Genomic DNA, 230,686 nt, shown 5'->3' on the forward strand with positions numbered 1-230,686 from the left:
GTTAATAAGTCAAACTTCATTAAGTACAACATAATAAAACCAATAGGGAATAAAGCAGCTCCTAAAATTGGAGATCCTGATTTCATTGCAACTGTAATTGCAAATACTGCAGCTAATGCTAAAACTGCACCAGCCATATATGCTCTAATTAATGTATCTTTTGTAGACATGTAAACTTTTGATTCACCTGAATCAACCATCTTGGTAACAAATTCTGAGGGTTCTAAATAAGCCATGTTTTTCCTTTTTTGTAGTTTAGATTTTGATAGAAAACATCTGTTTCAATCACATGAGAATATTAAAACAAAGAAAGTGAGGAAAAAAATGTGAAAATAAGATTTGTCTGTATAATAAATAGACAATCAAATAAATAGAATGTAATTAATATAATTTATAATATAAATAAAAAGAGTACTCATCAAGAAATCTATTATTTTTATCTTTGTTTTTTTATTCTTTCTTCTTAGTTTATTTTTCATAATTGGAAATACAATAAAAGATTCTTACAAGATACAAGAAGATTTATTGCAAAACTCATTAAAAAATAAAGCTGTTGCTATTTTTGATTTAATAGTTGATATGAGACACTGGAATGCTAAATATGATGGTGTATATATCAAAAGTGAAGAGTTAAGTCCTAATCCATACTTAAATCCCAATTCAATTAAATCAGAAAATGGTGAGACATTAGTCTGGGTTAATCCCGCTTTTATGACAAGACAAATATCACAAATAGCAAGTAAAAGAGATGGATTTACCTTAAAAATCACTAGTAATAAATTAATAAACAAAAATAATGCGCCAAATGAAGATGAGAAAAAGATTTTAAACTATTTTGATGAAAATATTGAAGTTCCATATTATTGGAAAATTGAGAATAATCAGTTTAAATTTATGGGAGCATTAAAAACTGAACAAAGCTGTCTTAAGTGTCACTCTCATCAAGGATATAAAGTAGGGGATATCAGAGGTGGTATTAGTGTTACTTTTGATGTTAAAGAAGAGTATGAACAACTTCAAATAATAAACAAAGAAAAAGAACAAACTATTACATATTTAGTTTTTGTAGCAATTGGGGTATTACTTAGTTTTATTGTTTATCTAAATATAAAAAGAAAAGATGAAGAAAAAATTTCTAGATTAAATGAATCCTTAGAATTAAAAGTAAAAGAGCTTGATACTTTTAATAAAACACTTCATAAAAAAGTAAATGAAGAAGTTGTAAAACAAAGGGAAAAAGAAAATCTTTTAATACAACAATCAAAACTAGCTGCTTTAGGTGAGATGATTGGAAATATAGCTCATCAATGGAGACAGCCAATTAGTGCAGTAAGTGCTATTATGATGAATATAAAATGGACAGCAATTTCTCAAGGAGTAGATAAGAACTTTTTAGATGATAGAATGAAAGAAGCTAATGAGCAGTTAAAATATATGTCACAAACTATTGATGATTTTAGAACATTTTTTAAACCTGGAAAAGAAAAAGAGTGTTTTGATTTAAAAATGGAAGTAAAAAAAGCATATAAAATTTTAAAAGCATCTTTAGAAAATGATAATATTAATCTTCAAATTTATAATACAAAAGAGATAAAAGCTTTTGGATATGCAAGCGAATTTTCCCAAGTTGTTTTAAATATAATATCTAATGCTAAATATGTATTACTAGAAAGAAAAATACAAAATCCTAAAATAGAAATATACCTATCAAGCAATGAGTCAAATATCTTTTGTGAAATAAAAGATAATGCAGGTGGAATTGAACCTGAACATATAAATAGAATTTTCGAGCCATATTTTACAACAAAAGAACATAATGGTACGGGTATTGGTTTGTATATATCAAAAGAGATAATTCAAAAACATATGCAAGGAACTTTAAACGTAAAAAATACAGACCTAGGTGCTAATTTTATTATATCTATGCCAAATATTAAAGGAAATGATAATGCAGATTGTTCAAAGACTAAAAACTAAAACAATACTATTAGTTGAAGATGAAAATATTATAAGAGAAAATATATCTTCAATGCTAAAGTTCTTTTTTAAAGAAGTATATACAGCAATAGACGGATTTGATGGTCTTGATAAATATGAAGCAAATCTTCCTGATATTGTAATGACAGATTTAAAAATGCCAAATATGGGTGGATTTGATTTACTTGAAGAGATAAAAAAACTTTCATCAAACTCTTATACAATAATTGTATCAGCACATACAGATACAGACCTTCTTATAAAAGCCATACACGAAGGTGTTGATAGATATATAATTAAACCTGTAACAGAAGATGAATTATTCAAAGCATTTGAAGCATTTCTGATAAAAATGGATAATGAACTACCTTCAATAATTGAAGTAAATAAGAATACAAAAATTGACTTTGATAAATGTGAGTTAATGCTAAATGATGAGGTGATTCATCTAAATAAAAAAGAGATAAGACTTTTAAAATTATTATGTAAAGATTTTAATAAAATAGTAAATTATGAAGAAATAGAGTATCAAGTTTGGGGAAATAAATCAATGAGTTTATCAGCTATTAGAAGTGTAGTAAGAGACTTACGAAAAAAACTTGGAAGTGAATATATTGTTAATGTTTCAGGTTTAGGATATAAGATGAGATAAAACTCATCTTATAAAAAAGGTGTTAAAAAGGATATATTTTAAAGATTTATATAAAAAATATTATCTTCAATTTTACTTTCATAAACATTAGTACATCCACTATCATTTCCTAAAGCTTCACCAGATTTAAGGTCAATATCCCAATTATGCATAGGACAAGTTACTACATGCTCATGAACTAAACCTTCGCTTAGTTTTCCTTGTTTATGAGGACATTCATTGTTTATTGCAAAAATTGAACCATCTCTTGTTTTAAAAACTGCGATTTCGATTTCACCGTATTGAATTACTCTTGAACCCATTGATGGGATATTTTCAGTTTCTGTTATTTTAATCCATTTTGCCATTATACTGTTTCCTTTGCTTCAAAACTTTCTGAATTTTCTGGTGCTATTACTATTGGACTAAACTCATCTGTAAAGCCGTCTTTTCTTGATTTTTCCCATGGGTCAATTTGAGCTGTTCTTTGCGATTCATCAAATCTAGCTGCATAAAAATCTACTTGTGATTTATCTTTTAAAAGTGCATCTTTAACGTATTGTAAACCAACTCTTTCAACCCAATGAGCAGTTCTTTCTAGGTAGTATGCATCTTCTCTATAAAATTGCATAATCGCTTTTATGTAATGATACAACTCTTCATTTGTAGCAACTTTTGTAAAAAAGTCAGTAACTCTTACTTTAATACCACCATTTCCTGCAATACTAATTTCCCATCCTGAATCAACAGCAATTACACCAATATCTTTAATAGTTGCTTCTGCACAATTTCTTGGACATCCTGATACTGCAATTTTGAATTTATGTGGTGTCCATGAACCCCAAGTCATTTTTTCAATATCAATACCCGTTTGCATTGCATCTTGTGTTCCAAATCTACACCATTGATTTCCAACACAAGTTTTAACAGTTCTAAGTCCTTTTGCATAAGCTTGACCTGATACAAAACCACAATCATTTAAATCTTTCCACATAGGCTCTAGTTGTTCTTTTTTAACACCTAACATATCAAGTCTTTGACCACCTGTGAATTTTACAGTTGGAACATCATATTTAACAGCAATATCTGCCATATCTTTTAACTCTTTAGGACTTGTTAATCCACCCCAAATTCTAGGAACCACTGAATAAGTACCATCTTTTTGGATGTTTGCAAAAACTCTATCGTTTATAAGAGCAGATCTTTTATCATTTTTATATTTGTCATCATTATATTTTACAAGTAAGTAGTAGTTTACAGCAGGACGACATTTGACACATCCATCTTCTGTTTTCCAATCAAGTTTTCTAAATACATCATAAACATTATCAAACTCATTTGTATCAACACAAGCTTTTATATCTTTATGTCCAACATCACAACAGTCACAAATACCTTCAATTGTATCGTTGTATTCATCACCTAAAGTATCTACTAAAATTTGTTCAACAATACCTAAACAAGAACCACAAGAAGCTCCAGCTTTTGTACATGTTTTCACTTCACCTAAAGTTTTTAAGTCATTTTCTTTAATTCCAGAAACAACTTGACCTTTAGTAATTCCATTACATCCACAAATTTCTTCATCATCACTCATTGATTTTATATCATTTCCACCATGACCTGCATCACCTGATAGTGCTGATTTTCCAAAAAGAATTTTTGTTCTTAAATCAGAGATATCTGTATGTTCTTTTAGAAGTTTTAAATACCATGAAGCATCAGCTGTATCTCCATATAAAACAATACCAATAATTTTATTATCATAAATTACAAGTTTTTTATAAATACCAACTTTTTCATCTAGTAATATTAATTCTTCAGTTGTTTCATCACCTAAATAATCACCAGCAGAGAATAAATCAACACCTGAGATTTTAAGTCTAGTAGAAAGTGTAGAACCAGAATAACCATCGCTATCTTTTCCAGCTAATTTTTTAGCACAGAATTTTGCTTGCTCATAAAGAGGTGCTACTAATCCGTATGTATTTCCATCATGTTCTGCACATTCACCAATTGCAAAGATATCTTCATCAGATGTTTGAAGGTGATCATTTACAAGAATACCTTTTTTTGTTTCAAGACCAGTTTCAATAGCAAGTGCTTTATTAGGAATAATTCCTGTTGCAAATACTACTATATTTGATTCAACAGTCTCTCCATCAGTAAAAGTTACACTTTCAACTTTTGTTTGACCCTCAATTTTTTCAATTGTAGTATTTAATTTAAATTCAATTCCATAAGTTTCAAGGTTTTTTTGTAAAAGTCTACCACCTGTAGAGTCAAGTTGCTGAGATAATACTGAACCACTTCTATGAACTAAAATTGTCTTAATTCCGTGCATTGCAATACCGTAAGCAGCTTCAAGTCCAAGAAGTCCACCACCAACTACAACTGCTGTTTTATCTTTTGAAATTAAATCTAAAATAGTATCACTATCAAGTTTTGTTCTAAATCCTATAACATTTTCAAGTTCACTTCCAGGTGTTGTAGGAATAAAAGAGTTTGAACCAGTTGCAATTAGTAATTTATCGTAACTTAATTCTTTTCCATTTTGGCTATATACTTTTTTGTTTTCTTTATCAATCTTTACTACTTTATCACCTTTGTGTAAAGTGATATTATGTTCATCGTACCAAGTTTGATGATTTATAATTGTATCTTCGAAAGTTTTTTCGCCTGATAAAAGGTAAGATAGCATGATTCTATTATAGTTAACATGAGGTTCTTCCCCAAAAATTGTAATATCATATTTATCTTTTTGAATATCAAACAAATCTTCTATGGTTCGTAAACCACTCATTCCATTACCAATTACTATTAATTTCTCTTTCATAAATCTTCCTTTTTATGCTTATGGAATAATTATGACAAAATTATTTAGATTAAGATTATAAAAAGTGTATATAAAATATTCAATTACTTAATTTTAAATTAAATTAAGTGATATTTGGAGTAAAAAAGTATACACAAAGATAATTAAAGCTTAATTTTACATTAAATTAATTAATATTCTTCATGATTAATTAATTTATAGCCTTCGCCTCTAAAATTAATAATCATTCCACTTTTTAGTTTTTTCTTTATTTTATGAATTAAACTTCTCATGCTTACTGCTTCCATCTCTTTTGAATCCCAAACATACTCATGAATCATTTCAATTGAAGTAATACTATTTAGATTTTGAACAAGTAGTGACATTAGAAGTTTTTCTTTTACGCTTAAATCAATACTTTGTTCTTTATAATATAAAGTTTGTTCTAATAAATCAAAACTATAAGAGTTTCCAAGCGTTGTTAAAAACTTATCAGTTTTATTTTGTTTTTGTACATGATATTGTATTCGTAAAAAAAGTTCTTCAAAGTCAAAGGGTTTTTTAATATAATCATTACAACCAAGAGCGTAAGATTTTTTGATATTTTCCATATCAATTTGAGCACTCATAATAATTACAGGCGTTTCTTTATTTTCTTCTCTAATGATTTCTAAGATTTTATGTCCATCGAAACCAATAACATTTAAATCTAAGATAAAAAAATCATAAGAGTTATTCATTACCATTTCAACAGCTTTATATCCATCAAAACAATTATCTACAAAAAAACCTCTATTTTTTAAAGAGTTTGAGATAATCTTATTTAAAGCAAAATCATCTTCTAATAAAAAAACTTTCATATTTATCCTAGTGAAATTTTTGTAAAGTCATAAGAAAATTCAGTGTTCTTCTCATTTACATTTAATTCTATGTTTATATCATACTTTTCACATATTTCTTTTATGATATTTAATCCAAGGCCTAAACCTTTTTCATTATCATCTTGATGAAAAGCCTTAAAAATATTATCCGTTGATTTAATTTCATGTCCATAATTTTGAACTTTTATTTTGTTTTTTTCAATATATATATCAACACAAGTATCTTCAAAAGAGTGTTTAATAGCATTTGATATTGTATTATCAATAACTCTTTCAAGTTCGTATTTATTCATTTTTATACTAAAATCATCATCAATATGCAAGTCTAAAAAGATATCTTTTACAGATGCTAATTCATGAAAAAAAGAGATTCTCTTTGATAAATATCGCATCATATTTATCTCTTCCACATCTAAAACTCTTTTTTCTTTTTTACTTAGATAATAAATATCTTCATAAATTGAAGATAAAGATTTAGAAGATGCAAGTATTGCTTCAAACTCATCTTTTTTACCTATACTTGATTCTAGACTATTTATGTTTAATGTTATAACTCCTAAAGGTGTGTTCATTTCATGAACAATTTTTTTTAAGAAAAAGTCTTGTTGTTCATATAAATCACTAATAGTTTTTTTACTTTGTGAGAGTTCTAGCTGCATTTTTATTCTTGCTTTTATTTCTTTTTCTTCAAAAGGTTTTGTAATATAATCAACTCCACCTTTTTCAAAGGCTTCAACCTTACTGTTTACATCATCAAGTGCACTTATAAAAATAATAGGAATATCTTTTAAATTTTCTTTTTCTTTAATGATTTTACACACTTCAAAACCATTTAACTCTGGCATTTTAATATCTAAAAGTATTAAATCAACAGGGTTTTTTATTACTGAATCAATAGCAAAATGAGCATCTATCGTAGCTTTTATTTCGTAGTTTTCTTCTTTTAAAATTGTATTTAAATATTTTAAATTTTCAACTTTGTCATCAACTATTAGTATTGTATATTTTTTAACCATGTTTAAATCACTTATGAGTTTTTCTATTAGTAAAATTATAGATGAACTTAAATTAGATATATATGAGGAAAACTATTGAATTTAAAGAAACTTTTTATGTTACTGTTTATTTTAAATACAGTTTCTTTTATTTTTGTTGCAATTGTAATTAACAAATATCAAAAAGCAACAATACAACTTGAAGATGCTTACCAAATGCAATACAAATCACTACTATTAGCACAAGAACTTAGACAAAGTAGTGATGATTTAACAAGAATGGCAAGAACTTATGTTGTAACTGGAAATGAAATGTTTAAAGAACAGTTTCAAACAGTTTTAGACATAAGAAATGGGAAAATACCAAGACCAAAAAGATATAGAGGAATTTTTTGGGATTTTTATACACTTGATAATAAAAAACCTTTACTAGATGGAGAAAAAGTATCTTTACGAGAGTTAATGATTAGAGCAAATTTCTCCGAAGATGAGCTAAATTTACTTATTAATTCACAAGATGAATCAGATTATCTAACAAATTTAGAACATAAAGCAATGCAAGCTGTAAAAAGAGGTGATTTTAAATTTGCAAGAAATTTAATGCACTCTGATGAATATCATCAAGCAAAAATAAGAATAATGAAGCCATTAGATAAGTTTTATAAAGCTTTTGAATCAAGAACAAAAAAACAAGTTGATAATTCACAACTTGAAGTAAAAGAGCTAGAGTTTTATGTAAATGTAATTGTTCTTTTTTCTATTATAATTTTTCTAATGTCATTTTTTACAATCTTAATTAGAATTGTTTATCCAATAGATTTACTAAGAGTTGCTATGTTAAAACTTTCTTCAAATAAAATGGACGTGCAATTAGATAAAAATAAATATCAAGATGAAGTAGGAGATATGATTGGCTCTGTTGCAATTTTTAAAGAAAATACTCAAAAACTTATTTCAAGTGAGGAGCAATTAAAACTTGCAATTGATGATGCAAGAAATGCAAATAAAGCAAAATCAATATTTTTAGCAAGAATGAGTCATGAATTAAGAACACCACTAAATGCAATTTTGGGTTTTTCAAACTTACTTTCAAAGTCAAATAATATTAATACAAATGAGAAAGAAAATCTTCATACGATTAAAAAAAGTGCAAACTATTTACTAAATATAATAAATGAGATTTTAGAATTATCAAAAATAGAAGCAGGAAAAATAGAAGTACTTCCAAAAACATTTAATCTTCATGAAACAATAAAAGAAATCGAAGCTTTATTTTTATTTAGGTCAAAAGCTAAGGGTTTAAATTTTAATATTACTTATGCTTCAAATTTACCAAAATTTGTAACTTTAGATGAACAAAGATTAAGACAAGTACTGATTAATCTTTTAAGTAATTCTTTAAAGTTTACAACAAAAGGTGAGATAAATTTATATATTTATGAAAGCATGAATAAATTGTTTTTTGAAGTAAGTGATACTGGTATTGGGATTTCAAAAGAGGATTTAGAAAAGATTTTCAAACCTTTTGAACAGATCAAAGAAGAAAATTACAATAAAAATGGAACAGGATTAGGCTTGTCTATTACAAAAGAGTTAATAAGTTTAATGGGTGGGAGTATTTCTGCAAAAAGCCAAAGAGGAGAGGGTAGTAAATTTTATTTTTCTGTTAACTATAAAAAAGCTTCAAAAGATTTAGTAGAAGATATTAAAAATAAAGACTTAATTGTAGGAATGAAAAATCAAGAGTTTACAAAAACAGCCCTTGTAGTTGATGATATAGAAGAGAATAGAAAATTACTTATAGAGCTTTTATCTTTTTATGGAATTAAAACTTATGAAGCAAAAGATGGTTTAGAGGTTTTAGATATTTATAAAAAAGAGAAAATTGATATCATTTTTATGGATATATTAATGCCAAAATTAAATGGTATTAAAACAATAAAAGAAATTAGAAAAACAGATAAAAAAATACCAATAGTTGTAGTTTCTGCAAATGTATTTAGTGAAGATAAGAAAAATGCTTTAAATACAGGTGCAAATGATTTTATAGCAAAACCAATTGAAGAGAGTGAACTTTTATTAATGTTAGAAAAATACATTGGTGCAGATTTAAAATATGAAGAAAATAATGAAGAAGCAAAACAACTTGATTATAAAAGTATTTCAAAAGAAAATTTAGAAAAACTAATTGAAGCTTGTAATAATATGGATAACAAAGTAATTTCAGAATTGTTAAATAAAGAACAATTATCAAAAGAATTAACAGAAGATATAAAAACAAGAATTGATGAATTTAAATATCATGAGATTATTGAACTTTGCAAAGATTCTAAAAATATATAACATAGCTCAATTTATTTAACTTGTTCAAAAAGTAGAGTTTGAGAGACTTATTACTTTAACTTAGATATTTTTAATTTCTAAGTAGGAATTTATCTTATCTCGTCAGATTGATATAAAAGAGTTTATGAAATATGTGAATATTTATATTATTCTAATTTAAGATATTTAATAGTTCTTATTTTTAACACTTTACGATTTAATCCTTCAAGGGGGTTGGATTACTTATATTTTTTTAATTTATTAATTTTTTCCAAAAATCGAATCATTCGATTTTTTTGCTCTTTTTTCTTGTTAAACTTCTTTTATAGTTAATTCAAATTAAGGAAATTAAGATGAACAATTCAAGAAGAAACTTTTTAAAAAAAGGTGCCATAGGGACAGCTGCTATTGCTGCTAGTACTACAATAAGTGGTGCTGCTACAAATATTATGGAGTCAAGAACTAAAAAAATCCCAAGTGCTTCTCACTTTGGACCTTTTTATGCTCATGTAAGAGATGACAAAATTGTTGACATCACTTCACAATTAGATTCAGATGCAAACCCTACTGTTATAGTAAAAGGTTTAGCCGATAGGAATACTTCAAACTCAAGAGTTAAATATCCAGTAGTAAGAAAATCTTACTTAGAAGGAAAAGGTAGAGGTGATTTAAGAGGTAAAGAAGAATTTGTTAGAGTTTCATGGGAAACTGCACTTGATTTAGCTGCAGACGCTATTAAAAAAGCACAAAAAAAAGGTGGTAATGAAGCACTTTACAACGCATCTTATGGTGGTTGGTCAATTCCAGGAGCTTTTAAGCCAAATGTTTTAGCTGGAAGATTCTTTAACCAAATTGGTGGAGCTGTTGGAACTGCTGGTGAGTATTCAAATGGCGCTGCTGGTCCGGTAAATCCAGGAGTTGTTGGGGATATGGAAGTTTATTCTATTCAAACTGCACATGAACAAATTATCAAACATACAGAAGTTATGGTTTTATGGGGAGCTGATTTATACAAAACTAATAGAGCAGGTTATTCTGTACCAAATCACAGATGTTATGATGCTTATGAAGAGTACAAAAAAGCTGGTATGAAAGTAATTTTAATTGACCCTATTTATAATTCATCTGGACAAGAGTTTAAAGCTGATTGGATTAAAATTAGACCAGGTTCTGATGTTGCAATGATGATGGCAATGATGTATCATTTATATAAAACTGGTAAATATGATAAAGCATTTATTGAAAAATATACTCATGGATTTGATAAATTTTTACCATATCTTTTAGGAAAAACAGACGGAATTCCTAAAACAACAAAATGGGCTGAAAAATTAACAGAAGTACCTGCTAAAACAATTGAGCAATTAGCTGAATTAATGGTTTCTAAAAGAACTATGATTGCAGGAAACTGGGCAATGCAAAGAGCAGCACACGGTGAACAAGTTGATTGGTCTATAATTACTTTAGCTTCAATGCTTGGACAAATTGGATTACCAGGTGGTGGTTTTGGTTTCTCTATGCATTATGAAGGTGGTGGTGATGCTGCATCTGGAAAAAGAACTGTTGGTGGATTAAGTCAAGGAAAAGGTGGTGCGGTAACTCTTACTATTCCAGCTTCAAGAATGAGTGATTTAATTAATAAACCAGGTGAAATTGTTACTTATAAAGGTAAAACTATTAAGTATCCAAAAGTTGAGTTTATGTTAAGTGCAGGTGGCTCACCAATTGGACATCAACCAAATGTAAATGAGCTAATTAAAGCTATGAGAACATTAGATACTGTTGTTGTTATAGAACCATGGTGGACACCAACTGCTAAAATGGCAGATATTGTTTTTCCTGCAACTACAACTTTAGAAAGAGATGATATTGCTTCTGGTATGTCATACTCAAATGATAGAATTTTTGCAATGAGAAAAGTAGTTGATGCTAGATATGAGTCAAAAGATGATTATGAAATTTTCACTGAATTAGCAAAAAGATTTGGAACTGAAAAAAGATTTACAAGAGATAGAACTCCAATGGATTGGATTCAAAGATTATACAAAAGATCTTATGCAAATAAAGTAATGAAAATTGCTTTTGAAGATTTCTGGGAAAAAGGAAGTGTTCATTATGATATTCCTGATGAAGCTAGAAAATATGTTAGACATGAAGCGTTTAGAAAAGATCCTGTAGCAAATGCACTTAAAACAGAAACTGGGAAAATTCAAATTTTCTCTGAAAAGTTTGAAAGTTATAAATATAAAGACTTTAAAGGTCATGCAATGTGGATGGAGCCAGAAGAGTGGTTAGGGAATAAAGAATTAGCAAAAAAATATCCATTACACTTAGTATCACCACATCCAACATATAGAATCCATACACAAATGGATAATACATGGGTTCAAAATGTGCATAAAGTGCAAGGTAGAGAGCCAATTAGAATTTCTCCAAATGACGCTAAAAAATTTGGAGTAAAAGATGGCGAGATTGTTGAAGTATATAATAATAGAGGAAGTATTTTGGCAGGTGTAGTGGTTACAAATACTATTAGAGATGGTGTTGCAGCAATTGAGGAAGGAGCTTGGTATTCTCCTGAAGATAGTTCAAAAGAGAATTCAAGATGTAATTCTGGACAAGTTAATGTATTAACGTCATCAAGACCAACATCTCAAATGGCAAATGCAACAACAGCAAACTCAACACTAGTTTCAATTAAAAAGGTGAATGTAGTTACTCCAAATGTAGCATATAACCCACCAAAAATTCAAGGAGCTTAATTATGAAAAATATTTTTAAAAGATTATTAATAACATTATTTGCAGTAGGGAGTTTTTCCCTACTAAGTGCTAGTGAAATGTACATCTTCCAAACAGCAAATGTAAAAATTGACAATAACAAAGCAAAACTTTATATTGGTACTCCTGTAAAAGTATTAAAAGATGTTGATGATAAGAATTCATTAGTTGAATTTTCAGGAATGGTTTTTGGTAATAAGCTTTATATAAATAAAGATAAATCACTCTTATTAGCATCGGTAGAAAAAAGTACTTTTGGAAAAGATGGTGAAACAAAAAAAGTTCAAGCAATAATTGAGAAAGGTTATTTAGCTAGTAATCCACTTGAAATTTGGGAAGAACATGAAGAGTTTTTTTATGAAAACTGTACACAATGCCATGCAGCACATGCACCAACAGAACATTCAATGTTAGAATGGGATGCTATTTTACAAACTATGAATGGTTTTGCTCAACTTGATGAAGAAGAAGCAGCTTATTTAGCAAGATTTGTAAAAGCTACATCTAATAATGGATTTTATCCAAAAACAAAAAAGTAAAAATTAAGTATAATTAGCAAAAAGGAGAGATTATGAGAAAAGATGTACTTGAAAAATTACAAAACTTGACTCTTCTTTATGCTGAAGATGAAATAGGAATTAGAGAAAATATTGCAGATTCTCTAAGATACTATGTAAAAGAAGTTTATGAAGCAAATGATGGAGAGGAAGGATATAAATTATATCTTGAAAAAAATCCTGATATTATTTTAAGTGATATTCGTATGCCAAATGTAAATGGTATTGAATTTATAAAAAAAGTTAGACAAACAGATAAAAATATCCCAGTTGTTATGATAACTGCTCATACAGATAAAGAGTATTTGCTAGATGCTGTTGAATTACATATGGAAAAATATATTGTAAAACCTCTTGATTTAGATGAGTTATTTGAATCTTTAAATAACTGTGTAAACATGCTAGATTCAAATAAAAAAGTTATATTAAAAGTTGATAAAGATTATGTTTATGATTATGATTTAAAAGAATTAAAATACAAAGATGAAAGTATTATTTTAAATAAAAAAGAGATGACTTTTTTAGAAGTTTTAATATCAAATCAATCGCGAGTTGTTAATTATGAAGAATTCCAAGATAAAGTTTGGGGCGATGATGTTATGACTGATAGCGCACTAAGATCATTAGTTAGGAATTTACGAAAAAAACTTCCCACAGATATGATTTTTAATCTTTCAGGAGTTGGATATCGATTTGTATAGGATTATAATTCTACTAATTTTTATATATACAAACTCCTTAGCACAAGAGCATCTTATCTCTAAATTTGAGTTTAGAGATGATAGTGCGAACAGTAATAAAGCAAAACCTCTAAACCCAAAATCTCATATAAATATCTTTTTACCTTCAATTCCTTATTCTTATATTGCTAAATCAACAAACTCAGGATTGATCAGATCTTATGATAATAAAAGAGGTTGGATATATGATTTAGCAAAATCACACAAAAGAGTTGGTGAGTATACTTATATCTTTGAGCTTAGAGAAAATTTAAAGTTTCAAGATGGAAAAGATTTTACTATGGATGATGTTTTATTTAATCTTGAATTTTTTAAGAAGAATCCACTTTTATATACCAATATTGATAAAGTTGATTTTGATATTATAAAACTTGATAAAAAAAGATTTAAAATAGTTTTAAAACAAAAATATGAGATGTTTTTAACAGATTTATCACGAATTTATTTTTATACTAAAGAGTACATAGAAAAATATAATCCAATAGGAGCAGAAACAGGAACAGCTACAAAAGCAGCAGGTGCTTTTGGAATGGGTCCATATATTTTGCAAAGTGGTTTTGCTTTAGGAAGTAAGCAAACAGAAAAACTAGAACTTGTAGCAAATCCATATTATTGGAATAAAAACTTTCCAAAAATTCAAAGAATCACAGTCTACACACAACTTGATGTAAATAAAGCAATCGAAGATATTACAAAATATGAAGGAAAGCTTGATTTAATGCCAATCCCTTTTAATAAAAAAATCGAAGTGTTATTATCAGAGTATTCAAAGCTTATTATTTCAGAATCCACAGATAATTTTGTAATATTTTTTAACCTTATAAATGGAAATAAAAAACTTCAAAACCAAAATATAAGGCAAGCATTAAATCAAGCATTAAATCAAGAAAACCTACTTAATTTTGTATATAAAAATGAAGGTAAAATATCTCCATTTACAACTTCTATTAATTACGATATTGTAAAGAAAGTTGCAGAAAAGTATAAATTTGAAGAGAAAAAGTTTTCTAAAAGTGAATTAAATAGTTTGTTAAATGGCTTAAAACTAAATATTTATACTCAAGATAGGTTTATGTTTTTACTTAAAGGTATTGAATATCAATTAAAAAAATATGGTGTAACTTTTAATTATAAAATTACAAATAGTGAAAAAGATATATATGAGCAGCTTTTAAAAACTAATAAAAATAAAAATGATAAAAACTGGGATTTATTAATATGGGGAGATGATGATTGGTATTATGAAAACCCTTGGTCAGTATTTTTTATTTATGAAACATCAGGGGCTTGGTCAACTATAAAAAAAGATGATTTAATGCAAGAGTATATAAAGAAGTATTTTATCACAAAAACAAAAACTAAAGAGTATGAAGAAGTTGTAAAAGATATACTTTTTAGAGCAAAGCAAAAGGCTTATACTTTAAGAGTCCCTTCTCAAAATAAAGTAACAGCAGTAAATAAAGAAGTAATATACAAACCATATAAAGGTGGAATTATACCTTTATGGGAAATAGAGATAAGTAATAATCACTGGTCTTTAAGACCTAAAAATATAGAGTATAAAGAAGAATTTAAAAAAGCAATAAAACCAAAAAGAATTAAATATGAAACTATTAAATAAGCTAAATATCAAATTTAAACTAGGTGTTCTATTTTTTATAATGTGCACATCAATTGCTCTATTATCATATAAAGCAATTGAAGTAAGTGAGCATAATAAAGAAACCTTAAGAGTCGTACATAGTAAATCTCAAGATGTATTATCTTTACAAGATAAAATTATTACACCATTATATAAACTAAGAGAATTAACTCAATCTTTAGTAATAGCTCCAAATAGTTCTATACGAGATAGTATAGAAAAAGATTTAAATTTTGTAATTAAAAACCTAGATTTAGAGTTTAAAAAATTAGAACCTGAACAAATAAAAACTCTACAAATGTGGCAAAATTATAAAAGCTTTGTTTTTCAAACTGAACAATACTTAAAAGAAGAGTTTCAAGAGGGTGCTTATATAAATGTTACGACTTCAAGTAGGGAGCAGTTTGCTTTACTAATTGATAGTCTTTTAAAAACACAGAGTAAGTTTCTAAATAACTCTACGATTGCTTACACTCGAGCAGTTGAGCAGGCAAAAGAGTTAAAGATATCTATTTTAATATATATATTATTCTTATTTATTTTGGCAACACTTATTGGATGGTTTGTTGCTAGAAACATTATTAATTCTATACAAATAGTACAACAAGGGTTAAATGACTTTTTCTCATATTTAAATCATAAAAAAAATAGTGTAGAAAAAATTGAAATTAATTCAAAAGATGAGTTTCACCAAATTGCAACTTCAATTAATACAAATGTAGCAATAATCCAAAAAAATATACAAAATAATGAAATAGTAATGAAAGATGCTACGAAGGTATTAGAAAATATTAAAAGTGGAAACTTAGGATCTAGAGTTACTAAAACTAGTAATAATGAAACTTTAAATGAACTAAAAATTATGATGAATGATATGATGGAAAATCTTGAAGAAAAGATTCAAAAAGAAATTAATCAAAGACTTGAACAAGAACAACTTTTAATACAACAAAGTAAGCTAGCTTCAATGGGTGAAATGATTGGAAATATTGCTCATCAATGGAGACAACCATTAGCTCAGATTTCTGCAATACATATGAATATGAAAATTACGTATGACTTTGATAAGTTCACAAAAGATTATATAGATACAAAAATAAAAGAAGCAAATACACTAACTTCTTATATGTCCCAAACTATATCAGACTTTCAAAATTTTTTTAAACCTCAAGGTGAAAAGGAAGAATTTTCTATTGAAAAAGCTTGTATAGATGCTTATAATATTTTAAAGTCTTCACTTAAATATCATGAAATAGAAGTTACTTTCAATCTCATTGAGGATACACAAATATTTGGATATAAAAATGAATATTCCCAAGTTATTCTAAATGTTTTAAGTAATGCAAAAGATATATTGATTGAAAGAAAGATTGAAAACCCAAAAATTAACATAGAAATAAAAGAAGGTGAAAATTTTGCAATTGTAAAAATTACAGATAATGCAGGCGGTGTTGAAAAAAATATCGTAAATAAAATTTTTGAACCATATTTTACAACAAGACATAAAACACAAGGTACAGGTATTGGTTTGTATATGTCCAAAAATATTATTGAAAGAAATATGAATGGCTTTATAAATGTTATAAATATAGAAAATGGAGCTTTATTTACTGTAAAAGTTAAAAAAGTGACAGACTAGTAATAATTCCTCCAAATATATTTTAAGTACATTAAGACGCTCAAATTTTTAATATCGTCATTATAATGATTTAAACACTAAGATAAATAGCTTTCATATATCCTTGCCAATAATATCTTATTTCTGGAGCAGTTTTTACAAAAAAATAGCTTGTTCCAAAAAAAGTTGAATTGTGGAACATTCTCCAAAAGTACTATAAAATATTCTCTAAAATCCTTAGGACTTTTTGAACAATAAAAATGACTTCTAAAATAAAAAGTATTCTCCATCCTGTTTACTTTATATACAAAAAATATCAAAAATTATTTCCAAAACAACACTTAAACAACACTTCTTCTTTATACTTTCAAACATAGGTCACAAAGACTTAATTTTGAAAGGAAAATTAAAATGAAAAGATTTACGAAAGCATTAGCCGCTTCTGCGTTACTTAGTCTGACAATATCAGCTGCAACTGCTGCAGAAACAATTAAAGTTGGGGTTTTACACTCACTGTCTGGAACAATGGCAATTTCTGAAACTACATTAAAAGATACTGTTTTAATGTTAATTGAAGAGCAAAATAAAAAAGGTGGGGTTTTAGGAAAAAAATTAGAACCTGTAGTTGTTGATCCAGCTTCAAACTGGCCTTTATTTGCTGAAAAAATGAGAGGACTTTTAACAAAAGATAAAGTTGATGTAACATTTGGTTGTTGGACTTCTGTATCTAGAAAATCTGTTTTACCAGTTGTTGAAGAGTTAAATGGTTTATTATTCTACCCTGTACAATATGAAGGTGAAGAATCAAGTAAGAATGTATTTTATACAGGTGCTGCGCCTAACCAACAAGCAATTCCTGCAGTTGATTATTTAATCAATGAAATTGGTGCAAAAAGATTTGTATTAGCTGGTACTGATTATGTTTATCCAAGAACTACAAATAAAGTTTTAGAGTCATACTTAAAGTCAAAAGGTGTAGCTGCAGAAGATATTATGATTAACTATACTCCATTTGGTCATTCTGATTGGCAATCAATCGTAAGTGATATTAAAAAGTTTGGTTCAGCTGGAAAGAAAACAGCTGTTGTTTCAACTATTAATGGTGATGCAAACGTTCCTTTCTATAAAGAATTAGGTAACCAAGGTATTTCATCTTCTGATATTCCTGTAGTTGCTTTCTCTGTTGGTGAAGAAGAATTATCAGGTCTTGATACAAAACCTCTTGTTGGACATTTAGCTGCGTGGAACTACTTCCAAAGTGCTGAGTCAAAAGAAAATGCTGAGTTTATTAAAACATGGAGAGCATATAAAAAAGATGATAAAAAAGTTACAAATGACCCAATGGAAGCTACATACATTGGATTTAAAATGTGGGTAAAAGCTGTTGAAAAAGCTGGTACTACAAATGTTGATAAAGTAACTGATGCAATGGTTGGTATTTCTGTTCCAAACTTAACTGGTGGAACTGCAACAATGCTTAAGAATCACCACTTAACAAAACCTGTTTTAATTGGAGAAATTCAAGAAGACGGTCAGTTTGAAACTGTATGGGAAACTGAAGGTGAAGTAGCTGGAGATGCATGGTCTGATTTCTTACCTGGATCTAAAGATTTAATTTCAGATTGGACAAGCCCAGTAAATTGTGGAAATTATAACACTGTTACAAAAAAATGTATAGGTGCTAAATAAATTAAAATATGAGAGTTTAACTCTCATGTTTTAACAGAAAGGTAAACATGAAAATATTTAAAATAATATTACTTAATTTATTAATACTTAGTGCTTCATTTGGAGTTACTCTAAAAGAAGATTCTAACAAATTACTAACAAAAAGTTTTAAAACAAAAGAAAAAACAATCATTGAACTAACTTCAAAATATAGTAAAGATGAAAAGCTAGAATTTTTATTTCAAAAATTGTTAAAAGGTGAACTTCTTTATACAAAAAGTGATAAACAAATAGTTTACATAAAAGAAAAAATTGAAGATGATTATAAAACTGCTGATATTTTTTCTAAAGAAGATCTAAAACTTACTTCAAAATATGATTTTAAAAAAGTTAAGATCAATAATAAATTAAGAAGTATTATCAAGAGTTCTCTTGCAAAAATTAATCTATTTTCTTCAAATGAAGATATTAGATTTAACTCTGCAAAGAATTTACTTGCTAATCTTGATATAAAAAATGAAGAATTAATTAATGAAATTCTTCAAACAGAAAAAAGTACTAAAGTAAAAGAAGTACTTGAAGAAGCAGTTACTGCTTTAGGTGTAAAATTTAAAGATGGTGAAGCACAAAAGCAAGCCATAATAAAATTAGGAGATTATTTATCTCCTAAATCATTAGAAGTATTGAAAAATATTTCATCAAATAGTGAAGATAAAGAACTGGTAAAACTAGCAAACACTTCAATTGCTTCAATAGAAACAAATAGATCTTTTTATTCGTTTCTAGAAACGGCATTTTTTGGTTTAAGTATGGGTTCTGTTTTACTTCTAGCTGCTATTGGTCTTGCTGTTACTTTTGGTGTTATGAAAGTAATTAATATGGCTCATGGTGAGCTTATTATGATTGGTGCTTACACAACATATGCACTTCAACAAATTATGCCAAATTTAATTGAGTATTCAATTATAGTTGCAATTCCAGCTGCATTTATTGTAAGTGGACTTGTGGGAATTGCTATTGAAAGACTTGTGATTAGACATTTATATGGACGTCCACTTGAAACATTACTTGCAACATTTGGTATTTCACTAGTGTTACAACAAATTGTAAGAACAGTTTTCTCTCCTTTAAATCAAGAAGTTAAAACGCCTGAGTGGATGAGTGGAGCATTGGAAGTTAATAGTGCTTTATCACTTACATACAACAGATTATATATTGTTGTTTTCTCAATTATTGTGTTTTTGTTTGTTTTATATATTTTAAATAAAACATCATTAGGATTAAAAGTACGAGCTGTTTCACAAAATAGAGAAATAGCACGAGCAATGGGAATTAAAGCTTCATGGATTGATGCAATTACATTTGGTTTAGGTTCAGGAATTGCAGGGGTTGCAGGTGTTGCCTTATCACAACTTACAAATGTTGGACCAAATTTAGGACAAGCATATATTGTTGATTCCTTTATGGTTGTTGTATTTGGTGGAGTTGGAAATTTATGGGGAACGTTAATTGCAGCATTTACATTAGGTGAGTTTAATAAGTTTATTGAACCAGTTGCTGGTGCGGTTTTAGCAAAAGTGATTATCTTAGTATTTATCATTTTATTTATACAAAAAAGACCTAGAGGACTGTTCCCTAAAAAGGGAAGAGATGCAGAGGATTAGACTATGAAAAGAAAATCATTAATATTAAAAATTTTAGAAAATGATAAAGGTGGAAAAATAGTTTTAGGAACACTATTTATTGTAGTTGCATTAGTAGCTATTTTAAATCTAGCTGTTCCTTCAGATTCTATATTTCACGTGTCAACATTTACAGTTACACTTCTTGGAAAGTATTTAGCATTTGCTCTTTTAGCACTTGCACTTGATTTAGTTTGGGGTTATTTAGGAGTATTGAGTTTAGGACATGGAGCATTTTTTGCCCTTGGTGGATATGCTATGGGTATGTATTTAATGCGTCAAATTGGTGATAGAGGGGTTTATGGAAATCCTGATTTACCTGATTTTATGGTATTTATGAACTTAAAAGAGATACCTTGGTTCTGGTATGGTTTTGATAATCCACTGTTTATGTTCTTAATGGTGATGTTTGTACCTGCACTTTTAGCCTTTGTATTTGGATGGTTAGCATTTAAATCAAGAGTTACAGGTGTTTATCTTTCAATTATCACTCAAGCATTAACATATGCATTAATGTTAGCATTCTTCAGAAATGATATGGGATTTGGTGGAAACAACGGTCTTACAGATTTTAAAGATATCTTAGGTTTTGATTTATCACAAGACTCTACTAGAATAGGATTATTAATTATTTCGTATTTTGCACTTTTAGGTGGATATTTATTATGTAGATTTATAATGAATTCAAGACTTGGAAGAGTAATTATTTCAATTAGAGATGAAGAAAGTAGAGTAAGATTTATAGGTTACAAAGTTGAACAATACAAACTATTTATTTTTATAGTATCAGCTGTACTTGCTGCAATTGCAGGAGCATTATATGTACCACAAGTTGGAATTATAAATCCTGGTGTTTTTTCACCACTATTTTCAATTGAACTTGTTATTTGGGTAGCAGTAGGTGGAAGAGGAACATTGTATGGAGCAATTATTGGAGCAATAATAGTTAACTTCGCAAGTTCATACTTTACTTCTGCACTTCCTGAAATTTGGTTATATGCACTTGGTGGTATGTTTGTTTTAGTAACACTATTTTTACCAAAAGGTGTTGTTGGACTTATCTCAAATATCAAAGATAAACTAAACACTAAAAAGGAGCTTGCATAATGTTAGTTTTAGATCATGAAAACTCACATAATATTGGTGAGTTAAAAAAGGGTAAAAGAATACTTCTTGTTGATGGTGTAACAGTTAGTTTTGATGGTTTTAAAGCTTTAAATAATTTAAGTTTTTCTATTAATTATGGAGAACTGCGATGTATTATTGGTGCAAACGGTGCTGGAAAATCTACTATGATGGATGTAGTTACTGGAAAAACAAGACCTGATGAAGGTACAGTTACTTTTGGTGATGCTGTAAATTTACTTGAAATGGATGAACCATCAATTGCAGAAGTAGGAATTGGTAGAAAATTTCAAAAACCAACTGTTTTTCAAAATAATACAGTTTTTGAGAATCTTGAGCTTGCTATGCAAGATGATAAGAGGTTTTTCAAAACACTTTTTTCAAAAATATCTGGTGAACAAAAAGATAAAATAGAAGAAACAATGCAACTTATTGGTTTAAAAGAACTTTATAATCAAGAAGCAGGAATTTTATCTCACGGTCAAAAACAATGGCTTGAAATTGGAATGCTTATTATGCAAAATCCAAAGTTATTATTAGTTGATGAACCAGTTGCTGGAATGACTCCTCAAGAAGTTGATAAAACAGGACAAATTTTGACAGATTTAGCAAAAGAACATGCTGTTGTAGTTGTTGAGCATGATATGGAATTTATTAGAAGTATTGCTTCAAAAGTAACTGTTTTACATGAAGGTTCAGTTCTTGCAGAAGGAAGTATGGAAAGTATTCAAAACAATGAAAAAGTAAGAAAAGTATATTTAGGTGAATAATCATGATACAAATAGATAAATTAAATCAGTTTTATGCTCAAAGTCATACCTTATGGGATTTAACTTTAGAATTAAAAAAAGGTAGATGTACTTGTTTAATGGGAAGAAATGGTGTTGGTAAAACAACACTTTCAAAAGTAATCATGGGATTACTTCCAATTTCAAGTGGAAAATTAATATACGATGGTCAAGATATTTCAAAACTAAATGCACATGATAGAGCACAAATTGCAATAGGTTATGTTCCTCAAGGAAGAGAAATATTTTCACAATTAACAGTAGAAGAAAATCTTCAAATTGGAGTACTTTCTAATAGAAATAAAATTAAAAGTGTTCCTGAAAAAATTTATGATTTATTTCCAGTTTTAAAAGATATGGCAAATAGAAAAGGTGGGGATTTATCTGGAGGTCAACAACAGCAACTTGCTATTGGAAGAGCTTTATGTATTGACCCAAAGTTTCTAATTCTTGATGAACCAAGTGAAGGGATACAACCAAATATTGTTGCTCAAATTGGTGATGTAATTGACTATCTTACAAAAGAAGAACAAATGACAGTAATGTTAGTTGAACAAAAGTTACCATTTGCTAGAAAACATGGTGATGATTTTTATGTAATTGATAGAGGTTCTGTTGTTGCTAATGGCGAGATTTCACAGTTAAGTGATGAGATTGTAAAACAGCATTTATCTGTATAGATGTTTAAAAAATAAACAACTGTAGAAATATTAATACAATGATTTTTGATAAAATATTTCTACAAGGGTTATAGAATGAGTTTAAAGTTTAATTTTAAAAATGATAAATTTTCACTAGATAGATTGAATCTTCCCTCTAGATATTATCTATTTAATGATGAGGAAAACTATATCAAACTTCTTAATATTGGAGAAGGTATTTTTCCAAAAGATAGGATTAAAACAAACTTTAAACTAGATAATTCAAACTTAATAATTACAACAGAATCAGCTACAAAAATATATCCTTCAAACTCTAAATATTTTAGTCTAAATAATATTGATATTAAAATCAAAAATAAATCGAATTTAGAATTTTTAAATGATGAACTAATTTTATATAAAGATGCAAAATTTATTCAAACATTTAAGCTTGAATTTGATAAAGATTCAACCTTTTTTTATACTGATATTTTAAGTAATGGGCGAAGCTACGAAGATTTTGATTTTACTAGTATGAAAATAAAAAACTCTTTTATTGAAGAGGGGAGATGTGAATATATAGAAAAGTTTGATATTGAAGGTATTGAGTTAAAAAATTATATAAAAAGAAAAAGTAGCAAAACAAATCTTTTTGCAAAAGTTTATATCAAAACTATAGATAATGTTGCTTTTTTAGAAAAGTTAGAAAAAGAAGAGTTTTCAACTTTTACATATTCTAAATCAAAAAGACTGATAATTGGCGTTTTAAGTAGTGAGAATATGGCTATTTTAAAAGATAAAGTCTTAAAAGTTTGGGATATTTATAGAAAAAATTTAGAAAAAAACAGTTTTAATATGGGGAAACAATAATATGGAAGTAGGTTTAATAGTTTTATTTTGGTATGGAGTACTTCATGCTTTTGGAGCTGATCATATCGTTGCAATAATCAACTTTTCACTTGGAAAAAGTAAAACAAAAACATTTTTGATTACTTTTGCCTTTGCAATAGGACATGGTTTAATGTTGTTTATTTTTGCAAAGGTTTTACAAGAGTTTACTTCAATAGATTCATATCTTGGATATGGAGATATTATAAGTTCATCAGTAATTATTGCTATGGGAATATATTTGATATATCTTGTAAATGCTAAAAAAATCATCTTAGACAAGCATATGCATGAAGGTAAAGAACATATACATTTGAGTTTTGCAAAAAATCATACTCATAAAAAAACAGATACAAAAAGTGCTTTTATTATAGGTTCACTAATGGGAATTGGTGGTGTAAGAGGTATGCTTATTACTCTTGGTGTTATAAATTCACAAAGTGTAGATTTTACTATGGTTATGGCTTTTGTTTTAGGGGTTAGTTTAGTGTTTATATGTTTTGGGTTTATTATAAATTATATAAATGAAAATGTTTTAAATAGTACAAAAAATATAAAAAGAGTATTTACAACAGCTGGAATTGTCTCAATTTTAGTTGGAACGAATATGATATTAGGATAAGGAGAAAATATGCTTTTAACGAATAGAGAACAAGAAAAACTGATGATTTACACAGCATCAAAGCTTGCACAAGAACGCAAGGATAGAGGTTGCAAACTTAATTTTCCAGAAGCAACTGCTATTATAACTTCATATATACTTGAAGGTGCTAGAGATGGGAAAAGTGTTGCCCAACTTATGGTTGATGCTACAAAAGTTTTAAACCATGATGATGTTATGGATGGAATTGCTTCTATGATGGATATGGTTCAAGTGGAAGCTACTTTTGATGATGGAACAAAACTTGTAACAGTTCATAGTCCAATACAAGGTAATGACACAATGATTCCTGGTGAATATATTGTAGAAGATGGTGAAATTGAACTAAATGAAAATAAAGAGATTACAACTTTAGAAGTTGAAAATACAGGCGATAGACCAGTGCAAATTGGTTCACATTATCACTTCTTTGAAGTAAACAATAATCTTGATTTCAATAGAGGTGATGCTTATGGAAAAAGACTTGATGTTGCTGCTGGTACTTCAGTACGATTTGAACCAGGAAGTAAAAAGAAAGTAAATTTAGTTTCATATAGTGGAAATAGATATATGAGTGGTTTCAATGGTTTAGTTGAAGGTAACTTAGATGATGAAACTGTAAAAGAACAAGCTATGAAAAACTTATCAATATTTTTAGGGGAGAAATAAAATGAAAATTTCAAAACAAAAATATGCTGCGATGTATGGACCAACTACAGGTGATAGATTTAGATTAGCAGATACATCTTTAATCGCACAAATTGAAAAAGATTACACAACTTACGGTGAAGAAGTAAAGTTTGGTGGTGGTAAAACTATTCGTGATGGAATGGCTCAAAGTCCAAAAGCTATTGATGTTGCTGATTTAATTATTACAAATGCTGTGATTATTGATTATACTGGTATTTATAAAGCTGATGTTGGGGTAAAAGATGGAAAAATATTGGCTATTGGAAAAGCTGGAAATAGTGAGCTTTGTGATGGAATTACTCAAGGTTTAGAAATAGGCGCTAATACTGAAATACTTTCTGCTGAAGGAAAAGTAATAACAGCTGGTGGAGTTGATTCACATATTCACTTTATTTCACCAACACAAATAGATGAAGCACTAAGTTCGGGAGTTACTACAATGATAGGTGGAGGTACTGGACCAAATACTGGTACAAATGCAACTACTTGTACTCCAGGTGAGTGGAATATTTCTAAAATGATTGAATCAGTTGAAAACTATCCTTTAAACTTTGGATTTATGGGAAAAGGAAACTCAAGTTCATATGAAGCACTAAAATCACAAATTGATTCAGGTGCAATGGGTCTTAAACTTCACGAAGATTGGGGAAGTACTCCAAATGCAATTGATACTTGTTTGAGTGTTGCAGATGATTTTGATGTTCAAGTGGCAATTCATACAGATACATTAAATGAATCAGGATTTGTTGAAAATACAGTTGGTTCTTTTAAAAATAGAACTATTCATACTTTTCACTCAGAAGGTGCAGGAGGAGGTCATGCTCCTGATATTATGAAAGTAGCAGGTTTAGCAAACGTTTTACCTTCATCAACAAACCCAACACTTCCATATACAAAAAATACAATAGAAGAACATCTTGATATGTTAATGGTTTGTCATCATTTAAGTCCAAAAATTCCTGAAGATGTAAGTTTCGCAGAATCTAGAATTAGAGGTAAGACAATTGCAGCTGAAGATGTACTTCATGATATTGGTGCTATTAGTATTACAAGTTCTGATTCACAAGCAATGGGTAGAGTTGGAGAAGTTCTTATTCGTACATGGCAAGTTGCTGATTCTATGAAAAAACAAAGAGGTGCATTACCAAGTGATAATGAAAAGTGTGATAATGAAAGAATTAAAAGATATATTGCAAAATATACTATAAATCCTGCCATTGCATGTGGTATTGATGAGCATGTAGGAAGTGTAGAGGTTGGTAAGATGGCTGACCTTGTTATGTGGGATAGAGCTTTATTTGGAGTGAAACCTTCTTTAGTTATTAAAGGTGGATTTATTGCTTTAAGTGTAATGGGTGATGCAAATGCTTCAATTCCAACACCAGAACCAAACTTATATAGAAAGATGTTCGGTTCAGAAGGAAAAGCCAGTGCAAAAATTAGTGCTATCTTTACTTCAAAAGTTGCAAGTGGTGATTTAAAAGAAAAACTTGGAATTGATAAAAAGGTATTGGCTGTTAAAAATACTAGAAATATCGGTAAAAAAGATATGAAATTAAATGACTTTATTGGAGATATTGTAGTTGACCCTGAAACTTATGATGTTTTAGTTGATGGTGAATTAATCACATCAGATTATGTAACAACAGTGCCAATGGCTAAAAAATATTTTATGTTCTAAGAATAGAACATAAAATATAATAGCTGTAATATAAGAATAAAGCACTTAGTTATTGTATTTACTTATATTTATAATATAAGTTTAGAGTAACATTTTTTTGATAATATTTCAAAAATGCAACTTGGTTGCATAATTAAAAAGGAAATTATTTGAAGAAAATTATCTTAACAACACTACTTCTATCAACTTTAGTAATGGCACAGAACTCTTTTACATATAAATATTCAAAAAAAGATTTTTCTAACTCTGCAACAAAACTTGAAGGAAAAATACAAGATCTTGGTATTAACTTATCAGTAAAACAACATCAATTTAGTTTAGGATATATAAATGATAAAGTAGATAGAGAACATTATATGAGTCATAATACTCTTGAATCCTTAGATGTTAAGAAATATAATCTAAAGTATGAAAATAAAATCAATGAAGCTCTTAGTTTAAAAGCAAACTATATAAAGATTATTGACAATTTAGCACCAACAGATCAAGGAAAGATTTATGGGCTTGGAGCAAAATACAATATAAACAAGGGTTTAGAATTAGCAGTTGATTTATATAAAAGTGATTATAAAACTTTTGATGTACACCAATATGACTTCTCTCTTAGTAAAAAACTAAAAATAAATAATTTAAAAGTAAAAGTATCTGCAATAGTTAAATCTATCAATATTGATGGAGAAAAGTATGGGAGTTATTCTTTTGATGATAAGGATTATTTAACAGCAGGTTTAAAAGTAAATGCAAATTATAATAGTTATCTATTAGGTGCACAGGCATTTTTTGGGAAAAGAGTATTTACAGTATTTAATGATGGAACAAAAGTTCAACATCATGCTATGGAACAAGATAAAAGATATATGATAAGTTTAGGTAAAAAATTTAAAGATTTTGATGTAGTACTTGCTTACCTTTATCAAAATGGCAAAGAATTACCTGAAAATAAAGATGATGTTGATACTAGTGTCACAACACTTGCTTTTAAATATAACTTCTAAAGTCTAAAAGTTATTGTTTATATAAACTATTTAAAGATTTTGTCTAATTAATAAACAAAGAATTCCTATACAAACCTATAAAATTTTTATACAATTGTATATATATTATATAAGGAAATTTTTTGATAAAAAAAGTAGTAGAAATAAAAAAAGATATCAAAGCTAATGATGAGGTAGAATTATCATGGTTTGATATGCAAAAACCAAATTTAACAGCTGTATCAAATAAGGGTGTAAATTTCATAATAAAAGCAAAATTTACGCACTTACATGAAGATGATATTTTAGTTGATGAGGATGGTTATGCAATTAAAGTAAAAAGAAGTGAAGATAATATTTATGTGTTTGAATTTACAGATGCTTTAAACTTTGCAAAAGTGGCTTATGAAATAGGTAATAGACATCAACCTGTAATGATTAGTGATATGAATATTACAGTTTTAGATGATATTTCATTAGTAGATATAATTGAAGCTGCATATAAAAATGATGATATAAAAATTACAAAAACTACTGGGTATTTTAAAGCAAATGGAAAAGCACATCATTCACACTAATTTAAAAAGTCTTAGTAGATTTATGCAAATACTTGATGGAACTTTTCCATCTGGTGTATTTGTACATTCTTTTGGGCTTGAACCTCATATTGTAAAAGAGCATGTAAAAGATATTGATACTTTAAAAATATATCTTGAAAACTTGATTATTGACCAGTACTCTAAAATGGAATTTGTTTATGTTCAAAAAACTTATGAGTTGTTAGAAAAGAAAAAAGTAAATTTACTTAAAAAACTTGATAATGAAATATCTTCATATCTAACATTTGATTATGCAAAAGCTTCAAAAGATATTGGACATAATTACTATGTACAAATTAAAGATACAGTTTTAAAAGATGAAGTAAAAAAGTATTATTCTTTAATTGAAGAGAAAAAATCCGATGCAAATGAGCTAATAGTATTAGCTTCTTATGCTTATGACTTAGATATAAATATTAAAGATTTTATTGTAATGTGGACTAAAAAGAATTTAATCAATATTGCAGCAACAACGCTTAAAATATCAAGAATAAAACCCTCACAAATTCAAAAAATGCTTTTTGAATTTGATGAAATATTAGAAAATATGGATTTTAATTTTGATGAAAAGATTACAAATTTTAACCCACTGTTTGAAGAAGTGATATTTGAGCATAAAACACTAGAACCAAAAATGTTCGTAACATAATATTCCTCTTTTGCTTTATTTCTGCGTTAAAATTTAAGTCATTTACATTTAGTAACTCCTTAAATCTTGCATTGAACTAAAGCAAAATATAAATATTAGAAAGAATGAAAAAAAGGAAGAAAATGAGTTTAAAAATAGGAATAGCAGGGCCAGTTGGAAGTGGAAAAACTTCACTAATTGAAGCTCTTACAAATATATTAAAAAACAAATACAAAATAGGTATTGTTACAAATGATATTTATACAACAGAAGATGCAAACTATTTAAAGCAAACACTTGATTTGCCTGATGAGCAAATTATTGGAGTAGAAACTGGTGGCTGTCCACATACAGCAATTCGTGATGATATTTCAATGAATCAAAAAGCAGTACAAGAGTTAGAAGAGAAGTTTAATCCTGATATTATCTTTGTTGAAAGTGGAGGAGATAATCTTAGTGCTACTTTTTCATATGAATTAATTGATTATTATATGTATATAATCGATACTGCACAAGGTGCTGATATTCCAAGAAAAAAAGGGGCAGGATTACTTTTCTCTGATTTATTAGTTGTAAATAAAACAGATTTAGCTCCATATGTTGGAGTTGATTTAGACTCAATGCAAAATGATGTAAAAGAAAATAGAAAAAATAAACCTTATGTATTTATTTCGAATAAAGATGAGAAAACTTTAAATGAAGTTTTAGAGTGGATTGAAGCCTTAGCTTAGATTGAATAAATATAAGAAGATTGTATCTTCTTATATTTTAGTAGAGATTATTTTTGACCTTGACCTTGACCTTTATTATTCATTCTTTTTTCCATCATTGCCATTCTTTTTTCAGCTTTTAAATCCATTAAAACTTTAAATTGTTCTTTTTGTTTAGATGTTAAAACATTGTAAACTCTATCCATCATTTCAGCTTTTAATTCGATTTTATTGTCTCTTTTTTGTTTCATAATTTCAATAAATTTTGCTTTATCAAATGAAGTACTTGTAAAAGCTACAGTTGGAGTAACTCTTTTTTTCATTAAATCTTGTTTGATTGTTCTAATTTGTTTTTTCTGATCTTGAGTTAAATTCAACTGTCTTAATAATGACATAGGTCCTTTTTGACCTTTCATATGAGATTTTTTCATATGTTTTCCACAAGAAGAATGTCCTTTTTTCATCATACCTTTGTTATCTTTATCTGCATATGCAAAAAGACCTGTACTTAATACTGCTGTTAAAGCTGTTGCTACTAATAATTTTGTTTTCATTTTTAAATCCTTTTATATGTTTTATTATTTGTTACCCTGAAAGTATGACGTAGAGGTTTTAATCGTTTATGAATCTTATATTAATGGTATATTAATGAAGTGTGTTATTTGAGTTAAAGAATAAAAATAAAATAAGGGAATGTTCCCTCATTTTATAAATTACTTTGTATAGCTAGCTTGTTTTGTAGTATTATAGCTTTGTTCATTTTTTATAACAATATGCTCTAAAGCACCTGCTATTTCTTCTTCTTTAAATGTAATTCCATTAGGAACTTTAATACTATGAAGTTGAACAGCACATTGCTTATAGTTTGGTTCAAAAGATTTTGGGTCAAACTCTGCTTTTGTAATTGTGTTAATAAGTTGCTCATTATAATGAAAAGGTACAAAGATATTTCCTTCTCTTACATTTTGAGATTCTCTTACTATGATATCTTTGATTTTTCCTCTAATTGAAGAAATATCTAATCTATCACCACTTTTAACTTCAAGTTTTTTTGCATCCTCTGGATTGATTTCAATCCACGCTTCTGGTGCTAAATCATTTAGTATTGAGATAGTTTTAGTTTTAGTTCTTGTATGCCATTGCTCAACTGTACGACCTGTATTTAATATAAGTGGGAAAGAACTATTTTGAGGCTCGCTCATTGGAAGCCAATCAACACTTAATAGTTTTGCTTTTCCATCTTCAGTTCGACAAGGCATATCCTCACTATAAAGTCTAGGCGTTCCATTTGGATTAGCTTCATTACATGGCCATTGAACTCCACCTAATTCTTCTATTAACTCATAAGTCATTCCTGAATAATCACAAAGTCTTCCTTCACTTAATTTTTTCCATTCATTAAAAGCATCAATTGGTTTTTCCCATTTAGGAAATAAACTTTCATTTACACCTTCAAAGTATTTTGAAAATTCTAATACAATATCAAAATCACTTTTAGTCTCACCTAGTGGTTCAACTGCTTTTCTAGCTCTGTTACAACGTCGCTCACTATTTGTATAAGTTCCTTCTTTTTCACTCCAAGTACTCGCAGAAAAAACTACATCAGCTTTAAATGCTGTTTCACTTTTAAAGGCATCTTGAACAACAAGAAGGTCAAGTTTATTAAGTGCTCGTCTTAGCTTTTTTTGATCTGGAAAGGATACAAGTGGATTAGTTGCTACTAACCATAAGGCTTTTATTTCACCTGTTTCAATTGCATCAATAATTTGTGGATATGAATAACCCCTTGCAGTTGGAACATCTTCTACTGGAACATTTGCAATTGTTGCATACTCTTCTCTATCATAAGAGCTTGCAAAGTTTCTATATCCTGGAATTGATGACGTAAATCCAGTTTCTCTTGTACCCATTGCATTACATTGTCCTGTAATTGAAAGTGCTGTTGCACCCTTTCTTCCAAGATTTCCTGTAATTAGTGCAAGATTACAAATAGCACTTACCGTATCAGTTCCTAGTGAGCTTTGATTAACACCCATTGTCCAAGCACTCATAGCCGCACTTGATTTTGCATAAACACGTGCAAGTTCGTATAAATCTTTTACATCAATACCTGTTGTAATTGCTACTTCAGCAGGAGAATAATTGGCCATGATATGTTTTCTAAACTCTTTATATCCAGTTGTTCTCTCATTTATAAACTTTTCGTTTTCCCAGCCTTGCTCTAAAATAATATGACAAAGTCCATTCATTAGTGCTAAGTCTGATCTTGGTTTTATAGGTACAAACATATCTGCCATTTTTGCAGTTTTTGAAAATCTTGGATCAATTACGATAATTTTTGGTTTTTTACCTGTAATCTTTTTATTTTTTGCAATATGTAGTTTTAAAATAGGGTGGTTATCTGCGATATTTGCACCAATTAACATAATAGTATCAGCATATGAGAAATCTTCATAACATCCAACAGGTCCATCACTTCCAAATGTTTGCTTATATCCCATAACTGCACTTGCCATACAAAGTGTTGTATTTCCATCATAGTTATTTGTTTTAAGTCCCATTTGTACAAATTTACCAAGTGTATAGAATTCTTCGGTTAAAAGCTGTCCTGTTGATACAACAGCAACAGCTCCATTTCCGTGGTTTTTTTGAATATCTTTAAACTTATCACTTGTAGTTTTAAACACTTCATCCCAAGTAGACTCAAGTAATTGTCCATTTTTACGAAGCATTGGTTTTGTATATCGGTTTTCGCTTTGCACCATTTCATGTTCACTTAAACCTTTTGGACAAAGTGTTCCTTTATTAACAGGATGCGCTGGATCACCTTTTGTGTATGTTGGTTTTCCATCTTTAACACCAATATATAAACCACAACCAACTCCACAATATCCACATGTACTTCGTACCCAAGATGTAGGAGCTTTTTGCTTTGCTACTTTTCCAAATACTTTATCATCAACAAGTGCGTATTTATCATTTTTAATATCTACACCTAAAAAGTCTTTAATTTTATTTATCATATTATGTCCTTTGATTTCCAGCGAAGAAATTACCAGCTAGACCAAGTGCTACTGCTGTTTTATAAAATAATAATCTAGATACAACTTCACTTGAAAATGAAATAATAATAGATAAACCTAATACTAAAACTGTACTAGAATAATTACCACTAGCAAGTAAAAGTATTGCTAATAGTGGTAAAACTAAAGCTCCAAGACCTAAAGATCTTTCTCTATATTCATTATGTTTTACAAAGTTTTTTTCATAAAGTATTTTTGTTTTATTTAATTGATAGAAGTTCTCTTCTTTTTGCTCATTTAAATCTTTATAAAAATTCTTTTGTTTAGAAAACTCTTCATATTGAAAATATCCAAGAAATAGTGCAAATGGTAATATTACACCAGCTGTTGTAAACTGTTCTTGAAGTACTAAAATTAGTGTAATTAATAGCAATCCAATATAAGAAACATAGAAGAAAATCTTAGTTGTCTCAATTTTGTTCCAAGATGGACGTGCTTTAATTCTATAAATCATAGATTGTGCATAAATACTATATACACCAGCAGCTAAAACGCCAAGTTCTACAATTAGTTTAAAAACTTGATTGAATTCAAAAAAGAATATCCCTATAAGTAATGTTAATCCGCCTGCATAAACTCCTAGAGCTAAAGCTTCTCTACTAAGCCATGATGTTTTTATATTTTTCATAGCTGTTAAAGCAAGTCCTGGACGACCTAAGTGAAGCGCTGATAGAGGAAGACCAATTGCTGCTGGAATAAATACAGCAATCATCATCCATATACTAGGACTTGCAAGATTGAATCCTAGTAAACTTATAAGCTCACCTAAAACTAAAGTAGCAAAACCACCAACAGATATTTGAGTTAAAATAGTCATAAATACTAAAGGCCATTCTGAATGGTTTGGTTTTATTATATGATCATCTGCTGGTATTACTTTTTCTTGATTTTCTTTTTCATCTATTGTGTATCTAGTTGTTGGTTTTGTTATCTCAATATTTGGTAAATGAGGTGCAATTCCCTCTTTTGCCATATCTTCTTCTAACCAATCTTTTACATTTACAACTTCAATTGCAATTGCTCCTGCAGGACAAGCTTGCACACATGCAGGTGTTTGACCTACATCTAATTTATCATGACACATATGACATTTTGTTACTATTCCTCTATCTTCATTAAACACAGGAACTTCATAAGGACAATTCCATGTACAGTATTGACAACCAATACATGTATCATCATCATGAAAAACAATACCATTATCAAATTTTATATATGATTCTGTTGGACATCCTTTTAGACATTCTGGGTCTACACAGTGATTACAAGACATCGAATTAAAGTGATTTGTAACATTTGGGAAAATTCCACTTTGTGTTTCACCAACTCTTCTCCATTTAATATCTGCTGGATTATTGTTTTGTTCATTACATGCAACTTCACAACAATGACAACCAACACATGCAGTTGCATCAAAATGGAATCTATATTGTTCTCCTTCTTTTGGCTTAGGAATATCAATACTATAATTTCCACATTGCATATTAGTATCAGCTTTATAGTTTATAAAGTCCTCTAGTGGAGTTGTTTCATTGCTACTCATGATTACAGACCAATTCTTGTTTGAATTTCTTCAATTGCTAAACTTGATAAAACTCTTGTATCAAAACTTTCGAATGTTTCATTCTCATTCTTTTCTTCTTTATAAATATTTAAAAGTTTTGCAGTTAATTCTTGTGCTTTAGGAATTGAAACAGCTTTAGTTAATTGTCTAGCTTCTAAAATAGAAGATGCTGCCTTTCCTCCTAGGAAGATTTTAACACCATAACATGAATTTCCTTCTTCATCTTTTGCTTTTGCACCTTCAAAACCAATATCCGCAACACCATGAATTCCACAGCCTTTTGGACATGCTGACCAGTACATTCTTACTTTCCCATCTTCAATTGGAACATTTTTGTTTAAATATTCAGCCATATTAATAGCATCAGGTTTTCCAGGAATTACACCAAAAGAACACTCTTTATTTCCAGCACATGCGATTTGATTATTAAAGTATATATTGTGGTATGAGTCATATTTTTTATAAAGTGATGATTGTTTAATATCTTCAATACTTGAAGTATTAGTTATTATATAAAAACTTTGCTCATATGTTAATCTAACTACACCATCGTGTTTTTGTGCTAATAAAGCAGCTTGTTCTAGATCACTTCCACAAAATATTCCAGAAGGAATACCAAAGTGAATAGCGCTTTTCCCATCTTTAAGTTCAATTGTAGAGGAATCATCAAGAGTAAATTCATCTTTTACTAATAACTCTCCAGCTTGTGGAAGTTCTAGTTTTGAATGCTCTTTAATTGCTTTTGCAAACTCTTCTAAACTAACTGCATCTAAAAGAAAAGTTAATCTATTTTTATTTCTATTATCTCTGAAACCATACTCTTTATATAAAGAAATCACAGCTGCAAATACTTCTTTTACTTGGTGATCTTTGACAAAAAGATTCAAGTCTCTTGCTTGAACACCAACTTTACCACCAAGATATAAGTTAAATCCAATTTCTCCATTTTTTGATGCTAATGCAAAAGCACAGTCATTTCCAAAAATATTACAAGTATTTATACTATCACCTAAAATTGCAATATTAAATTTTCGTGGAAGTGTTCCCATCCAAGCTTCTTGCTCTAAGAATACTGATTGAATTTCTTTAAGTAGTGGCATAGTTTCAATTGGAGATGTTTTAGAATAAGAATCAAAAGGTGAAGTTACAACACCTCTAAAGTTATCACCAGCACATTGAATTGCAGAAATTCCAACTGTTGATAAGTCTTTTAATAATAAAGGTAATTCATTGAATTTTAAATATCTAAATTCAACTTGTCCTCTAGTTGTAATATCTATATAGTCATTTCCATATTTCTTTGAACATTGGGCTAGTTTTAAAGCCTGCTCAACGCTTAATTGTCCACCAGGAATCCTAATTCTGATTACAAATGTTTCGCTAGTTCCTTTGTCATATAATCCAAGACATTTTAAGAAGTGTTTTGTATGAGAATCATTTACCGTTTCTTCATAAGAACCTTTACAAAAATCTTCAAAAGTTTTTATAAACTCCATAGGATCTTGTTCTGATTTCATTTTTTCAATTTTATTGATTTTTTTATTTCTTAAATTGTGTGCTTCTTGTAAAACTTGCATTGTCATAACTCCAAAGTATATTTATTGTTATGATTTTAGCCTTTATTTTATGTAAAATTAAAGTTAGACTATATAAAAAATAGACAATTTTACATTAACTAGATAAATTTTATTTAATTAATGTAAAATTAAGTTTAGAAGTTATACTTTTTCTATTTTTACTGCTGAGTGATTGTAATCTGGTTGTAAAGATTCTTTATCATATAAATCATTGGTTAAGTAATTAATTTCTCTATTACTAACAGGAACAAAAATAGTATCAATTCTAATTTTGTCACTTATTAGTACTTTTGAAATTATTTCACCTCTAATTGAAGATATTTTTATAACATCGTCATCTTTTATATTTAAAGCTTTTGCATTTTTTGGATGTATTTCACAAAAATCTAAATCTTTAAATTTTAAAAGAGTTTTAGGCAGATTTGTTTTAGTACCACTGTGCCATTGGTCCCTTGTTCTTCCTGTTAATAAAATAAAGGGATATTTTAAATTGGCTTTTTCAGATAACAATTTATTTTCTACAAAATGTAGATTTGCTTTTTTGTCTTTTGTAAAAAACTTTTTATTTTTTCTAATATCTTCTCCCCAAATAAATGGCTTGTTCCCAACATCTTTATATGATATATCATACATATTTAAATGAGGATTTAATTTTGTCATCTCTTGATACTCTTCAAATATTTCTTGAGGGTTTTTAAAATTAAACGCATTTTTAAAACCTAGTTGTTGAGCTATTAATTGGAAAATCTCCCAATCTGGTTTACAATCAATTGATGTACGAGTTAATTTTTCTTGTTTTGTTATTGTTCTATCTAGATTAGTTTGAGTACCTTCCTTCTCACCCCAAGGAGCAGCAGGAAGTCTTATATGTGCAAACTGTGCAGTTTCAGAGTTTTCATAAGCATTGATTTCTACAACTAGTGGAATTTCTTTGATAAGCTTTTCCATTTTATTTCTATTTGGCAAATGATAAATAGGGTCAGTATGACAAATAATTAATACATCAAGTTTTGCTTCCATCATCTGTGTAGCTGTAAGACCTGGTTTTGTATCAATGTTTTTTGTATTCCAAAATTGAGATACTTTTTTAATAGCTTCTTTATCAAAACCTAAATGAACAGCAAGCATAGTTGATAAACCACCAACTTCTCTACCACCCATTGCATTTGGTTGACCTGTTAGTGAAAATGGACCATTTCCTTTTGTAAATATTTTCCCACTTAATAAATGAGTATTTATTAAAGCTAAATTTTTATCAACACCTTGTGATGATTGATTTAATCCCATTGTCCAAGCACTTATAATATTTGGTGAATTTTTATATAAAGTCCAAAACTGCTCAAATTGCTCTTTTGTCAAGCCTGTTCTTTTTAGCATTTTTGTTGTTGGAATTCTTTTGAATTTATTTTTTAAAAGTTCATAATTATTTACATGAGATAGAACAAATTCCTCATCCACAAGATTTTCATCTATAATTCTTTTTGAAACAAGATTAAAAAAATCAATATCGCTATTTGGTTTTAAAGGAAGATGAAGGTCTGCAATTTTAGCAGTATCTGTAAATCTAGGATCAATAACAACGATTTTTAATCCTGCTTTTTTTGCTCTTTTTATTCTATTATGAAAAACAACATGAGCTTCAGCAGTATTTGCACCTGCAAGTATTAATAAATCTGCATGATGAACATCTTCCATTCGAACAGGAACATAATCAATTCCAAAAGCTTTTTTATGTGCACTTACTGCACTTGACATACAAGTTCTACTATTTGTATCTACATTATTAGTTCCTATAAAACCTTTTCCTAGTTTATTAGCAATATAATAATCTTCAGTTAATAATTGTCCTGATAAATAAATTCCGATTTTTTCTTTCGAAGTGCTTTTAATTTTTTCAGCAATTGTACTTATTGTTTCATCCCATGAAACAACTTTATATTCATCATTGATATTTTTTCTTTGATGTGGACGTAATAATCTTGAAGGAGTTTGAATACTAATTAGTTCTGATATTCCTTTTGAGCAAAGTTTACCTTCGTTTACAGGATAGGCTAAATCTCCAAGAAGTTTATCTTCTTCAAATTCAATTCCACATCCAACACCACAATATCCACATACAGATTTTACCATTTTTACTTACCTTAAGCTTTACATTCTTTAATATAGAAGAAATTATACACTATATTTATGTAAAGTTAAGAATAGCCTATATAAAAAATAAACAGTTGTTAAAAAAATCTAATAAATAAATAGAAATTAAGTAATAAAGATATTCCAAATAAAACTTTGTAAACTAGTAATGGATTTCTTTTTAATAAGGGAGTGTTCTTATTGAAAAAAGCTTGTACTTTTTCTGGATTATCAAGTTCAAATTTCATTAGTGAATAATTTGAATATCTAAGTTCTTGATCAACACAAGTTGCTCTTAATATAATACTTTCTAGCCAAAGAGGAATATTACTATTATATTTTTGTGGAAACTTTATATTTTTAAAACTTGGATTTTGAAAAGGTTCTATTTCTCCATAAGGAAATTCACCTGTTAAGGCTTCATATAAAGTAACTCCAATTGAATAAAGCTCTGTTTGCTCATTTATAGAAGACTCTTGAAATCTCTCAGGTGCAAGATATGAAGGTGTTCCTGCTTTATTTGTTATTGAAAATATCTCTGTTATTGAACCAAAATCAATTACTTTAAATATCCTTTTCCCATCTCTTTGCATTACTATTATATTTTCAGGTTTTATATCTCCATGAACAAGATTGAATTTTAGTAAATATTGGCTCATTGACAACAATGTTTTTGTAAGTGTAATAGATTCATCAATAGATAAAGTTCGTTTTTTTAAATACTGTTTTAAAGTAATACCTTCTAGTTTTGTCATAATATAGTATCTAGCTGATCTTTGTTTTGGTACTACTGATTTTGGAAAAAATCCTGCTTTCAATCTTTTTGCATTCCAAACTTCTTTTGTGTATAAATCTAGAATTTCTTCATTCTCCAAAGCTTCATAAGGTGCAAATTTAATTACATACTCTTTAGAATTTTTTTCACAAACCCAAGTTCTGTCATTTTGGATTAATGAAAGTGTAAGTTTATAGCCATCAAAAATATCACCTTTTTGCAGTTTTTCAGGAATATCAAGAGGTAAGTCTTTATATTTTTGTACTTGATCAATTTCATTGATTTCTAAAATAACTGCTGTTGTATCATCTGGAAGATTCTCTTCTACAAGAGAACTGGCTTTCTTTACAATATGATAAGCACCATTTACAAGATGTTTTGTGAGCATATTTTCACTCATTAAAGAGTACAAGCCATCACTACACATTAAAATTTTATCATCTTTATGAATATTATTTTCAAAATAGAATATTTCTACATCTTTATCTATTCCAATGGCATCTGTTAAAACACTATCCATTCCTTCTTCATTATGGTCATGTGAGAGTTGAGTTAATTCCTTATTTCTATATAAGTAAATTCTACTATCACCCACATTTGCAGCATATAATCTATTACCTTTAATCACACAAATAGTAACTGTAGTTACTAGTTCTGGTCTTTCGTAATCTTTAATTGATTGTGCATATAAAATTGAATTAATTGATGAAATAAAAGTTTTGATAGCTTTTTCAATACTCCAAGCTATTGGAATATTTTTAAAATTTGTGATTAAATGATTTGTAACTTTTTTAGCAGCAAGGGCTCCTTCTTCAGCTGAACCAACACCATCACAAACAACAGCAATTGTTAAATCGTTAAATTGTTTAATTTCATAATAATCATCACCTGTTAGTTCTTGTCTTTTTGCTAATGAAAAACCTGAAGTTGAAATAGTTGCTTTACTCAATTTATCACCTTTTTTATACTTAAATTAAAGCTTATGTTTTAAAGCTTTAATCTAAATATAAAAAGAGCCTAAGCTCTTTTTATATTCTACCACCTGCGCTTACACCCCAAGTAGTTCTCCATCTTGTTTTAACAAGTGAGATTCCTGAGATTGCTACAAATACAACAACTGCAAATATTAAGAATCCAGCTGTATATCCATCAAACGCACCTTTTGACCAACCAAGTGTTTGAATTAAAGCAGTACCACCAAGTCCACCAGCACATCCTACAATACCAGTCATAATACCAATATCTTTACCAAATCTTTGAGGTACAAGTTGGAACACAGCGCCATTTGCCATACCAAGATTTGCCATGATTAAGAATAATACAAAAATTGCAACAGCGAATGGTAATTCGATAGTAGCATTTATAATTGCTAATAACGCAACAACACCATAGAAGAAATATAATGATTTAACACCACCAATTTTATCAGCAACCGCTCCACCAACTGGTCTTAAAATAGCACCTGCAAAGATACATAAAGCACCAAAGTATCCAGCAATAACTTTTACATTTCCTTCATCTAGTACATCAATACCAAATGCTGCCATATCTATTTGATATGTATTCATTAAATAAACTTTCATATATCCTGCGAATCCAACGAAACCACCGAATGAAACAGCATAGAATAAACAGAACCACCAAGTATCTTTATCTTTTAAAAGTTTAACATAATCTTTTAACTTCTTTGGGTTCTTTTTATATACTTCTTCTGGAGCATCTTGTGCTAGGAAGAAATAAGCAACTAATACAATAATAGCCATAAATGCACCAACACCAAATACAGCATCCCATCCCCAAATTTCAGCAATTTTAGGAGCAAATAAGAAATCAATAACAACACCAATATTACCAGCACCTGCAATACCTAAAACAACACCTTGAAGTTTTGGTGGATACCATTGACCAGCTTGAGGAAGTGCAACTGCAAAAGAAGCTCCAGCAAAACCAAGACCAAGTGCAACAATTAATAATTGGTTATATGTGATATTATCACCTTGTAAAAATGCTGTTAAAAGTGCAGCAATAACAATTGATTGTGAAATAAGCGCTGTTAATTTAGCACCAATCTTGTCAACTCCAAAACCAAGTACAATTCTAAGTATTGCTCCTGAAAGAATTGGAAGAGAAAGTAGTGTAGCTTTTTCTCCTGCTGTCATAATATGACCACCTAAAGCTAGAGCTTCACTTATCTCTGTACTAAGAGGTCCTAACATTGTCCAAACCATGAAACTCATATCAAAGTAAAGGAAGGCCATAAACAATGTTGGTGCGTGCCCTTTACCTTTTAAATCTTTTAATCCTGCCATTTTATTCCCTTTAATGTAATTATAAGTTTATTCTATATGAATTATTACTTTATTACTAAGTAATATTGTATATTTAGTAAACAATTGCAAATTATGGAAAAAATATTAATGTAAAATTAAGTTTTATTCTTCTTGCGATTAAAAGACAAAAATTGGCTACCAAACTTATTCTTTTTTGATTAAAATTATATAAATCACAAAAAGGATATTTATGGAAAAAGGATGGAAACAAACTTGGAAAGATTTATTATTTCAACATTTTGAAATTTCAGATATAGATGCTTTTAAATCATATCTTCCAAAAAACTGTAAGTTTGATAGTTTTGATGGTAAATATTATTTAGGTTTAGTTTCAATGACTATGAATGATGTAAAACATAAGTCAACGGGAAATATTATTTGGTTTAAGAAATATAATGAATTAAATGTAAGAACATATATTGTACACGATAATAAACCAGGAGTTTTATTTCTAAGTTTAGATGTAGACAGTTTAATATCAGTTTTAGGTGCAAGGATTTTATATGGCTTACCATATAGAATAAGTAAATATAATAGTATTCAAAATATTGTATCTTCTTATAGAAATTCAAAATTACAATTTAAAACAGAATATGAAATAGTTTCTAAATCAAAAATACCTGAAGCCAATACCTTTGCAAATTGGAGTACAAATAGATATTTTTTTGTAAATAAATACTTAGGAATTAGTTTTAAAGCTAATATCAGTCATGAACCTTGGTCTCTTTGCAGTGCTATTACAAAGAATAGTAATTTGTTGGTTTTAGATGAATATAAAATTAACACTCAATACCCTCAAACTTTTTATTGTAAAGAAATTAATGTCACAACAAATACATTAGAAAGGATATAAAAGTCAATAAATATACTTTTTATGTAATTTTAAGACTATAAAAAGACTTATCAAGAAGTTTTACTATAAAACTTTCTTAAATAGATTTCTATTATGTAAATTTAAGTTAAAATGTATAAATAATAAACATCTACTTTGTATAATCATTAAAAATTTCTGTTAGAATTTTCCTATCTTAAAAATTAATATAAAAAATTAAAGGGGAAAAGATGATTAAGCAAGTAGTAAAAGTTGGTTTAGGATTATCGTTAGTTGCAAGTACATTATTAGCTGCGCCGGAGAAAACAAAGTTAAAGATAGGGTTTATTGCCTTAACAGATTGTGCTCCATTAGTAATAGCTAAAGAAAAAGGTTTTTTTAAAGCTGAAGGTTTAGATGTACATGTTGCAAAAGAAGGTGGTGGTTGGCCAGGAATTCAACAAAAAGTAATTTCTGGAGAATATGACTTTTCACATGCATTAGCAGGAATGCCTATTGCTGCAACATTAGGAATCAATGGTAATGCTCACTTACAAGCTTTATTATCTTTAGACTTTAATGGTAATGCGATTACTTATGGTAATAATATTATTGAAAAAATGGAAGAATATGGTTTAGATAAAACTGAAAGACCAGTATCTGCTGAATCTTTAAAAAAATATATTGATGCAAAAAGAGCTAAAGAAGGGAATAAATATCAGCCACTAAGTTTTGGTATGGTTCACCCAGTTTCTACGCATAACTATGAATTAAGATATTGGATGGCTTCATCTGGTATTAGACCTGACCAAGATTGTACAATTAAACCTTTCCCACCACCAACAATGCCATCAAACTTAATTGCTGGAAATATTGAAGGTTACTGTGTTGGTGAACCTTGGAATTCAAGAATCGTACTTAAAGGTAAAGGTTCTGCATTAGTTACTAACTACGATATTTGGAATAATAATCCTGAAAAAGTTTTACAAGCAAGAGCTGATTTTGTTAAGAAAAACCCAGAAACAACTAAAGCAGTTATGAGAGCAGTTATTAAAGCTCAAAAATGGCTTGATGAATCTTGGGAAAACAGAGAAGAGGCAATTGGTTACTTAGCTAAGAAAAACTATGTTAAAGCTCCTAAAAATGTATTAAGAAAATCAATGTCTGGAACATTCCTTTATAATAAAGGTGTAGATTCTGCAAACCCAATGTTTAACGTATTTGCAAATAACTATGCAGCATATCCATTCTATTCACATGGTATGTGGTTTGTAACTCAAATGTATAGATGGGGACAACTTGATAAACCAGTTGATATGAAAGCTTTAATTGAAAAAGTATATAGACCAGATTTATTTGCCGAAGTTGCTGCAGAAGTTGATTATAAATTACCTCCAAGTGCTTGGAAAAAAGATGGTGTTGATGAATATAATAAATTCTTAGATGGTAAAATTTGGGATCCAAATAAAGCTGTTGATTATATTTTTGATGTAAAAGTTCAAAATTCATTAGTATCAAAAGAAGTTTTAATGAAAGCTAATAAATGGTCTGTTGAAACTAAACAACCAAAATATGAGTGTCATTATGGACCAGCAGGGTGTGCTGATCCTAAGTATGTAACTAAGTAGATTTCTCTACTTAGTCAATAAAAAAGATAAAGCTAAAAGCTTTGTCTTTTAAGTGTCTAGCAAAAAACATCGTACTTAATTTACACTAGGTACTTAAAAGTACAAAAAAATAAAAGGTTTAATTAAATGAACAAAGAACTGATGAAAAAGATTATATTGCCATTTATTGTATTATTTTTAATAATTCAATTTTGGTCTGGTCTTGCAACAATTGTAGAAGATTTTCCAACACCAAGTGATACAGCAGTCTATGCTTTTGGAGGAGAGACTTCTGATGGAGATGAAATAGAAGGTGTTTTATCTGATCCATTCTATATAGAAAATCAAGATGATATGGGAGTATTTTGGCAAATACTTGAATCATTAAAAAGAGTTTTTGCAGGTTTTGCACTAGCTATTTTAGTTGGTATTCCTATTGGTTTATTAGTTGGAATGAGTAAAAATGTTCAATATGCACTTGACCCATTTATTCAAATATTTAAACCTGTTTCACCATTAGCATGGCTGCCATTATTGTTATTCATTTTTCAAGATATTAATGCAACAGCGATTTCTACAATTTTTATTACATCAATCTGGCCGATTATTATAAATACTGCTCTTGGTGTTAAAAATGTAAGTGAGGATTATTTAAATGTTGCAAAAGTATTAAGATTTACTGCAATGGAGAAAGTATATAAAATTATTCTACCAGTTGCTGTTCCTTATATTTTTACAGGGATGAGATTATCTTTAGGTATTGCATGGCTTGTAATTGTTGCAGCTGAAATGCTTACTGGTGGTATTGGTATTGGTTTCTGGATTTGGGATGAATATAATAACCTTGCTTATCATAATATTATAATAGGAATTATTCTAGTTGGTTTAGTTGGATTTATTTTAGATGTAGTTATGGGCAGAATTGCTGATTATTTTGACTATAGAAAAAGAATGTAAGGAAGAAAGAAATGAACGAAAAATTTTTACAATTAGAAAATATAGATAAGACATTTCCCCTTCCTGGTGGAAAAGAGTATAAAGCAGTTGTTGATGTAAATGTTAATATTGCAAAGAATGAAATTATTTCAATAATTGGGCACAGTGGTTGTGGTAAGTCAACACTTCTTAATATGATAGCAGGATTAGATTCACAAACTAAAGGTAATATTATTTTAAATAATAAAGAGATTAAAGGACCAGGACCTGAACGTGCTGTTGTTTTCCAAAATCACTCTTTATTACCTTGGTTAACAGTTTATGAAAATATTGAATTAGCAGTTAAAAAAGTAATGCCAGAACTTGATGCTTCAGAATTAAGAGCAAGAGTTGAAAAATTTGTATCAATGGTAAACTTAGATCATGCAAAAGATAAATTTCCTGGAGAAATATCAGGAGGTATGAAACAAAGAGTTGGAATTGCACGAGCTTTGAGTATTAAACCTGATGTATTACTAATGGATGAACCTTTTGGAGCACTTGATTCATTAACAAGAGCAAATTTACAAGAGCATTTAATGAGAATTCAACAAAGCGTTGAAAATACTGTAATTATTATTACTCATGATATTGATGAAGCAGTTTTATTAAGTGATAAAGTAATTATGATGACAAATGGTCCAGAAGCTACTATTGGAGAAATTTTAGAAGTGGATTTACCAAGACCTAGAAATAGAGTTGAGCTTCAAAGTCATCCTGAATATATTAGATGTAGAGAAGCAATTTTAAGTTTCCTTTACGAAAAATTCGCAAAAGATGATGAATAAAGTTATAAACTAAAAAGTATAAGATATAAGTTATCTTATACTTTTATATTGAATTCTGCAATCATAGCGTTTGCTAATAATCTTAAACTTCTTTTATCAACTTCATTTTTTACATTATCTTCAATATTAATTATATTTTTATGGAATTTCTCAAAAAAAGCCATAATTTTAGGATCTTTTTCGTAAGTGTTATTTACTAATGCTCCTTCATCAAGCATTTCAAGAACTAAATCTTTTTTATCCATAAATGCTGCATAATTTATTGGTTTTAATCCAAATTTATCAGGAATATTTATAATATCTGGGTTGTAAGAATGAATTAATTTAAAATACCTTGTTGTGTCTTTCCATATACAATTATGAATCACACTTCTACCTTTGTTATCAACTGCTTCTAAATCAGATTTTGCTTCAAGTAAAAGTTTTACTGTATATTCACAATCTTCAACAACTGCTTTATGTAAGGGAGTTAATCCTTCATGGTTCTTTGCATTTACATCTACACCTAGATTTATTAAGTTTTGCATCATTTCAAGATACTGTTTTTTTTCTTTTTTTCCTATATGAGAATTATTATAATCCATAAGTTCGAAAATAATATTGTGATCTTCTTTATCTCTTAGATTAATATTAATATTTGAATCTCTAAATATCTTAAATAAATTCAAATTAAAATATAAAATTGAATCAAAAAATAAAGGTTTACCTTTTGAGTTTAGTTGTTCAAAATCAATTTTTGAATGTTCTATTATTTTAGTAATAACTGTTAAATATTCACCATCAATATTTAGCTCTTTTTCAATTTCTTTATCTAAGGGTTTATGATTTTGGTTGAATAGTATAATATCACTTAGTATTTCAATACAGTTCTTCCCTTTTTTATTTTTTATATTTGGATTTGCATTATGTTTTAAAAAATTTATAATGGTTTTTATATGTTCTACACCTTTTAATATAAGTATTGATAAAACAGTTTCACCCCATATATTTTGATGATTTATTGAAATCTTTTTATTTGTTAAAAATACTTCAATTAATTTTTCATTTCCACTTCTAGTTGCTGCAAAAAATGCACTTTCATTTTTATCATCAAGTGCTTCAATATCTACACCTTTTGCTATTAATTCTTTTATCATTAATAGATGATTTTCTCTTTCTTCAAGATTATCTTTAGGAGTATTTAAATAGTGATTAATCGATTCTATTAAAATTGTTGTGTTATCTGAAGCTCTAGAATTTATATCACAGCCTAACTCAACAGCTTTTTCTAAAATCTCAACATTTTTATAACCTTTTGAAAGTGCATAAAATAAAAAGTTTTTACCCTTTTTATCTTGTATTGTAGGATCTGCACCTAATTCTAGTAGACTTATTGCAATATTATTGTTTTTTAAAACAACTTCTTGTTGTAAAACTGTATTTCCTGATTTGTTTACATGATTAATATCTACATCACTTAATTTTGCAACTAATTCAATAATTTCTTTTTTTCCATTTGAAAGAGCATCAAAAATTAAATTATTACCATATTTATCTTCATTTGATAAGTTACTTGATTTTGATATTATATAGTTAACTAATCTATTGTTACTTGCAATAATGGCTTCTTGAATTAATGATCTTTTGTAAATATTTAAGTGATTTACGTTTGCGCCAGATTCTATTAATATAGTTACTAAGGGTAAGTTATTAGAATGAAGTGAATAAAATAAAGCTGTATCATTTTCAGCATTCACAATTTCCATGTCAACTTTTTTATTTATTAGCCATTTAACTGATTCAATATATCCACCTTTTGAGCATAAGTGAAGGAATGTCTCTTTTTTGTCATTCTGCCAATTTAAGTCAATATTACTAGCTTCATATATTGATTCTATTTTTTTTTGATTAAATACAGGATTTAATAATTCTTTTAATAAATCTTCTTCTTTAAAATCTTTAATTTTACTAAAACCTTTTAACATACATCATCTTTATATTAGAATTTTATTTATTTTATAATCAATTAGCTAAAAGATAGATATATTGGAGTTCTTTTAAATTTGAAAATATAAATTAAAAAAAATACAATCAAATGTATAATAAATATACAGCAGGTATGTTTACTTATCATTTTATATATTTTATAATACTCTCATAAAAATTGACAAAGGGGTCTTATGGAAAATTTTGCTGATGTAAAATATATATTAGATGGGTTTCTGTTTGTGTTTTCAGGAATCTTAGTTATGTGGATGGCTGCAGGTTTTGCGATGCTAGAAGCTGGGTTAACAAGAACAAAAAATAATGCGACTGTATTAACAAAAAATATGGCGTTATTCGCTATATCTTGTATTATGTATTATTTTGTAGGTTACAACTTAATGTATGGTGAGGGTTCATCTTTTATAGGAAGTTTCTCAACAATTGATATGGTAAGTGCACCAGATGCTGCTTATCCTGCTGCTGCTGATTTCTTCTTCCAAGTAATGTTCGTTGCAACTGCTGCGTCTGTTATTTCTGGTACTATTGCTGAAAGAATGAAATTATGGCCGTTCTTAATTTTTGTTGTTCTTTTATCTGGTGTTATTTATCCAATCCAAGGTCACTGGACATGGGGTGGAACAGAACTTGGTGGTGTAATTGCTGGTTTCTCTGATTTTGCTGGGTCTACTATTGTTCACTCTGTTGGTGGATGGGCTGCATTAGCTGGTGTTCTTATTTTAGGAGCAAGAAAAGGTAAATATGGTAAAAATGGACAAGTTAGACCAATTCCAGGTTCAAACTTAACATTAGCTACTTTAGGTACATTCATTTTATGGATGGGTTGGTTTGGATTTAATGGTGGTTCTCAATTAGCACTTGGTTCAAAAGGTGATATTGATGGTATTGCTATGGTTGTTGCTAATACAAATATGGCAGCTGCTGCAGGTGCTATTATGGCTGCTTTATTAACTCAACTGTTATACAAAAAAGTTGATTTAACAATGGTTTTAAATGGTGCATTAGCTGGTTTAGTTTCTTGTACTGCAGGTCCTGATTTAGGAATGACTGTTGCCTTTATTGAAGGTATTGTTGGTGGTGCTTTAATTGTATTTGCTGTTCCTTTATGGGATAAGTTAAGAATTGATGATCCTGTTGGTGCTTTATCTGTTCACTTAGTAGCAGGTATCTGGGGAACTTTAGCTGTTGGTATCTTTAATCCTGAAGTTACTATTATGGCTCAACTTAAAGGTATTGTTGTAATTGGAGCATTTGTATTTATTACTTCATTCATTATCTGGAAAATATTAGATATGGTAGTTGGATTAAGAGTTGATGAAGAAACTGAAATTAATGGTTTAGATATTCATGAAACTGGTTTAGAAGCATATCCAGAATTTAAAAGAGCATAGGTAAAGGAATTAAAATATGAAAAAAATTGAAGTAATAATTAAACCTTTTAAACTTGAAGATGTAAAAGATGCACTTGTTGAAGCTGGTATTACTGGTATGAGTGTATATGATGTAAAAGGTTATGGTAGACAACAAGGTCACTCTGAATTATACAGAGGGGCTGAGTACGTGGTAGATTTTTTACCAAAAATCAAAATTGATTTAGTAGTTCAAGAAGATATGGTTGATGTTGCAATTGATGCAATCGTTAACTCTGCTAAAACAGGTAAAATTGGAGATGGTAAGATTTTTGTATCATCTTTAGATGAAGTAGTAAGAATCAGAACTGAAGAAAAAGGTCCTGACGCAATCTAATTATAGTTCTTAAAAACTATACTGCAATTTAAGAAAATATACTTTTTTCTTAAATTGTATACTTTTTATACACCTAATCTTAATCAAATATTTTTTATACCTATATAATATAAATAAAACAAAAGGGTTTATTTATGAATATGGAATCTATCTCTTATATAATTGATACATTGTATGCTATTTTTGCAATGACATTAATTATTTTCATGGTACCAGGTTTTGCAATGCTAGAGGCTGGAATTGTAAGGACTAAAAACGTAACAGCAGTATTAACAATCAACACATTAATTTATGCAATTGCATCATTGGCTTTCCTTTTAATAGGTTATTCAATAGCTTTTGGAGATTTTGGAAGTGACTCAATGAGTAAGTGGGCAGCATTTATGTTCCAAATGGCTTTTGTTGGTAAAGTTGTAAATATTATGTCAGGTGGAGTAAGTGAAAGAGCAAAAGTTGTTCCTTTGGCAGTATTTACTGTTATTATGGCAGCAGTTTTATATCCACTTGTAGTAAATGTTACATGGGGATCAAATTTCTTAGATGGAACAATTCTTTCTTTATCAATGTATGATTTAGCTGGTTCAACTGTGATTCACTCTACTGGTGGATGGGCTTTATTAGCAGCAATTTTAATAATAGGTGCAAGAAAAGGAAGATATACAAAAGAGGGTGGAATTAGAGTAATCCCAGCTTCAAATATTCCTTTAGTTACTTTAGGAGCTTTTCTTTTATGGATAGGTTGGTTTGGATTTAATGGTGGTTCTGTTGGTTCTATTGCATCAAAAGATAATGCTGATGCTGTTGCATTAACTATTATGAACACAAATACAGCTGGACTTGCTGGTGCTATTATGGTTGCTTGTTTTATGCAGTTTAGATATAAAAAACTAGATTTAACAATGATTTTAAATGGTGCTTTAGGTGGATTAGTTGCAGTTACAGCTGGGCCTGATTTATATGATATTTATACTCCAATTTTAGTTGGTGCTATTGGTGGTATTATTGTTGTATTTGGTGTATCATTCTTTGATAAAATTAGAATTGATGATCCTGTTGGTGCATTATCAGTTCACTTACTTAACGGTATTTGGGGAACATTAGCAGTTGGTATTTTTGCATCTAATGGAAGTGATATTACACTTTTAGGTCAAGTAAAAGGTATTTTATTAGTTGCTGTATTTGCATTTACTTCTTCTTTTATTATATTATTTATAATAAATAAAATCATGCCTTTACGTGCTGATAATGACGAAGAGATGCAAGGATTAGATGTAGAAGAATGTGGTTTAGAAGCTTACCCAGAATTTAAACGAGCATTCTAATAATATATAAATTTATATAAATTTTGATAAAATAGAAACAATTAAAAAAGGATTAACTTTGAAAAAAATCGAAGCAGTAATAAAACCATTTAAACTAGAAGACGTAAAAGATGCCTTAACAGAAGCTGGAATCACTGGTATGACAGTATCTGATGTAAAAGGTTATGGTAGACAACAAGGTCACTCTGAGTTATATAGAGGGGCAGAATATGTAGTTGATTTTTTACCAAAAATTAAATTAGAATTAATTGTAGCAGAAGCTGATGTAGATAGTACAATTAAATTAATTACTGATTCAGCGAAAACTGGAAAAATCGGTGATGGTAAAATATTTGTTTCTGCAATTGAAAAAATTGTAAGAATCAGAACTGGTGAAGAAGATGAGGAAGCTATTTAATGAGTAGTTTAACTACTTTTGAAATAAATGAACCTTTAGATATGCACCTTCACTTACGTGATGGTGACATGTTAAAATTAGTGGGACCTTTAACTTCAAATACTTTTACAGGTGCTTTAATAATGCCTAACTTAGTACCTCCTATTACTACTAAAGAAGCATTACTATCTTATAAAGATAGAATTAAAGAAGCATGTAAAGATGATATTTTTGATCCACATGTTACTTTATTTTTTAAAGATGATTACTCATATGAGTTTTTGGAAAATATAAAAGATGATATTATTGGAATTAAACTTTATCCTGCAGGAATTACAACTAATTCTGAAACAGGTGTTTCATCTATGGATGTAGAAGTTTTAAGACCAACTTTAGAATCAATGAGTAAATTAGGTATTCCTTTTTGTGTTCATGGAGAAACTAATGGTTTTGTAATGGATAGAGAAAGAGAGTTTATGCCAATTTATGAATCAATTGCACAAGCTTTTCCTGATTTAAAAATCATAATGGAGCATATTACTACAAAAGATGCAGTTGAATTACTTGAAAAGTATGATAATTTACATGCAACTGTAACTTTACAACATTTACTTATTACTTTAGATGATGTTGCAGGTGGAATGCTTCAACCGCATTTATTTTGTAAGCCAATTGCAAAAAGACCTGAAGATAGATCTGCTTTATTAAATGCAGCACTTAAAGCTCATCCAAAGCTAATGTTTGGAAGTGATTCAGCTCCTCATCCTAAGCATAAAAAAGAATCTTGTGGTTGTGCAGCTGGAGTTTTTACTTCTCCAATAGCTTTACAGGTATTAGTTGAGTTATTTGAAGAACATAATTGTTTAGATAATTTAAATGATTTTGTGTCTTTAAATGCGCAAAGAGTTTATAATTTAAAGCCAAAGAAAAAAACTATAAAGTTAGTAAAAAAAGATTTCGTAGTTCCTGCAATTTATGAATATAAAAATGAAAATGTAGTACCTATGTATGCTAATGAAACATTAGCTTGGAGCATTGAAAAAAGTTAAGCTTTTTTCGATGTTCTATCTTCAAGAAGTTTTTTAATATTTGAAGATTTTTCTGCAGCTTTTACAATTCTTTCTTCTCTCATAACTCTTAATATTTCTAATGTTTCTTGTTTTTCTTTATCAAGATTAGACTGTATTTGAATAGCTTTTCTATTATTAGAAATACCCGATAATGATAAAAACTTCTCTTTTTTATTTATATAAATTTTATTTGAAGAAGAGGTTGCATTTTTATTAAAAACAATTACATCATCAACTTTTAAATTTAAAATATCTTCTGCGCTTAATTCAGTTTCAGCCATAATAGATTCTACATTCATTTTAGCACCTGATATTAAAGTTGTAATATCTTTTTTTCTAGAAGATTTTCTATTTTTACCTTCAGAAAATACTTTCTCAACAATTTTATTTAATAAAGGTTCAATATAAGAGATTGGATAACAAATTGATAAGAAACCTGATTCTTCATCGATAGTTATTTCTAAAACTACAAGTAAAACAATTTCATGATCAGAGATAATTTGAATGGCATTCGCATTCGTATCTCTAGATTCTGTTTTAAAGTTTAAAGTTGAAATCTCAGCCCACGTTTTATATAAATTTTTTATAAACATTTCATAAAAATGATCAAAAATCTCAATCTCAATTTCTGTTAATTCTCTATCAAGATTATCACTTGTATTTACAGCTCCAGAACCTAGTAATTCTGCAATAATCTTATGTGAAATACCAGGGTTACACTCGATTACAATTCTTCCTTCCATAGGTTTAATAGAAAGTGTATTTAACGATGTAATTTGTGGAATTGATAGTATAAATTCCCCATAAGTCATCTGCTCAATTGAGTAGAGTTTCACATCAACAATTTTTCTAAGCATTGCGGAAAGATCAGTAATAAAATCTCTTAGCATTTTATCGTGAATTGCTGAAAAGGCTTTAAACTGCTCCCCTGAGATACGATTAGGTTTTTTAAAATCGTAAATAGAATAGTTTTTTTCTTTTGATAATACCTTCTCCATTGGTGAAGAATCAATGTCTTCACCTTGCTCGGCAATATCTAAAAGGGCATCAATTTCATCTTGACTTAAAAATTCTGCCATATTATCCTCTTATCTCAAATTCAACATCAATAGCACCCATCTCTTTTATCATTTTAAGAGTATCTATTATTTCAGTCATTGGTAAGTTCATTACCTTCATAGATCTAACTAAATCTGAAACAGTTGGTGTTTTTTTCGTATTTATCATTGCATTATTAATATCAATTACAGGTTTATCTGCAATTTTAACATCATCACCAATATCTACACCTTTATTTTGTTTAGGATCAACCCATTGGTTATCAGTAAGTGCAGTTTTTTTAATTCTTATTGTAAAAGAATCTCTAGCAATTGTAACAGGTGATATTTCAATATCTGCACCAGCAATAATTGATTCTCTATTCATATCAATAATTATTTTCTTTTTAAAATCAGAACTTAAGGGAATATTCTCAACCATAGATATAAACTTGATTATAGATATTTCTTTTGGTTTATTTACTTTGATAGTTCTAGTATCAACTGCTCGTGCAAGTTTTCTTCCAAATTTTTTATTGATTTTAGTTTCAATTAGATCTGCATTTTTTGCAGAACTTTTATATAAACTTAATGTAATTGAGTCTTCCTCTTGTAAATTATAATTGATCTCATTTTCTACTGTTGCACCATCATAGATAAAACCTGTAGTTGTATTATTATTTGTTGCTACAATTGTACCTTGTGCTAAAGCATATACTTTACCATCCACACCTTTTAATTGTGTGATTAAAAGTTCACCATGATCAACAGATTTAGCATCACCTATTGTAGATACTTTTATTTTTATTTTATCTCCTTGTCTAGAAAAAGGAGGCAAAGTTCCCGTAACCATAACAGCTGCAATGTTTTTTGAAGAAATAGAAGTTGCAGGAATTTTGATATATGAATTACGTAGTAAATTTTGTAAAGATTGCATAGTGAATTTTGATTTATCACCAGTACCAGCAAGACCAACAACTAAACCATATCCAATAAGTTGATTGTCTCTTATTCCAATGATATTTGAAATGTCTTTTACTGTTTGTGAGTATAAAGATGAAAAGAAAATTAATACTAATAAAAAATACTTCAATATGTTACCTTACGCTTAATTGATATTATTTTATCGTAAATTTAATAAAAAAAGGTATAATCTATGTAATAAAATTTATTATAGGGCACTGATTTGAATATTTATATTTATGGTAATAATAGTTTTAAAAAAGAAATCCATGAAACTTTAGAACATGCTAATATAAAATTTAAACTAGATAGCAATAGTGTTATCGAAGATATTGAAGATTTAGAATTATTAAAATCTACAATTGAAGCAAATCCTAATGATATTTACTTAATTGATGATGAAAAAATTATTAAAAAAAATGCACTTAATCAAAAAATAAAATTCTTAGCGCCAAAAGATGGTATAAAAGAAGAATTTTTATTTGACAATGGAATTGCTGATTTATCTGTAGATTCTTTAAAAGAAATTCCAAAATACATATTAAGAAAATACGAACAACAAAAAGAAATAGAGCCTAATATTCAAAGTTCAATTATTGATATTGTTGATGAAGCATACGAAGATGATATTGATGATATTGATGATATGGATGATATTAATATTGAATTAGATGAAGAGCTAGCCCAATTATTATCAAGTTCAAAAAATGACGATGATGAGATTTCTAATGTAGAAATCAAAAAAGATATTAACTTAGATGAGTTAGAAGGTTTAATTGAGCTTGAAGATGACTCTAATGAATTATCTAAAGAGGAATTGACTTCTTTAATTAATTTTGAAGAAGACGTCGGATTAAACAATACGACTTCTGATTACGATGAACAAAAAATTGAAGAAACACCAGAAGAAAATAGTTTAAATATCAATGAACTAGAAGATACAATTGAAGAAGAGTTTAAACAAGGAGAGGATATGTCTAAAGAGTTTACAGAACTTGATTCATTAAATGAGCAAGATGTTTTAAATGCTTTAGAAGGAATTAATAGTCCAACTATTAGCTCAAATTCTAATACAAGCAATGAAAAAATTGAAGTAGAAAGTTCAAATGTTCAAGATATTGCAGAATTGATATCAAAATTATTGAACAACAAAACATTAGAAATTACAGTAAAGATTAAAGATTAATAGTGGATTTAATTGGTATTGCTGAGAACACTGTAAAGATTATTTTAATTCTAGGATTACCTTCATTACTTGTTAGTATGGTAATTGGATTAGTGATTTCAATTTTTCAAGCAGTAACACAAGTTAGTGATGCTTCATTAAGTTTTGTTCCAAAAGTAATATTTGTATCAGGGTTTATTTTAATATCTCTTCCTTGGATTGGAGACCATATTGAAACTTATACTAAAGACTTATGGGACTTAATACTAGTTTTTGGTAATTAAAAATGATTGACCAGTTATATAACTTAAAAAAAACACAAACAGATCAAAAGCTTATGCAAAAAGGTCTTTTATTATCAAAGATAGAGAGATTTGAAGCCGAGATTTTAATTACTAAGACTCAAATTGATTCAGCTAGTGTTCAAAAATTTGGAGCAATTTCAGATTTTGCAGTTTTAGAAATGCATAAGAATACTATGAGACTTCATATTCAAGAATTGAAAAAAAAGAAAAAACTATTAAATGAAGAGTTAGAATTACTAATTAAAGATATAATAGAATTACAAAAAGAGACTGAACAGTTTGGATATATTTTAGAAGAGCAAAAACAAGAAGCAATTAAAAGAATGTTAGTTGCTGAAGAAGAAGAAGCTAATGAATATATTCAAAGTAAATATATTTCAGGATAAAGGTTTATAAATTGATTAACAAAATAGTTATTTTTATATTATTTCCTATTTTTATATATGCAGCTAATGAAACAAGTAGTGAGCTTATAAAACAAAGAATTGAAATAAAAGAATTAAAAAAAGAGTTAAACTCTTTTTATAACCAAAAAGAAAAAGAGTATCAAGATAGAAAAAAAGAATTAGATACAATACTTTCTCAAATTAAAAAAGAAAAAGACGAAATACAAGCTCTACATGACAAGAATCTATCAATTTTACAAGATATGACTGAAACAGTTAATAGTAAAACTGCAAAAGTCTATAATTCAATGAAACCAAAAATTTCAGCAGCTATTTTCAATGAAATGATTAGTGATGGAAAAATTGAAGATGTTTTTGATATAATTTTGAAACTAAAAGAAAAAAACGTAACATTATTAATGAAATATTTAAGTGTACCAAATGCTGCAAAATTGACGTTAATGCTTCAAGAATTTAAAGCAGAAAAATAAAAAGGGATAACAATGGCTGAAGAAGAAAATAAAGAAGAAACAAAAAGTTCAGGTGGAGGAAAAGGAATGATTATTGTTCTAATTGCACTTGTCGTAATCTTATTATTAGCAGTTGCCGGTGGAGCTTACTTCTTATATTCTCAAGGTATGTTTTCACCTAAAGATGGACAAAATCAAGAAGAAATGGTTAAGAAAGAAGAAGCTGGAGATTCAAAAGAAACATTTAAAGCTAATATTGATGATCTAGTATTAAATATCACTAATGCAAAAGGAAAAGAAAAACTAATGAAATTATCTTTTGCTGTAAAAAGTGTAGAACCTACAATTGCAGCATTAGTTGAAGAGTATAGAGCAGAAATCATTGATGTTGTTATTGCTCAAATTAGTGCAAGAAGTTCTGAAGAGCTATTAACTGTTGGTGGAAAAGCATTACTAAAAGAAGAGCTTTTAGAAGAGATAAACGCTATAGTTAATGAAATGACATCAAATAATGAAGAAGTGAAAGCAAATAATATTAAAAAGATATTATTTACAACTTTTGTAATAAAATAGAAATATGATAGTAGCTATAAAAAGAAATAAAAAACAAAAAATAATTAAATTTATTTCCTTAGCAGTTTTAGTAGCAATGTTTGCTGGCTATTATATGTATATGAGTAAAGAGTTTGAAGAAAAACAAAAAATTGAATTAGAAACAAAAAAAGCAGAAAAGTTAGAGGCTGAAGAGAAAAAAAAATATAAAAAGAATTTAGAAATTGCTATTTTAACAGAAATAGAAAAAGCTGTTGATTTAATAGGACAAAAATATATACAACATGTAAAAATTATTGAGAATAAAGTAGTAATTATTTGCGAACCAAAAACTAATTTAGATGCATTAAAAGTAAGGTATGGTTCTATGGCATTAATCAAAAATACACTAAATGAGATAATTATCGCAATTGATGTTAAATATATTGTTGAAAGTAGATTAAATGAAAAATAGTATACTAATATTAATAATCGCAGTATTTTTTACTGCATGTGGAATAACTGAAAAACAAGAAATAAGTTTTAATAAACCCAAAATACAAATCCCTAAAAAACAGCCAGCACCTAAAAATAATAAAGGTTCTTTGTATTCTATGCAAGGTGCTTCATTATTTGCAGATAAAAAAGATCTTCAAGTTGGTGATATTATTCAAATTAATATTAGTGAATCATTATCATCTGATTCTACAAACTCTAGAGAATTAAAAAGCAGTAGAGATAGTAATCTTGGTGGTGGGATATTAGCAAGTACTGGAACAAATAGTTTAAACGGGACAGTTAGTAGCTTAGCTAACAAGTTAAATGGTACATTAGGTGTGGGCTTTAGTACTAATAGTTCTTCTTCAGATTCAGGTGAAGCTACATCCTCATTTGATGAAACATTCGAGACTGTAATTTCTGCAATAATTGAAGAAACATACCAAAATGGTAATTATTTTATTAAAGGTTCAAAAGAGTTACTAATAGATGGGCAAAAGCAAGAAATAATTGTAAGTGGTGTAATTAGACCTTACGATATTACTTCTGATAACTCAATAGAATCTTCTCAAATGGCTAATTTAAAAGTTCTTTACGATAAAGAAGGTGAAGAAGCTGATATCATGGAAACACCATGGGGAACAAAAATAATAAGAGCAATTTGGCCATTTTAATCTAATTTTAAGAATTGTAATGCAATAATTAGATATCTTATCCTAAAGGAGTCTCTATGCTAGGTACATTAAATGTTTCACAGTCAGGGCTAAAAGCTGCACAAACAGCTGTTGAAAATGTATCAAATAATATTGCTAATGAGAATACTGAAGGATACAAAAAAAGAGTTGTTCAGCTTAGTGAATTAGAACAAAGTGATAGTAGAGTAACAGGACGAGGTGTTAGTTCAAGTACTGCTTATAGAATTACATCTCAATATATGTATGAAAATATTCTATCTGAAAACTCTAAAGTAAACCAATATGATAAACTGTCTTCTACTTTAGGCAATATTGAATCAATATTCCAAGAAACTGACACTAGTGGATTTTCTGCAGATTTAAATCGTTATTTACAAGCAGTTGAAAATTTACGTAGTAATCCAAATTCGGAAGTTTATGAAACAACTTTAAAGAATGAAGGAAATACTTTAGTTGAGTCATTACAAAATATTTATTCTGATATTGAAAAGCAACAATCTTTGGAAGCAGAAGATTTAAGTGCAAATGTTTCAACAATAAATGACATTCTTCAAGAAATTGGTGAAGTAAATCAAAAAATGGGACAGTATAACACTTCTTCAAATGATCTTTTAGATAAAAGAGACCAACTTGAAAAAGAATTATCAATGTATGTTGATATTGATGTTAGTACTCAAAATGGAGAATATGAACTAAAAATAGCAGGAACAACTGCTGTTAGATATAGTACAAACGTAAGAGCTCTTGAAATAGAAGAAGAAAAAACTCCTCAAATTGATAAGTATGTACAAGACGATGGTTCAAATCTTGCTATCACTTTTGACATTGGTGATGAAATTACTTATAAAATTAATAATGAATTTGAAGTTAGTATCACATATGGAGAATCTTTTACTGCTGATTTGAATAATGACGGTACAGAGACTACACAAACTGTTGATGGATCAAATTATATAAGGGCTTTATCAGATAAAATAAATGAAACAACAGGAATAAGCAATTTAGTAAAAGCATATAATGGTAACTATGAAACAGATTCTAATGGTGATAAAACAGAACTTTATCCAAATCAAGATAATTTTTTATTAATTGAGTCAAAAGTTGATGGACCTGATGGAAATTTTGAAGGTAGAATTACTGTAGTTAAAAATGATGCTTCAGGAACTATAGCAGAATCGCGAAGTAATTATTTTGCAGATGAAGATTATAGTAGTGAGTCAGAATCAAGAACATTCTTAAGTATTTATGATAGTGAAATTACTGTAAAAAGTGGAATATTAAAACCACAATTAGATAATTTAGATTCTACTTCTTATAATAACAAGATACAAGACTATAAAGATAAATTAGACTCTTTTGCTCAAACTCTGAGTGACTTAACTGATGCATATATTAAAGATGGTGATGACTATATTTATGGTGATACAAGCATTGATGGATCTGCATCAACTTATTCTGATTCTGAAATAAATCAGTTAAACCTATTTTCAGGTGGAAGTGTAATGACACTTAAATTTAATGAAAATAATGTTAATGATTTAGAGCAAGAAGATTTGGACTATTTGGCAACTTTACAATGGAAAAAAGATATTTCTTTTACTGGTGAAGAGCAAGATAGTACAAATAGTTCAGTTGCTTCATTATCAGAGTTTTTTCAAGATATACGAATAAATGTTTCTTCAGATAAAGAAAGTAATGAGTTTTTATTAACAACACAAGAGACTATTCAACAATCACTAGAAAATACATATAATGAATTAACGAAAGTTGATTCAGATGAAGAAATGATAAACTTAATTAAATTCCAAGCAGCTTATTCTGCAAATGCGAAGATAATTACAGCAATCGATGAAATGTTACAAGTTTTACTTGGATTAAAAAATTAATTAAAAGGAGGGCAAAATAATGGCTGAAGGTATTTTAGGTTTAGGTTCAGGACAAGCTGCAACGCTTGATCAAGAATTAATTGATAAACTAAAAACAGCAGAAAGGGCAGCAACTGTTGAACCAATAGAAACAAGTATTGAAGATATTGCAAGTGAAAATGAAGTTTTTACTACAATTGATGATAAAGTTAATGAATTTCTTGAAGCTGTAAAAGTATTTGACTTATTTGTAACTGGTGGAACTACGGCATTTGATGAAAAAACAGCAACAGCTTCAGGTAGTTCAGTTACATTTGATGCTGCAGATGTTTCTTCATTAAACACAGGAATTACAACTGTTAATATTACCTCTTTGGCGCAAAAAGATGTATATCAATCAAATGCAATTACTGAAACAGAAAAAGATGCAGCTATCACAGGAATGGGTGATTTAACTATTAATGGTGAAACTTTTACTACTGATGAAAAAACTTATCAAGAATTAGCAGATGAAATTGATGCAAGTGATGGTATAAATGCATCAATAGAACAAGTTGGTAGTGATTCTTTTAGGTTAGTTTTAAAAAGTAATGAATCAGGAATTGATAATGCACTTTCAATTGCAGGTGATGCGGCGGCTGATGATAAATTTGGATTTAATAAAACTGAGGATATTGATGATGGTAATGGAGGGACGGTTTCTGTTTCAGTTAATCATACATTAGTAGCACAAAATATGGAAGCAACTGTTGATGGTGTTTCATATAGTGTTTCTTCAAATAGTTTGGAAGTTGATGGTTTAAGTATTACTGCAACTGAAACAGGAACATCTAGTATAAATATTACAAAAGATAATACAACTGTTGAAAGCAGTATGAATGAATTTATTACACAATACAATGGACTTGTCGCTTTAATTGAAGATGAAGTTTATTCTGCTGATTCTTTTATTGAAGATAAATCTGCACTTGGAGATATTATTTCTCAAATAAAAGATAAGTTATTTGGAACTTATGGGGAAGATTCTGATAAATCAGTTTTTAATTATGGTTTTGAATTAGATAGTACTGGAGTGCTTTCTTTAGATTCTACAGTATTTAATAATGCACTTGATGAAGACCCAGATTTAATGAAAAGTATTTTTATTGGAACTGCTGAGAATGAAGGTATAGGAACACAACTAAAAGCACTAATTGATGATATGGGTTATACAGATGGAGTAATAGGGTTATATGAATCTTCATTATTATCCAGAGAAGAGATTTTAAATGATGATTTAGAAGAAGCTGAAGAGACTTTAGATGATAAATATTCTGCATTATCTGCACAATTTGCATCTTATGCTGCAATTATTACATTATATGAAACATCATTTTCAGGTTTAGAATCAATAATAGCAGAGGCATATTCTGACTAGGAATAAAATTATTTTTTAATATTCAGTGATGTATTTAAGAAAGAATATAATATACTACATAATGAAAATTAGTGAATGGAGATACAATATATGGGAATAGAAGCTTATAATCAACAAAATGCAGTATCAGATGATCCTTATGTTTTAGTTTTAAAACTTTATGAAGGTGTTATTAAATATTTGTCTTTTGTTAAAAGTTCAATTGAAGATGGAAATATTGAAGCTAAATTTACATATATAAATAAATCTATTGCAATATTTGATGAGTTAAGAAATGTTCTTGATTTTGATGGCGGAGATGTTGCTTATTATCTTGATGGTTTATATCTTTACCAAATAGAAACACTTTTTGCAGCTGGAGTTGATGATAATATAAACTCTATAAACCAAGTAATGAAAGTTACTCAAGGATTGATTGACGCATGGAAAGACGAAACAGGTCTATAGAAGCTCTTAAAAGGCTTATTTATATTGATTCATTAGATGCAGTAGAAAGAGCTGCTGCATTAGTAAAATGGCATGATGATTACTTACTTAAAAGTGACATTAAAGATTTTGATTTAGAATTAAATGAGTTCAAACAATTAGAAGAACTTTTCTTTAAAAATATAAACTTTCTAAAAAAACATAAAGAAGATAGCAGATTAGAACTTATTAGATTAAGTAAAGTTAAAAAATTTTTACAGCACTAGATTTTTTACTTCAATTTCTTTTTCTTTTACGTAAGCTCTAATATTTTTTGGTATTTTTAATATTCTACACTTCTCTTTAAATTTTTTGTCCATTGTTTTTAATGACTTAGGACAAACCCAAATATAATCATCTTCTATTGTTATTGAAATCTTATTTGATATAACAATACTTTTTTGTTTTAAAATCTCTTTTCTTTGAGCCTTTGACAATAAAACACCTCTTTTTTTTAATGACAAATCAATTACTCTTATATTTAAATTATCATCATCTAAGTTTTTAAAAACTTCTAGTTCTTCAATTTCTATTATTGCTTTATTTTTAAAGTTTAAAGACTTGATATCTTCTTGCAAGTAGTTGAAAGAGTTAATTATTCCGTCTTTGTATTCATCAAGAAATCTATCAGAAAAATTATGACGAAAATAATTTCTTTTATACTTCTCATCACTATTACTTGAATCAATAAAATACTTTATGTCTCTTTTTTTTAGATAGTTTTCTAATTCTTCTTTTGAAATAGTAAGTAAGGGTTTGTATATTTTATACGTATCTTTAATCTCAAACTCATTAAAACCAATTAACTCAATTAATCCTGCACCTTTGCTTAGTTGCATTAAAAACCATTCTAATTTATCATTTAGTTGATGTGCTGTAATTAATATTTCATAGTTATTATTTTGTATAATTTCTTTAAAAAAACTGTATCTAATATCTCTTGCAGTTTTTTCAAAATTTGATTTTGATTGAAGTTCTACTTCTTTACAAAATATTTTTTTATTGTATTTTTTTGCTAAATCTTTAGCATATTGAAGTTCTTCTTTTGACTCTACTCTTGTATTGTAATTTACAATTGCTATATCAAAATCTATATCTTTTTCTAAAAGTAAAAAGAATAGTGCAGAAGAGTCAATACCTGCTGAAAAAGCAAGTAAATTTTTTGACTCTTTTACCGCAGAAAAATCTAAGTTCATATTTTAAAGTTTATTTAATTACTGTAGCTAGTAGTTTATCACCTGAAAGTTCAGTAACTCTTACTGTATAAATTTGCCCAAAAGCTAATTGCTCTGGATTGTTCTCATCATATAATTCATTGTCATTGATATATATTTCACCATCAATATCAGGAGCCCAAGTAGTTTTTCTTGCACTTAATAAAAATTCGTGTTCATCACTTTCTCCATCAATATAAACTTCAAAAGTCTTTCCAACTTCTTTTTCTAATGATTCTTGAGTTGTTTTAGCAATTATTTCACCAATTTCATCTGCTCTTTGATCAATAATTTCTTGATCGATTAAAGCATCAGATTTTGCAGCTGCTGTTCCTTCTTCTGTTGAATAAGAAAAAACATTTGCACGATCAAATTTATAGTTTGCAATATATTCACATAAAGCTTCATGGTCTTCTTGTGTCTCACCTGGGTGACCTGCAATAAATGTAGTTCTTACAAATGAATTTGGTTTTGATTTCATATGATCCATTAATTCATTTAATTTTTCAACACCTTTCCCTCTTTTCATAATCTTAAGCATTGAAGGAGTTATATGTTGTAAAGGCATATCAAAATAGTTTTCAAAAGTTTTTGACTCGGCAATTGTATCTATTAGTGAAAGTGTTGTAGTTGAAGGGTAAAGATATAAAATTCTAGCTGTTTTAATACCTTCTATTTTATCAACTTCATTTATTAGTTGCTCTAAGCCATCTTTTTGACCTTGATCTCTTAAAAATGATGAAGAGTCTTGAGATACAAAAGAAAAATCTGTATAACCTTTTGAAGCTAAAGATTTTACCTCTTTTACAAGTGATTGAAGTGTTCTAGAGTGAAGTTTTCCTTTAAAACTAGGAATTGCACAAAATGAACATGTTTGATTACAACCTTCACTTAATTTCACATATGCATGATATGAAGAACCTGTTATTACTCTTTCATTTGTGTCTGAGGCTAAGAATACTTGATTTGTAAAAGCACTTCTTTTTTGATCAACTAATTCATCAATTCTGTCATAATCTCCAACACCTGTAAAAATATCAACTTCTGGTATTTCTTTTTGAAGTTCTTCTTGATATCTTTGTGTTAAACAACCAGCAACAACAAGTACTGATTCATCTTTTCTTTGTTCGTGTAAATCTAAAATTGTATTAATACTTTCTTCTTTAGCAGAATCAATAAATCCACATGTATTAACTATTAAAACGTCTGCGTTTGTTGCATCATCACTTATTTTATAATCTTTTAGTTTACCTAGCATAATCTCTGAGTCTACAAGGTTTTTTGTACAACCTAAAGATACAAGATGCAAAGATTTAACAGGGTTTTGTGCTGAGAATTTCATATATTATTAAGACCTTAATTTTTTTGCAATTTTAGCATAAAAAAAACTTAAATCCAAATATTATCAAGTAGCCTTGTATTTCCAAATCGTACAACAATTAAAATTATTGTATTTTTAAGTTCAATTGTATCTATTTCATCAAATTCTCTATTTACAATTGCTGCATATTCTATATCTAAATCTTTTAATACTTCTTCAATTCTTCTTTTTACAAGAATTGAGTTTAACTCACCTTTTGAAATTAATGAAGCTGCTGTGTATAAAGATTGAGATAAAAGTAAAGCTTCTTTTCTTTGTTTTTCATCTAAATAAACATTTCGTGAACTCATAGCAAGTCCATCTTTTTCTCTTATAATATCACAAGCAATAATATTAATAGGAAGAAATAAATTTTTAACCATTTGCATAATTAGTGATAATTGTTGTGCATCTTTTTTCCCAAAATAAGCATTGTTAGGTTGAGTGATTCCAAAAAGTTTTAAAACAACTTGTAATACTCCATCAAAATGTCCAGGTCTAGTAAGACCTTCAAGCATGTAGCTTTTATTTGGTGCTTTTATTAAAATCTCTTCTTTTGAATACATTGTAGAAATATCAGGCATAAACAAGTAATCAACTTTACATAATTCACAAATCTTTTTATCCGCTTCATCTCGTCTTGGATATGAATCTAAATCTTCACCTTCAAGAAACTGTGTAGGATTTACAAAAATTGATACTACAACAATTTCATTTTCTTCTCTAGCTTTTTTTATTAAAGATATATGTCCATCATGTAATGCACCCATTGTAGGTACAAAACCTACACTTGATGTAATAGTTTTTCTAATAGCTTGAACTTCTTCAATAGTTTTTAATATTTTCAATACATTTCCTTGATTTAAAAAAGTGAATTATATCACTTTCCGTCATAATTTGGATTTAATTTTAGTAAAACTAAATCAGCTATCATATTCCCAATTAGTGTTAAAAATGCTCCAATTATTAATATCCCCATAATTACAGGGTAATCATGACTTAATGCACTTTGAAAAAACAATAATCCCATTCCATCAATTGAAAATATAGTTTCAAGTATTACAGACCCACCAATAATTCCAGGAAGTGAAAGTCCTAAAAGTGTAATAACGGGAGGATATAAATTTGGTAAAATATAATATCTCAGAATTTGCCTATCATTTAAAGCTCTTGATTTTGCAAAAAATATGTAATCTGATTTTAATATTTCAATAGTTAAAGACCTAATATATAATGTCAAACTCCCAATTCCTCCAAATACAATAATAGTAATAGGCATTATTAAATGCCAAGCAAAATCTAAATAATAGTTCAAACTTCCATCGTTAGGAACGGAATGAAGTCCTGCAATTGGTAAAACTTCATAAGTAATAGAAAAAACTAAAACTCCTAAAAGTGCTAAATAAAATGAAGGCATAGAAAAACTAATAAGTGAAAGCTGGTTTACAAATTTATCAAAAAAGCTATTTTTATTTAAAGCTGCTTTTATTCCTAAATATAAAGATAAAACAAATATTAAAAACATTGAAATTATGTTTATAATTAAAGTAATTGGAATTCTTGTTAAAATCTCATCTTTTACCATAGAACCACTTGCAAAAGAAATCCCAAAATCAAATTGTATTATTGCAATAATCCAAGAGTAAAACTGCATATATAAAGGTTTATCCAAACCATAAATTGCTTTTAATTGAGCGATAGATTCTTCTGTAATATTAGGGTTTAAAGAACCACTTGCAAAAAATGAATTAGGTGCTAGATTTATTGCTAAAAAAGAAATAAGGCTAATAATAAAAAGCATAATAATTAAGTATAATAGTTTATTCAAAAATAATTTCATAAAATGATTATACAAGATAAGTGTTTATAAATTGGTGATTTTATTAGTAGGCTTTACAAAAAACTAAATCTAAAGAGAAAAAATGAGAATATTACATGCTTTAGCACAAAGACCAGGGAAAACTGGAAGTGGTGTATTTTTACAACAATTATTTAAAACTGGTTTTGAAAAAAATTATGAACAAGCAGTATTAGCAGGCGTTCCTATCTATGAACAAGACCCTGGAATTGATAATTTAGATTTAAAAAACTTTTATCCTGTATTATTTGAAACAAAAGAGCTAGATTTTCCTGTCGTTGGAATGAGTGATGTTATGCCATATTCTAGTACAAAGTATAGTTCTTTAGATCAAAATATGTTTAAAGCATATGAAAAAGCCTTTAAAAAAATCATAAAAAAAGCAGTTGAGGATTTTAAACCAGATGTAGTAATTTGTAATCATATTTGGCTTTTATGTACTTTTATAAAAGATTTATATCCGGATTTAAAAGTATTAGTTTTATGTCATGGAACTGATTTAAGACAGCTTGAACGTTCACCTATGTTAGTACCCATTGTAAAAGATAAAGTGCCAAAGTGTGATTATCTTTTTGCTTTAAATTCTGCACAAGAAAAAGAGATAAAAGAACTTTATGATTTAAAAGAAAATCAAGTAATTACAAGTGGAAGTGGCTATAACCCTGAAATGTTTTTTCCAATAAAAAGAGATAAAAATAAAAAAATAAAAATTGCATACATAGGAAAAATATGTAATTACAAAGGTGTACCAAATCTTTTAAATGCAATTGATAAAAGTAAAAACTATGAAAATTTTGAATTAAATTTAATTGGTCATGGAAATGTAGAAGAGAGTGTTGAAATTATAGATAGTATAAAAGCAAGAAAAACGCAGATAAACTATTTAGGTGCAATTGCACAAGATGAATTAGCAAAGTTTTTACGAAGTTGTGACATATTTATTCTTCCTTCTTTTTTTGAAGGACTTCCTTTAGTTGTAATCGAAGCCTTAGCTTCAGGTGCAAAAGTTATATGTACAAATTTACCAGGTCTTGATGATTTTTTAGGAGAAGATTTAAAAGATTTAAAAGCTATTAGGTACATAAAAATGCCAAGATTAAAAAATGTAGATACTCCTTTTAGTGAAGATATTGAAGGTTTTGAAGAAGATATTTTAAAAAATATTGATGGAGTTTGTCAAGAGATAGTAGATAATCAAGAATACAAAATAGATGAAGTAATAAAAACTTTAGAAGATAAAACTTGGCATGGATTATTTTATAGACTTGCAAAGTATTTCTAATAAACACAGTCGAAACAAGATATAATTCTTTGAATTAATGATATAAAAAAGATAGGTTTAAAATGACAGGAATAGATATAGCTTCTATTAATAGAATAAAAAGAATGTATGAAAAATTTGGTAGACGTGCTTATGAAAAATTTTTAAATGAAGAGGAAATAGCTTTAATTAAAAGACCAGAAACTGCTGCAGGTTTTTGGGCTGCTAAAGAAGCTGCTAGTAAAGCAATTGGCACAGGTATTGGAGCTGATTGTTCTTTTCATGATATTAAAATATCAAAAACAGAAAAAGGCGCTCCAAAGATTAAATATAAGAAAAAAGTGCGAAAAAAATTTAATATTAAAGAATCTCATGTTTCTATTACACATGATGAAGGTTTCGCAATAGCAGTTGTTCATAATATCTTAAAATAAAGAGATTATAAAAAAGATAGTTATTGTTTAGCTAGAAATCTCTCAAGTATAATTTTTGCTGCTATTGAGTCAACTCTTCCATCTCTTTTATACTTGATTTGACCTTTCATCATATCTTCTGCTTCAATTGAACTCATATTTTCTTCTTGAAATTCATAGGGAATTTCAAGCTCTAGTAAGTTTACAAAGTGTTTTATTCTTTTTTGCATATCAAGACTTGAGCTTGGATATCCAACTACAAGTTTTTTGATATCCCATTCTTTTAAAAATATATTTACATCACGTGCAGCTTGATTTCTATTTTTTCTCAAAATTGCATCTTTAGGTGTTACAATATTTGAAGAAACACATATTGCAAGACCAATTCTTTTTAAACCAATATCAATACTTGCTATACTCAAGAAATAATCTCATTTGCAATATCAAATTTATTTGCTGTCATTAAGTGAACTTTTGGATGTATTTTCCGAACTTCTTTGTAAATATCTTGACTTAATTGCATTCCAACCTTATATTCTTCATCCACAGAAATTTTATGAGCAGATTCAAGCTTATCAATCCACATTTGTGGTACATGAATTCCTGGAACTTGAGCTGATAAAAATAAGGCAGTTCTTAGTTTTGTAATTGGAAATAATCCAATAATTAGTTGAGATTTTTTCTTATCACCTTCAACATCTTCTTTTGCTTTGTCAAATGATTCTAAAAGTTTTTTAGCGTTATCAACATCAAATAAAGGCTGAGTAATAATTCCTAATGAACCATTTTGTATTTTATTATGCATCTTTTTTTCTAGTGATGTAAAGCTTTTTGCATAAGAGTTTACAACTGAAAATGGAAAGATTTGTTTTGGTTCAATTTTAAAAGGATGTCCTGCAAAGTCCATTCCATAATTAAATGACTTAATGATTTTTAAAAGCATTAATGAGTTTGCTTCAAATACACCTTTTGCATGAGGCTGGTCACTCATTTTAGCAGGATCTCCTGTTAGTGCTAAAATAGCACGTACATCAAAGTCACTTGCTCCTAAAAGATCAGATTGTAAAGCAATTTTATTTCTATCTCTCATAGACATAGTTGCAATTACGGGTTTTGAGAATTCTTGTTGTAGTTTTAATGATGCGAATAATGCATTGTATTTTAATTTTGCAAGAGGATTATCTGTACAAGAGAATCCATCTACTTTACTTTGTAGGTTAAATTTTTTAATTCTTTCAATAATATTATGCATAGATGGTTCATGCTGTGGTGTTGTTTCTAATGTTAAATATTTATCTTCTTGTAGTTTTTGTATCAGTGTTTCAAACATAGTGAAAAACAATCCTTTTAGTATATTTAGTTTAATTTAGATAATATTATATCCTTAAAAGACTAAAACTAGGGAAAATTAATGAAATTAGCTGTTTTTGATTTTGATTCAACACTTATGGATGGAGAGACAATTGACTTTCTAGCAGATGAGTTAGGAATAGGAAAAGAAGTTGCAGAAATTACAGAAGAAGCAATGTCAGGAAGACTTGATTTTTTTGAATCTTTAACTACAAGAGTTGCATTACTTAAAGGCTTAGAATATAAAAAAGCAGTAGAAATATGTAAAGATTTACCACTAATGCCAGGTGCAAAAGAATTAATTCCTGCATTAAAAGAAAAAGGCTACAAGGTCGTATGTTTCTCAGGTGGTTTTAGAATAGGAACAAGTCCTGCAAAAGATATATTAGGTTTAGATGCAGATTTTTCAAATATTTTACATGAAAAAGATGGAATTTTAACTGGTCTTGTAGGTGGAGATATGATGTTCTCATCATCAAAAGGTGATATGATTCAAAGATTACAAGCTATTTTAGGTGTTAGCAAAGCTGATACTTTAGTTTGTGGTGATGGAGCTAATGATTTATCTATGTTTGCTCATGCTGATACTAGAATTGCATTTTGTGCAAGAGATGTATTAAAAAAAGAAGCAAATATAATAATAGATGAAAAAGATTTAACAAAAATTTTAGAAAAAATATAAGGATAAAAGATGAGTTTAAAAGAAAATATTAATTACTCTTTATGGTGTGATTTTATAGAAAGAGATTTTTTAGAAAATAGATTTCAAGAAATAATTAAAGATGAAACTATTCAAGGAGCTACATCAAATCCAGCAATTTTTGAATCATCAATATCAAATTCTGTTGCATATAAACAACAACTTGATATGTTACAAGCTAATAATGCAAAAACTATTTATGAAGAATTAGCACTTACAGATATTAAAAGAGCAGCCCAGCTTTTATCTGATTTACACAAAAATGATACTGATGATGGATTTATTTCTATTGAGGTTGATCCATTATTATGTGATGATGCACAAGGTACTATTGAAGAAGGTTTAAGATTGTATTCTTCAATTAATGCAGAAAATGTAATGATTAAAGTTCCTGCTACTGATGCTGGTTATATTGCAATGAGAGAGTTAACTTCTCGAGGTATTCATGTAAATGCAACATTAATTTTCTCACCAGATCAAGCTATTAAATGTGCACAAGCACTTAATGAAGGTATTATAGAATCAAATAAAGATATTAAAGCAGTTGTTTCTGTATTCGTTTCTAGATTTGATAGAATGTGTGATGCTGATTTTGTAACAAAATGTTTAGAAGCTTCTAAATTAGGTATTGTAAATGCTACAAAATGTTATCATGAAATTAATAAATTAAAAAATAAAAATATAAGAACATTATTTGCAAGTACGGGAGTTAAAGGTAATGAATTAGCTCCAAGTTATTACATTGATAATTTAATTTTTCCAAACTCTGTAAATACTGCTCCACTTGCAACAATTGAAGATTGGTTAAAAGATGGTGTTAAAGAAGAAACTCAAATAATAAGTGAAGAAGAGTGTAATGAATACTTTGCAAACTTAGAAGAGAAAAAAATTAATATGGAAAAAGTTTATAATGACCTTTTAACACAAGGTTTAGATGCATTTAAAGTATCATTTAAAGATTTATTATCAAAATTAATTAACTAGTAAAATTACAAAACAGTAACAAAGATATATAAACTCATTAAGATGAGATTAGATAAAATAATACAATTTAAAATTAAAAGGCAATAAAATGAATAATTGGAATCCAGATACATGGAGAGATTTTCCAATCAAGCAACAACCAACTTACCCTGATTTAGAAAAGTTAAAGAAAGTAGAAAAAGAATTAGCTTCTTATCCTCCTTTAATTTTTGCAGGGGAAGCACTAAATTTAAAAAATCAATTAGCAGATGTTGTTAATGGAAAAGCATTCTTACTTCAAGGTGGAGATTGTGCTGAATCATTTACAGCTTTTGATGCAAATAATATTAAAAATCTTTTTAAAGTTATGATGCAAATGTCTGTTGTATTAACATTCTCAGGAGGTTGTCCGGTTGTAAAAGTAGGACGAGTTGCTGGACAGTTTGCAAAACCTAGATCTTCAGATTTTGAAGAAATAAATGGTATTTCACTACCTTCGTATAGAGGTGATATTGTTAATGATATTGATTTTAATGAAAAATCTAGAAATCCAAAACCTAAAAAGTTATTAAAAGCATATAATCAAAGTGCAGCGACAATGAACTTGCTTCGTGCTTTCTCTCGTGGTGGAATGGCTGATTTAAATCAAGTTCATTTATGGAATACAGATTTTGTAAATGACCATACTTTAGGTGATAAATATGATGAGGTTTCTTCTAAAATTACTGAATCATTAAACTTTATGAAAGCCTGTGGAATTACAAGTGAAACTTCACCTGCTCTTGCACAAACTACACTGTTTACTTCACATGAAGCATTATTATTAAATTATGAACAAGCACTTACAAGAAGAGATTCAATTACTGGTGATTGGTTTAACTGTGCTGCACATATGTTATGGATTGGTGATAGAACAAGAGACTTAAAAGATGCTCATATTGAGTATTTTAGAGGTATTCAAAATCCTATTGCTTGTAAAGTAGGTCCAACAATGAAAGAAGAAGAACTTATTCAATTAATTGATAAATTAAACCCGAATAATGAAGCAGGAAGACTTAACTTAATTGTTCGAATGGGTGCAAATAAAATAGGTGAACATTTCCCTAAACTTTTAAAAAGAGTTAAAAAAGAGGGTAAAAATGTATTATGGTCGTCAGACCCAATGCATGGAAATACTATCAAAGCTGATAATGGTTATAAAACTAGAGATTTTGAAGCTATTTTATCAGAAGTAAAACAATTCTTCCAAATCCATAGAGCTGAAGGAACATACGCTGGTGGTATTCACTTAGAAATGACAGGACAAGATGTAACTGAGTGTACAGGAAGTACAAGTTCAGCTGTTACAACTGAAGGATTAGCATCGAGATATCACACACAATGTGATCCACGATTAAATGCTGATCAAGCTTTAGAGTTATCATTTATGATTGCTGATACTTTAAAAGAAGCTAGAAAAGATATTATTGTATAAAAAAAGGGGAAGTTTTTAAACTTCCCCTTTTTTAATTTTATAGTTTAAAATATTTTATAAAAAAGTTTCTTTGTAAACTTCTTCATTAAATGCAACCATTACTTTTCCATCATATTCAATCACTGGTCTTTTAAAAAGCATTGGTTCATCTTTTAGCCACTTGATTTTTCCTTCATCATCCAAATTTAACTCTTTTAATTTTAAAGTTCTATATTTAGTTCCTCTTGAATTAAAAAGTAAATTTAAATCTGATTTTTCTACCCATGAATCTACAGTTTGTGAAGTTGGCGTTTCTTTTTTAAAATCAAAAAAATCAACTTCTATTTCGTTGTCCTTAAAGAACCTTAAGGCTTTTCTAACTGAGTCACAAGTTTTTATTCCATAAACTTTAATCATAAGCTTACTCTATAATCTTAGGAACTACAAAGTAACCATCTTCACTCTTTGGAGAGTGTTTTAGTATATGCTTCGATAATTCTAAATCTTGATTAGCTTCATCTTCTCTTAGGGGGCTTCCACCTTCAATAGTAGAGAATGTTGCATCAATACCTGATACATCAATTTCATTTAAATTTTCAACAAAGTTAATAATATCAGCAAGTTCTGCTTTTAAGTTTTCTTTTTTTGACTCATCTATTTCTAAACTAGATAATTTTGATAGTTTTGCAATTAAGTTATCATCAACAGTCATTTTATTCCTTCTGTCTTATTGTTTATATATTTTGGTATTTTATCTAAAAGAAGATTAACTCTTCTTTTGCTTATTTTTCTCTTTTTTTATAAAAATCTTCTTTAAATTCAATCCAATTATCAGCTAATATAGCTTCTCTAGCTTTACTCATTAGAGTTAAATAGTAATGAATATTATGCATAGATGCAAGTCTAAAGAAAGTCATTTCACCTGCTTTATAAAGATGGTTTAAATATGCTCTTGAAAAGTTTTTACAAGTATAGCAATCACAAGCAGGATCTATAGGCTGTGAGTCTTCTTTAAATTCTGCTTTTCTAATGTTAACTCTTCCAAATGTTGTAAATAGTGTTCCATTTCTTGCATTTCTTGTAGGCATTACACAATCAAACATATCAACACCACGTTCAATATTTTCAATTAAATCTTCAGGAGTTCCAACACCCATTAAATATCTTGGTTTATCTTTTGGCATAAAGTCTGTTGTCCACTCAACTGTTTTATACATATCAACATTAGGTTCACCTACACTTAATCCACCAATTGCAAAACCATCATAGTCTTCAAGTGAACATAATTGTTCAGCACTCATTTGTCTAAATTTTTTGCTAGTTCCACCTTGAATAATTGCAAAAATATTTTGATCTACTCCAATACCTTTTTCTTGTTGAGCTTTATGATAAGTTATTGCTTCTTGCGCCCATTTAGTTGTTCTTTGAATTGACTTTTCAATTCTTTCATCTGTATTTGGAAGTGCTACTAAATCATCTAAAATCATCATAATATCAGAACCCAAATCATATTGCGTATCAAGTACACTTTGAGGTGTAAAGAAGTGCTTGCTTCCATCAATATGAGATTTGAACATAATTCCATCTTCATGTTGTTTTGTATTTTTGCTTAAAGAAAAAGCTTGAAATCCTCCAGAGTCAGTTAAAAAAGAGTTTGGGAATTTTGAAAAGCCATGAAGTCCTCCCATTTTTTTAACTATCTTACTTCCTGGACGTAAGTATAAATGGTATGTATTCCCTAAAATAATTTTTGCACCAAGTTCAAGCATGTCATTTGCATCAAGTGTTTTAACTGTTCCTTGAGTACCAACTGGCATGAAAACTGGTGTTTGAATTGTACTATGAGCTGTTTGAATTGTACATGCTCTAGTTTTATGGTGTGATGTTGCATCTATTTGAAATTGCATTTGATAAAAAACCTTTATTGTAATTACGCAATTATATCAAAAGTAAATTAATTTATAAAAATAATATTTATTAACTTTCATTTAATTATTATTAAATTATAACAAGGAAGATAAATGAAGTTTATATTAGCTTTTCTATTGATAGTAAATGCTTTGTATGCAAGTGTAAAAGAAGTTACTTTAAGTGAAGCAATAAAAATTGCATTAGAAAATAATAAACAAAATAAAATTTCAAAAATTGGATTAGAAATTGCAGATGCACAATATAAGCAAGCAATTAGTGCAAATTATCCAGCTATAAATGCAATGGTTGTAGGACAAAGAGTTAAAGAAGATGTTATTTATCAACAAAGAGGAGCTATTAATTTACCTTCTGATACTGCAAAATCACTTGCTCTTTCTCAAATGTTAGCAAATGGTTTAGATTTAGCAACTGCGCAAGCTACAATTAATTCATATCCAAGTGGAACTTTTGACAATCAAACTTTATCAATAGATACAGATACAACTGCATTAGGTCGAGACACAGTAAAAGGTTCATTAAATCTTTTATACCCTTTATTTACAGGCGGAAAGATATCTTCTGTAATTGAGCAAGCAAAATTAAATAAATTATTAGCAATGAATACAATAAAAAGAACGGACTTAGATGTTGCATATGATATTAAAAAATATTTTTATGGCTATGTTTTAACTAATGAATTATATAAGATTTCAAAAGCAACACTTGATAGTATGACTTATGTTGAGAATTTAACAAAGCAGTTTTACGAAAGTGGTGATTCTTTAAATGTTAAGAAAACTGATTACTTATCTATTCAAGTTACTCTTGCATTGATTGAATCAATAGTTGCAAAAATTGATGCTAATAGATTTTTAGTAAAATCTGCACTTGCAAATGCTATGGGATTACCATGGGATAGTGAAATAGAAGCAAAATATACAAATAATGAATTATTACCTCCTAAATACTCACTATCAAAACTAGTTCAAAGTGCATACAAATCAAATAGTGATATTAGAAAAATGGATATTGCTTTAAAAATATCAAAAGAGCAAATAAAAGAACAACAAGCAGGTCATTACCCAACACTTGCACTTATGGGTGAAGTTTCACATACTTATAACTCTTACGAATATGGATATTTAAGTGATGATAAAGAGAATTCTTGGAATGTTGGTTTTGCTGCTGAAATGCCATTATTTGATGGCTTTAGAACAACTAATATGGTTGCAGAAAAGAAATTAGAAAAAAAGAAATTGCATTTATTAGAAGATATGGTAAAAGATGGTGTTGCACTACAAATTAAAAATGAACTTAACACAGCACTTATTGGTTTTAAACAAATACAGACACTAAAGAAAGCAAAAAAACTTGCAACTAACAGTAGAGAACTACATATAAGAGCATATCAAATTGATGCAGTGACTTCTCAAAAGGTTATTGAATCACAATATATTGAATCTTATGTAAAAGCTGATTACTTAAAATATGTACATGATTACCTAATGTCTTTAGCTAAGATTGATAAATTAATTGGTGAGGAAGTAAGATAAAAATATAAATCTACTATTAATTTAAAAAAGATATAATATCCGAATGAAAAAAATCTTGATTATTTTAGATGGTATTGTTGCAAAAAAATTGATGCATCGTATCGTAGAAGCAAATACTGGCGATAACTCTTATGATATTATTTATATGAGTGATGCCATTCTTCCTGTTCAAAAGCCCTCAAACTTTACTTTTTATAAGTTTGACCCAACTTCAAACTCTAAGCTTGCTATGGTTTTAGATAAGAATATCCATACTGAAGTTTTAATTGCATTAAACTCTAAAGATGAGATGATTAATGTAACAAAAAATATTAGAAGCCATAAAAAAAATCTTCAAATGACAGTTTTGGATTATTGGGGATTAGGGTTAAAAGATCCTTATATAAATGTTTATAAAGGAATTGAAGTTTTAGCAAATGGGATGGTTGAAAGACTTCCAAATATTCCAGTTGTTGCTCAAAATATTGGTCTAAAACAAGGTGAAATTATGGAAATTAGAGTTCCTTTTGGAAGCTCTTATGCCTATAGATATATTGGATCAATTGAGCAAAAAGAATGGAAAATATTTGCACTTTATAGAAATCAACAATTAGTAAATATAAAACCATCACTAGTTTTAAAGCCAAATGATGTAATTTTAGTAATTGGTAAACCTTATGTTTTAATGCAAATATATAATGCAATTGGTAAAACTCAAGGTCAATTTCCAATGCCCTTTGGACATAATATATATTTATATTTAGACCTTTATTTACAAAATGAATTAAGTGTAAAAAAAGCAATTGAAGAAGCTAAAACATTAAATCAAAAATTAAAAAACAATAAATTAATAGTTAGAATTACAAGACCTACAACACCTCAAATTATGGACCATATTAAAAATGAGTTTAAATATTTTGATAGTATTGTTATGCGAATTGATTATTCAAATAAGGGCTTTAATAAAATTTTAAAAGAAGATTTTAGAAAGTATGATATTGGAATGATGATTTTAACCCAAGAAATGTTTAAAGACAAAGATTCTATAAAAAATATTATTAACTTAAAAGTTCCTATTTTTAAATTAGGAAATGAGAAATTGAAATCAATAAAACAAACAGTTGTTTTATTAAATGATACGCATTCTTATGAACAAATCTCACCTATTGTTTTTGATGTTGCAAGTCAAATGAAAACAAAAACAAGAATTTTTGATTTAGATCCTATTGGTGAAGAAGAAGATAAAACAAACCTTTTAGATCATTTTGAAAATCTTGCAAAAATATTTAATGAAAAAATAGAAATTATATCAAGTAGTGAAAATCCTATACGTGAATTAAAAAAGCAAAAAAGTATGCTTCAAATTTTACCTTTAAAAGAAGAAATGCTTAAAAAAAGATTTTCATTTAAATTCTTCTATACAAATACTGATTTTATCTCTTTTGATATGAATAAATATAATCAATTATTAGTTCCAATAGTTGAAGAACAATAGAAATTAAGGAAAAATAAATGAATTTTGAAAAATACCCTTTCGAAAGACTAACAGAAATTTTAAGTGATGTTGAAGGTAATGGAAATTATGAATTATCTGCATTAACTATTGGTGAACCAAAATTTGAAACACCTGATTTTATACAAGATACATTAAAAAACTCAACTGAGTTATTGAAAAAATATCCTGCATCTGCTGGAATACCTGAATTAAAAGAAGCAATGATTAATTTTGTAAGTAAAAGATTTGATGTAAATTTAGATTTTTCACAAATAATTCCAACATTTGGAACAAGAGAGGTATTATTTAACTTTCCTCAGTTTGCATTATTTGATATAAAAAACCCTGTAATTGCTTTTACGAATCCATTTTATCAAATTTATGAAGGTGCTGCAATTGCAAGTAGGGCAGAAGTTATACATATTGATTTAGTAAAAGAGAATGATTTTAAAGCAGAACTAAGTGCTGAGCAATTAAAAAAATGTGATTTAGTTGTTTTAAATTTTCCAAATAATCCTACATCGGCTTCTATGAGTGTACAAGAATTAGGAACTTGGGTTGAAAAAGCTTTAAAATATGATTTTATTTTGATAAATGATGAGTGTTATTCTGAAATTTATTTTGATGAAAATGATAAACCAGCTTCACTTTTAGAAGCTTCAAAATTAGTTGGAAATGATAAGTTTAAAAATGTACTTGTTATGAATTCTATTTCAAAAAGAAGTAGCGCACCTGGTTTACGAAGTGGATTTATTGCAGGTGATGCAAAGATATTAAAAGATTACATGCAATATAGAACTTATGTAGGCTGTGCTTCTCCTGTACCTCTTCAATATGCTGCAGCTGCAGCTTGGAATGAAGAAAGTCATGTAGAGTATTTTAGAAGTATCTATAAAAAGAATTTTGAATTAGCTTATGAAATATTAGGTGTAAAACCACCTCAAGCGACTTTTTATATTTGGCTTGAAGTTGAAGATGAAATAGAGTTTACAAGAGAATTATATAGACAAAAAAACATAAAAGTATTACCTGGTTCTTTTTTAGGAAGAGAAGGAATTGGAAAAGGTTATGTAAGAATAGCTCTTGTAGAAAATGCAAAAAAAACTGAAGAAGTATTAAAAAGATTAAAGGATTTTATTGATGGATAAAGAACAATTAAATGAAGCAAGAACTAACCCTGATTTTATAAAGTATCTTGAAGAAACTAGAGTTAAATCAATGGAAGAAGAAAATATTTCAGCAATGTATGAGACATTAGATTCGATGTTAGTTTTAGATTTAGAAGAAGAAAAAATCAATAAACTTTATGAGCAAATTTTAAAAACATCATTTGCAAATGTTGAAAAAATTGTAAATGAAAATGTAAAATTAAAACTTGAAGATGATAATTTACTTTATGTAAGAGCATTTTATGAACATGCAATTGAAAAATGGTCTTATGATAATTTTGATGGTGCAAAAGAATTAATTTTCGTACTAGCAAATATTATAGAAGATGTTGAACTTGAAAAAGCTTTAAATGTTTTAATTATAGTTTTATCTACTAGAAATCAACTAGACTTTTTTTATGATACTAGTGTTGATCATGAAAAAGAAAATGATGAAGAAAAATATGGTTACTTTATTATGAATTTCAAGTTTAATACTGATGAATTTTTAAATGATAATAAAGACACCTTAGAAAAAGAATACAAAAATTTAAAACACTTATTGGATAGCTAATGAAAGTACATTTTATAGGAATAGGTGGAATTGGACTTTCTGCTCTAGCAAGATTTTTAAATAACGATGGTCATGAAATATCTGGTTCTGATATGAAAGACTCACCAATTACAAAAGAGCTTCAAAATGAAGGTATACAAGTTTCTTGTCCTCAAGAAGCAAAGAACATTAAAGATGATTTTGATTTAGTAATATATTCAGCAGCAGTAACAGATGAAAATCCTGAATTAATTCAAGCAAGACTTAATCAAACAAGAACACTTTCAAGAAAAGAAGCACTTCCTATTGTTTTAGGTGATAAGAAAAATTATTGTGTGGCAGGGGCTCATGGTAAATCAACTACAACAGCGATTTTAGCTTCAATTTTACAAAGTTCAGCACTAATTGGTGCAATTTCAAAAGATTTTGGTTCAAACTTTAGGTATGTAAACGATTTAGTTGCTTTTGAAGCTGATGAATCAGATGCATCTTTTTTACTTTCAAATCCATATTGTGCAATTGTTACAAATGCAGAACCAGAGCATATGGAATATTATCACTATGATTATGATAAGTTTTACTCTGCTTATGAAAGTTTTATAGGACTTGCTAAAAAAAGAGTTTTAAATGGTGAAGATAAAGATATCGCTAAGTTAAAAATTCAAGAGGCTACTTATCTTTATCCAAGCAAAGATATTAAAAACTTATCATATACATTAAAAGATAAAGAGCCTTGTACTAGATTTGATTTAAAAGACTTAGGAACATTTGAAGTATGGGGATTTGGTTATCATATTGCAGTTGATGCATCTTTAGCAATTTTAGCAGCACTAAATGAACTTGATATTGAAAGTATAAGAGTTAACCTTTTAAAATATAAAGGTATTAAAAAAAGATTTGATGTAGTTCAAGCAAATGATAAATTTGTTGTAATTGATGATTATGCTCATCATCCAACAGAGATTGAAGTTACAATGAAATCAGTTGAGTTATATGACAACTTAACAAATCTAAATAATAGAATAGTTCTATGGCAACCTCATAAATACTCAAGAACAAGTGATAATCTTGAAGGTTTCAAAAAGTGTTTTAGAAGATGTGATGAGTTAATTATCCTTCCTATTTGGACAATTCCAGGTGAACAAAAAATTGATATAGATTTTGAAAAAGAGTTTGCAGCATATAATCCAATCTTTGCAGATAGAATCTCTTCAACTGCTGGAAGAATAGATTTAATAAAAGATGAAAAAATCATAAAAAGTTATGATGAAGGTATTTTCTTAGGTGTTGGTGCTGGAGATATAACTTACCAATTAAGACACTAGGTAATACTAAAAATTCGTTTTAATATTTAATAAAGTACTTTATACTAAAATAATATATTAAGCTTTAAAGGCAAATATTATGAAAGTATTAGTACGAAAATTTTTACAAAAAGAATCAACAGCTGGTATTATATTAATGCTTGTTACTCTACTTGCATTAATATTTAGCAATACCTTTCTATCTGAGTTTTACAATAACTTTTTACACACTCCTATTGAATTTAAAATAGGTACTATTCTTGATATTTCAAAACCTTTGATACTTTGGGTAAATGATGGATTAATGGCAATTTTCTTTTTACTTATTGGTTTAGAAATAAAACGAGAGTTGATATTAGGACATTTATCATCTCTTTCTAAAATCGCACTTCCTGGTATTGCTGCTATTGGAGGAATGCTAGTCCCTGCTTTAATCTATGTTGCTTTTAATTATGATAATGAGTTTGCATTAAGAGGTTGGGCAATTCCAACTGCTACTGATATTGCCTTTGCTTTAGGAATTTTATCACTTTTAGGAAAAAGAGTTCCTGTTTCACTTAAAATATTTCTAATGGCACTAGCAATTTTTGATGATTTAGGTGCTATTTTAATTATCGCATTCTTTTATACTTCAGATGTTTCTACTATGTCTTTACTTATGGCATTAGTTTGTATTATTATTTTAATTACTATGAATAAAATGCAAATTACATTAGTTAGTACTTATGCTTTTGTTGGAGTAATTTTATGGGTTTTTGTTTTAAAATCAGGTGTTCATGCAACATTAGCTGGTATTATTCTAGCTTTTACAATTCCACTAAATGCTATAAATGAAAAAAGAAAAAGAATTTCTCCTGTAAAAAGTTTACAGCATTATATACATTTTTGGGTTGCTTTTTATATTTTACCTATATTTGCTTTTGTAAATGCAGGAATTGATTTAAGATCATTATCTTTGGATTTAATTATAAATCCAGTATCTCTTGGAATTATTTTTGGTCTTTTTATTGGTAAGCAATTAGGAGTATTTTTCTTTGTTTACTTAGCAGTTAAATTTAAATTTGCATCTTTGCCAAAAGGTACTACTTGGGCACAAATTTATGGAGTTAGTGTTTTAACAGGAATTGGATTTACGATGAGTTTATTTATAGATTCACTAGCTTTTCAAGACTCGGCTATGTTTTCATATACTGATAAACTAGCTATTTTGATAGGTTCTGTTCTTTCTGGAGTATTTGGATATTTAATATTATTGAAAGTTAAAAGTTGTAAAAGGTTTAAAAATTAGATGTTTTTTATTCTAACTTGATTTCTACCATTTCCTTTGGCTTCATAAAGTGCATCATCTGCATTTTTAATTAGATCATTTATACTATAACCTTTTTTGTATTGTGAAATTCCAAAACTTGCTGTAAGTTTTGGAACATTAGAAAACGAATGCTTTTCAATTTTACTTCTAAGTTTTTGAGCTAGAATTTCTTCATTTTTATTTTCACCTTGTGGAATAATAATTAAGAATTCTTCTCCTCCCCATCTTCCTAAAGTATCTGTAATCCTGATATTATCTTTAAGTAATTGTGCTAATTCTTTAAGAATATTATCTCCAGCATTATGGCCATAAGTATCATTTATAAGTTTAAAATCATCTATATCTATGATTATTACAGTAAATGAATAATCAATTCTTTGGGCACGATTAAACTCACTTTGAAGGACGTCATTTAGCTTGTGCCGATTGTATAATTTAGTTAGTTGGTCTGTTATTGAAATTCTTTCAAGTTCACTCTTTTGACTTAAGATATGTGAATAATGACGTAAGATTATCCAAGCCATTACCCATAATAAAAGAGTAATTAATATAGAAATAAATACTTGCATATACCAGTTATCAAGCCAATCTTCATTTGCTTCACCTACAACAACTATAAAAGGAAGGTTTTCAACTTTTCTAACGCTATATAATCTTTCTTTATTATCAAGGGGTGATGCATTTGAATATATCATACTTTTTTCATTTAAAGTGATAAAATTTTTTACAATTGATGATTTTACTTCTTTTCCTAAAGCTTCTAAGATTAAAGGTTGTCTAGCTAAAAGATTTAAATTACTATCAACTATACTGATTATTCCATTTCTACCTAACTTAACTTTTTCTACCCATTGTGAAAAGAATGATAAATTAACACCAATACCAGCTAAGCCTTTATTATCTGGAAATTTACGTACTTGAATAACCATCATTTCATTGATATTACTCATGAACATATTAGAAACATAAGTTTCAAGTTTAGGATTATTCATAGGTTTATAGCACCATTCACGTTTGCTAGCATCAAAACCTACAATTGATGGAGTGTGTGTAATAATGCAGTTCTCATCATTAAGTCCTACACCATTTGAATGAGCTAAAGTCTGACTTTTTTTAACTATAAGTTTTGATATTCTATCATGCTCAACAAGATTACTTGCTGGATATTTTAATGCAGAAACAGGAACCTTATCAATAATATCTCTTAGTACATAATCAGATGCTAAAAATGAGCCTTTTATCCATTCACTTATTAGAAGACTTGTTATTTTTGTTTGTTCAGTTACAAGAGACTTTTTTTGAATATAAGAAGCGTATAAATAAATAGAAAAGAAAGAAACAACAATTATATTAAATATAAGATAATAAAAATAAATTCTTCTTTTCATAAGCTGCCTCTGTAATATAGTATTTGATTATAACTATTTTTTATAAAAATTCATATTATTGACACTTTTGCATTTTCAATTCTTATTTTACCTTCAAGTTCATATTCTAATATTACATCGCCAAACTTACTTATAGCTTCTTCATAACTTGGATTTGTATCACAAAAGTGAAGTATTTCATCATTTTGTTTTAATGATGGAAGTTTATTCGTAATAGTTTGTATAAATTCATCAATGTCATAAATAACTTCAACTAAGCCTTTTTTTACAAGTTCTTGTGTTCCTAAACTTTCATTAATTCTATGAGATAAAGTATATACTTTCTTCCCCATTTTAAGAGCATAATTAACAGAAGTTAAACTTCCTGATTTAATATCAGCTTCTGTTACTATTAAAATATCTCCTAAAGCTACGACTATTTCATTCCTTAAAACAAAAGTATAATTACGTGCTTTTTCACCAGTTTTATAAGCTGAAAGCATTAATCCTTTTTGCTCGATTCCTGAGATTAAGTTTTTATTTACACTTGGATAACGTATATCTAAGCCATTTGCAACAACAGCAATTGTATTATCATAACCTGCTGCAATATGAGAAATAGCATCAACACCCATAGCAGCACCACTAACTATACAAATATCAAAGCTTGATAATTTTGATGCAAGTTTATGAGTAAACTCTTTTGTGTAAGTTGAGGGTCTTCTAGTACCTATTATAGATATTTTTTTCTTTTTTAAAAGATTTGTATTTCCAATATAAAAAAGTTCACTTGGATATTTTTTCATATTTTCTAATTCGGGAATATTAAATGAGATTTGATTAATCATAAATAGCCTAATAATATTTTATTTAATAATATTATTAGTTATATATTTTAAAGCTTAAAGATATGGAAGTTTATTTATAAATATAGGTTCAACATCTTTTAATAAATGTTTTGATTCTCTTAAAACTTTTATAGTCATTGAATGAGGATGACCAATTGCAATTGCATAGCCTCTTTTTTTAGCAATTTTTATTGCTTTTTTAAGTTGATTTTGAATGTAATCATAATCTTTTTTATTGTCTAAAAAAGTATTTCTTACAATATAAGGCATACCATATTTTAAAGCATATTTTTTTGCAACTGATTTAGCACTTGTTCTACTATCCACAAAAATAAAGTTGTATTTTTTTAATGCACGAAATAGTTTGTCCATAGCAGCATCATTTTGAGTAAATACTGAACCTGTATGATTATTTGTATATACAGCATTTGGATACCATTTTCGTAAGTTTTTCACAATTCCTTCAATTTTTGCATAAGAATCATTTATTGTTAAAGTGATTTTTTCTGTTGATTTAAATCCAGGTCCTGCTTGCATTGGAAAATGTATCATATGTACTTTTTGGTCTTGTGCTATTTTTGCAGAATTTATATGACCTTTTTGAGGGGGAAGAAAAGCCATTGTAACATCGTAACCAATATCTAAAATTGCTTTCTTCTGTTTGCTACTACTTACATCATCAATTACAATAGCGATTTTTGCTTTATTCTTTTTGTTATAATGATAAGTTTCTTTTTTAGTTTTTACAGTAGATTTAGGTTTTTGTTTTACAGGTTCTTTTTTTATTACTTGGTTTTCTTTTGGTGCAGGTTCTTTTTTAGGTGTTTCTTTTTTTACTACTTTTTTAGGTTCTTTATTTTCTTTTACTGTTTGATGATCTTCTTTTTCATGTTGATCGTAATCTTTTTTTAACTCTTCTGTTAATTCTTCAAATTTTTCTTTTGGTGTTTCAAGCTTATCAAAATATTCATCTAGTTTTTCATTTTGGAATTTTTTGAGTTCAGTAATTTCTTTTTTTTCTGATTTTAGAATGTCATTATTAATAGTTTTATTTGAATTCTCATTTTTCATTATAAAATAGCTTAAGCCACTAGCTATAAATGCAAATAAAAATATTAGTAGGAAAATCTTTGCTAATTTAGATTTTGAAACTTGTGATGATTTTTTAGTTTTTCGTTTAGTTTTTTTATTACTCATAGTAAGTTATAAATCAAGGAAGAAAATCTTCCTTAATTCTTTTATTAGTTTTTGTCTTGTTGAACGATTTTATTCGCTGCAATCCAAGGCATCATTTCTCTAAGTTCAACACCAGTTTTTTCAATTAGTGTTTCTCTTTGATTATTTCTTTCAGCATTCATTCTTGGGTATCCTGCTTGACCTTCTAAGATAAAGTCTTTTGCAAATCTACCATCTTGAATTTCTTTTAATAATTCTCTCATAGCTGCTTTTGACTCATCATTGATGATTCTTTTACCAGCAATATAATCACCGTATTCAGCAGTATTTGAAATTGAATATCTCATATCAGCGATTCCACCTTCAAACATTAAGTCAACGATTAATTTTAACTCATGTAAACATTCGAAGTATGCCATTTGTGGATCATATCCAGCTTCAGTTAATGTTTCAAAACCTGCTTGAACTAATGCAGTAGCACCACCACATAATACAGCTTGCTCTCCGAATAAATCAGTTTCAGTTTCATCTTTGAAAGTTGTTTCAATAATTGCAGTTCTACCACCACCAATTGCTGAAGCATAAGATAATGCTAATTCTTTAGTTGTTCCACTTGCATCTTGGTGAATTGCAATTAAATCTGGAATTCCTCCACCTTTAACAAATTCAGATCTTACAGTATGACCTGGAGCTTTTGGAGCTACCATCATTACATTGATGTTTTTTGCAGGTGCAATTCTTCCATAATGGATATTAAAACCATGTCCAAATGCTACAGTAGCACCATCTTTTAAGTTAGCTTCGATTTCATTTTTGTAAATATCAGCTTGATTTTCATCTGGTAATAAAATCATTACGATATCAGAAATAGCAGTTGCTTCTGCAACAGTTTTAACTTCAAAACCTTTAGCTTCAGCTTTAGCCCATGAAGCTCCATTTTTTCTTAAACCAACAACAACTTCAACTCCAGAATCTCTTAAGTTTTCTGCGTGTGCGTGACCTTGTGATCCAAAACCAATCATTGCTACTTTTTTTGATTTAACTAAATCAATATTACAATCTTTATCATAGTATACGTCTAATGCCATTATTATGTCCCTCTAGTAAAATTTTAGAGATTATACCCAAAAAAAGCTAAAAACATAGTAACTAAAGATAAAAAATAGTAATACTCAAGATATTTTAGATAGGATTACATTATATATAAACAAGGAATTAACTTGCTAAAAGAGCTTTTTAAAAAGATACAAAGTGCAGATAAGACATATAATAAAACTGAATTAATCGAAATAGAAAAGTTTATTAAAAAAGGTATTGTCATTAAATTAGATGATGAAACTTATGAACTTAATTCAAAATATAAAGTCGCAATTGTTAATGTTGGAAAAAACTTAGTAATACTTGAAGATTTAATAAGTGAACATAAAAACATAAAAATAGAGTTTGATCAATTAAATGGAGCTTATAATGGTGACTTAGTATTAGCAAAAAGAGTTTTTAATCCAAGGTCAAGAGTAAAAGCTAATATCATTGAAGTTTTAGATGGAAAGAAAAATGATATTTTAGTTTATATAAAAGAGAAATCTTTTTATACTGTAAAAGAAAATATCAAATTAGAAAATAAAGGTGCATCTTCATATGAAGAAGGTGAGGTTTTATTAGTTGATAATAAATCTATTGAACTAATAAAAAGTTTAGGAAATATTGCTGATCCAAAAATAGATGAACTTATCTCTTTACATTTATATAATGAAGTAATAAGAACACAAAAACCTTTAGAAGTTGACGCAAAAATGAATGATGAAAATCAAAGAGTTGATTTAACACATTTACCTTTTTGTACAATTGACCCAAATTCTGCAAAAGATCACGATGATGCTATTTATTATGATAAAGATGAAGAAGTTTTATATGTAGCAATTGCTGATGTTTCTTATTTTGTAAAAGAGGGAAGTGCTTTAGATAAATTAGCATTTTTAAAATCAACTTCAATTTATTTGCCAGGAAAAGTTTTACCAATGCTTCCAAATGAATTAAGTGAAGAGATGTGTTCACTAAAAGAAGGAGTTGACAGATACTCTTATGTTTTTAAAATCCAATTAGATTTAAAAAATAAATGTGCTAAAAAATCACAACTTTTTGAAGCTATTATAAATTCACATAGAAAATATTCCTATGGAAGAATAGATAGAGTTCTTGAAGGTAAATTGGATCAATATGGAGATGTAGATAAAACAATATTTGATTATATATTACCTTTATATGAAATTACTAAAAACTTTAGAGCTAAAAGATTAGAAAATGGTTATGACTTTAGAACTACAGAATTGCGACAAAAACTTAAAAACTTCAAAATCGTATCAGTTGATAGTGAAAGTTCAACTGCTTCTCATCAATTAATCGAGGAGTGTATGCTTTTAGCAAATATTGAAGCTAGTAAAAAAGTTAATAATGTAGGAATTTATAGAATTCATGAAGAGCCATCTTTAAAAGCAATTTCAAGATTAGTTGATGATGTAAATATTTTAGGTGTAAAAGTAAAAGTACAAAATGATGTTCATGATACAATTACACATATTCAGAAAAAAGCAAAAGCTTCAATGATGAGTGAAGAGATTGATGAACTTATTATTCAATCACAAACTCAAGCAAAATATAGCTCAAAAAATCTAGGTCACTTTGGTTTAGGTTTTTCTTCATATTCTCACTTTACATCTCCAATTAGAAGATATTCGGATTTAGTTTTACATAGAATTTTAAAATCAAAGCAAACTCCAAAAAATATTGATGAAATTTGTGAGCATATCTCTTTAAATGAAAGAAAAGTAGCTCAATTAGTTTGGGATTATGAAGATAGAAAATATGCACGTTGGGCAAATGACAATATTGGAAGTGAAATAAAAGTAAAAATAGTAGATACTGATAGAAATAGGGCAGTTTCATATGATACTATTTCTGGATTAAAAGTGACTATTGATAATATGAAAGGTCAGAAACTTTTCACAAAATTAAGAGTAAAAATTAAAGAGGTTGATATTATTACTAAACAAGTAATATGTTCGGTTAAATATTAAAAAAGCTAACAAAATAAATTGCTAGCTTCTTAAATTAAGGAGAGGGGTTTCTTGTTAAAATATTAACAAGAAGTTTGAAGTCTAGTATCAGTATCTTCTTCTGGATAGAAAGAAGCTAGTGTACAATGACTAATAGCAGATGCTGCTAAAATATTAGTACTTGCTGCTGATGTTTGCGTATTGTTAAAACTTAAATAATCTGGAGAATCATTGTTCTCAAGAGGATAAAAAGATGCAAATACTTTGTTATCACTAGTTGCAACTGCTAAAGTTTGATAAGCTTTTGAATCATCTTGAACTGAAGAAAGATAACTTGGTGTATCATCGTTCTCAACTGGGTAAAAACTTGCAAATGTATCTTGTGCTGATAATGCACTTCCTGCTAATAAACTTAATCCTATAATTGTTGTTGATAATTTTTTCATTTTAAAATCCTTTTAAATATTAATTTTTTATTTTCGTTTGTTTGATAAGTGTATTATAGATTTTTTATGTGTATCTTGCGTAAAGAGTTCGTTTATTGTTTGTGTAGTGTTGAGTTTTAGAAGTTAAAAATATTAATGTTTAAAGTATGTTATCTTTTAAAGTTGTAAGTAACTTAGGTATTTTATTTTTAATAACATATTGACCTATTAATTTATGTTTTTCATTTATTAAAATAGGTGCTGCTAAATTTACAATTGAGTCTTCAATTGGATTTTGCATTACAACACAAAAGTATATTTTAAAATCTTTTTGTTCATGTATATGTAGTTTTTTTAATACTTCATCATCAATATTAAAATTAAAATTTATTTTTTTAAAATAAGATATATCGACAATGTTTATATTTAGTTTTTTATTTTCATTTAAAATTAAAGTGGAAAAGTTATTATCAATAGTTTTTATATTTAATTCTTTAATATTTTCAAAACCTAATAGTGGTAGTTCTATTTTATACATTATAAACCTTTTGTTAGATTATGAATAATATTAAAAGATAACTTAGGATAAGATATATCCTATGTATAAAAACGAATTTGATAATCATTTAAGACAAAATAAGAAATTTAATGCCTACATGTTTTATGGACAGTCAACATATTTAGTTGAACTTTACACTAATATTGTTGCTACTTCACTTGGTTTGGCTGATGAGATTGAAAAATTATATTTTGATGAATATGATTTTAAATATGCAAAAGATAAACTTCTTCAATCTTCACTATTCTCATCTAATAATATTCTATTAATAAAGTGCGAGAAAAAACTTCCAAAAAAAGAAGTTGATGCTTTAATCGATGCTTGCAATACAAACATGGATAGCACAGTAATTTTTTCATGCATGGGAGATGGTGATTTTAAAACTATGGAAAAGAGTTTTACAGCTAAAACAAACTCTGCAGTTGTAAGAATGTTTGCTCCAAATGACAATGAAGCAGTAAGACTTTTAGAAAATGAAGCAAAAAAACATAATATAAATTATGAAATATCTGCATTAAATCACTTATATTTTATGCATAAAAATGATTTATCATTATGTATAAATGATTTATCAAAACTTGCAATTTTAGAAGAAAAGATAACATCTAATATAATAAATACGCATTGTTTTGGAATAGGAATAGTCTCTTTTGAAGATTTCTTACATAATCTATTATCAGGAAAAGATATAAGTAATGATTTGAACTTATTACTAGAAGAGGGTGTAAATGAAGTATTCTTAGTTACTCAAGTTACATCATTTGTACAGCAATTGTTTTTGATAGCATCATATGCAAGAGCATATGGAGCTCCTAATCCAAAAGAAATTTTAGGTTTTATTCCTCCTAAAGCTGTTTGGGAAAAAAAATCAAAACTAGCTATTAATATAAAACCTCAGATGTTCCAAGAGATGTTAGAGTTTCTTTTAAATTTAGAGTTAGAATTAAAAAGTTCTAAAATTGATAACACTAATTTATATTTACAAGCAACTCTAAGAAAGTTTACAGTTTTATTTGGATAAAATCCATGACTTTATAAAAAAAGTACCCTTGCTGATATTAGTTAAAACTAAAAATACCGGCATAATCTATAAGGAGAAAATTAGATGTCTAAATTAAAACATTACGAAACAATGTTTATTGTTAAGCCTACATTAACTGAAGAAGAAACTGTAGCACAAATCGATGCTGTTAAAGCAACAATTGAAAAGAATGGTGGAGAAATCGCTGCATGCGACGATATGGGTTCTCAGCAATTAGCTTACGAAATTGAAAAAAATAAAAGAGGTTACTACTTCGTTATTTATTTCAAAGGTGAACCAGCTGGACTTGCTGAAATCGAAAGAAACTATAGAATCAATGAAAATATCATGAGATTCATTTTCATTAAATATGAAAATAAAAAAGAAATTGCTGCATGGACAAAAATGAGTGATGCTGCTGCTGCAAAAGCTGCTAAGTAGTAAATTATAAACTAAGGACTTAAGTATGTATAATAAAGTAATTATGGTAGGAAACCTAACTAGAGATATTGAATTAAGATATTTACCATCTGGTGCAGCAATTGCAAAATCTGCTCTTGCAACATCTTTTAAGTATAAATCTGCTGCTGGAGAACAAAAAGATGAAGTTTGTTTTTTAGATTTTAATATGTTTGGTAGATCTGCTGAAGTTGCTAATCAATACTTACGAAAAGGTTCAAAAGTTTTATTAGAAGGTAGACTTGTATTTGAACAGTGGACTGCTCAAGATGGAACTAACAGAAATAGACACTCTTTAAGAGTTGAAACTATGAAAATGTTAGATTCAAAAAGTGATTCAATGAATAATAATGCTGGGGATAACCAAGGTTATAATCCTCAAGGATCGTATAGCCAACCAGCAGAAAATCAATATAACAAAACTTCTAATGCTCAAAATGGACAGAACAACTATGGTGGTAATAAACCTCAAGCAGCTTCAATGCCTGAGCAAAAAATACCTGAAATAGATATCGACGAAGACGAAATACCGTTTTAGAAATTAAAGGAAAACGACATGGCTGAAAGAAGAAAATACGGAAAAAAATATTGTAAATATACTGAAATGAAAGTTGATTTCATTGATTATAAGAATTCTGATTTATTAAAGATTTCTATGAGTGAAAGAGGTAAAATCATGCCTAGAAGACTTACTGGAAACTCTAAGAATTCTCAAGAAATGGTAGAAAAAGCAATCAAAAGAGCTAGACATATGGCACTAGTTCCATACATCGTTAACACTAAAAATGTTACTGATGCAGCATTCGCTAGATAATCTCTAGTTAAAGCACAAAAAAAGGGAAGAAGTTTTAACTTCTTCCCTTTTTTTATGCCTACATAGTTTAGAAAAAAGTATTAAACTTTTTCCCAAACAACACCTGATGGTGTATCCATAAGTGAAATTCCTAAAGCAGAAATTTCATCTCTTACTTTATCAGCAGTATCAAAATCTTTTGCTTTTTTAGCTTCATTTCTTTTTTCTATTAATTCTTCAATTTTTGTTTTTTCTTCATTTGAAATTCCAAACTGAAAGTACGAATATGCATCACTATTTCCAATTCCAAGTACATCTGAAATAAACTCTATATTTGATACAAGTTCTTTTTTCAAAGCTTTGTCTTTAGGGTTAACATCTAGTTTATCATTTGCATTTGCAATCATTTCATCAATAAAAGATATTGCTTTTGAAGTATTTATATCATCATTCAATGCATTAATCATTTTTTCTTTAAACTCTTTATTTACAGTGCTTGAAGCTCCACCGTAAACTCTTTTTTTAACTCTATAAAGTTTATCAAGTCTCTTTTTTGATGAAAGTAAATCTTCTTCATTAAAGTTAAAATCTGTTCTATAGTGAGCAGTTAAAAGATAAAATCTAATAACTTCACCACTATAAGATTTAAGAACGTCTTTTAGGAAAAAAGAGTTTCCAAGAGATTTACTCATTTTCTCTCCATCAATATTTACAAAACCATTGTGCATCCAATATTTTGCAATTTCTTGATTTGAAGAACATCTAGTTTGTGCTGCTTCATTTTCATGATGTGGAAAAAGTAAATCTGCTCCACCACCATGAATATCGATTTGGTAAGCTGTATTTTTATACGCAAGATGCTTTTCTATCATAGCTGAACACTCTATATGCCAGCCAGGACGACCGTTACCAAAGCTTGCTTCAAATATTACATCTTCATCTTTTGCAAATTTCCATAAAGCAAAATCAGATGAGTTTCTTTTTTCAGTATTTACTTCAACTCTTGCTTGTGAATTTTCATCACTAGCACGATTTGAAATACAACCATAAGTTGAATCTTTTGAAGTATCAAAATAAACACCATTAGAAATTACATAAGCAATATCTTTTGAAATTAGATTATTAATCATATCTTTCATAATTTCTAAATTTTGTGTAGCTTTTGGCTCAATAGTATTATCTAAGACATTAAGTTCTCTCATATCAGCTTTATATGCTTTTATATATTCACTTGTAATATCTTCTAAGCTTCTAGATGTTTCATACATTTTCTTTATGATTTTATCATCAATATCAGTAAAGTTTTTTGTCATTGTTACTTCATAGTCATTATTTTTTAAAACTCTATGAAGTAAATCAAAAGCAATAGCAGACCTTGCATGGCCTAGGTGTGAATCATCATAAACTGTTGGTCCACACACATAGATTTTTGCTTTTTTTTCTTCTATTGCTTCAAATAAAACTTTTTCTTTTTTTACTGAATCATAAATATATATCTTATTCATTTTATTTAAATAACGCTTCTAATGACGATGTATCAGTTGTTCTTTCTTCATTTCTTTTATTATTACCTTCATCAGTAGGAGTTGAACCTTCAATTTCTACAAGTTCAATTTCATATTTAGTAAGCATAGAAGCAAGTCTTATATTTAAACCAGATTTTCCAATTGCTTTTGACTTTTGGTCACTTGGAATTGTTACAATTGCTTTACCTTTTTCATTTCCTTCTGGTGCTTTTTCAATTTTAACAGATGAAATAATTGCAGGTGAAAGTGCACGAGATATAAACATTTCAGGAATAGTAGAATATTCAACACAATCAATATTCTCACCATTTAATTGGAATGATACAGATGAAATTCTTACACCTTTTACACCAACTACTGAACCAATTGGGTCAATTTGAGGGTCAATACTTGTTAATGCAATTTTTGCTCTAGATCCAGGAATTCTAGCACTAGCTTCAATTGTTACTTTTTCGTCTTTAAGTTCAGGAACTTCAAGAGCTAGTAAACACTCTAAGAATTTAGGAGATGTTCTTGAAATATCAATTAATAAACCATTTGTTTTATCAATATTAACACCACGAACAACAGCTTTTACTGTATCTCCTACTTTAAATACTTCACCTTTGATTCTACTTTTTCGTTGAAGCATACCTTTTACTTCACCGATTTCTATATAAGTGTTTTCTTGTCTATCTACTCTTGTAACAACACCTGATACAATTTTTCCTATTTTATCTTGATATTTTCCAACTAGGTTTTCTTCTATAAATCTTTGTATTCTATATTCAAAATTACTATGTAAAATAGTTGCTGCATTTCTTCCCATATTTTCAAACTCTAAATCGTAGTCAATAAAATCACCGATTTCTAAATCTTCATCAATCTCTTTTGCTTCATCTAAATCTATAAAGTTTTCAGCATTTATTTCATTTCCGTATTCATCTTCTACTTCCCCAGTTAGTTTCTCATCTCCAACTGCTAATACTTCAATCTTTTGTGATAATTGTAATCTTTTATTTTCTCTATCTATATTTGCATCGAATCTTAATGTTTCGTCTACCATTTTCTCTGCTGTTTTAATCAATGCTTCTTTTAATGCATTCTCAACATCTTTGATTTGTAGACCTTTTTCATATGCAATTGAGTCTAAAATATCTATAATTTTGTCCATTAATAACCCTCTAATATCTTTTTATTTGTTGACATTGAAATGTAATGTTTTGAATTCAATGTAGTGTAGATAGATATTATATCTAAATCTCCTTTTATGAAAATAAAAGTAATTTTTGGATAAAATAATTGGCTAATTAAAACAAAAGGTTTAATATATGGAATTATTATTTGCAAGAACTGAATTAAGTGAAAAACCTAAAAAAGTCCAACTAGATAAGATTAAAGAAGATTTACAAAAAGATGGTGAAAAAATATTCTATTTTGATAGAGATAACTCACATAAAGATATGATGGCATTAGTTGATGCTTTAGAAGATGAAGGTGTGAACGTATATTTTAGAGAAGTAAAATATGGATTAGCTGATGATGAGTATATGTATGAGGTTCATGCACTTTAATAAGTGATAAAAACTATGAGTTCAAATAAAAAACTATTTATTCAAACACTTGGTTGTCAAATGAATGACACAGATAGTCAACATATCGCAGCTGAGTTAGAAAAACATAAAGATTATTCACAAACTGATAAAATGGAAGATGCTGATTTAATTATCATAAATACATGTTCTGTAAGAGAAAAACCAGTTCAGAAACTATTTTCTGAAATTGGTCAGTTTAATAAAAAGAAAAAAGATGGAGCTAAAATAGGTGTTTGTGGTTGTACTGCATCTCATCTTGGTAGAGATATTATCAAAAGAGCTCCATATGTTGATTTTGTTGTAGGTGCAAGAAATATTTCTAAAATTAAAGATGTTGTTGATGTAAAAGGTTCAGTTGAAATCAGTATTGACCATGATGAATCAACATACGAATTTGCAACTGCAAAAACAAATAAATACAGAGCAAGTGTAAATATCTCAATTGGTTGTGATAAAAAGTGTACTTACTGTATCGTTCCTAGTACACGTGGTGAAGAGATTTCTATACCTATTGAAATGATTGTTGACCAAGTTCAAAAATCAGTTGATTTAGGTGCTGTTGAAGTTATGCTTCTAGGGCAAAATGTAAACTCTTATGGAAGAAGATTTTCAGATGGTAGAGAAAAATCAACTTTTACTAAACTTTTACAAGAAGTTTCAAAAGTTGAAGGTTTAGAGCGAATTAGATTCACATCTCCTCATCCTTTACATATGGATGATGATTTTATTGAAGAGTTTGCAAGAAATAAAAAAATATCTAGATGTATTCATATGCCATTACAAAGTGGTTCAACTGAAATTTTAAAAGCAATGAAGCGTGGATATACAAAAGAGTGGTTTATAAACAGAGCTACAAAATTAAGATCACTAGTTCCTGATTTAAGAATTACAACTGATATTATTGTTGCATTTCCAGGAGAAACGCAAGAAGATTATGAAGATACTTTAGATGTTGTAAATCAAGTAAAATTTGATCAAATTTTCAACTTTAAATATTCTCCTAGACCTGGAACTGAAGCTCTTAATATGAAAGAAAAAGAAGTTCCAGATGAAATTGGAAGCAAAAGATTAATTGATTTAATCGAATTACACAAAAGACATTTAGAAGCTGTAATGCCATCTTATGTTGGACAAACTTTAAACGTATTAGTTGAAAGTTTAAAACCAAATGGTGAAGTTTGTGGTTTCACTGATAATTACTTACAAGTATTTACAAGTGGAAGTGATTCTTTACTTGGAAAATTTGTAAACGTTAAAATTACATCAAATACTAGAACATCACTTAAAGGTGAAATTGTAGAGTAATGAAAAAATATTTTAAATTAAATATTTTACCTTACATACTTTACTTTTTAGTAAAATTTATTTACTCTACAAACAAAAAAGTTTTTCATCACGCTAAAATTGATAGTGATGAAGCTTTTATCTTTGTTGCTTGGCATGGTGATTTGCTAGCACAACCCACAAACTATTTTAAATTCAGACCCAATGGAAATGTAAAAGCAATGATTAGTCACAATAAAGATGGCGAAATAATTGCAAAAATATATGCTCTTTTAGGAACTGGATTAATTAGAGGTTCCTCTTCTAAAGGTGCTGCTAAAGCTTTAATCAGTACAATAAAAGAAATAAAAAATGGTTCTGATGTTGCACTTACTCCTGATGGTCCAAGAGGTCCTAGGTATACTATTGCAGATGGTGTTGTAGCAATTGCCAAGAAAAGTAATGCTAAAATAATTGTATTAAACTCAAAACCCTCAAAATATTGGCAGTTTAATTCTTGGGATAAATTCGTTTTACCAAAACCTTTTGGTAGAATTGACTTTTATTTATCGCAACCTTATAGTATTGAAGGTTTAGAATTTGATGAAGCAAAAGAGTTTATAAAAGATAAGATGATGATAAATGCAATGTCTTAAAAAGTTTAAATAGGAAATATATGTTTACTAAAGAGTCTTTATATATCAATGCTATTAAATATGATACTCAACTTAAACTTGATTACAAAAAATTAAGTGACAATCAAATTGTTGAAGCTAATAATTCAGTTTTTTTAGTTGATGATGAAATTCTTTCAAGAGACATTGCCCTAAAATTAAATGCTTCACAAAAAGAGATTGCAGATACTTATATCTCAACTTTATTAATAAGTGATACTACTAAACTCGTTCCTAAGACTTTATCTTCTAAATTAAAAGATTGTGAAATTTCTGAGTTAAATGCAGATTTTGATATCGCAGTTTTAAAAACAACATTATTTGAAACAAAAAACTATTTTGATAAGACGGGTATTGATTATATTTATTCAGCTTTCCATATTTTAAATCTACATTTAGAACAAAACATTTGTAAAAATCAATTATTGATTTTTTTATTTAATAATAAAGCTTTTATATTAATTTTAGGAAATGATGCTTCAATTGTATTTAATAAAACAGTTGATTTGCCAAACTTTGAATCAATTAAAAAAACTCATTTTTATGAAGATGATATTGCAGGACAAAAGCTTTTTGATGAAATTTATTATTTAGAATTAAATGAAATAATTCATAATACACTTAATAAATTTTATGAAGAATCAAAAGATGTATTTGTTGAAAAAATTGTAATTTTATATGTAGTTAAACAATTATCAAGTGAACAAATTACTCAATTAAGTGATGAACTAATTTTACCAATTGATTATCATCCAATAAATATAGATGAAGAAATTTTTGAATTAACAAAAGATAAGCATTTAAAAAAGAGTTTTATCAAGCCTAGAAAAAAAGCTAAAAAAACTAACTTTAACAGCTTGTTTATTTTGGTGTTTTTTGCTTTAGCATTTTTTGGTTTATATAAATTATATTTAAATATTAATGAAGAGAAGCAAGAAGAAAAACAAGAAGTAAGAAAGTTTATTAAGCTACCAGATCATGTAAATATCAATGATAAGATTGAGAAACGTATAAAATCTATTTTCAAAAGAATACCTTATGATATTGTATTAAAAGATTTAAAACTTCAAGAAAATAGTTTAGAAATCAATGCTACACTTTTAAATGATGATACTTTTATCAAATCTGTTCAACCAGCGTTAGAAGATATTTATAATAAAATAGAAATTAATACAGATGAAAACAATAAAGATAAAAAGAATATGTTAGATGCAAAAATTATAGCTTTAAGTGCTCTAAAACTTGAAGATGTAGTTTATAAAACTTATACTGACAAGTACATCACAGATGAGTTTATGCCAATTTCTAGAGTAACTGAGCAATTGAAAATTTTATTCCCAGAGGATACAATTATTAAATTTAATTCTAGTAAAAATGAAGATATTACTAAATTTTACTATTCAGTTAATATGCTAGTTAAAAGCCCTTCTGAATTATTTAAAACAATAGAAATGTTAAATAATGAACTTTATTCAATAAATATTATGTACCCTATAAGCATGTTAAAAACTTTAAACGGCTTAGAAATAGATTTTAAATTAGTATTTAATCAACCTAAATAAGAATTTGAAAAAGATAAACTAAAAACTTTTACCAAGTTTTTAGTTCATTATAAACAGAGTCTCTTTCAACTGGTGTAAATCCAGTATTTCTTATTAAATCAACAAACTCTTTTAAAGCAACACCTTTTGCACTTGTTGCTCCTGCTGCACTTTGAATTGATTCTTTTTCAATTGTACCATCTACATCGTTTGAACCAAACTCTTGAGCTATTAGTGCTAGTTTTACAGTTGAAGTTGCCCAATATGCTTTGATATTAGAAATATTATCTAAAACAATTCTAGCAATTGCATAAGTTTTTAAAATCTCAACACCTGTTAATGGTGCTTCAATTTTTAAGTAATTGTTTTCTGTTTGATAAACAAGAGGAATAAAGGCATTAAAACCTCCTGTTTCATCTTGTAAATCACGAAGTCTAATCATGTGATCAATTCGATGTTCTCTGCTTTCTACGTGTCCAAAAAGCATTGTAGCATTACTTTGTTTTCCTGCTTTATGCCAAGTTCTGTGAATATCTAGCCATTGTTGTGAAGTTACTTTTCCACCACAGATTTTTTTACGTACTTTTTCATCAAAAATTTCAGCACCACCACCTGGCATTGAATCAATTCCATGTTCAATCATTTTTGCAATTAATTCTTCATATGTAAGATTATACTCTGTACTTAAAAAGTGAATTTCAGCAGCAGTTAGAGCTTTTACATGAATTGAGGGAAAGTTTTCTTTTATTTTTTTAAATACATCCATATACCACTGTAAACCAGTATGTGGGTTATGTGCTGATACAATATGCACTTCTTTAATATCATTTTTTGATGAAGTTTTTACAATTTCTAAAATCTCTTCATGTGTTAATGTATATTGTAAAGGGTTTTTTCTACTTGCACTGTATGCACAAAATTGGCAAACATCTTTACAAATATTTGTTGGGTTTATATGTCTATTAATATTGAAATATGTTTTTTTACCATGTTTCTCTTCTCTTATTCTATTTGCATATTTTGCAAGTATAAATAAATCTAAATCATAAAGTTTAATAGCATCTTCATAATTTAATCTTTCATTGTTTTCTAATTTTTCTATAATACTCATAATTATTCCTATTTACAATCAAAGTCTTTAGTATTTTTGTTATATCTACCCATATGAATAAAACCAATACATGTTTTATCTGTATCAATATCGTGAAACATAACTTTATATACTTTACTTTTATATCTTGTTTCTTTATCTTCAACACTTAGTTTGTTTATTACTTCAATTTTATCTATATTTTTATGTCCTAAGGTTGCAAGAATTTCCGTCATTTTGTCTTGTTTTAATGTTTTTAATGTCATAAATACTGCGAAACCTGCAAGAAATAGTATGACAATTATTATAATAGTCTTTTTAGGTAATCTTCTTATCTCATTATTTTGCATCATTGTTTTCCATCAATGGTACAAAAGAACATTTTTCTCCATCATAAGACTCTAAAGTTCCATCTTCTATTCTGTAATACCAGCCATGAATTTGTAATTCACCACTTTTTATTTTTCGTTCAACATCTGGAAATGTAAGTAAGTTTTCCATTTGGTGAACTACTGAAATTCTTTCAGTTGCTCTATATAATTTTTCTTTATCACTTTTATCTTGAATTGCTAAGAGAGTATACTCTTTGGCTTTTTTACCAAGTTCAAGCCATTTTTTTACGTGAATTAAATCAGGTGAATCACCTACATCTTTGTACAAACTTTTACAAGCTCCACAATGTGAATGACCACAAATAATAATATGCTTAACTCCTAAAACTGAAACTGCGTATTCAATTGCAGCTGAGCTACCATGGTAATCTTCATCAGGACTATATGGAGGTACAAAATTCCCTACATTTCTTAAAATAAACATATCTCCAGGTTTTGTATCAAGCATTAAATCAGGTGTAATTCTACTATCACTACATCCTACAAAAAGAATTTCTGGTTTTTGTCCATGCTCAACTAATTCTTTAATATTTCCTTGAAACTTAGGAAAGTTAACTTCTCTAAATTTTTTATTACCTTTTACTAAATCGTTTATTATCATTTATTTTCCTGTTTTGATTACTGTTTGTGAAGTTGGTGTAATCATTGTAATTTTTTTAATACTATCTGCTTCGCTTAAATCTACTTCTATTTTGTATTCAACTAAGTAGTCAATTTTATGACATGAGAATAGTTTTGTATATGGAGAAATTTCAAGTAGTTCACATTTTTTCATATTTATAGTATTTTGAGCAAAAGCTGCAGATAATATTAGTAAACTAATTAATACTATTCTCATTTTAATTCCTTTAAAATTTGACATACATTTGTTAAATCATTTTTATTGATATCTATTTTTGCAATTAGCCGTATAATCGCACTTTTAACAGTTGGTTGTCTAATTGCTCCAACTAGATATGATTTTTCTTGTAATACAGCTTGTATTTGTTTTACTTTTTTATTATCTCCTATATCAATAGGGATAATTAAACTATTAGATTCTATACCTAATATAGTACGTATAATAGTTAAATTCTCATTTATCTTTTCTTTTAGAGTTTTTTTATTTTCAATTATATATTTTAATGATTCCAATCCAAGTGCTATATCAAAAAGTGAAGGAGCAGTTGAGTAAATTATTGGCTTTGCTCTATTTACTAAAAAATCTATGATTTCATTTGAAGCTAATATATATGCACCATAAGAACCATAAGCTTTTCCAAGTGTTCCCATTTTGATATGATACTTACTAGGTTTTATTTTGTAGTAATCAAAAATTCCTAAAAGATTATCTCCAATGACACCTGAACTATGAGCTTCATCAACTAAAAGAAGGGTATTGTATTTTTCTTGAATATCAAATAATTCTTTGGGAGCTAAATCTCCACCCATAGAATAAACACCTTCAATTGCTATGATATTTCTACCACTTCTAGTATTTTGTAAGATTTTATTTTCTAAGTCAGGTGAATCATTATGTTTAAATATAACTACTTGCTCTGGTTTTAAAAGCTTTGTTGCAAGTATTCCACTTGCATGATAATCTTCATCAATAAATAAAGTATCATTTTTTCTACATAATGCTTCAATCATTGCTATGTTTGCTAGAAATCCAGAACCAACAGCTACACCTGCTTGAAACTTATTCGTTTTACATAAAAGATCTTCAAAATCTTTATGAATTTGATTATAGCCATTTACAAGCATAGAAGCTTTTGGTGAAGTGTATTGCTCTTTTAGTACTCTTTCATAAGCTTTTTGGAAAATATCTTTATTTGTAGATAATCCTAAATAATCATTTGATGCAAGGTCAATTAAATCTTTTGAAAATATTTCTCGAGTTCTAAAACGATTTGATTTTTTGATAGATGATAGTTCTTTTGAATACAAAAAGTTCTCCGTTAGTGTTTAATTATACTAACTTAAAATTGCTAAATAATTGTTGAATAATTAAAAAGTAATAATCATGCTAGTTTAATGCTACTAATAGTAGTTATACTTCTTCCACTAATTTTTATATACAAGCTAAAACACAAAAGGTGAAAGTTTACTAACAACTTTTCTTTCACCTTTAAATCACTAATAGCAATATTTTCCAAGACTTTTAAACTTTTATTATGTAAGATAACAAAATGATAGAAAATACAAATAACAGAATTTTTAAAATACCCCAACTTTCATATCTAGAACTAAAATACAGTACAAGATTTTTTGAATGTCCACAAAAACATTATCATAATATGATATGTATAATAGGATTAAAAGAAGGAAGAGCAAAATTTATTGTTAATGATAAAGAACTTATTTTAAAAGAAAAAAGATTAATTATCATTAATCCAAATGAAGTTCATTATTCAATTTGTGATGAAGAAAACAAAGATTATTATGTAATTTATATTCAAAGAGATTGGTATAAAAATTTGCAAAATCAATTATTTAATACAAAAGATATTATTGCTTTATCAAATATAATAGATGACTTAGATTTAAACAAAGAGTTTTTTGAATTATTTGATATATTATACGGGCAAAGCGATGTAATAAAAAAAGAGTTAGAAGTATTAACTTTTTTAAAAAATATTTTTAATAAATATGTTTCTGAAAAAACATTTCTAAAAATTGACGAAACAACAAAAATTGCAAAAGATTTTAAAGAGTATATTGAAAAAAACATTTCATCAAAATTAACATTAACTAGTATTTCAAAAGAGTTAAAAGTAAGTCCCTATCACATTATACGAATTTGTAACCAAGATTTTGGATTATCTGCAAATGCTTATATTGTAAATAAAAGAGTTCATAGAGCAAAAAAATTAATTAGCCAAGGTGTTGATATTTCAGAAGCTGCTGTTGAAGTAGGTTTTTATGATCAAAGTCATTTAACAAATGTATTTAAAAAAGTTTTTGCCTTAACACCAAAATCATATCAAAACGATATAAATAAAAGTAGAAAAAAGGAAAAAGATGAGTAGTTTTAATTTATTAGATAAAAACAATAATTTCAATATTTTATTAGCAGGGATAATTGGACTTTTTATTGGAGTTGGAGTTGCAAGGTTTTCTTATACATCTCTTCTTCCTTCAATGCTTGAAGATCAAACTTTGTCTTTAACTTTTTCAGGAGTTTTGGCTTCTTTAAATTATGTTGGATATTTATCAGGTTCAATTTTTGCAATTTTTATAAAAGATATTAATACAAAAGTTAAATATTTTAGAATAGGTACAGTTCTTTGTATTTTAACAACTTTAATTATGGGTATTACAACAAATGATATTTTATGGTCAATAGGTCGTATTATTGCAGGTTTTGGTTCAGCAATGGCTTTGGTTGTTGGTGCTGCTATTGTAATGACTAAATTAGATTTTGAAGATAAAACAAAAGCAATGGGAATATACTTTTCAGGTATTGGTATTGCATTGGCTTCTTCTGATATTATAAGTAGATTTATTTTATCTATTTCTTCTTGGCAAACATCATGGATTGTTTTAACTATTATAGGTGCACTTGTGACTTTTTATCCTTTGTATATCTTATCTTTTGATAAACAAGTAGCTTCTAGTAATGAAAAACATCCCTTAAATAAATCTTTATTTTCCCCTTTTGTTGTAATTTTAATTGCAGCATATTTTACTGAAGGTGTAGGTTTTGTAATTCAAGGAACTTTTCTTCCAACTATTTTAAAATCAATTCCTGGATTAGAAGGAGTTGCTGGTTTATCTTGGTTACTAGTTGGACTTGCTGGAATTCCTGCTGCAATTATTTGGATGAAACTTGCGCATAAATATGGAAGTATAAATATAATTATAATAGCAATGTCTATACAAATAATTGGAATATTAATACCTACAATGACTACAAATATGTATTTAAATCTATTTTGTGGAATTTTATACGGAGGAACATTTACAGGTTTAGTTGCATTGTTTATGAATTTAGGTGGTAAATTAGCTGGAAAAAATCCTGTTATGCTAATGGGTGCTTTAACTACTGCTTATGGAATAGGGCAAGTTACTGCTCCTTTATATGCTGTTAGTTTAACTGATTGGACTGGAAATTATGATTATGCTTTATATGTAACAGCGTCTATCGTATTCTTTGGAGTTTTAATGCTTTTAGCGGCAAAAAGATTTAAAAGTTATGTTTCATAAACTTTGATGATTAAAGTGTTACATTTTCAAGTAAATCTATACTTGAAGGTGTAACAATAATTACATGCATACAATAAGCAACATCTAGCTTTTTAATTTGTAAATAGTAATCTAGACTTCTTTTGATTTTTGATAGCTTTGAGGGAGTTATATTATTTACTGCAACTTCATAATCATTTGCAGATTTTACCTCACAAAAGAAATAAACATCATCTTTTTTTGCAATAATATCTATTTCACCAAGTTTCTTGGCATAAAAGTTTTGTTCAATTATTTCATACTTTAAATCTTGCAAAAAAGATTTAGCTTTTTCTTCTGCTTCATCACCTTTTTTTTTACTCATAAAGTTTTATTCTTCTTTTTCATACTCAATCATATAACCAAGACCTCTAATATTTGTAATAAAGTCTTCTTTTAATACTTTTTTTAGTCTATTAACTTCTGCTCTTATTGTTGCATTATCAATATTATCATCTCTCCAAACATATTCCCTAAACATATCATAATTAACTGTTGCATTTTTATATCTTGCAAGAAGTTGGATGATTTGTAATTGTCTTTTTGTAAGAATATGAGTAGTGTTGTTATACATAAGTGTTAGGGAGTTTGAGTTAAAACTATAACATTGTGAAAGTATTTTATTTTGTTGTGGAACTATTTGTGATTGAGATATTTTATTTATTCGTAAAGTCAACTCTTTTAAATGAAAAGGTTTTTTTAAATAATCATAACAACCAAGTTCAAAAGCTCTTGAAATCTCTTCAATATCAATTAGTGCAGAGATAAAAATAGTAGGAATAATTATATTCTTTCCATGAAGTGTTTCAAGGACTTCAAAACCATTAATATCAGGAACATTAATATCAAGTATTAAAAGTTCAAAAGCTTCTTCATCCAATATTCTAAGACAATTTGTTCCATCTCTTGCAGTTCTTACTTCATGATTGGTTGATTGAAGATACTGAGTAATTGCACGATTTAGCATTACATCGTCTTCTAATAATAAGATTTTCATTTTGCCTCCAAATTAAAAATATAGTTAAATGAGGTATAAAATTCATTTGATTCAACTTTTATATCTACATACTCTTCATCACAAATTCTTTTTACTAAACTAAGACCCAATCCAAAACCTTCTTTTATTGATTCTTCTCTATAGTACTCTTTAAATACTTTTTGTGGGTTTTGAATATACTGAGAACAAGAAGAAAAGGTTAAAATATGACTATTTTCTTCTTTCTTCAAAGTAATATAAATATTTGAATTTTCTTGAGTATATTTTATCGCATTTGTTAAGTTATTATCAATAATTCTTTGTAGTTTAGTTTCATTAAAATTAAAAGTTAATGTTTTAAACATAGAGTTAAAAACTATGTTTGAACCAAATTGCTTTGCAGACAAATTAAAGAAATCTATTCTTGAACGAATATAGTCTACAAAATCAATATCTCTTTTAGGATAATTAAACTGATCTTTTTTTACTAAATAACTTAAATCATCATAAATGTTAAAAATATTTTTTAAAGCAACTTCAATTGTTGATAAATAGCTATTTTTCCCATGTTCCATTTCATAAAGTTCAATATTACTCATAATAACTGATATAGGTGTATTTGTCTCATGTACAGCATGTCTTAAAAATATTTTTTGAGAGGTTAATAGCATTTGTGAATTTATTTTTTCTATTTCTAAGTGTTTTGATTGCTCGTCATAATCTTTTGATGATTGCTCAATTAAATGAGTTAATGTTTGCATTGTTTTAGAATACTTACTAGAAGTAATATCCTCGTTTTTTTGATCTAAATTTGAGTTAATGTTTTTGTTTGTGATTGATTCTTTTAAAGCAACCATTGTAAAACATTGGTTAAGTAGTTTAGTCTTTTCTTTCTCAAAATAAAACTCCCCATAAGAAAAAAATCCAGCAGTATTTGCAATACTTGAATAAGCACTATTTTCTTTATTTATTGAATCTCCAACAAAAATCTTTCTAGCAACACATGAGTAAATAAAAAAACTTTGTACATCACTATAATCTTTTTCATAAGGGATTATTGGGTCTTTTAAAATCATTTCAGCATTACCAAAACCAAACTTTACTTTTTGACCTTCTTTTAGGTTACCTGAAAATTCTAAACTTCCATCTTTAAATAGTTTTAATGCTGCTCTTGCTATATATGAATTATTGTCTTTTATTAAAAGAGGAAAGGCTATTGAGTTTTGCAAAAATAAATCTGAAAATTCTTTTCCTAAATATTTTTCATAAAAACTTACTGCTTTGATATTATTGATTTCATAAACTCTATTTTCTACTGTTTTCGTAATTGTATGCTCAATTCCAATAGGAGACCAATTAAATCTTGAATCATTTTGAACACTTAAGCTATCTGAGTTTAAAGAAATCCCAACTGTTCCATTATCAAAAACTTTATTTCCTGAAGATATATAAGTGTTTTTAAAGTTCGAATTATCTCCTGCTATTGCACCTGCAATCATTACAGAAGGGTTTATTTCCTTTATCCCTTTTAAGAGTTCATCTGCATTAGTATGTAAAGCATCTGTAAATAAAATCAAAAGTTTTGTATTTGGAGTAATTAATTCTTTTGCTAATTGTAAACCTTTTTGAAAACTACTCTTTTGTGTTTGGAAAGATTCCTTTATGAATGTTTCTTCAAAAATTGAAATAGAAACTATAATAGAATAAGAAGTTACTTCACTTTCATAAATTTCTCCATTAGTAGTAGTTCCAATACAAAAGGCATTAGGTAAAAAGCTAGATAATGAATCTACTGTTTCTTGTAATCTTGATTTTTCTTGACCACAAAAAACTTGTATAAGAATATTATCTTTGTTTTTAAATAAATCAAAGTTTATAATATCTTGAATGTTTTCATTTATTAGCTTATAATTATAGGTTTTCATAATCGATTATATCATAATATCATATGTTATTTTCTAACATTTATGATTTTAAATCTATCTCCCATTCCAGTTGGTTCAAGTAGTGTTTTAACTTTTTGTGTTTGTCTTAAATATGTTGATTCATCGACATTTGCTTTAAGAATTTCTAATAATTCGATAATACCAAATTCAACTAAAGCTTTTAATTGAGTATTAAATATTATGTTTTCTAATTTATTATTTTTAAAACAATCTCTTAAATGATTAAAGTGAACATCATAAGTAATATCAGAATTTTTATATAGTTTTTTTAAATCTAAATCTTCTTCAAATATTGGGAACACTTCATGTTTTTCATAGATTCTAGTAGAGAAGTCGTTTCTAGGATATCTATCTCCATAATCAAAACTTAAAAATTCAAAGCTATTTATATTAGAACATAAAGTATTTACAAAACTTTCATAAGATAAACCAACTTCACCTTTTGTAATTTGGTATTTTTTACAATGGTTTATAATATTTTTATCAATACAATCAACAAACTTTATTTTATGATTTTCTACAAAAGCTTGTTGTAAAACATCGTTTTCATTGGTATAAACTAACTCACATGCAAATGCATCAAATATTTCATTTGCTATTACATAAGCACTATCAAGCTTGACTTCGTTTAAATCATTGTAATGTTTTAATTTTATTGTATTTCCAAAAGACTCTTTAATATATTCTTTTTGTTTTTCTTGAAGTTTAGGAAACCTTTCAACTATTGAAAAATTCAAAGTTTCAAGAAGTTGTGGTTTAAGAGTATAAATAAATTGAATTATATCTGCAAGTAGATATCCATGATGAGCACCAATTTCTAAAATAGTAGTATTTTTAGGTAAAAAACCATCTTCTATTGTTTTTATAATTTTTTTTGCAATTGCACCACCAAAAAATGATGAGGTAGAAACGGATGTATAAAAATCCCCATCTTTTCCTATTTGTTTATATGTAGCATAATAGCCATCACTATCGTAAAGCCATTGATTAAAGTATTCACTAAATTTTATCATTGGTAATTGTATCAAAATTTGTTTGAGAGATATAAAGAAAGAGAGGTGTAAATAAAAAGATTTCTCTTTTTATTTACAAGTGTCGATTACTGATTCTTGGTTTGGATATAAGTAAACTTCAACTCTTCTATTTAAAGCCATATTTGTATTATTATCATTAGGAGCTACAGGTTTATCAAAAGAACACCCTTTTGAAAAGATTTGATTTTGTACCCCTGCATTATAAATAATATTACCCACATTTGAAGCTCTTTTTTCTGATAAAGTTTTATTATAAGAATGAGAACCTCTGCTATCTGTATGACCTGTTACTTGAACTAAAGTGTTTGGATATTTTTCAAGTACACTTGTAACTTTAGAAATTTTTGAGCTTGCACTCATAGTTGGAGTTGCTGAGTTTGTTTCAAACATCATTGCATCTCTGAACATTATTTTTACGTAATTATCAGTATTTGATACAATTAAATCTTGATTTGGATCTAAAACAGCATTTGGATTATTATTAACATTTGTATTTAAACTATCAGCTACTTCTTTTGCTTGTTTATCTAAACTATAACCAATAGCTCCACCAATTGCAGCACCTGCAACTGCACCAATTACTTTATTTCTACTTTTGCTTCCTCCACCAACATTATTCCCAAGTGCAATACCTGCAAGTGCTCCTAAAGTTGTACCAATAATTGCTTTTTGATTATCGTCAATAGTTGGATTTCCTGTTCCTGTTGCACATCCACTTATCATAGTAGCTGCTACAAGAGAAGATATCATTAATTTTAAATTTAGTTTCATTTTAAGTCCTCAAATATTTTATTTTATTATTTTAACATATTATTGTGAAATAAAAGTTATACAAAATAGTAATTAGTATGTAACAAACTTGTGTTATAATTATTTTATTAAATTAAGGAATTATATATGGAAAAAAGAACAAAAATATTAGCAACTTTAGGCCCAGCAAGCCATAGCATAGAGACAATAGAAGGATTAATCAAAGCAGGTGCAAATATGTTTAGATTAAACTTTTCTCATGGAAGTCATGAATATCACTTAGATACTTTAAATAATATTAGAACTGCTATGAAAAACCTTAATACAACTGTAGGAGTATTGCAAGATATTTCAGGACCGAAAGTTAGAGTAGGAGATTTAAAAGAACCTTTTGAACTTTTACGTGGTGATGAAATCACTTTTCTAAAAGAAGAAATTGTAGGATATAAAAAAGAAGATAAAAAATATGTAGTTTCTATTAATTATCCTGATATTCTAGATAAGGTAAAAATAGATGAATATATTTACCTTTATGATGGAACTATTAGAGCTAAAGTAATTCAAATAGAAGGTGAAGTAATAGCTCGTATTGAAAACCATGGAATCTTATCTTCTAAAAAAGGTGTAAATTTCCCAAATACAGTAATTGATATTAATGTAATTACAAAAAAAGATGAAAAAGATATTGCTTGGGGTGTAGAGAATAATGTAGATTACTTTGCAATCTCTTTTGTTCAAAATGGTAATGATATGAAAAGAGCAAGAGAACTTCTAAATGGCTATAAAGGTAAATTAATAGCAAAAATAGAGAAGTTTGATGCTGTTGAAAATATTGATGATATTATAGAACAATCTGATGGTCTAATGGTAGCACGTGGGGATTTAGGTATTGAAGTACCTTACTATGATGTACCAACTATTCAAAAAATGCTAATTAAAAAAGCAAATAATGTAGGAATGCCTGTAATTACAGCAACACAAATGCTTTTATCAATGACACAAAATGAAAGAGCAACAAGAGCAGAAATATCAGATGTTGCAAATGCAGTACTAGATGGAACAGATGTAGTAATGCTTTCTGAAGAAAGTGCAGTTGGGGAAGACCCAATAAATGTAGTTGAAACAATGAGTAATATTATTTCAAAAACAGAAGATATTTATAATTTTGATAAACAAAGTAAATTAGAATACTTAGATGAATTTGATGTAATACAAGCAACTGTAACAAAATTAGCAGATGATTTAAATGCAAAAGGAATTCTAGCTCTAACAAGCTCAGGAAAATCAGCAATAAAAATGTCAAGATATAGACCAAAAACTCCAATCTTAACATTTACACATAAGAAAAAAGTATTAAATTCATTAACAGCAGTTTGGGGAGTACAACCAATAGGAACAATAAAAGAAGCACATGCCTCTAAAATGTTTCAAAAGATGTTAGTATCATTAGAGCAAAAAGGCTTACTTCAAAAAGAAGGACCTTATGTAGCAACAGTAGGGTATCCAGTAGGAATGCCAGGAAGTACAAATACAATTAAGATTTTAACTGAGTCTGAGATTGAATATTATTTGAATTTTAAGGGAAAGAAGTAGGTTTTAAAACAAAGAGTTAAAGTTATTCTTTGACTCTTTGTTTTTTTAATAGTTAAATTAGTTGTGTAACTTTGTATATACGCTTAATAATTCAATTTGCTTATCAATTTCATAAGTTTTCAAATCAATCACTTTAATTTTTTGAGAGTTTTGTAAAGTATCTAAATCACTTTGTGTTTTTAATTGTGCTTCTTTTTCTTCATAAATTATACTTAAAATTGAGTCATAAATATTTAAATCTTCTTTAGTAATATTTATTCTATCATCAAGCATACTTATCTTTTCAAGTTTTGATTTAAAGTAAGTTTTTTCATCAGTAATTTTATTTTGTAAATCAACTTTTGATTTTAAATAATCAAGCTTTTTACTTTCAATATCATTAAAGGTTCTTATATCAAAAGGTACAGTAACTCTTAATCCATAAGTTTGAGAATTGTCATCTAATGATGAAATACCATCTTTAAAATGATTATTTGTATATGTATAAAAAGCACTTAAACTAGGTAAATAATTTGCTTGTGTTACACCTTTGAAGTGATCTTTCTTTTCTATATCTGCTTGCGCTTTTTTAATTTCAATATTATTATCTAAATACTCTTTTTCATTAAATATTTTTAATGTTGGTAGAGAAAAATTTGTATAATCTTTTGATGAAATATTATTGAAGTTATTTATTAATTCTTGTTTTTGATATTTTAAATCAACTAAAGAATGCTTAGCTTCATTTTGAGTTAAAAGTGCATTATCTAAATATGAACTATCTAAAAAGCCATTTAGAACTTGCTCTTTTTTTCTTGTAACATCAATTTTTGCATTCATTAAAGAAAGCTTAGCTTTTTGTATATTTAAGTCTGTTTTTTTTATTAAAAAAAGATGATTAGTTGCAGTATAAATCAACTCTTTTCTTTGCTGTGATATTTCTAGGTTTGCATATTTTTGTGTAGAGTTTGCATATTTAATAGCTTCATAAATTCCACCACTTCTAAAAATAGGCTGATCAATAGAAATAACAGATTTTTCATTTTTATACTCTTCCCCAAAGTTTTTAGTATAGTTATATGTAATTGGATTTACCCAATCTTTTTTTAGTTTTTCACTATCTTCATTAGCTTTTTCTTGTGATAAATCAATACTCTTTTTTCTAGTGTCAGATAAAATTTCTTGATTATTTAAAGAGAACTCATTTGCAAATAAATTTATAGATATTAAACTACATAATAGTAGTTTAATATTATTTGATTTTTGAAAGTGCATTTTCTAACCTTTTAAATCCTTCATTAATTTCTTCTTTTGAAATTGTCAAAGGAGGTAATAATCTTAATGTATGTTTTCCTGCTTTTAAAACTAAAACACCTTGCGTAAATGCTTCATTAATTATTTGAGTTAATGTTTCGCCATCTTTTACTCTTAGTCCTCTCATTAAACCAAGACCAACTTCTTTTGTAAATAAGTTTGTAAATTTTTCGTAAACTTCACTTAGTTTATTTTGGAAATGAATTATAGTTTCATCTAAAGCTCCAGAATTTTTAGTTTCTTCTAAAATATCAAGAACTTCAAGAGCGGCTGTTGTACTTAAGAAATTTCCTCCAAATGTAGATCCATGATCTCCATATGTTAAAATATCTTTATGTGTTGTTAAGACAGCACCAATAGGAACTCCTCCTCCTAAACCTTTTGCTAATGTAACAATATCAGGTGTAATTTCATAAAGATTTGAAGCTAGAAATTCACCAGTTCTGTAAATACCTGTTTGAACTTCATCAACTATTAATAGAATCTTTCTTTCTTTTAAATAATTAGCTAAATCTTGAACTTCTTTTTTATCTAAAGGTTGAACTCCACCTTCACCTTGAACTAGCTCAATCATAACAGCAGCAGTTTCATCATCAATTGCATCATAAACATCTTTTATACTGTGATTATAAGAAAACCCTTCAGGGTATGGTTCAAAATTTTGTGTATGCATAGCTTTTTGGCCAGTTGCTTTTACAGTTGTTATTGTTCTTCCATGAAAAGAGTGTGTTAAAGTGATTACTTTATATCTTTTCTTTTCAAATTGAGTTTGTCCATATTTTCTTGCAATTTTAATAGCACCTTCATTTGCTTCTGCTCCTGAATTTGAAAAGAATATTTTTATATCCATATTTGAAAATTGGGCAATTTTTTTAGCTAATAGCGCTTGTGGTTCAATTGCATAAAGATTTGACATATGTGTGATATTACTAACTTGCTTATAAATAGCATCAGCAACTCTTTTATTTCCATGTCCAACTGAAACTACAGCAATACCTGCTGTGAAATCTATATAATCTTTTTCATTTTCATCAAAAAGTGTTGCATTTATACCTTTTTTGAAATTAACATAATTTCTTGCATATGTTTGTAATACGTATTCTTTATCTATTTGTTCAATCATTCTTTTTCCTAATTTTATATACTTGTTTATATTACTTTATTTATAAATCGATTATATCAAAAATATTTAAACGATTTATTAATACCTATTGATTAATTGCTTTACTTATATATCTATTTAAATCCATTAATCCATAATTTAGACTATCACGTTTTTTAAATTCTTCATTAAACCAATCAAAGCTTTTCCAAAAATCTGGATTAGCTCTATTTATAACATATTTTAAAATCTCTTTTTTATCTAAAACAGAATCATTATAGTTTTTTAAAAGATTGAAGAAATCTTTTAAATCATCTTGTTTTACTTCAGCATATGCATTTGGGTAAGAACCTACAAATCCTTTTATATAATTAATTGTGTCCTTTGAAGCATCAAGCCTTGATTCTTCTGAAAATAATAAAGCAACATTTTTATGCCACCTATTTATTACCATAGAATAAACTAAATCTTTTCCATCATTCATTTTAATTCTAATATGTGCAAGATTAGCTTTTGAACCTGTAAAAGTTTCTATCAATTTTGAAGAATTTGGGAGGGTTAAAGTTTTTAATGTCTCTTCAATCTCTTCTTTTGTTGTATATTTTTCTTTTATTTTACTTGCTACATAATCTGTATTTATGTAATTTATTGAATCTTTTTCTACCTTTGTATAGTCAAATACTTTTTCAATAAACTCTTCTTTATAGTTTTTTGTTTCATATTTTATTTTACTTTGAACTTGTGATGGAATATAAACACTTAATTGAGATGCTAACCAACCTTGATACCAAGAATTAAAATAGTTTGTTCTAGACTCTTTTGGAAGATATTCTAAAAAATTACTCTCTCCTTCAATTCTTAATCTGTCCATATGTTTTCTAACTAATAGTTGGTGAGGAGTATTCCCAAAAACATCAAACCCTGCAACTAAAGAGTAATAGATTCTTTCTAATAGTGGATAATCAATTACCCATAATGTTTTAGGAATATTTCCTAAAGCACCTTTATGAACAGATGCTGAATCAAAGTGTCTGTATATAGTCAGAATCGAGTCATTACTATTTTTATTACCCTTCCAAATAGAGTTTAAATCTAATCCTTTTGGATAATACCTTTTATATATTTCTGATTTATTTTTTTGGTATTTTTTTGCTAAATCATAATTATCTAAAATTGTGGCAGTTTTCAAAATACTTGGATTATCACCGTATTGATTTGGGATAAATAAATTTTCAATATTATCATGTAAAAAGAACTTATCATTGATTGATACATCATATTTTGGATCCATAAACATAACCCAGAAGTGATCTTGTATTACATTAAGAGCTACTTGACCTTTACAAACAGGACCTCTAATATATGTCATAATTGTATAGTGAATATTATCAAGCATAAATTCATATCTACTTTGTGCAGGGATTTGTTCAAAAACTTTTAAAGCATTAGCTGCAATTTTAGGGTCGTAAGATGTTGGATAGGGATTAATATCCCATTTTTTATCTATAAATAGTTCTTTATATCTTAAAAGTTTTTTGTCATTAAGGCTATAAACCATATGAGTTTTATGAACAATTGTAGACTCTATTTTTCTAAATCTATAGAAAAATTCTCCTTGGACTTTATCATAAGGAAATTTTGTAGCAATAATTTCTATATCTTTTCCACTAGGAGTTTTTGAACGAACTAATTCATAAAAGTTTTCGCTTTTATCATCAAAAGAAATATGAGCTAAAAACAGATGTTCATAAATATATCTAGCACTTACTTTATGTTTTAAGCTATTATTATTTAAGAATTCTTCAAATTTTGATATTTGTATTTGTTCTTTTTTAGGAATAACATTTTTTATACTATCATCTTTATATCCTTGTTTTAACCAAGTTAAAAGAAGATTGTACTCATTTTTTTCAAGTGCAGGAAAACCATAAGGCATTCCTTTATGTGGATTATTATTAAAAAACTCATTTAACTCATCTTTATCTTTTGCACATGATAATTCATCAGTTTCAGGAGAATACTCTCCTATGTTTAGAGGATTTTTTTCTTTTTGAAATAAGTATCTCATCATTATAGATTCATCAGAGTCTTTTATTTTATCAGCAATAGAGAAAAAACCTTTTTCTCTCCATTGTTTTTCATTTATTGCATCTGTAAATAATCTTGTAGGATTTGCTGCACTTAATCTATTTGCATAAATATCTTCTTTTGTAGAACCTCTTTGAAGACCTTCAAAAGATGATAGTTTTAATTGACAAGGTGAGTTATAACAAGAGTGACATGAAACACATCTATTATCAAGTATTGGTTTAATATCATCAACAAAAGAAATCTTTTTATTAACACTTTCAAACTTTATTGGTTCAAGTGGTTTGATTGAACAAGCAGTAAAAAGAAATGTAATAAAAATTAAAAAAAGTAAGTGAAGTTTCATATAATATTTTCCTAAAATAAAGTTTATTATTATACATAAAGTTTCTAATTTTTAAAGAGCTTTTTGCTACAATTCAAACTAAAATTGAAGGAATAAAATGCAGCATTTAATTAGAACAGCCGATTTTAGTGTAGAAGAGATTATTGAACTTTTCAAGGATGCCAAAGAGTTTAAAAATATGAAATCTAATAAAATTTTAGATGGTAAAATAATAGTTACACTATTTTTTGAAAACTCAACTCGTACACGAAGTGCTTTTGAAATTGCTGCAAAAAGATTAGGAGCTGAAGTAGTTTCTTTAGATGTTGGAACATCTTCAAGAAGCAAAGGTGAAACTATTTTTGACACAGTTGCAAATATTAATGCAATGAAACCTGATGCAATTATTATGAGACATAGTGATTGTGGATTACCTGGAACTTTAGTTGAGCATGTTGATTGCCCAATTATAAATGCAGGTGATGGAAAACATGCTCATCCTACACAAGCCTTACTAGACCTTTATACAATTAGAGAACATTTTAATGATGATATTGAAGGTAAAAAAATAGCAATTGTTGGAGATGTAAGAACTTCAAGAGTAGCAGGTTCAAATAGAAGGTTACTTCCAAGATTTGGTATGGAAGTAGTTTTTGTTGCACCTGATTGTTTTAAAGCTGAACATAATGAGCACAAGCAGTATGATAATATTCGTGAAATCATTGATGAAGTTGATGTTGTTATGAGTTTAAGAACTCAACTTGAAAGGCATAATGAAATTTTCTTTGAATCAATTCAAGAATATGCAAATGATTATTGTATTACTAGTGAAACATTTGGTAATAGAGATATTTTATTATTACATCCAGGTCCTGTAAATAGAAATGTTGATATTTCTGATGAAATGTTAAAGGATCCCCGAAATAAAATTTTAGAACAAGTAACAAATGGTGTTGCAGTTAGAATGGCAATTCTTAAAAAACTAGTAAAATAAAACTTGCAAAATAAAGAACTAGAAAAAAAACTTAATGAATTAGGCTCTTTAAAAGAGCCTTTTTTGTTTGTAATCTCTTATGATTTAAAAAAATTTTATGTAAAAGAACTTTCAAAAATTCCAAAAGGAATAAAATTTGAAATAAATACTAATATTTCTTCAAAAATAAAACATAAAACTAAAATAGAAAAATATCCTATTAGCTTTAAAAAGTATGAAAAAAAGTTTGATTTTTTACAAGAACAAATAAAAATGGGAAATACTTATCTTTCAAATTTAACTGCTAGAACAAAAATAAAAACAGAATATTCTCTTGATGAAATTTATGAAAAAGTAAATGCAAAATTTAAATTAAGATTTAAAAATGAAAATGAAAACTTTGTTTGTTTCTCACCTGAACGTTTTATTGAAATTAAAAAAAATAAAATATCAACATATCCTATGAAAGGGACAATTGATGCATCAATTGCAAATGCTCAAGCAAAAATTTTAGGTGATATAAAAGAAATGGCTGAGCACACTATGGTTGTTGATTTATTAAGAAATGATTTAGCAATAGTTTCTTCAAAAGTTAGAGTTGATAAGTTCAGGTACATTGATAAAATAAATGCAGGAGATAAAAAACTACTACAAGTAAGTTCTAAAATCTCTGGACATTTAGAAGATAATTGGAATGAAAATATTGGAACAATTCTTACCTCTTTATTACCAGCTGGCTCAATTACAGGAACTCCAAAGAAAAAAACTATAGAAATCATAGAAGAAATTGAAGAGTATGATAGAGAGTTCTATACAGGTATTTTTGGTATTTTTGATGGAAAGAATCTTGATTCTTCTGTAATGATTAGATTTATTCAAGAAGATGAGAATGCTCAAAAATATTATAAAAGTGGTGGTGGAATTACTTGTGATTCAAGTGTAAAAGATGAGTACCAAGAACTGCTTGATAAAATATATTTACCCTTCTAAAAAATAAAAAAAGGTTTTTAATGCAAGAATATTTTGAAACAATAAAATGCGATGATTATGAAATATTTAATCTTGATTATCATTGTAAGAGAATTGCAAATACAATAGCTTTAAATATTAATCTTAGTGAATATATTTATCCTCCATCAAATAAGTTATTAAAATGTAAAGTAATTTATGATGAAAGTGGAATATTAGATGTTCAATATGATGAATATAAAAAAAGACAAATTAAATCTTTTAAAATAATTTATGATGATAATATTTCATATTCAAAAAAAACTGTAAATAGAGATGAGTTAAATAAGCTATTTAATCAAAGACAAAATAGTGATGAAATCATAATTATTAAGAATAATATTGTAACAGATACAAGTATTGCAAATATAGCAATTTTATATGAAGGTACATGGATTACTTCAAAGTCATATTTGTTAAAGGGAACTACAAGAAGTAGATATTTAAATGAAACCCAAATTATAGAAAAAGATATAACTTTAGAAATGTTAAAAAAAGCAGAAAAAATTGCATTAATGAATGCAATGATAGATTTTGATGAAATAAGTGATTACTCTTTAAGTTTATAAACTCTTTTTAGTAATTTATTCCATTTATCTTCTTTTCCCCAGTTGACTTTTACTTTTTGTGTAAATCTCTCTTTTGTAAATTTATAAGCATCAATTTCATTAAAAGCAAATTTTGGAATAAGTTTTTTTCTTTTTGTCAGAGGAATTACTCTAAAGCTTAAATTATCTAATACTAATGGAGTTGAGTTTTTATTTTCTAAATACATTAATACCATATGTGCAGTAGTTGAACCTTTTACTTTTACAACTCCAAAGTATAGTTTTTCTTTTGGTATATTTAACTCTAAAAGTGTGAAGTATTTTGAAATAGCATAATCTTCACAATCTCCATGACCTTGTAATAAAAATTCCTTTGGTGTTGCCCAATGATCAAGAGATGACTTTGAATCAATATCTTGTTTAGAAAATATTTTATTTATAAATGAATTTACATGAGAGAGCTTTCTTATTAATTCATAATCAATAACTTTTTCTTTTAAAGTTTGATATTTACCTAGTCTATTTTCAATAAATTTCTTTTTTGAAGAGTTGTTTATATATTCATAATCTTTTTTATTTAGTTTAAACTCATAGGCGTAAGAATTGCTAATAGTAAATATTATAAAAATAAGCATAATTATTTGTTTCATAAGTTATAATAGCAGTAAAATTTATAAATGAAAGTTAAATAAATGATTACAGATATTATAGAAAATGAAGAATACAAAAATTTAGTGTGTAAACAAGTGAAAGAAACTATTGATTATTTATTAGAAAATAATCATGAATTCTCAATTACTGCAAATATTGATGGGATTACTTTTAATCCAGAATTACCAAAACCTATTAAAGAGCAATTAGCAAAATTTTCTTTATTTGTTTTAAGTAATTATACTTATACTACGGTTGGAATTGATGATGGTTTTATATCTTTTGAAGCAGGTTATGGAAGTGAAAACTTTGGTTCAGTTGCAAAAATTCCTTTACATTCAATATTCCAAATTGTTGTAGAAGAATCTATTTTATATATTAACTCTGTTGCAACAGTTGATAAATTTAATAAAAATTTAGAACAAAATTCTATGAATGTATTTAAAAATAATCCAAATAATAAAAAATTTAAATAAATTACAACTTTGAAACATGAAAAAGAGATAAAAAAAGCTTTTGAAGTATCAATCCCTGTAATGATGGGATATGGCGTTTTAGGTTTTGCTTTTGGATTATTACTAGTTTCCTTTGATTATGATTGGTATTTAGCACCTATTATGTCACTATTTATTTATGCAGGTGCTTTACAGTTTGTTGCAATCAATTTTTTTAATGCAAAAGCTGGTTTTGTAGATATTGCAATTGCATCTTATTTTGTAAATATTAGACAATCTTTCTATGGTTTATCTCTTCTTAAAAGATTTAAAAAAACAGGAAAATTAAAACCATATTTAATCTTTGGTTTAACTGATGAAACTTATGCTTTATTAACAACAATTAAAGATGATGAACAATTAAAAAAAAGATGGTACTACTTTTTTTTAACAGCTTTTAATCAATCATATTGGTTTATAGGTTCAACTTTAGGAGCTATTGTAGGATCTGGTATAAAATTTGATACAGCAGGCTTAGAATTCTCTCTTACTGCTTTATTTGTAGTTTTATGTATTGAACAATATAAAAGCTTACAAAATAGCATTCCTTTTATTATTGGACTTATAGCTTCTTTATTTTCACTAGTTTTTATTCCAAGTGATAAAATGCTAATTGCGTCAATAATAATTGCACTAGTTTTAATGTTTAGTTTTAGAAAGAAAATAGAAAATGACTAACTATGAAATATACATTGCAATTGCAATAATGGCTCTTGTAAATATTTTTACAAGAGTATTTCCTTTTTTGTTTTTTAGAAAAAATGAACTTCCCGCTTATATAGTTTTTATTGAGAAATTCTTTCCTGCAATTATAATGACAATACTAATTGTATATTCAGTTAAAGATGTTGATTTTTCGATTTTCCCTTATGGATTAAAAGAAGTGGGTGCAATAGCTTTTACAGCTATTTTGCATTTAATACTTAAGAATTATTTGATATCTATTTTTGTTGGAACAATCTTTTATATGTTTTTGGTTCAGTATATTTGATTAGAAAATTTTAGACATAAAAAAAGGTCAAGCTAGAAACTTGACCTTTTTTATATTAAGTAGTAAGTTTATTTATTTGGTGCAAATTTAAATAAAGCACTTCCCCAAGTTAAACCACCACCAAAAGCATCAAATAAAACAGTATCACCTGCTTTTATTTTTCCTTGCTCATATGCGTAGTTCATTGCCATTGGAATTGATGCAGCTGAAGTATTACCATATTTATCAACAGTAACAACAGTTTGCTCTTCAGTCATTCCTAAAGCTTTTCCAACTGCTGTAATAATTCTCATATTTGCTTGATGTGGAATAAAATGATTAATATCTTCACTTGTGATATTGTGTTTTTTCATCATTACTTCTACATCTGACGTAAGAGTTCTAACAGCTAATTTGAAAGTTTCATTTCCTTTCATTTTAATACAAGCCATTTTATTTTCTAAAACTTCTTGACTACAAGGATGTTTAGAACCTCCACCTGGAGTTTTAATTAAATCTTCATAGTTTCCATCACTTGAACAATTTACATCTATAATAGCTTCATCTTTATTATCAGTTGCAGAAATTATAGCAGCTCCTGCTCCATCTCCAAAGATAAAACAAGTTCCTCTGTCTGTATAATCAAGGATTGAACTATAAGTTTCAGCTCCAATAATTAATACATTTTTCTTCATACCAGATTCAACAAAAGCTTTTGCAATAGAAGTAGCATAAACAAATCCTGTACAAGCTGCACTAACATCATAAGCCATTACAGCTGGAAGTCCAAGTTTTGATGCAATTAAACATGCAGTTGAAGGCATACATAAATAGTCAGGTGTAACAGTAGCACAGATTACTAAATCAATATCTTCTTTAGCGATTCCAGCTCTATTTATTGCAACTTGTGCTGCTTTTGCACCTAAATCAGATGAAGCTTCATTTTCTTCAGAGATTCTTCTTTCTTTAATACCAGTTCTTTTAGTAATCCACTCATCACTAGTATCAATTATTTTTTCAAAATCTGCATTTGTCATAATCTTTGGAGGTACGTATGCTCCAATAGATCTAAAAGCTGCATATGCCATTTACATATCCTTATTATAAAAGTATAATAAATAAAACTTATTTACTATATTTAGCTAATCTTTCTTCAATATCTTCGTTCAAGTTTGAACTTGCTGCACTAATTGCTTGAAGAATTGCATTATGAATAGCTTTTGGGTTAGATTTACCATGTGCTATAATAACAGGTGCTTTTACTCCAAGTAATGGAGCTCCACCATATTCAGCATAATCAACTCTAACTTTTAAGTTTTTAAATACTTTTCTCATTAGTACTGCACCAGCAATTGAAATTAATGATCGCTTTAAACTTTTCTTTATGATTTTTCCGATGGTATCAGCAACACCTTCGGCAGTTTTTAATAGGATATTTCCTACAAAACCATCACAAACAACAACATCAACTGTTCCTTTGAAGATATCACTACCTTCAACATTACCTGCGAAATTTGGAACTTTTGATATTAAGCCATAAGCTTCTTTTGTAACTTCATTACCCTTGCTTTCTTCTTCACCATTAGATAATAATCCAATAATTGGATCTTCAAGTTGTAATACATCTTCTGCATAAACTTGACCCATTACAGCAAATTCGAATAAATTTTTTGCATCACTGTCTACATTTGCTCCAACATCTAATACTAATGTATTTTGATTTTCGCTTGTAGGCATAAGTGTAGCAATAGCAGGTCTAGAAACACCTTTGATTCTACCAATTCTTAAAGTTGCTAATGACATAGAAGCTCCAGAATGACCAGCAGAAACAACAGCTCCAGCTTTCCCATCTCTTACTAATTCCATAGCTTTGTAAATTGTAGATTCTTTTCTTTTAAGTGCATCAGTAGCAGAATCGCTCATACTAATTACATCATCTGTATCTAGTATTTCTATTCTTGATAAAAAGTTTTGAGGTATTAAAGATAATAGTACATCTTTTTTCCCCACTGCAATTGCAGTAAAGTTATTATTGCTTTTTAAAGCAGAAATAAGCCCTTCAATAATAGGTTCAGGACCGAAGTCCCCACCCATTGCATCTATTGCGATTTTATGCATTAGTTTTTGTATTCACCAGTATTTGGATTAACTGTATGAGGCATTTTCCATGTTCCATCAGTGTCTTTAACAGGTCTTTTTAATGTAATCTTGTAGTGTGTTCTTCTTTTAGCTGCTCTACTATGAGAGACTCTTCTCTTTGGTACTGCCATTTTATTTCCTTTTAAAATTCTTTTTCAAAATCATCATTATCTTTTGAACATTGTTCACAAATATGATAATCACTCTTTATAGCTTCAAGTTCACTTTGAATTATTTCATCAAAATCTATTAAACCATCTTCTATTTCAATTACTAAATCTTCACAATCGTCATTTTTGAATATACCATCACTTAATAAAAAGTCTAGCTTTTCATTAACTTCAATATTATCAATTGTTCCACATCGGCAACAATCAATGTTTGTATTTCCAATTAACTTTGCATCAATTTTTACTAATGATTGCGACATTTTACAAAAAGTACCTTCAATTTTAACTGAATTTAACTCAGCTTCCAAAGTTTTGGGAGTTTGTGGTACTTTTTTAAATTCTATTTTCATTATAAAATAAGTTAATTAATCAATAATTAACAAATTTCTTTCTGTGCAAAGAAGAAATTAATTTCAATATTTGCATTTTCTACTGAATCAGAACCATGAACAGCATTTGCATCAATTGATTCAGCAAAGTCAGCTCTAATTGTTCCAGCTTCAGCTTCTTTAGGGTTAGTTGCACCCATTAAGTCTCTGTTTTTAGCCATTGCATTATCACCTTCTAAAACAGTTACAACAACTGGTCCAGAAATCATGAATTCTACTAAGTCACCAAAGAATGGTCTTTCAGCATGTACAGCATAAAAAGCTTCAGCGTCAGCTTTGCTTAATTGCATCTTTTTAGTTGCAGCGATTCTTAATCCAGCGTCTTCAAATCTTGATAAGATTTTTCCAACAACATTTTTTGCTACTGCGTCAGGTTTAATGATTGATAAAGTTTGTTCCATAGTGTTATTCCTCGATTTTTATTAAGTCGCGGATTATATCTAAAAAATAAAAAAAAGGCAAGTAATTAAAAATTACTTGCCTTTTTGTAAGTAGTGAAAAGTGTAAAACTAATTAAATATTAGTCTTCAACACAAGGTTCACCAGCTGTTTTTCCATCTCTAACTGGATTAGCTGCTGAATCTCTATTATCCCATTGAATACATCCTTCAGTAGGACATGCGTCTGCACATGCAGGTGCATCATTATCACCAATACACTCAGTACATGTTTCTGGGTTTACATAATAAATATCTTCACCTGTTGGGTTCTCATCATTGTCTACAATTGATTCTGTAGGACACTCGTCTAAACATGCATCACAACTAATACAAATATCTGTAATTATTACTGCCATATATAACTCCTTTTAATTTTAAAAAACTTTATCACACAAATTATAAAATTATCTTTAAAATAGATATATTATCAATATTAATAGAAAAATTAGTAAAATTGAAACAATTAAATAAATATAAAAAATAATAGTTAATTTCGTGTATAAAGAACTCATTATTATAGCAAGCAAAAGATAAAAATTATCAAAGAATAAAGTTTTTTATAAATTTTAAAATTTAAGCTAAATTGTAGTTTTTATTTATAATATTTGTTATATAATGTCAATACAAAAAAATTAATCAAAAATAAAAGGAATATATATGTTAGTAACAAAAAAAGCTCCAGATTTTACAGCAACAGCTGTACTTGCAGACGGTCAAATAGTAGCAGATTTTAATTTATATGAAAATATTGGAGAAAAAGGTGCAGTATTATTTTTCTACCCATTAGACTTTACTTTTGTATGTCCATCTGAAATTATTGCTTTCTCAAAAAGAATCGAAGAGTTTACTTCAAGAGGTGTTAATGTTATTGGTGTTTCTGTTGATTCACAATTTTCTCACTTTGCATGGAGAGAAACTGATGTAAATAATGGTGGAATTGGAAGAATTAAATACCCATTAGTTGCTGACCTTTCAAAACAAATTTCAAAAGATTACGATGTATTATTTGGTGAAGCTGTTGCATTAAGAGGTTCTTTCTTAATTGATGCAGATGGAACTGTTAGACACTCTGTAGTTAATGATTTACCATTAGGAAGAAACATTGACGAAATGATTAGAATGGTAGATACAATGTTATTTACTAATGAGCATGGTGAAGTTTGTCCTGCTGGTTGGTCAAAAGGTGACGAAGGTATGAAAGCTTCAACTGAAGGTGTTGCAGAATACTTAGGAAAACATGAGGGTGATTTATAATAATCATTTTTAATTAAATAAAAAAGCTATCAATATATATTGATAGCTTTTTTTATGTCTTTAATTTTATAAAAGGTCAAAATTATTGACAAATTTTAAAATTCACACTACAATATCGATAATACTTAATAGAAAACTACAAAAAAACTACAAATTACATACTTAAATGTACAATCAAAAAGGCAAAAATTACTTATGGAAGAGTCAAAAACTCAGAATAAAACTAAAAGTCCTAGAAAAGCTAGAACTCACGTACCTGTAGAAGGTTATAAAATCGAGCAGTTAAGAGAACTTACATTAGAAGAACTTTTAAATATTGCAAAAGAATTAGATGTAGAAAACCCTCAAGAATTAAAAAGACAAGATTTAATGTTTAACATTTTAAAATCCCAAATTGATGCTGGTGGATTTATCTTATTCACTGGAATTCTTGAGATTAAAGATGGTGGATTTGGATTCCTTCGTGCAATTGATGGAAACTTCTCTGATACATCAAATGATTCTTATGTAAGTGCTACTCAAATTAGAAAGTTTGCATTAAGAACAGGGGATATTGTTTCAGGACAAGTTAGACCTCCTAATAAAGATAGTGAAAAATATAATGCTTTATTAAAAATTGAAGCAATTAATTACTTACCAATAAAAGAATCAAAAAATAGACCATTATTTGATAACTTAACACCTCTATATTCTACAGAAAGATTTAAATTTGAATATGATTCAAAAAGAATGACAGGAAGAATGCTTGATTTATTTGCTCCAATGGGTAAAGGTCAAAGAGGATTAATTGTTGCACCTCCAAAAACTGGTAAAACTGAACTTTTAAAAGATTTAGCTCATGGTATTTCTAAAAACCATCCTGAAGCTACTTTGATGGTTTTATTAATTGATGAAAGACCAGAAGAAGTTACAGATATGCAAAGATCTGTAAAAGGTGAGGTTTATTCTTCTACTTTTGATTTACCTGCTCAAAATCACGTAAGAGTTGCTGAAATTGTTATTGAAAAAGCAAAAAGACTTGTTGAAATGAAAAAAGATGTAGTTATCTTACTTGATTCTATTACAAGACTTGCTCGTGCTTATAATACTGTTACACCATCTTCTGGAAAAGTGCTTTCAGGTGGAGTTGATGCAAATGCTTTACATAAACCAAAAAGGTTCTTTGGGGCTGCTAGAAATATTGAAGAGGGTGGAAGTTTAACTATTATTTCTACTGCACTTATTGAAACTGGTTCAAAAATGGATGAAGTTATTTTTGAAGAGTTTAAGGGTACTGGAAACTCTGAAGTTGTATTATCAAGAAATGCGGCTAACAAAAGAGTATATCCTGCTTTAGATATTATCAAATCAGGAACAAGAAAAGAAGAATTACTTCTTTCTCCAGAAATTTTACAAAAAACATGGATTTTAAGAAATGCAATTGCTTCAATGGATGAAGTTGAAGCTTTAAAATTTCTTTATTCAAAAATGCAAAAAACTAAAAACAACGCTGAATTCTTCGCTGGAATGAATGAATAAAAAGTAGCTTTAGGCTACTTTTTATAACTATTTAAATCAAAACTTATTACAAAAACTTATTTCAGGAAAATTATTGAGTACCTATGCAAACTATAAAGATATTGATAAAAATCAACTTAAAAAAGATATTGACGAAGTAAAAAAAAGTTTAAACGGAAGTACTTATGATGACTTCTTACATTTACTAAAACTAGAACGTTGGGGAAGGGCTTGTACTTTTCTGGCTATGGACTTGTAGCTCTTATAAGCTTTTTAGAAATATCATCTTTTGCTTTAAGTGGATTTCTTTTCTGGATTCTAGCACTATTTTCAGCAACTTTAATTGCAGTTGGAAATGTATCAAGATGGGCTAATGTTGCTCATCCTATACTTCATGGTGCATATGATAAAGTTCCTGGAGTTCCTTTTAGATATACAAAAGCTGGATTTGCCAAAGACAATAGAAGATATCTTGACTGGTTAGATTGGATTAAACCTGAAGCTTGGATTCATGAGCATAATATTATGCACCACTATCATTTAGGGGAAGATGAAGATCCTGATAATGTTGAGAATAACTTGCAATGGTTAATTCAATCAAAAACTCCTATGTGGTTAAGATATGTTTTTGTTTATGCTTTTGCTGGAACTTGGAAGCTTACGTATTATGCTCCAAATACTTTGAAAATATTAGAGAATAAAAAAAGACGTAAGTTAAAACTAGAAGAAGTTAAATCTTATGAAGTAAGTCCATTTAAAAAGAATGGTGCAATTTTATGGAAACAATATATACTTCCATATTTTTCTGTTAAATTTATACTAATACCTTTTCTATTTTTACCATTAGGTTTAGAAGCAGTATTTAATGTTTTTATTATTACATTAATAGCTGAATATATTGCAAACTTACACTCATTTTTAGTAATTGTTCCAAATCATTCAGCAGAAGATATATATAGGTTTGATACTCCTCATAAATCACAAGGTGAGTTTTACTTAAGACAGATTATGGGAAGTGTAAACTACAACACAGGAAGTAATTTAATTGATTTTGGACATGGATGGTTAAACTATCAAATAGAACATCACCTTTTCCCAAACTTACCTCTAAGTCAATATCAAAAGCTTCAACCACTTATAAAAGATTTATGTAAAAAGCATAACTTAGAATATAGACAAGAAAGTGTTTTTAAAAGAATGTATATGACAATCGAACTTATGGTTGGAAAAACTAAACTTTTAAAAGTTAATAGCATTTGAAAACTTTTTCATATTGCTCAACTCTAAAATCAAAAGTAGTATAAGCAGGATTTTTAATCTTATTTTCTTTATACAAAGAATTTGAACCAATAAATCTATTTGCTGCATTTGAAGGAGAGGTTAAACTTATTGTTTTAATTACTCTATTATCAAAACTAAATTCATGAACTTTTGGAATTTCTTTTGAAGTTTGCATAAATTTTATATTTTTTTCTTTTAGAATTTTTCTTAAAAAATATTCAGGACCATTCTTACTATTTCCTCCTGTAAAAATAATAGTCTCAATGTTTTTAAATTCTTTAATATATTTTAAAATATCACGTAGTTCAACTTCACTCATTCCTAAATCACTTGCATCAATTTTTTCTCTTTTACAAGAATTAACAATATCACAAACGCCTATTTTTTCTTTTATTAAAAAGTTTTTCCTTTTTGTAACTTCTTCTTTTGTATTTAAATATTCTAGTTTTAAATCAAAAATTACATCTAAAGCTTTCCATAATAATCCATCTTGAGAACCATAACAAAAATCTACATCATTTACTTTATACGCTTTTGTACAAAATCTAGGAGGAGGTAGTGTTCCTACTATTAGTTTTTTAGTATCTTCTTTTATAAATGGTTCATATGGATGAAAATGATGAAACATGAAAACCAACCTTTTGGGTAAACAAAATTTTAATTGAATTTTAACATATTTAGATATAATCTAAAAAATAATATTAAGGTTTTATTTGAAAGTTGGAGTATTTGATTCTGGTTTAGGTGGATTAACAGTTGTATCTTCTATAACAGAAGTATTTAAAGGTGCAAAACTTTTTTATGTAGCTGATACAAAATATGCACCTTATGGACAAAAGACACAAGAACAGATTTTAAAGCGTAGTATTGATATAACAGAATTTCTAATAAAAGAACATCAAATATCAGCTTTAATTATTGCTTGTAATACTGCAACTTCTGCTGCTGTTAAACATTTAAGAGAAAAATTTCCAAAGCTAATTTTAGTAGGAACAGAACCTGGTATTAAACCTGCAATTGAAGCTACGAAAACAAATAATATTGGAGTTTTAGCAACTCCTGCTACATTAAAAGGCGATAAATATCAATTGCTTGTTAATGAATTATTTGAGAATAAAAAAGTTAAATTATATGAGCAAGCTTGCCCTGGATTAGTTGAGCAAATTGAAAAAGGACAAACTGATTCAGAGTTAACTTATTCAATGTTGGAATCTTGGTTAAAGCCAATGATAGAATATAATGTTGATACAATTGTTTTAGGTTGTACTCATTATCCATTAATTGAAAAACAAATCAAAAATATTATGAAATATGATATTACAGTAATTCAAACTGGTTTAGCAATTGCAAAAAGATTAATAGATCTAAGTAGTAAAAAAGGTCATATTAACGAAGGTTCATTAGATATTACAATCTATGCCACAGATGATATTAATGAAAATATGATAAATAAAATATTTGAAAAAAGTGAATATAAAAATAAAATTATAATTAGGAAATGCAATATATGAGTGAATTAAGACAAGAGACAAAAGTATTAGCTTTAAAATATAGACCTCATAGATTTGAAGATTTAGTAGGTCAAAGTACTGTTTCTCAAACTTTATCTTTGGCATTAGATTCAAATAGATTATCACATGCTTATCTTTTTTCAGGACTACGAGGAAGTGGTAAAACTTCAACTGCTAGAATTATGGCAAAAGCACTTTTATGCTCAAATGGTCCAACTTCAAAACCTTGTGAAGTTTGCGATAACTGTGTTAGCTCAAACGCAAATAGACATCTAGATGTAATTGAAATGGATGCTGCTTCAAATAGGGGTATTGATGATATTAAAGATTTAATTGAACATACAAAATACAAACCAAGCTCTGCACGATTTAAAGTATTTATAATCGATGAAGTTCATATGCTTACTACTCAAGCTTTCAATGCTCTTTTAAAAACACTTGAAGAACCTCCTGGATTTGTAAAGTTTATACTTGCAACTACAGATCCACTTAAATTACCTGCAACAATCCTTTCAAGAACTCAGCATTTTAGATTTAATAAAATATCAGATACAGATGTAACACATCATTTATCACATATTTTAAATGAAGAAAATATTGAATTTGATACAGATGCATTAGAAATTGTTGCAAGAAGTGGACAGGGAAGCTTAAGAGATACACTAACGTTATTAGACCAAGCTATTATTTTCTCGCGTGGAAGAATTACAACAGCAACTGTAGTTGACATGTTAGGTTTAATAGATCCAAAAGTAATGGATAATGTATTTACAATAGTTCTAAATAAAGCTGACATTACACCTATAATTAAAGATTTAGAAAATTATGATGTATCACAAGTATGTGATGAAATGTCAATTTATTTAAAACATAAAATGCTTGAAAAAGATGCAAGATTTGATTTACTTTTATTTGATAGATTTTTTAGAATAATAGGAGATGCTAAGCATCTTTTATCGATTAACTCTGATGGTGGCTTTGTTCTTATTTTAACTTTAATGAAGATGATTGAAGCTACAAATATTAAAACAATTGAAGAAATAATTTCACAAGTTGAAGATATCAAACCAAAAGTTGAACAAAAACCAGTTGAGAAAATAATACAAAAGTCGATAGAAGAAGTAGTAGAAAAGCCAGTTGAAAAATTAGTTGAAAAAACTCCTGAGGTAATAAAAACACAAGAAGAACCTAAGCCTGAGGTAATTGAATCTAATCCTTTTGAAAGTAATATGACTGAAGAAATTATGGAAAACATTCCAGAAACAAAGATTGAAGAGGTAAATGAAGCTGATAAAGTTTTAATTGAAAGCACTTCAATGGTTGATTTATCTGTAATTGATTCAATTCCTGAAGTTTCATATCCAACACCTTTTGATGATTTACCTACTAGTAAAGAAGAGGCATTATCAAATATAAATACAGACACAAATTCAAATGAAAAAAAAGAAGTTAAAAATCTCAATGAAGTAGCACCTGTAGTTTCAGCAGAAGTTCAAATAGAACCAATTGTTCAAGAGCATAAAGAAGTTAATATATCTCAAGAAGTTGAAGTTGTACCCATTGATGAACCACAAATGGAAGAAAAAGATGAAATGTATGAACAACTTACATCAAAGGTTTATGATAGAGACTACTCTTTAGGAGAGTGTTTTGAAAAAAACTTTATCTTTAATGGTTATGAAAACAATAAATTATCAATTATTTCTTATGCTAAAGATGAAGATAGAAAGTTTTTATATAAGCACTTTGTATTAATTAGAACCTTTGCCCAAGATGTTTATGGAAACGATGTTGAGTTAGATTTTAAAAAGGATGAAGCCTCCGTTGAGTTAAAAAAAGAAGCTATTAAAAAAGTTGAAGAAGTTAACGAGGATATTAAAGAAGAAATAAATCAAAATGTAAATACCCAAAATGAATCAGGTTCAATGATTGAAGAAGTTGAAATGAGTTCAGGTTGTGTTGCTGATATGCATAAAAGTGCAGTTCAAACTCCTGCACAACAAGAATTACAATTAAATGATATTATTAATTCTCCTATGTTAAATAGAGCAAAAGAGCTTTTTGATATTAAAAAAATTACTGTAAAATCAAGATCTTAGTATTAACTCTTGATTAATACTATGCAGTTAAAATATAAATAGTTTTAAATTATAAGGAATAAATATATGAAAAAAGTATCAAAAGTATTAACACTTGCAGTTTTATTAACAAGTAGTTTATTTGCAAATGTTAGTGATGATAATGTAATAAAATTTGAAAAGAAAAGAATATCTCAAAACCCAAACTTAGAAGTAAAAAATATAACAATAAATACAAAAAAAGAATTACCTGTAAAAGGTTGGTTTGGTTATGTTTTAGATGTTGAAGCTAAAATTGATGATAAAATTATAAATGCAAAAGATATTATATTTTCCGACGGAAGATATATTTCACTTGATTTATTAGATTCAACAAATGGAAAATCTCTAAAAGACTTAGTAAGTCCTAGTTTAAGCTCAAAATATTATGATAAATCAAAATTAATTGCAGGTAATCATAATGCAAAAGATAAAATTGTAATTTTCTCAGATCCCTTATGTCCATTTTGTATGGACTATGTTCCTGATGTAATTAAGCATGTAAATAAAAATAAAGATTCAATTGCTTTATATTATTATCATTTCCCATTATTAAGAATACATCCAGCAGCAGGTCCTTTATCTAAATTAATGGACTTAGCAAAGCAAAAAGGTATTAAAGATATTGAATTAAAAGTTTATAAAGCCAATTGGGATGATTATTTTGATTCAAAAGAAAAAGATGAAAAAAAGATAATTAATGGATTTAATAAAGAGTTTAATACATCATTTACTCAAGATGACTTATCATCAATTGAACTTTTAGAATTAATTGAAAATGATATGAAAATGGGTGAAGATGTAATGGTTCAAGGAACTCCAACTATATTTGTTAATGGAGAAAAAGATACAATGAAAACTAAATTTGAACAATTAGGTAAAAATAAATAAAGGCATAAAATATGGAAAAACTAGTAATTGCAACAAGAAGAAGTAAATTAGCTTTATGGCAATCGGAATTTATACGAGATGAACTTAAAAAACATTATCCCAATATGGAAATTACATTACAAGAATTTGTAACAAAAGGTGATAAAATTCTTGATGTACCATTAGCAAAAATTGGTGGAAAAGGTTTATTTACAAAAGAGTTAGAAGTAGCAATGCTTGAAGGTAATGCACATTTAGCTGTTCACTCATTAAAAGATGTTCCTACACAATTTGAAGATGGTTTACAACTTACAGCAGTTACTAAAAGATATGATCCAAGAGATGCTTTATTAAGTAATAAATACTCATCAATTGATGAATTACCAAAAGGTGCTGTAATTGGAACTACTAGTTTAAGAAGAAGAATGGCTTTAAAACTTTTACGTCCTGATATTGAACTTAAAGATTTAAGAGGGAATATCAATACAAGAATTGCAAAATTAAATGCAGGTGAGTATGATGCAATTATCTTAGCAGCAACTGGTGTACAAAAACTTGGTATTGAGAATGAAGTTAAATATTTTGAACCTATTTCAACGGATTTAATGATACCTTCAATGGGACAAGCAACACTTGGTATTGAAACAACTACAGATCCTAAGATTGTTGAGTTAATATCTGTATTAAATGATAATGATGCACAAATTGAATCAACTATTGAGCGAAGTTTTGTTCATACATTAGAAGGTGGTTGTCAAGTGCCAATTGGAGTAAAAGCTACAATTGCAGATGAGAATTCTGTTAGAGTTCAAGCAATTGTTGGAATGCCTGATGGTAGTGAGTCAATTTCAGAAGAAATTACAGCTGATATTAAAAATTATGAAAATGTAGGACAAATTTTAGCGCAAACTTTTATAGACCAAGGTGCAAAAGATTTATTAGAGCGAGCAGAAAAAGTAGCTTTTAAATAAAAGTTAAAATTAGCAATATTTTCCAAGAATTAAAGATGAAATTTTAGTACTATTTATAATATAAATTAAGGAGTACAAATGAGAATCAATGTTGAAGATACAGTATTTTGTTTAGTAGATGTTCAAGAGAGGTTATATCCTCATGTTACAAATAAAGATGAAATTGAAAAGAATTTAATTACGTTAGTAAAAGGTTTAAAAGTTCATGATGTTCCTTTTATTGTAAATGAACAATATAAAAAAGGAATAGGGGAAACAATTCCAAGTTTAAGAGAACTTGTTGATGATTATCCTCATTTTGAAAAAACAACTTTTTCTTGTTGTAAAAATGAAACAACAATGGATGCAATTAAAGCTGCTAATAAAAAAGTAGTAATAGTTGCAGGTATTGAAACACATGTTTGTGTTTTACAAACTTGTATTGATTTACTTGAAGCTGGTTTACAACCTGTACTTGTTACAGATTGTGTAACTTCAAGAAAACAAAGAGATACGGATGTTGCAATACAAAGATTAATTCAAGCAGGTGTGATTCCAACTACTTATGAATCACTTCTTTTTGAATTAACTGTAAATGCAAAGAATCCAGTATTTAAAGAGATTTCATCATTAGTGAAATAAAAAGAAGAGTTAAATGAAAAGAGTATTTACTTTATGTTTTTTTATTAGTTTATTAATAGCAGTTCAAGCAAAAGAGTTTAACAGTGTAAAAGAAATGCCTTCAAATAAGGATATCTTTATTATGTTTAGTATTCCTTCTTGTCCATGGTGTGAGCGACAATTAAAAGTACTAAAAAAAATAAAAGAAAATAGAGATAATTTTGAATATATGAAAGTTCAAGATGATAATATAATCTATGAAGAATTAATTGAAAATTATGCTTTTCCAATAGAAGTTTATCCAACTTCATTTATTGTAAAAAAAGAAGAGGGTGAATTACATATTAGATATGAGTTTCAAGGTTATCAAAAAAGAAGTAATATTCTTAAAATTTTAGATAGTGATGATGATTTTTAATATATTTAAAATAACAAATAAAAAAGGCTTATGATTTAAAATTATAAGCCTTTTTTTATGCAAGTAATTTTTGATTAATTACTAATCCATAGTTCCTGCTGGAACATGAACATTTCCATCCATAATAATTCTAGCAGATCTTGACATTGAAGCTTTCTCAACTATATATTTCCCATCTTTTTGTGATAATGCAGCTCCAACTTTAATAGCACCACTTGGATGTCCAAAAGTAACTGTATCTTTATCTCCACCACCTGCAGCTATATTTACAAGAGTTCCAGGAATACAAGCAGCAACTCCAATAGCAACTGAAGCTGTACCCATCATAGCATGGTGTAATTGTTGCATTGATAAAGCACGTACGTGTAAGTCCATATCTGCTGCTTTTACTTCTTTCCCTGAAGATGTTGTAAAATCTTGAGCAGGAGATACAAATGCAATTTTTGGAGTATGTTGTTGTGTTAATGCATCAGATGCATCTTTCATAACACCCATTTTAAGCGCACCTGCAATTCTGATTTTTTCAAATCTAGCTAAAGCTTCAGTGTCAGAGTTAATATCACCTTGAAGCTCTGTACCTTTATATCCAATAGCATCAGCATTTACAAATACAGTTGGAATTCCTGCAGTTATCATTGTAGCTTTAAATGTGCCAACTCCTTCAACTTCTAAATCATCTACTAAGTTTCCAGTAGGGAATAATTCTTCACTAGGATCAACTGGTTCTACGAACTCTAATTGAATTTCTTCAGCAGGAAATGCAACACCATCAATTTCATAATCACCCATTTCTTTAACCATTCCATTTTCCATGTTCACGTAACATAGAATAGTTTTTTTGATATTTGCTTGCCAAATTCTTACACAACAAACTCCATTTTGGGGAACATTATCTACTAAACCTTCATGAATTGCAAAAGGACCAACAGCTGAGCTTAAGTTTCCACAGTTTCCACTCATATCTACAAAATCTTTATCAATTGCAACTTGACAAAAGTAGTAATCAACATCATGATTTTCTACATCAGATTTCCCAACTAAGATAGCTTTTGAAGTAGAAGAAGAAGCTCCACCCATACCATCCATTTGTTTTTTATAAACATCAGGACTTCCTACTATTCTTTGTAAAAGTTTATCTCTTTTTCTTGAATCTTCTTGTGCCTCTTTTGGTAAATCAGCAATATTGAAAAAAGTTCCTTTAGAAGTTCCACCTCTCATATATGTAGCTTTAACTTTAAATTGTGGTTGGTAAGACATTTGTTTTCCTTGAGTTTAATTTTTTGATATTTAAAAGTATTTAGAAAAAATTTGATAATTTCTTCTAAATACTTTTAGGGAAGAACCCTAAAAGTGTTTATAGATATTTTTTACTATTTTGAAGAAGCAATAACATCTTTAGCGAATTTTTGTAAAATACCACCATTTTTGTAAACATCAACTTCAGCAGAAGTATCTAATCTACAAAGAACAGTAAACTTAACAACTTCACCATTTGCTCTTGTCATTACAACTGTTAAATCAGTTCTAGGAGTAATCTCACCTTCAATATCAAAAGTTTCACTTCCATCAATAGAGTAAGTATGTCTAGTTTCACCATCTTTAAATTGTAATGGTAATACACCCATTCCAACTAAGTTAGTTCTGTGAATTCTTTCAATTGATTCAGCAATTAAAACTTCAACACCTGCAAGTCTAACACCCTTTGCAGCCCAGTCTCTAGAAGACCCTTGTCCATAGTTAGTACCAGCAACAATAATTAAAGGTTGTTTTCTAGTAGTGTAAGTCTCTATTGCTTCCCACATTCTAGATTCAGTACCTTCTGGCATGATTTTAGTTAATGAACCTTGTTTAACGCTTCCATCTTCATTTTTAACCATTTCGTTAAATAATTTTGGATTTGCTAAAGTAGCTCTACTAGCTGTATGATGATCCCCTCTATGCGTAGCATATGAGTTTAAATCTTCAACTGGAAGACCTTTAGATAAACAATATTCACCAGATGCAGATGTTGGTAAAATCGCATTTGATGGAGATAAGTGATCAGTAGTGATATTATCTGGGAATACACCTAATGGTCTCATACCTTTTAGAGCTGGCATTTCCATATACTCAGCTTCCCAATAAGGTGGCTTATTAATATATGTTGATTGAGTATTCCATTTATAAAATGGTGAAATCTCAACATTGTCTAAAGAGTTCTTAGCAAACATTGGATCATAAATAGCATCAAACATTTCTGGCCTAACTGATGCTTTTTCAACTGCGTTGATTTCTTCATCACTTGGCCATAAATCTTTTAATGTGATTTCATTACCATTTTTATCTGTTCCTAATGAGTCTTTTTCAATATCAAATCTAATAGAACCAGCTAATGCATAAGCAACTACTAATGCAGGTGAAGCTAAAAATGCTTCTTTTACGTATGGGTGAATTCTTCCATCAAAGTTTCTGTTTCCAGATAATACAGCAGTTGAATAAATATCATTCTCAACAACTTCTTGTTGAATTTTTGGATCAAGTGCACCTGACATACCATTACAAGTAGTACATGCAAATCCAACAATACCAAATCCTAACTTTTCTAATTCAGGAAGTAATTTTGCATCGTTTAAGTATGTTTCAACTACTTTAGATCCTGGTGCTAATGAAGATTTAACCCATGGTTTTCTTTTTAATCCTAATTCATTTGCTTTTTTAGCTAATAAACCAGCAGCAATAACATTTCTTGGATTAGAAGTGTTAGTACACGATGTAATTGCAGCAATTAAAATACCACCATCTGGGATTTTATTTTCATCTTCTTCTTTGAAATCTTTAATAATACCTTCTGATACTAATGTATTTGTTGGTACTAATTTATGAGGTTTAGAAGGACCTGCTAATGATCTTGTTACTTCTGATAAATCAAAAGTTAATTCTCTTGCATAAGTTGCTTTTGTTAATTCTGTTGCCCATAAACCATTTGCTTTAGCATAAGCTTCAACTAGTTTAACTTGTTCTGCTTCTCTACCAGTTAAAGTTAAGTAATCTAAAGTTTGCTCATCAATACCAAACATAGCAGCACTTGCACCATATTCAGGAGTCATGTTAGAAATAGTAGCACGATCTCCTAAGTTTAAGTATTTTAATCCTTCACCATAGAATTCTAAGAATGAAGAAATTACATTATTTTCTCTTAAGAAAGATGTTAATGTTAATGCAATATCAGTTGCAGTAATTCCTGGCGCTCTAACACCAATTACATTTACACCAATAACTTCAGGAACTCTCATAAATGAAGGGTTTCCAAGCATTACATTTTCAGCTTCTAATCCACCAACACCAAGTGCATAAACACCTAAAGCATCAACATGTGGAGTATGTGAATCAGTTCCAACTAATGTATCTGGACTTGCAATTCCATCAATATTATGTACAACTGGAGACATTTTTTCTAAGTTGATTTGGTGCATAATACCATTCCCTGGAGGAATAACATCTACATTATCAAATGCTTCTTTAGTCCAGTTAATAAAGTGGAATCTATCAGCATTTCTTCTATCTTCAATATCTCTATTTTTTTGGAATGCTTCTGGATCAAATCCACCACATTCAACTGCTAGTGAGTGATCAACGATTAATTGAGTAGGAACAACAGGATTAACTTGCTTAGGATCTCCACCACCAGCTTCAACTGCTTCTCTTAAACCAGCTAAATCAACTAATGCTGTAAGTCCTAAAATATCATGAGTTACAACTCTTGATGGGTACCATGGGAAATCTTTATCAGTTCTTTTTTCAATTAATTGAATTAAAGAATCTTTTAAATCTTCACTAGGACATTTTCTAAGTAAGTTTTCTGCTAATACTCTTGAAATGTAGTTTAATTTTTCAAAAGAACCAGGAGTAATATCTTCAACAGCTGCTTTTACATCATAAAAGCTTGTGTCAAAACCTTCTAATTTTTTAAGATATTTATCATTTGTCATATTGTATATCCATTTATTTGAGATTAAAAGGATGAGTGAAACTCATCCTTAGTTTTGTTTGCCAAAGTGGCGCTAGAATTTTTTTAGATTAAGATTAAGTTCTTATTTTCTATCTTCTAAAGGAACGAATTTTAAATCTTCAGGTCCAGTATAAGTAGCTGATGGTCTAATAATTTTTCCATCTTCTCTTTGTTCAATTACGTGTGCACCCCATCCAGTAACTCTTGAGATAATGAATATTGGAGTAAACATATCTGTTGGAATTCCCATTTGGTTGTAAGAAACAGCAGAGAACCAATCTAAGTTAGGGAACATTTTTTTGTTATCCCACATAATTGTTTCAATTCTTTCTGCAACATCATACATTAATGTGTTGTTGTTTTCTTTTGATAAATCTTCAGCAACTTTTTTAATTACTACATTTCTTGGATCACAAGAAGTATAAACTGGGTGTCCAAATCCGATAATAATTTCTTTTTTAGCCATTCTTTCTAAGATATCTTTTTCTGCTTCATCAGCTGAAGAGTATCTTTCTTGAATATAGAATGCAACTTCATTTGCACCACCGTGTTTAGGACCTCTTAAAGCTCCAATAGAACCAGTAATACAAGAATACATATCTGAATTAGTACCAGCAATTACTCTTGAAGTAAATGTAGATGCATTAAATTCATGTTCAGCATATAAAATTAAAGAAGTATGCATAGCTTTAACCCAAGATTCTCTTGGTTTTTCACCATGTAATAAGTGTAAGAAGTGACCACCAACTGAATCATCATCAGTTACAACATCAATTCTTTTTCCATTATATGCATAATGGTACCAGTAACATAACATAGAACCAAATGATGCCATTAATTTATCAACAATTGCTTGTGCTTCATCTTTTGGATGAGCTTCATCTTCAGACATAATTGCTCCAAGAACTGAACAACCAGTTCTCATAACGTCCATTGGGTGAGCAGTTTTTGGTAATTGCTCTAATGCAACCTTAACTCCAGCAGGAATATCTCTTAATCCTTGAAGTTTTGTTTTATATGCAGCTAATTCTGCTTTGTTTGGTAATTTACCATATACAATTAAGTGTGCAATTTCTTCAAATTCTGATTTATCAGCAAATTCTAAAATATCATAACCTCTATAATGTAAGTCATTTCCACTTTTCCCAACTGTACAGATTGCTGTACTTCCCGCTGATTGTCCTGATAATGCAACTGATTTTTTTGGTTTAAATCCTGTAGTAGTACTCATAAATTTCCCCTTATTATTTTAAATTAATTTTTATTCTAGTTTAAATAAAGCGAATTACTTCGCTTTACCTTTTGAAAATAATGCATCCATTTTTTGCTCATAATCGTGGTAACCTAACATATCGTAAAGTTCCATTCTTGTTTGCATTGTATCAAGAACACCTTCTTGAGTACCTTTGTCTTTTAATTCTTGGTAAACAGCTAAAGCAGCTTTATTCATTGCTCTAAATGCAGATAATGGGTAAAGAACCATATCAATACCAACTTCAGCTAATTCTTCAGTTGTAAACATTGGAGTTGCACCGAACTCAGTAATGTTTGCTAATACAGGAACAGACATTTGAGATGTAAATTCTTTGTATTCTTTTAATGTATGAACAGCTTCAGCAAAAATTGCATCTGCTCCAGCTTCAACATAAGCTAATGCTCTATCAACAGCAGCTTGTTGACCTTCAGATGCATGTGCATCAGTTCTTGCAATGATATAGAAATCTGGATCTAATTCATTTTTAGCATCAACAGCAGCTCTAATTCTGTCACACATTTCTTCAGTAGATACTAACTCTTTATTTGGTCTGTGTCCACATCTTTTAGCAGCAACTTGATCTTCAATATGTAAACCAGCAGCTCCAGATCTAATAAATTCTTTAACAGTTCTAGCAACATTAAATGCATGTCCCCAACCAGTATCAGCATCAACGATTAATGGAGTGTCACAAATTGAAGTAACTCTTCTTACATCAATACAAACGTCTTCGATCATAGTCATACCTAAATCTGGTAAACCGTAAGATGCATTTGCAATTCCTCCACCTGAAAGGTAAATTGCTTTGTGTCCTACTTTTGTAGCTTGTAATGCTTGGTATGCATTAATTGTTCCTACGATTTGTAAAGGTGATTCTGCCTCTAATGCTTCTCTAAATTTTTTTCCTGCGCTCATGTGCATCCTTTAAATTAGTTTTGTTGAAATATTATACATCATTAATAGATTATGCTGTTGTATGATTTTTGTTTTATAAATAGCAACTTTTTCATCAATTGTCTCATAATGTACAATATTTGTTTTTATGTTTTATAATGGTACAATTATTGTTAAAGATAATAAGAAGGTTAATGATGAATTATAAAAACTCTATTGATAAATTTATTGAAATATTTAAAAGGTCAAATCTTAGTATTTCAAAATTTGCATCACTTATAAATAAAGATAGAAGAACTGTTACATCGTGGATTGATAATGTTACTGATATTGAACCAAGTAATGAAATTAAAGATAAAATTTGTAATATATTTAGATATCCTGATTATATTTGGGAAGAGGGTTGTCATAGTGATGAGTTTTTAAAATCAATTACTCAAATACCTCAAAAAGAGGTGCGAATTATTGATGAAGACTATTATGGGCGTTTAAAATACATCATGGAACTAGAACAAAACAGAAGATTTGTTATTCAAGCACAGTTTCCTGGACCTATGTATAGAGATACTGCTGTACAAGAAGTGTACAGAACAAAATCTAGTAAAGACATAGAAGAGTTGAAACAAGGAAGAATTGATCAGATGCTAAGATATGATTATGATACAACAGAATGGTATTCTATTAAATCAGTATTATCTTTTTGTTTTGCAAGTATTGGAAATTTTTATTCAAGAGAAGAAAAGATTAAAATACTTGAACTTATATATGAATTATTCAATAATAATTATAATAAAAAACTTTTTTTATTTGATTCTTTTTCTAGAAAAATATATGGAATGGAAACAACATATATATCTATTAATGTAAAGCAAAAAATACTATTTTTTAAATCACCAATTGAGTCTGTATTTATTGAAATAAGAAATAAAAACTTAGTCGAAAGAATGCATAAGTATTACTCTTCACCAATAGAAGCCCCATCTCATGTGAATTTCTTGGAATCTGTTAAGATAATTAAGATATTACAAGATGCTATTAAATACAATAATACATTAGTTCAAGCTTATGAGATAATAAACAGAACTACAGATTACGGTGAGCTTTTTTATCATAATTTATCCCTTGATTTACAAAAAGAGGTATCGGCACCAAAGCCAGGTCAGCGAAGAAATTAATATAAAAATAGCATGTTTATTTTAAATTTGCTACAATTTCAAAGATAAAAGAATAGGTAGAAAATGAAACAATATTTAGATTTATTACAACATATATTAGACAAGGGTGTTTTTAAAGGTGATAGAACAGGTACAGGTACTACTTCTGTATTTGGATATCAAATGAGATTTGATTTAAATGAAGGTTTTCCATTAGTTACTACTAAAAAAACACATTTAAAGGCAATTATTTCAGAGCTTTTATGGTTTATTGAAGGAAGCACAGATGAAAGAAGACTTGCTGAAATAAATTTTGGAGATAAGGCAGAAAATTTAATTGGCAAAAAAACTGTATGGACTGCAAATGCAGATGCACAAGGTAAAGACTTAGGTTATACAAATACCGATACTATAAAAGAACTAGGACCTGTTTATGGAGCTCAATGGAGATCTTGGAAAGGTACTGATGGAAATAGTATTGATCAATTATCTGAATTAATCGAACAAATTAAAACTAATCCAAACTCTAGAAGATTAATTTTATCTGCTTGGAATGTAGGTGAGTTGGAGAAAATGGCACTTCCTCCATGTCATACTTTCTTTCAGTTTTATGTAGCAAATGGAAAACTTTCTTGTCAGTTATATCAAAGAAGTGCAGATGTGTTTTTAGGTGTTCCTTTTAATATTGCTTCTTATGCATTATTAACTATGATGATTGCTCAAGTTTGTGAGCTTGAAGTAGGAGATTTTGTTCACACTTTTGGTGATGCACATATTTATTCAAATCATATGGAACAAGTTAATTTACAGCTTTCTCGTACTCCATATAAAAAACCTAGTATGAAAATTAATCCTGATATAAAAGATATTAATGATTTTAAAATGAGTGATTTTGAACTTACTAATTATGAGTGTGATGAATCTATTAAAGCTGTAATGGCTGTATAGTAGAAACTTAAAGGAAAATTATGAAAATTTCAATGATAGTAGCTTACGGAAAGAACTGGGAAATTGGTTTAAACAATGAAATGTTATGGCATATAAGTGAAGATTTTAAAAATTTCAAAACTATAACTTCAGGGCATCATATTTTAATGGGAAGAAAAACTTTTGAAAGTATCGGAAAACCACTTCCAAATAGAACTTCACTTGTTTTATCAAATTCTGGCTTTGAACATGAGGGCGTACATACTTTTAATGATGTCCAAGAAGCTTTTAATTTTGCAAGAGCTAATGCTGAAGAAGAACTTTTTATAATTGGCGGTGCTAATATTTATGAAACACTTTTTCCTTATGTTGATAAAATGTATTTAAGTGAAGTTGATTTTGAAGGTGTTGCTGATGCATTTTTAAAGCCTATTGATTTCTCAACTTGGGATTTAGCGCAAGAAAAATCTTATGATGAAATACTTGAACATGGAAAGGTAAAGTCGCCTGCTTGGAAATTTAAAGTTTGGGTAAAAAAAGATTAGAATAAAAATGAATACAAAAAGTAAACTACTTCAAACAGCATTTAATGAGATATATGAAAATGGCTATAGTGCTACTTCAGTTGATAAAATCTTAAAAAAAGCCGCTATGAATAAAGGCTCGATGTATCATTTTTTTAAATCTAAAAAAGAGTTAACTCTTGGGGTTATTGAAGTTCATATAAACGATTATATTGAAAATAAATATGCAAGTTTACTAAAACTTGAAGAAAATATTATTGATGGTTTAATCAAACTAGTTTCAACAAGAGATAAATATAATTACACTTATGGTTGCAGGTTAAATAATCTTGTACAAGAACTTTCATCTAAAGATGAAGAGTTTAAAATAGCTTTAGAAAAAGTATATTTTCACTTTGAAGAGATTATTGAAACTGTTTTAATAAAGGCAGTAAAAAACAATGAAATCTCACATCCAAATATTAAAGATTTAGCTGTTTTTGTTGTAGCTTCTATTGAAGGATGCTTAGCAACAGCTAAAAAATCCAATTCTTCAGATATTTATATCTCTTGTATTTCACAGTTAGAATTTTATTTAAATTCTTTAAAAATCAAATAATAGTTTTATTTTAATAAATTTACTTGACATAAGTGATTAAGTTTTGCTATTCTTTTACTTGACTAATTGGTCAAGTAAATTAAAAAGGGTAAAAAATGTTAATCAAAAAATCAATTCTACCTTTTTTATTTATACTATTATATGGAAGTGGTTTTGTATTTACACAGTATGGTTTAGAAAATTCAAGTCCTATGGCATTTTTAGCAATTAGATTTATTATTGCATTTTGGATTTTACTAATACTTTCAGTAGTTTTAAAAGTTTCATGGCCAAAAAATATTAAAGAGTTTATACATATTGCAATTGCAGGAAGTCTAACTGTTGGAACATTTTCAATTGGTGTTTTTCTATCAATATCTTACGGAATTGATGCATCTTTAAGTGCTTTAGTAATTGCATTACAACCAATTCTTGTTGCAGTTCTTGCATGGAAGTTTTTAAACGAAGAAAGAAATACAAAAATTATATTTGGATTTTTATTAGGTTTTATTGGAGTATTTTTTGTAATTGCTCAAAAAATAGATAATATTGATTTATCTATTGGTATTTTATATTCTTTTTTAGCACTTTTAGGTCTTAGTATTGGAAATATATATCAAAAAAAACATTGTCTAAATATGAATCTTTTTTCAGGTGGAGCAATACAAACGCTAGCTTCAACAATACTTGTTCTTCCTTTTTTATATTATGAAGATATTAATATTGTTTGGAATAGTGATTTTATAATTGCTTTACTTTATATGAGTGTAGGTGTTAGTATTGGAGCTTTATCATTGTTGTATATTATGATAAAAAATGCAGATGTTTCAAAGGTTTCATCTATTTTTTATCTTGTACCTCTTAGTGCAGTTTTTATCTCGTATCTTTTATTTGATGCACAAATAGATTTAGTTACGATACTTGGAATAACAATAGTGCTATTTGCAATAGTTCTTATCAATAAAAAACCAAAAAATAAAAAAGGAAAATTATGAAAATAGTAATTTTAGATAGAGCAAGCTTAGGTTTTGATATGGATGTATCAGTTTTTGATACTTTAGGAGACGTTACTTCTTATGATTTAACAACTCCTAATCAAACAAAACAAAGAGTTAAAGATGCAGATATTGTTCTTACAAATAAAGTAGTACTTGGTAAAGATGAAATGAGTGACTCTACAATAAAATTTATCGCAATTACTGCAACAGGAATGAATAATGTAGATTTAGAATATGCAAAGAATAATAATATTGAAGTTAAAAATGTAGCTGGTTATTCTAACTCTTCTGTATCTCAAGTAGCTTTTTCTATGATATTTTATTTTGTTGGGAAACTAAACTATTACAAATCATACGTAGATAATGGTAAGTGGCAGAAATCACCACTATTTACTCATATTGATGAGCCATTTTTTGAACTTGATGGAAAAAGAGTAGGTGTTATTGGTCTTGGTGCAATTGGTTCATCTTTTGCTTCAAGAGCACAAGCTTTTGATTGTGAAGTTGTTTATTATTCAACTAGTGGAAAAAATTCAAGTAATGAGTTTAAAAGAGTTGAGTTAGATGAGTTACTAAAAACAAGTGATATTATTTCAATTCACTGTCCTTTAAATCCTCAAACGCAAAATTTACTTAATTATGAAAATATGAAAAATATCAAAGATAAAGCAATATTACTAAATCTTGGACGTGGTGGAATTATTAATGAAGAAGATTTATCTAAGATAATTGATGAAAAAGAGATTTACTGTGGAATTGATGTTGTAAATGTTGAGCCTATTGAAGAATCAAATCCTTTACTAAAAGTAAAAAACAAAGATAGATTACTTCTTACTCCACATATTGGTTGGGGAAGTGTTGAATCTCGTACTAAACTAATTGAGTTAGTTGCAAATAATGTAAGAAATTTTATTTCTTCAAAATAATATTTTTTAACTTTTGAAAAAAAGAAGTGTTTTTCTTTTTTTCAAGTTTTGTTTTAATTTCAAAAGATAAAAATTTCAATTTTTTAGGCTCATGTAAATAATCTTTCATTTATTTATCTTCTTTCTTTTCTTGTTTAGTATTTAAAAAGTTTTGAAGCTCTTTTATAGCACTTTCATTTTTAACTGTAAACTTAATTTCAATTCTTCTTGAATTATCTTTGTCTTCAATTCCATTTTTATAAACTAAGTTTGAAAAAGATCTTCCACTTGAATTTACATACTTACTAATTAAATCTTTATCAATAATATTTGATTGATATAAAAACTGCATTACTTCCAAGGCTCTTTTTTGTGAAAGTTGCAAGTTATCTAAATATGAACCATCGCTATTTGTATGACCTTCAATTGTAATACTTTGAATATATTGTTTGATATTATTATCTTCTAATAAAGCATCAAAGTATTTTTTTAATATCAGACTTAATTCTTGTTTTGAATCTTCTTTTAACTTATACTCACCTTGATCAAATAATATATTTGAAGAAAATTTAATAGCACCACTTTTTTCATCTATGTTTATAGACTTTCCAAGTTTTTCTCTTAAATTTGAAATTACATTTAATTTAATACCTGTAAGGTGTTTAATTTTAATTTTTGTTATATCAAACTCTTCTACTAGTTTTTGATGTTTATTACTTTGAAGTAGTAGTTTTTTTTGAAGCATTACTAACTCATCATCTTTTAGTTTGATAATATTTTCATTATCACTTAATTTACTTGATAAGGTTGTATTTTCTTTTTCAAAATCTTTAGTTTTAACTTCATAAGCTAATAATAAAGCTTTTAATTTTTCTATTTCTTCTTGATTTAAACTAAGCTGTTTTGTTTTTTCTTTTATACTGTTTTCTTTGCCTTCTAAAATTGCAGTTATCTCTTCAATTTGCTCTAGTGATAGTTGTAAATCTTTATTTTTATTATCAAGTATTTTTGATAATTCTTCAGATTGTTTTTTTTGTTCTTCTAATTCTTTTTTTGTTTTATCAAACATATTTTGTGATTTTGCTAGTTCAAAAGATAAATGAACTTTCTCGTCTTGTAAAAGTTTAAACTTTTCATTTACTTCTTCAAGCTTTTTCTTTTTTGAAGATAATTCTTCTTCACTCATATTTAAAGCTTGTTTTTCTTTTTCTAAATCAGTTTTAATTACTTGTAAATCGTTTTGTGTATATAGATACTTTACAATAATAGCACCAATTACAAGTATAAATACAAAAAGTAAACCTGCCATTAAATCTGCATAAGATATCCAAAAGTTTTCATCATTTTTTTGTTCATTATTATACATATCTTACTACTTTGAGAGTTCTTTAAACTCTTGTAAATCTTCGACTATCTTTACCGTTTGCTCATCAATTGATTCTAAAGAATTTTTTAGTTTTTCTGAGAATTTAGAATCATATTCATCTAACTCTTTGTGAAATCTCCAGCCAATTTTATCTGTTTCATTTTTCATAGTTTCAATACTTTTTATAATATTTACGTAAATCTCTTCTAAGTTCTTTGCACTTAAGTTTGCAAGTGTTTGATTTAAATTATTAACATTTTTATTTAAATTTTCTGTGCTTGTTTGATGTAGTTGCTTTTGTGCTTCTAAGTTTTGAATACTTAAACTTATATTTGATGTCATTGAAGTAATAACATTTGATAAGTCTTCATTGTTTTTTATATTATTTGAAACTTGCGAAGATAGAAGAGTCTCTTTTTGTATAATATCTTCAAGTAAAGTAACTCTTTTCTCAATGGATTCATTGATATTATCAAGTATATTTTTAGAAGTAATTTGCTCAAATACATCAGACATTCTTTGAAAATTTTCAAGATTACTTTTTATATTAATTGATTCAATATCAATTTTTGTCCAGAAAAATGTTTTTGTATTTTCTTTTATGATAAAGGTATCATGCTCAAACCTACTCATTCCAATTTTCTCAAAAAAAGTCCACCATAGTGATAAGAATATTCCATAAATTGAAACATAAAAAGCAGTTCCTACACCACCAAGTAAAAGTGAAATTTCTTTCTCCAATGCACTTGAAGTTCCAGATGAGAAATCAGGCATACTATATGCAATTGAGATAAAAGTACCTAAAATTCCTAGTGTTGGAAAAACACCTGAAGCAATTGAGGAAAAGTTTGTATTTCTAATATTACTAGTGTAATCTTTTAGAAAATCATCGGCACTACCATTTGCTTTTGTAGTATCTCCAATAGTTAAAGTATTCGCATTGATGTAGTTTTTTAAATTAAAAACTAAATCTTGATAATTTGTTTTAAATTTACAAGATACATAATACGCATTGTGTTTTATAAAAAACAGATAAATAATATAAATAAATCCAATTAATATAACACTATGAATTTCTACTTTTAAGGGAAAAAGGTCTAAGTATCCTAAAATAATTAAAGCAAATATAAATGTAGGAATTGTAAGTAGGTTAAATATTCTAGCTGTTGGTCTGCATGAGGTATAAAATTTTGAGTTTAAATCTATAAAGTCTTCGTTTGTTAACATTAGTTTATCCTTGAAGAGAAATCAATTTGTGAAAATCAATATTATCATAATTTTTTTAAATATAAAATCATTAATATGCTAAAATTCATTCATGAATAAAAAACAACAAATATTAAAAGATATATTTGGACATGATAACTTTAGAAGCTTTCAAGAAGAAGTAGTTGATAGTATATTAAATAAGCAAGATGTACTAACAATACTTCCAACTGGTGGTGGAAAATCACTTTGTTATCAACTTCCTACATTACTTATGGATGGTGTTACAGTTGTAATCTCTCCTTTAATTGCTCTTATGCAAGACCAAGTAAAAGCTCTTAATGACCTTGATATTAAAGCTCAAATGATATCTTCATCTCAAAGTAATGATGAAAACTCTTTTACTATGCAAAAACTATTAGCAAATGAATTAAAGTTTGTATATGTTGCACCTGAGAGATTTACATCAAATGAGTTTGTAGCAGTATTACAAAGAATAGATATAAACTACTTTGTAATAGATGAAGCTCACTGTGTATCTGGTTGGGGACATGAGTTCAGAGCTGAGTATAGAAATCTTAATAGACTTAAGCAGTTTTTCCCTGATACTAATATTGCAGCTTTTACAGCAACTGCTACAAAAAGAGTTGAGGCTGATATTGCTTCTTCATTAAATTTAGTTAATGCAAAACACTTTAGAGCAAAAACACAAAGAGATAATTTAGAAATAAAAGTTGAACCTCGAATTGCTAATGGTAAAAATCAAATACTAAACTTTTTAAAATCTCATAAGGGTTTGTGTGGAATTATCTATACCTTTACACGAAAAGAAGCAGAATCAACAGCACAGTTTCTAGTTAGTAATGGATATAAATCAAAAGCTTATCATGCAGGATTAAGTGCGCAGGTTAAAGATGAAGTCTTTAATGATTTTGTATATGAAAATGTAGATATCGTAGTTGCAACAATTGCTTTTGGTATGGGTATTGATAAATCAAATATTAGATTTGTAATACATACAAGCTTGCCAAAAACTTTAGAAAACTATTATCAAGAAATAGGTCGTGCAGGACGTGATGGAGCTATGTCTTATGTATATTTACTTTATTCAAAAGGTGATGAGGTAAAAAGAAAACTTCAAATAGAAGATGCAATTGATGATTCATATAAACAAACAGGACTTGATAAACTTGAAGCCATGTATAGATATTGTGTGTCAAATAATTGTAGGCATAAAATAATTGCTTCTTATTTTGAAGATGAAATTGATGAGTGTAAAATCTTATGTGATAATTGTACCAAAGGTGAGATTGAACAAGTTGATGTAAGTGTAGATGCACAAAAGTTTTTATCTGCTGTTTATAGAAGTGAGCAAAGATTTGGTACTAATCATATTATAGACATACTAAGAGGTTCAAAAAATCAAAAACTTTTAGAATTTGGGCATGATAAACTAAAAGTGTATGGATTAGGTGCTAATAAGAGTAAAAATGAATGGGTAGCAATTGCTGATAAATTAATTGATATTCAAGCTATTAATTTAGGTGAGTTTAGAGTACTTAAAATAAATGCACTTGGAATGGGAATTTTAAAAGGAAATGAAAAACTTTTAATAGATGAAGATAAACTAGGAATTGCAATAAAACAAGAGCAATCGCAAGAAGTATTATCTTTTGATGAAGAATTATATGAAAAGTTTAGAAGTTTACGAAGACAAATGGCACAAGAGCATGAAGTACCTGCTTATGTAATTTTTGGAGATAAAAGTTTAAAAGAGTTTAGCTCAAAACTTCCAACTACAAAAGAGCAGATGTTAGAAGTAAATGGAGTAGGGCTTGTAAAGTTTGAAAAGTACGGACAAGAGTTTTTAAATCTTTGTCTTGAAATAAAAGAAGAGTTTAAAGATAAAATTGAAACTAGAGCACCTTTGAAGAAATTAACAAAAACATATTTAGATACATATGAGTTATTACAAGAAGGTTTTGGATTAGAAGATATTGCTATGAAAAGAGACTTAGGACTTACAAGTATACTTTCTCATGTAAATGTATTAAATGAACATGAAAAAATATCAAATGAAAAAAAAGAAGAGTTATTAAAGCCTTTAGAAGTTCCCCAAAAAATAAAGCAATGGATTGAAAAAGGTTTAGAGTATGGAAGTATACAAGAGTTAAGACAGCATTTGTATTTATATGATTATTTAAAAAAGATGTAAAGAAAAGTAAAGGAATAAAAAATGAATTTTGAAGATATAGATTTTAATGAGTTATACGTAAAGCAAAAACAGCTTACTTCTTTTAAAGCAAAAGGCAAAGATGCATGGGATGAAAAAGCACCTTCTATGAATAAAAAAGTTCATAAATCAATCTATAATGAACAGTTTTTAAATTTAATTGATTTAAAAGATATACATAGTGTTTTAGATGTAGGTTGTGGTGTTGGAAACTTATCATTGATACTAGCAAAGAAAATACAAAAAGTTTATAGTTTAGATTATTCACCTAAAATGCTTGAAATATTACAAGAAAATGCGAAAGAACAAGATATAAAAAATATAAATATTATAAACAAATCTTGGTATGACTCTTGGGATGAACTACAAAGTGCTGATTTAGTAATAGCATCTCGTTCTATGGAAGTTAAAGATATGAAAAAAGCTTTGGAAAAGTTAAATGAAAAGGCTAATAAAAAAGTTGTAATTACCTATAAAAAGGGTGGCTCTTTTGTAAGTGATGAAATTTTAGAAATACTTCAAAGAGATATTATAAAAAAGCCTGATTATATTTATGTTTTAAATATTTTATATTCTATGGGAATAAATGCTAGTGTTAATTTTATTCAAAGTGAAGGAAGAAGTACAATTTATACTTCAAAAGAAAAGTTTATTCAAAGTGTTTCTTGGAGTATTGATGGTTTAAGCTCTGATGAGGTAAAACGATTAGAAAATTACTATGATAATTTAGATTTTGAGAAAAAACAAGAAAAAGATTATGCTTATTGGGCTGTAATATCTTGGGATAAAAAGTGATATAGTAGAAAAGGGAGATAATCTACTATATCATTATAAATTATTTTAAGTTAGTTTTTGCGTGTTCTCTTACTTCTTTATTACTGTCGTGTGTTAATAATTGTAGTGTTTTATGAGATGTCTTTGGATCTTTTGCAATAACTAATCTTACATTTAATGAGGCATTATCACTAAGGTAACTCTCATCTAAATTGCCAAATTTGTCTCCAGCGTATGCTGTACTAAATACTAATAACGAAAACAAAAGAGATTTGAAAGATCTTTTCATTTTTTATCCTTTAATTAAATTTGTAAGTGAAGTATAATTAAATAGGACAAAAATTGTCTTGATTTAAATCAATAAATAGGACAATTTATATCCTATTTATAAAATTTCAACATAAAGTACTAAAACAAAGCACTTTTACTAATGAAAACTAATCATCACTAAACCATTTTTTATTATAATCTTTTAATGATTCAGGATAATATCTATGTTTTGGTATGTTATTTATAATTACAGCAATACTTAATAATATAAAAGCACCTGATGTTACAGGAATTAATACATATAAGAAACCTAATTCATGAACTTGTGGACTTCCAATTACTGCAATTAATGCTGTAGCTCCTCCTGGAGGATGAAGAGTTAAAGTTAATTGCATTACAAAAATTGAAGTAGATACTGCAAAAGCGGAAGCTAATAAAATATTTTGAGAAAAGAGTTTAAAAGAAATCACACCAATTATTGCAGATAAAATATGCCCACCAATTAAGTTTCTAGGTTGTGCAAGAGGTGAGTTTACTGCTCCATAAACTAAAACAGCACTTGCTCCAAAAGAACCAATTACTAAAGTTAAATCTTTATCATTTAATATGTCATTATGAAAATATGATATTGCAAGTATTCCTAAAAAAGAACCAATCCATGACCAAAGAATATTGGATTTTTCTAAAGGTTCGGAGTTTACTTTTTTAAATTGCTTTAAAAATGTTTTCAAAAGATATCCTTTAATAAATAAAAAATATCTTAGCACAAGATAAAAAGCTATTTCATGATTTTGGTCAAAAAACTATAAAAAGAAAAAAGTTCTTTTTATAGTATATTTAATTGGTGTGCTAAATCTGCAGCAATTCGCTCGTAGTTTCTAACGTCTAACAATCTTTTTTGACCATTTTCACCAACAAGAGTGATTTCATCTTTTGAAAGATTTATAATGTATTCTAGTTTTTCTTTTATTGCATCTTCTGTAAAGTCTGTCATCCATGCACTTGTATTATCTGTAAATATTGAACGGTTGTTTTCATTATCAGTCATAACACAAGGAATTGCACTTGAGTAATAATCTAAGATTTTCATTGGTGTTGAACTATTGAATAATTCAATACTAGGTAAAGCTGCAAGACCAATATCTGCTTTTGCAATTACTTCTAAAAGTTCTTTTTTTGTTTTAGCATCATAAATTTCAATAGAATCATCGAGATTTGGATATTTTGCAAATAACTCTTTTGCATAAACTGGATCTTTTGTAGAAACCATTAGTTTAAAGTTACTAGTATCAATTTGGCTAAAAGCTTTTAATACTGTTTCAAACTCTCTTAATTTGTCTAAAGTTCCTGCATAAAAAAATCTTTTTTCAGCACCTTCATGGTGAACATTTTGTTGCATCATATCAGGGTCAATTGCAGAAGGAATTACGAATGATCTAGTTTTAACAGATTTTAGGTAATCATCTCTCATTTGTCTTGAAGTTGGAAGAAAGATATCACAGTCATTAATTAGTGAAGATTCTTTGTAAGTTTGTATTTTGTTATTGATAATATCAAAATAGTTCTTTTTGTTATTTGCTTCATCAATTTGTATTTTTGCCATTCTTTTAGGAAAAGATAATCTAAATCCAACTTTATAGTTGTATTTTAGCTTATCATTTAAAATTGATTTTAAAATAGAAATATCATTTCTTATTGTAATGTAAGAGTATTCTTCTATATTTATTCCATTTGATTCTAACTCTTTTAATACATTATCTTTGTATCTATATGGAATTATAAATTTAGTATCATCTTTTTTTTCAAAATCATCTTTTGCTTTTGAAAAATAAATCACATTAATATCGAAGTGTTTATTTAAGTATTTCTCGAATAAAGGGCCAATAAAACTATGTTCAGTGTATTCATCTTGATCTGTAATATATAAAAACTTTTGCATCTAGTAAGTCTCCTTTAATTTAATCTTAAATCTTAGCACTTAATAGTAGCAGGAATAAAGCATAATAATATTTTAAGTTTTTAATCCTTTTTTAGAGAATTTTAATTCAGCTACTAATGTTGCACAAATTATTAAAATAGCTCCAAGAATTTGGATACTTGTAAGAATCTCGCCACCTGCGAAATATCCATAAATAGAAGCACTAACAGGCTCCATTGTAAATATTACAGCTGTTTTTGTGGCAGTTGTAAATTGTTGCATATATGTTTGAATTAAAAATGCATAAACTGTTGCAAATACTGCTGTTACAATTACTGCTTTAAAAAATGTATAATCATAATTAAGATTAAAAGTAGTGTCATCTAAAACTAACGAAAAAGCTAAAGATAAAATTGATACAGTAATAAGTTGGAATAAAACTAATAGGTAAACATTAACTTCTTTTGAAAACTTTCCAGTAAAAATAATATGTAAAGCAAAAAGAAAAGCACAAATTAGTGTTAAAAACTCTCCATATCCTAAAGTTAATTCTCCTGACATTGTTAGTAAGTATAGACCAACAACAGCAATAATACTTGCTATTAATACATTTCTTCTAACATGGTCTTTGAATATAAAATAAGCTAAAAAAGGCACACAAATTACATTAAGACCTGTAATAAATGCAACAATTGAGCTTTTTGTATAAGCTAGCCCAAAAGTTTGTGTAGCAAATGCTGAAAAAAGAATTGAACCTAGAAGTATTCCAAATAATATTGTTTGTTTATTGATTTCTTTGAAATATTTATATGCAATAAAAAACATTAAAATTGAAGCTAAGCCAAATCTAAAAAATAAAAATGAATAAACAGGAGTTGAATCAATAGCTTCTTGTACCATTAAAAATGTAACACCCCATGCAATTGCAACACTTAATAGCAATAAATCTGCTCTTAATTCATATAGTTTTGATTTCACTTTTCACTTCTCCAAGATAATTTGCGGGATTATATCATATAAATTATAGATAAATTGTATATAAAATACTCTTTAGTTATATTATAAATTAAACAATTGTTTAGTATCATTGAAGTTATGCAAAATAAAAAAGAGTTTTAATGAACGAAAATATAATTTCTATGACAAAAATTGATAAATACTATGATGACTTTCATGTATTAAAAAATATTGATTTTTCTGTAAAAAAAGGTGAGATTGTTGTTGTATGTGGACCATCAGGTTCTGGAAAATCTACATTAATAAGATGTATAAATGGACTTGAAGAAATTGATGATGGAACTATCTTAGTTGATAATATTGATATTCATGCAAGTAAAAAGAATTTAAAAGAGATTAGAAGTGAAGTTGGAATGGTATTTCAACATTTTAATCTTTTCCCTCACTTAACAATTTTAGAAAATATCACACTTGCTCAAAATTTGGTTAAAAAAAGATCAAATGATGAAGCAATAAAAATTGCAAAAGAGTTACTTGAAAAAGTAAAACTTTCAGATAAAGCTGATTCTTATCCAGGAGATTTATCTGGTGGACAAAAACAAAGAGTTGCAATTGCAAGGTCTTTAGCAATGAAGCCAAAAGTTATTCTTTTTGATGAGCCAACATCAGCACTGGATCCTGAAACTATTGGTGATGTTTTATCAGTTATGAAAGATTTAGCAGAAGAAAACTTTACAATTGTTTGTGTTACTCATGAAATGGGTTTTGCAAAAGAAGTTGGTGACCGAATTGTATTTATGGATGCAGGTGTTATTGTTGAAGAAAATTCTCCTGAAGAGTTTTTTAATAATCCAAAAAGTGAACGTGCACAAAAGTTTCTAAAAGAAATTTTAACACACTAAGTAGTTAATAAACCCAATCTAAAAAAAAGGAAAAACATGAGAAATTTAGTTAAAAAGTTTTTAGTAGCAGTTTTTGCTATTAGTACATTGTTTGTTGCAAATTCATCTGCAGATGATATTAATTTGTGGAAAAATTCTACATTAAATAAAATCTTACAAAGAGGTGAGTTAAGAGTTGGTATGGAGCCTGGATATATGCCTTTTGAAATGAAAGACAAAAAAGGTCGAATTATAGGTTATGATGTTGATATGGCTAAGAAAATGGCAAAAGAAATGGGTGTTAAATTAAAACTTGTTCCTACTGCTTGGGATGGTATTATTGCTGGTTTATTAACAAATAAATATGACATTATTATGTCGGGTATGACTATTACTCAACAAAGAAACTTAAAAATTAACTTTGCAGATCCATATGTAGTTGTTGGTCAAACAATTATGATTAGAAAAGAGTTAGCAGGAAAAATTAAATCTGCTGCTGATTTAGATAAACCTGAATATACTGTTGTATCAAAACTTGGGGTTACAGGTGAAATTGCAACAAGAAAATTCTTCAAAAATGCAAAAATCATTACTTTTGAAACAGAATCAGATGCAGTATCTGAAGTATTAAATGGTAAAGCTGATGGAGTAGTATATGATCAACCTTACAACATTGTATTTATGTCTGATAAAGGTAAAGATAAATTAGTACATTTAGATACTCCTTTAACTTACGAACCTCTTGGTTGGGCTATTAGAAAAGGTGATCCTGATTTTCTTAACTGGTTAAATAACTTCTTAAGACAAATGAAGGGTGATAAAGTTGTTGACTTCCATGGAAAATTAAATGAGAAATGGTTAAGAGATACAAAATGGTTAAAAAGAGTTCAGTAATAAATGGCTAAAAGAATACCATTAGGACAAAATAAAACAGTAGGGCACTTTGTTGCCTTATTGTTCTTTGTTGCCGTAGGATACTTTTTCTATGCAGCAGCAGCAAACATGAACTATGTTTGGAAGTGGAATAGTGTTCCAAAATATTTTGCATATGACGAAACAATTTCAATTGAAGCTCCAATAGATGGAAAACTAGTATTAGAATCAAATAAATACTTTATTCAAGGTGATGAAAAAGTAGAAGTAACTAATTTAGATAGTAGTTTTTCATTTGATTATGAAGTAGGCGAAGATGTATATGAAGGTGATTATATCGCTTCAAAAGAAGAACTTCATGCAGGACCTATTTTATCTGGTCTTTGGGTTACACTTAAAATATCATTTTTTGCAATGTTATTAACTTTAGTAATTGGTATTATAGTTGCACTTATGAAGTTATCTTCAATGATATTCTTACAAGATATTGCAACTGTATATATTACTATTATTAGAGGTACTCCTTTACTTGTACAAATATTCTTATTTTACTTTATAGTTGCAAATATTTTTGAACTAGAGCGAATGGTTGCAGGTATTTTATCTCTTGGTATTTTCTTTGGTGCTTATATGGCTGAGATTTTAAGAGGTGCTATACAATCTATTGATAAAGGTCAGCTTGAAGCTGCAAAATCATTAGGTATTTCAAACTTTCAAGCTATGAGACATATTATTTTACCACAAGCATTTAAAAGAGCTTTACCAACACTTGTAGGTGAGACTATTGCCCTTGTAAAAGATTCATCTTTAGTATCTGTTATTTCGATTACAGATTTAACGAAAGTTGGAAAAGAAATTGTTGCAAATACATTCTCTCCATTTGAAACATGGATTGTAATTGCACTTTTATATTTATCTATTACTTCTATACTAAGTCTTATTGGGCATAGGTTAGAAAAAAGAATGGCAGCAAAAGGCGGAATGTCTTAGGTGGAATCTTTTTTCTCTACCTTTTTGCAGCAGGGTATTACTTTTTTTGCAATTATGGATCCAATAGGAATTAGTGCAATTGCACTATCATTGCTTAATAACAATATTACTAAAGATCAAATAAATAAAGTTGCCAAAAAATCTACAATAACTGTAATAATAGCATTTTTTGTAGTTTTAATTACAGGTGATTTTATTTTAAAACTATTTGGTATTGGTGAACATTCACTAAAAGTTATGGGTGGAATAATCTTACTTCTAATGGCTATAGGTATGGTAAATGGAAGTGCTACAGATAAAAAACCTACAAAAGAAGAAGGCAAAGATTTAGAAAATCATGACGATTTATCTGTTATTCCAATAGGAATTCCAATTGCATTTGGTACAGGTATTTTTACTACTATTATTATTTTTAAGCATCAAGCTGAAGTTTATACAGATTTGATATCAATTACTTTAGCTTTCTTAGTTAATGCAGCACTTTTTTATATAGTATTAAAAAATTCAATATATATTAAAAAATATTTAGGACTAACTGGACAAAATATTATTACCAAACTTATGGGATTAATTGTTGGAGCTATATCAATACAATTTATAGTTTCAGGTATTATAAATTTAGCAAAGATGTATATATAATGATTATTGAAATATTTTTAAAAGGGTTTATTGTAACTTTTTCTCTTATTGTTGCAATAGGTGCGCAAAATGCATATATTTTAAAACTTGGTCTTTTAAAGCAATATATTGGCATTGCAGTTTCTTTATGTATATTATTTGATACTTTATTAATTTCTGCAGGAGTTTTTGGTCTTGGATTTTTTATTCAAGGAAATCAGCTTCTAATTAATGGTATTGCTATAATTGGAATTTTATTTTTATGTTTTTATTCATTTATGTCTTTTAGATCTGCTTTTAAAAATGAGAGTTTAGAAATAGATGGTAAAAACAAAACAAATCCTTTAAAACAAGTAATTACAATGCTTTTGGTTTTTACTTTTTTAAATCCTCATACTTATTTAGATACAGTTTTATTAATTGGTGGAATTGGTGCAAATATTCAAAGTGATTTAAAAATATACTTTTTACTTGGTGCAGTTACTGCTTCTTCTACATGGTTTATGCTTTTAGGTTTTGGAGCAAGACTTTTAATACCATTATTTAAAAAACCAATAACTTGGAAAATACTTGATACCTCAATAGGTATTATTATGCTTATAATTGCTTATAATTTAATAGGTTTAATTAAATATTAGCTAGTATAATCATTCAAAGGTTGAATTTATGAATAATACAAGTATAGAACAAATAGGGTGTTTTAAAACAATTTTAGACCCTTATAATGGAATTACCATAGAGCAAACATCTTTACCAAGTACTAAAGATGAGTTTGAAATAAATCTCGATTATTTAATTGAAGAAACAAAAGAAAAAAGGAATCTAGTTTGGATTTATATAGGAATAAATCATTCTGATTTTATTCCCTTAGCTACTAAAAAAGGTTTTAATTTTCATTCTTGTGAAGAAAAATATGTCTTATTAGTAAAAAGATTAATCAATAACGCGATTATTCCAACTGCCGCTAACCACACTTTAGGTGTTGGTGTAGTTGTAATTCATGAGAATAAACTTTTAGTTATCAAAGAGCGAATCTCAAATGTAGGGTTTAAACTTCCTGGTGGACATATTGATAATAGTGAAATGATATCAACAGCGGTTGCACGAGAAGTTAAAGAAGAAACAGGAATAGATGTAGAGTTTGAATCTATTGTTTCTTTAGGTCATTTTTATCCACATCAATTTCATAAATCTAATATGTATATTCTTTGTACTGCAAAAGCAAAATCTTTTGAAATAAATATTGAAGATACTGAAGAAATAATTGATGCTAAATGGGTTAGTGTTGATGATTATCTAAGTGATGAGAGTGTCTTAGATTATTCAAAAGCAATAGTAGAAACAGCAATAAACCAAAAAGGTTTTAAATGTGCTAATCATCAAACACTAACCCATATAAATAAAGATTTTGAGCTATTTTTTCCTATAGAAAATTAATAGTTTAATTTACTAAAATTTAATATAATACATTTTAAAAAAATAAAGGAATAATATAAATGAAAGAAATAATATCAACATCAAAAGCTCCAGGAGCAATTGGACCATATAATCAAGCAACAGCATTAGCTAACTTAGTTTTTACATCAGGGCAAATCCCTTTAATACCTGAAACAATGGAATTAGTTGAAGGTGGAATAAAAGAGCAATCAAAAGTTGTAATGGATAATTTAAAAGCAGTTTTAGAAGAAGCAGGGTCTTCTTATGAGAATGTATTAAAAACTACTTGTTATTTATCTGATATGGATAACTTCGCAAGCTTTAATGAGGTATATGCAGAATATTTTAAAGCTGAAACTGCACCAGCACGTGCAACAGTAGCAGTGAAAACTTTACCTAAAAATGTTTTAGTTGAAGTTGATGCAATTGCTTTTAAAAACTAGAGAATTTTCTCTAGTTTTTAATTTTTAATACTGACATCTATTATTTACAAATCTTTTTTTTGCATCCATACAATCCATTTCTTCTTTTGAAATTCTAATAAATTCTGTTACAGATTTTGTTCCATTAGACCAAACTGAGTTTGAATAAAAATGATTAGTATTTCCATTGATAGTAGCATTACTCTCGCCACCTTTTTCCCAGTCTATAAATAGTTTTTGTGTATTTTTATTATATTCCCAAGTAATATCATCTGCTCTTAATATTTGTGAAGGTAAAAATTCAGCTGAATAGGCAGTGTTATTTGCATAAATTTTATAATAAGCATGGTATTTAGCATAAGATCTATTTTGATCTAGAATTTTGTAGTAACCAACAAATGAGTTTTTGTCTGCTTTTCTTACATCAATAGGTTTTGCGAAGTTAGCATTATTAATTAAATCTACATTTAATCCGCCAGCTTTTACTATATGAGCTTCTACTCTTCTATTTTGATACTTTCCACTCTTAGTTTTATTTGATGCAATTGGAGCTAATTCTCCATATCCTACAGAATATATTCTATTTTGATTAATTCCATACTTTAATATTTCTTTTCTAAGTGATGCTGCTCTTTTTTCTGATAGTTTTTGATTATAAGTTTCTTTCCCAACTGAGTCTGTATGTCCTTGGATTTCAACTTTATAATCATTGTTTTTTAAATATGTTGCAAGCTCTTTAATTTGAGGATAGTATTGTTTTTTTACATAACTTGAACCTGAATTAAAATTAACATTAAAGTTGTAAACACCTGAAGACCAATTGTTGTTTTTGATATTTAACTCATCTGTAATTTTATCTAATATAGTGTTAAGTTTATTTCCATCTTCTGCAGCAAAATAAACACCTTTTCCAGCAACTAATTGTTTTAATTGATATTCAATTGTTGAATTTACAGAATAACCTATAACAAATATATTTAATCTATTTCCAAATATGTTTTTTAATTTTTGAGCTTCTGCAACTGGATTTCCACCACAAGATTCTTGACCATCACTTAAAATTACAATATTGATATTTTTATCAATATCTTGCATAATTTGTCCAGTTTTCCTAATTGCAGCAGCAAGTGGAGTATTTCCCCCTGCACGTATTGTTTGTGTTCTTGTAACTATTTTACTGAAATCATTATTACTAGGTTCAACTAAAAGTTTTGAGCTATAACAGCCATTTGAGAAGTTTACTAATCCTGCATTTGTTTTATTAGGATCTAATTTTGTTGAGATATCCTTAATAATATCTTTTGCCGCATCCATTTTTACAAGACCATATCTATCTTTTTCATTCATACTTCCTGAACTATCAAAAATCATCATAAATACGTCTTTATCAGATGTATACTTTTTATTAAAATCCTCAAATGGATTTAATTTCTTTAATTCATTTAGATTGATATTTGCACAACCTGTAAACAATAAAATTGCAAACGCAGATGCAATTAAACTTAACTTTCTCATTATGTCTCCTTGGGTTTTATCTATAACTATAAATAGTTATTAATAACTTATTTTTACATAATACTATTTAATATCTAATTGATTGATACTGTTATAAAGGGCTTTTGATTATTTATAAAAACCTTTTAATATATTATTTACAATTTTACTTATTTAATTAAAGAGAAATAATGATTTAATACACAATTATTATTTTCTAAATTTAAACTACAAACATCACTTTTGCAAGAATCACAATGGCAATTCCTAAAACTAAAGCATAGGAATGAAAATAGTTCATAAAAGCAAGGGGTTGGTTTTTTGTAAGCTTACAATACATAGTATAAATCACTCCTAGAACGATAAGAACAACAAAATGGAGAGGTAACTAAAATTCATACACTTTTTTGCTTATCCCTAAGCCACCATTTCACTTTGTAACGCATTTTGTTTTTCTTCAAATTTAACAGGAGATAAATTTCCTACATAACTATGACTTCTAACTCTATTATAATAAAATTCAATATATTCAAATATCTCTTTTTTAGCTTGTTTCTTTGTATAAAAATATGTGTTATAAACTAATTCTTGTTTCAATGATTTAAAAAAACTCTCAGCAACAGAATTGTCCCAGCAATTGCCTTTTCGACTCATACTTTGTGTAATATTGTTTTTTAATAATAAATCTTTATGGCTATAAGAAGCATATTGTGAGCCTCTATCTGTGTGCCAAATGAGTCCAGAAGGTGGATTCCTATGAAGTATTGCCATACTTAATGCATCATTTACCAATGATACTTTCATCGTATCATCCATGCTCCAGCCAACTACTTTTCTTGAGTATAGGTCAATTACCGTTGCTAAATATAACCAGCCTTCACCTGTTGGAATGTAAGTAATATCCCCTACATATTTTTGATCTGGACTTGAAGCATAAAAGTCTCTATTTAAGATATTAGGTGCAATTGGCAGATTATGATTAGAATCAGTTGTATTTTTATATCTTCTTTTCATTTTAACTTTTAGATTTAAATCTTTCATGATATTTGAAATACGTCTTCTTGAAATAATTAATCCATATAATTCTTTTAGTTTATCTCTAATCCTACGAGTACCGTAGTTATTCCTACCTTGAAGAAAAATAATCTCAATTAATTCATTAAGTTTTTTATCTACTTTTTTTACAACAGACCCTGTTTTTATCCAATGGTAATAAGAAGATAAATCTACTTTAACAACTTTACACATAAGCTTAATGCTAAAACTCTTTTTATTCTCAAATATCCAAGCATACCTTATAGAGTTTCTTTTGCGAAGTATGCTGCTGCCTTTTTTAAAATGTCTCTTTCTTGTTTTAGTATTTTATTCTCACGTCTCAGTCGTTTTAGTTCTTCATTATCACTTTCTTTAGAAGAAGAATTTATATCTCGTATTGGTATATTATGAGCTTTTTTATATATAGTAACCCAATGATATAATGTCTTTGTATTTAAACCTAAATCTTTTGCTACTTTTACAACGCTTTCACCATCATTTAAAATTAATTGTACTGTGGAATCTTTGAACTCTTTACTGTATTTACTCTTTCTCATTTGTAACCTTTATTCATTTTATTTTATCTCAGAATTGTTAAATTCCGAGTATGAATTCATGTTACCACTCCAAAAGCTAATTTAATCCATAATAATACTTGCATAGAAGTTTCAAAGTATCCTAGTTCACTATTAACATACTTTGAAAACATATATCCACCAGTAGCCATCAGTAGTATTACAATTGGTGGATAAATTTTAAGACCCCGTCCTACGATTGCTTCTATCATTTTTGTATGAAACTCAATTCCTAGTTTATTTTTAACTGCTGGGAAAACTATCACATCTGCAAAGATAAAACCTATGAAAATGATTGCTGAAAGTAAGTGGATGATTAGAATTAGTGTATATTCCATTTATTGACCTTTGAATATTTTTGATAATTATAATCAATATTGTCGTATAAAGAATTGATTTTAATCAATTTAGAGATTAGTAAATATAGGTAAGTGGTCACTATTTTCTAACCATGTTTCTGCTTCACCAATTGAAAGATTTGTATTTTTAGTTATTAAGCTTTCTGATAGAAAGACATAATCAATATGATATTTTTTTTCTAATTTTCTTTGTAAAAAGAAAGTAGGTTTTGATTCTTCTCCTTGTTTTTCATGGGTAAGTAGATGATAAAGGCTCTTTATTTTTAAATCTTCTAATTCCTTAACACAATCAGAATGATTCCACCATCTATCCCATTTATCCCAAATTTTATTACTGTTAAAATCTCCAAGTATTATGACTTTTTCATTGTCCAATTTCTTTTTATGTAATTGTAAATATTTCCAAAATTGTCCTATGTATCCAAATACTTCAGATTTAGCATGTTTTGTCCAAACTCCTACAATTATTATATTATCTACTTTAATAGGTAAGAAAAGCTCTAACATTTCATTTTGATAATTTGAATTCTTATCTGACCAATTAAGTAGCTTTAATGTTTGATTATCTTTTACAAAGATTCCTAAACCTTTATTTTTATTGGTTCCAATCCACAAGTAATTACTTGCCCATCTTTTATATTCTTTTGTGGAATATTTTGGGTCTTCACATTCTTGAACTACTAGTACATCATAAGGAGTATTATCAAATAAATGATACTTTTTCCTAAATGCACCATTACAATTCCATGTGATTATTTTCATTATTTTAGACTAAGTCCAACTCTTTGCTTCTGTAAATCAACACTAACAACCTTAATATTTTCTAAATTTTGATTGATACTCAAAACTTCACTAGGGTGTGAAATTCTTTTTTCAGATATTTGCGAAATATGAAGTAGTGCATCATTTTTTAGACCAATATCTATAAAAGCTCCAAAATCTGTGATATTTCTTACAATACCACTTAAAATATAACCTTCTTTAAGCTCTTCAAGTTTTGTTACATCTGATGAGAATTTTACTTGATTAAATTCATTTCTTACATCATATCCTGGTTTTTTTAGTTCATTTATAATATCTTGAAGTTTTAGTACACTTGTGTTTAATTCATTTGCAATTTGTTCAATTTGATTGTCTTTTATTTCTTCAATCTTATAGCTTTTTTGCAAGGCTTTTGTTAGAGTATAGTCTTCAGGATGAATTGCTGTATTATCTAAAATAGACTTTCCCTCTTTGATTCTTAAAAATCCTACTGCTTGTTCATAAGCTTTTGCTCCTAAGCCTTTTACTTTTAGAAGTTCATTTTTACTGTTGAATTTTTTTATATTATCTCTATGTTCTATTATATTTATTGCTAATTTTTCAGAAATTCCTGAGATAAAAGATAATAATTTATAAGATGCAGAGTTTAAATCTACTCCAACTTTATTTACCAAATCTACAGTTGTATTTTCTAGTTTTAACGCTAATTCTTTTTGGTTTACATCATGTTGATATTGTCCAATTCCTAATGATTTAGGGTCAATTTTTACTAAGGTTGCCATTGGGTCCCTTAGTCGTCCAGCAATTGAAATTGCTCCTCTTATTGTTACATCTAAGTTTGGATATTCCTGTGCTGCTATTTTAGAAGCTGAGTAAACGCTAGCACCAATTTCACTTACTATTGCATAGTTAATATCTAGATTGTTTTCATTTATAAGCTTTGATATAAATTGTGCTGTTTCTCTTGAAGCTGTTCCATTTCCAATTGCTATTGAATTTACTTTATATTTTTTTATAAGGTCAAGAACGATTTTACTTGAAGTTTTTATATCTTCTTTTGGTTTTGTGCAATAAATTACATTTGAATCTAAATAAATACCGTTTTCATCAATAACTGCTAACTTACAACCAGAAACAAACCCAGGATCCATTCCTAAAATTACTTGATTTACTAAAGGTGCTGTTTGAAGTAACTCTTTTAAATTTTTTCCAAAAAGTTCAATTGCTTGCTCACTTGCTTTTTCTTTTAGTGTATTTATCGCTTCTCTTTTTAAACTAGGAAGAAGTAGTCTTTTTAATCCATCTTTATAAGCATCAAAAACTATATCTTTTGAAGAACTAGCCCATGATGGAATTTTATACTTTTTAATGTTTTCTAAAATATGATTTTCATCAATATCTATTTTTATTGATAATTCTTTTTCATTAACTGCTCTTAAAATTGCTAATACTCTATGAGATTTAATATATTTTAATTTTTCATTTTTTTTTGGAAAACTAGCATATACACCATTTTTATCAAATTCTTTGCCTTCTTTTATTTGAAGCTCACCCCAGTTAGCAATCAAATTTCTAATAATTTCTTTTGATTTAAAATCATCTGCATATCTTTGGGCTATTATATCTTTTGCACCAGTTATTGCATCATCTGAAGATTTGATACTTTTAGAAGTGAACTGTTTTGCTTTTTGATTTATCTCTTCATTTGTGTATTTTAGTGATTGAATAATATTTGCTAAAGGTTCAAGGCCATTTTCAATTGCAGATGAAGTTCTTGAGGATTTTTTATCTTTAAAGGGAGCATAAATATCTTCAAGAGCTTGTAATGTTTTTATTTCTTGAATAGTTTGTTTAACTTTGTCATTTAAAAAGTTTTTTTCTTCAAGTAAATTTATAATTTCTTCTTTTCTTTTCAAAAGTCTTTGAGAATAATTATACACTTCCTCAAACTTTCTTAAGTCTTCATCTGTTGCATTTTGCGTTTGGTCTTTTCTATATCTTGCAATAAAGGGAATAGTACATCCCTCATTTAATAAGTTTATAATATTTTCAATTGCTTTATTTGATAACTTAGTTTTTTCTTTTAAAAGATTAATTAAGTCTTTTTGTAAATTACTAGTCAAGTATTACTTCCTTATAATCACTTCTTGTATCTTTTATTGGTGTATTTGATTTTGCTCGTACAGTATAAACAAATGAAATTTTTGCATCATCACTTTGGTTTTTACTTGCATGATGTAAAGTTTTACAATGAAATAGTACTACATCGCCTTTTTGTAAATTTTGAGATGTTTTAGTTTTGATTAACTCTTGATTTTCAGAATTTTCATCTAAAAAATTTGAACTACTATCAAATCTGTCTTTTGAAAAATTAATCTTATGTGATGCAGGAATAAATTCTAAAAGTCCATTTTCTAAATACTCATCACCTAAACTAAGCCATATAGAAACTAAATCATCATTTTTAAAATTCCAATATCTTCTATCTTGATGCCAATAAGTTCTAGTACTTTCATGTGGTAACTTAGTCATGATTGAATTATGATGAGCTAGTGTAAGAACAGGTGTATCATTTAAAATCTGTTTTAAAATTGGTCTTATTTCTTTATTTGTCATCCAATCTTGAAAAATTTGTTCTCTATCGTAAACCTGTCTTAATCTTCGAACTGTAATTTTTTCTTCATCTACATTCATATATTCTTGTTCGCTCTCAATGGGAGCTTCTTTTCTTTTTAAATGTTCTTTTGCTTTTTCTAGAATGTTATCGCATAAGTCTTTATCTGCAAAATTTCGTAGTATTAGAAAACCGTTTGAATTGAATTGGGATAATTGTTCTTTTGATAGTTTCATTATTTCTCTTAGTTTATTAGTTTGGCTTATTATAGTGAAAATACTATTTTTGTTTGATTATTTTACATAATTTAATTTACATAATATTAATTATTATGAAAGGCTTTTATCTTTATAATATATAAGTTTTAACTATCATAAGTTAGGATATTTTATCAAAAGGACATATTATATGAAAAAGATTTTCGCAATGGCATTAGCAATAATGTTATTTATACCAAATTTATTAAGTGCAGATTCTGCAAAAGGTTTAAATGTTATTGTAACAGCTAAAGATTCACAAGCTCAAATGATGGCTATGGTTTTATCAATGGCAACTTTAAAACAAAATAAGAAAGTAAACATGACTCTTTGTTCAAATGCAGGAGATTTAGCAGTTAAGGGAATAAAAAGTGAAGTTTTAAAACCAATGAATAAAAGTCCAAAAATGATGTTAAAAGCATTAATTAAAAAAGGTGCAAATGTTACACTATGTCCAATTTATTTACCAAATGTTAATAAAGATAAATCTGTATTAATAGAAGGTATTACAATGGCAACACCTGCAAATGGTGCAAAAGAACTTTTAGATTTAGACTTTCAAAATTTAACTTATTAAAATCATAGATAAAAGAAATTATTCCTTTTATCTACTTTATTTTCTTAAATAAGCTTAGCTTATACAACTATTATTATAATTAATTATAATGTAAGTATACAAATAATATAATTCTTCAATTTAGTTAATAACTAAAATATATTTTAAAAGGAAGTATTATATGAAAAAAATATTCGCAATCACACTAGCAGCAATGCTATTTATCCCTAATTTATTAAGTGCAAACCCTGCAAAAGGTCTTAATGTTGTTGTTACATCTTCTGATGCACAAACACAAATGATGGCTATGGTTTTATCAATGATGACATTAAAACAAAAGAAAGAAGTTAATATGACTCTTTGTTCAAATGCAGGAGATTTAGCTGTAAAAGGAATGAAAAGTACTGTTTTAAAACCTCAAGATAAAAGTCCAAAAATGATGTTACAAGCAATTATGAAAAAAGGAGCAAAAGTAAAAGTTTGTCCATTATATTTACCAAATGCAGGTAAAGATGCTTCTGTTTTATTAGATGGAATTACTGTTGCTAAACCTATGGATGTAGCAAATGGTTTATTAAATACTGAATATCAAAATTTAAGTTATTAATATTTTAAGTAAAGAAATATAATATTTTATATTTCTTTACCTTATAAGGTGTTATGCCACTGAACTAGTGATATTCTTCTGCCTTCTTTTACTTTTAAAACTTCATGTGTAAAAAATGGATTACTAGGAAATATAATCATCATCCCAGCTTTTGCCTTTATTTTTATTTGTTCATTATTTTCATCATATAAATAGTTAAATAAAAGTTCTCCTCCAATAAAACTATTTTCACCTACATTTTCATCATAAGAAGTTGTAAATAAAACACTAGATAATTTTCTTTCATTACTAACTGTTAAAAATCCGACTAGATTCTCATTTTTATATATCATACTTGAATCATCACTATGCATTTTATAAAAGAAATCTTTTAAGTATTCTAGTGTTTGTACTTTAGTAGATTTTGTTATTGGCATTTTAAAAAAATCTTCAATCATTGCTTGATGTTTTCTAAAATTATTTTTATATATTGTTAAATATTTCTTGTTTAATTTATAAATATTTGTTTTTCTTATAGATTCATTTGTTTTACTTGATACTATGTTTTCTTTGATTTTTACTTGTGCTTTTTTATAATCTCTATCTTTCTTTATTAGAGAATTGATTTCTTTACATCCTTTTTCACTCATAAAATTTTCAATTATTAAGAATGGATAATCATAATATGGATTAGGTAAATATTTTGTTTCTATATTAAGTGATGTAAGAAAATCAGCGCAATAAACATTATTACTAATTTGTGTCATTTTATTCCTTCCTCGAATTATATCTTAATTGCAATCATTTAAAACAAATTTTATAAAAGTTAATACACTAGTAAATTACTTGTATATAAATTATATATTTATAGTCTTAATATTGGTGCTTTAAATATCTTGAGTAATTTACTTGTATATTTAATTAAAGATATTTTTAATTAAATATGTTATACTTTTGAAAATTAAAATTAATAATATATAGATAATATAATTATTAACTATATAGGAGTTAGCATGGCAGAGAAAGAATTATCAGCAGTAGAGCAGTTAAAAGCATCTAGGAATCCTTTAAAAGTTGTTGAAGATATGTATAAAGAGGCACAAGAAGGTATTCCTTTAAGTGATGAATATATAGGTTTATTAAAATGGTATGGTATGTATCCACATATTAATGCAGATGAAACTGAAGATAAAAAATACTTTATGAAAAGAATTAAATTAACTGATACTAAAATGAATTTAGCACAGTTAGAAGTAATGTCAATTATTGGACTTGAATATGCGCAAGGTTTAGTTGATATGACAGATAGACAAAATATCCAATTTCACTATATTCAAATAAAAGATATTCCAAAGATCTTCAAACTTTTAGAATCTGTTGGATTAACTTCAAGAATGGCATCAGGAGATGGTCCAAGACCAATCATGACTTCACCAGTTGGTGGGATTGATGCTGATGAAATTATTGATGCAAGTATTCTAGCTCGAGAAGTTGATACTTATTTTGATGAAAATGAAGATAGATTCTGTAATTTCCCTAGAAAATATAAAATTGGAATTTCTGGATGTTCAAAACACGCAGCTGCACATGAAATTCAAGATGTTGCATTTACAGCATTTAAAGATGAAAATGGTGAGGTATTATTTGATTTAACACTTGCAGGTGGTCTTTCAAAATCTAAGCAAATTGCATTAAGAGCTAATAAATATGTGAAACCAGAACAAGTTAAAGATGTTGCTGTTGCATGTGCTGAAATCTTTAGAGATTATGGAAATAGAGCAAATAGAAATAAAGCAAGAGTTCGACACTTAGTAAATGAGTGGGGTTTAGAAAAGTTTGTTGATGAAATTGAAAAAGTAATTGGTTATGAGTTACAAGATGGTTTAGAAGAACCAACAATTACACCTTTAGAAAATAGAAACCATTTTGGTATTAATAAATCTAAGCAAGAAGGTGAATCTTTCGTAGAGTTTGCAACTAACTCAGGAAGAGTTGATGGAAATGATTTCAAATTAATAAGTGATATTTGTAAAAAATATAATGCGGGTGGAATGGCTTTAACTTCTACTCAAAACTTCATAATTTATGGAATTAAAGATGAAGATGCTTTAAATTTAGCAAATGAAATTAAAGACTTAGGTTATCCATATGAGCCATCAACTTTTAGAGCAAGATTACAATCATGTACAGGAAGAGAGTTCTGTAAGTTTGGAATTACAGAAACAAAAGAGTATGCTAAAAAAGTTGTACTTGAATTAGAAGAGAAAAATCCAGACTTTAATGAAAGTGTGATGATTGCAATTTCAGGATGTGGAAATGGATGTTCTCATCCACAAATTTCTGATATTGGTTTTGTTGGAACTAAAGTTAGAGATGAAGAAGGAAAAAGAGTTGAAGGTTACGATGTTTTATTAGGTGGACAACTTCATGGTGCTAATGGAAGTAGAATTGCTCATAAAAGCGGCGTAAAAGTTGAAGCTTCAAAACTTGTTGGTTTTGTAAGTGATTTAATTGCTTCATATAAAACTGATAACTTAGGGCAAGACTCTTTTAGAAACTATTTAAATATAGTTGAACTAGAAAAATAAAATTGATAAAATAAACTTTATATGGAAAGCTTAATAAAGTTTTCCATATAAATCTAAATGTAACAAATAAACTCTCAAATCAAACTCAATTTGATGATAATCATCTTGAATAAAAGTACATAAATTGTAAAAAGCTTTATTATGTTCTTTCTCTTTTAAATGTGATAATTCATGAACTACAATCATTTCCAAAAATTTAACAGGTGCATTTTTAAAAATTGAAGCAACACGTATTTCATTTTTTGATTTTAACTTACTACCTTGAACTCTTGAAATAATTGTATGTAAACCTAATGCATTATTTATAACATTTATTTTTCCATCATAAATTACTTTTGAAAGTTGATACTTTTTAAAATATTCATTTTTATATGCCATTACGTAAGAATATAATGCTTTATCTGTTTTATAAGTATTTTCTTTTGGATACTTGTTTTTTAAGTAGTCTGTTAATTTACCCTTATTTATAAGCGTTTGAATTTGCTCTTGAATATTTTGTGGATAGTGTTCTAAATATTTCATCTATAATCTTTTCTTTAAATTTCTTCAAAAACATAAGTAAATATATTTTGATTATCATTGTAACTTGCTTTGTATAAGATATTATATTTATCGCAGATGTTTTTTACAATATTTAAGCCAAGTCCTAGACCTCTTTTTGAGTCTTCTTCTCTATAGTTTTTTTCAAAAATTTTGTTTTTGTCTTTTATCTCTTTTGCGAAACTTTTAAATTCTAAGATAATTTTATTGCTTGAATCAACTTTTGATAAATTGATATAAATAGGTTTTTCGATATCTGCATATTTTATTGCATTTGCAATATTATTATCAATTATTCTTTCACATTCAACAGTATTAATAAAAGTTTCAAGATTTTTTTCAATATTTGATTCAATCTCTTTTAAATTCATTTTACAAATAGTACCAAAAAAATCTATTCTTTTTTCTACTAAATTACTTAATTTTAGTACATTTGCTTTGTACTGAATTGAATCATAAGATGTCACATATGATAGATCTTCATAAGAGTTTGAAAGCATATTAATAGAAGCATCAATTGAATCAACAAATACAGTTAAAGAATCATCTTTTTGTGAATCTCTTATCATTTCTGCATTAATTAAAATACTAGAAAGAGGAGTTCTTATTTGATGAACTGTATCTGCTATAAACCGTTTAATATCATCTCTTGCATCTTCTAATTCATGATGATTCTTTTCTAATTTTGAAATAAATGTATTAATAGAATTAACAACAAGTCCTAATTCATCAGATGAGATTGAAGATAGTCTTTTATGAAAATTTGCTTTTCCTGATGCAATATTTTCAGATTCTTCTACAATTTGTTTTATTCTAGATTTCATATCTTTATAAACATATAAAAGTCCTAGAATAGATAAAATCATCCATAATGTAAAAGCTAAACTACTACCAAATAAAATTTCACTTGAAACTGAATAAACAGAGGTTACATTAAATTTTATTTCTTCTTTTATTTCTTTTCTAGACTTTTGAAAAAGATCTAAAAGTTTATTATATTTATTTACAACAAGTTGTGTTTTTTTATGTAAATAAAGATAATCATCTTTATTAATAATCATATCTTTTGCTAAATTTGAAGCTTCTTTATAATAGTTGTTAAAGGCATTTTCAATGTGAATTAATTTATTTGTTGATGAACTTTTTTTAATTCTTTCAAGGTTTTTTCTAAATTTATTTGCATAAATATTAGTATCTTTAATCAACTCCAATTCATCTGCAGAAACTGCACTTTGAAGCTCATGTGAGATTTTTTGTAATAAAAATTCATTATCAAAAATAGTTTCATACAAAGGAATTGTTTGTGTATTTATTTCATGAATTTTTTCTTTCATATATGTTGTATTTGATAATATATAAATATAAAAAAGTAAAAAAAACATAAATCCAAGTAATGAAGGTATAAGAAATTTTTTTAAAATAGATAAGGAGTTATAATATTTAACAAAGTTACTTAAAAAGTTAATACTATTTCTCATAAATAATTTTCCAATTTGTATTCATGTCTTTTTTATTAATATACATAATAGTATTTAGTTCTTTTAACGCTTGTCTAATTTCTTCTTTATTTAATCTTTGTGGAATAGCTTTTCTTCCTGTAAATACAAGTCTTGCCCAATAGCTTCTGTATTGATGAATATCTTTATCAATGATTTCATTAATGAATTCTTTATGTAATACCATATTATTAGTACGCAAGGGTTTAATTTTTATTCCTGCAATTTTACTTACTTTTGCTAGATACAAGTATTTGATTGATTCTTTTGTTAAATGATTTATATCTGATTTCTTATTTGTAACAAGTACGATTTGTGCTTGAAGATAAGTAGTAAATATAAAAATAAATAGAAGTGTGAATATTTTCATCTAACAGCTCCTAAAACACAAAATCTATTACAAATGAATAGATATTTGAATTTGAGTTTGTATATGGATCTTCTGCTTCTAGGTTAAATCCACCATGATTTCCCTTTGGTTTTACTCTTTGATATTCAAACTTAAAATCTAAATTTTTATTTATGTTATATTTAAATCCTATTGTACTTGAACTTTGTGCAACATTTTGGATTTCAACTAAATAATCTAATTGTCTGTTAGCAATGGTATTACCTGTATTCACCGAAGTATCTTTAGTCATCATTACTTTTTCATAAGATATATATGGAATTATTGAACCAAATCTATATCCCAAAGTTGTATAAAAACCATGAGTATCTAAGTAAAATGAATCAACTTTTCTTTTTCCATACTCACTTGAGAAAATAAAATTATTGTAATCAACAAATACTCCTAAACCGAAATATTGTGCTTTTTTATCTTTCATTTCATATTTTTGTGCTAATTCTTTTGATACATTTGAAAATATTGAATCTAATATTTGATTATTTGTAGAAATTTTCCCATACAAATAAGAGGCTCTAGCTTCAATTACATCATTTCCAAATGTAAAGTTCAAGGCTTTTATCTCTTTTAACTCATTTTCAAATACTTGATCCATTGTTTGAATAGGAACATCAAATTTTTCTTGCCCATAGTTTCCTTGAATTGTATAAAAATATTTGTTTATAATATTAGAATAAATAAACTCTATTCCATTATATGTATCAAGAGGCATTTGTCCATAAACAGAAATAGGTTCTCTAATCATAAGCTTTGAGAATCCAATATCATTATTATCAGAATTCTTGTAGTAAGGCAATTTAATTCGACCGATTTTAAAGCTTATATTTTCATTTGAATCGTATTTTAAGTAAGCTGAATTAATTTTTGCTTTTACATTACCTTTATCATTTTTATTTACAATTCCTTGTGCTATTACAGAAAAGTTATCGTTAAGTTTGTATGTTGATTGTAGACCTAGAATACTATCTACATATAGATTTAAATCATCAGATGAGCCATCATTAGAATGAGCACCTCTTGTGAATTTATAAGCACTGTTGTCATTATAAACTCCACCTAAGGTCCCAAAAAATTTTGTATCAAGTTTATTTTCATTTGCATTTAGATTTATTAATACAAAGAAAGTTAAAAATAAAAATATTTTCAATTAGATTTCTTCTTTAATCTTTTGTAAATCTTCTATTTTATCTACATACTCTTCTTTTTTAGAATTTACAAAAGCAATTCTATCTTCATTTAATTCTAAATATTGTTCTTTTGAGTATTTAGTAATTTTAAATAAATAGTTTCTCTTTGAAGTTAAAAAGTCTTCAATTTTTTCAAAACCAAAATTTGCTTTTAGTTTTGTAAGAATTTCATCTTCTCTTGGATGTTGTACTGCAAATCTTGTAGGTTCTTTTTTAAATAACTCTTCTGATTCTGCAATTTGTTGCTCAAAATGTGAAATAGTTGCTTGTGTTGTTTGGATATATGAATATGATAATGCACCATTAAAATAAGCAAACTTTTTTCTAAGTGCTGAAATGTTTTCCAAAATTGCTCTATAAAAAGTTCTTAAAACATTTTCATAAACTTTTGCTGCAAAGTGTCTTGTATTTGAAAACTCAGTATCTGAAGCAATCTCTCTGTGTTTTTTTATAAGCTCATAAGGCTCTTGCCATTTCTCAACTTCAGAATGAATATGTCTATATACAACTCTAAAGGCTTCAACTGTATCTATTTCAATGTTTTTAAGTAATTTTATTGACCTTTTAAACATTTTATCAATTGTTTGGTCATCATAAAATAAGCTTTTATATACATTATCAGAGTCAATCCAGAATGTTTCATATTCAAATTTCTGAATTTTATCACTTTTTAAAAATGAACCTTTTGATTCTTCAAATCTATGAGATTTTTTTCTTTTAATATTTTTATATGTTTCATGTGCAATTTTTTCCATAATTGCTTCAAGCGAATTATAAATAGTAAAAAGCTCTTGAGAATATTTTTTATGAATAGTATTAAATGATTCAAGCACATGTTCTTCACATGATTTTAATACTTCTTCAAGTGCATCATAAACACCAATAATAGTTTGGTATTCTTTTTCTAGAATATCACAAACACCTTTTAAATCTTTTTTAATTGCATACTCTTTTGATTCTTCTGCTTGTGGTCTAATAGTATTTTCTATGAAGTCTAAAACATCTTGAATATTTGATTCTTCTAATAGCTTTAAGTTTGAAGAAACATCTTTTTGTTTAATTTCTTTTATATTTTTTTGAAAATTATCATATTTGCTTTTGAAGAATTCAAGTGAATTATCATCCATATTTTCATTTAAATCTTTTTTGAATTCTTTTAAAATTGAATCTACAGAATTCTCAATTAAAACAGATTTTTGTAACTGTCTTGAATCAAGTGCCATTTTGGCTGAAATTGGTGTTACTTGAGAAAAATATTTACCAAATTTTTCTGATACATATTTTGTCGTAGTTTCAACTTGTTCAGGCGTGAACTTATCTTTTTGGTTTAATACACATAAAGATTTTTCCTTAAAGTGTTCCATATACTCTTCTAATACTTCTGCTTCAGATAATTTCCCTGCATTATCAATAAGTGTCAGCCATATAATTCCACCTACATCTCTTAATACACTTCTTGTTGTATCTGTATCACCTTGGGATTGAGAATTAAGTCCTGGAGTATCTACAAATGATATTTCTTTTAAAATATCCATAGGTGCATATAATGTAAGATATTTGATATCTTTCATTTCATCTTGTCTTTGATCTGTAAAATCAGAAATCGCTTCAATAGGAGCGTATTCTTGAGCTCCAGAATAGTAAGTAATTTTTAATTTATACTCTTCTCCATAATTTATAAAGTTTACTTTAGATGTAACAGGAGTAATTCCTGTTGGAAGGATATTTCTTGAAAGTAGGGCATTTAGAAAAGTTGATTTACCTGCTGAAAATTGTCCAGTAATTGCAACTTCCATTGGAAATCTTGCACGTCTTATTTGCTTATTTAAGATATTTACTAATTGAGATGAAGGTAAAAACTTTTCATCAAGTAATTTATCTTGAATTTTTTTAATATCACCAACAAGAGTATTTTCATAAACTATTTCTTTTTCAGTATAAGCTTCTTTATATTCATTAATAAAACTTTCTAATATTTTGATATTTGCACTCATTAGTTAAGTCCTTTAATATTATTACTTGTTGCATTAAGTTTTTTGATTTTTTTGTGTATTTCTATTGATAAGGCAGCTCTATTTTCATCATTATTTTCAAATGAAGCTATTTGATTTTGAATGATTTTTTCATCATTAATCATTTTTTGTTCAACTGTTTTTAATGGTGCATTTAAAGTTTCAAAGAAAGATTCAATTAATACTTTTGATACTTTTTTTGCTTTTGCTTTTATATCTGTTTCAATACTTGAAAATTCACTTTTAATAAATCCTTCAATCTCTCTATCTAATTCATTTAACTTGTTGGCTTTTGATACTGATACAGCATTAACAATTTGTGAAATAAGTACTTCATTACTTGATGTTAAGAAACCTGCTTTAAAATCATCTTGAAAGAAACCTCTTGCATCAAAGTTATCATTTTTATGTCCAATTGAAAAACCAAAGTCATGATATTTTTGTTCACATTGTTCACCAATTGTTTGAGATTTTTTAATAAATTTATATCTATAATCTCTAATTACATCAATTATTCCGTCTTTTATTGCTGTTTCTACTATTACTTTAATTCTAGAATTTTCTGGTCTTTTTTTCGTTTTCTCAAATGAATATCTAACATCAGAAATAACTCTTTGTTTGATTACTGTTTGTAAATCTATTAATTCACTCTCTAGAAAAGTCTCAAGAGATTCTATATAACTATTTGCATCATTTTTATAATAAGTAATATCTTCACTCATAGCTGTAAACATTCTTCCATTTACTGCTTTTTTCTTGTTAAACATATCAAGTTCATTCTCTAATTCATCTTTAGATTTTGATAAGAGTTGTAACTCATAATTTAAACTCAGATTTTCTTTTTCTATAGTTTTAAGAATTTGTGATTTTCCAGATTGGATAATTAGCTCACCTTTTTGTGAGTTTGAACCAAATAGCGTTTCATTTAAATATTCTTCAATTTCAAGAATTCCTGTATCTTCAATACTAAATCCTGCATCTAGTGCTTCTTGTTCTCTTCCTGTTCTATGTAGTAATGCCATTTTCCCTGAAATTGGTATGAATTTTATTGTTTTTAAAATATAGTCAAGTTGTGAGTCTTTATTTTGTGCTTTTAGTTGTCTTTTGATTGACGTTTTTGTATATTCAATTACTTCTTCAAGTTGTTCTTTCGAAACAGTATCCGCTCTTGTAATTACAACTAAAAGTTTGGAAATATTTTGATATAAAAGTGCATCAATAATAAATTCAACATCTTTTAGAGTTGCACTTTGAGATACATTCATTAAATGTAACATCATATCACAAGCAGATACATACTCTTTTGTGATTTCTTCTCTTTGAATAACAGGATCATCAAGTCCTGGAGTATCAACAATTTCAATACCATCTCTTAAAAAATCAAGGTTAGAACCTAATTCTACATATTTAACTAAGTTACATTTTTTACCTTCAGCTTCAGCTGATGTATATGAAGATAAATCATTTATATCAACTTCATCAAATCTAGATTCTTTTTTTACATAAGAGCTTAATGTATCGCCAAAAATCTCTTTTGTCTCATTTACATAAGCTCTCATAGATTCAAGTTGTGTTGCTGATTTTTCTATTCTATCCCATTCAGCTTGATTCCAATAAAAAACTTTTGCTTTCTCAGTTTCATTATGTTTTACTATTGTTAAGTTTGCTGTTTCAGGTACAACTGCACTTCCTAATATTTCTTTTCCCATTAAAGCATTTAACATTGTAGATTTACCAGCATTCATAACACCTGTAATTCCAATTGAGAATTTTTGGTTATTTAAGTATGAATCAACTTCATTAAGTTCATTTTTAATTTCTTCATTTGAGGCATTTGTTTTTAATTCAATAATGATATTTTCTAATAGACTTTTTAAATCTTTAAATGAAGATTTATTTTCAATAATTGGTGTAGATATTTCTTCTATTTCTTCTTCATTTATATTTAATTCTTGGTAATCGAATAAAGAAACTAATTTGTCATAATTTTCATGATTCAAAATAGAATTACTTTTAAGATATTCAAATGAATCATGTAAAGTATCAATATTTTTCTTTGATTTATTAACTTTTATACTCTCAACAATATTATGTTGTAAGTGATTTAATTCACTAATATTTGAAGGTGTTTTAATATTAAGCTGTTTACATAAAGTAATAAAAGAGTTTAGTGGAATATATTTTTCATAATCTTTTCTTGTAGCACTTAAAATTAAAGCATAAATAGAATATGTTTGATCATCAATATTTGTTTCAATTGGTTCAACATCTAAATTTTGTTCAAATGTAATACCGTGGTAAAGTAAAAAATAGTCGTTAGCTAAGCTCATTAAATCTCCCTAAAATACAAAAAGTTAAATATCAAAATTTGATACTTAACTTTTTATACTTGAATTAAATTATAAAAGGGATTTATCCCTTTTATAATTATCTTAGTGCTACTAATTTTCTTCTTAAATAAGCAATTTTATTTTGTAATGGTAAGTGTTTTGGACAATGATCTTCACATGCAAGTAAAGACATACAACCAAAGATTCCATCATCATCACCAATTAACTCATAGAAGTCTTCAGCAGTTCTTTTATCATGAGGATCTACTTCAAATCTTGCAACTCTATTAAGTCCAACAGGTCCAACAAAATCTGGTCTCATAAGTTTTGTACCACAAGAAGCAACACAAATACCACATTCAATACATCTGTCTAATTCAAAAGTTGCATCAGCTACATCTGGATCAACTCTTTCTTCCATTTTAGTAATATCGTTTTCTTCGCCATTATCAACAATCCAAGATTCAACTCTTTTTGACATTGCATCCATCCATTTACCAGTATTAACTGATAAATCTTTGATAAGCTCGAACGCTGGCATAGGCATTAATTGTAATACACCAGTTGGGTAGTTTGCAATTAGTGTTCTACAAGCAAGTGCAGGTTTACCGTTTACTACCATTCCACAAGAACCACAAATTCCCGCACGACATACAAAGTCAAATGATAAATCTGGATCATACTCTTCTCTAATTTTCATTAAAGCAATGAACAAAGTCATTCCTGGAGTTTCTTCTAAATGGTAATCCACGAAATGAGGTTTTGAAACCTTAGATCTTGGATTAAATTTAAGAACTGATATTGTTATATCTCTACCTTTTTCAATACTCATTATAAGTCTCCTGCTCTTTCATTTTTCTCTCTGTAGTTCATTGGTAAATCAAATGGCATTAATTCATGTTGAATTTCATGTCTATCTTTACCTTCAGCTTGCATTTTTTCAACTGTTTCATCTACTTGCGCTTGTCTTTTTTCTGATAATTCATTTTCAATAATCATACCTTTAGCACCATAACCTCTGAATGCTGGAGGCATTTCCATTGTCATAATATCTAATTCTTCATAAGTGATAGTTGGTTGAGTATCACTTGGGTTTGGCCATGAAGTAAGTGTTCTATTTAACCAATTAGCATCATCTCTTTTTAAGAAATCTTCTCTATAGTGAGCACCTCTTGATTCAGTTCTTTCTCTTCCACCTTTAGCAACACAAAGTGCAACTTTTAACATTCTTGGAACTCTATATGCTTCTTCTAATTCTGGATTACCAACTCTTTCTTTAGATTTAACATTAATTTGTTTAGTCTTTTTAAGTAAGTCTTCTAATTCATCAACAGCTTCAGAAAGTCCTTTACCATCTCTAAAAATTCCAACTTTTTCATCCATTAGGTTTTGCATTCTATTTTTAATTCTAAAAATATCTTCATTACCTTCGTAAGCTAAAATTTCATCAAGGTAAGTATCTTGAGCATCAAGGAAAGATTGAACAGTTTTTGTTCCAATCACAACATCATTTGTAATACAATAATCAGCAAAATAATTACCAACAATCATACCAGCAACAACTGTTTCAGAAACTGAGTTTCCTCCAAGTCTATTGAATCCATGCATATCCCAACAAGAAGCTTCACCACAAACAAATAAACCATTTAATTTTTGAGATTCACCTGTTGGTTTAGTTCTAATTCCACCCATTGAGTAATGTTGCATTGGTAAAACTGGAGCCCATCCTTTTTTACCTTCATCTGCTGGATCAATACCATTAAAGATTTGACAGATTTCTTGAACATCTCTTAAGTTCTTTTCAATATGCTCTCTACCTAAAATAGAAATATCTAACCAAATGTGATCACCATATGGAGAAGGAACACCTTTACCATTTCTAATATGTTCAATCATTCTTCTAGAAACAACATCTCTAGATGCAAGTTCTTTCTTTTCTGGCTCGTAATCTGGCATGAATCTGTGACCATCAACGTCTCTTAAGATTCCACCATCACCACGACATCCTTCAGTTAATAAAATACCTGATGGTACAATTGGTGTTGGGTGAAATTGAACTGCTTCCATATTTCCTAAAGTAGCAACTCCAGTTTCAAGTGCAATAGCAGCACCAATACCTTCACAAATTACAGCATTAGTAGTTTGCTTAAATACTCTTCCGTATCCACCAGTAGCAATACATGTTCCCTTAGCAACGTAAGCTTCTAATTCACCTGTAATTAAATCTCTTACAATTGCTCCATAACATCTATTGTTTTCATGGATTAATGAAAGTGCTTCTTTTCTATCTCTAATATCAACATCATGTTTTAGTGCTTCATTAGCAACACCAAATAACATAGTATGTCCAGTTGCATCAGCAGTGTAACATGTTCTCCATTTTTTAGTACCACCAAAGTCTCTTGACATAATTAAACCATGTCTATCAGCATCTTCAGTAATTGTTGTTTTTTTAGCATTAATTACAGCTTCTCTTGAACCTTCTCTAACTCTAGTCCAAGGAACACCCCATCCAGCTAATTCTCTAATTGCTTTTGGAGCAGTATGTACAAACATTCTTGCAACTTCTTGATCACATCCCCAGTCAGATCCTTTTACAGTATCAGCAAAGTGTAAATCTTCATTATCTCCATCAGACATTTTAGAGTTACCTAAAGATGCTTGCATACCACCTTGTGCAGCAGCACTATGAGATCTTTTAACAGGAACAAGTGACAATACAACAGTACTTAAATCCTTTTTTTGTGCAGCAACTGCAGCTCTTAAACCTGCAAGTCCTCCACCAATTACTAATGCATCACAGTAATTAATTTTCATTATGCGATTCCTCCAATAATTTTATTCGGAATTTTATATTCCATAATTTTTGCAGTTGGTACAAATTTGTTACCAACATTATTTCTCTCTACTTGTTCCATACCAATTTTCATATAAGCTGCTAAAGAAGCAAAACCTAATGCTAGGAAGAACACAGTTAGTCCCCATTTAACTTTTTTAAGGGCAATTCTTGTAGCTTTTGGATTTTCTCCATCAAACCATCCCCATTTAACACATAATCTGTAAAGACCAATTGTTCCATGTAATTCAACAGCAATTAATAATAAAATATATAATGGCCACATCCACTCAGACCAAATTCTATCAGCACTTGCATATGGACCAATTGCATCTGAATTTGTCATAATGATATAAAGGTGTACAGAACCTAAGAAGAACATAGTAAAACCAGTTCCCGCTTGTGTAAACCATAGTTTTGTATCATCATGTTGCATATGCTTTGCATGTGCTTTCATTACTTGGTATTGTTTAAAGTTTCCAGGTAATTTTCTCATTCCTAATCCAGCATGAGCAATAAAAATTACAAAAATTACAAAAGCAGTAATACTTACTAATAATGGGCTTCCTCCATCAATAATAAAACTTGCTTCTAAAAGTTTTGTAATTGTGTACATAAAGTCTTCAGAAATTAATATTGAAGATACTAGTAACATATGTGCCCACATGAAAAGTGCTAAAAATCCACCTGTAACACTTTGTAAATAATCAAGTTTAGCAGGTAATCTACTTTTCTTCCCCTCAACAGTTTTACCTAAATAGCCTTCTATTAGGTTACTCATATTCAATCCTTTCCAGTGATTTAATTTTATTTTTTAATAGCATAATAATAGCAAAGAAGTGCTTCAATATCGTTGTATTTGTCTGTACTAAAAATGTACATTTGTGTAAAAAGTAGCATTTGTGTAGAAAAAGAAAGCCCATTTAAAGGGCTTTCATTCCATAGAGTTTTTTGTTTTCTTTAAGAAGTCTTAAATATTTTTATATGTTACGTATTAACACACTCTATTTTATAAATAATGATTGAACTGCAGTTTGACTTAATGTAATTATTGAATCAATATTTAAAACTGGAATAAAGAATACAATTGCAGATCCAACTCCACCTAATATTGTTAAAATTGCAACAAATGCAATAGCATAAGTTGAAACTCTTTTATCATTAAATCCTTCAATACTACAAGTAAGTGGTGCAGGGTAGAAATACATTACGGCAATTAATTTAAAGTAGTAGTAAACTGAAACAATTGTAGCAATTACAGCTAGTGTTGTAAGACCAATATATCCAGCGTGAATAGCTTCAGTAAATACATAAAACTTACCTATAAATCCAATTGTTGAAGGAATTCCAGCAAGAGAGAATAAAAAGATTGTCATCATAGCAGCTAAAAAAGGTCTCTCATGAGCTAAACCTTTAAAGTCATCATAAGTAACTCTAACATTTGTTTCAGAAATAATATGTGAAGCTAATCCAAAAGCCCCTAGTGCTGATAAAAGGTAGGCAATTAAGTAAAACATTGTAGCATATGCAGAATCAATATTTAAAATTTCTCCATCTTTATATGAAAGAGCTATGAATGCTAATAATAAATATCCTGTATGAACAATAGATGAAGCTGCAAGCATTCTTTTTATAATTGTTTGTGTAACTGCTAACCATGTACCAAATACAAGAGTTAAAACTATAATTACAGAAATAATACCATCCCAAAAATCAATAATAGGAGTAATATCTTGAAGTATTGCTCTTAAGAAAAATGAGAAAATCGCAATTTTAAAAGTAGATGCCATATAAGCAGTAATCACCATTGGTGCACCTCTATATACATCTAAAACCCATGATTGGAATGGGAAAGCTGCAATTTTGAAAAGGAATGTAAATAGAATTAATGTTAATCCAATATACACTAAAATCATATCATCACCAGAATGTGATGTAATATATGCACCTAATTCACTTAAGTTTGTAGTTGCAGTTGCTCCGTAAACTAATACAGTTCCTAGTAAGTAAAATGCTCCAATAAAAGCACCTAAAACTAAGTATTTAAATATAGCTTCAACTCTTTTTGAGTCTTCCGTATTAACACCAACCATAATATAAACAGAAAATGATGCAATTTCTAATGCAATATATGCAGTTACAAGTTCATTAGTATGACCTAATAACATCATTCCAAATAAGGCAAATAATAAAATTGAGAAAAACTCACCTTTAAAATATGATCTATGTTGGAAATAATGCTCACCAATTAGAAGTGTTAAAATAGTTCCAAGAATTAATAAAATATCAAAGAAGTTTGAAAAAGTATCAAAGATTAGTACATTATTTAATAATTCATTGTAAGGTTGAACAGAATAAGACTCTGTAAATCTTAATAATGAGAACCCTAAAGCAATAACTAAAAATAATGTAGAAACAGTAATGAAGCTTTTAACAGAATATTTTTCATACATACTCATAAACATTAGAGTAAGTGCTCCAATTAATACAGTAATTGCTGGAATTAAATAGATAAATTCACTCATTTTGCTGCTCCAATATGTAAGATATCACTTAAGTAGTGAGTAACTGTAGGTTCAAATTTATCAATAAAGATATCAGGATAAATACCCATTAAAAATACTAAAACAACCCAAGGAGCAAGTCCAATGATTTCTTTTATTTTAAGGTCTCTCATTTTTAATGCAGGAGCTCCTTCTTTTCTATCTTCTAAAATAGCTCTTTGGAACATCCATAACATATATGAAGCACCAATGATTACTGTAACTGCAGATATATATCCTAAAGTATGATTAAATTCATAAATACCAAAAATGATTAATAATTCAGATACAAAACCATTAGTACCTGGTAATCCGATATTTGCAAATAACATAATCGCAAATATAAAAGTCAAAATTGGTGCTTGTTTAGCAATTCCACCTAAATCTTTTATTGTTTTAAATCCAGTTTCTTCATGAATTAAACCTATAAGTAAGAAAAGTGCTCCAGTTGCTATTGCATGAGCTATTATTAAATATAAAGCTCCATTAATTCCATATTCGTTTAATGAAAAAATACCAGCAGCTATGAAACTTAAGTGAGATGCAGATGAATAAGCAAACATTCTTTTTATATCATCTTGCATAAGCGCAGCAATTCCAAAATAAACAAGTCCAAATAATCCAATAGCTACAAAATATACTGAAAATTCAATATAAATTTCTGGAAAAATAGGAATCATAAATCGAACAATTGCATAAACACCAAGTTTTGCCATAATAGAAGAAAGTAAAAATACAGCTCCCGTTGGCGCATTTTTATATGTTTCCATAATCCAAGTATGAAGTGGAAAAATAGGAATTTTAATAGCAAATGCTGCAAGGAATGCCAAGAATAGCCATACTTTTGTAGAGTATTCTATAGTTGTAATTTTCATTAAATCATTATAAGCAAACGACCATACTTCAAATTCTGAATGATAAGCAACACCTAAATATAAGATAGCAATAAACATTAATAAAGAACCAACCATTGTATAAACAGTTACTTTTATTGTTGTAAATATTTTATCTCCAAATCCATAAGAACCTATCATTAAAAATACCGGTAAAAGCATTACTTCCCAGAAGAAGTAAAATAAAACAACATCTAAAGATAATAGTGTTCCTGTAACTCCTGTTTGAACTAAAAGCATATTTATCCAATATCCTTTTGTTCTTCCTTCCCATAATAAAAGATAAGAAGTAGGAATTAAGATAGCAATCATCATTAAAATTGTTAAAGAAAAACCATCTAATCCAACATAATAGTTAATTCCATAAGATTCAATCCAAGTTGAGTTTGTTACAAACTGCATTCCAGCACTTGGTTCAAACTCTATATAAATTTTAAGTACAAGAGCTAAAATAACAGTAGTTGTAAGAAATGCAATATTTCTAATTGTATTAACATCCCTAGTTGTTAGCATTAAACCAAATGCTACAATTGCAGGTAAAAATATGATAAATGAAAGTATATCTGAGCTCATACTATAATCCTAACTTAATATATAAATAAATAAATATGCAAGTCATTCCAACAAGCATTGTTGCAGCGTAAAATCTTACATTTGCATTTTGAATCATCGAAACTTTCTTCCCTAAATTAACAAAATTTATTGAAGATTTCATTATAAAGCCATCAATAATTTTATCATCTAAAACTTTATCAATAAAAACTGATAGTTTTTTACTTGATTGTACAAATAATCTGTCATATAGTTCATCAATATAGAATTTATTTCCAATTAGTCCTGTTTCCTCTTCAGGTTTTGATACATCAAAGTTTGCATATTTACTATGAGCAACTTTTATACCAGCAGCTGCTACTATAATTGATAATGCCATTAGGATATATTCAGTTGTATGTGACATATGAATAGTTTTTGAATTTAGCTGAGCTAACCAAGTATCAACTTGATGTTCTCCTCCAAATATTGCAGGGAAGTTTAAGAATCCTGCTCCAATTGCTCCAATTGCTAATAATACAAGAGGGAAGGTAATTGTTTTTGATGTATATTCATATTTTTCTTTATGTTGCGAAGGTGCAACGAAAACAATAAAATATAATCTAAACATATAAAATGCAGTTAAGAATGCTGTAAACATTGCAATAAGCCATATTAAATATTGACCTTCTTGGAAAGCTGCTGCTAAGATTGCATCTTTTGAAAAGAATCCAGAAAATGGAGGTATTCCAGAAATTGCTATAACACCAACTAAGAAAGTAAATCCAATGATTGGTAATGTTGCTCTATGTTGTGCGATTTTAAAAATATTTTGTTCATGATGAACAGCTATTATAACTCCACCTGCACCCATAAATAACATTGCTTTGAAAAAGGCATGTGTAAACACGTGAAATAATCCAGTTGAATAAAAACCAAGACCAACAGCTATAAACATATAACCTAATTGACTCATAGTTGAGTAAGCAAGGATTTTTTTAATATCAGTTTGTTTTGTTGCAATAATTGCAGCAAAAAGAGCTGAAAATGCACCAATATATGCAATAAACAATCCTATATCTTCCATTCCTGAATAAAGGAAATGAAATCTTGCAACCATATATACACCAGCTGTTACCATAGTTGCAGCATGAATTAACGCTGAAATTGGAGTAGGACCTGCCATTGCATCTGGAAGCCAAACATATAATGGAATTTGCGCAGATTTACCCATAGCTCCAATAAATAGTAAAATTCCAGAAAGCACTAAAAGTTCACTACTTGCATTTGCCATATTTGTTTCAATTGAAGCAAATGATAAATCAACTTCTCCTAGAGCAAAAAATAGTGTTACAACACCAAGTAAGAAACCAAAATCTCCAACTCTATTTGCAATAAAAGCTTTATTTGCAGCGATTACATTTTCAGCTTTTCCGTAATAGAACTTAATTAAAAGGTATGAACAAACTCCAACCCCTTCCCAACCAATGAAAAGAATAATTGGATTATCTGCTAATACTAAAATTAACATTGATGCTAAGAATAAGTTAAAGTATGCAAAAAACTTACCAAAACCGTTATCGCCTTTCATATAACCAATTGCATAAATATGAATTAACCAACCAACAAAAGTAACAAACATAGACATAAAAATTGATAGGTTATCACCTAAAAGTGACATTCCTATATGAAGTTTATCAATACTAACCCAAGTAAATAAATCTTGCTTGAATATAATATTTTCTTCGTTCATTCTTAAAAATAAAGAAAGTGTAATTAAAAAAGAAATAAGTGGTGTTCCTGTTCCAATAATTGAAAAAACTAAATCAGATACTTTTTCTTTTTTTATATGATAGAAGTAAAATCCTGCATTTAAAATAGCTCCAAGTAAAGGAGCTAAGATAATCCAAACTAGTAAGTTTGTACTCATGTTCTCTCTCCTTGTTTTAAAGTATTGAAAATATCAGTATCAAGAGATTTTCTTGATCTATATAAAAGAATAATAACTGAAAGGAAAATTGCAGCTTCTGCAGCAGCAATAGCAATTACCATAACTGTAATTACTTGAGGATCCATATTAAAATGATATCTAGCAAATGTAACTAAAAATAAGTTAACTCCATTTAACATCATTTCAATTGACATATAAATTACAAAAATATTTCTTCTTGAAATTACACCAATTGCCCCAATAGAAAAAAGCATCATTGCAACAAATGCATAAGACGTTAATGAAATCATGATTGCTCTCCTTCATTATTTATTTTTGACTTTCTTTTTTTAGCAAGTACAACTGCACCAATTAGTGCTACTAAAAGTAAGATAGAAATTAACTCAAAAGCTAATAACCAGTTATTATATAATTGAAGTCCAATTGGTTTTATATCACCAAAATCACTACTTGAAATTGAAAAATCTTTTGCAGGTAGTTTTGAAACTGCTTTTAAAATTAATACATTTAAAGGAATCATAATAACAGCACCAAGTGCTATTAGTTTAAATTTCTTAGGCTCTTTGGGTAAGTCTTCTTCTTTAATGTTTAAAAACATTAAGATGAATAAAATCAAAGTCATAATTGCACCTGCATAAACAATGATTTGAACTAAAAATAAAAATGTTGCATTTAAAAGCGCAAACATTCCAGCAACACTAAGCATTGAAATTAAAACACCAAGTGCAGAATACATAGGATTTGCATATACAATCATAGCAATGGCACCTGAAATTGCTAGAAAAGCAAGTGCTATAAATATTACATCAATCATCACTTAAATCCTTTGATCTATTATTTGCCATTAGTGCTTTTTTATCTAGAACAAACTCTTCTCTTGAACTTGCTGTAAATGAAAAAATTCCAGTATCCATTCTAATTGCATCACAAGGGCAAGCTTCCACACAATAACCACAAAAAACACATTCAAGTAAATCAATTTTAAACTCTTTAGGACGTTTTTCATCATGTTCATCAAATCGCTCTTCAGCTTCAATAAAAATACAATCAGCAGGACATGCAGTTGCACACATATAACACGCAACACATTTTTCTGTTTCATCTTCCCATTTTGTAAGTCTGTGAACACCTCTATATCTTTCATTTAAATCTGTTGGTTGAACTTCTGGATATTGCATTGTTTTTAACTGCTCAACATCTTTAAAGTTTTTTGTAAAGTGTGAAAAAGTTGTTTTCATTCCTCCAAAAATGGCAGGAAGATATAATTTATCCTTAAATGATTTACCGTATCTTGGTACTACTTTAATTCCCATTTTAACTCCCTTGAACTACAATAAATGTTGCAGTTACTACTATATTTAAAAGTGCTAATGGCAATAATACTTTCCAACCTAGCATTTGTAATTGGTCATATCTAAATCTTAATACTGTCCATCTAATCCAAATGAATACAAAAGCCATCATAAAAAATTTAACTAAAAATGTTCCTATTTGTAAAACAGCTGTTGCAATATTTACACCATTTTCTCCAAGACCTACTACTAAGAATATTGCTAATAAAATAGCAACACCTAATGATAAAACCCAAAATGCAATAGATAAAATTTTTGTTTCTGTATCTCTTGATTTGTCATTTACATCTTTTGATTTATTATTCTTTTTCATCCAAGCTGTAATAAAATATGCTTTAATAGGTAAAATAACAATCATTGCCATCATAATATAATCTAAGTTATTTTGAACAGCTGCTGTATCTAACCATGGAATTTGATAACCACCAAATACAAGTGTAACAATAATTGCGGCACTTGCACTCATAGCAGCATATTCACCAACTTGGAAAAGACCAAATCTCATAGCTGAATATTCAGTATGATAACCTGCAACAATTTCAGATTCACCTTCTGCTATATCAAAAGGAGCTCTATTTGTTTCAGCAAAACAACAAACTATAAAAATAATTGCTGCAATTGGCTGAATAAATATTCCCCACATTGGAATAACTCCAAAAAATGTTCCCGCTTGCGCATTTACAATATCAGTTAAGTGAATAGAACCATAAGATAAAAGCATCGATATAATTGCTAAGGCCATTGCAGCTTCATAAGAAATTACTTGCGCTGCTGCTCTAATTGAACCTAAAAGTCCATATTTACTATTTGATGAATAACCACCTAAAATGATTCCATAAATAGATAAACCAGCAAAGGCTAAGAACCACATGATTCCAAGTTCATTTGGAATTGCTGACATAATAAACGAATGACCATCAATTACAAGGTTATCAGCAAAAGGAATAGTTGCAAAAGTAAGAAAAGAACAGAAAAATACAATTACAGGTGCAATTGTAAAGAAGAATTTATATTTAATATGTGAAGGTGTAAAGTCTTCTTTAAATACAAGTTTTAACATATCTGCAAAACTTTGAATTAATCCACCAAGTCTAATTGGACCAATTCCACATCTATTTGGACCAGTTCTATCTTGCATAAATCCTGACACTCGTCTTTCCCACCAAACGAAAACAGGAGTAAGACCAACTGCTAAAAAAGCAGCTAGTGCTATGTTTACAGCTATTACAATTGCACTACTCATAGAGTTCCTTTTTCAATCATAGATTTTAAATGTTCAATTACACTTGTAATTGTTTCCATTGGATTATCTTTATTCATTTTTGAGATTACTTTTTGTTTTGTTCCATTTACATTAATATATGTTCCTGATTTTTCATAAAATGAAGCAATTGGAATTGCAATATCAGAAGAGCCAATTGTTAAACAATGATGTGAAAATAATGAAATTACTTTTTTATTCTTTAGTAATTCTAAATTATCATCAAAATATTTATTATCAATTGTGATTACAAGCGTTGCATCTTTGATTTTTTCATCAAAGAAAGATTGCTCTTCATTTATTTCTAATTGTTTAAATGAAGCTCTGTTTGTTGTTTTATCATTTGTTTTTAAATAATCATCTTTAAACTCTTCATCAAATGTATCTGGTGAATATCCAGATACATTTGCATTTAATTTATTTGCAAGATTATTTACATTTTGCATTTCTTCTAAAGAAAGATTTGGACTTAATACAAATAAAATATTTTTTTGAGTTGTTAATTCTTTAAACATATTTGTAATTGTGTTACTTATTTCAGTTTGAGCATTATTTAATAAAGGTGTTGTAAATCTATTATTAGCTTCATTTTCGTATGATAGTCTTCCTTCATCACACATAAAGAATCCATTTACAGCATCATTTCTTCTTGGTCTAAATCTAAATATTTGGTCATCTTTATATTTTTCTTTTCTATGATCAACATAAATATTACAGCCTTTTGAACAACCATTACAAATTGCATCAAAAGTTTCTAAAAACCAAACTCTTTGTTTAAATCTAAAATCTTTGTTTGTTAAAGCTCCAACTGGACAAATATCAATAACATTCATTGCATATGGATTACTTAATTCTTGTCCTGGAAAAGTTCCAATTACAGAATGATTAGCTCTATTTATTACACCTAATTCATTAGTCTTTGTAATATCAGAACAGAATCTCACACATCTAGTACAAAGTACACATCTTTCTTGGTCAAGCATTACATTAGAGCCTAAATCAACTCTCTTTCTTGCATTAACTTTTGTATCTGTATTTACTCTTGAGTCATAAAAACCAGATTCCATATAGTAATCTTGTAATTTACACTCCCCAGCTTGATCACATGTAGGACAATCAATTGGGTGATTTATAAGTTCAAGTTCTAAAATATCTCGTCTAACTTTCTCGATATTTTCACCCTTAGTTCTTACAATCATTCCTTCTTTGATTGGTGTATCGCAGGCAATCTGAGGTCTTTTTTGACCTTCGATTTCTACCATACACATTCTACAGTTACCATCTTTACCTAAAGCTTGGTGGTAACAAAAATGAGGAATATGGATATTTTCATCCAATAATTTATCAATTAACAAACTTCCTTTAGAAGCTTCCATTTGTGCGCCATTGACTGTTAATTCTACCATTTCACTCATTTAATTTACCCCTTACACTTCAATTTAATTATTTCTAGTTACCTGTATATAATTGTCTAGGTCTTGCAATTTTACTCTTAGGATCTTGTTTTAATTCTGACCATTGTGCAATCCAACCTGGAGTTCTACCAATAACAAAAATAGGAGTAAACATTTCAACTGGAATTTTAAGAGCAGTTAAGATTACACCAGAATAGAAATCGATATTTGGGTATAAACCTCTATCTTTGAAATAATCATCATTTAAAGCAGCTTCTTCAACAGCAGCAGCAATATCTAATAGTTTTGAATCTAAGTTTAATGCTTCTTTTAATTGATCTTGTAAACCTTTTAAACATTCAGCTCTTGGATCTCTATTCTTATAAACTCTATGTCCAAATCCCATTAATCTAAATGGATCATTTCTATCTTTTGCTTTAGCAATAAATGAAGGAACATTTTTAATATCACCAATCATTTTTAATTGATCCATTACTTTTTCATTTGCACCACCATGAGCAGAACCCCATAAAGCAGCAATACCTGAAGAAATAGCAACATATGGATGTGCTTCAGTAGAACCAACATTTCTTACAGTTGTAGTTGATGCATTTTGTTCATGATCTGCATGTAAAGTAAAGATAGCATCAAGAGCATCAACTTCAATTTGTTTAATTTCTTCATTAGTACCATCTGGAAGTCTTTTCATAGTTCCACCTGGATATGCTCTTAACATATATAAGAAGTTTTCAGTGAAGTATCTATTTACATCTGGGTAAATTAGTGGAGTACCAATTGAATTTCTATATGCCATAGCTGCAATTGTTGGCATTTTTGCAACAATTCTTCTTCTCATTATTTTAAATTGTTTGTCATCTTCTAAATTTAAGTGATCTTTATAAAATGCTGCAAGTGCCATAGTAGCAGCACCCATAGTTGCCATAGGATGTGCTCCATCTGGTAATGCATCAAAAATTCTAATTAACCCTTCATTTAAAAATGATCTATGTCTAATTTCTAAATCAAAATTTTCTGAAGCTTCTTTTCCTGGTAATTCACCTCTCATTAATAAGTAACAAACATCTAAGAAAGATTTTTTACCAGCTAAGTCACCGATATCATAACCTCTATATCTTAATTCTGAATTTTCACCATCAATAAAAGTGATTTTTGAATCACAAGATGCAGTTGAAGTATAACCTGGGTCATAAGTGAACATTCCTGAATCTTTATAAAAAGTTGAAATATCAACAACACTTGGTCCTCTAGTCCCGTCAATTACGTTATATTCGTATGAATTCCCGTTTCTATTATCTGTTAAAGTAAATGTATTTTTTGCCATTATTTGTTTCTCCTAATATAAAATTTATTTTTTAAAATATGCTTCGAATTCTTCTGGGAATTTTTGTACCATGCTTTGGATAATATCTTTAACCGCTGGTGCAAATACACAAATTGTTTTACCATTTAAAGATACACATACATCAAGAATAGTATCTATATCTTTTTTTGAACCATCACCTGCTAGAATTTTCGCTAAGACATCATCAATCCAACCACAACCTTCTCTACAAGGTGTACATTGTCCACATGATTCATGATGGTAAAACTCTATTAAGTTTTTAGCAGCTTCAACCATACACATGTCTTCATCTATTACAATCATTCCGCCAGTACCTAAAGTTGAACCAATATCCCACATAGATTCATAATCTAATACAGCTTTTTGTACTTCATCAGCTGTTAAAATTGGACAAGATGAACCTCCTGGAATAATTGCTTTTAACTTTTTACCTTCTTTCATACCACCACCAACTTCATTTAAGAAGTCAATCATTTTGTTTCCAAATGCTAATTCATAAACTCCTGGGTTTTTAACAGCCCCACTCATTGCAAACAACATTGTTCCAGGTGATTTTTCAGTTCCATAAGCTGTATAAGCTTCATAACCATTTTCAATAATAAAAGGAACTGTTGCAATTGTTTCTACATTGTTTACAGTTGCAGGATTATCAAAGAACCATTCACACTCTTTTTGATGCGGTTTAAGTCTTGGATGTCCTCGTTTTCCTTCAAGTGATTCAATTAGTGCTGATTTCTCACCACAAATATATGCACCAGCTCCTCGGTGAACTGTTATTTCCATTTTATAATCATGGCCCATAACACTATCACCAATTATTCCTGCTGCATAAGCTTCTTGTATTGCTTCATCAACTCTATCACTAAAGAATTTATATTCACCTCTTATATAGATATAAGCATGATGTGCATTAATTGCATATGAAGAACAAATAATACCTTCAATTAAAAGATGAGGATCATATTGAAAAATTTGTCTATCTTTAAAAGTTCCAGGTTCTGATTCATCACCATTTACAATCAAATACGCAGGTCTTGGATCATTTTTTGGCATAAGTTGCCATTTTGGACCACAAGCAGCTCCTCCTCCACCTTTTCCTCTTAATCCTGAGTTAACAACCTCAGTTGTTACATCATCAGGAGTCATTGTGAAAAGTTTTTCTATTGAAGAGTATGCACCATTTTGTTGTGCAACTTCTAGTTTATGATAGTTTGGAATATCAAATTTTTTGCTTACTACTTTAACTACCATTATTTACTCTCCTCAATTAATTTTTTTAAGGATTCTACACTTTGGTTTTCTTTATATTCTCCATTAAATGCAAACATAGGAGCTCCACCGCAAGCACCTAAACATTCAACTGCACTTAAATGAAACTTACCATCTTCACTTGTCTGACCTGGTTCAATTCCAACTGTATCTTTCATAAATTTGATTAAATCATTTGCACCCATTAACATGCAAGATAATGTTTTACAAACTTCAATATGATAAGTACCAATTGGTTTTAAATTAAACATAGTATAGAAAGTAGCAACTTCATATACTTGAATAGGAGTTTTCTTTAATTTATTTGCAACAAATATCATAGCTTCTGGAGATATCCAGTTTTCTTGCTCTTGAACTAGCCATAAACAAGGTAACATCATAGCATCTGAATTAGGATATTTTTTTAATTGTTCTTGATATTTTTTTTCGTTTTCTTCTGTAAATACAAATGTTTTCATTATCTATCAAACTCCCCAGCAATAAAGTTCATACTTGCCATTGTTACAACTGCATCTGCAAGCATTCCACCTTCAACTATATTAGAATATGCTCCAAGTGAGTAAAAACATGGAGGTCTACATTTTACTTTATATGGTTTCCCATCTCCATCACTCACAATAAAGAATCCAAGTTCACCATTTCCAGCTTCAGTTGAAGAATAATATTCACCTTTTGGTACTTTTATTCCTTCAAATGTAAGTTTAAATTGATTCATCAAGCCTTCAATATTTCCATAAACATCTTTTTTAGATGGAAGTAAAACACCAGGTGCATCAACATTTATAGGACCATCTGGTAGTTCTTTCATAGCTTGTCTAATGATTTTTGTACTTTGAACCATTTCTTCAAATCTACACATCATTCTGTCATAAACATCACCATGAGAACCTACAACTATATCAAAGTCATAGTTTTCATAACCATAGTAAGGCTTATCTTTTCTTAAATCATGTGGAATTCCAGTTGCTCTTAAATTTACTCCTGAAATTCCTGCACTTAATGCAAAATCAGATTCAATTACACCTACATCTTGTGTTCTATCATGGAATATTTTATTATGAGCAATTAAACTTAAAGCATCAGAGCATGCTTTTTCTACTTCTTTTAATACATTTTCTAAATCATCAGCAAAACCATCATATAAATCAAACTCTAAACCACCAATTCTTGTATAGGTATTAGTAAGTCTTGCACCTGTTAGTTTTGATAATAAATCATAAGCAGTATCACGTGGAGCGAATAAATACCAGAAATTAGTAAGACCACCTAAATCAACCATATTTGCTGCATTACAAACAAGATGATCAATGATTCTACTTAACTCTCCAATTATTACTCTAATTGATTTAGCTCTTTGTGTGATATCAATTTTTAACATTTCTTCAACAGCTTTTGAATAACCAATGTTATTTAAAATAGCGCTACAATAGTTTAATCTATCAGTATAAGGAATTACTTGTGAGTAAGTATGGTTCTCACAAGATTTTTCAAAACCTCTGTGTAAGTATCCAATTTCAGTTACACAAGCACTAATTGTTTCACCTTCCATTGCTACAAAGTTTCTAATAGTACCATGAGAAGCAGGGTGAGAAGGACCTACGTTTAAAAGCATTAAATCATTTATTTCTTCAGGAGTGTAACCTTTTTGAACTAATAATGGATCCATTTCATCCATTAAATCTTCAGTTTCAGTACAGATTTGACCTTTTGTAATTTCATAATCTTTTCTTAGAGGATGTCCTACAAATTGATGATGGTTTAAAAGTCTTTTTAAATTTGGATGACCATTGAAGTTTATTCCGTATTGGTCATAAGCTTCTCTTTCAGCCCAGTTTGCTGATTTGTAAAGTGAAGTTAAAGAATCAACAGTTAAAGTTGCATCATCTATATAAGATTTGACAGATATTTGTTTTTTGAATGTTTTGTCTCTTAGAATATAAACAACTGCAAATCGCGATGGTGTAACATCAGGATATTTTAAATAATCTATAATTGTTACATCTAAAAGAATATTATAATTTTCTTCATTTTTTAATTTTAATATCGTTTCTTTGATTTGTGTAGAATCAACTAGCATATCACACTTAAGCATCTAGAAATCCTTTGAAAGGTTTAACTCTATCTTTTAATAGTGATTCGTCATTAGCTTTTTCTTGAATTCGCATAATTGCATCTAATACAGCTTCAGGTCTTGGAGGACAACCTGCTACATATTCATCTACAGGGATTATTTGATCAATTCCTTGTAAAGTTGTATAGTTATCATAAAATCCACCAGAACATGCACATGCACCCATTGAAATAACCCATTTAGGTTCACACATTTGCTCATATATTTTCTTTAAAATAGGAGCTTGTTTATATGAAATAGTTCCTGCTACAATTAATAAATCTGCTTGTCTTGGAGAAAATCTTACAACTTCAGCACCAAATCTTGAAAGGTCATATTTAGCACCTGCAACACTCATAAATTCAATACCACAACATGCAGTTCCAAAAACCATTGGCCATAAAGAGTATGATCTACCCCAGTTAATCGCATGATCAAGTTTTGTAGTTACAATAGAATCGCCTAAACCAGCTTCTGCTCCTAATCCCATGATAATGCCTTTTTCTTATAGATATAAATTAGTCCTGAAAATAATAGTCCCATAAACATAAACATTTCAAAAAGTCCTAAATATCCTAGTTCTTTAATATTTACAGCCCAAGGGAACATGAAAATTATTTCCACATCAAACAGAACAAATAAAATTGCTACTAAGTAAAACTTGATAGAGAATCTTATATTAGTATTTCCTACTGGGTTTGAAACACCACTTTCGTATACTGTGTTTTTCATTTGTGCTTCTTCGTCTTTTGGACCTATATACCGAGTAAGTACAAAAACAGCCACTAAAATGAAACCAATTGTAACAAAAATAACAGAGGCAAGAATCAGTTCTGTTGACATTTCATATCCTATTTTTTAATTTCGTTTTCTAGTGTACACTAATTTTACACTTCTGAAAAGCTTTAGTAGCTTTCCAAAAATTTAATTTAATAGAATGAGAAAAAAGGTAATACTTTGCTATTTAATTGCTATTAAAACTCTTAGATATATCGTCTAGAGCAACTTTTAGAGCATCTTTGCTAAGTGCAATATTTAGTCTAAAGTGTGAAACCCCATTGCTACCAAAAGAAACACCATCATTTAATGCAACTTTTGATTGTGTTAATAGTCTGTTTTTAATTTCTTTGTGATTTAATGAAGTATTTTTAAAATTTAACCATAAAAGGTATGTTGCTTCTGGTAACATAAAATCAATATTTGGAGCATTTTTTTGTAAATAATCTTTAGTAAATTGCATATTTTTTTGTAAATAATCTTTTAATTGATCTACAAACTCTCCTCCATTTTCATAAGCAGCCTTTGTTGAAATAAAACCAAAAAAGTTTATTGATTGAATTTCTCTTTTAATTGCAATAGTTTTAAATTTATCTAAAATATCAGAGTTTTTACTAATTGCATAAGCACAATTCAATCCTGCAATATTGAATGTTTTTCCTGCTGAATTAAGAGTGATTGTAATATTTGCGATTTTTTGACTAATTGAAGCAATAGGTGTAAACTTTTTAAAAGTAATATCAGAGTGAATTTCATCAGAAACAATTGTAATATTATGCTCAATACAAATATCTGCTAAAGCTTCAAGCTCTTCTTTATTCCAAACACGTCCAACTGGATTATGAGGTGAGCATAAACAAAGAATTTTTGTTTTTTTAGTTATTTTAGATTTTAAATCTTCTAAATCCATTGTGTAATAACCATTTTCTTCTTTCAATTCATTTGTTATTACTTTTCTATTATTTGCAAGTACACATTTAAATAAAGGAGGGTAAACAGGTGTTTGAACAATTACTTCATCTCCAATTTCGCTAAAAGCTTCAACACAAGCCGAGTAAGCAGGAACAACACCATTTACCATATAAATATCTTTTTTTTCTATTTGCCAATTGTGTCTTGTATTTTGCCAATTAATAATTGAATCATATAATTCATCACTATCAATACTATAACCATAAGCAGAGTTTTGTGCTGCTTTGATTATTTCATCATTTATAAACTTTGGAGTTTTAAAATCCATATCAGCCACCCAAAGTGGATTTAAATCTTCATATCCAAAATATTTTTTTAAACCATCATACTTGGCACAATTTGTACCTTTTCTATTTATTTTTTCATCAAAATTGTAATTATCTTTATCAATCATATATAAATCTCCTACCATAAACTATATTTTATTGATAAAATGATATAAGATTTATACTAATTACCTGATTAGGTTACATAGAGGAAAATATGAAAGAAGCAATCGAACTATTAAAAAAGAATGATTTACTAAGAATTATAGATGATGAATTAGATATTAATTTAGAAATTCCACATATAGCGTATATTGAAGTTAAAAAAGAAGATTCAAAAGCATTATTATTTACAAATGTTGTAGATAAAGCAAATGATAAAAAATTTGATATTCCTGTTTTGATGAATGTTTTTTGTAATGAAAAAGCTGTTGAGTTATTTATAGGTGATGGAGATAAAATAGGTTCTGAAATTGAATCATTATTAAAAATGAAACCACCAACAACTCTAGGAGAAAAGCTTACAACTTTTGGAAAGCTTTTTGCTTTAAAAAATACAATTCCTAAAAAAAATAGAGGGAAAGGTGAGTGTCAACAAGTTATAAAACTTGGAAAAGATGCAAAACTTAGTGATTTACCAGTTCTTACAACTTGGGAGCAAGATGGTGGTCCTTTTATTACAATGGGACAGGTTTATACAACTTCTTTAAATGGGGAAATGAAAAACCTTGGTATGTACAGACTTCAAGTTTTTCCAGATAATACATTAGGTTTACATTGGCAAATTCATAAAGATTCAAATCACTTCTTACATGAGTACAAAAAAGCAGGTGAAAAAATGCCAGTTTCTGTTGGAATTGGTGGTGATCCTATGTATATTTGGTGTGGACAAGCACCTTTACCAATTGGAATTTTTGAGTTAATGCTTTATGGTTTTGTAAAAAACAAAAATGCACAACTTGTAAAATCAATTACAAATGATATTTGGGTTCCAAAAGATAATGACTTTATTATTGAAGGTTTTGTTGATCCTGAAAAAGTTAGAATTGAAGGACCATTTGGAGATCATACTGGTTATTATACACTTGAAGAAGAGTATCCATTTATGGAAGTTACTGCAATTACAAGTAAAGCAAAACCTACATATTTAGCAACAGTAGTTGGTAAACCACCTTTAGAAGACAAATATATGGGACATGCAACAGAGCGTATTTTCTTACCATTATTAAAAACAACTGCGCCTGATTTAATTGATTATTATATGCCAGAAAATGGAGTTTTTCATAACCTAATTTTAGCAAAAATCAAAACTTTATATCCAGGTCATGCACAGCAAATGATGCATGCATTTTGGGGTGTTGGTCAAATGAGTTTTGTTAAACATGCTTTATTTGTAAATGAAGATGCACCTGATTTAACAGATCATAAAGCAATAGCTGAACATATATTAAATCGGATAAATATCGATGATATGATGATTTCAAAAGGTGTAGTTGATGCACTTGATCACTCAAGTCCAAAGTTTGCTGTTGGTGGAAAACTAGGACTTGATTGTACAGGCGAAGAAATAGAAGAACTTGGAATTACTCTTATTGAAGATGATGAATTATTGTTTAAAATGCAATCTATTACAAGTGAAGTAAAAGAGTTAAAACAATATTTTACAAACACTAAAAACCCAGTTACTATAATTACAGTAGATAAAACAAGAACACAAAAATATCTTTTTGAAGACTTAAGACCAATTTTAGAGAATATAAAAATTCTAATCATAATTGATGCTTCAAATCAGAATGATGTGAATAATCCTTATATGTTAGTTTGGAGAGTTGTTAATAATATCGATTCAAACAGAGATATGTATTTTGATCAAAATACAATTTGTATTGATGCTACAAATAAAAACTCATTTGATAACTATAAAAGAACATGGCCTGATGATGTTGATTGTACACCAAGTGTTTTAAAGTCACTTCAAGAACGTGGAGTTATTGATATTAGTGATGAGTTTAAAAAACTATACCAATTATAAAAATTATATAATTAACATATAAGCTCTAATTTGTTAATCTTACTTTACATATATATGGAAAGGTTGCTATTATGAGTTTACAGTTAATGTATGAAAATTGTAATAATTTATTACAAAGAACATCACTTACATCAAAGAGATATCTTTATAATAAAATTAATTGGGATTTAAAATCAATTGGAATTTTGGGACAAAGAGGTCTTGGAAAAACAACAATAATGCTTCAATATATCAAAGAAAACTTTAACAATAATGATAAAGCTTTATATATAACTTTGGATAATCCATATATGCAATCTACAAGCTTAATTGAATTTGCAAAAGAGTTTGAACAATATGGGGGAGAAGTATTATTTATAGATGAAGTTCATAAATATGATGATTGGTCAACACATATCAAAAATATATATGATAGCCTAGATATAAGAGTTATATTTTCCGGTTCATCAATTTTACAAATAGAAAAACAAAATGCTGATCTTTCAAGAAGAACAATAATTTACCATCTTGAAAACCTATCTTTTAGAGAGTATCTTGAGTTTACTGGTATTAAAAGTTTCAATTCATATTCTCTTGAAGATATTTTAGAAAATCATAAGTCAATAGCAAATAATATAAAAGAAGATATTAAACCATTGATGCATTTTAAAGAATATCTGCAGTATGGTTCTTATCCTTTTATTCTGGAAGATAAAGATAGCTATTATCAAAAAATAGTTCAAATGATAAATTTAATTTTAGAAACTGATCTACCTCATATAAATAAGATAGAAATTCAGCAAATCACAAAACTAAAAAAACTACTTTATATGTTGGCAATAAATGTGCCATTTATTCCAAATATTACAGATATTGCTAAGGCAACTAACATATCAAGACCAAAAGTATATGAATATTTAGAACATCTTGAATCAGCAAAAATTATAAATAGTATAAGAAGTAAAGAAAAAGGTTACAATATCATGTCAAAACCAGAAAAGCTTTTTATGCAGAATACTAATATTTCTTATGCATTAACAAATCAAATTGATATGGGAAGCGCAAGAGAATCTTTTTTTGTTAATCAAATAAAGAATTATTATAATGCAGAAACAAAACTTATTGATAATACAATTTTTTCTTCAAATAAAGGAGATTTTTTAGTTAATAATAAATTTATTTTTGAGATTGGAGGGAAAAATAAGAGCTTTAATCAAATCAAAGACTTGCCTGATTCTTATGTTGTTTCAGATGATATAGAAATAGGATTTAAAAACAGGATTCCTCTTTGGTTATTTGGATTTCTCTACTAAGAAAAGCTTGTGTTATTAATTTTTGTATAATCTTCATTGTCCTTATAAAACTTTTACTGCATTTTTACTCTGATTTTTGATAAAATACATTGCATCATCTGCTCTTTTAATTAAATCATTTTTTGTATCTTTTTGTGAATATTGACTTATTCCTAAGCTTATAGTTAAAGTATTATTTATTCCAAAATTTGTTTTTGAAACTAATACTCTTAAATCATTAGCTATTATAAATGCTTCATTTGAACTAGTTTCAGGAAGTAAAATTATAAATTCTTCTCCTCCCCATCTTCCGATAAAATCAGTTTCTCTGATATTTTTAGAAACTAAGTTACTTATTTGTACAAGGACTTCATCTCCTTTGACATGACCAAAATGATCATTTATTAATTTGAAATTGTCTATATCAAAAAATATTATAGAAAAGGGTTTATTATCAGGTTTTGATTTAGTTATTTCATCGTCAATAAGTAAATTGATTTTCCCTCTATTGAAAATATTAGTTAGACTATCCCTATTTGCATAATTTAGTAGTTCTTTTTCATCTTTTTTTCTTTTGGATATTTCTTTTCTCATTTTATGATTAATAATTAATATAATTAAAATTGTTAATAATAAAGGAATTATAAATTTATAAATCCATGAAAAGTTATTAGACGATTTGATTAAAACAAGATAATTCTTTAATATTTCTTCTTTTTCTTCATGTGTAATATGAGGTATACTTATTTTTTTATTTATAAGTTCTATAATATTTTTTTCAATAGAGTTTATTTCATCGTTTTCTTTAATGCTAATATTTTTAAATAAATGATTTTCTAAATCATTTAGCATTATTTTATCAATCGCTAGAAGAGAGGTTATTAGTATAATAATTACAAATAATATTTTTCTAAATTTCATAAAATAAATTATACACTAAATTTTATAAATAATAAGTAGCTTTGTTATTTTAGTATTATTTTTATATCTTCTCTTTTTAAATCTAAGTATATTTTTTCATTTAAATCGATATTTTCTAATGTTGATTTAATCATTGATAATTCATCAGTTTCATTATTTTTTACATCTTTTACTAAAATCTCGTAGTATTCTCCACAAAAAGACTTATCTATTATTTCTACTTCAAGTAAAGTGTTTTTATTAGTAAGTTTAGATTTTGAAATTTCTATTACTGCTGTTTGATTTTCTTTTACTTTTAATTCTAATTTTTTAATTAATGCTTCTGGTAGTACATTTATTTCAGATAAGAAGTTTGCAATATAATAATTTACTGGTTTTGAATATATATCTAGCGTTGCATCAAATTGTAAAAGCTTTTTATTATGAATTATCCCAATTTTATCTGAAATACTTAAAGCTTCTTTTTTATCATGCGTTACTAAAACGGCAGATAGATTATATTTTTTGATTAAGTTTTTTAACCACATTTTTGTCTTATATCTAAGTTGTGAATCAAGATTTGCAAAAGGTTCATCAAGTAGTAATATTTTAGGCTTATTTGCCATTGCTCGTGCAATTGCAACTCTTTGTTGCTGTCCACCTGAAAGCTGATGAATTTGCTTATTTTTATGAGCTACAATATCAAACTGTTCTAGAAGTTGATCTACTCTTTTATTTCTATCTTTTTTAGATAATTTATCTAAAGCAAAAGAGATATTTTCTTCTACATTTAAATGTGGAAAAAGTGCATAATCTTGAAAAATATATCCAACTTCTCTATCTTGTTTATAAACTTCTTTAGATGATACACAAGTATCTCCAATACAGATATTTCCATCATGCTCTTTTTGTAAACCAGCAATTGCTCTTAAAATTGTAGTCTTACCACAACCACTTGAACCTAATAGAGTTACAATTTCTCCTTGCTTTACATCAAAGTTAATATCTTCTAAAATTTTTGTTTCATTAAAAGATATTGAAAAGTTGTTAATACTTAGCATTCTGTGCCTTTTTCATATTTTTTGTTAGTAATAATACTGATATAATTCCAATTAATACTATAAACATAGATGGAACTGATGATTCTATTGTTTGTGATTGCTCATTTAATTCTAAGGCTCTAATTGCAAGAGTATTATAATCAAAAGGTCTTAATACCATTGTAAGTGGTAATTCTTTTACAACTTCAATAAATATAACAATAAATGAAGCAGCAGCAGAGTTTTTAATCAAAGGAATAAATACTTTTGTAAATGTTTTTATTTGACCAATTCCAGATATTTTAGCAGCATCATCATAGCTTTGAGGAATACGATTAAATCCTGCTTCAAAGTTATTAATACTAATTGCTATAAATCTTACAACATATCCAAATATAACAGCTACAACAGTTCCTGAGATTAGAAAATCTATTGATAATACATCTAAAACATATTTATGTAATATTCCAAAAAATGATAATATTCCAACTGCAACAACAGCTCCAGGAATTGAATAACCAAGTTTTAGTATTTGAGGTAATGAGCTTGAACTTTTGTCTTTATTTACACGTGAATTGTAAACAATAAGTATTGCAATAGCTGTTAAAAGTGTTGCAGATATTATCCCTAGTTTTAAAGTTTTTAGTAATAAATCAATAAATTCTTCATCAATTATTTTTTCATAAGAAATAAAGAACCAAATTGTAAGCTGTACAAATGGTAATAAGAATCCAAAGAAAAAAGGAATAAAACATGCAAAAGATGCAAGAAAGTTTTTACTTCCTTCTAGTTTTATCTTTTCAATGGGTCTGAAATCTTTTCCAGAACTTTTATATACTTTATTTCTTCTTTGAAACTTTTCTAAGATGATTAATATAAATAGAAAAGTCATTAGCATACTAGCTAGTTTTGAAGCATCTTCAATACTTCCCATACCTTCCCATGTTTTAAAAATACCAGTTACAAAAGTGTTTACACCAAAGTACTGCATAACACCATAATCAGCAGTTGCTTCCATAACAGCTAGCGTTGCACCTGCAATTATTGCAGGTCTTGATATTGGTAAAATTACTTTTTTTAAAACTTTCCATGATGAAAGATTAAAAGTTTTAGCTGCTTCAATAATTGAAGCAGATTCAAAATTAAAATAAGTTCTACATACCAAATATACGTAAGGATACAAAACTAATGACATTACAAGAACTGCACCTTCAATAGATTGAATATCAAAAAAGACTACTTCACTAAGATTTTTATCTAGAAGATTTAAAATATAACTTGTAACATTTCCACTAATTCCAAACATTCCATTATACATAAAAGCTATTATATAAGTAGGAAAGGCAAAAGGTAAAATCAAACCATAATCAAAGTAATTTGAAAAAGAAAATGTATAAAAAGATGTAAGATATGCAGTAGTAAAGCCAATAATAGTTGTTAGAATTCCAACTCCTATCATTACAAATAAGGTATTGTATATGTACTCAGCTAGTACAGTGTTTTTTATATGTTCCCAATTTTCTGAGTCATGAATAAAAAGATATACAAATATTGTAATCATAGGAATAGAAATAAGTAGTGTAATTAATACACTACTTATTTTTAAACTAGAGAGTTTATTTTTCAAATATGTTATTTCCAACCTGCAACATCAAGAGCTTTTACAGCATCTTTATTAAATTTACCTAAGTCGTTAATTGTAACATTATCATCTTGAACTTTCCCCCAAGATGCAACAAGTGGTGAAATCTCAGCATCTTTTATTATAGGATATTCATAGTTTCCTTTTGCAAATACTTCTTGTGCTTCTTTTGAAAGTAAAAATTCAATAAATTTAATTGCATTTTCTTTATTTTTAGCATATCTAGCAACACCTGCTGCAGAAATATTTACATGAGTTCCACCATTTTCAAACTTTGGAAAAATTACATTTACATTTTCTACTACTTCTTTATCAGATAAGCTTCCATTAGCAAGCTTTCCTAAATAATATGTATTCATAATTGCAATTGAACCAAGGCCTGCATTTATTCCTCTTGCTTGATCTCTATCACTTCCTTTAGGATCTCTTGCCATGTTAGCAACTACACCTTTTGCCCAAGTTGTTGCATATTCAACGCCATGATGTTTAATCATTGCGGCCATTAAAGATTGATTATATACATTACTTGAAGATCTAACCATAATTTGACCCTTATATTTAGGATCAGCTAACTCTTCATAAGTTTTAATACCATTTGAAAGTTTACTATCTTTTCTTACTGTAACCATTCTAGCTCTTTTTGTAAGTGCGAACCATTGATTATCTTTATCTCTTAATTTACTATCGATATTTTTTACTAAAAAATCTGATTGTATTGGTTGAAAAAGTTTTTTCTCAGTTGCTCTTTGAATTCTAGCTGCATCAACAGTAATAAATACATCCGCAGGTGAATTTTTACCTTCACTTTCCATTCTTTTAATCAGTGCATCATCTTTTGCTTGAATTACTTTTACTTTGATTCCAGTATTTTTTTCAAACATTTTAAATAATTGCTTATCAGTATCATAATGTCTACTTGAGTATACATTTACATCATTGCTTGCAATTAATGAACTTGTTAATATTAAAGCACTTAGTGCTAATTTTTTTATCATAATCTTCCTTCTTATTTTATCTATAATGATAATTGTTATTAGAATAATAGAAAAAAAAAGCTTTATTTATTCTTAATACTAAGAATGATTATCAAATCTAATAAATAATATTTATATTCAAAAAGTAATAAAATATAAGCAAAAATAAATTAAAAATAATATATAATAAATGTTACTTCATAATTAAATAAGTAATATTTAGAAAGGTAATTTTGTTTTTTAATACAAATATTAATTTTTTCAATGTTATATATGCTCTTTTCTTAAGAGAGATACAAACTAGGTTTGGATCTAAAAAAATGGGTTATTTTTGGGCTGTTGTTGAACCATCAATACAAATATTAGTTTTTACTTTTATTCATTCAGCTATTGGAACTTCAAATTCTGGTTATGATATAGCTGTTTTTATAGCAGTTGGTTTTTTATCTTTTAACTTTTTTAAAAATATTATGATGAGTTGTATGAATTCATTTGATGCTAATAAAGCACTTTTTAACTATAGACAAGTAAGACCAATACATACAATATTTTCAAGAGTATTAGTGGAGTTTTTGATATTTGTTTTTGTTTCTTCATTCTTTTTATTTATTGGTTTATATTTTGATTTTGATTGTTCAGTTGAAAACTTGTTAGATACTATTTTGTTATTATTTTGGTTTGTTCTTTTTGGAACTAGTTTAGGTTTGTTTTTTGCTGTAATAGTTTCATTTTATGAGACTTTCAAAAAAGTAGTAACTTTAACTTCTATGCCCTTATTATTTATTTCAGGTCTTTTCTATTCTTTAAAAGATTTACCACCATCAATACAAGAAATTCTTCTTTATAATCCCGTACTACATTTTGTAGAAGCTATTCATGCTAGTTATATAAATGTATTAGATGATAGGTTTGTTGACTATAAATACATGCTTTTATGGACTATAATCCCTCTTTTTTCTGCATTGTTCTTATACATAAAAAGTGAGAGAAAGATAATAACATCATGATTGAGCTTAAAAATGTCACTAAATACTATGAAACAAATGTTGGAAAAAAATATATTTTAAACAATGTAACTTTTACAATTCCACCAAACAAAAGTATTGCAATACTTGGCTCTAATGGAGCAGGAAAATCAACTCTTTTACGTATGCTAGGAGGAATAGACTTTCCAAATAAGGGTACAATAAAAAGTAAAAAAGTCTTTTCTTGGCCAATGGGTCTAGCTAGCGGTTTCCAAGCTAGTATGACGGGACGGCAAAATGTAAAGTTTGTATGTAGAATATATGGTAAAGATGATGAGCATATGAGAGAAGCTATAAACTTTGTAAAAGATTTTAGTGAAATCGGTGATTATTTTGATATGCCTTTACGAACGTACTCTAGTGGTATGCGTGCTAAGCTAAGTTTCGGAATGAGCTTATTTTTTGATTTTGATTATACTTTGATTGACGAAACATTAGCAGTGGGTGATCCCAAATTTAATAAAAAGGCAAAAGCAGCACTAATGGCAAAGATCAAAAAATCAAATGCAATAATAGTAAGTCATCAAATGCCTGTATTAAGAGAAGTTTGCGATGTAGGTATTTATCTTAATGATGGTAAAATTCAGTATTTTGAAGATGTCCAGGAGGCAATAGATTGTTATCAAAAGTAAAAAGAGCGAGATTGAAAACTTTGTTTTTAATTTCACTTGTAATTTCAGTTATTTACGTAGGTTTTATTAAAACAAGTTTTTATGAATCTAGTGCTAGTATTACTATAAAAAATTTAGATGATAGCTCAACTACTTCTAGTCTTCTTGGACTTGTAAGTGGTCAAACAAATAACAGTGCTCAAGATGCAATGATATTACAAGAGTATCTTAAATCTTATGAAGTGTATGAAAAGTTAAATAAAGAGTTTAATCTTTCAAAATACTACGAAAGCTATAATATAGACTTTTTACAAAAAATGTATTCATTTAATTCTTATGAAGATTTTGTTGAACTGTATAACAAGCATTTAACTATTGTTTATGATGAATCATCAAATATTACAAAAATTTCATTTTTTCATATTGATGCACAAAAAGCACAAGAAATAGTGGTATTTTTGATCAATGAAGCAGAAGATAAGCTTAATAAATACAATAAACAAATAGCCCAAAAACAATTAAGATTTATAAAAAATGAAACGAACAAACAAAAAGAAATATTAGAAAAATCTATAAGCAAACTTGAACTTTATCAAAATAATGAAAAAACATTAGATCCAAATAGTCAAGCAGAAACAAATAGTGCACTTATTTCAGAGTTAAAAGCAAAGCTTATTGAGAATAAAGCAAAACTACAAAAAATGTCTAAATATCTAACAAATAGTGCTTTTGAAATAGTTGACTTAAAAAGAGAGATCTCTCAAATAGAAGAATCTACAAAAGAGCTGAGAAAAGAGCAATCAGGTACTTCTTCAAAAACACTTAACAAATCAATCTTTGAATTTGAGAAAATCAAATCAGAGGTTGATTTAAATACTGAACTTTATAAACAATCTCTATTGCAATTACAAAGTTCAAAAATTGAAGTAAATAAAGAGAATAAAACTTTACAAGTATTGGTAAATCCAAACTTAGCTCAAAGTTATAGTGAACCTAAGAGAGCAAGAGAACTTATAACAGTTATACTTGTTTTATCACTGCTATATGGAATCCTATCAATGATAGGTGCAATAATAAAAGATCATAGGGAATAAAATGAAAATAGTTTTTTTAATACTTTGCTTGATGTTATCATCATTTGCAATTGAAGTACCAGTAGAAAATGATAAAGTATCAGAGCAAATTGAAATGCAAAAAAATAAACAAATAGAAATATTTGGGGCAAATCTTTTCAATGGAGAGTTTTCAAAATCATCACAACATAGATATAACCCTGATTATCTTCTAAACATCTCTGATACTATAAACCTAAAACTTTGGGGTGCAGTTGAGTTAGAACTAAAACTTACTATAGATGAGCAAGGAAATATTTTCGTACCAAAAGTAGGAACAATTAATCTTCTTGGTGTAAAAAATAAAGATTTATCAAAAGAGATTAAAAAAGTACTTCAAAAAACATATAAAAACAATGTCTATATATATGCAAACCTTGATAACTTTCAGCCTGTATCAGTTTTCATAGCAGGTGGAGTAGAAAAGCCAGGTCTTTATGAAGGGTTGTCTTCTGATTCAATTCTACAGTTTTTAGATAAAGCAAAAGGAATAAATAATAGGGGAAGTTTTAGAAATATATCTATTATTAGAAATGACTCGATTATCTCATCTGTTGATTTATATAAGTATTTATTAAATGGTAAATTGGACTTATTTCAATTTAAAACAGGTGATATTATAAATGTTGAATATCTAAAAGGTTCTGTAAAAGTAGAAGGTGATGTATTAAAACCTCTTCAAATAGAAACAAAAGGTTTTTTAACTATAAATACAATAGCAAAACTAACACAACCACATATCACAGCAACTGATGTAGTAGTATCAAGATTTGATAAATCAAATCAAAAAAAACTAACTATGTACCCAATAACAAATAAAAATATAAAAATACAAGCAAATGATCATGTAAAATTTGTATCAAATAATAACAACACAAATATAGAAATAAATATAGATGGTGAACACGAAGGATTGCGAAATATAGTAGTTAAAAAAGGTACAAGCTTAAAAGAACTACTTTCCAAAATCTCTTTCTCAACTCTTTCTTCAAAAGACAATATAAATCTATATAGAAAAAGTACAGCTGTTTTACAAAAAGAACTATTAATGTCTAGTTTAAAAGAACTAGAATCATCAGTTTTAAAAACAGGATCTGTTACAACAGATGAAGCAGTAATTCGTAAGCAAGAAGCAGCACTAGTTTTAGATTTTATTGAGCGTGCAAAAAAAGTAGAACCAAAAGGAAGAGTAGTTTTAAACAAAGACTCAGACCTTTCAAAAGTAATCCTAGAATCAGAAGATAAAATCTTCATACCAAAAACAAACCATATAGTAACAGTACAAGGTGAAGTAAAAATACCATCATCTTTAACTTTTGTTGATTCTTTAAACTTTGAAGATTATCTTCAGTTATGTGGTGGTTTAAACGAAAGAGCAGATAGAGATAATATTCTTGTAATACATCAAAATGGAAATGTAACAACATATGATGATAGTGTATTTTCAAATCAAAACTTGAAAATCATACCAGGTGATAGTATCTTAGTTCTTGGAAAAGTAGATACAAAAAATCTACAAATATTCAAAGATATCACACAAATACTATATCAAATCGCAGTTGGTGCTGGAGTACTTGTAAGATTATGATAAATAAAGCTAAAAAGTCATTTCGTGTAACGAAAAAGTTTTTTAATATCATGTATAAAGATACATTAAAAGGTGATCCTTTTTGTCTTCATAAAAAAGCATACAAACGATATAAAAAACATGGCTTTAATGGTATGCTATCAAGGCTTGATGTTGAATATAAAAAATCTAATGAAAAAAAATTAGATGAATCTCAAGCATATAAGCAATGGATAGAGTATAATGAAGAAGAAATATTAGAAATATCAGATTTAGAATATACTCCTTTAATTTCTATAATCACACCTACATACAACACTGATAAAAAGTATTTAAAAGATATGTTAAAGTCTGTTTTATCCCAAACTTACCTAAACTGGGAACTTTGTATCGCAGATGATGCTTCAAGTAATGAAGATACAATCAAAATACTAAAAGAATACGAATCAAATCATGAAAATATCAAAGTAGTATACAGAAAAGAAAATGGTCATATTTCAGAAGCTTCAAATAGTGCTTTAGAATTAGCTTGGGGTGAATATATAGTTTTATTAGACCATGATGATATGCTAAGCCCAAATGCTCTATATGAAATGGTAAAAAAAATAAATGAAAATAAAAAATTAAAACTAATCTATAGTGATGAAGATAAAATAGATGAAGAAAACAATAGATTTTCTCCACATTTCAAATCAGGATGGAATCCTGATATGTTTTATTCTCAAAACTATATTTGTCATTTAGTATTATTAAAAAAACAGTTAGTAGAAAAAATTGGTGGGTTTAGAAAAGGGTATGAAGGAAGTCAAGACTATGATTTATTCATACGTTATATTGATGAGATCAAAGATGATGAAATTGATCGTATAGAAAAGATTTTATATCACTGGAGAGCAATAGAAGGTTCAACAGCTTTATCTTCAAGTGAAAAAAACTATGCACACGAAGCAGGGTTAAAAGCTTTAAAGAGTTTTTTTGTAAAAAAAGATAAAAATATCAAAGTAGAAAATGGCTTAGTAAAGAATACATATAAAGTAAACTACCCATTACCAAAAGTTGAGCCACTAGTATCTATAATTATACCTACAAAAGATGGGTATAAAATCTTATCAAAATGTATCAAAAGTATATTAGAAAAAACTCTATATAAAAACTATGAAATAATTATAATAGATAATCAAACTACTTGTAAAAAAGCATTAATATATTTAGATAAATTATCTAAGCAAGAAAACATTACTATTTTAAAATATCCACACGTGTTTAATTACTCAGCGATAAATAACTTTGCCGTAAAACATTCAAAAGCTGAGATTGTAGCACTGCTAAACAATGATGTAGAAATCATATCTTATCATTGGCTTACTGAAATGGTTCAGCAAGTTATCAGAAAAGAAATAGGTGCTGTTGGAGCTATGTTATATTACGACGATAATACTATTCAACATGCAGGTGTGATTTTAGGTATCGGTGGAGTTGCTGGACATAGTCATAAGTATTTCGAAAAAAGTGATAATGGATACTTTTTCAGATTGAAGATTGTTCAAAACTTATCAGCAGTTACAGGTGCATGTTTAGTAGTACGTAAGAAGTTATTTGAAGAAGTTAGTGGTTTGGAAGAAGAGAATTTAAAAATTGCATTTAATGATGTTGATTTTTGTATTAAACTTCTAGAAAAAGGTTATAGAAATCTTTGGACTCCATATGTAGAACTATATCATCATGAATCTATTAGTAGAGGGAAAGAAGATAATGCTGAAAAAGTAGCAAGGTTTAATTCTGAAATTACATATATGAAAAACAAATGGTTAAATTATTTAGAATTAGATAAGTACTATAATAATAACTTAACAATTAAAAATGAAAACTTTTCAATTAAGAATAATAGGATTAAATATGTTTAGCAATATATTCAAAAGAAAAGAAAAGAGAACTAGCAATCATATTTTTGAAAATATTATTGATGATTATGATGTCATTATTCATGTTGGTTCACCTAAAACAGGTACTTCTGCAATACAAAAGTTTTTACTAGAAAATAAAAAAAAATTAGAAAAAGAAGGTTATTATTACCCTGATCATGGATTAGATAAAAACGGTATATCAGGAGGACATTCTAATTTGGGAATTGCGATATCGAAAGATAAGCTTGATGAAGCTAGTGAAATATTTGAAGAACATATACTCAAATCTAAAAAGCTTAATTGTAAACTTCTCCTATCGGCTGAATCTCTTTTTAATCATCACGAAAAACTAAAGAAAGTCACTAAGAATTACAAGTGTAAAATTGTTGTATTCTCACGTGATCCGATTGAAACAATCTTTTCAAACTATAACCAGAGTGTGAAAAGACACTATCAAACTTTAGATATTAACAGTATATGTACCCAAGTATTAAATCAAAATAATGATTTATTTTCTGGAAGAATATTTGTTAAATGGTGTGAAGAATTTGATAAGAATAATGTCATTATTGTGAAATATGATTTAGAATATTTTAAAAAAGTATCAATTCAAGAAACATTCTTAAATATATTAAATATTAATGAGGAAACTATATCAAGGATTAAACCTAAAGAATTTCTAAGAATAAATAAAAGTTATAATCTTGCCGAGTTAGAATTAAAAAGATTACTTAATAATATATTAGATATGAAAAACGAGAAATTAAATAATCAATTAGACTGGATTCTTCAAGAAACATCTGACAGAAGAGATGAGGAATACAAACTTTTTGATTTAATATCAGATGATATAAAACGTGATATTTATAATAAATATAATGATATTAATGAAAACATGATTTCTTTAAATATAATACAATTCCCTACTCAATTAAATAATAATGAAGATGTTATATTATATACTTTTAGAGATAAAATTAATGATATTTTGGATGTAATTGATTACATAAGAAATAATGAACCTAAACTTATAACTTATTTAACTAAATGCATAAAAACAAAACAAAACAATTTAAGTTCTCATATAGATTATGAAATCAAAACATTATCTCAGTGGTTTAATATTTTAGATATTCCGAAAAGTAGCAATTCTTGGTTCAATAACTTAATATTGCAAGATATGTCTATTGGTAAATATAAAGAACCAGATTATCTAAGAGAAATAACTAAGATATTAATTGAAAGAAATGATATAGTTAATGCTGAGTATATTATTAATAGGGCTTATGAATTAAGACCTGCAGGTCCAGCAATTATAGAATTAAGAAATAAAATTAAGCAAATAAAAGGAAAATTATGACTTTTACAGGAGAGAGATTTATTCCACAAATTTCAGATAAAGATGATGAAATAATTTATGAGCATTATAATAGATATTATTCAATACTACCTAATATAAAAGGAAAAAAGATACTAGACGCAGCTTCTGGTTCTGGCTATGGATCATATTTGTTATCAGAATTTGCATCTGAAGTAACAGGTATAGATATAAGTAAAGAAGCAATAGAATTTTCAAGAGAGAATTATATTAATAAGAATTTAATTTATGAAGTTTCATCTATTGAAAGACTTCCTTTTGATGATAATTCATTTGATGTAATAGTTTCATTTGAAACGATAGAACATGTAAATGAAAAAGTTCAATCGATGTTTCTTAAAGAATGTAAAAGAGTTTTAAAAGAAGATGGTTTCCTTATAATATCAACACCTGATAAAAAAGTATATAGTGATAATGCTAATTATAATAATGAATTTCATATAAAAGAGTTCTATGAAAATGAATTCCATAACTTTTTAAAAACTCAATTTTCAACAGTTTCATTTCTTTATCAAAGGAATGAAGTTTGTAATATTATAAGTGCTAATGAATGTGAAGTTACGAATATAATAAGAAAAAAATATGTTGATTCATCTGAAGGAAAATATATAATTGCTATTTGTAGAAATAAAGAAATTGACTTAAATGTATGTTCAAGTATACAAATACTAACTAATGAATACAAGCATAGAATTAATAGAATTATAGAATTACAAAATGAAGTAGAAGAAAAAAATCAATGGGCTTTTTCATTAAAAGAAGAGATTAATAAAAAAGACAATTTAACAAATGAGCTTAATTCAAGAATTAGTGAGTTAGAGACACAGATTGTTTCTGTTGAATCAGTAAAATCAAATTTAGAGGATTCATTAAGTACGTCAAAAGAAGAGATTAATAAAAAAGACAATTTAACAAATGAGCTTAATTCAAGAATTAGTGAGTTAGAGACACAGATTGTTTCTGTTGAATCAGTAAAATCAAATTTAGAGGATTCATTAAGTACGTCAAAAGAAGAGATTAATAAAAAAGACAATTTAACAAATGAGCTTAATTCAAGAATTAGTGAGTTAGAGACACAGATTGTTTCTGTTGAATCAGTAAAATCAAATTTAGAGGATTCATTAAGTACGTCAAAAGAAGAGATTAATAAAAAAGACAATTTAACAAATGAGCTTAATTCAAGAATTAGTGAGTTAGAGACACAGATTGTTTCTGTTGAATCAGTAAAATCAAATTTAGAGGATTCATTAAGTACGTCAAAAGAAGAGATTAATAAAAAAGACAATTTAACAAATGAGCTTAATTCAAGAATTAGTGAGTTAGAGACACAGATTGTTTCTGTTGAATCAGTAAAATCAAATTTAGAGGATTCATTAAGTACGTCAAAAGAAGAGATTAATAAAAAAGACAATTTAACAAATGAGCTTAATTCAAGAATTAGTGAGTTAGAGACACAGATTGTTTCTGTTGAATCAGTAAAATCAAATTTAGAGGATTCATTAAGTACGTCAAAAGAAGAGATTAATAAAAAAGACAATTTAACAAATGAGCTTAATTCAAGAATTAGTGAGTTAGAGACACAGATTGTTTCTGTTGAATCAGTAAAATCAAATTTAGAGGATTCATTAAGTACGTCAAAAGAAGAGATTAATAAAAAAGACAATTTAACAAATGAGCTTAATTCAAGAATTAGTGAGTTAGAGACACAGATTGTTTCTGTTGAATCAGTAAAATCAAATTTAGAGGATTCATTAAGTACGTCAAAAGAAGAGATTAATAAAAAAGACAATTTAACAAATGAGCTTAATTCAAGAATTAGTGAGTTAGAGACACAGATTGTTTCTGTTGAATCAGTAAAATCAAATTTAGAGGATTCATTAAGTACGTCAAAAGAAGAGATTAATAAAAAAGACAATTTAACAAATGAGCTTAATTCAAGAATTAGTGAGTTAGAGACACAGATTGTTTCTGTTGAATCAGTAAAATCAAATTTAGAGGATTCATTAAGTACGTCAAAAGAAGAGATTAATAAAAAAGACAATTTAACAAATGAGCTTAATTCAAGAATTAGTGAGTTAGAGACACAGATTGTTTCTGTTGAATCAGTAAAATCAAATTTAGAGGATTCATTAAGTACGTCAAAAGAAGAGATTAATAAAAAAGACAATTTAACAAATGAGCTTAATTCAAGAATTAGTGAGTTAGAGACACAGATTGTTTCTGTTGAATCAGTAAAATCAAATTTAGAGGATTCATTAAGTACGTCAAAAGAAGAGATTAATAAAAAAGACAAACAAATAATATTATTAAATAAGAAAGCAGAAAGAAGTTATATGAAAAGTAAAAATATCGAATCCTTTCAACATCAAAAATTAAAATATCAATATAATAATCTAAAAAACTTTTTTAAGAGTGTAGGTAGTAACCCATTTAAATTATTCTCAAAAGTAGATAGTTTAAAAAGTGCATTTAAGAATATGGATGAGCAATTTAATCAAATCCCACGGAAGTTTCTTGAAGAATTCAACTCAGGAAAATATTTAGAAGCTAATCATGATGTAAAAGAAGCAATTGATAAGCAAGAGTTTGAAAATGCACTTGAACACTTTATTTTCTTTGGATTTGAAGAGGTGAAGAATGGTTGTCGTAAAATAGATAATAGGTTAGACTATTTTAATAATACAGAATATTTAAAAAGTCATAGCGATGTTATAAAAGCTATTAAAAATAATCAATTTCAGAATGCGTTTGAACATTATTTAATATTTGGATATAAAGAGATAATCAATCAAACAAGATATGAGATCTCTCAAAATAATGAAAAACTAAATTTAAAAATCATTGATCCTCTAAATATAATTTTAGGATATTCAAATATTATAAGTGTACCAAAGTTTGATAAACCGTTAGTATCTATTGTAATTCCAGCATATAATCAAGCGAATTATACTTTAGCCTGCATTCAATCGATTATTGAAAATACAACTATTGCCTATGAAATAATATTAATGGATGATAAATCTCCTGATGAAGATGCACGAAATCTAAAACATCTAATTGAAAATATAAAATTTATTTCGAATGAAGAGAATTTAGGTTTTCTAAAGAATTGTAATAAAGGAGCTTCGTTTGCCGTAGGTAAATATGTATTATTTTTGAATAACGATACAAATGTACAACAAGACTGGTTAAAGTATTTAATTCAATTAATTGAATCTGATGATAAAATTGGAATGGTAGGTTCTCGATTAGTTTATCCAGATGGTAGACAGCAAGAAGCTGGTGGAATAATTTGGAATGATGCGAGTGGCTGGAATTTTGGTAGACTAGACGATCCCATGAAACCTGAATATAATTATGTAAAAGAAGTCGACTATATATCTGGCGCAGCAATTATGTTATCTAAAAAATTGTGGGATGAAATAGGTGGTTTTGATGAGAGGTATATACCTGCATACTACGAAGATAGTGATCTTGCATTTGAGGTTAGGAAACATGGGTATAAAGTAATGTATCAGCCAAAATCTATTGTAGTTCATTTTGAAGGTATTTCACATGGAACAGATTTAGGATTAGGAATAAAAAGCTATCAAGTAACAAATAAGGAAAAGTTTATAGATAAGTGGAAAAATGAACTAGAGGAACAGTATCCAAATGGAGAAGATGTTTTTTTAGCTAGAGATAGGAGTAAAACTAAGAAACATATTTTAATAATAGACCATTATGTTCCTCACTTTGACCAAGATGCTGGAAGTAGAACTGTTTATGGATATATAAAAATGTTTATTTCTTCAGGTTATAACGTAAAGTTTATTGGGGATAATTATTTTCCACACCAACCATATACAAAAAATTTAGAAGATCTTGGAGTTGAAGTCTTATATGGTAATTGGTATGCGAATAACTGGAAATCCTGGTTAAGTTCGAATGCGAAATATTTTGATTATATCTTTATGAATAGACCACATATTTCTGAAAAATATATAGATATATTAAAAAGTGAATTTTATGGTAAAACTATATATTATGGCCATGATTTACATTCACTAAGAGATTCTAGAGAATACCTTTTAACAAAAGATAAGGAGAAACTTTTAAGTGCAGAATCATGGAGAGATAGAGAGTTTAAATTAATGAGAAAATCAGATATTTCTTTTTATCCATCACAAGTTGAGATTGATGAAATAAAAAAAATTGATAATACTATAAATGTTCGTGCAATTCCTGCCTATTTGTTTGAAGATTTTAAAAAAGTAAATAGGAATGTCACAAAAACTAATGATATCATGTTTGTTGGTGGTTTTGGCCATAGTCCAAATGAAGATGCTGTTCTATGGTTTGTAGAATGTGTTTGGCCAATAATAAGAAATAAGATTAATGATGTTAAATTTTATATAATTGGATCAAAACCTACTGAATCCATAAAGAAACTTGCAACAAAAGATATTATTGTTACAGGATTTATATCAGATGAAGAGTTATCTAAATATTATAATAAATGCCGTATTGCAGTTGTTCCCTTACGATATGGTGCTGGAATAAAAGGAAAAGTTGTTGAAGCTTTGTATGAAGAAATACCAATTGTCACTACAACAACAGGGGCAGAAGGTTTAATGGATGCAAAAGATTATATGGTAATTGAGGATGAGAAAAATAAGTTCGCAGAAAAGATAATTAATTTATATAAAAATGAATCAGAATTAATCCACTTCTCAAATAAAGGTAGAGAATATTGTAAACAATACTTTTCTTATAAGTATGCTAAAAAAGTATTAAATGATGTATTTGATTTTGGAGCTTTAAATGATAGTAAGAAGTAAGGCTCCTCTAAGACTAGGATTAGCAGGTGGAGGAACAGATTTAAATACATATTGTGATAAGTATATTGGTTTTGTATTAAATACAACAATATCATTATATGTTCATTGTACTATTGAAGAAACTAATAATGGAAAGATTATTTTTGAATCAACAGATATTGAACAGAATCTATCTGTGGAAAGCAAAGATTATCTCGAATTAGATGGTTACATGGACCTTTATAAGGGTATATATAACCGAATAGTTAAAGACTATATAAAAAAATCTTTAAGTTTTAAAATTTCAACATATTCAGATGTTCCAAGTGGAAGTGGACTAGGTGGCAGTTCAACTTTAGTAGTTGCAATTATAAAAGCTTTTGTTGAGTGGTTAAATTTACCTTTGGGTGAATATGACATTGCAAGATTGGCATTTGATATCGAAAGAGAAGATATTGGTATTATCGGAGGTGGACAGGATCAATACGCAGCAACATTTGGTGGATTTAATTTTATGGAGTTCTACGATAAAAAAAGAGTAATTGTTAACCCTTTAAGAGTGAAAAATTGGATAATTGATGAACTTGAAGCTTCAATGGTCTTGTATTTTACTAATATTACAAGAGAAGCAAGTCAAATAGAAAAAGAAAAAAAAGATTTACTTGAAAAAAAAGATTCTGTAGATGCAATGCATGAAGTTAAAGAAGATGCAATATTAATGAAAGAAATGCTTTTAAAAGGTGATATTAGGAAGTTTTCAGAAGTTCTTGGTAAATCATGGGAAGCAAAGAAAAGAGTTTCAGCTAATATTTCTAACAATGAAATAGATAGAATTTATACTCTAGCTATAGAAAATGGTGCTTATAGTGGAAAAGTTAGTGGCGCGGGAGGTGGCGGTTTTATGTTTTTTATGGTTGAACCTACTAAGAAGCTAAAATTAATAAAAGAATTAAATAAACAACAGGGTGAAGTTTTAAACTTTGAGTTTGTAAAGGATGGATCAAAAGGATGGAAAATATAATGCAAGAATATATAACAAATCAAATAAAAAAATCAATTGAAGTAAAACAAGACTTTCTAAAAAGTACAAAATTAATAGATCTTATTAAGGTAGTCTCATTAAAAACAATTGATGCATATAAAAATGGTAATAAGACATTAATTGCTGGAAATGGTGGAAGTGCAGCAGATGCTCAACATATAGCTGGTGAATTTGTAAGTAAGTTTTATTTTGATAGACCTGGCTTGGCATCTCTTGCTCTAACTACTGATACTAGTATTCTTACTGCAATTGGTAACGACTATGGATATGAAAAATTATTTTCGAGACAAGTTCAAGCTAATGGAATAGAAGGTGATATTTTCATTGGAATTTCAACAAGTGGGAACAGTAAGAATATAGTAGAAGCATTGAAAGAATGTAAGAAAAAGGGTATTATTACAATTGGTCTTACAGGTATTACAGGTGGTGAAATGGATGAATTATGTGATTATTGTATTAAGGTACCTTCAAATGAAACACCAAGGGTTCAAGAAGTTCATATATTAATTGGACATATGATCTGTGCGATTGTAGAAGAAGAAATATTTGGTAAAGGTTTTAATTAATGGAAGCAATTGTCTTGGCTGGAGGATTAGGAACTAGATTAAAAAGTGTTGTTTCCAATTTACCTAAGCCTATGGCTCCAATAGAAAATAAACCATTTTTGGAATATATTTTAAAATATCTTGAAAAAAATGGTATTACAAAAATAATATTATCTGTAGGATATAAATGGGAAACTATAAAAGAATATTTTGGTAATAACTATAATTCAATAGAATTAATATATAGTGTTGAATCAGAACCTCTTGGAACTGGCGGAGCAATCAAAACAGCCATGAAATATATAAATGAAAAAGAATTTTTTATTATCAATGGTGATACTTATTTTGATGTAGATTTAAAGTTGCTAAATCTCCATCAAAATAGTAAGTTGCTACTATCTTTAAAATATATGGAAAATTTTGATAGATATGGCTGTGTTGAATCAAACTCTTCATTTCAGGTCTTAGCATTTAAAGAAAAAGAGTATAGAGAAAATGGTAACATAAATGCTGGAGTATACTTGGCTTCAAAAGAAGTGTTTGATAATTTTGATTTACCTGATAAATTTTCTTTTGAAGAATTTATGGAGAATAACTTAAATGAGTTAAAAATAATTGTAAAGATATTTGATAGTTATTTTATTGACATTGGTATCCCTGAAGATTACAAGAAAGCACAGACTGTAATTGGGGAATTAATATGACAAAAGCACTTTTTCTAGATAGAGATGGTGTTATTAATAAAGAAAAAAATTATTTATATAAAATAGAAGATTTTGAATTTATTGATGGGGTATTTGAAACGTGTAGATATTTTCAAGAAAAAGGTTATTTGCTAATTATAGTTACAAACCAAGCAGGAATAGCTAGAGGTAAATATACTGAGGATGATTATCAGGTATTGACGAAATGGATGATTCAAGAATTTAAAAATGAAGGTGTTAATATTGCAAAGGTTTATCATTGTCCCCATCATCCAAATTTTTCGGGGGAATGTGACTGCAGAAAACCAAAACCCAAAATGATAAGAGATGCAATAAAAGAGTTTAATATTGATATATCAAAATCAATTTTGGTTGGTGATAAGAATACTGATATTAAATCAGGTATTTCATCAGGGATAAAAGATAATTTTTTAATTACTACTGGACATGAAATAAAAACAAATGATTTTAATGTTAGAATAGTTAATAGTTTAATAAATATAATAAAATGGAGTGAAAATGAAAAATAAATTATTTATAGCAGGTTGTGCAAGGTCTGGAACAAGTGCTCTAGCACAATTATTAGGTTCAAATGATAAGGTTGTAATGGGGATGGAACGTTTTGGACATCTTTATAATAAAAATAAGTTTGAAGCTTCTGCTGATTTATTTGAAACTAAAAGATTTTTAACTATTGAAGATGGAGATACGTTCTATACTGATTTAGAAAAGTTTCATGCTTGGGATCCTAATATTATAAAAAAACTAGAGTCTGTCAATTATGAATATATTGGTGATAAAAGACCTGAAATTTATGAAGTTTATGACGAAATGTTTAATACGTTCCCAGATTCAAAAATAATTTTTATATATAGAAATTTATATGAAGTTGCAGCTTCTTGGAATAAACGTGCAGAAGCTAAAGAAAATTGGCCTGCAACAAAGGATTTCAAAAAAGCAGTTTACGCGTGGAATGATTCTTTAAGATTAACGGTTGAGGCAATAGACAAGTATCCAAATCAAATAGCTTGTATTAGATATGAAGATGTTTTTGTAAATGCTATTGATTTAAAACCTTTATATGCATGGCTTAATATTGATATGGATGCAAATACTCATAGCAAGTTAAAAAATATACTTATAAATTCAAAAAGACTTCAAGATGAAAGGAAAAGTTTTCAGTTATCTGATGAACAAAAACTTTTTTGTGATAGTACTGCAAATTTTAGATTTGAAAAAGAATTAAATAATATAAAAATAATATAAAATGGATTTGATTTTATGAAAAATAGTTAATACAAAAAAGGGAAACAAATGGAAATAAGTCAAGAACGATTAACGCATTTAAAACAGCTAGAAGCTGAATCAATGCATATAATGAAAGAAGTAGTAGCAGAGTTTTCAAACCCTGGTATGCTTTATAGTGTTGGGAAAGATTCTTCTGTAATGTTACACATTTTACAAAAAGCCTTTTACCCAGCACCACCACCATTACCTTTAATGCATGTTGATACTAAATGGAAATTTAAAGAAATGATTGAATTTAGAGATAGACGTGCTAAAGAAGTAGGAATGGAACTTATTACATATTCAAATCCTAAAGGAATTGAAATGGGTATCTCTCCTTTTGAACATGGAAGCTCAGTTCATACAGATATTATGAAAACTGAAGGTTTAAAAAATGCTTTAAATATTCAGAAATTTGATGCTGTATTTGGAGGAGCAAGAAGAGATGAAGAAAAGTCTCGTGCTAAAGAGAGAATCTATTCATTCAGAGATAAAAACCATAGATGGGATCCAAAAAACCAAAGACCAGAACTTTGGAATGTTTACAACGGACGTCATACTAAAGGTGAATCAATTAGAGTATTCCCAATTTCAAACTGGACAGAATTAGATATTTGGCAATATATTTATTTAGAAAATATTGATATTCCAGATTTATACTTCTCAAAAGAGAGAGAAGTAGTTGAGTATATGGGTACAAAAATCATGGTAGATGATGACAGAATGCCTGAAGAATTACGAAAAACAGCTAAAAAAGAAATGGTTAGATTTAGAACTCTTGGATGTTATCCTTTAACAGGTGCAGTTGAGAGTGAAGCTACAACATTACCTGAAATTATTCAAGAAATGCTTGTATGTACAACAAGTGAAAGACAAGGTAGACTAATTGACTCTGATAGTGATGCGTCAATGGAGAAAAAGAAACAAGAAGGGTATTTTTAAGATGGCACATCAATCAGATTTAATAGAAAAAGATATAGAACAATATTTAAAAGAGCATGAGAATAAAGAGATTTGTAGATTTATTACTTGTGGTAGTGTAGATGATGGTAAAAGTACTTTAATAGGACGTCTTCTTTATGATTCAAAAATGATCTTTGAAGATCAATTAGCAGCTATTGAAAAAGATTCTAAAAAATCAGGTACTACTGGTGATAAAATAGATTTAGCACTTTTAGTTGATGGATTAGCAAGTGAGAGAGAACAAGGTATTACTATTGATGTTGCTTATAGATTCTTCTCAACTGAAAGAAGAAAGTTTATCATAGCAGATACTCCAGGTCATGAACAATATACTAGAAATATGGCAACTGGTGCTAGTACTGCTGATATTGCTATTATTTTAATAGATGCAAGACAAGGTATTTTAACTCAAACAAAAAGACACTCTTATATTGCTTCATTATTAGGTATTAAAAACCTTGTTGTTGCTATTAATAAAATGGATTTAGTTGATTTCTCTGAAGAAGTATTTGAAAGTATTAAAAAAGATTATAAAGAAATTATTCCAAATCTTCCTCACAATGAAGATTTAAATATTGAATTTATTCCTATTTCTGCTTTAGATGGAGATAATATCTTAACTAATTCACCAAAAGCACCTTGGTATAAAGATAAACCTTTAATGGAATTACTTGATACTATTTCAATACATGAAAAAGAGAATAACTCATTTAGATTGCCAGTTCAATATGTAGTACGTCCTCACTTAAATTTTAGAGGATTCTCTGGAACGATTGCAAGTGGAAGTGTTAGTGTTGGTGATGAGATTACTGTATTACCATCAGGAAAAACATCTAAAGTAAAATCAATAGTATCAAATGAAATTAAAGATTTAAGACCAATTGGAAAAGATGAAACAGTAGAGACTATTCCTAAAGCATTTGCTCCAATGGCTACAACTATTACACTTGAAGATGAAATTGATATCTCAAGAGGTGATATGATTGTTAAATCAACAGATATTCCAGAAGTATCAAATCATTTATCAGCAATGGTAGTATGGATGGATGAAGCACCTTTAGAGTTAAACCAAAACTATATAATTAAAAGAGCAACATCTGTATTAAATGGTGCTTTTAATTCAATTGAGTTTAAAAAGAATATTAATACATTTGAAGAAATAGATGCTAAAAAACTAGAGTTAAATGATATTGCACAAGTTACAGTATCACTAGATAGAGAAATAGCAGTAGATCCATATCATGAAAACAGATATACAGGAAGTTTTATAATTATTGATAAGTATACTAACTCAACTGTAGGTGCTGGTATGATTGTAAGCTCATGTGAAGGTGCTGCAAAACTTGAAGATGAAAAAGTTTACACTCAAGCAGAGATTGAACTAAATGCATTTATTAGAAAAAATTATCCTCAGTGGGATTGTAAGAAGATTTAATTGAAGATATTTGTAGCTATTACCTTAATTATATTAATAATAATGCTTATTCAAAATAAGTACAAAGCTTCGTACCTTTTTGGTACCTTAGCTAGTATTTATTTTTTATTTGATTTAGTATCATTTGAAAAGCTGATGAATAGCTACACAAATATCTCTTTATTAACTCTAATTCTATTAGTCCTAGTTTCAAAGGCTTTAGAAAAAACAGTTTTGTTAGACTACTTTTCAAAAATAGTTATAAAAAAAAACTATAATATTACATTTTTAAATTTAGGAATACTAACTACTATTTCATCAGCTTTTTTAAATAACACAGCAATTGTAGCTGGTTTGATGAATACTATTAAAAACAATAAATATCATCTACCTTCAAAGCTTTTAATTCCTCTATCATATTTTTCAATAGTTGGTGGAACAATGACTCTTGTAGGAACATCTACAAATCTTTTGGTAAATGGTTTTTTAACTGACATGGGTAATGAAAGTCTAAAGATGTTTGACTTTTTTATTGTTGGGTTCTTTATTGCTCTGTTTTGTAGTATCACACTTTTTTTAGTAAAAGGCTTACTTCCAGAATACCAAACACAAAATAGTGAAATAGAAAAACATCTAATAGAACTTCAAGTATCAAAGAAAAGTTCTATGATAGGAAAAACTGTAAAGCAAAACGGATTAAGAAGTTTAGAATATCTATTTTTAGTAGAAATAAGTAGGGATTCAAGAATAATATCACCAATAAAACCTGATGAAATTATTCTTGCAAATGACAAATTAGTTTTTAGTGGAGACTTAAAGCATATAAATGTTTTAGATAAATTTTCTGGCTTAACTATGATAGATAATGTTCATGTAAAACAATTAAATTTAGTAGATACAATAATTATGCCAGATTCTACAATAATAGGTGAAAAAGTTAAAACATCAAAGTTTAGATCAAAATTTGATGCTTCAATTATATCTATGAAAAGAGGTTCTCAAGATATCAAAAAGATCGGAGATGAGATTATACAATCTGGTGATAGACTAATACTTGCTATTGGTGAAGATTTTTATAATAGAGATAATATATCAAAAAACTTTTATTTGTTATCAGATATTAAACAAAAAGAAAAATTTGACATAGCAAAGAGTGGATTTATTTTTGGAGGTTTTTTACTTTCTTTGATTATTGCAGCATTAGGTTTTATATCTTTATTTAAATCTATATTTATCTATTGCTTTATTTTAATAGCTTTAAAGATTATCAATATTCAAGAAATAAGAAGAGTTTTTCCCTATGAACTTTTTATAACTATAGGTTCTTCTTTAGTTATATCAAAAGTATTGATTAATTCAGGTTTAGCTGATAATATGGCAAATTTTGTCACAAGTATATTTGGAAGTTATGGAGTATATGGAAGTTTTATTGGTATATATTTACTGACTCTTCTTCTAACAGAAATTATTACAAACAACGCAGCTGCAGCTTTAAGTTTTCCAATAGCTTATGCAACAGCAACTGGACTTGATGTAAATATCTTACCATTTGTCTTTGCAGTGGCATTTGGTGCAAGTGCAAGTTTTATGATGCCATATGGATATCAAACAAATTTAATGGTAAACTCTATTGGTGGATATAAGATTAAAGATTTTATGAAAATAGGATGGATTATAACACTAGTATATTCTTCTGTAGTAATTTATCTAGTTCCACAAATATATAGTTTTTAAAAGGAAGTATATAAAATGATTTATGATTTCTGGGAAAAATACCAAGAGCTTTTATCTTATGAACAATCACGTGCCTTTGATTATAGACTTGATAATGTATCTATGAAACTAAATGACTTTTTTCAAAGATTACTAATAAAAAATATTAAAAAAAGAAATATAAAGTTTTTTCTAGCAGGTTCTTGTATCAAATCTGATAGATTTAGAGATTTAGACATGATTTTTCCAGTAAGTGAAGATAGAGAATTAATAAATGATGCTTTAAATAAAGACTTTTTTGAATATGAAAATAACTCATATACCTATAGATATAAAAATGATATTTATCAGCTTGTTTTTAGAGAAAAATTCAAAGATGCAACTTTGGGTTATTTAGTAGATGGATTTGATTTTGATTCTACAAAAATTGCTTTTGAATGTAACTATGATACAAAAAAGAGATTATTCACTATTTTAAAATGTGATATAAGAATAGAGTTTATAAATTATATAAATACAAAAGTAAATAATCTAGAAAAAGTTAGTGTAAATCCTTTTGTGTCATTACAAAGAGCAATACACTTTTTAAAGCGTGGAGATGATGTACCTTACAATGTTTTTTTAGATATTTGTTCAGGAATAGCAGATATAAAAATAAAAGAAAATGAAGATGTAAAAAAACATTTTATAAGACTGCAAGGGAATCCAAATCAATTAGAAAATATAAAAGATGCAATTACGCATTATATAGATGATAAAAAGGATGAAATAAAGTGAGTAAAACATATATAAAAGATAGTCATGAAACAAATGAAGATATCGTTTGGCATTCACAAAATGTAACAAAGAAAAAAAGAGAAACACTACTAAACCAAAAACCATGTATCTTATGGTTTACAGGACTTTCAGGTTCTGGAAAGTCTACTGTAGCAAATGCAGTTGAAGTAGAACTTTTTAATCGTGGTGTAAAAACATATCTTTTAGATGGGGATAATGTAAGACATGGTCTTAATAAAGATTTGGGTTTTTCTGAAATTGATAGAATTGAAAATATTAGAAGAATTGGTGAAGTTTCAAATCTATTTGTAGATTCAGGACTTATTGTATTAACAGCTTTTATTTCACCTTTTAAATCAGATAGACAAATAGCAAAATCTTTAGTTAAATATGATGAGTTTATTGAAGTGTATGTAAATACTCCTCTTGAAGTTTGTGAAAGTAGAGATCCAAAAGGTTTATATCAAAAAGCAAGAAATGGTGATATCAAAAACTTTACAGGAATTGACTCTCCTTATGAAGCTCCAGTTGAACCACAAATAGAAATAAAAACAGATAAGAATAATATTCAACAATGTGCAGATATTGTAGTAAATTATTTAATAAAATATGGATATGTAAAAGGGAATGAAAACGATTATGCAATTTAAAGATATAAATATAGAAGATATTAAGAATATAGCTGTAAAAGCTGGTGATCTAATTATGGAAATTTATAATAAAGATTTTCAAATAGATTATAAAGATGATAAGTCACCACTTACAGAAGCAGATACAAAGTCAAATGAACTTATTTGTAATAAACTTCAAGAACTTTATCCAGATATTCCTCTTATGAGTGAAGAGAATAAACAAACAGATTATGAAATAAGAAAAGATTGGGAATACTACTTTTGTATAGATCCAATAGATGGAACAAAAGAGTTTATCAAAAAGAATGGTGAGTTTACTGTAAATATTGCACTAATCCATAAAAATACTCCTGTTCTTGGAGTTGTATACGCTCCTGCTTTAAATGATATGTATCATGCAAAACAAAATGAAGGTGCATTTAAAAATAATCAACCTTTACCTTTACAAACAAATAATAATCCAAAAGAGAAACTTTCAGTAGTAGCATCTAAATCTCACCTGTCAAGTGAGACACAAGAGTTTATTGATAATTTAGATACAAAAGAGATAGAACAAGTATCAAAAGGTTCAAGCTTAAAACTTTGTATGGTAGCAGAAGGAATAGCAGATATTTACCCACGACTAGCTCCAACAATGGAATGGGATACAGCAGCAGCTGATGCAGTTGTTAGATGTTCAGGAAAGATGACATATCAATTTGAAAATGATGAACCAATGCTTTACAATAAAGAGGATTTACTTAATCCTTGGTTTGTGGTGAAATAAATGTATTACGCAAAAAATTTTTACCAAATAAAATCAAACGAAGAGATCTTTTATAAAATATCAAGAGAAAAAGAGACTATAGGTTACTATAATCTTGCTTTTCAAGATACAAGTGAGTTTAAAGCTTATGCTAAAACTGTAACACAACAAGATATTGTAGTAGTTGGTATTGGTGGAAGTTCTTTGGGAACATATGCTATTCATAAGTTTTTACAACATAAAGAAAATATGAAAAAACTTCACTTCTTAGAATCTACTGATCCTTTGGATTTAGAGAGAAGAATAAGTAAAGTAGATCTTGATGATACACTTTTTATAATCATTTCTAAATCAGGAACTACAATAGAAACTGTAAGTATTTTAAAATATTTAAATAGTATTACTACGATAGATAAATCAAATACTATTTGTATTACTGAAAATGATAGTAAACTAAATGAATACGCACAAACAAATGATATGAAAACATTTGAAATTCCAAAAAATGTAGGTGGAAGATTTTCAGTATTTACAAGTGTTGGACTTGTACCTATGGCTATCATGGGATTAGATATTGATGAAATTTTAACAGGATGTAAAACTATTTATAATGACTACTTTGATAAAGGTGATTACTATCTTTCTATTATGGAAAAAGCTAGATTTATTGTAGAGAATAAAAATAGATTTAATATAAACGTAGTTTTCTCTTACTCTTCATTACTTGAAGGTTTTAATAAATGGTATGTTCAATTATGGGGTGAATCACTTGGTAAAAAGAATATCAACCTAACAAAACAAGGTCTAACTCCTGTAGCACTAACAGGTCCTATTGATCAACACTCATTCTTACAGCTAATAATGGAAGGTAAAAGAGATAAGACTGTTACTTTTATAAAAGTAGAAGACTTTGAAAATGAACTAACTATTCCAGATGTTACTCTTCCTGGATTAGAAGATATGGACTATATAAATAATATCAAGTTTAAAAACCTGATAAATGAACAAGCAGATGCAACAATAGAAGCTATTCATAATGTAAAAGATATTCCATGTGATGTAATAACAATAGAATCACAAGATGAATATAATATAGGAAAACTAATGTATTCGTATGAATTACTTACTTCAATAGTAGGATCTTTTGTACAAATCAATACTTATGATCAGCCAGGTGTAGAAGCTGGGAAGATTATACTTAAAAATAAACTAAAAAAGGAGCGTAAATGAAAGGAATAATACTAGCCGGAGGGAGTGGGACAAGGTTATATCCAATAACAAAGGGAGTTTCAAAACAATTAGTTCCAATCTATGATAAACCAATGGTGTATTATCCACTTTCAGTATTAATGCTTGCAGGGATTCAAGAAGTACTAATAATCTCAACGCCTCATGATTTACCAAGATTTGAAGAACTATTAGGTGATGGTAGTGATATTGGTATGAAATTTGAATATATAGTTCAACCAAGCCCAGATGGATTAGCACAAGCTTTTACTTTAGGTGAAAAATTCCTAGATGGTGATGATGCTTGTTTAGTTTTAGGTGATAATATCTTCTATGGTCATGGTATGACAAACCTTTTAGCTAACTCAATTAAAAATGCTAAAGATGAAAATAAAGCAACAGTGTTTGGATATAGAGTAAATGATCCAGAACGTTATGGTGTTGCAGGATTTGATGATAAAGGTAATGTAACTTCAATCGAAGAAAAACCAAATGAACCAAAATCAAACTACGCAGTAGTAGGACTTTACTTTTATCCTTCTGATGTAGTAGAAAAAGCAAAACAAGTTGTACCTTCTGATCGTGGTGAATTAGAAATAACAACACTAAATCAAGATTACCTAAAAGAAGAAAGATTAAAAGTTGAACTAATGGGAAGAGGATACGCTTGGCTTGATACTGGAACTCATGAATCTATGTTAGAAGCTTCAAACTTTATTCAAACTATTGAACATAGACAAGGACTTAAAGTAGCTTGTTTAGAAGAAATAGCTTATGAAATGGGTTATATCACAAAAGATAAACTTTTAGAATTAGCACAACCTCTTAAAAAGAATAACTATGGTCAATACCTAATTAAAAGAGCACATGAAGGAATAGTAGCACGATGAATTTTGTAAGAACTGATATTCCTGATGTAATTATTTGTGAACCAATAGTTCATGGAGATCATAGAGGATACTTTGTAGAAACATTTAGAGCAGATAAACTAGAAGAATTTCTAGGCTTTAAAATAAACTTTTGCCAAGATAATGAATCAAAATCAAGTAAAGGTGTTCTTCGAGGTCTTCACTATCAACTTCCTCCTTATGCACAAACAAAATTAGTTAGAGTTATTCAAGGATCTGTGCTAGATGTAGCAGTAGATATTAGAAAAAATTCTCCAACATTTGGAAAACATGTAGCTGTAGAATTATCAGCTGATAACAAAAGACAACTATTGATCCCGCGAGGATTTGCACATGGATTTGTAGTACTTGAAGATGATACAACATTTGCATATAAAGTAGATAATTACTATAGCCCAGAGTGTGATAGAGGAATAGCCTTTGATGATAAAGATTTAAATATTAACTGGCAATTAACTCATGATGAATTAAAACTGTCTGATAAAGATACGAAACAACCAAAACTGTTTTCTATAGAAGATGATAAAGAAATATTTGAATCAGGTGTGAATTATTATGAATAATAATACTAATCCTGAAACTTTAAATATTTTAGTAACAGGTTCAAACGGCCAACTAGGAAGTGAAATAAGAGAATTAGAAAAAGATTATTCTTATAACTTCTTCTTCACAACTAGAGAAAACCTAGATATCACAAATAAAGATGATATTAAAAACTTTTGTGAATCAAATAATATTAATACTATTATAAACTGCGCAGCATATACAGCAGTTGATATTGCAGAAGAAGATGTTGAAAATGCAGACCTAACAAATAGAAAAGCAGTTAAAAAGCTAGCACTAGTTTCAAAAGAGTTAAATATAAAACTAATTCATATCTCAACTGATTATGTATTTGATGGTAAAAACTTCAAACCATATTGCGAAGAATTTCAAACAAATCCAAACTCTATCTATGGTAAAACAAAACTTGATGGTGAAAAAGAGATGATAAATGTTAATCCATTAAACTCAATTATTATTAGAACATCATGGGTTTACTCAACATTTGGAAATAACTTCGTAAAAACAATGCTAAGACTTGGGAAAGAAAAAGATGAACTTGGAGTTATATTTGATCAAGTAGGAACACCTACTAATGCAGCTGATTTAGCAAAAACTATTTTAGATATCTTGCCAAATATTAAAAATGATAAAGTACAAATATATAATTACTCAAATGAAGGAGTACTATCTTGGTATGACTTTGCAAAAGAGATTATGAAAATGGCAAAGATTACTTGTACTATTAATCCAATAGAAACATACCAATACCCAACACCAGCAAAGCGACCACATTATTCTTTGCTAAATAAAGCAAAAATAAAAAATGAATTTAATATAACTATTCCATTTTGGAAAGATAGTTTAGATGATTGTTTACGAAAACTAGGAGAAAGAAAATAAATGAATATAGAAAATAAAACAATACTACTAACAGGAACAGCAGGATTTATAGGTTCAAACTTCGTGCCATACTTTTTAGATAAATATCCTGAATATAATTTAATTAATCTTGACCTTTTAACATACGCAGGAGATTTAGAAAACCTAAAAGAGTGTGAAAGCAATCCAAGATATAAATTTATTAAAGGTGATATTTGTAATAGAGACTTAGTAGAATTTATATTTACTGAATATGATATACAAGGTGTAATTCACTTTGCAGCAGAATCACATGTAGATAACTCTATTAAAAATCCAGGTGTGTTTATAAATACAAATGTAAATGGTACTTTTACTCTAATAGATGTTGCTTATAAATACTGGATGGATAAACCTTTTACTTATAAAGCTAATTACCAAGACTGTAGATTCCATCATATTTCAACAGATGAAGTATATGGAACGCTTACAGATGATCCAAAAGACTTGTTTACTGAAACTACTCCATATGCACCAAACTCTCCATACTCAGCTTCAAAAGCATCAAGTGATATGATAATAAGAGCATATAATGAAACATATGGAATGAATACAGTAATTACAAACTGTTCAAATAACTATGGACCAAAACAACATGATGAAAAACTAATACCTACAATTATTAGAAAAGCACTATCTAACCAAAAAATTCCAATTTATGGAGATGGTAAAAATATTAGAGATTGGTTGTATGTATTAGATCATTGTAAAGGTATAGATATA

222 protein-coding genes (2 of these 222 cut by a window edge) are annotated in these 230,686 nt (G+C 27.9%); 123 read left to right on the forward strand and 99 right to left on the reverse strand.

Features of this window, described 5'->3' with window-relative positions; genetic code table 11:
- Positions 1-236, reverse strand: the beginning of a protein-coding gene (locus D3Z07_RS11150) for a formate/nitrite transporter family protein (protein ID WP_076088732.1). 574 nt of this gene lie to the left of the window's left edge; the window shows 236 of its 810 coding nt (coding positions 1-236); it begins with the start codon at positions 234-236; the stop codon falls past the left edge of the window.
- Positions 237-525: 289 nt separating this feature from the next.
- Here D3Z07_RS11150 and D3Z07_RS11155 point away from each other — a divergent pair, with 289 nt between their 5' ends.
- Entirely contained in the window at positions 526-1,977 is a 1,452-nt protein-coding gene (locus tag D3Z07_RS11155; protein ID WP_076088730.1) for an ATP-binding protein, read from the forward strand.
- Positions 1,949-2,629 (forward strand): response regulator transcription factor, encoded by a 681-nt coding sequence (locus D3Z07_RS11160; protein ID WP_164707226.1) that lies wholly within the window; start codon positions 1,949-1,951, stop codon positions 2,627-2,629. Before D3Z07_RS11155 ends, D3Z07_RS11160 begins: the two co-directional genes overlap by 29 nt.
- A 38-nt stretch (positions 2,630-2,667) precedes the next feature.
- Here D3Z07_RS11160 and nirD read toward each other — a convergent pair whose 3' ends face one another.
- The 4 genes from nirD to D3Z07_RS11180 form a co-directional block, all read right to left on the reverse strand.
- Positions 2,668-2,976 carry a nitrite reductase small subunit NirD gene (gene nirD / locus D3Z07_RS11165; protein WP_076088726.1) on the reverse strand — a complete coding sequence of 103 codons (309 nt, stop codon included), beginning with the start codon at positions 2,974-2,976 and terminating at the stop codon, positions 2,668-2,670.
- A complete protein-coding gene (gene nirB, locus D3Z07_RS11170; RefSeq protein ID WP_122893911.1) occupies positions 2,976-5,444 on the reverse strand; it encodes a nitrite reductase large subunit NirB in 2,469 nt (822 codons plus the stop codon). Before nirB ends, nirD begins: the two co-directional genes overlap by 1 nt.
- A 170-nt stretch (positions 5,445-5,614) precedes the next feature.
- The gene (locus tag D3Z07_RS11175) at positions 5,615-6,283 is read right to left on the reverse strand and encodes a response regulator transcription factor (RefSeq protein ID WP_122893912.1); all 669 of its coding nucleotides are present in this window, start codon (positions 6,281-6,283) and stop codon (positions 5,615-5,617) included.
- A 2-nt stretch (positions 6,284-6,285) separates the two neighbouring features.
- Entirely contained in the window at positions 6,286-7,320 is a 1,035-nt protein-coding gene (locus tag D3Z07_RS11180) for a hybrid sensor histidine kinase/response regulator (protein WP_122893913.1), read from the reverse strand.
- 75 nt (positions 7,321-7,395) lie between these two features.
- Here D3Z07_RS11180 and D3Z07_RS11185 point away from each other — a divergent pair, with 75 nt between their 5' ends.
- The 19 genes from D3Z07_RS11185 to ureG all read left to right on the forward strand — a co-directional run bounded on the left by D3Z07_RS11185 (position 7,396) and on the right by ureG (position 29,693).
- Positions 7,396-9,642, forward strand: coding sequence for a response regulator (locus D3Z07_RS11185; protein ID WP_122893914.1), 2,247 nt, complete (start codon positions 7,396-7,398; stop codon positions 9,640-9,642).
- 332 nt (positions 9,643-9,974) lie between these two features.
- Positions 9,975-12,383 (forward strand): molybdopterin-dependent oxidoreductase, encoded by a 2,409-nt coding sequence (locus D3Z07_RS11190; protein WP_122893915.1) that lies wholly within the window; start codon positions 9,975-9,977, stop codon positions 12,381-12,383.
- A gap of 2 nt (positions 12,384-12,385) precedes the next feature.
- Positions 12,386-12,940, forward strand: a complete 555-nt coding sequence (locus D3Z07_RS11195; RefSeq protein ID WP_076088714.1) for a hypothetical protein — start codon at positions 12,386-12,388, stop codon at positions 12,938-12,940.
- Positions 12,941-12,972: 32 nt separating this feature from the next.
- Positions 12,973-13,659, forward strand: coding sequence for a response regulator transcription factor (locus tag D3Z07_RS11200; RefSeq protein WP_076088712.1), 687 nt, complete (start codon positions 12,973-12,975; stop codon positions 13,657-13,659).
- Positions 13,652-15,319, forward strand: a complete 1,668-nt coding sequence (locus tag D3Z07_RS11205) for an ABC transporter substrate-binding protein (RefSeq protein ID WP_076088710.1) — start codon at positions 13,652-13,654, stop codon at positions 15,317-15,319. The genes D3Z07_RS11200 and D3Z07_RS11205 overlap by 8 nt, the downstream gene beginning before the upstream one ends.
- On the forward strand, positions 15,303-16,979 hold the full coding sequence (locus D3Z07_RS11210; RefSeq protein ID WP_076088708.1) for a HAMP domain-containing sensor histidine kinase: 1,677 nt from the start codon (positions 15,303-15,305) through the stop codon (positions 16,977-16,979). Before D3Z07_RS11205 ends, D3Z07_RS11210 begins: the two co-directional genes overlap by 17 nt.
- A 390-nt stretch (positions 16,980-17,369) precedes the next feature.
- Positions 17,370-18,647, forward strand: a complete 1,278-nt coding sequence (gene urtA / locus D3Z07_RS11215; protein WP_076088706.1) for an urea ABC transporter substrate-binding protein — start codon at positions 17,370-17,372, stop codon at positions 18,645-18,647.
- Between the two features lie 47 nt (positions 18,648-18,694).
- Positions 18,695-20,290, forward strand: coding sequence for an urea ABC transporter permease subunit UrtB (gene urtB / locus D3Z07_RS11220; protein WP_076088704.1), 1,596 nt, complete (start codon positions 18,695-18,697; stop codon positions 20,288-20,290).
- A 3-nt stretch (positions 20,291-20,293) separates the two neighbouring features.
- Positions 20,294-21,415 carry an urea ABC transporter permease subunit UrtC gene (gene urtC, locus D3Z07_RS11225; protein WP_076088702.1) on the forward strand — a complete coding sequence of 374 codons (1,122 nt, stop codon included), beginning with the start codon at positions 20,294-20,296 and terminating at the stop codon, positions 21,413-21,415.
- The gene (urtD, locus tag D3Z07_RS11230; protein ID WP_076088700.1) at positions 21,415-22,203 is read left to right on the forward strand and encodes an urea ABC transporter ATP-binding protein UrtD; all 789 of its coding nucleotides are present in this window, start codon (positions 21,415-21,417) and stop codon (positions 22,201-22,203) included. Before urtC ends, urtD begins: the two co-directional genes overlap by 1 nt.
- A gap of 2 nt (positions 22,204-22,205) precedes the next feature.
- Positions 22,206-22,901 carry an urea ABC transporter ATP-binding subunit UrtE gene (gene urtE / locus D3Z07_RS11235; RefSeq protein ID WP_076088698.1) on the forward strand — a complete coding sequence of 232 codons (696 nt, stop codon included), beginning with the start codon at positions 22,206-22,208 and terminating at the stop codon, positions 22,899-22,901.
- Positions 22,902-22,976: 75 nt separating this feature from the next.
- Positions 22,977-23,732 (forward strand): urease accessory protein UreD, encoded by a 756-nt coding sequence (locus D3Z07_RS11240; protein WP_076088696.1) that lies wholly within the window; start codon positions 22,977-22,979, stop codon positions 23,730-23,732.
- A 1-nt stretch (position 23,733) separates the two neighbouring features.
- A complete protein-coding gene (locus tag D3Z07_RS11245; protein ID WP_076088694.1) occupies positions 23,734-24,372 on the forward strand; it encodes a cytochrome c biogenesis protein CcdA in 639 nt (212 codons plus the stop codon).
- Between the two features lie 9 nt (positions 24,373-24,381).
- Positions 24,382-25,059: an urease subunit beta gene (locus tag D3Z07_RS11250; RefSeq protein ID WP_076088692.1), complete on the forward strand. Its 678-nt coding sequence runs from the start codon at positions 24,382-24,384 to the stop codon at positions 25,057-25,059.
- Position 25,060: 1 nt separating this feature from the next.
- On the forward strand, positions 25,061-26,761 hold the full coding sequence (gene ureC, locus D3Z07_RS11255; RefSeq protein WP_122893916.1) for an urease subunit alpha: 1,701 nt from the start codon (positions 25,061-25,063) through the stop codon (positions 26,759-26,761).
- A 149-nt stretch (positions 26,762-26,910) separates the two neighbouring features.
- Positions 26,911-27,756, forward strand: coding sequence for a hypothetical protein (locus D3Z07_RS11260; RefSeq protein ID WP_122893917.1), 846 nt, complete (start codon positions 26,911-26,913; stop codon positions 27,754-27,756).
- 122 nt (positions 27,757-27,878) lie between these two features.
- Positions 27,879-28,313: an urease accessory protein UreE gene (locus D3Z07_RS11265; protein WP_228200547.1), complete on the forward strand. Its 435-nt coding sequence runs from the start codon at positions 27,879-27,881 to the stop codon at positions 28,311-28,313.
- A gap of 22 nt (positions 28,314-28,335) precedes the next feature.
- A complete protein-coding gene (locus tag D3Z07_RS11270; RefSeq protein WP_228200548.1) occupies positions 28,336-28,983 on the forward strand; it encodes an urease accessory UreF family protein in 648 nt (215 codons plus the stop codon).
- Positions 28,984-29,087: 104 nt separating this feature from the next.
- The gene (ureG, locus tag D3Z07_RS11275; RefSeq protein WP_076088682.1) at positions 29,088-29,693 is read left to right on the forward strand and encodes an urease accessory protein UreG; all 606 of its coding nucleotides are present in this window, start codon (positions 29,088-29,090) and stop codon (positions 29,691-29,693) included.
- Between the two features lie 47 nt (positions 29,694-29,740).
- Here the strand turns inward: ureG and D3Z07_RS11280 are convergent, their stop codons facing one another.
- The 7 genes from D3Z07_RS11280 to D3Z07_RS11310 form a co-directional block, all read right to left on the reverse strand.
- Entirely contained in the window at positions 29,741-30,226 is a 486-nt protein-coding gene (locus D3Z07_RS11280) for a Spy/CpxP family protein refolding chaperone (protein ID WP_122893919.1), read from the reverse strand.
- Between the two features lie 159 nt (positions 30,227-30,385).
- Positions 30,386-32,695, reverse strand: coding sequence for a molybdopterin oxidoreductase family protein (locus D3Z07_RS11285; protein ID WP_076088678.1), 2,310 nt, complete (start codon positions 32,693-32,695; stop codon positions 30,386-30,388).
- Between the two features lies 1 nt (position 32,696).
- The gene (locus tag D3Z07_RS11290; protein ID WP_122893920.1) at positions 32,697-34,298 is read right to left on the reverse strand and encodes a DmsC/YnfH family molybdoenzyme membrane anchor subunit; all 1,602 of its coding nucleotides are present in this window, start codon (positions 34,296-34,298) and stop codon (positions 32,697-32,699) included.
- A gap of 2 nt (positions 34,299-34,300) precedes the next feature.
- On the reverse strand, positions 34,301-35,896 hold the full coding sequence (locus D3Z07_RS11295; protein WP_164707227.1) for a ferredoxin--nitrite reductase: 1,596 nt from the start codon (positions 35,894-35,896) through the stop codon (positions 34,301-34,303).
- 141 nt (positions 35,897-36,037) lie between these two features.
- Positions 36,038-38,026, reverse strand: a complete 1,989-nt coding sequence (locus tag D3Z07_RS11300) for a molybdopterin oxidoreductase family protein (protein ID WP_076088673.1) — start codon at positions 38,024-38,026, stop codon at positions 36,038-36,040.
- A 98-nt stretch (positions 38,027-38,124) separates the two neighbouring features.
- Positions 38,125-39,750 (reverse strand): protein kinase domain-containing protein, encoded by a 1,626-nt coding sequence (locus tag D3Z07_RS11305; RefSeq protein WP_122893921.1) that lies wholly within the window; start codon positions 39,748-39,750, stop codon positions 38,125-38,127.
- Between the two features lie 79 nt (positions 39,751-39,829).
- Entirely contained in the window at positions 39,830-41,110 is a 1,281-nt protein-coding gene (locus D3Z07_RS11310; protein ID WP_076088669.1) for an MFS transporter, read from the reverse strand.
- 211 nt (positions 41,111-41,321) lie between these two features.
- On the opposite strand from D3Z07_RS11310, the gene D3Z07_RS11315 reads away from it, so the two are divergent.
- The 4 genes from D3Z07_RS11315 (at position 41,322) to D3Z07_RS11330 (ending at position 45,312) form a co-directional block, all read left to right on the forward strand.
- Positions 41,322-41,984: a DUF2071 domain-containing protein gene (locus tag D3Z07_RS11315; protein ID WP_122893922.1), complete on the forward strand. Its 663-nt coding sequence runs from the start codon at positions 41,322-41,324 to the stop codon at positions 41,982-41,984.
- 209 nt (positions 41,985-42,193) lie between these two features.
- Positions 42,194-43,570, forward strand: coding sequence for a CmpA/NrtA family ABC transporter substrate-binding protein (locus D3Z07_RS11320; RefSeq protein WP_076088665.1), 1,377 nt, complete (start codon positions 42,194-42,196; stop codon positions 43,568-43,570).
- Between the two features lie 126 nt (positions 43,571-43,696).
- Positions 43,697-44,506 carry a nitrate ABC transporter permease gene (gene ntrB / locus D3Z07_RS11325; RefSeq protein WP_076088663.1) on the forward strand — a complete coding sequence of 270 codons (810 nt, stop codon included), beginning with the start codon at positions 43,697-43,699 and terminating at the stop codon, positions 44,504-44,506.
- A gap of 11 nt (positions 44,507-44,517) precedes the next feature.
- A complete protein-coding gene (locus tag D3Z07_RS11330; protein WP_076088661.1) occupies positions 44,518-45,312 on the forward strand; it encodes an ABC transporter ATP-binding protein in 795 nt (264 codons plus the stop codon).
- Between the two features lie 35 nt (positions 45,313-45,347).
- Here D3Z07_RS11330 and D3Z07_RS11335 read toward each other — a convergent pair whose 3' ends face one another.
- Positions 45,348-47,276, reverse strand: a complete 1,929-nt coding sequence (locus tag D3Z07_RS11335; RefSeq protein WP_122893923.1) for an ankyrin repeat domain-containing protein — start codon at positions 47,274-47,276, stop codon at positions 45,348-45,350.
- Between the two features lie 195 nt (positions 47,277-47,471).
- Between D3Z07_RS11335 and amt the strand changes: the two genes are divergently transcribed.
- The 5 genes from amt (at position 47,472) to pyrC (ending at position 51,788) form a co-directional block, all read left to right on the forward strand.
- Positions 47,472-48,686 carry an ammonium transporter gene (gene amt / locus D3Z07_RS11340; protein WP_122893924.1) on the forward strand — a complete coding sequence of 405 codons (1,215 nt, stop codon included), beginning with the start codon at positions 47,472-47,474 and terminating at the stop codon, positions 48,684-48,686.
- Between the two features lie 16 nt (positions 48,687-48,702).
- Positions 48,703-49,041: a P-II family nitrogen regulator gene (locus D3Z07_RS11345; protein ID WP_122893925.1), complete on the forward strand. Its 339-nt coding sequence runs from the start codon at positions 48,703-48,705 to the stop codon at positions 49,039-49,041.
- 134 nt (positions 49,042-49,175) lie between these two features.
- Complete coding sequence (locus D3Z07_RS11350) at positions 49,176-50,363, forward strand: ammonium transporter (protein WP_083657261.1); 1,188 nt, start codon at positions 49,176-49,178, stop codon at positions 50,361-50,363.
- 58 nt (positions 50,364-50,421) lie between these two features.
- On the forward strand, positions 50,422-50,760 hold the full coding sequence (locus tag D3Z07_RS11355) for a P-II family nitrogen regulator (RefSeq protein WP_076088653.1): 339 nt from the start codon (positions 50,422-50,424) through the stop codon (positions 50,758-50,760).
- Positions 50,760-51,788 (forward strand): dihydroorotase, encoded by a 1,029-nt coding sequence (gene pyrC, locus D3Z07_RS11360; protein ID WP_076088651.1) that lies wholly within the window; start codon positions 50,760-50,762, stop codon positions 51,786-51,788. Before D3Z07_RS11355 ends, pyrC begins: the two co-directional genes overlap by 1 nt.
- On the opposite strand, the gene fliM is transcribed toward pyrC, so the two are convergent.
- Both fliM and D3Z07_RS11370 read right to left on the reverse strand, forming a co-directional pair.
- Positions 51,785-52,888 (reverse strand): flagellar motor switch protein FliM, encoded by a 1,104-nt coding sequence (fliM, locus tag D3Z07_RS11365; protein ID WP_076088649.1) that lies wholly within the window; start codon positions 52,886-52,888, stop codon positions 51,785-51,787. The two genes, pyrC and fliM, sit on opposite strands and share 4 nt — an antisense overlap.
- Position 52,889: 1 nt before the next feature.
- Positions 52,890-53,939 (reverse strand): flagellar basal body P-ring protein FlgI, encoded by a 1,050-nt coding sequence (locus tag D3Z07_RS11370; protein ID WP_076088647.1) that lies wholly within the window; start codon positions 53,937-53,939, stop codon positions 52,890-52,892.
- 93 nt (positions 53,940-54,032) lie between these two features.
- Here D3Z07_RS11370 and D3Z07_RS11375 point away from each other — a divergent pair, with 93 nt between their 5' ends.
- The 11 genes from D3Z07_RS11375 to D3Z07_RS11425 all read left to right on the forward strand — a co-directional run bounded on the left by D3Z07_RS11375 (position 54,033) and on the right by D3Z07_RS11425 (position 61,833).
- A complete protein-coding gene (locus D3Z07_RS11375; RefSeq protein ID WP_122893926.1) occupies positions 54,033-54,995 on the forward strand; it encodes a hypothetical protein in 963 nt (320 codons plus the stop codon).
- Positions 54,996-54,997: 2 nt separating this feature from the next.
- Positions 54,998-55,258: a flagellar biosynthetic protein FliQ gene (locus D3Z07_RS11380; RefSeq protein WP_076088643.1), complete on the forward strand. Its 261-nt coding sequence runs from the start codon at positions 54,998-55,000 to the stop codon at positions 55,256-55,258.
- A gap of 2 nt (positions 55,259-55,260) precedes the next feature.
- Positions 55,261-55,665: a hypothetical protein gene (locus D3Z07_RS11385; protein WP_122893927.1), complete on the forward strand. Its 405-nt coding sequence runs from the start codon at positions 55,261-55,263 to the stop codon at positions 55,663-55,665.
- A gap of 11 nt (positions 55,666-55,676) precedes the next feature.
- A complete protein-coding gene (locus D3Z07_RS11390) occupies positions 55,677-56,156 on the forward strand; it encodes a MotE family protein (protein WP_122893928.1) in 480 nt (159 codons plus the stop codon).
- Positions 56,157-56,168: 12 nt separating this feature from the next.
- Positions 56,169-56,708: a flagellar basal body-associated FliL family protein gene (locus tag D3Z07_RS11395; protein ID WP_076088637.1), complete on the forward strand. Its 540-nt coding sequence runs from the start codon at positions 56,169-56,171 to the stop codon at positions 56,706-56,708.
- Positions 56,709-56,712: 4 nt separating this feature from the next.
- Complete coding sequence (locus D3Z07_RS11400) at positions 56,713-57,141, forward strand: hypothetical protein (protein WP_122893929.1); 429 nt, start codon at positions 56,713-56,715, stop codon at positions 57,139-57,141.
- Complete coding sequence (locus D3Z07_RS11405) at positions 57,131-57,838, forward strand: flagellar basal body L-ring protein FlgH (protein WP_122893930.1); 708 nt, start codon at positions 57,131-57,133, stop codon at positions 57,836-57,838. The genes D3Z07_RS11400 and D3Z07_RS11405 overlap by 11 nt, the downstream gene beginning before the upstream one ends.
- Before the next feature lie 56 nt (positions 57,839-57,894).
- Positions 57,895-59,745: a flagellar hook-associated protein FlgK gene (locus D3Z07_RS11410; RefSeq protein WP_122893931.1), complete on the forward strand. Its 1,851-nt coding sequence runs from the start codon at positions 57,895-57,897 to the stop codon at positions 59,743-59,745.
- Between the two features lie 19 nt (positions 59,746-59,764).
- Positions 59,765-61,141 (forward strand): flagellar filament capping protein FliD, encoded by a 1,377-nt coding sequence (gene fliD / locus D3Z07_RS11415; protein ID WP_122893932.1) that lies wholly within the window; start codon positions 59,765-59,767, stop codon positions 61,139-61,141.
- A 90-nt stretch (positions 61,142-61,231) separates the two neighbouring features.
- Complete coding sequence (fliS, locus tag D3Z07_RS11420; protein WP_076088627.1) at positions 61,232-61,588, forward strand: flagellar export chaperone FliS; 357 nt, start codon at positions 61,232-61,234, stop codon at positions 61,586-61,588.
- Entirely contained in the window at positions 61,564-61,833 is a 270-nt protein-coding gene (locus tag D3Z07_RS11425) for a hypothetical protein (RefSeq protein ID WP_122893933.1), read from the forward strand. Before fliS ends, D3Z07_RS11425 begins: the two co-directional genes overlap by 25 nt.
- Here the strand turns inward: D3Z07_RS11425 and tilS are convergent.
- Genes tilS through D3Z07_RS11445 form a run of 4 tightly spaced genes read right to left on the reverse strand, consistent with a single transcriptional unit; the run spans position 61,822 to position 66,020 of the window.
- Positions 61,822-62,802 carry a tRNA lysidine(34) synthetase TilS gene (gene tilS, locus D3Z07_RS11430; protein ID WP_122893934.1) on the reverse strand — a complete coding sequence of 327 codons (981 nt, stop codon included), beginning with the start codon at positions 62,800-62,802 and terminating at the stop codon, positions 61,822-61,824. The genes D3Z07_RS11425 and tilS overlap by 12 nt on opposite strands.
- A gap of 10 nt (positions 62,803-62,812) precedes the next feature.
- Complete coding sequence (rimO, locus tag D3Z07_RS11435; RefSeq protein WP_122893935.1) at positions 62,813-64,162, reverse strand: 30S ribosomal protein S12 methylthiotransferase RimO; 1,350 nt, start codon at positions 64,160-64,162, stop codon at positions 62,813-62,815.
- A gap of 47 nt (positions 64,163-64,209) precedes the next feature.
- A complete protein-coding gene (gene panC / locus D3Z07_RS11440) occupies positions 64,210-65,028 on the reverse strand; it encodes a pantoate--beta-alanine ligase (RefSeq protein ID WP_122893936.1) in 819 nt (272 codons plus the stop codon).
- Between the two features lie 32 nt (positions 65,029-65,060).
- Entirely contained in the window at positions 65,061-66,020 is a 960-nt protein-coding gene (locus D3Z07_RS11445; RefSeq protein WP_076088617.1) for an ABC transporter permease, read from the reverse strand.
- Positions 66,021-66,102: 82 nt separating this feature from the next.
- On the opposite strand from D3Z07_RS11445, the gene D3Z07_RS11450 reads away from it, so the two are divergent.
- Both D3Z07_RS11450 and acpS read left to right on the forward strand, forming a co-directional pair.
- Positions 66,103-67,320 (forward strand): glycosyltransferase family 4 protein, encoded by a 1,218-nt coding sequence (locus D3Z07_RS11450; RefSeq protein WP_122893937.1) that lies wholly within the window; start codon positions 66,103-66,105, stop codon positions 67,318-67,320.
- 62 nt (positions 67,321-67,382) lie between these two features.
- Positions 67,383-67,733 (forward strand): holo-ACP synthase, encoded by a 351-nt coding sequence (gene acpS / locus D3Z07_RS11455; protein WP_122893938.1) that lies wholly within the window; start codon positions 67,383-67,385, stop codon positions 67,731-67,733.
- A 20-nt stretch (positions 67,734-67,753) separates the two neighbouring features.
- On the opposite strand, the gene ruvX is transcribed toward acpS, so the two are convergent.
- Positions 67,754-68,134: a Holliday junction resolvase RuvX gene (ruvX, locus tag D3Z07_RS11460; protein ID WP_076088611.1), complete on the reverse strand. Its 381-nt coding sequence runs from the start codon at positions 68,132-68,134 to the stop codon at positions 67,754-67,756.
- Positions 68,131-69,042 (reverse strand): methylenetetrahydrofolate reductase, encoded by a 912-nt coding sequence (locus tag D3Z07_RS11465; RefSeq protein WP_122893939.1) that lies wholly within the window; start codon positions 69,040-69,042, stop codon positions 68,131-68,133. Before D3Z07_RS11465 ends, ruvX begins: the two co-directional genes overlap by 4 nt.
- An 81-nt stretch (positions 69,043-69,123) precedes the next feature.
- On the opposite strand from D3Z07_RS11465, the gene serB reads away from it, so the two are divergent.
- The 3 genes from serB to D3Z07_RS11480 all read left to right on the forward strand — a co-directional run bounded on the left by serB (position 69,124) and on the right by D3Z07_RS11480 (position 72,199).
- The gene (serB, locus tag D3Z07_RS11470) at positions 69,124-69,744 is read left to right on the forward strand and encodes a phosphoserine phosphatase SerB (RefSeq protein ID WP_076088607.1); all 621 of its coding nucleotides are present in this window, start codon (positions 69,124-69,126) and stop codon (positions 69,742-69,744) included.
- Between the two features lie 9 nt (positions 69,745-69,753).
- Complete coding sequence (locus D3Z07_RS11475) at positions 69,754-70,746, forward strand: transaldolase (protein WP_122893940.1); 993 nt, start codon at positions 69,754-69,756, stop codon at positions 70,744-70,746.
- Between the two features lie 88 nt (positions 70,747-70,834).
- Complete coding sequence (locus tag D3Z07_RS11480; RefSeq protein WP_076088603.1) at positions 70,835-72,199, forward strand: class II 3-deoxy-7-phosphoheptulonate synthase; 1,365 nt, start codon at positions 70,835-70,837, stop codon at positions 72,197-72,199.
- A 54-nt stretch (positions 72,200-72,253) separates the two neighbouring features.
- Here D3Z07_RS11480 and D3Z07_RS11485 read toward each other — a convergent pair whose 3' ends face one another.
- The 3 genes from D3Z07_RS11485 to tgt all read right to left on the reverse strand — a co-directional run bounded on the left by D3Z07_RS11485 (position 72,254) and on the right by tgt (position 74,085).
- Complete coding sequence (locus D3Z07_RS11485; RefSeq protein ID WP_076088601.1) at positions 72,254-72,595, reverse strand: arsenate reductase family protein; 342 nt, start codon at positions 72,593-72,595, stop codon at positions 72,254-72,256.
- Positions 72,596-72,599: 4 nt separating this feature from the next.
- Positions 72,600-72,890 carry an Asp-tRNA(Asn)/Glu-tRNA(Gln) amidotransferase subunit GatC gene (gene gatC, locus D3Z07_RS11490; RefSeq protein WP_076088599.1) on the reverse strand — a complete coding sequence of 97 codons (291 nt, stop codon included), beginning with the start codon at positions 72,888-72,890 and terminating at the stop codon, positions 72,600-72,602.
- A 70-nt stretch (positions 72,891-72,960) separates the two neighbouring features.
- A complete protein-coding gene (tgt, locus tag D3Z07_RS11495; RefSeq protein WP_122893941.1) occupies positions 72,961-74,085 on the reverse strand; it encodes a tRNA guanosine(34) transglycosylase Tgt in 1,125 nt (374 codons plus the stop codon).
- Between the two features lie 114 nt (positions 74,086-74,199).
- On the opposite strand from tgt, the gene D3Z07_RS11500 reads away from it, so the two are divergent.
- From D3Z07_RS11500 to nhaA, 6 genes are all read left to right on the forward strand, one after another.
- Positions 74,200-75,642, forward strand: coding sequence for a TolC family protein (locus D3Z07_RS11500; RefSeq protein ID WP_122893942.1), 1,443 nt, complete (start codon positions 74,200-74,202; stop codon positions 75,640-75,642).
- 43 nt (positions 75,643-75,685) lie between these two features.
- Complete coding sequence (locus D3Z07_RS11505) at positions 75,686-77,116, forward strand: COG3400 family protein (protein ID WP_228144672.1); 1,431 nt, start codon at positions 75,686-75,688, stop codon at positions 77,114-77,116.
- A gap of 17 nt (positions 77,117-77,133) precedes the next feature.
- Positions 77,134-78,264: a succinyldiaminopimelate transaminase gene (locus D3Z07_RS11510; protein ID WP_122893943.1), complete on the forward strand. Its 1,131-nt coding sequence runs from the start codon at positions 77,134-77,136 to the stop codon at positions 78,262-78,264.
- Complete coding sequence (locus D3Z07_RS11515) at positions 78,257-78,838, forward strand: hypothetical protein (protein ID WP_076088589.1); 582 nt, start codon at positions 78,257-78,259, stop codon at positions 78,836-78,838. The genes D3Z07_RS11510 and D3Z07_RS11515 overlap by 8 nt, the downstream gene beginning before the upstream one ends.
- Positions 78,838-80,142, forward strand: a complete 1,305-nt coding sequence (murC, locus tag D3Z07_RS11520) for a UDP-N-acetylmuramate--L-alanine ligase (protein WP_076088587.1) — start codon at positions 78,838-78,840, stop codon at positions 80,140-80,142. Before D3Z07_RS11515 ends, murC begins: the two co-directional genes overlap by 1 nt.
- 79 nt (positions 80,143-80,221) lie before the next feature.
- Positions 80,222-81,409, forward strand: coding sequence for a Na+/H+ antiporter NhaA (nhaA, locus tag D3Z07_RS11525; protein ID WP_122893944.1), 1,188 nt, complete (start codon positions 80,222-80,224; stop codon positions 81,407-81,409).
- Here nhaA and D3Z07_RS11530 read toward each other — a convergent pair.
- From D3Z07_RS11530 to ilvC, 4 genes are read right to left on the reverse strand one after another with little or no spacing between them, the layout of a single operon-like run.
- The gene (locus tag D3Z07_RS11530) at positions 81,406-82,818 is read right to left on the reverse strand and encodes a sensor domain-containing diguanylate cyclase (RefSeq protein ID WP_122893945.1); all 1,413 of its coding nucleotides are present in this window, start codon (positions 82,816-82,818) and stop codon (positions 81,406-81,408) included. The two genes, nhaA and D3Z07_RS11530, sit on opposite strands and share 4 nt — an antisense overlap.
- A 50-nt stretch (positions 82,819-82,868) precedes the next feature.
- Positions 82,869-83,645: a DNA-processing protein DprA gene (locus tag D3Z07_RS11535; RefSeq protein ID WP_122893946.1), complete on the reverse strand. Its 777-nt coding sequence runs from the start codon at positions 83,643-83,645 to the stop codon at positions 82,869-82,871.
- 54 nt (positions 83,646-83,699) lie between these two features.
- Positions 83,700-84,842, reverse strand: coding sequence for a divergent polysaccharide deacetylase family protein (locus D3Z07_RS11540; protein WP_122893947.1), 1,143 nt, complete (start codon positions 84,840-84,842; stop codon positions 83,700-83,702).
- Between the two features lie 44 nt (positions 84,843-84,886).
- Positions 84,887-85,909, reverse strand: coding sequence for a ketol-acid reductoisomerase (gene ilvC / locus D3Z07_RS11545; RefSeq protein ID WP_076088577.1), 1,023 nt, complete (start codon positions 85,907-85,909; stop codon positions 84,887-84,889).
- Between the two features lie 132 nt (positions 85,910-86,041).
- Between ilvC and D3Z07_RS11550 the strand changes: the two genes are divergently transcribed.
- Positions 86,042-87,895, forward strand: coding sequence for an RNB domain-containing ribonuclease (locus tag D3Z07_RS11550; RefSeq protein WP_076088575.1), 1,854 nt, complete (start codon positions 86,042-86,044; stop codon positions 87,893-87,895).
- A 62-nt stretch (positions 87,896-87,957) separates the two neighbouring features.
- Here the strand turns inward: D3Z07_RS11550 and D3Z07_RS11555 are convergent, their stop codons facing one another.
- On the reverse strand, positions 87,958-88,320 hold the full coding sequence (locus D3Z07_RS11555) for a hypothetical protein (protein WP_122893948.1): 363 nt from the start codon (positions 88,318-88,320) through the stop codon (positions 87,958-87,960).
- A 139-nt stretch (positions 88,321-88,459) separates the two neighbouring features.
- On the reverse strand, positions 88,460-88,837 hold the full coding sequence (locus tag D3Z07_RS11560; protein ID WP_122893949.1) for a flagellar assembly protein FliW: 378 nt from the start codon (positions 88,835-88,837) through the stop codon (positions 88,460-88,462).
- A gap of 61 nt (positions 88,838-88,898) precedes the next feature.
- On the opposite strand from D3Z07_RS11560, the gene holA reads away from it, so the two are divergent.
- From holA to rpsR, 4 genes are all read left to right on the forward strand, one after another.
- Positions 88,899-89,879, forward strand: a complete 981-nt coding sequence (gene holA, locus D3Z07_RS11565) for a DNA polymerase III subunit delta (RefSeq protein ID WP_122893950.1) — start codon at positions 88,899-88,901, stop codon at positions 89,877-89,879.
- An 84-nt stretch (positions 89,880-89,963) separates the two neighbouring features.
- A complete protein-coding gene (rpsF, locus tag D3Z07_RS11570) occupies positions 89,964-90,320 on the forward strand; it encodes a 30S ribosomal protein S6 (protein WP_076088569.1) in 357 nt (118 codons plus the stop codon).
- A 25-nt stretch (positions 90,321-90,345) separates the two neighbouring features.
- Complete coding sequence (locus tag D3Z07_RS11575) at positions 90,346-90,876, forward strand: single-stranded DNA-binding protein (RefSeq protein ID WP_076088567.1); 531 nt, start codon at positions 90,346-90,348, stop codon at positions 90,874-90,876.
- An 18-nt stretch (positions 90,877-90,894) separates the two neighbouring features.
- Positions 90,895-91,152: a 30S ribosomal protein S18 gene (rpsR, locus tag D3Z07_RS11580; protein ID WP_076088565.1), complete on the forward strand. Its 258-nt coding sequence runs from the start codon at positions 90,895-90,897 to the stop codon at positions 91,150-91,152.
- Between the two features lie 80 nt (positions 91,153-91,232).
- On the opposite strand, the gene cysS is transcribed toward rpsR, so the two are convergent.
- Both cysS and nusA read right to left on the reverse strand, forming a co-directional pair.
- Complete coding sequence (gene cysS / locus D3Z07_RS11585) at positions 91,233-92,636, reverse strand: cysteine--tRNA ligase (protein WP_122893951.1); 1,404 nt, start codon at positions 92,634-92,636, stop codon at positions 91,233-91,235.
- A 1-nt stretch (position 92,637) separates the two neighbouring features.
- Complete coding sequence (gene nusA / locus D3Z07_RS11590; protein ID WP_122893952.1) at positions 92,638-93,810, reverse strand: transcription termination factor NusA; 1,173 nt, start codon at positions 93,808-93,810, stop codon at positions 92,638-92,640.
- A 157-nt stretch (positions 93,811-93,967) separates the two neighbouring features.
- Here nusA and D3Z07_RS11595 point away from each other — a divergent pair, with 157 nt between their 5' ends.
- Genes D3Z07_RS11595 through D3Z07_RS11610 form a run of 4 tightly spaced genes read left to right on the forward strand, consistent with a single transcriptional unit; the run spans position 93,968 to position 97,730 of the window.
- Complete coding sequence (locus D3Z07_RS11595; RefSeq protein WP_076088559.1) at positions 93,968-94,210, forward strand: HP0268 family nuclease; 243 nt, start codon at positions 93,968-93,970, stop codon at positions 94,208-94,210.
- Positions 94,211-94,225: 15 nt separating this feature from the next.
- On the forward strand, positions 94,226-95,536 hold the full coding sequence (gene miaB, locus D3Z07_RS11600) for a tRNA (N6-isopentenyl adenosine(37)-C2)-methylthiotransferase MiaB (RefSeq protein ID WP_076088557.1): 1,311 nt from the start codon (positions 94,226-94,228) through the stop codon (positions 95,534-95,536).
- The gene (locus tag D3Z07_RS11605; protein WP_122893953.1) at positions 95,536-96,150 is read left to right on the forward strand and encodes a lysophospholipid acyltransferase family protein; all 615 of its coding nucleotides are present in this window, start codon (positions 95,536-95,538) and stop codon (positions 96,148-96,150) included. The genes miaB and D3Z07_RS11605 overlap by 1 nt, the downstream gene beginning before the upstream one ends.
- A 20-nt stretch (positions 96,151-96,170) precedes the next feature.
- The gene (locus D3Z07_RS11610) at positions 96,171-97,730 is read left to right on the forward strand and encodes a hypothetical protein (RefSeq protein ID WP_122893954.1); all 1,560 of its coding nucleotides are present in this window, start codon (positions 96,171-96,173) and stop codon (positions 97,728-97,730) included.
- Positions 97,731-97,758: 28 nt separating this feature from the next.
- On the opposite strand, the gene mqnE is transcribed toward D3Z07_RS11610, so the two are convergent.
- The 5 genes from mqnE to D3Z07_RS11635 are packed head-to-tail and all read right to left on the reverse strand — an operon-like array spanning position 97,759 to position 101,120.
- A complete protein-coding gene (mqnE, locus tag D3Z07_RS11615; RefSeq protein ID WP_122893955.1) occupies positions 97,759-98,820 on the reverse strand; it encodes an aminofutalosine synthase MqnE in 1,062 nt (353 codons plus the stop codon).
- Positions 98,821-98,828: 8 nt separating this feature from the next.
- On the reverse strand, positions 98,829-99,152 hold the full coding sequence (locus tag D3Z07_RS11620) for a hypothetical protein (RefSeq protein WP_206423279.1): 324 nt from the start codon (positions 99,150-99,152) through the stop codon (positions 98,829-98,831).
- Entirely contained in the window at positions 99,139-99,792 is a 654-nt protein-coding gene (locus D3Z07_RS11625) for a carbonic anhydrase (protein ID WP_122893956.1), read from the reverse strand. The genes D3Z07_RS11620 and D3Z07_RS11625 overlap by 14 nt, the downstream gene beginning before the upstream one ends.
- Entirely contained in the window at positions 99,793-100,029 is a 237-nt protein-coding gene (locus D3Z07_RS11630; protein ID WP_122893957.1) for a hypothetical protein, read from the reverse strand.
- The gene (locus tag D3Z07_RS11635; protein WP_122893958.1) at positions 100,026-101,120 is read right to left on the reverse strand and encodes an aminotransferase class I/II-fold pyridoxal phosphate-dependent enzyme; all 1,095 of its coding nucleotides are present in this window, start codon (positions 101,118-101,120) and stop codon (positions 100,026-100,028) included. The genes D3Z07_RS11630 and D3Z07_RS11635 overlap by 4 nt, the downstream gene beginning before the upstream one ends.
- A 242-nt stretch (positions 101,121-101,362) precedes the next feature.
- On the opposite strand from D3Z07_RS11635, the gene D3Z07_RS11640 reads away from it, so the two are divergent.
- Both D3Z07_RS11640 and D3Z07_RS11645 read left to right on the forward strand, forming a co-directional pair.
- A complete protein-coding gene (locus D3Z07_RS11640; RefSeq protein WP_122893959.1) occupies positions 101,363-102,202 on the forward strand; it encodes an AraC family transcriptional regulator in 840 nt (279 codons plus the stop codon).
- Positions 102,195-103,379 carry a YbfB/YjiJ family MFS transporter gene (locus D3Z07_RS11645; protein WP_122893960.1) on the forward strand — a complete coding sequence of 395 codons (1,185 nt, stop codon included), beginning with the start codon at positions 102,195-102,197 and terminating at the stop codon, positions 103,377-103,379. The genes D3Z07_RS11640 and D3Z07_RS11645 overlap by 8 nt, the downstream gene beginning before the upstream one ends.
- 10 nt (positions 103,380-103,389) lie before the next feature.
- On the opposite strand, the gene D3Z07_RS11650 is transcribed toward D3Z07_RS11645, so the two are convergent.
- The 5 genes from D3Z07_RS11650 to D3Z07_RS11670 all read right to left on the reverse strand — a co-directional run bounded on the left by D3Z07_RS11650 (position 103,390) and on the right by D3Z07_RS11670 (position 108,124).
- Complete coding sequence (locus D3Z07_RS11650) at positions 103,390-103,722, reverse strand: YraN family protein (RefSeq protein ID WP_122893961.1); 333 nt, start codon at positions 103,720-103,722, stop codon at positions 103,390-103,392.
- A gap of 6 nt (positions 103,723-103,728) precedes the next feature.
- A complete protein-coding gene (locus tag D3Z07_RS11655; protein ID WP_122893962.1) occupies positions 103,729-104,394 on the reverse strand; it encodes a response regulator transcription factor in 666 nt (221 codons plus the stop codon).
- On the reverse strand, positions 104,391-106,298 hold the full coding sequence (locus tag D3Z07_RS11660) for an FIST N-terminal domain-containing protein (RefSeq protein ID WP_122893963.1): 1,908 nt from the start codon (positions 106,296-106,298) through the stop codon (positions 104,391-104,393). The genes D3Z07_RS11655 and D3Z07_RS11660 overlap by 4 nt, the downstream gene beginning before the upstream one ends.
- Positions 106,299-106,324: 26 nt before the next feature.
- On the reverse strand, positions 106,325-107,332 hold the full coding sequence (locus D3Z07_RS11665; protein WP_206423280.1) for an SAM-dependent methyltransferase: 1,008 nt from the start codon (positions 107,330-107,332) through the stop codon (positions 106,325-106,327).
- 69 nt (positions 107,333-107,401) lie between these two features.
- Entirely contained in the window at positions 107,402-108,124 is a 723-nt protein-coding gene (locus D3Z07_RS11670; protein WP_076088531.1) for an OmpA family protein, read from the reverse strand.
- 126 nt (positions 108,125-108,250) lie between these two features.
- Between D3Z07_RS11670 and pyk the strand changes: the two genes are divergently transcribed.
- A complete protein-coding gene (gene pyk / locus D3Z07_RS11675) occupies positions 108,251-109,696 on the forward strand; it encodes a pyruvate kinase (protein ID WP_076086392.1) in 1,446 nt (481 codons plus the stop codon).
- A gap of 57 nt (positions 109,697-109,753) precedes the next feature.
- On the opposite strand, the gene D3Z07_RS11680 is transcribed toward pyk, so the two are convergent.
- The 3 genes from D3Z07_RS11680 to D3Z07_RS11690 form a co-directional block, all read right to left on the reverse strand.
- Positions 109,754-110,950 (reverse strand): TolC family protein, encoded by a 1,197-nt coding sequence (locus D3Z07_RS11680; RefSeq protein WP_076088529.1) that lies wholly within the window; start codon positions 110,948-110,950, stop codon positions 109,754-109,756.
- Positions 110,928-112,112 (reverse strand): aspartate aminotransferase family protein, encoded by a 1,185-nt coding sequence (locus tag D3Z07_RS11685; protein WP_076088527.1) that lies wholly within the window; start codon positions 112,110-112,112, stop codon positions 110,928-110,930. The genes D3Z07_RS11680 and D3Z07_RS11685 overlap by 23 nt, the downstream gene beginning before the upstream one ends.
- Positions 112,113-112,197: 85 nt before the next feature.
- Positions 112,198-114,525: a fatty acid cis/trans isomerase gene (locus tag D3Z07_RS11690; RefSeq protein ID WP_122893964.1), complete on the reverse strand. Its 2,328-nt coding sequence runs from the start codon at positions 114,523-114,525 to the stop codon at positions 112,198-112,200.
- A 97-nt stretch (positions 114,526-114,622) separates the two neighbouring features.
- On the opposite strand from D3Z07_RS11690, the gene D3Z07_RS11695 reads away from it, so the two are divergent.
- Genes D3Z07_RS11695 through D3Z07_RS11705 form a run of 3 tightly spaced genes read left to right on the forward strand, consistent with a single transcriptional unit; the run spans position 114,623 to position 117,054 of the window.
- Positions 114,623-115,498 (forward strand): aspartate carbamoyltransferase catalytic subunit, encoded by an 876-nt coding sequence (locus D3Z07_RS11695; protein ID WP_076088523.1) that lies wholly within the window; start codon positions 114,623-114,625, stop codon positions 115,496-115,498.
- 3 nt (positions 115,499-115,501) lie between these two features.
- Positions 115,502-116,467: an aminodeoxychorismate synthase component I gene (locus tag D3Z07_RS11700; protein ID WP_076088521.1), complete on the forward strand. Its 966-nt coding sequence runs from the start codon at positions 115,502-115,504 to the stop codon at positions 116,465-116,467.
- Positions 116,468-116,487: 20 nt separating this feature from the next.
- A complete protein-coding gene (locus D3Z07_RS11705) occupies positions 116,488-117,054 on the forward strand; it encodes an aminotransferase class IV (RefSeq protein ID WP_076088519.1) in 567 nt (188 codons plus the stop codon).
- On the opposite strand, the gene D3Z07_RS11710 is transcribed toward D3Z07_RS11705, so the two are convergent.
- A complete protein-coding gene (locus D3Z07_RS11710) occupies positions 117,036-117,668 on the reverse strand; it encodes a transglutaminase-like cysteine peptidase (protein WP_206423281.1) in 633 nt (210 codons plus the stop codon). The two genes, D3Z07_RS11705 and D3Z07_RS11710, sit on opposite strands and share 19 nt — an antisense overlap.
- A gap of 57 nt (positions 117,669-117,725) precedes the next feature.
- Here D3Z07_RS11710 and D3Z07_RS11715 point away from each other — a divergent pair, with 57 nt between their 5' ends.
- Genes D3Z07_RS11715 through D3Z07_RS11725 form a run of 3 tightly spaced genes read left to right on the forward strand, consistent with a single transcriptional unit; the run spans position 117,726 to position 119,169 of the window.
- Complete coding sequence (locus D3Z07_RS11715) at positions 117,726-118,160, forward strand: hypothetical protein (protein ID WP_076088514.1); 435 nt, start codon at positions 117,726-117,728, stop codon at positions 118,158-118,160.
- Positions 118,161-118,169: 9 nt separating this feature from the next.
- On the forward strand, positions 118,170-118,856 hold the full coding sequence (locus D3Z07_RS11720; protein ID WP_083657258.1) for an AzlC family ABC transporter permease: 687 nt from the start codon (positions 118,170-118,172) through the stop codon (positions 118,854-118,856).
- Positions 118,849-119,169 carry a branched-chain amino acid transporter permease gene (locus D3Z07_RS11725; RefSeq protein WP_076088511.1) on the forward strand — a complete coding sequence of 107 codons (321 nt, stop codon included), beginning with the start codon at positions 118,849-118,851 and terminating at the stop codon, positions 119,167-119,169. The genes D3Z07_RS11720 and D3Z07_RS11725 overlap by 8 nt, the downstream gene beginning before the upstream one ends.
- 68 nt (positions 119,170-119,237) lie before the next feature.
- Here the strand turns inward: D3Z07_RS11725 and D3Z07_RS11730 are convergent, their stop codons facing one another.
- The 6 genes from D3Z07_RS11730 to D3Z07_RS11755 form a co-directional block, all read right to left on the reverse strand.
- On the reverse strand, positions 119,238-120,236 hold the full coding sequence (locus D3Z07_RS11730; RefSeq protein ID WP_122893965.1) for a beta-ketoacyl-ACP synthase III: 999 nt from the start codon (positions 120,234-120,236) through the stop codon (positions 119,238-119,240).
- A gap of 37 nt (positions 120,237-120,273) precedes the next feature.
- On the reverse strand, positions 120,274-121,266 hold the full coding sequence (plsX, locus tag D3Z07_RS11735; protein ID WP_076088507.1) for a phosphate acyltransferase PlsX: 993 nt from the start codon (positions 121,264-121,266) through the stop codon (positions 120,274-120,276).
- The gene (rpmF, locus tag D3Z07_RS11740; protein ID WP_076088495.1) at positions 121,266-121,418 is read right to left on the reverse strand and encodes a 50S ribosomal protein L32; all 153 of its coding nucleotides are present in this window, start codon (positions 121,416-121,418) and stop codon (positions 121,266-121,268) included. Before rpmF ends, plsX begins: the two co-directional genes overlap by 1 nt.
- Before the next feature lie 11 nt (positions 121,419-121,429).
- Positions 121,430-121,807 carry a hypothetical protein gene (locus D3Z07_RS11745; RefSeq protein WP_076088492.1) on the reverse strand — a complete coding sequence of 126 codons (378 nt, stop codon included), beginning with the start codon at positions 121,805-121,807 and terminating at the stop codon, positions 121,430-121,432.
- A 26-nt stretch (positions 121,808-121,833) separates the two neighbouring features.
- On the reverse strand, positions 121,834-122,247 hold the full coding sequence (ndk, locus tag D3Z07_RS11750; protein WP_076088491.1) for a nucleoside-diphosphate kinase: 414 nt from the start codon (positions 122,245-122,247) through the stop codon (positions 121,834-121,836).
- Between the two features lie 119 nt (positions 122,248-122,366).
- On the reverse strand, positions 122,367-122,642 hold the full coding sequence (locus tag D3Z07_RS11755; RefSeq protein WP_076088490.1) for a 4Fe-4S dicluster domain-containing protein: 276 nt from the start codon (positions 122,640-122,642) through the stop codon (positions 122,367-122,369).
- 301 nt (positions 122,643-122,943) lie between these two features.
- Between D3Z07_RS11755 and D3Z07_RS11760 the strand changes: the two genes are divergently transcribed.
- From D3Z07_RS11760 to D3Z07_RS11770, 4 genes are all read left to right on the forward strand, one after another.
- A complete protein-coding gene (locus tag D3Z07_RS11760) occupies positions 122,944-123,540 on the forward strand; it encodes a peroxiredoxin (RefSeq protein ID WP_076088488.1) in 597 nt (198 codons plus the stop codon).
- 195 nt (positions 123,541-123,735) lie between these two features.
- Complete coding sequence (gene rho, locus D3Z07_RS11765; RefSeq protein WP_076088486.1) at positions 123,736-125,058, forward strand: transcription termination factor Rho; 1,323 nt, start codon at positions 123,736-123,738, stop codon at positions 125,056-125,058.
- Between the two features lie 73 nt (positions 125,059-125,131).
- On the forward strand, positions 125,132-125,296 hold the full coding sequence (locus D3Z07_RS14255) for a hypothetical protein (RefSeq protein ID WP_228144671.1): 165 nt from the start codon (positions 125,132-125,134) through the stop codon (positions 125,294-125,296).
- A complete protein-coding gene (locus D3Z07_RS11770) occupies positions 125,269-126,297 on the forward strand; it encodes a fatty acid desaturase family protein (protein ID WP_228200549.1) in 1,029 nt (342 codons plus the stop codon). The genes D3Z07_RS14255 and D3Z07_RS11770 overlap by 28 nt, the downstream gene beginning before the upstream one ends.
- Here the strand turns inward: D3Z07_RS11770 and D3Z07_RS11775 are convergent.
- The gene (locus D3Z07_RS11775; RefSeq protein WP_122893966.1) at positions 126,284-126,946 is read right to left on the reverse strand and encodes a uracil-DNA glycosylase family protein; all 663 of its coding nucleotides are present in this window, start codon (positions 126,944-126,946) and stop codon (positions 126,284-126,286) included. The two genes, D3Z07_RS11770 and D3Z07_RS11775, sit on opposite strands and share 14 nt — an antisense overlap.
- An 85-nt stretch (positions 126,947-127,031) precedes the next feature.
- Here D3Z07_RS11775 and murI point away from each other — a divergent pair, with 85 nt between their 5' ends.
- From murI to D3Z07_RS11805, 6 genes are all read left to right on the forward strand, one after another.
- A complete protein-coding gene (gene murI, locus D3Z07_RS11780; protein ID WP_122893967.1) occupies positions 127,032-127,829 on the forward strand; it encodes a glutamate racemase in 798 nt (265 codons plus the stop codon).
- The gene (locus D3Z07_RS11785) at positions 127,826-129,928 is read left to right on the forward strand and encodes a DNA polymerase III subunit gamma/tau (protein ID WP_122893968.1); all 2,103 of its coding nucleotides are present in this window, start codon (positions 127,826-127,828) and stop codon (positions 129,926-129,928) included. The genes murI and D3Z07_RS11785 overlap by 4 nt, the downstream gene beginning before the upstream one ends.
- Before the next feature lie 66 nt (positions 129,929-129,994).
- Positions 129,995-130,837, forward strand: coding sequence for a DsbA family protein (locus D3Z07_RS11790; protein WP_076088478.1), 843 nt, complete (start codon positions 129,995-129,997; stop codon positions 130,835-130,837).
- Positions 130,838-130,848: 11 nt separating this feature from the next.
- Positions 130,849-131,787, forward strand: coding sequence for a hydroxymethylbilane synthase (gene hemC / locus D3Z07_RS11795; RefSeq protein ID WP_076088476.1), 939 nt, complete (start codon positions 130,849-130,851; stop codon positions 131,785-131,787).
- Positions 131,788-131,865: 78 nt separating this feature from the next.
- Entirely contained in the window at positions 131,866-132,408 is a 543-nt protein-coding gene (locus D3Z07_RS11800; RefSeq protein WP_076088474.1) for a hydrolase, read from the forward strand.
- Positions 132,409-132,421: 13 nt separating this feature from the next.
- Positions 132,422-132,805, forward strand: a complete 384-nt coding sequence (locus D3Z07_RS11805; protein WP_076088472.1) for a glutaredoxin domain-containing protein — start codon at positions 132,422-132,424, stop codon at positions 132,803-132,805.
- A gap of 81 nt (positions 132,806-132,886) precedes the next feature.
- Here the strand turns inward: D3Z07_RS11805 and prpF are convergent, their stop codons facing one another.
- From prpF to prpB, 4 genes are all read right to left on the reverse strand, one after another.
- The gene (gene prpF, locus D3Z07_RS11810) at positions 132,887-134,062 is read right to left on the reverse strand and encodes a 2-methylaconitate cis-trans isomerase PrpF (RefSeq protein WP_122893969.1); all 1,176 of its coding nucleotides are present in this window, start codon (positions 134,060-134,062) and stop codon (positions 132,887-132,889) included.
- Between the two features lie 113 nt (positions 134,063-134,175).
- A complete protein-coding gene (acnD, locus tag D3Z07_RS11815; RefSeq protein WP_076088468.1) occupies positions 134,176-136,773 on the reverse strand; it encodes a Fe/S-dependent 2-methylisocitrate dehydratase AcnD in 2,598 nt (865 codons plus the stop codon).
- A gap of 102 nt (positions 136,774-136,875) precedes the next feature.
- Entirely contained in the window at positions 136,876-138,024 is a 1,149-nt protein-coding gene (prpC, locus tag D3Z07_RS11820) for a bifunctional 2-methylcitrate synthase/citrate synthase (protein WP_076088465.1), read from the reverse strand.
- A 54-nt stretch (positions 138,025-138,078) separates the two neighbouring features.
- Entirely contained in the window at positions 138,079-138,963 is an 885-nt protein-coding gene (prpB, locus tag D3Z07_RS11825; RefSeq protein ID WP_076088463.1) for a methylisocitrate lyase, read from the reverse strand.
- Positions 138,964-139,139: 176 nt separating this feature from the next.
- Here prpB and D3Z07_RS11830 point away from each other — a divergent pair, with 176 nt between their 5' ends.
- The 6 genes from D3Z07_RS11830 (at position 139,140) to D3Z07_RS11855 (ending at position 144,048) form a co-directional block, all read left to right on the forward strand.
- Positions 139,140-140,117, forward strand: a complete 978-nt coding sequence (locus tag D3Z07_RS11830; protein WP_076088461.1) for a hypothetical protein — start codon at positions 139,140-139,142, stop codon at positions 140,115-140,117.
- 63 nt (positions 140,118-140,180) lie between these two features.
- A complete protein-coding gene (locus D3Z07_RS11835) occupies positions 140,181-141,044 on the forward strand; it encodes a thymidylate synthase (protein ID WP_122893970.1) in 864 nt (287 codons plus the stop codon).
- 20 nt (positions 141,045-141,064) lie between these two features.
- A complete protein-coding gene (locus D3Z07_RS11840) occupies positions 141,065-141,568 on the forward strand; it encodes a dihydrofolate reductase (RefSeq protein WP_076088456.1) in 504 nt (167 codons plus the stop codon).
- Positions 141,569-141,575: 7 nt separating this feature from the next.
- Positions 141,576-142,145: a TetR/AcrR family transcriptional regulator gene (locus D3Z07_RS11845; protein WP_076088454.1), complete on the forward strand. Its 570-nt coding sequence runs from the start codon at positions 141,576-141,578 to the stop codon at positions 142,143-142,145.
- 95 nt (positions 142,146-142,240) lie between these two features.
- Positions 142,241-143,119 carry a DMT family transporter gene (locus D3Z07_RS11850; RefSeq protein WP_122893971.1) on the forward strand — a complete coding sequence of 293 codons (879 nt, stop codon included), beginning with the start codon at positions 142,241-142,243 and terminating at the stop codon, positions 143,117-143,119.
- Positions 143,116-144,048 carry a D-2-hydroxyacid dehydrogenase gene (locus tag D3Z07_RS11855; RefSeq protein WP_122893972.1) on the forward strand — a complete coding sequence of 311 codons (933 nt, stop codon included), beginning with the start codon at positions 143,116-143,118 and terminating at the stop codon, positions 144,046-144,048. The genes D3Z07_RS11850 and D3Z07_RS11855 overlap by 4 nt, the downstream gene beginning before the upstream one ends.
- Positions 144,049-144,157: 109 nt before the next feature.
- On the opposite strand, the gene D3Z07_RS11860 is transcribed toward D3Z07_RS11855, so the two are convergent.
- Both D3Z07_RS11860 and D3Z07_RS11865 read right to left on the reverse strand, forming a co-directional pair.
- Positions 144,158-145,393, reverse strand: coding sequence for an OmpA family protein (locus D3Z07_RS11860; RefSeq protein WP_076088448.1), 1,236 nt, complete (start codon positions 145,391-145,393; stop codon positions 144,158-144,160).
- A 6-nt stretch (positions 145,394-145,399) separates the two neighbouring features.
- Positions 145,400-146,620 (reverse strand): MotA/TolQ/ExbB proton channel family protein, encoded by a 1,221-nt coding sequence (locus D3Z07_RS11865; protein ID WP_076088446.1) that lies wholly within the window; start codon positions 146,618-146,620, stop codon positions 145,400-145,402.
- 91 nt (positions 146,621-146,711) lie between these two features.
- On the opposite strand from D3Z07_RS11865, the gene recQ reads away from it, so the two are divergent.
- Positions 146,712-148,814 carry a DNA helicase RecQ gene (recQ, locus tag D3Z07_RS11870; RefSeq protein ID WP_122893973.1) on the forward strand — a complete coding sequence of 701 codons (2,103 nt, stop codon included), beginning with the start codon at positions 146,712-146,714 and terminating at the stop codon, positions 148,812-148,814.
- Positions 148,815-148,835: 21 nt separating this feature from the next.
- Complete coding sequence (locus D3Z07_RS11875; protein WP_076088442.1) at positions 148,836-149,627, forward strand: class I SAM-dependent methyltransferase; 792 nt, start codon at positions 148,836-148,838, stop codon at positions 149,625-149,627.
- A gap of 40 nt (positions 149,628-149,667) precedes the next feature.
- Here D3Z07_RS11875 and D3Z07_RS11880 read toward each other — a convergent pair whose 3' ends face one another.
- From D3Z07_RS11880 to D3Z07_RS11895, 4 genes are all read right to left on the reverse strand, one after another.
- Positions 149,668-149,895, reverse strand: a complete 228-nt coding sequence (locus tag D3Z07_RS11880) for a hypothetical protein (protein WP_076088440.1) — start codon at positions 149,893-149,895, stop codon at positions 149,668-149,670.
- A 148-nt stretch (positions 149,896-150,043) separates the two neighbouring features.
- Positions 150,044-150,607 carry an HPP family protein gene (locus tag D3Z07_RS11885; RefSeq protein WP_076088438.1) on the reverse strand — a complete coding sequence of 188 codons (564 nt, stop codon included), beginning with the start codon at positions 150,605-150,607 and terminating at the stop codon, positions 150,044-150,046.
- A gap of 95 nt (positions 150,608-150,702) precedes the next feature.
- Positions 150,703-151,815, reverse strand: a complete 1,113-nt coding sequence (locus D3Z07_RS11890; protein ID WP_076088436.1) for a glycosyltransferase — start codon at positions 151,813-151,815, stop codon at positions 150,703-150,705.
- Positions 151,816-151,887: 72 nt separating this feature from the next.
- A complete protein-coding gene (locus D3Z07_RS11895) occupies positions 151,888-152,772 on the reverse strand; it encodes a DMT family transporter (protein WP_076088434.1) in 885 nt (294 codons plus the stop codon).
- Positions 152,773-152,924: 152 nt separating this feature from the next.
- Between D3Z07_RS11895 and D3Z07_RS11900 the strand changes: the two genes are divergently transcribed.
- Genes D3Z07_RS11900 through D3Z07_RS11930 form a run of 7 tightly spaced genes read left to right on the forward strand, consistent with a single transcriptional unit; the run spans position 152,925 to position 157,993 of the window.
- On the forward strand, positions 152,925-153,653 hold the full coding sequence (locus tag D3Z07_RS11900) for an amino acid ABC transporter ATP-binding protein (protein WP_228144714.1): 729 nt from the start codon (positions 152,925-152,927) through the stop codon (positions 153,651-153,653).
- Between the two features lie 36 nt (positions 153,654-153,689).
- Positions 153,690-154,526, forward strand: coding sequence for a transporter substrate-binding domain-containing protein (locus D3Z07_RS11905; RefSeq protein WP_076088430.1), 837 nt, complete (start codon positions 153,690-153,692; stop codon positions 154,524-154,526).
- Between the two features lie 3 nt (positions 154,527-154,529).
- Positions 154,530-155,495 (forward strand): amino acid ABC transporter permease, encoded by a 966-nt coding sequence (locus D3Z07_RS11910; RefSeq protein WP_076088428.1) that lies wholly within the window; start codon positions 154,530-154,532, stop codon positions 155,493-155,495.
- Positions 155,496-156,134 (forward strand): MarC family protein, encoded by a 639-nt coding sequence (locus D3Z07_RS11915; RefSeq protein ID WP_122893974.1) that lies wholly within the window; start codon positions 155,496-155,498, stop codon positions 156,132-156,134.
- On the forward strand, positions 156,134-156,751 hold the full coding sequence (locus D3Z07_RS11920; RefSeq protein ID WP_076088426.1) for a LysE/ArgO family amino acid transporter: 618 nt from the start codon (positions 156,134-156,136) through the stop codon (positions 156,749-156,751). Before D3Z07_RS11915 ends, D3Z07_RS11920 begins: the two co-directional genes overlap by 1 nt.
- Before the next feature lie 28 nt (positions 156,752-156,779).
- Positions 156,780-157,550, forward strand: a complete 771-nt coding sequence (locus tag D3Z07_RS11925) for an NUDIX domain-containing protein (protein ID WP_076088423.1) — start codon at positions 156,780-156,782, stop codon at positions 157,548-157,550.
- Positions 157,551-157,609: 59 nt separating this feature from the next.
- A complete protein-coding gene (locus tag D3Z07_RS11930) occupies positions 157,610-157,993 on the forward strand; it encodes a RidA family protein (protein WP_076088421.1) in 384 nt (127 codons plus the stop codon).
- A 24-nt stretch (positions 157,994-158,017) separates the two neighbouring features.
- Here the strand turns inward: D3Z07_RS11930 and D3Z07_RS11935 are convergent, their stop codons facing one another.
- The 7 genes from D3Z07_RS11935 to D3Z07_RS11965 form a co-directional block, all read right to left on the reverse strand.
- Entirely contained in the window at positions 158,018-159,487 is a 1,470-nt protein-coding gene (locus D3Z07_RS11935) for an OmpA family protein (protein ID WP_122893975.1), read from the reverse strand.
- A 396-nt stretch (positions 159,488-159,883) separates the two neighbouring features.
- A complete protein-coding gene (locus tag D3Z07_RS11940; protein WP_122893061.1) occupies positions 159,884-160,786 on the reverse strand; it encodes an IS3 family transposase in 903 nt (300 codons plus the stop codon).
- On the reverse strand, positions 160,762-161,058 hold the full coding sequence (locus tag D3Z07_RS11945) for a transposase (protein ID WP_076083151.1): 297 nt from the start codon (positions 161,056-161,058) through the stop codon (positions 160,762-160,764). Before D3Z07_RS11945 ends, D3Z07_RS11940 begins: the two co-directional genes overlap by 25 nt.
- Positions 161,059-161,114: 56 nt before the next feature.
- Complete coding sequence (locus tag D3Z07_RS11950; protein ID WP_122893976.1) at positions 161,115-161,414, reverse strand: hypothetical protein; 300 nt, start codon at positions 161,412-161,414, stop codon at positions 161,115-161,117.
- 69 nt (positions 161,415-161,483) lie between these two features.
- A complete protein-coding gene (locus D3Z07_RS11955; RefSeq protein WP_122893977.1) occupies positions 161,484-162,197 on the reverse strand; it encodes an endonuclease/exonuclease/phosphatase family protein in 714 nt (237 codons plus the stop codon).
- Complete coding sequence (locus tag D3Z07_RS11960; protein WP_122893978.1) at positions 162,197-164,320, reverse strand: Tex-like N-terminal domain-containing protein; 2,124 nt, start codon at positions 164,318-164,320, stop codon at positions 162,197-162,199. The genes D3Z07_RS11955 and D3Z07_RS11960 overlap by 1 nt, the downstream gene beginning before the upstream one ends.
- Entirely contained in the window at positions 164,313-165,047 is a 735-nt protein-coding gene (locus tag D3Z07_RS11965; RefSeq protein ID WP_076088411.1) for a phytanoyl-CoA dioxygenase family protein, read from the reverse strand. Before D3Z07_RS11965 ends, D3Z07_RS11960 begins: the two co-directional genes overlap by 8 nt.
- 172 nt (positions 165,048-165,219) lie before the next feature.
- Between D3Z07_RS11965 and D3Z07_RS11970 the strand changes: the two genes are divergently transcribed.
- Positions 165,220-165,645: a hypothetical protein gene (locus tag D3Z07_RS11970; RefSeq protein ID WP_122893979.1), complete on the forward strand. Its 426-nt coding sequence runs from the start codon at positions 165,220-165,222 to the stop codon at positions 165,643-165,645.
- A 160-nt stretch (positions 165,646-165,805) separates the two neighbouring features.
- Positions 165,806-166,231: a hypothetical protein gene (locus D3Z07_RS11975; protein ID WP_076088407.1), complete on the forward strand. Its 426-nt coding sequence runs from the start codon at positions 165,806-165,808 to the stop codon at positions 166,229-166,231.
- A 41-nt stretch (positions 166,232-166,272) separates the two neighbouring features.
- Here the strand turns inward: D3Z07_RS11975 and D3Z07_RS11980 are convergent, their stop codons facing one another.
- Entirely contained in the window at positions 166,273-166,977 is a 705-nt protein-coding gene (locus D3Z07_RS11980; protein WP_076088405.1) for a 2OG-Fe(II) oxygenase, read from the reverse strand.
- A gap of 246 nt (positions 166,978-167,223) precedes the next feature.
- Here D3Z07_RS11980 and D3Z07_RS11985 point away from each other — a divergent pair, with 246 nt between their 5' ends.
- The gene (locus D3Z07_RS11985; RefSeq protein WP_122893980.1) at positions 167,224-168,798 is read left to right on the forward strand and encodes a nitrite/sulfite reductase; all 1,575 of its coding nucleotides are present in this window, start codon (positions 167,224-167,226) and stop codon (positions 168,796-168,798) included.
- A 30-nt stretch (positions 168,799-168,828) separates the two neighbouring features.
- Here the strand turns inward: D3Z07_RS11985 and D3Z07_RS11990 are convergent, their stop codons facing one another.
- From D3Z07_RS11990 to D3Z07_RS12105, 24 genes are all read right to left on the reverse strand, one after another.
- Complete coding sequence (locus D3Z07_RS11990; RefSeq protein WP_122893981.1) at positions 168,829-169,320, reverse strand: YgjP-like metallopeptidase domain-containing protein; 492 nt, start codon at positions 169,318-169,320, stop codon at positions 168,829-168,831.
- Between the two features lie 14 nt (positions 169,321-169,334).
- Complete coding sequence (locus D3Z07_RS11995) at positions 169,335-170,816, reverse strand: HAMP domain-containing sensor histidine kinase (protein ID WP_122893982.1); 1,482 nt, start codon at positions 170,814-170,816, stop codon at positions 169,335-169,337.
- Positions 170,806-171,204, reverse strand: a complete 399-nt coding sequence (locus D3Z07_RS12000) for a hypothetical protein (protein WP_122893983.1) — start codon at positions 171,202-171,204, stop codon at positions 170,806-170,808. Before D3Z07_RS12000 ends, D3Z07_RS11995 begins: the two co-directional genes overlap by 11 nt.
- A gap of 10 nt (positions 171,205-171,214) precedes the next feature.
- Entirely contained in the window at positions 171,215-172,387 is a 1,173-nt protein-coding gene (locus tag D3Z07_RS12005; protein WP_122893984.1) for a hypothetical protein, read from the reverse strand.
- Entirely contained in the window at positions 172,388-174,421 is a 2,034-nt protein-coding gene (locus tag D3Z07_RS12010; protein ID WP_076088393.1) for a dynamin family protein, read from the reverse strand.
- Positions 174,421-176,769, reverse strand: coding sequence for a dynamin family protein (locus D3Z07_RS12015; protein ID WP_076088391.1), 2,349 nt, complete (start codon positions 176,767-176,769; stop codon positions 174,421-174,423). Before D3Z07_RS12015 ends, D3Z07_RS12010 begins: the two co-directional genes overlap by 1 nt.
- 97 nt (positions 176,770-176,866) lie before the next feature.
- Positions 176,867-177,601: a fumarate reductase iron-sulfur subunit gene (locus tag D3Z07_RS12020; RefSeq protein WP_076088389.1), complete on the reverse strand. Its 735-nt coding sequence runs from the start codon at positions 177,599-177,601 to the stop codon at positions 176,867-176,869.
- Positions 177,601-179,586 (reverse strand): fumarate reductase flavoprotein subunit, encoded by a 1,986-nt coding sequence (locus D3Z07_RS12025; protein WP_122893985.1) that lies wholly within the window; start codon positions 179,584-179,586, stop codon positions 177,601-177,603. The genes D3Z07_RS12020 and D3Z07_RS12025 overlap by 1 nt, the downstream gene beginning before the upstream one ends.
- Positions 179,586-180,386: a fumarate reductase cytochrome b subunit gene (locus D3Z07_RS12030; protein ID WP_076088385.1), complete on the reverse strand. Its 801-nt coding sequence runs from the start codon at positions 180,384-180,386 to the stop codon at positions 179,586-179,588. The genes D3Z07_RS12025 and D3Z07_RS12030 overlap by 1 nt, the downstream gene beginning before the upstream one ends.
- Before the next feature lie 223 nt (positions 180,387-180,609).
- Positions 180,610-182,130, reverse strand: coding sequence for an NADH-quinone oxidoreductase subunit N (locus tag D3Z07_RS12035; RefSeq protein ID WP_122893986.1), 1,521 nt, complete (start codon positions 182,128-182,130; stop codon positions 180,610-180,612).
- Positions 182,127-183,614, reverse strand: coding sequence for a complex I subunit 4 family protein (locus D3Z07_RS12040; protein WP_122893987.1), 1,488 nt, complete (start codon positions 183,612-183,614; stop codon positions 182,127-182,129). Before D3Z07_RS12040 ends, D3Z07_RS12035 begins: the two co-directional genes overlap by 4 nt.
- Position 183,615: 1 nt before the next feature.
- A complete protein-coding gene (gene nuoL / locus D3Z07_RS12045; protein ID WP_122893988.1) occupies positions 183,616-185,502 on the reverse strand; it encodes an NADH-quinone oxidoreductase subunit L in 1,887 nt (628 codons plus the stop codon).
- Positions 185,499-185,813 carry an NADH-quinone oxidoreductase subunit NuoK gene (nuoK, locus tag D3Z07_RS12050; RefSeq protein WP_076088377.1) on the reverse strand — a complete coding sequence of 105 codons (315 nt, stop codon included), beginning with the start codon at positions 185,811-185,813 and terminating at the stop codon, positions 185,499-185,501. The genes nuoL and nuoK overlap by 4 nt, the downstream gene beginning before the upstream one ends.
- Complete coding sequence (locus tag D3Z07_RS12055) at positions 185,810-186,337, reverse strand: NADH-quinone oxidoreductase subunit J family protein (protein ID WP_076088375.1); 528 nt, start codon at positions 186,335-186,337, stop codon at positions 185,810-185,812. Before D3Z07_RS12055 ends, nuoK begins: the two co-directional genes overlap by 4 nt.
- Positions 186,330-186,836, reverse strand: coding sequence for a NuoI/complex I 23 kDa subunit family protein (locus D3Z07_RS12060; protein ID WP_122893989.1), 507 nt, complete (start codon positions 186,834-186,836; stop codon positions 186,330-186,332). The genes D3Z07_RS12055 and D3Z07_RS12060 overlap by 8 nt, the downstream gene beginning before the upstream one ends.
- 1 nt (position 186,837) lies before the next feature.
- On the reverse strand, positions 186,838-188,118 hold the full coding sequence (locus tag D3Z07_RS12065; protein ID WP_122893990.1) for a complex I subunit 1/NuoH family protein: 1,281 nt from the start codon (positions 188,116-188,118) through the stop codon (positions 186,838-186,840).
- Positions 188,115-189,551, reverse strand: coding sequence for a 2Fe-2S iron-sulfur cluster-binding protein (locus D3Z07_RS12070; protein ID WP_122893991.1), 1,437 nt, complete (start codon positions 189,549-189,551; stop codon positions 188,115-188,117). The genes D3Z07_RS12065 and D3Z07_RS12070 overlap by 4 nt, the downstream gene beginning before the upstream one ends.
- A 34-nt stretch (positions 189,552-189,585) precedes the next feature.
- The gene (locus D3Z07_RS12075; protein WP_076088367.1) at positions 189,586-190,872 is read right to left on the reverse strand and encodes a citrate synthase; all 1,287 of its coding nucleotides are present in this window, start codon (positions 190,870-190,872) and stop codon (positions 189,586-189,588) included.
- A gap of 24 nt (positions 190,873-190,896) precedes the next feature.
- Positions 190,897-192,144 (reverse strand): NADH-quinone oxidoreductase subunit NuoF, encoded by a 1,248-nt coding sequence (gene nuoF, locus D3Z07_RS12080; RefSeq protein ID WP_076088365.1) that lies wholly within the window; start codon positions 192,142-192,144, stop codon positions 190,897-190,899.
- Positions 192,144-192,620, reverse strand: coding sequence for an NADH-quinone oxidoreductase subunit NuoE family protein (locus D3Z07_RS12085; protein ID WP_076088363.1), 477 nt, complete (start codon positions 192,618-192,620; stop codon positions 192,144-192,146). The genes nuoF and D3Z07_RS12085 overlap by 1 nt, the downstream gene beginning before the upstream one ends.
- Positions 192,620-194,254, reverse strand: a complete 1,635-nt coding sequence (locus tag D3Z07_RS12090; RefSeq protein WP_122893992.1) for an NADH-quinone oxidoreductase subunit D — start codon at positions 194,252-194,254, stop codon at positions 192,620-192,622. Before D3Z07_RS12090 ends, D3Z07_RS12085 begins: the two co-directional genes overlap by 1 nt.
- Positions 194,247-194,762, reverse strand: a complete 516-nt coding sequence (locus D3Z07_RS12095; RefSeq protein ID WP_076088359.1) for an NADH-quinone oxidoreductase subunit B — start codon at positions 194,760-194,762, stop codon at positions 194,247-194,249. The genes D3Z07_RS12090 and D3Z07_RS12095 overlap by 8 nt, the downstream gene beginning before the upstream one ends.
- Positions 194,753-195,115, reverse strand: a complete 363-nt coding sequence (locus D3Z07_RS12100; protein WP_076088357.1) for an NADH-quinone oxidoreductase subunit A — start codon at positions 195,113-195,115, stop codon at positions 194,753-194,755. Before D3Z07_RS12100 ends, D3Z07_RS12095 begins: the two co-directional genes overlap by 10 nt.
- Positions 195,116-195,236: 121 nt before the next feature.
- Positions 195,237-196,415 (reverse strand): MalY/PatB family protein, encoded by a 1,179-nt coding sequence (locus D3Z07_RS12105; RefSeq protein WP_122893993.1) that lies wholly within the window; start codon positions 196,413-196,415, stop codon positions 195,237-195,239.
- A gap of 89 nt (positions 196,416-196,504) precedes the next feature.
- Here D3Z07_RS12105 and D3Z07_RS12110 point away from each other — a divergent pair, with 89 nt between their 5' ends.
- A complete protein-coding gene (locus D3Z07_RS12110) occupies positions 196,505-198,319 on the forward strand; it encodes a menaquinone biosynthesis decarboxylase (protein WP_122893994.1) in 1,815 nt (604 codons plus the stop codon).
- A gap of 71 nt (positions 198,320-198,390) precedes the next feature.
- Positions 198,391-199,611, forward strand: coding sequence for an ATP-binding protein (locus D3Z07_RS12115; RefSeq protein ID WP_122893995.1), 1,221 nt, complete (start codon positions 198,391-198,393; stop codon positions 199,609-199,611).
- Positions 199,612-199,653: 42 nt separating this feature from the next.
- Here the strand turns inward: D3Z07_RS12115 and D3Z07_RS12120 are convergent, their stop codons facing one another.
- From D3Z07_RS12120 to D3Z07_RS12135, 4 genes are all read right to left on the reverse strand, one after another.
- The gene (locus D3Z07_RS12120) at positions 199,654-200,442 is read right to left on the reverse strand and encodes a GGDEF domain-containing protein (RefSeq protein ID WP_164707228.1); all 789 of its coding nucleotides are present in this window, start codon (positions 200,440-200,442) and stop codon (positions 199,654-199,656) included.
- 113 nt (positions 200,443-200,555) lie between these two features.
- Positions 200,556-201,551: an ABC transporter ATP-binding protein gene (locus D3Z07_RS12125; RefSeq protein ID WP_122893997.1), complete on the reverse strand. Its 996-nt coding sequence runs from the start codon at positions 201,549-201,551 to the stop codon at positions 200,556-200,558.
- Positions 201,538-203,157, reverse strand: coding sequence for an ABC transporter permease (locus D3Z07_RS12130; protein WP_164707229.1), 1,620 nt, complete (start codon positions 203,155-203,157; stop codon positions 201,538-201,540). The genes D3Z07_RS12125 and D3Z07_RS12130 overlap by 14 nt, the downstream gene beginning before the upstream one ends.
- Positions 203,158-203,162: 5 nt before the next feature.
- Complete coding sequence (locus D3Z07_RS12135) at positions 203,163-204,167, reverse strand: Fe(3+) ABC transporter substrate-binding protein (protein WP_122893999.1); 1,005 nt, start codon at positions 204,165-204,167, stop codon at positions 203,163-203,165.
- A 212-nt stretch (positions 204,168-204,379) separates the two neighbouring features.
- On the opposite strand from D3Z07_RS12135, the gene D3Z07_RS12140 reads away from it, so the two are divergent.
- The 23 genes in view from D3Z07_RS12140 to rfbB are tightly spaced (at most 50 nt apart) and all read left to right on the forward strand, a layout consistent with a single transcriptional unit that may run on beyond the window.
- Positions 204,380-205,153, forward strand: a complete 774-nt coding sequence (locus tag D3Z07_RS12140; protein WP_164707230.1) for an ABC transporter permease — start codon at positions 204,380-204,382, stop codon at positions 205,151-205,153.
- On the forward strand, positions 205,150-205,803 hold the full coding sequence (locus D3Z07_RS12145; RefSeq protein WP_122894001.1) for an ABC transporter ATP-binding protein: 654 nt from the start codon (positions 205,150-205,152) through the stop codon (positions 205,801-205,803). The genes D3Z07_RS12140 and D3Z07_RS12145 overlap by 4 nt, the downstream gene beginning before the upstream one ends.
- A gap of 11 nt (positions 205,804-205,814) precedes the next feature.
- The gene (locus D3Z07_RS12150) at positions 205,815-206,876 is read left to right on the forward strand and encodes a hypothetical protein (RefSeq protein WP_164707231.1); all 1,062 of its coding nucleotides are present in this window, start codon (positions 205,815-205,817) and stop codon (positions 206,874-206,876) included.
- Position 206,877: 1 nt separating this feature from the next.
- Positions 206,878-208,482, forward strand: coding sequence for a polysaccharide biosynthesis/export family protein (locus D3Z07_RS12155; RefSeq protein WP_122894003.1), 1,605 nt, complete (start codon positions 206,878-206,880; stop codon positions 208,480-208,482).
- A gap of 50 nt (positions 208,483-208,532) precedes the next feature.
- Entirely contained in the window at positions 208,533-210,365 is a 1,833-nt protein-coding gene (locus tag D3Z07_RS12160) for a glycosyltransferase family 2 protein (protein WP_164707232.1), read from the forward strand.
- On the forward strand, positions 210,358-211,725 hold the full coding sequence (locus tag D3Z07_RS12165) for a sulfotransferase domain-containing protein (protein WP_164707233.1): 1,368 nt from the start codon (positions 210,358-210,360) through the stop codon (positions 211,723-211,725). The genes D3Z07_RS12160 and D3Z07_RS12165 overlap by 8 nt, the downstream gene beginning before the upstream one ends.
- Entirely contained in the window at positions 211,722-216,563 is a 4,842-nt protein-coding gene (locus tag D3Z07_RS12170; protein ID WP_122894006.1) for a glycosyltransferase, read from the forward strand. Before D3Z07_RS12165 ends, D3Z07_RS12170 begins: the two co-directional genes overlap by 4 nt.
- A complete protein-coding gene (gene hddA, locus D3Z07_RS12175) occupies positions 216,547-217,563 on the forward strand; it encodes a D-glycero-D-manno-heptose 7-phosphate kinase (protein ID WP_122894007.1) in 1,017 nt (338 codons plus the stop codon). Before D3Z07_RS12170 ends, hddA begins: the two co-directional genes overlap by 17 nt.
- Positions 217,563-218,150, forward strand: coding sequence for a D-sedoheptulose 7-phosphate isomerase (gene gmhA2 / locus D3Z07_RS12180; RefSeq protein WP_322898825.1), 588 nt, complete (start codon positions 217,563-217,565; stop codon positions 218,148-218,150). Before hddA ends, gmhA2 begins: the two co-directional genes overlap by 1 nt.
- On the forward strand, positions 218,150-218,833 hold the full coding sequence (gene hddC / locus D3Z07_RS12185) for a D-glycero-D-manno-heptose 1-phosphate guanosyltransferase (protein ID WP_122894009.1): 684 nt from the start codon (positions 218,150-218,152) through the stop codon (positions 218,831-218,833). The genes gmhA2 and hddC overlap by 1 nt, the downstream gene beginning before the upstream one ends.
- Positions 218,830-219,363: a D-glycero-beta-D-manno-heptose 1,7-bisphosphate 7-phosphatase gene (gmhB, locus tag D3Z07_RS12190; protein WP_122894010.1), complete on the forward strand. Its 534-nt coding sequence runs from the start codon at positions 218,830-218,832 to the stop codon at positions 219,361-219,363. The genes hddC and gmhB overlap by 4 nt, the downstream gene beginning before the upstream one ends.
- Positions 219,353-220,099, forward strand: a complete 747-nt coding sequence (locus D3Z07_RS12195; RefSeq protein WP_122894011.1) for a sulfotransferase family protein — start codon at positions 219,353-219,355, stop codon at positions 220,097-220,099. The genes gmhB and D3Z07_RS12195 overlap by 11 nt, the downstream gene beginning before the upstream one ends.
- Positions 220,100-220,147: 48 nt before the next feature.
- Entirely contained in the window at positions 220,148-221,062 is a 915-nt protein-coding gene (cysD, locus tag D3Z07_RS12200; RefSeq protein ID WP_076089116.1) for a sulfate adenylyltransferase subunit CysD, read from the forward strand.
- A gap of 1 nt (position 221,063) precedes the next feature.
- A complete protein-coding gene (gene cysN, locus D3Z07_RS12205; protein ID WP_122894012.1) occupies positions 221,064-222,518 on the forward strand; it encodes a sulfate adenylyltransferase subunit CysN in 1,455 nt (484 codons plus the stop codon).
- Complete coding sequence (locus D3Z07_RS12210; protein ID WP_122894013.1) at positions 222,519-224,231, forward strand: SLC13 family permease; 1,713 nt, start codon at positions 222,519-222,521, stop codon at positions 224,229-224,231. It abuts the gene before it with no gap.
- Positions 224,232-224,246: 15 nt separating this feature from the next.
- Entirely contained in the window at positions 224,247-224,987 is a 741-nt protein-coding gene (locus D3Z07_RS12215) for a hypothetical protein (RefSeq protein ID WP_122894014.1), read from the forward strand.
- Positions 224,984-225,637, forward strand: coding sequence for an adenylyl-sulfate kinase (gene cysC / locus D3Z07_RS12220; RefSeq protein ID WP_122894015.1), 654 nt, complete (start codon positions 224,984-224,986; stop codon positions 225,635-225,637). The genes D3Z07_RS12215 and cysC overlap by 4 nt, the downstream gene beginning before the upstream one ends.
- Positions 225,615-226,385 carry a 3'(2'),5'-bisphosphate nucleotidase CysQ gene (gene cysQ / locus D3Z07_RS12225; RefSeq protein ID WP_228200550.1) on the forward strand — a complete coding sequence of 257 codons (771 nt, stop codon included), beginning with the start codon at positions 225,615-225,617 and terminating at the stop codon, positions 226,383-226,385. The genes cysC and cysQ overlap by 23 nt, the downstream gene beginning before the upstream one ends.
- Positions 226,386-227,594 carry a glucose-6-phosphate isomerase gene (locus D3Z07_RS12230; RefSeq protein ID WP_122894017.1) on the forward strand — a complete coding sequence of 403 codons (1,209 nt, stop codon included), beginning with the start codon at positions 226,386-226,388 and terminating at the stop codon, positions 227,592-227,594.
- Positions 227,591-228,481, forward strand: coding sequence for a glucose-1-phosphate thymidylyltransferase RfbA (gene rfbA, locus D3Z07_RS12235; protein ID WP_122894018.1), 891 nt, complete (start codon positions 227,591-227,593; stop codon positions 228,479-228,481). The genes D3Z07_RS12230 and rfbA overlap by 4 nt, the downstream gene beginning before the upstream one ends.
- Entirely contained in the window at positions 228,478-229,062 is a 585-nt protein-coding gene (gene rfbC, locus D3Z07_RS12240) for a dTDP-4-dehydrorhamnose 3,5-epimerase (RefSeq protein WP_122894019.1), read from the forward strand. Before rfbA ends, rfbC begins: the two co-directional genes overlap by 4 nt.
- Entirely contained in the window at positions 229,055-229,945 is an 891-nt protein-coding gene (rfbD, locus tag D3Z07_RS12245) for a dTDP-4-dehydrorhamnose reductase (RefSeq protein ID WP_122894020.1), read from the forward strand. The genes rfbC and rfbD overlap by 8 nt, the downstream gene beginning before the upstream one ends.
- Positions 229,946-230,686 carry the 5' portion of a dTDP-glucose 4,6-dehydratase gene (gene rfbB, locus D3Z07_RS12250; RefSeq protein ID WP_122894021.1) on the forward strand. The gene runs 294 nt beyond the window's last position, so the window shows 741 of its 1,035 coding nt (coding positions 1-741); it begins with the start codon at positions 229,946-229,948; its stop codon lies beyond the right edge, outside the window.

Source organism: Arcobacter peruensis (assembly GCF_003711085.1).
Lineage (GTDB): Bacteria > Campylobacterota > Campylobacteria > Campylobacterales > Arcobacteraceae > Poseidonibacter > Poseidonibacter parvus.

Coding starts and splice junctions, on each gene's coding strand:
- D3Z07_RS11605 (WP_122893953.1), top strand. CDS start 95,536: ATGAAAAAATATTTTAAATTAAATATTTTACCTTACATACTTTACTTT.
- prpF (WP_122893969.1), bottom strand. CDS start 134,062: ATGTCTTACCAACCACAATTTAAAGTTAAAGCTACATATATGAGAGGT.
- cysQ (WP_228200550.1), top strand. CDS start 225,615: ATGAAAACGATTATGCAATTTAAAGATATAAATATAGAAGATATTAAG.
- D3Z07_RS11970 (WP_122893979.1), top strand. CDS start 165,220: ATGAAAAAGATTTTCGCAATGGCATTAGCAATAATGTTATTTATACCA.
- D3Z07_RS12105 (WP_122893993.1), bottom strand. CDS start 196,415: ATGATTGATAAAGATAATTACAATTTTGATGAAAAAATAAATAGAAAA.
- D3Z07_RS12100 (WP_076088357.1), bottom strand. CDS start 195,115: ATGTCAACAGAACTGATTCTTGCCTCTGTTATTTTTGTTACAATTGGT.
- rpmF (WP_076088495.1), bottom strand. CDS start 121,418: ATGGCAGTACCAAAGAGAAGAGTCTCTCATAGTAGAGCAGCTAAAAGA.
- D3Z07_RS11855 (WP_122893972.1), top strand. CDS start 143,116: ATGAAAATAGTAATTTTAGATAGAGCAAGCTTAGGTTTTGATATGGAT.
- D3Z07_RS11715 (WP_076088514.1), top strand. CDS start 117,726: ATGATTACAGATATTATAGAAAATGAAGAATACAAAAATTTAGTGTGT.
- D3Z07_RS11920 (WP_076088426.1), top strand. CDS start 156,134: ATGATTATTGAAATATTTTTAAAAGGGTTTATTGTAACTTTTTCTCTT.
- D3Z07_RS11680 (WP_076088529.1), bottom strand. CDS start 110,950: ATGCACTTTCAAAAATCAAATAATATTAAACTACTATTATGTAGTTTA.
- D3Z07_RS11620 (WP_206423279.1), bottom strand. CDS start 99,152: ATGATGCAAAATAATGAGATAAGAAGATTACCTAAAAAGACTATTATA.
- ntrB (WP_076088663.1), top strand. CDS start 43,697: ATGAACAAAGAACTGATGAAAAAGATTATATTGCCATTTATTGTATTA.
- D3Z07_RS11405 (WP_122893930.1), top strand. CDS start 57,131: ATGAAAAATAGTATACTAATATTAATAATCGCAGTATTTTTTACTGCA.
- D3Z07_RS11465 (WP_122893939.1), bottom strand. CDS start 69,042: ATGTTTGAAACACTGATACAAAAACTACAAGAAGATAAATATTTAACA.
- D3Z07_RS11650 (WP_122893961.1), bottom strand. CDS start 103,722: ATGAGTAAAAAAAAAGGTGATGAAGCAGAAGAAAAAGCTAAATCTTTT.
- D3Z07_RS11965 (WP_076088411.1), bottom strand. CDS start 165,047: ATGAAACTATCAAAAGAACAATTATCCCAATTCAATTCAAACGGTTTT.
- D3Z07_RS11905 (WP_076088430.1), top strand. CDS start 153,690: ATGAGAAATTTAGTTAAAAAGTTTTTAGTAGCAGTTTTTGCTATTAGT.
- D3Z07_RS11665 (WP_206423280.1), bottom strand. CDS start 107,332: ATGATAAAATTTAGTGAATACTTTAATCAATGGCTTTACGATAGTGAT.
- D3Z07_RS12065 (WP_122893990.1), bottom strand. CDS start 188,118: ATGAGTAGTGCAATTGTAATAGCTGTAAACATAGCACTAGCTGCTTTT.
- pyk (WP_076086392.1), top strand. CDS start 108,251: ATGGAAAAAAGAACAAAAATATTAGCAACTTTAGGCCCAGCAAGCCAT.
- cysS (WP_122893951.1), bottom strand. CDS start 92,636: ATGAATAAGATATATATTTATGATTCAGTAAAAAAAGAAAAAGTTTTA.
- D3Z07_RS11270 (WP_228200548.1), top strand. CDS start 28,336: ATGCAAATACTTGATGGAACTTTTCCATCTGGTGTATTTGTACATTCT.
- D3Z07_RS11250 (WP_076088692.1), top strand. CDS start 24,382: ATGCTTTTAACGAATAGAGAACAAGAAAAACTGATGATTTACACAGCA.
- D3Z07_RS11315 (WP_122893922.1), top strand. CDS start 41,322: ATGGAAAAAGGATGGAAACAAACTTGGAAAGATTTATTATTTCAACAT.
- D3Z07_RS11200 (WP_076088712.1), top strand. CDS start 12,973: ATGAGAAAAGATGTACTTGAAAAATTACAAAACTTGACTCTTCTTTAT.
- D3Z07_RS12110 (WP_122893994.1), top strand. CDS start 196,505: ATGAAAGAAGCAATCGAACTATTAAAAAAGAATGATTTACTAAGAATT.
- nirB (WP_122893911.1), bottom strand. CDS start 5,444: ATGAAAGAGAAATTAATAGTAATTGGTAATGGAATGAGTGGTTTACGA.
- rho (WP_076088486.1), top strand. CDS start 123,736: ATGGAAGAGTCAAAAACTCAGAATAAAACTAAAAGTCCTAGAAAAGCT.
- prpC (WP_076088465.1), bottom strand. CDS start 138,024: ATGAGTACTACTACAGGATTTAAACCAAAAAAATCAGTTGCATTATCA.
- D3Z07_RS11290 (WP_122893920.1), bottom strand. CDS start 34,298: ATGAGTAGCAATGAAACAACTCCACTAGAGGACTTTATAAACTATAAA.
- D3Z07_RS11610 (WP_122893954.1), top strand. CDS start 96,171: ATGTTTACTAAAGAGTCTTTATATATCAATGCTATTAAATATGATACT.
- D3Z07_RS12145 (WP_122894001.1), top strand. CDS start 205,150: ATGATTGAGCTTAAAAATGTCACTAAATACTATGAAACAAATGTTGGA.
- D3Z07_RS11985 (WP_122893980.1), top strand. CDS start 167,224: ATGGCAGAGAAAGAATTATCAGCAGTAGAGCAGTTAAAAGCATCTAGG.
- acpS (WP_122893938.1), top strand. CDS start 67,383: ATGACAGGAATAGATATAGCTTCTATTAATAGAATAAAAAGAATGTAT.
- recQ (WP_122893973.1), top strand. CDS start 146,712: ATGAATAAAAAACAACAAATATTAAAAGATATATTTGGACATGATAAC.
- D3Z07_RS11310 (WP_076088669.1), bottom strand. CDS start 41,110: ATGGCAGGATTAAAAGATTTAAAAGGTAAAGGGCACGCACCAACATTG.
- hemC (WP_076088476.1), top strand. CDS start 130,849: ATGGAAAAACTAGTAATTGCAACAAGAAGAAGTAAATTAGCTTTATGG.
- D3Z07_RS11980 (WP_076088405.1), bottom strand. CDS start 166,977: ATGACACAAATTAGTAATAATGTTTATTGCGCTGATTTTCTTACATCA.
- holA (WP_122893950.1), top strand. CDS start 88,899: ATGTATAAAAACGAATTTGATAATCATTTAAGACAAAATAAGAAATTT.
- D3Z07_RS12195 (WP_122894011.1), top strand. CDS start 219,353: ATGAAAAATAAATTATTTATAGCAGGTTGTGCAAGGTCTGGAACAAGT.
- gmhA2 (WP_322898825.1), top strand. CDS start 217,563: ATGCAAGAATATATAACAAATCAAATAAAAAAATCAATTGAAGTAAAA.
- D3Z07_RS11945 (WP_076083151.1), bottom strand. CDS start 161,058: ATGAGAAAGAGTAAATACAGTAAAGAGTTCAAAGATTCCACAGTACAA.
- fliS (WP_076088627.1), top strand. CDS start 61,232: ATGGGAATAGAAGCTTATAATCAACAAAATGCAGTATCAGATGATCCT.
- D3Z07_RS11240 (WP_076088696.1), top strand. CDS start 22,977: ATGAGTTTAAAGTTTAATTTTAAAAATGATAAATTTTCACTAGATAGA.
- D3Z07_RS12035 (WP_122893986.1), bottom strand. CDS start 182,130: ATGAGTGAATTTATCTATTTAATTCCAGCAATTACTGTATTAATTGGA.
- rimO (WP_122893935.1), bottom strand. CDS start 64,162: ATGAAATTCTCAGCACAAAACCCTGTTAAATCTTTGCATCTTGTATCT.
- ureG (WP_076088682.1), top strand. CDS start 29,088: ATGAAAAAAAGGAAGAAAATGAGTTTAAAAATAGGAATAGCAGGGCCA.
- hddC (WP_122894009.1), top strand. CDS start 218,150: ATGGAAGCAATTGTCTTGGCTGGAGGATTAGGAACTAGATTAAAAAGT.
- hddA (WP_122894007.1), top strand. CDS start 216,547: ATGATAGTAAGAAGTAAGGCTCCTCTAAGACTAGGATTAGCAGGTGGA.
- D3Z07_RS11845 (WP_076088454.1), top strand. CDS start 141,576: ATGAATACAAAAAGTAAACTACTTCAAACAGCATTTAATGAGATATAT.
- D3Z07_RS11625 (WP_122893956.1), bottom strand. CDS start 99,792: ATGATAATAAACGATTTAGTAAAAGGTAATAAAAAATTTAGAGAAGTT.
- D3Z07_RS11410 (WP_122893931.1), top strand. CDS start 57,895: ATGCTAGGTACATTAAATGTTTCACAGTCAGGGCTAAAAGCTGCACAA.
- D3Z07_RS12125 (WP_122893997.1), bottom strand. CDS start 201,551: ATGCTAAGTATTAACAACTTTTCAATATCTTTTAATGAAACAAAAATT.
- D3Z07_RS11925 (WP_076088423.1), top strand. CDS start 156,780: ATGAATAATACAAGTATAGAACAAATAGGGTGTTTTAAAACAATTTTA.
- D3Z07_RS12215 (WP_122894014.1), top strand. CDS start 224,247: ATGATTTATGATTTCTGGGAAAAATACCAAGAGCTTTTATCTTATGAA.
- murC (WP_076088587.1), top strand. CDS start 78,838: ATGAAAGTACATTTTATAGGAATAGGTGGAATTGGACTTTCTGCTCTA.
- plsX (WP_076088507.1), bottom strand. CDS start 121,266: ATGCATAAAATCGCAATAGATGCAATGGGTGGGGACTTCGGTCCTGAA.
- gmhB (WP_122894010.1), top strand. CDS start 218,830: ATGACAAAAGCACTTTTTCTAGATAGAGATGGTGTTATTAATAAAGAA.
- D3Z07_RS11800 (WP_076088474.1), top strand. CDS start 131,866: ATGAGAATCAATGTTGAAGATACAGTATTTTGTTTAGTAGATGTTCAA.
- D3Z07_RS11685 (WP_076088527.1), bottom strand. CDS start 112,112: ATGATTGAACAAATAGATAAAGAATACGTATTACAAACATATGCAAGA.
- D3Z07_RS11535 (WP_122893946.1), bottom strand. CDS start 83,645: ATGATTAATCAAATCTCATTTAATATTCCCGAATTAGAAAATATGAAA.
- D3Z07_RS12000 (WP_122893983.1), bottom strand. CDS start 171,204: ATGAAAATATTCACACTTCTATTTATTTTTATATTTACTACTTATCTT.
- nhaA (WP_122893944.1), top strand. CDS start 80,222: ATGAAAGTATTAGTACGAAAATTTTTACAAAAAGAATCAACAGCTGGT.
- D3Z07_RS11690 (WP_122893964.1), bottom strand. CDS start 114,525: ATGAAACTTCACTTACTTTTTTTAATTTTTATTACATTTCTTTTTACT.
- ilvC (WP_076088577.1), bottom strand. CDS start 85,909: ATGGCATTAGACGTATACTATGATAAAGATTGTAATATTGATTTAGTT.
- D3Z07_RS12170 (WP_122894006.1), top strand. CDS start 211,722: ATGACTTTTACAGGAGAGAGATTTATTCCACAAATTTCAGATAAAGAT.
- nirD (WP_076088726.1), bottom strand. CDS start 2,976: ATGGCAAAATGGATTAAAATAACAGAAACTGAAAATATCCCATCAATG.
- D3Z07_RS12070 (WP_122893991.1), bottom strand. CDS start 189,551: ATGAGTGAAATGGTAGAATTAACAGTCAATGGCGCACAAATGGAAGCT.
- D3Z07_RS12090 (WP_122893992.1), bottom strand. CDS start 194,254: ATGCTTAAGTGTGATATGCTAGTTGATTCTACACAAATCAAAGAAACG.
- D3Z07_RS11745 (WP_076088492.1), bottom strand. CDS start 121,807: ATGAAAATAGAATTTAAAAAAGTACCACAAACTCCCAAAACTTTGGAA.
- gatC (WP_076088599.1), bottom strand. CDS start 72,890: ATGACTGTTGATGATAACTTAATTGCAAAACTATCAAAATTATCTAGT.
- D3Z07_RS11190 (WP_122893915.1), top strand. CDS start 9,975: ATGAACAATTCAAGAAGAAACTTTTTAAAAAAAGGTGCCATAGGGACA.
- ureC (WP_122893916.1), top strand. CDS start 25,061: ATGAAAATTTCAAAACAAAAATATGCTGCGATGTATGGACCAACTACA.
- D3Z07_RS11480 (WP_076088603.1), top strand. CDS start 70,835: ATGAATAATTGGAATCCAGATACATGGAGAGATTTTCCAATCAAGCAA.
- D3Z07_RS11180 (WP_122893913.1), bottom strand. CDS start 7,320: ATGGTTAAAAAATATACAATACTAATAGTTGATGACAAAGTTGAAAAT.
- D3Z07_RS11990 (WP_122893981.1), bottom strand. CDS start 169,320: ATGAAATATTTAGAACACTATCCACAAAATATTCAAGAGCAAATTCAA.
- D3Z07_RS11755 (WP_076088490.1), bottom strand. CDS start 122,642: ATGGCAGTAATAATTACAGATATTTGTATTAGTTGTGATGCATGTTTA.
- D3Z07_RS11595 (WP_076088559.1), top strand. CDS start 93,968: ATGGAATTATTATTTGCAAGAACTGAATTAAGTGAAAAACCTAAAAAA.
- D3Z07_RS12120 (WP_164707228.1), bottom strand. CDS start 200,442: ATGCTAAATGATTTAGAAAATCATTTATTTAAAAATATTAGCATTAAA.
- D3Z07_RS11640 (WP_122893959.1), top strand. CDS start 101,363: ATGATAGAAAATACAAATAACAGAATTTTTAAAATACCCCAACTTTCA.
- D3Z07_RS12095 (WP_076088359.1), bottom strand. CDS start 194,762: ATGGGATTAGGAGCAGAAGCTGGTTTAGGCGATTCTATTGTAACTACA.
- D3Z07_RS12015 (WP_076088391.1), bottom strand. CDS start 176,769: ATGAGCTTAGCTAACGACTATTTTTTACTTTACCACGGTATTACATTT.
- D3Z07_RS11730 (WP_122893965.1), bottom strand. CDS start 120,236: ATGGCATATGCAGCTTTTAGATCTATTGGAGCATACGTACCTCCAAAG.
- D3Z07_RS12165 (WP_164707233.1), top strand. CDS start 210,358: ATGTTTAGCAATATATTCAAAAGAAAAGAAAAGAGAACTAGCAATCAT.
- D3Z07_RS11400 (WP_122893929.1), top strand. CDS start 56,713: ATGATAGTAGCTATAAAAAGAAATAAAAAACAAAAAATAATTAAATTT.
- D3Z07_RS11930 (WP_076088421.1), top strand. CDS start 157,610: ATGAAAGAAATAATATCAACATCAAAAGCTCCAGGAGCAATTGGACCA.
- D3Z07_RS11710 (WP_206423281.1), bottom strand. CDS start 117,668: ATGCTTATTTTTATAATATTTACTATTAGCAATTCTTACGCCTATGAG.
- D3Z07_RS11280 (WP_122893919.1), bottom strand. CDS start 30,226: ATGAAAACAAAATTATTAGTAGCAACAGCTTTAACAGCAGTATTAAGT.
- rpsR (WP_076088565.1), top strand. CDS start 90,895: ATGGCTGAAAGAAGAAAATACGGAAAAAAATATTGTAAATATACTGAA.
- D3Z07_RS11950 (WP_122893976.1), bottom strand. CDS start 161,414: ATGGAATATACACTAATTCTAATCATCCACTTACTTTCAGCAATCATT.
- D3Z07_RS12010 (WP_076088393.1), bottom strand. CDS start 174,421: ATGAGTGCAAATATCAAAATATTAGAAAGTTTTATTAATGAATATAAA.
- D3Z07_RS11835 (WP_122893970.1), top strand. CDS start 140,181: ATGAAACAATATTTAGATTTATTACAACATATATTAGACAAGGGTGTT.
- D3Z07_RS11350 (WP_083657261.1), top strand. CDS start 49,176: ATGAATATGGAATCTATCTCTTATATAATTGATACATTGTATGCTATT.
- D3Z07_RS12085 (WP_076088363.1), bottom strand. CDS start 192,620: ATGAAAACATTTGTATTTACAGAAGAAAACGAAAAAAAATATCAAGAA.
- D3Z07_RS11935 (WP_122893975.1), bottom strand. CDS start 159,487: ATGAGAAAGTTAAGTTTAATTGCATCTGCGTTTGCAATTTTATTGTTT.
- serB (WP_076088607.1), top strand. CDS start 69,124: ATGAAATTAGCTGTTTTTGATTTTGATTCAACACTTATGGATGGAGAG.
- D3Z07_RS12030 (WP_076088385.1), bottom strand. CDS start 180,386: ATGAGTAACCTAATAGAAGGCTATTTAGGTAAAACTGTTGAGGGGAAG.
- mqnE (WP_122893955.1), bottom strand. CDS start 98,820: ATGAGTATTATAGAAAAATTAGAAAACAATGAAAGATTAAATTATGAA.
- prpB (WP_076088463.1), bottom strand. CDS start 138,963: ATGAGCGCAGGAAAAAAATTTAGAGAAGCATTAGAGGCAGAATCACCT.
- D3Z07_RS11805 (WP_076088472.1), top strand. CDS start 132,422: ATGAAAAGAGTATTTACTTTATGTTTTTTTATTAGTTTATTAATAGCA.
- D3Z07_RS11500 (WP_122893942.1), top strand. CDS start 74,200: ATGAAGTTTATATTAGCTTTTCTATTGATAGTAAATGCTTTGTATGCA.
- D3Z07_RS11725 (WP_076088511.1), top strand. CDS start 118,849: ATGACTAACTATGAAATATACATTGCAATTGCAATAATGGCTCTTGTA.
- D3Z07_RS12020 (WP_076088389.1), bottom strand. CDS start 177,601: ATGAGTATTGAAAAAGGTAGAGATATAACAATATCAGTTCTTAAATTT.
- D3Z07_RS11695 (WP_076088523.1), top strand. CDS start 114,623: ATGCAGCATTTAATTAGAACAGCCGATTTTAGTGTAGAAGAGATTATT.
- D3Z07_RS11975 (WP_076088407.1), top strand. CDS start 165,806: ATGAAAAAAATATTCGCAATCACACTAGCAGCAATGCTATTTATCCCT.
- D3Z07_RS11655 (WP_122893962.1), bottom strand. CDS start 104,394: ATGAAAATCTTATTATTAGAAGACGATGTAATGCTAAATCGTGCAATT.
- nuoK (WP_076088377.1), bottom strand. CDS start 185,813: ATGATTTCATTAACGTCTTATGCATTTGTTGCAATGATGCTTTTTTCT.
- D3Z07_RS11540 (WP_122893947.1), bottom strand. CDS start 84,842: ATGAGTAATAAAAAAACTAAACGAAAAACTAAAAAATCATCACAAGTT.
- D3Z07_RS12060 (WP_122893989.1), bottom strand. CDS start 186,836: ATGGGAATTAAAGTAGTACCAAGATACGGTAAATCATTTAAGGATAAA.
- D3Z07_RS11575 (WP_076088567.1), top strand. CDS start 90,346: ATGTATAATAAAGTAATTATGGTAGGAAACCTAACTAGAGATATTGAA.
- acnD (WP_076088468.1), bottom strand. CDS start 136,773: ATGACAAATGATAAATATCTTAAAAAATTAGAAGGTTTTGACACAAGC.
- D3Z07_RS12230 (WP_122894017.1), top strand. CDS start 226,386: ATGTATTACGCAAAAAATTTTTACCAAATAAAATCAAACGAAGAGATC.
- amt (WP_122893924.1), top strand. CDS start 47,472: ATGGAAAATTTTGCTGATGTAAAATATATATTAGATGGGTTTCTGTTT.
- D3Z07_RS11875 (WP_076088442.1), top strand. CDS start 148,836: ATGAATTTTGAAGATATAGATTTTAATGAGTTATACGTAAAGCAAAAA.
- D3Z07_RS11425 (WP_122893933.1), top strand. CDS start 61,564: ATGGAAAGACGAAACAGGTCTATAGAAGCTCTTAAAAGGCTTATTTAT.
- D3Z07_RS12115 (WP_122893995.1), top strand. CDS start 198,391: ATGAGTTTACAGTTAATGTATGAAAATTGTAATAATTTATTACAAAGA.
- D3Z07_RS11670 (WP_076088531.1), bottom strand. CDS start 108,124: ATGAAACTAAATTTAAAATTAATGATATCTTCTCTTGTAGCAGCTACT.
- D3Z07_RS11345 (WP_122893925.1), top strand. CDS start 48,703: ATGAAAAAAATTGAAGTAATAATTAAACCTTTTAAACTTGAAGATGTA.
- D3Z07_RS11645 (WP_122893960.1), top strand. CDS start 102,195: ATGAGTAGTTTTAATTTATTAGATAAAAACAATAATTTCAATATTTTA.
- D3Z07_RS11210 (WP_076088708.1), top strand. CDS start 15,303: ATGAAACTATTAAATAAGCTAAATATCAAATTTAAACTAGGTGTTCTA.
- D3Z07_RS11505 (WP_228144672.1), top strand. CDS start 75,686: ATGAAAAAAATCTTGATTATTTTAGATGGTATTGTTGCAAAAAAATTG.
- tilS (WP_122893934.1), bottom strand. CDS start 62,802: ATGAACTTAGATTTTTCTGCGGTAAAAGAGTCAAAAAATTTACTTGCT.
- D3Z07_RS11245 (WP_076088694.1), top strand. CDS start 23,734: ATGGAAGTAGGTTTAATAGTTTTATTTTGGTATGGAGTACTTCATGCT.
- nuoL (WP_122893988.1), bottom strand. CDS start 185,502: ATGAGTACAAACTTACTAGTTTGGATTATCTTAGCTCCTTTACTTGGA.
- D3Z07_RS11995 (WP_122893982.1), bottom strand. CDS start 170,816: ATGAGAAATAGTATTAACTTTTTAAGTAACTTTGTTAAATATTATAAC.
- D3Z07_RS12025 (WP_122893985.1), bottom strand. CDS start 179,586: ATGAAAATTAATTACTGTGATGCATTAGTAATTGGTGGAGGACTTGCA.
- fliM (WP_076088649.1), bottom strand. CDS start 52,888: ATGGCAGAATTTTTAAGTCAAGATGAAATTGATGCCCTTTTAGATATT.
- D3Z07_RS11630 (WP_122893957.1), bottom strand. CDS start 100,029: ATGAGAATAGTATTAATTAGTTTACTAATATTATCTGCAGCTTTTGCT.
- D3Z07_RS11660 (WP_122893963.1), bottom strand. CDS start 106,298: ATGAAAACCTATAATTATAAGCTAATAAATGAAAACATTCAAGATATT.
- D3Z07_RS11475 (WP_122893940.1), top strand. CDS start 69,754: ATGAGTTTAAAAGAAAATATTAATTACTCTTTATGGTGTGATTTTATA.
- D3Z07_RS11195 (WP_076088714.1), top strand. CDS start 12,386: ATGAAAAATATTTTTAAAAGATTATTAATAACATTATTTGCAGTAGGG.
- D3Z07_RS11295 (WP_164707227.1), bottom strand. CDS start 35,896: ATGCAAGTTTTACAAGAAGCACACAATTTAAGAAATAAAAAAATCAAT.
- D3Z07_RS11705 (WP_076088519.1), top strand. CDS start 116,488: ATGCAAGAATATTTTGAAACAATAAAATGCGATGATTATGAAATATTT.
- urtB (WP_076088704.1), top strand. CDS start 18,695: ATGAAAATATTTAAAATAATATTACTTAATTTATTAATACTTAGTGCT.
- D3Z07_RS11760 (WP_076088488.1), top strand. CDS start 122,944: ATGTTAGTAACAAAAAAAGCTCCAGATTTTACAGCAACAGCTGTACTT.
- fliD (WP_122893932.1), top strand. CDS start 59,765: ATGGCTGAAGGTATTTTAGGTTTAGGTTCAGGACAAGCTGCAACGCTT.
- D3Z07_RS11395 (WP_076088637.1), top strand. CDS start 56,169: ATGGCTGAAGAAGAAAATAAAGAAGAAACAAAAAGTTCAGGTGGAGGA.
- D3Z07_RS11510 (WP_122893943.1), top strand. CDS start 77,134: ATGAATTTTGAAAAATACCCTTTCGAAAGACTAACAGAAATTTTAAGT.
- D3Z07_RS11910 (WP_076088428.1), top strand. CDS start 154,530: ATGGCTAAAAGAATACCATTAGGACAAAATAAAACAGTAGGGCACTTT.
- rfbA (WP_122894018.1), top strand. CDS start 227,591: ATGAAAGGAATAATACTAGCCGGAGGGAGTGGGACAAGGTTATATCCA.
- D3Z07_RS11385 (WP_122893927.1), top strand. CDS start 55,261: ATGATTGACCAGTTATATAACTTAAAAAAAACACAAACAGATCAAAAG.
- D3Z07_RS12155 (WP_122894003.1), top strand. CDS start 206,878: ATGAAAATAGTTTTTTTAATACTTTGCTTGATGTTATCATCATTTGCA.
- D3Z07_RS11830 (WP_076088461.1), top strand. CDS start 139,140: ATGAATTATAAAAACTCTATTGATAAATTTATTGAAATATTTAAAAGG.
- D3Z07_RS11335 (WP_122893923.1), bottom strand. CDS start 47,276: ATGTTAAAAGGTTTTAGTAAAATTAAAGATTTTAAAGAAGAAGATTTA.
- D3Z07_RS11860 (WP_076088448.1), bottom strand. CDS start 145,393: ATGTATAATAATGAACAAAAAAATGATGAAAACTTTTGGATATCTTAT.
- D3Z07_RS11775 (WP_122893966.1), bottom strand. CDS start 126,946: ATGTTTCATCATTTTCATCCATATGAACCATTTATAAAAGAAGATACT.
- cysN (WP_122894012.1), top strand. CDS start 221,064: ATGGCACATCAATCAGATTTAATAGAAAAAGATATAGAACAATATTTA.
- D3Z07_RS12040 (WP_122893987.1), bottom strand. CDS start 183,614: ATGAGCTCAGATATACTTTCATTTATCATATTTTTACCTGCAATTGTA.
- D3Z07_RS11880 (WP_076088440.1), bottom strand. CDS start 149,895: ATGAAAAGATCTTTCAAATCTCTTTTGTTTTCGTTATTAGTATTTAGT.
- rfbC (WP_122894019.1), top strand. CDS start 228,478: ATGAATTTTGTAAGAACTGATATTCCTGATGTAATTATTTGTGAACCA.
- rfbD (WP_122894020.1), top strand. CDS start 229,055: ATGAATAATAATACTAATCCTGAAACTTTAAATATTTTAGTAACAGGT.
- miaB (WP_076088557.1), top strand. CDS start 94,226: ATGAGTTCAAATAAAAAACTATTTATTCAAACACTTGGTTGTCAAATG.
- ndk (WP_076088491.1), bottom strand. CDS start 122,247: ATGGAACAAACTTTATCAATCATTAAACCTGACGCAGTAGCAAAAAAT.
- D3Z07_RS11785 (WP_122893968.1), top strand. CDS start 127,826: ATGAGTGAATTAAGACAAGAGACAAAAGTATTAGCTTTAAAATATAGA.
- D3Z07_RS11160 (WP_164707226.1), top strand. CDS start 1,949: ATGCAGATTGTTCAAAGACTAAAAACTAAAACAATACTATTAGTTGAA.
- urtE (WP_076088698.1), top strand. CDS start 22,206: ATGATACAAATAGATAAATTAAATCAGTTTTATGCTCAAAGTCATACC.
- D3Z07_RS12160 (WP_164707232.1), top strand. CDS start 208,533: ATGTATAAAGATACATTAAAAGGTGATCCTTTTTGTCTTCATAAAAAA.
- D3Z07_RS11320 (WP_076088665.1), top strand. CDS start 42,194: ATGATTAAGCAAGTAGTAAAAGTTGGTTTAGGATTATCGTTAGTTGCA.
- tgt (WP_122893941.1), bottom strand. CDS start 74,085: ATGCAATTTCAAATAGATGCAACATCACACCATAAAACTAGAGCATGT.
- D3Z07_RS11865 (WP_076088446.1), bottom strand. CDS start 146,620: ATGTTAACAAACGAAGACTTTATAGATTTAAACTCAAAATTTTATACC.
- urtC (WP_076088702.1), top strand. CDS start 20,294: ATGAAAAGAAAATCATTAATATTAAAAATTTTAGAAAATGATAAAGGT.
- nuoF (WP_076088365.1), bottom strand. CDS start 192,144: ATGGTAGTTAAAGTAGTAAGCAAAAAATTTGATATTCCAAACTATCAT.
- D3Z07_RS11485 (WP_076088601.1), bottom strand. CDS start 72,595: ATGATTAAAGTTTATGGAATAAAAACTTGTGACTCAGTTAGAAAAGCC.
- D3Z07_RS11175 (WP_122893912.1), bottom strand. CDS start 6,283: ATGAAAGTTTTTTTATTAGAAGATGATTTTGCTTTAAATAAGATTATC.
- D3Z07_RS11555 (WP_122893948.1), bottom strand. CDS start 88,320: ATGAAAAAATTATCAACAACAATTATAGGATTAAGTTTATTAGCAGGA.
- D3Z07_RS11515 (WP_076088589.1), top strand. CDS start 78,257: ATGGATAAAGAACAATTAAATGAAGCAAGAACTAACCCTGATTTTATA.
- D3Z07_RS11530 (WP_122893945.1), bottom strand. CDS start 82,818: ATGAAAAGAAGAATTTATTTTTATTATCTTATATTTAATATAATTGTT.
- urtA (WP_076088706.1), top strand. CDS start 17,370: ATGAAAAGATTTACGAAAGCATTAGCCGCTTCTGCGTTACTTAGTCTG.
- D3Z07_RS11790 (WP_076088478.1), top strand. CDS start 129,995: ATGAAAAAAGTATCAAAAGTATTAACACTTGCAGTTTTATTAACAAGT.
- D3Z07_RS12055 (WP_076088375.1), bottom strand. CDS start 186,337: ATGATTGATGTAATATTTATAGCACTTGCTTTTCTAGCAATTTCAGGT.
- rpsF (WP_076088569.1), top strand. CDS start 89,964: ATGTCTAAATTAAAACATTACGAAACAATGTTTATTGTTAAGCCTACA.
- D3Z07_RS12135 (WP_122893999.1), bottom strand. CDS start 204,167: ATGATAAAAAAATTAGCACTAAGTGCTTTAATATTAACAAGTTCATTA.
- D3Z07_RS11285 (WP_076088678.1), bottom strand. CDS start 32,695: ATGATAAATAAAATTAAAGACTTTTTAGGTGTAGATATTAAAAATGAT.
- D3Z07_RS11840 (WP_076088456.1), top strand. CDS start 141,065: ATGAAAATTTCAATGATAGTAGCTTACGGAAAGAACTGGGAAATTGGT.
- D3Z07_RS12075 (WP_076088367.1), bottom strand. CDS start 190,872: ATGGCAAAAAATACATTTACTTTAACAGATAATAGAAACGGGAATTCA.
- D3Z07_RS11890 (WP_076088436.1), bottom strand. CDS start 151,815: ATGCAAAAGTTTTTATATATTACAGATCAAGATGAATACACTGAACAT.
- cysD (WP_076089116.1), top strand. CDS start 220,148: ATGGAAATAAGTCAAGAACGATTAACGCATTTAAAACAGCTAGAAGCT.
- D3Z07_RS11955 (WP_122893977.1), bottom strand. CDS start 162,197: ATGAAAATAATCACATGGAATTGTAATGGTGCATTTAGGAAAAAGTAT.
- nusA (WP_122893952.1), bottom strand. CDS start 93,810: ATGGACAAAATTATAGATATTTTAGACTCAATTGCATATGAAAAAGGT.
- D3Z07_RS11300 (WP_076088673.1), bottom strand. CDS start 38,026: ATGGTAAAATCTGTATGTGGATATTGTGGTGTTGGATGTGGAATTGAA.
- D3Z07_RS11850 (WP_122893971.1), top strand. CDS start 142,241: ATGTTAATCAAAAAATCAATTCTACCTTTTTTATTTATACTATTATAT.
- D3Z07_RS11445 (WP_076088617.1), bottom strand. CDS start 66,020: ATGAAATTATTTTTGAATAAACTATTATACTTAATTATTATGCTTTTT.
- pyrC (WP_076088651.1), top strand. CDS start 50,760: ATGAGTAGTTTAACTACTTTTGAAATAAATGAACCTTTAGATATGCAC.
- D3Z07_RS11330 (WP_076088661.1), top strand. CDS start 44,518: ATGAACGAAAAATTTTTACAATTAGAAAATATAGATAAGACATTTCCC.
- urtD (WP_076088700.1), top strand. CDS start 21,415: ATGTTAGTTTTAGATCATGAAAACTCACATAATATTGGTGAGTTAAAA.
- D3Z07_RS11560 (WP_122893949.1), bottom strand. CDS start 88,837: ATGTATAAAATAGAACTACCACTATTAGGTTTTGAAAATATTAAAGAA.
- D3Z07_RS11450 (WP_122893937.1), top strand. CDS start 66,103: ATGAGAATATTACATGCTTTAGCACAAAGACCAGGGAAAACTGGAAGT.